The sequence below is a fragment of the Synechococcus sp. N26 genome, assembly GCF_900473975.1.
Taxonomy (GTDB): Bacteria; Cyanobacteriota; Cyanobacteriia; order PCC-6307; family Cyanobiaceae; genus Parasynechococcus.
In genome coordinates this window covers 56752-267679 of sequence record NZ_UCNM01000007.1, presented here as the reverse complement: position 1 = coordinate 267679, position 210928 = coordinate 56752, and the positions used below count along the sequence as shown (strand labels likewise).

The following is a 210928-nucleotide window of genomic DNA, read 5'->3' as shown; positions in this document are numbered from 1 at the left end:
TGGTGGGTCTTCTTGTCAGCCTGGTGCTGTTCGATGGCGGCCTGAATCTGCGTCTGCCTGGAGACACGATCAAGGCAACGGTGCAGCGCATCGCAGCCCTGCGTCTGTTGATCTCCCTGGGAGGCGGTCTGTTGGCGGCCCATTGGCTTGCGGGCCTCAGCTGGTCGCTTGCGGCTGTGTTCAGTGCCATCGTGCTGGCCACGGGGCCAACGGTGGTCACACCCCTGGTGCGTCAAATTCGGCTCGCACCTCCTCTGGGCGAAGTCCTGGAGGCTGAGGGACTGGTGCTTGAGCCCATCGGCGCCGTTTTAGCCCTTCTGCTGTTGGAGCTTGTCCTTGGCAACCTGCATGGCTGGCGGGAGGTGATGCTCGGCCTGCTGTATCGATTGGGCGGTGGTGTGCTGATTGGCGCGAGCGTCGGCTGGCTGCTGTCAGAACTGCTGCGACGGCTCAAACCCGATCAGTTGAAGGGGCTCCCGCTTCAGCTCAGTCTGGGTTTGCTGTTTCTGATGTATGGCGTCAGTGAGTGGCTTCTGCCGGAATCCGCCCTGCCTGCATCGGTGGCGGCGGGCATCGTTGTGGGTCGACGTCCAGGCCCCCACACCGCTGAATTGGATGGTTTGATTCAGGAACTGGCGCAGTTGGCGATCACGATGCTGTTTCCGCTGCTGGCTGCTGACGTCTCCTGGGCTGAACTCAGTCCGCTGGGTTGGGGCGGCATCCTCTGTGTGCTGTCGTTGATGCTCGTGGTGCGTCCGATCGGCGTAGGTCTGGCCACCATCGGGTTGCCCTACAAGCTTGAACAACGGCTGTTCTTGGGTTGGCTCGCTCCGCGAGGCATCGTCACCGCAGCGGTGGCCTCTCTTTTCGCGATTCGCTTGGAGCAGGCCGGCATCCTGGGGGCAGGACGCCTTCAGGGGTTGGTGTTCCTCACCATCCTGATGACCGTTGGTCTCCAGGGCCTCACGGCTCAGCCGTTGGCTCAGGCTCTTGGCCTGGTCAAAGCCGAGGATGACCAGCCTGCCTCAGCCGAGGCAGCGGCGCAGACGCGGCAGGTCCTCACCGATTCGGGCCAGCAATGACCAGGTGGTGATCAGATCGGGGCCTTGAAGACGCCCCAGCAGAGCGGCGCGCAGTGACTTCATCACAACCCCTTTTTTCACACCGGCTGCTTTGGCGGCATCCCCCAGCCAAGCCTTGGCTTGATCAACGTCGCTGCCGTCCCAAGGGTTGTTCTCGAGCCGCTGAAGCAGGTCCGCAATGGCTGCCTTGGCTCCTTCGATCGCGAGTTGCTCGAGGGCATCGTCCTGGAGCTCCGGACGATCAAAGAACGGTTCCGCCTGATCGACGCCATCTTTGAGCAAGGTGAGGGATGGCCCCAGCAAGGCGCAGAGGTCCAGGCACCAGCTCTTGTCGCTGGGAGGGGTCCAACCGCGTTCGGTCCACAGCGGCGTCAGTTCCTCTAGAAGATGGTCCGCCGTCCAGCCATGCAGAACCTGGGCATTCAGCCAGTTGAGCTTGTCCCAATCGAAACGCGCCCCGGCTTTGTTGACGCGGTCGAAACCAAAAACGGCTGCGGCCTCACGCAAGCTGAACCGTTCCTCCATGCCCTCCGGTACGGACCACCCCAACAAGGTCATGTAGTTGGCGATGGCGTCAGGGGTGTAGCCCATGGCGCGGAAGTCGTTGATGGAGGTCACCCCATCCCGTTTTGAGAGCTTGCGTCCCTCGGCATTGAGGATGAGAGGAGCGTGGGCAAAGGTCGGCAAGGGCAGGCCCAGCGCTTCGTAGAGGAGCAGTTGCTTGGCGGTGTTGGCAATGTGATCTTCACCGCGGATCACATGGGTGATGTCCATCGCGGCGTCATCCACCACAACAACAAGGTTGTAGAGGGGGTCGCCGATTTGATCCGCCGGGGCGCGACGGGCAATCACCATGTCTCCGCCAAGGTCTGAGCCTCGCCAGCTCATGGCGCCACGCACCAGATCATTCCAGCGAATTTCGGCAGCGTCATCGATGCGAAAACGAATCACCGCTTCACGGCCTTCTGCCTGAAACGCCTGCTCTTGCTCGGGGGTCAGAGACCTGTGGCGGTTGTCGTAGCGCGGGGCTTGATTGGCCGCTTTCTGCGCATCGCGCATGGCCGTGAGTTCCGTTTCGCTGGCGTAGCAGCGGTAGGCCAGTCCCCGATCGAGCAGGGTCTGTATGGCATCACGGTGCTGCCCCACCCGTTCGCTCTGGATGACGGGTTCCTCGTCCCAATCGATCCCGAGCCACTGCAAGCCTTCGAGAATGTTCTGGGTGTACTCGGGCTTGGACCGCTCCTTGTCGGTGTCTTCAATGCGCAGCACGAAAGCGCCTTGCTCGTGCTTGGCGTAGAGCCAATTGAAAACAGCGGTTCGCGCCGTTCCAATATGGAGCGTGCCCGTCGGGCTGGGGGCCAATCGAACGCGCACCATCGTGGCTCTTGGTGGTGAGAACGGGACCGACGGGATTCGAACCCGCAACTTCCGCCGTGACAGGGCGGTGCTCTAACCGGTTGAACTACGGTCCCAGATCTGATTCAGAACTCGCGAGACGCGCTCCGAAGAATCTGATCTGTGTCGCTTGCGCGACCTGATCAGTATCAACTGTCGCCCTGCCCTCCGTCAACAACTGAGCCATGGATCAGCCTGGTTTTGTCATGCGGGCGCCACCACAAAAAATCCCGACGACAGAGTCGCCGGGACATGAGGGAATACATCGGCTCAACACCGAATAACCAACAATTCAGGGACGGAATCCTGCAGGTTCGATGAGCCGAACCTGATTGCCGCGGGCTGTGAATTCACGCCCTTGATCACTCTGAACGACCACACGGCCGCCGGACTTGACGCGTATCACTCGGGCACGGACCCAGCCGAGGGCGGCTGACTCCAACACCTTCACAACATCACCAGGTTGAAGATCCAACTCCATGCTCAGAACCGGGAAACTGCACGAGGGGAACATCGGACGCGCCGTGGAGGACTCGAACCCCCGACATCAGGTTTTGGAGACCTGCGTTCTACCAACTGAACTAACGGCGCAAGGCGATGTACCCCTCAGCCAACGTTGAAGTTGGCAACTGATTGAACGAGGTCGAAACCTCAGCGATCGAAGCGCTGCTTCACGCGGGTGGCCTTGCCCACCCGTTCCCGCAGATAGAAAAGCTTCGCCCTGCGCACTTTACCGCGCCGTTCCACCTTGATGGAAGCCACCTGGGGGCTGTGCAGCATGAACACCCGCTCAACGCCGATGCCCTGGAAAATCCGGCGCACGGTGATGGTCTGGTTAAGTCCACCATGGCGCTTGGAAATCACCACGCCTTCGTAGGGCTGAACACGCTCCTTGTTGCCCTCGCTGATGCGAACACCAACGCGCACGGTGTCGCCCACGTAGATCTCAGGGAGATCATTCTTCTGCTGAGACGACTCAAAGGAGCGAATCAGAGCTTCAGGGCTCAGTTTCTTGGCAGGGGCACCGGAAGCATTGCTGGCCTTCGCCGCTGCCTCAGGTGCTGTTTCCACAGCCGTTTCGGTGTTGTCGTCGGTCACCGCTGTGTCCTTCGAATCGGCTGCCATCCCAGCTCCGCGTTGAATCGCCAAACTATGAGTGTACCTTTCGACGCCATCGCTCCATCAGGAGCCCTATGCCTGTGATGAGCATCCACAGCAGGCCGATGGCGTTGAGAAGAACGACGACCGGTTCCAGGGTGGAACCAAGCCATTCCCCCTCGTGCACGACCATTAACCAGTGAACCTGGTCTCGGCTGGCTCCGAACCAGTCCCGGGCCAGGCGGTAACTGACACCGGAGAACATCGTCACCAACAAGGGCGCCAGAACGAAGGGTGCAACGCTTCGATGCAGTTCCCGCAAGCGCGCAAGCAGCGACATGACCGGCATCAATTCGGTTGCTGTTGATAGCGTGACGGATATTGGGCTAAGCCATGAATCTCTTTGCTGATCTTCTGGCATCCACCCAGGCAGCGCAGGGGCAAGTGACGGCGACGGGCCCGCGCATTCAGAAGCGTCGCGGCGTTGAGATCAAATCAGCCCGTGAAGTGAAGATCATGCGCCAGGCCAGCCACATCGTCGCCACCGTGCTGCGGGAGGTGATGGGAATGGTGGAGCCAGGTCAGACGACGGGAGATATTGATGCCTATGCGGAAAAACGCATTCGAGAGATGGGGGCGACCCCAAGTTTCAAGGGCTATCACGGTTTTCCGGCGAGCATCTGCGCCAGCATCAACAACGAAGTGGTGCATGGCATCCCCAGTTCGAAGCGTGTGATCCGCCAGGGCGATCTGCTGAAGGTGGATACCGGCGCCTATTTCGAGGGCTACCACGGCGACAGCTGCATCACGATCTGCGTGGGAGATGCATCCCAGGAAGCACAGACCTTGAGCCGTGTTGCCAAGGAAGCCTTGATGGCTGGTCTGAGCCAGGTCAAAGCAGGTAACACCTTGCTGGATATCGCTGGAGCCGTTGAAGACCACGTCAAGGCCAACGGGTTCAGTGTTGTGGAGGATTACACCGGTCACGGTGTCGGCCGGAACCTGCACGAAGAACCTTCCGTGTTCAATTTCCGCACCGACGAGCTCCCCAACGTCACCCTGCGTCCTGGCATGACCCTGGCGATTGAGCCCATCCTCAATGCCGGCAGCAAGGCCTGCCGCACCTTGCGTGATCAGTGGACTGTCGTCACTCGCGACGGCTCTCTCTCGGCGCAGTGGGAGCACACCGTTCTGGTGACCAGTGATGGATGCGAGATCCTTACCGATCGGGGCGACTGAGGATCCGGCTGTAGAACCGCCGTCCAAGCTCGGTCAGAGGCATCAAGACATACGTCAGTGGGTTTGGTGTCACGATCACCAGGCGAAATCCCCAGCTCGCCTGGCGAAGCACTTGGCTTGCGACGAAATCGGCGCCCATCACCCCGATCGGATTGAGCGATGAGCGAAAGGGCCCGAGCACCAGCTTGCGCAGGATCAGGGCTTCTCGTCCGGTGGCATCAAGCACCGCACCGCGGATGCTCACCAGTTGCCCCAGCATTCGCTTGGTGAGTTCATACACGGGACTGACGGCAGGCTGAATTTCAGCCTCTGAGGTGTTGATCCACACCTCCCTCGGATCAGCCTGCGGCGATGCTCTGCTGATGTCCTCAAATCGCTGCATCAGCCTCCAGCTGCTCAAGGTGTTGATCTCCAGCGCCTGATTGATCACATCAGGGCTTTGGCCGCCTTGAGGATTGATCCCGTGGTTCAGCACCAGAACATCGAGCTCCTCCAGATCGGCGTCCAGGCTGGCTTCGTCTCCGCAGCTCCAGCTCACCCAACGGTGTGGGCCTTCCGCTTGCTCTGGAGGTATGGATCCGTGGGTGAAACCGACGACGTGGGCGCCTGCGGAACGGAAGCAACGGGCCAGGGCCGCGCCGAGGGCTCCACGAGCGCCTGTGATGCCGATCCGTTTGCCGAGAAAGGGGGACTGGGCCATGGGGCCAGCTTGGGGCATCCTTGAAACGAGCGGAGCACGAATCAAGCACCAGCTGTGTCAGATGCCGCCCAACTGGTTCTGTTCGCTCCCTACTGCGGTGGCGCCAGTCGCGAGCAGGATCTATCCGCAGCCCTGCAGATCTTGGGGCGGGGCGCACTGCAGGGGCGGCGTCCGGTGGCCGGAAGCGATGGACACCCCTACGAACTCCGCTGGAATGGGGTCGCTGCACCGATGGAGAGGCTGGACTGTCAGCTTCGTTTTCCCGGTCATCCCGAGGGAGATTTTGATTTCGCCGTCACCACTCATCAGCTGGTGGTCTTGTTGATGGATTGTTCCCATCTGCAGCCATCGGAGCCCGATTTGCCCAATGGGTTCTGGCAGTGGTTGTTGATCGAGCGCGGAGATGCTCCGGAACAAGCCTAGATTCAGTGGTGTCAGGCATCACCTCCATGGGAACGACACTGTTGATCGGATCGTGTGAGCCGTTCAGTGGGAAGTCGGCCCTTGTTCTTGGAATTGCTCAGCAGCTCGCCCGTGCCGGACAGCAGATCAGGTTCGGAAAGCCCCTGGCCACAAGCCTGGACTGGGATCCGAACCAGGGGCCGTTGCCTCAACCACTCATCGACGACGACGTTCGATTTGTTGGTGAAACGCTGAATCTGCCGCCTGAGCGTTTGATTCCTTCGATGCATCTGCTGTCTCCGACAACAGCTGCCCAGCGGCTTGGCCAAGGCGAGTTGGACGCTGGCCAAGGTTTCGCGGAGCTGCGCCAGTGCATTCAGTCTGACGATGGACTCACACTCTTGGAATGTGCGGGAAGCCTCCAGGAGGGTTTGCTGTACGGCCTCAGCCTTCCGCAGCTGGCCACAGGTCTCGATGCCAAGGTCGTTCTGGTGCACCTCTGGCAGGACAGCCGCAGTGTGGATGCGCTGCTCGCGGCCAAGCAGACCCTGGGTGACAGTCTGGTTGGAGTGGTGCTGAACGCCGTCACTCCAGAAGAGGTCGACAGCTTGGAGCGACAGGTGGTTCCTGCCTTGCAGGGCCTGGGCTTGCAGGTGTTTGGCGTTATGCCCCGTTCTCCTTTGCTGCGCAGCGTCACGGTCGGCGAGTTGGTGCGGCGCCTCAATGCCCGGGTGATCTGTTGCCAGGAACGGCAGGAACTGCTGGTGGAAACCCTGAGCATCGGCGCGATGAATGTGAATTCCGCCATGGAGTTCTTCCGCAAACGACGCAACATGGCTGTTGTGACGGGAGCTGATCGCACCGACATCCAGCTGGCCGCCCTTGAAGCTTCAACCCAATGTTTGATTCTCACTGGGGCTGGGGAACCTCTCCCTCAATTGATCAATCGCGCCGAAGAATTGGATGTGCCCTTGCTCAAGGTGGAGCACGACACCCTGGCCACGGTGGGGGTGATTGAGCAGGCCTTCGGCCATGTGCGCCTGCATGAAGCCGTGAAGGCCACCTATGCCTTCCGTCTTGTGGAGGAGCATTGCAAGCTTGATCAGCTCTTCAATGCATTGAATCTGACGGTGCAGCACGCTTGATGGTTGCTAACTTCCGATGAAATCAGGCGGCAAGTTTTCCTTGGGTCAGTCACTGGATCTGCCGGCTCTTGATCGGGTTGACACGCTTGCGCAGGAACTCGCTCTGCTTCAGGACAAAAGCCAACGAAGGATCGCCATTCTCGGTAGCCGCCATGTGCCCGTTGTGGCGGTTCACCTGATCGAATTGGTGGCTCGCTCATTGGTGCAGGAAGGCCATTCTCTGATCACATCCGGATCTCAGGGGGTGAATGCAGCAGTGATTCGCGGGTGTCTTGAAGTGGATCCCTCCAAGCTCACCGTGCTTTTGCCCCAGAGCCTCGATCGGCAGGTTCCTGAAATCCGCGATCTCCTGGATCGGGTGTTGCACCTTGTGGACAAGCCCGAGCAGGACGACCTGCCCTTGCCGATGGCCAGCAGTTTGTGCAATCAAGAGATCATCAACCGCTGTGATCAGTTGATCTGTCTCGCATTTCACGACAGTGAAACCCTGCTGGCGAGTGCACGAACTGCTGAGGACATGGGGAAGGTGGTGAGCCTTCTGTATTTCGACTGATCAGCCGGCGGCGCTGATCACGGCCCGCAGTCCCTCCACGTAGCAGATGCCAACGGCAGTCACCCCCGTAGCCCAGCAGAGTCCCCTCAGGGGTGGGATGTTGCCAACATAGGCAAACAGATAAACAAATCGGATACCTGGCCAGATCCACGCTGCTGCGATGGCCGTGGGGCTGCTTACTCCGCTAATCAGACACAACAGCATGGCCGGTGCCCCCAGGGTCAGTGCTTCCCAGCTGTTCTCCTGTGCCCACACGGCGCGCTGCCCGAAGGCGGGCAGCCGTTCAAACATCGCCCGAGGCGCTTGAAGATCCGCCATGGTGAAGTCGGCTTTGGCCCGTCCGGCACCGGTGAGCACGATGCTCACCATCACGACGGCTCCCATCAGGCAAAGGGCCCAGGCAAACGAAGGATTCATGACATCCAATCAATCCCTGGGACCCTAACGGGCTCAGGTGGGCCACACCCTGCTGGAGATCGATGGGTTTCTAAACTGGAGGATCGACAGGTTTGCGACATGGCCAGCACTTATTCCTTCGATGTGGTCTCTGACTTTGATCGTCAGGAGCTGGTGAACACCCTTGATCAGGTTCGTCGTGATGTTGGCAACCGTTATGACCTCAAGGATTCCGGCACCGAGATCGATCTTGAGGAAACGGAGCTGGTGATCACCACGGCCAGTGATATGACGCTTCAGGCGGTCGAGGATGTACTGCGAACCAAAGCGACCAAACGCAACCTCTCCCTCAAGATTTTCGATTTTCAAACACCTGAAACCGTCGGAGGCAACCGGGTGAAGCAGGTGGTGAAGCTGCGTAAGGGCCTCAGTCAGGAGATTGCGAAGAAGTTGAGCAAGATGGTGCGCGATGAGCTCAAAAAGGTGACGGTGGCGATCCAGGGTGAAAGTGTGCGGATCACCGGTAAGAGCAAAGATGATCTGCAAGCCGCGATTCAGCTCGTCAAGAGTAAGGAGGATGATCTTGATGTTCCTCTGCAGTTTGAGAACTATCGCTGATTAAAAGAAAGACTGGTCGGTGATCAACAACGAGTTTTGAAATTGCTTCGGCATGATTTTCAGTCTCGTCGCTCATGGTTGGCACGTTTTTCGCTGAGAGCTGACGTTTAATTGCTCAGGTCCCGGGCCCGTCGGGCATCGATGATCTTTGCCAGTTCCAGCACATAGCCTGCGGTGCACCAGCGTCCATGACTGCGAGATCGGTTTTCAGGGTCCGAACGGATTTCAGCGGTCTCGGCCATCACGAGATCCAGCTCTCCCTGCGGCAGGTCATAGAGCTCCTGTAATTCCAGTTCCCGGCTGAGCAGATGGCTGCGAAACCATTTGCGGTTTTGTTCCTGGGGCGGGATGTCTCGGCTCAAGGGGCATCACAGCGTGGATGTGTCATTCTCCGGCTATGCAGGTACTGAGCTGGGCCCAATTCGATCAGGCGGTGCAGCAGTTGGCTTCACGCTTTGCTGGTTCTGCGGTGACCGGCGTTTATGGGGTCCCCCGTGGGGGCCTGTGCCTTGCCGTAGCGCTCAGCCATGCCATCGATCGCCCCTTGCTCTCAGCACCTGAGCCATCAGCCCTGATTGTGGATGATGTCTATGAAACCGGACGCACCTTGCAGGCGTTGAAAGGTCAGGTGCCGCAGGCATCCTTTGCTGTTTGGGTCAGCAAGGTGCGTCCTGATTGGTGGGTGGCAGCCGAGGTTGCCGCGTCGTCGGAATGGCTGGTGTTTCCTTGGGAGAACCTTGAACAGGCCCGTGCCGATGAGCAGGCGTACCGCGCCTCCCGGGGCCTGTGATGCACAACAGCGCGCGCACGATTTATCTGGCGTCTCCTTATGGCTTCTCGGAGCAATGGAAGCGGCTGTTGTTGCCGGAATTCATCGGGGCATTGGAAGCCCTGGGATTGGAGGTCTGGGAGCCCTTTGCTCGCAATGGTCAGGTGAATCTGGCGGAACCGGGATGGGCCTATCGCGTCGCGCAGCGGGATCTGCAGGATGTGCGTGATGCCGATGCGCTGTTCGCCATCGTGAATGGAACGCCTCCCGATGAGGGGGTCATGGTGGAACTTGGTGCCGCCATTGCCCTGGGTAAACCCACCTTCCTGTTTCGGGATGATTTCCGCAGGTGCACCGATTCCGAGCAATATCCGCTCAACCTGATGGTGTTTGCCGGTCTCCCTGAGCGGGAGTGGCAGAAGTACGTCTACAGCGATGTGTCTGACATCACTGATCCCGACAAAGCCTTGGCCTGTTGGGCGCGATCCTGATGTTCGGTTGAATCGTGGTCTTTTGATGCTGCGCGCTCTTGGATGAGCGCATCAGGGCTGTGATGGTGTTGATCAGTTGATGTTTGCTTGCCTCAGTTCAAAGGGAGCAGGAAGAAGTTGTTCGAGTTGCCTTGTGCCCACACCATCGATGCTCACCTTGGCCTTGCTTGGCAGCAGTTCCTGCATCACCTGAAGGCAGGCGCCGCATGGCATCCGGGACCCTGGGGCTGCATCGCTCTGGGCATCGATGCAGCTCACGGCCAGTTCAATCGGTTGTTTGCCTTGGCTGATCGCCGTGAAAAGGGCGACCCGCTCTGCGCAGATGCTCAGGCCATAACTAGCATTTTCCACATTGCAGCCGTCGATCACACTGCCGTCATCACACCGCACTGCGGCCCCCACGTGGAAGTTCGAGTAGGGGCAATGGGCACGTTCGGCGGCCCGACGCGCTCGCGCCAGTAAACACTCAGCGTTGTTCTCGGCAGGAGCCATGGGCCGTTTCCAAAAGGCTGCTCAGGGTTTTCGTCCCAGCTGATTGGGTCAGCCGGGACTGCTGGCTGAGTTCGAATCCCTTTTGATCATCAATGACCAGATCTCCGCTCACAGCGACACGACTCTCCTAGGACCGCTGGAGGCGCCGGAGTCATTGAATGTGAGCGCTCCTAACGAGGCTTCGTAGGACCAGTGATAGGTCATGCGGGAGCCCGCAATCTGTTCAACACCGGAACTGCTGAAGCGCTCCACCAGGGGGGTGAGTCTGCTGTCGATCACCGTCCGAGGTTCAATCGCAGGGTTCTCACCCCGCTCAACCCGAAACTGCTGCTGCTTGAGCTGTCGGATGCCTGCAATCGGGCGCCTAGACCACCTGGCCTCCACGGTCTGAATGGTGCAGACCAGTGGAGGTGGAGGTGGTGCTGAGGCCAGCACGGAATGATCAGGCCACAGCCGCGAAGCTTTCACGGAAGGCGTTAATCGTCGCTTCGATGTCGGCGTCGGAGTGAGCCAGGGACGTGAAACCGGCTTCGAAGGCTGACGGTGCGAGGTAGATGCCCCGCTCGAGCATGGCGCGATGCAGTTTGCCGAAGCGTTCGGAATCCGTGCTCTTGGCTTCTTCGAAGTTGCGCACTGGTCCCTCGCAGAGGAAGAAGCCGAACATGGCGCTGACGCTGGCCGCTGTGATCGGCATGCCAGCGGATTGGGCGGCGTCCTTGATGCCCGCCACAAGCTTCTGGGTTGTGGCCGTCAGCTTCTCGTAGGTGCCGGGCTGCTTGAGCAGTTCCAGGGTCTTGATGCCGGCGGTCATCGCCAGGGGGTTTCCACTGAGGGTTCCGGCCTGATACATGGGTCCAGCCGGGGCCACCATTCCCATGATGTCGGCGCGGCCGCCGTAGGCGCCCACAGGAAGGCCGCCACCGATCACCTTGCCCATGGTCGTGAGATCTGGGGTGACGCCGAAATGTGCCTGGGCACCGCCGTAGCTGATCCGGAAGCCGGTCATCACCTCGTCAAAAACCAGCAGAGCGCCGTGCTCTTTGGTGAGTTCCCGCAAACCTTCAAGGAAGCCGGGTTCCGGTTGAATGAAGCCGGCGTTGCCGACGATCGGCTCGAGGATCACGCCCGCGATGGCGTCGGGGTTCTCGGCGAACAGGGCCTTAACGGCTTCGAGGTCGTTGTAAGGCGCCGTGAGGGTGTTGGCCGTGGTGCTGCGCGGGACACCGGGGGAGTCGGGCAGGCCGAGTGTGGCCACACCGGAACCGGCTTTCACCAGGAACATGTCCGCATGGCCGTGATAGCAGCCCTCGAACTTGATCACCTTGTCGCGGCCGGTGTAGGCACGGATCAGGCGCAACACAGCCATGCAGGCCTCGGTGCCGCTGTTGACGAAGCGCACCATCTCAACGCTGGGTACAGCGTCGATCACCATTTCGGCCAGGGTGTTTTCCAGGGCACAAGGTGCTCCGAAGCTGGTGCCCTTCTCGATCGCTTCCTGCAGTGCTGCGATCACCTCGGGGTGGGCGTGGCCGCAGATGGCCGGTCCCCAGCTGCCGATGTAGTCGATGTACTTATTGCCATCCACGTCCCAGGCATAGGGACCCTTCACCCGATCGAACACGATCGGCTGACCGCCAACCGACTTGAACGCCCGCACAGGGGAGCTGACACCTCCGGGCATCAGGGCCTGTGCTGCGCCGAAGATGGCCTGGGAGTGGCTGGTGTTCAACGCGGGAGCTGTCACTGGAACCGACGCCAAAGGGCTGATGCAAACCGTGCAACATCCTGACTCAGGAACGACCGGTTCCGTTTGCTGTGTTTCTTAATTGCCCACTTCGAACGCATTTTGATGCGTAGTCTTTGATCAGATCGAGATCGATGTGGCCCACGACTGGTCAGTGCTGGAGAGGGATCTGCGCCGATGTCTGCCCCCTCGGGCCATCGTGGCGAAGCGTCAGGAACTGCTTAGTTACGACTGTGACGGACTGACGCTTGAGCGCCACTGTCCGCCCCTGGCGGTGCTGCCGGAGACCACCGAACAGGTCGCTGCGGTGTTGCAGTGCTGCCATCAACACGGTGTGCCGTTTGTGGCTCGCGGAAGCGGCACCGGCCTCTCGGGGGGAGCGTTGGTGGATCAGCAGGCGCTTCTGGTGGTGACCAGTCGCATGCGTCGGATGCTCGACCTTGATCTGGCCAATCAGCGCGTCACGGTGCAGCCCGGGGTCATCAACAGCTGGGTGACGCGAGCCGTTGCAGGAGACGGGTTCTATTACGCCCCGGATCCCTCCAGCCAGGTGGTTTGCAGCATCGGCGGCAATGTGGCGGAAAATTCGGGCGGGGTGCACTGCCTCAAATACGGCGTGACCAGCAATCACGTTCTGGGGCTTGAGGTGGTCCTGCCCGACGGAACCATCACGCAGTTGGGCAACGGGCTGGCCGAATCCTGTGAACTTGATCTGCGCGGTGCGTTCATCGGCAGCGAAGGAACGCTGGGCATCGCGACGGCCATCACCCTTCGCCTGCTTCGGGCTCCGGAGTGCGTGAACGTGCTGTTGGCGGATTTCGCCACGATGGAAGCGGCAGGGGAAGCGGTGCGATCGGTCACCGCGAGCGGCCTTCTGCCGGCGGGGATGGAAATCATGGACAACGTCACCATCAACGCCGTCAATGATTTCTTCGGCTACGAAGAGTACCCCCGTGATGCAGCGGCCGTTCTGCTGATTGAGCTTGATGGGCAGGAGGCTGAGGTTCAGGCCTCTTCTGAGCGGGCCGAGGTGCTTTGTCGCGCGGCAGGAGCCCGTGGGCTGCGTCGGGCCCAAGACCCCACGGAATGCGCGGTGCTCTGGAAAGGCCGCAAATCTGCTTTTTCAGCGGTGGGAAAAATCACGCCGACCTATTACGTGCAAGACGGTGTCGTTCCCCGCAGCAGCCTTCCGTCGGTGCTTGCGGCGATTGAACGGCTCAGCCAGGAGCACGGCCTACCGGTGGCCAATGTTTTCCATGCCGGCGATGGCAACCTTCATCCACTGATCCTGTATTCACTGGACCAGCCCAATGTTGAGCGGAGTGTGAAGGAGCTCGGTGCCGCCATCCTGCGGGTGTGTCTTGATGCCGGTGGCAGCATCAGTGGAGAGCACGGCGTCGGCGCCGACAAGCGCTGCTATCTCGACTGGATGTTCAGCTCGGACGACCTGGAAACGATGGGGCTGTTGCGGTCTGCCTTTGATCCAGACAACCGTGCGAATCCCGGCAAGGTGCTGCCCACGCCGCGCACCTGCGGTGAATCGGCCAAAAGAATGGTGACGCTCCCCGCCGGCGTCGAGGTCTACTGAACAGGGTCAGAAGAACGGTTCATCCCCGTCGTCGTCGGTTGGAGGCCAGTCCAGGTCGACGCTAACAGGGGCGTGGTCGCTGGGTTGTTGGTTGCCGCGCATGCCTTTGTGGATGACGCAGCTGCGGGCGAGTCCCAGCAGCTCGTCGCATAGATAGATGTGGTCGATGCGCCAACCGCGGTCCCGATCCCAGGCACCGCTCCGGTAATCCCACCAGCTCCAGTGACCGGAATCCGGTTCGAACACGCGGAACACGTCCTGAAGCCGTTCACCGAGGGCGTCACGAAGGGCCTGGCGTTCGGCATCGCTCGCCATGATTCCGCCGGTCTGGCGGTCGGGGTCAGGAAGATCGCGTGCTTCGAGGCCGATGTTGAAGTCGCCGACCATGCAGAGCGGCTCGCCGCGTTGCTCCTGAGCATCGAGATAACGCTTCAGGCAGCCGAGCCAGGCCAATTTGTAGGGGTATTTCTCCGACTTCAGGCTTGATCCATTCGGGACATAAAGGTTGAGCACGCGAACGCCATTCAGCAGTGCGCTGATCACGCGCTTCTGTGCGCCGAGCTCGTTCGCTTCCGCATCATCCGGGAGCTCCCCAACAAAACCGTAGCGAACATCCTCCAAGGGCTCGCGGCTGATCAGGGCGACGCCGTTGTAGGCCTTCTGGCCATGGATGTGCACCTGCCAACCAGCAGATTTGAAGGCTTCCAGCGGGAACAGGGGGTCATCCACCTTGGTTTCCTGAAGACAGAGCAGATCCGGTTGCTCGCTCTCCAGCCAGCTGAGCACCTGATCCAATCGCGTGCGGACCGAGTTCACGTTCCAGGTGGCGATCTGCACGGCTGATCCAGTGGCGTCAAAGACCCTTAGCATCAGCCAACTCTGGATTCCGCTGATGTCTCGCCGTCTTGCGGCTGTCGCTCAGGCTCTGCTGTCTTCCTTGGTGGTGACGACGCTTCCGATGGGTGCAGGGGCCCAGGTTGAAGCTCCCTTTCAGAACCGCGAGGAACGCGAGATCTACGGCGACACCAACGGCAGCGGCTCAATTCTGGATGCCGCCAACCCCATGGATTTGTTGAACCAGATCCGACGGGCGACGGCCATGGACGACGCCACGCCTCCCTCCGATGCCATTGATGCTGCCCTCAAGGCCTATCAGAACCCTCCAGCGACGCCGTAGCGTTGGAGGGTTCTGATCCGATGCTGCGGGCTGCGCTCAATCCCAGCTGTGCTGCCACAACATCGATCAAAGGATCGATCCTTCCGTTGGCGTTCCGCCTTTCTCGGGCTTGCTTGAGCAGGGTTTGAACCGCCTCCGAATTGCCTTGCTCTTGCCGCAATAGGGCCAAGGCCAGCAGGGGCCTTGCATCTGTCTTGTTCTCCGTGGCCAGCTGGCCGTACAACCCCATCGCGGTCTGATCGGATCCGCTTTGTCGCAGCAGATCTGCCAAAAGCAAACCGATCTCCAAACGCTGGCCAGGCTCCAGGCCCTTGAACCGGGCCGTGAGCTCTGCTGTTACCTGATGCTGACGTCCCTGCTCTTGGCCCAGGAGCACCAGCAGCTGCAGAACCTGCAGATCATTCGGATGCAGCCGCAGCAGATGTTGGAGTCTGCGTCGGGCGGCCTCGGGCTGGCCATTGCGACGTTGCAGATCGGCTTTGAACAGGGTGAGTTCGCGCGGCGTCGAGCGGCCAGACAGCCACGGTTGCAGCACCACTTCGGCCTCTTGCAGGCGCTCCAGTGTCACCAAGCGTTCCAGCAGTAGGCCCCGTTCTGCTTCGCTGAGTACCTCCTGGTTCTGGAGCTGTTGCATCAGCAGCTCAACCTGCAGATCTTCAGCCTGGCGAGTGCTGCGCGCTCGCGTTTCCGGGGCCATCGATGCCGTGGCGACCCAACCGACCAGTGCAGCCCCCACCATGGACGCCAGCAGCAACAGAATCCGGCGCGGGCTGGGCATCCGATCTCGAATCAGCCACTTCAGTCTGAGGAGATTGCAGTGGGCTGGCTACAGTCTTCACAAGAGCTTTTGACTCCGCCCGGTTCAGCATCAATGCGCGCCCATCCGATTCCCCCGGTCACAGAGCCGTTGCAGTACCGGGCCATCGGTCTTGTGCGCGGCACTTACGCCCCAACCGACCCCGAGCAACTCACCCGTGGCACCTTGACCGATGCCCAGGGGGTCCCCCTGGAAACCGTCGTGCTCGGTCGGGTGCTCACTCTGATGCGGCGGCATCTGTCCCTGGATCAACCCCACCTCTGGGTCGTGTATCCCAGAAGCCGTGAAAGTGATCATCTGCATCTGCAGATCGCTGGGGTCTGGGAACCCAGCACCCTGGCTCCAGACCAAGCCGATGCCTCCGACACCCTGCCGGAAGGGGACGACTTCTTTTCCGTTCGAGGCGAGTTGATCTTCACCAAGCCTGAAACCGGCGAAATGGTGGTGAAGGTGCGGCAGCAGGCCCGTGCCGACGGCCACCGTCCGCTTCCCTTCAAGCTCCAGATCAAGGGAGAGCTTCCCCTCGAAAACCTGCGTCACTTCGTCAGCCTTGACCTGCGCCGCCAGGGCCAGGAACTGCACCTCGAAAATCACGACGTGATTGCTCCGATGCCGACCCGTGGCGGCAAATCCAAGGGAGGTCGTGGCCGTGCCACCTCCCGCGCTCGCAGCTGATGGCCGAGGGGGGGCAGGGCTCCACGGGGGCACTTCGGGCCGGCATTGCCGTTGCCGGTATCACTGCCCTCGGCGCTTTTGGTCCTGCCCTGGGTCTGTCTGCTGCCTGGATCGTTGTGGCGGTTGGGGGTGCCCTGGTCACCCTCAGCGTTGATGCCGCCACCTGGGAAGGCATGGGTGGGCACATCCTTGCCGAAGCTTTGCCCGGTGGGCAGGAGCGTCTGCGTCGGATTGCGGTGCATGAGGCGGGCCATGTTCTGATCGCGGAAGCGGAGCAACTTCCGGTTCAGCAGGTGCTGGTGGGAACCCTGGCCTGTGTGCGTGCAGGACTGCGCAGCAGCGGCGCCACGGAGTTCGCCGTGCCGGACAGCGTCCGCATGCCGCTTGAGGATCTACGCCGTTGGAGCCGGGTGCTTCAGGCCGGCATCGCTGCTGAGACCGTGGTTTTCGGCAAGGCCCGTGGTGGGGCCGATGACCGCGCTTTGCTGGGACGGCTTTGGGGACTGTCGGGCCATGACGTGGCCACCGCCCAGCGGGAGCAGCGCCGCGCCCGGCGGGAGATCGAGCAGCAGTTGCGTCAGCAGCGGGAGGTGCTTGACCAGCAGGCCGTTGTTCTGTTGGAGGCGGCTCCGCGTCTGGGGCGATGAGCGCGCTTTGGATTGATGCACCAACAGGGTTGGCAGGGGACATGCTCCTGGCCGCACTGTTGGATCTGGGTGTGGACCAGGCCGTGGTGGAGTCGCCTCTGGCGGCCCTCGGTTTGACGGGGCGCTATCGCCTCACTCAGCAGGAGGAGCGCAGTGCTGGTCTCCGAGGCATCCGCGTTGATGTGGAGGGTCTTGAGGATCAGCCGCCCCACCGCCATTGGTCGGGGATCCGTGATCAGATCAATGCAGCTGCTCTAGCGCCATCGCTGAAGCAACGGGTGCTCGCCGTGTTCACCCGTCTGGCGGAAGCCGAAGCCACCGTGCATGGAACTCCGGTGGAGGCCGTTCACTTCCATGAGGTTGGAGCCATCGATGCCCTCGTGGATGTGGTGGGTGTCTGTGCGGCGATTGACGACCTCAATCCAGCCAGGATCGTCTGTTCTCCGTTGCCTGCGGGGAGCGGAACGGTGGCAACCGCCCATGGCCTGTTGCCCGTGCCCGTGCCCGCCGTGCTTGAACTGGCACGACGTCACCGCATTCCTCTGCTTCAGGGCGGAGATCTGCCCACAGGTGAGTTGGTGACGCCCACGGGCCTCGCCCTGGTGTCGGTTCTGGCGGATCAGTTTGTCGCTCCTGAACGTTTGGTGGCTGACAAGGTTGGTGTTGGCCTCGGCCACCGCCAACTGGATCGCCCCAACCTGGTGCGCCTTGTGCTGCACACCCCAGCCGTTACTGCGGAGGAAGGTCCCCGTTGGGAGTCGTTGGTGGTGCAGGAAGCCTGGATCGATGACGCCACTCCAGAGGAGATTGCGGTGTTGATGAATCGCTTGCGTGATGCGGGAGCGATTGATGTGGCGGTGCAGCCGTTGCTGATGAAAAAGGGCCGCAGTGGTCAGTTGCTCACGGCGCTGGTGCGGGATGGGGATGCCAACCAGCTCCGCAGCCTCTGGCTTAGTGCTGGCAGCAGCATCGGCCTGCGGGAGCGGCGCCAGGGACGCTGGGTGTTGCCGAGGCGGCAGGGTGTGCTCGAAACCCCCTGGGGTCCCGTCGCTGCCAAACAGGTGCGTCGCCCCGATGGCCGTTGCACCGTCAAAGCCGAGGCGGATGCCCTTGAGGCTCTTCAGGCCAGCACTGGGTGTTCCTTTGATGAGCTGCGGGCTGCTGTTGCAGTAGCGCCGTTCGTCAGCACGGACGATTGGGCCTAGTGGGCAAGGTTCTCCGGCAACCCAAGCTCTGGATCACGCTGGCCAGCCTGATCTTCATCGCTGTGGCTTTGGCCCAGCAGGCGGGCCAACTTCGCCAGCTGAGCTTGGTGGCCAACGGTTGGTGGTGGCTGGTGCTGGGGCTGGGCCTCACCTGGCTCAGCATCCTGATCAATGGTTTGGCCTGGCGCGACCTTCTGATCTGGTTGAGACATCCTCCCCAGGGGGTTGCGGTGGTGCCGCTGTTTGTGCGGAGCAACCTTCTCAAGTACCTGCCGGGAGGGATCTGGCATCTGGTGGAGCGGGTCCGCGTGCTGCGTCCGGCGATTGGCGGCGGCCCTGCCCTGGCTGGGGTGATCCTTGATCCACTCCTGATCGTGGCGGCGTCCGTTCTTGTTGTGGTTGCTGGTGGATGGCAGCAGGGCCTTGCCCTGCTGGCTCCGTGGCCCGCGCTGTTGATGATGTCCCGCTGGCGCGAGCCCCTTCTGCGTCGACTGGAGCGTTCCAAGGCAGCGCAATTGCAGTCGGTTGGCAGTGGGCCCCTGGAAAGTGAGGGAAGCGGCCGCGGCGGCTATCCCTGGCGGCCCCTCAGCCTTCAGCTGCTGTTTGTGTTCTGCCGCTTTGCCGGGTTCTGGTGCAGCGTGCAGGCCTTCGGCATTCAAAGTCCGGCACCGTTCACCTGGCTTGCGGCCTTTGGTCTGGCCTATGCCGTTGGGCTGGTGGTGCCTGGTGCCCCCGGGGGGCTCGGGGTGTTTGAGGCCACCCTGCTGCTGCGTTTGGGTGCTGCCGTACCAGAGGCGCAGTTGCTCGCAGTGGTTCTCAGCTACCGACTTCTCTCCACCCTGGCTGATGTTGTTGCCAGCGGGGCCCTGGTGGCCGATCGGATGCTGGGCCAACGTTTGAAACGCCACCGCTGACCCCCGTGCTGTTGTGTTGCTGAGTCGTCGACGGATGCTGCAGTTGGTGCTTAGCACCGGTCTTACGGCAGCGGCCCTGCCCTTGAGCGCCGCCAGGGGAGTTGTTCAACGGGTTGGGCTGATCAGCGATCTCAACAGCAGCTATGGCTCCACCCGCTACATCCCTGCCGTGGATCAGGGGCTTGATCAGCTCATTGGCCTGCAGCCGGATCTGGTGGTGTGTGCTGGCGACATGATCGCGGGTCAGATGCGAGGCCTCACGGGTCAGCAGCTGGATGCCATGTGGCGGGGCTTTGAGACGTCGGTTCTGCAGCGGCTTCAGGCGGCGAAGATTCCACTGCTGCCAGCGATCGGGAACCATGACGGTTCACCGGGGTTTCCCGCGGATCGTGCCGCTGTGGGTCGGTTCTGGACCCCGATCCGTTCACGGATGGGATTGGCGTTTGTGGATGCCTCGCAGTTCCCGTTTCGCTACTCGGTGCTGCAGGACGGGATCTTCTGGTTGGTCTGGGATGCCAGCTCAGCCCGTGTTCCTGAGGATCAGCTGATCTGGGCACAACAGCAGTTGGCCAGCACCGAGGCACAAAAGGCTCGTGCTCGGTTTGTGGTGGGTCATCTCCCCCTGGCTGGGGTTGGTCTGGGCAAGGACCGCCCCGGTGAGGTGTTGGAGCAGGGAGGTGCACTTCAGGCCTTGATGGATGCCGCCGGCGTGCAGGCCTACATCAGTGGTCATCACCACACCTGGTTCTCCAGCCGTCGTGGACAGCTCGATCTGATCCAGCTCGGCGCCTTGGGCAGCGGCCCCCGGCGCCTGTTGCGTGGTGAAGCGCCAGCACAGCAGAGCTTCACCTTGTTGGAGATCGATGGGGGCAGGGGCACCCTGCGGGAGACCACCTACGCCGTGTCCACGGGACGGCCGATCTCCTGGTCAACACTCCCGCTCCGTCTCAACACCCGTGCTGGCTTGCTCCAGCGCAACGCATCAGAGCGTTTGCTGCGGGGGTGACGAGCCCTCTCGTCTGGAGGCGTGATCCAGGGTTGGCACCAAGGCCATGGCGGCGACCAGCCCCAGAACGAGGATCATCAGGGCCGGCAACATCGCTTCGGCCAGCCGTTCATCGCCGGCGTACTGGAACACGCGTACCGAGAGCGTGTCGAAGTCAAAAGGCCGCAGGGCAAAGGTGAGGGGAAGCTCTTTCACAGTGTCCACGAACACCAGCAGCAGTCCGACGGTGATCGGTCCGCGCAAGAGGGGGAGATGCACGCGTTGGAGCACGCGCTGCCACGGTGATCCCATCCCCGTCGCCGCCTCATCGAGGCTCGGGCTGATCCGTTCCAGGGCTGCGTCCAGGCCTCCTTTCGCCACCGCCAGAAATCGATCGCTGTAGCCCCACAGCAGCAGGAGCAAGGGGGCGACCTGCCAGGGGGCGCCCGTGAGCAAAAGGGCCAGAGCCAGGACGGTGCCGGGGATGGCGTAGCCCGTTCCAGCCAGGAAGGTGAGGCTTTTCAGCCATGGGGCGCTGGACCAGCGTTTGGCGATGGCCAGCACCAGTGCTGCCGTTACCGCCAAAACAGCAGCGACCAGAGCCAGCAAAAGACTGCGGCCGCTCAGACTGATCAGATCGTCGTTCCAGCTGGTTTGGAGCTGGTCCAAGTTGCTGGCGGCCCACAGCAGTGGGGTTCCCAGGCTCACGATCGGAGGGATCACGGCGAGCAGTTGCGCCACCCCAGCGCGGAATCCATGCAGGTGCCAAGCGGTTGCATCCCCGCCGGCCACGCCATCACTCCAGCGCCGACTGCGCCTGCGCAGGCTGCGTTCACACACCACCAACGTCAACACGATCACCAGCGTGATCAAGGCCAAGCTGATGGCGCCTGCGGGATCGCCGTTGGACTGCCAGGTTTCAAGGATGCCCGCGGAGAGACTCGGGATGCCGAGCAGCTGCACGGCACCCAGCTCATTGACCACTTCCATGCCCATGAGAGCGACGCCGGCTCCGATCGCGGGCAGTGCAATGGGCAAGGCCACACGCCGGAAGGCTGACCAGGGACCAACCCCCAGGCTCCGGCATGCCTCCAGCTGACGCTGGCCGCTGACGGAGAAACTTTCCGTGCTCAGCAGGAACACATAGGGGTAGGTCGTCAGGGCCATCACAGCGATACCCCACCCCATAGCGATACCCCACCCCATACCGTGAATGGTCCAGCTGTGGCGACTGCCCAGATCAACGAGGATCGCCGAGAGGAGATAGGCCGGCGTTGCCAGGGGAATCAGCTGGGCGATGCGCAGCCATGCCCGACCGGGAAAACGGCAGTTGCACAGCAGCCAACCGTTCGCAGTGCCAAGCAAGGTGCCCAGCGTTGCTGTTCCGAGCAGCAGCTGGATGGTGCCAACGATCTGGCGCATGCCATCGGGGCCAAGATCGCTGAAGCCGCTGTGCAAAGACGTCAGGGCCTCCCTTACCAGCGTCAACACCGGCCAGATCGCAACCAGGCCAGTGATGGAGGCGATCAGGATCAGGGCCAGCCGGGTTGGGCTTGGAACAACACTCCGGTTGGGCAGCAACTTCACTTCAGCGATGGGCCGGACACCGTTGTCGCGACGTGGTGTTGCGACATTGCCATGGAACGAGTCTGGCGATGAACGATGGGGATCTGCTCGAGGGCGTGCAAACCGCACACCGGCTTCGATCATTTGTCACACTCATAAGCTCGGTCGGTTCCCAAGCTTCATCTGATCTGTGGAACAGCTGCTCCCGATGGAGCCAACGGTTGCTTTGAACGGGGTCTGGCACAGCTACGGCGACGCCTCTGACGGCTGGACCCTGAAGGGGGTGGATCTTCAGGTGGCGCCAGGGGAGCTGCTGGGCCTGCTGGGCCCCTCCGGCTGTGGCAAGACCACTCTGCTCCGCTTGATTGCCGGCTTCGAACGCCCCCGGCGCGGCACGGTGCAGCTGGATCAGCGCATGGTGGCTGGAGATGGGATCTGGATGGAACCGGAACGTCGGGGCGTTGGCATGGTGTTCCAGGATTACGCCCTCTTCCCTCACCTGAACGCTTGGCAGAACGCCAGTTTCGGTTTGCCCCGGCGGAATCCCAACCGTGAGCGCGTGGCCTGGTTGTTTGCATTGCTGGGGCTGAAGGGGCTCGAGCAGCGCTACCCGCACCAGCTCTCCGGTGGCCAGCGGCAGCGGCTGGCGTTGGCACGCGCTCTGGCCCCAGCGCCCAGGGTGGTTCTGCTTGATGAGCCTTTTTCAAGCCTGGATGTGGAGGTGAGGCTCCGCCTGCGCAGTGAGCTCTCCTCCGTACTGGACGCCTGCGGTGCGAGCGGCGTGATCGTCACCCATGACCCCGGAGAAGCTCTGGCGATCTGCGATCGCGTTGCCGTCATGCGGGACGGCGTGCTGCATCAATGTGCATCGCCCCCCGAGATCGTGAGGTCACCGGCGACGCCTTTTGTTGGATCCTTTGTGCTTCAACGCAATTTGATTCCAGTGCAGGCCTATGGCCAAGGCCAGTTGTCTTGTCTCCTGGGAGATCTGGATGCATCGGCCCCATGGGTCCAGGCGGACCGCGAAGCCTCCGGTGACTGTTGTGTGCTCGTGGATCCGCACGACATCACTGTCGTCGCCGATGCCGAAGGAGAGGCCAGCGTCCTGGGCCGTGAATTTCTGGGGGATGCATGGGAGTACCGAATCCGTGTCGCGGATGTGCTGGTGCGGGCCCACTGTCCGATCGAACAGGAGCATCCTCCCCACACCCGTTGTCGCCTCAGCTTCAGGGATGGGGCCAGAGTCACGCTGCTTCCGCTTGGCCAGGCGTTGGCATAAAAAATCCCCCGCTGCAGCGGAGGATTGGGGAAAAAGAATTGATGGTTTCAGCGTTGGTGATGACGCACCGGGATGGGCACAAGCACCGGCTGGCGTAAGCCGCCACCGCCGTTGTCATCATCGGAATCAGCCAGAAGCAACAGCAGCAGGCTGGCAAGAACAAAAACCGTTCCGAGCAGCAGTGGTTCGACCATTGAGGTTTCTCCCATGGCACGCACAATAAGCACCATTCCTGGGTTCTGCTGAATCAGCTGAAACCTTTTCCTGCATCCGGTGCCACACAGGCCTTGAGTTGCTTCCGCAGTTTGTTGTGGTCGATGTTGCGGCCGATCAGCACCAATTGATTTTTGCGATCACCGGTCCAGTCGGTGTCGTCGATGGAAAAACGTTTGCCTGCCAGATGGAACACATGGCGGCGTTCGCTTTCGTTGAACCAGAGGATTCCCTTGGCCCGGAACACCTCCTGGGGCATCTGGTTGTCGAGGAAGTTCTGGAACTTGCGCAATGCAAAGGGCCCATCACTCTGGAACGACAGGGAGGTGAAGCCCTCGATGTCCTGGTGGTCACCGTGCTCATGGCTGTGGCCGTGACCGTGGTCATGCCCATGGCTGTGGTCATGCTCATGGTCATGGCTGCAGTGGCCATGGTCGTGGTCGCAGTCGCTGTGATCCAGGCTCGGATCGTCGGCGGGAGAACTCACCTTGTCGGATTCGAACAGTCCAACGCTGAGCAACAGGGCAAGAGGCACCTCCCCTTTCACCGACCGCAGGATCCGCGCATCGTTCTTGACGGCTCTGAGTTGCTGTTCGACAGCCTCAAGCCGCTCTTCGGAGACGAGGTCGCATTTGTTCAGCAGCAGGATGTCGCCATAAATCACCTGGGCCCGGCCAACTTCCGTGTCCAGAACGACGTCGTCGAAGTTTTCTGCATCGATCAAGGTGATGATCGAATCCAGGCGGGTTTGGTCCCGCAGCTCACTGCCAAGGAAGGTCATGGCCACCGGTAGGGGATCGGCCAGACCGGTGGTTTCGACGACGATGTAATCAAGCGGTTCTGGGCGTTCAATCACCCGTTCCACCGCCTCCATCAGCTCGCCGTTGATCGAGCAGCAGATGCAACCGTTGCTCAGCTCCACCATGTCTTCACCGGTGGTGACCACCAGATCGTTGTCGATCCCGATTTCACCGAACTCATTCACCAGCACCGCGGTCTTCACCCCCTGCTGATTGCTCAGGATGTGATTCAGCAGCGTGGTTTTCCCCGCTCCGAGGAAGCCGCTGAGAATGGTGACCGGGACGCCGGGACTGGCTGGTGCGGTGGTCATGCGCAAGGAACCACTCGACTCATGCTGGCAGCAGAGCGTCAATGGCGCTGGCCAGCTCCACATCCAGGCTGCTGAGGCTGCCGAGATCATGGGTGGTCAGGTCGATTGAAACGCGGTTGTAGACGTTGCTCCAGTTCGGATGGTGATTTTTGGATTCGGCCAGCAAGGCCACCTGTGCCATGAATCCAAAGGCCTCCACGAAGCTTTTGAACTGCAGTTCGCGGTGCAGCCTGTCTCCATTCACAACCCAGTTGGGCAGGGTTGTGCTGAGTGCCGACTTCTGGGCGGCGTCAAGAGGTTCAACTGGCATGGCAGCCCTGAATCACTCCTCCATCGTGGCCGGAGCCTGTCGTCAGTCACTCAGGTCATGCAATCGATCAATCATCAGATCGGTGTCGGTATCGATGCCGTCGTCGGTTTCCCAGGCGTTGGGGTTGTGGCGGGCCTGAATGGCTTGATTGATCCGTTCGCCATTGCGCAGGCTCAACAGGGTTTGCGGCGTGGCTGAAGTGTTCTGCGTGGTGCTTTCAGGGGTGGGGCGGCTCGATGGTTCACCGAACAGGTGACAGGCGATCGTTCTGGTGTGAGCAGAACTGCGGTGCTCCCAGAGGTAAACGGCTTGCCAGGTGCCCAGCAGCAGTTGGCCCCTGCTGACGCTGAGGCTCAGGGTCTGGCTGGTGAGCGCCGTTCGGATGTGGGCCGGCATGTCATCAGCTCCTTCGTCGTCATGGAGATAACGGCGGTGTTCTGGGACGGCATCGGCCATCCATGCATCCAGGTCCTGCAGCACCCGTGGATCGGCGTTCTCGTTGATGGTGAGGCTGGCGCTGGTGTGCAGGCAGGTGAGATGCAGAACGCCCTGGTCCAGACCCGTGCTGCGGATCCAGGTGTTCATCCGCCCGTCCAGTCGGGTGAATCCTCTTCCCGGGGTTGCCACTGTCATCTGATCCAGGATCTGCTGCACGCCCACCGCTCTCCAGCGTTCTTTCCTTACTTTGCGTGCTGCAGCACCGTCTGAGTCCATGGCCAGCCCATCTGCCCCCGATTTGACCCTGCTGTTTGACGGAGGTTGTCCGTTGTGTGTGCGCGAAGTTCGCTTTCTGCAGCAGCGTGACCGTCAGGCCCGGCTGGCTTTTGTCGACATTGACGCCTCTGATTACGACGCAGCGGCCCATGCCGGCATCAGTTACCGGGTGGCCATGGGCCGCATTCATGCCATCACAGGCTCCGGGGAGGTGCTGCGGGATGTGGCCGTCTTCCGTGAGGCGTATCGCCTGATTGGTCTGGGGTGGCTTTACGCACCGACCCGCTGGCCTTTGATCGGCAGCGTGGTCGATTGGGTCTATGGGATTTGGGCCGCCCGGCGGCTTCAGATCACCGGGCGCGCCGACCTTGAGACCCTGTGCCAAGGCCGCTGTGAGCTGAACTGACCCGTTCCTATCGAACGGTCTGCGGTTGTCGGTAGATCAGCTTGAGCGGCCAGAGAGTCATGGGCAGGGCGATCCCCAGGGCCAGCTGCAGCATCAATCGGCGCATGGGTCCAGAACGTCTGAACCGCTTCACCATGGCCTGCATCGCTGCTTCGATGCCACTCCAGGTGTCGTTAGGGTGATGGAAAAGGGGGCGAGATGGCTTCTGCCGCAACGGCTTGGGGGCAGCTGGGCGCCCATCTGAGAGAGACGCAGCTTCTTGGCTCGATTCAGAGCACCCTGTATTGGGACCAGAACACCCGCATGCCTTCTGCCGGGGCGTCCTGGCGAGGTGAGCAGCTCACGCTGCTGGCGACCCAGCTTCATGCTCGTCAAAGCTCTGCGGCCTATGCGGAACTGCTGGCCGCAGCGCGTCAGCATTGGAATTCCGCTGAGCGATGCCCTGAGCAGGGCCGCAATCTGGATCTGCTGGAACAGGACCTGCAGCGGCAGCAGTCCCTCGATCCAGCGCTCGTCGCCGCCTTGGCCAAGGCCAAGGCCGAGGGTTACAACCGGTGGCAGCAGGCTCGATCGGCCTCTGATTTCAGCCTCTTCGCACCGGCGCTTCAGACCCTGATTGATTTGCGTCAGGAGCAGGCCAAACAGCTGGATGAGCCGCGCTCCTGTTGGGAGACCCTGGCGCAACCCTTCGAACCGGATCTGCGTCTGGAGCGTCTCGAGGCCTTGTTTGCTCCGTTACGACAACGGTTGCCGCAATTGGTTGCTCAGGCATCCACCCGGCCACGCCCACGATCAGCGGACTGGGATCTCGAGGAGTCCAGCCAGCAAGATCTCTGTGATGAGCTGCTCGGTGCATGGGGCCGCAATCCCGCCATCACCTGCATGGCACGTTCGCCTCACCCCTTCTCGATCACGTTGGGACCGGCCGATTACCGCATCACCACGCGTGTGGTGCCTGGCCAGCCCTTGTCGTGCTTCCTGGCTACGGCCCACGAATGGGGGCATTCCCTTTACGAACAGGGGTTGCCTGACCAGAGCCACCAATGGTTCGCCTGGCCTCTGGGGCAGGCCACCTCGATGGCGGTGCATGAAAGTCAGTCGCTGTTCTGGGAGAACCGTGTTGCCCGGAGCCGTCCGTTCGCAGAGCAGTGGTGGAAGCGTTTTGCGCAGGTGGGGGCTCCCTTCAGCGGAACCCAGGACATGTGGCAGGCGATGAATCCGATGGCACCTGGTTTGAACCGGGTGGAGGCTGATGAACTCAGCTATGGCTTGCACATCCTGATCCGCACGGATCTCGAGATTGCTCTGCTGGAGCAGGGTTTGGCGGTGAACGATCTCCCAGATGAATGGAACCGGCGCTATCAGGAACTCCTGGGGGTGCGGCCGATGAACGATGCCGAGGGATGCCTTCAAGATGTGCACTGGAGTGAAGGCCTGTTTGGCTATTTCCCCTCGTATCTATTGGGGCACTTGATCAGTGCACAGTTGAGCGAAGCGATGGCGGAGGCCATCGGGTCTCCGGAGGAGCATCTGGAGCGCGGCGATGTCACGCCCTTGCTGGCTTGGCTGCGTGAGCACGTTCACCCGCTCGGACGCAGTGTGAATGCCGATCAACTGGTGGAAAGGGTCACCGGTCGGCCGCTCAGCACCGATGCCTTCCTCGACTATTTGGAGAACAAGCTTGATCGGCTGCAACCTGCCCCCTAGCCGCGTGCAACTCGACGGGCTGAGGCGGCCCGTAGGATGCGCCGCGCTGTCCATCGCCTTTTATGGCCAACCTCGATCAGGCACCCAGCCGCAGCATGCCCAACCTGCTGCACGTGCTGCCGGCCTTCGCTGATGAAGCCGAACTTCGTCTCAACACGATCGTGGAGCTCAACTCCAACACGATCAACAAGTACGAGCTGATCACCGAAACCGGCCATCTCAAGCTGGACCGCGTTGGTTACTCCTCGCTGGCTTACCCCTTCGCCTACGGATGCATTCCCCGCACCTGGGATGAAGATGGCGATCCCCTCGACATCGAAATCGTTGGTGTCACCGAGCCCCTGATTCCCGGTTCGATTGTGGAAGCCCGCATCATCGGCGTGATGACCTTCGACGACGGTGGTGAAGTCGACGACAAGGTGATCGCTGTGCTTGCCGACGACAAGCGCATGGATCACATCAAGAGCTGGGAAGATCTCGGTGAGCACTGGAAGAAAGAGACCACCTACTACTGGGAGCACTACAAGGATCTGAAGAAGCCTGGCACCTGCTCGGTGAACGGTTTCTTCGGCACTGAAAAGGCCGTTGAGATCATCAAGAGCTGCGAGGCTCGCTACATGGCTGAGATTGATCCCAAGTTGGTCGACTGAACGCGTTTGCGATCGACTGCTGATCAGGCGGGGGATACTCCCCCGCCTTTTTCATGGCTCAGCGTCCAGCTCAGCAGCATCGAAGATCCTTCGATTGGGATGGACACCTCTTGTGAGACAACAGAGCTGAAGGAGGACGAAGTCGGCACTTTGGTCTCGACCATGAGACCAAAGAGATTCTGAAGTGTTCAGCTCCAAGTCTGCTGCTGCTGTTTTTTCTCGCAGCAATGAATGCGTTGAGATCAGTGGGTCTTGTGCGTCTTATGAGGCGATCATTGATGCCGGCGCTGTTGGCTGGCCTGCTGGCGGGGGCTGTTGCTCCATGCCTTGCTGCTGAACCTGTTGAGCTGGCCTTGCGGCAACCCGCTCATGAGTCGCGCATCGTGCTTGACCTCAGCAAGCGACAGATCACCCTCATGCGGGGCGAGCAGCAGCTTGGGGCCTGGCCTGTGGCGATCGGAGATCCCAAAACCCCCACCCCAAAAGGGGAATTCGCCATCCTCAACAAGAAGGTCAATCCGATCTATGTGACCCATAAGTCGGGTCAGCGGCGGGAGCTGCGCGGACCCAGCAGCCCGATTGGTGATCGCTACATGGCTTTTCACCGCAATGGCCGCGGCGAGTTTGGGATCCATGGAACGGCGTGGCCGCACTGGGTTCAGATTCGTGCGGCCGTCAGCCTGGGCTGCGTGCGAATGCTCAACAGCCACATCCGGCAGCTGTTTGATGCTGTGGATGTGGGAACGCGCCTGGAAATTCGCAGTTGATCAGGCTTCCGGGCGGACGGTGTCGAAGATCTCTTTAAGGATCTCGCCAGCACCCTGACCTTTGAGGGTGTTGGCCAGAGCGATGCCGATGGCTTCGGCGTCGCTTGCTGCGCCACTGGCCTGGTCACGGATCAGGCGTTTGCCATCAAGGCTTGCCACCATCCCGGTGAGGATCAGTTGATCGCCTTCGAAGCGGGTGTTTACGCCGATGGGGACCTGGCAGCCACCTTCCAGTTCCCGCAGGAAAGCGCGTTCGGCCAGGCAGCGCTGGGAGGTGGGGGTGTGCTCCAGCACTTTGATCGCCTCAAGCACTTCGGGCTTGCCCTCCACGCATTCAATCCCCAGGGCGCCCTGGCCAACGGCGTGCAGAGAGATGTCGCCGGGGATCAGCTGGTGGATCCGATCGCCGAAGCCAAGCCGGCCCAGGCCTGCCGCAGCCAGGATCAGACAGTCGTAATCGCCGCTGTCCAATTTCTCCAGCCGGGTGATCACGTTCCCGCGAACGTCCTTGAAGATCAGGTGGGGGTAGTGGTGACGCAGTTGAGCCAGGCGGCGCAGGGAACTCGTGCCCACCACAGAGCCTTCGGGAAGGGTGTCGAGTTTGTACGCCTGGTTCTTGGTGTTCACCACCAGGGCATCGGCCGGGTCTTCCCGTTCGGTGATGCAGCCGAGCATCAGCCCCTCAGGAAGGTTGGTGGGCAGGTCTTTCAGCGAGTGGACGGCGATGTCCGCACGGTCCACCAGCATCTGGGCTTCCAGTTCCTTGGTGAACAGGCCTTTGTCGCCGATTTTGGCCAGGGCGACGTCCAGGATCTTGTCGCCCTGGGTGGCCATGGCTTCCACCGTGATCTTCAGGCCGGGATGGGCCTTCTCCAGTTCCGCTTTCACCCAGTTGGTTTGCACCATGGCCAGCTGGCTGCGTCGTGAGGCGATGCGCAGTTCGGTGAGGGCCATGGAAAGGGCGAATCAGCCGCCCAGCCTACGCTTTTGGCCTTGGATTCTTTGGTTCGCCTTCACGAGGTTGTGAAGCTTCGAAAGGGAAGATCTCTTTATGAAGAACGCTTAACATTTGCGAGCAACGCAGCACAGTCATGCCCGGACCCGTCGTCAATGGCGTTCGTCAGGTCGGAGCAATTGGCTCTGTTGCCCCCGACTCGCAAGAGCAGGAGCCCATGCTCCCCTTGGTGGCTGAAGGCTCCATACGTCTGATCCTGTTGTGCAGTGGCGATGTGCTGATGGCGCGGCTGCGCCACACCACCGATCGCGATGGAGATCATGCCTATCAGCTGCTGCGGCCCCGTCTGGTGCGTTCAGCTGCAGATGCCTCACACGATGCTCAGCCCAGTTGGGCGCTTCAGCCTTACCTGGAGGGGCTGACGTCGCAGCACAATCTGGTGCTGTTCAAGGGGGCGGTTGCTTCCGTGCTTGAACCGGATGCTCGCCTGCTCCAGGCCTATGCGCTGGAAACACGCCAGGAGTGCCCCCTCGAAGAAACTCCGGTGGAGCGCCTGAAGCGTGCCTTTCAGGAATTCACGGAAACCTTCGAAAGCAGTCAGTGAATCTGTTGCGCTGAATTTTTGCTTTCCAAAGGAAAACCCCAGCCTCAGGCTGGGGTTTGATCTCTTCCGTGTGAGGAGGGCGTCTCAATTCCCTCAAGCTCTTTATAGGAGCCCTCCACTCCATTCAGCTAGGGGGAATGTACTTATGTATTACTCCCGTGACCGTTTGGTCACGGGCCCAGTGCTGGCTTACTTGATGTATTCCTTGAGCACCCCATTGCGGTTGGGGTGGCGCAATTTGCGCAGGGCCTTGGCTTCGATCTGACGGATCCGTTCACGGGTCACATCAAAAATCTGACCAATTTCCTCGAGGGTCTTCATCCGCCCGTCGTCCAGGCCATAGCGCAGGCGCAGCACATCGCGCTCGCGGGGGCTGAGGGTGGCCAACACACCTTCCAGGTCTTCACGAAGCAGGTTCTTGGCAACGTCCTGCTCGGGATTTTCGATGTCGGCTTCGATGAAATCCCCCAGGCGGGAATCCTCTTCCTTGCCGATGGGGGTCTCCAGGGAGATCGGCAGCTGGGCGCTCTTGGCGATGAAGCGCAGTTTTTCGATGGTCATTTCCATCGATTCCGCGATTTCCTCTTCCGTTGGCTTGCGGCCGAATTCCTGGGAGAGAACCTTGGTGGTCTTCTTGATCCTGGAGATCGTTTCGTAGAGGTGCACCGGCAGGCGGATGGTGCGGCTCTGGTCGGCGATGGCGCGTGTGATGGCCTGGCGAATCCACCAGGTGGCGTAGGTGGAGAACTTGTAGCCCTTTTCGTGGTCGAACTTCTCGGCTGCACGAATCAGGCCAAGGCTTCCTTCCTGAATCAGGTCTTGGAAGCTCAGGCCCCGATTCATGTACTTCTTGGCAATCGAGACCACCAGGCGCAAGTTGGATTGCACCATCTTTTCCTTGGCCCGTCGGCCCAGCATCAAGCGCCGGCGGAAGCGGATGAGCGGCATTTCCACCAAGGCCGCCCACTCTTTGTTGTCAGGTTCCCGGCCGTTGTCGCTTTCAAATTGAGCGGCCAGTTCCTCGAGATAGAGAAGATCGGCAATTTTGCGGGCCAGTTCGATCTCTTCGTCGGGACGCAGCAGGCGGATCCGACCAATTTCCTGGAGATAAACCCGGATGGAGTCTTCGGTGTAGACGCCTTTGGGGCCGATCTTGATGCTGGCCAGGGCTTTGGCCTTGGCTTCCTTCTCAGCAGCTGCGGTTTTGGCTTTCTCCTCGGCGGTTGGCTTCGCTGCCGCTGCCTTGGCTGTTGAAGATTTAGTCGTGGTCTTCTTGGCGGTGGCTGCCTTCTTGGTTGTGGTGGCCTTTTTCGTTGTGGTTTTGGCCTTGGTGGTTTTCGCTGCAGCCTTTTTGGTGGTTCCCGAGGCCTTGGCTTGATCTGCTGCGGCGAGCAGTTCGTCGGCTGCGGCGCTCAGGTCCTTGGCGCTCGCCTTGCTGGTTCGTCGGCGTGCAGGGGTTTTCTTGACCTCTTTGTCGGAACTCTTGGCGACTTCCTTCACCTTGCCGTCAGCATTGGCCAGAAGAACGATGTCCGGCTTGGCAGCTTTGGTGGCAGCAGGGGTCATGGTGTTAGTCGAAGTCGGATAGAGGGGAGATGCAACAGCGGCAACAAAGCACCAACGGCAATGGCCGGAACCTGGAACTTCCGTTCAAACGAAAGAGAACGACACAGCTGACGCTGAGACGGAGTTCATGGGCTGATGGTGGTGTCCGCGAGTCGACGAAACGCCTGGACTGATTGTGTCTGTGCTGTCCGGGGTGGTCTCAGACCGGTCAAAGTGGCAAGGAACAAGACCTTGACTTCAGACTCTGTGTCTTCCCTCTGGATCGAGCGCAGGGTTGGCAGAAACTGTCCAACCTGTCCACGTTAATGAAGTCTTCCGAAGTTTGCAAGGTCCTGTCGCATTCGCGGCGATGCGTTGAGGTCTGGCTGGAGGCTGGGCGGGAAGGACGCTCCTTCAGTTACGCCGCAGATCCCAGTATGGGATTGATGCCGGGAGATCTGGTGCGGGTGCGCCTCCGGGGTCGAGCCATGCATGGATTGGTGGTGGCGGAGCGGGAGTGGGCTGAGCAGGATCCTCAGGAGCTGCAACCGGTGGAATCGCTCCTGCAGCGAGCTGCTGTCGATTCGGATTGGTACAGCTGGCTGGAGCGGGTGGCGGACCGTTGCCATCTCAGTGTCTTCCGCACCTTGAAGGCGGCTTTGCCGTCGGGCTGGATTGGTCAGGCCGGCCAGCGTTGCCTGGCGGGCGGGCGTCAAATGTGGTGGATTCAGGCCCGGGTCCCCCCTGATGCAGCGAACCCACCCACCCCTCGCCAGCGGGAGCTTCTGGCTTGGTTGGAGGGCCAGGGCGATGGTGCTTGGCAACGGGACCTGGTGGCCAGTGGGTTTGGGGCGCAATTGCTGCCGCCGCTGATCCAGCAGGGCTACCTGGTGCGTGAGCAGCGTCGTTGTGAGGACAAGGGCTCCTCAGCTGGTTCTGGCCCCCAGGAGCTTCCCCAGGCCTTGACGGCTGAGCAGCAGGACGTGGTGAAGGCCTACCAACAGCTGTCTCCGGGGAGAGGGCTGCTGCTCTGGGGAATCACCGGCTCCGGCAAGACCGAGGTGTACCTCCAGCTGGCTGCCCAGGAGCTGGAGCGGGGCCGGCACGTGCTGCTGCTCACCCCCGAGATCGGATTGATTCCCCAACTCGTTGACCGTTGCCGCAAACGCTTCGGCTCGCGCGTTGTGGAGTACCACAGCGGTTGTGGTGACGCCGAACGGGTTCGAACCTGGCGCCGCTGTCTTGCTGCCGAACAGCCGTTGGTGGTGGTGGGAACCCGCTCCGCGGTGTTCGTGCCGTTGAAGCCGCTGGGGCTGGTCGTTCTGGATGAGGAGCACGACAGCTCTTACAAGCAAGACGCACCCATGCCTTGCTATCACGCCCGGGACCTGGCTTTGGACCGGGTTGTGATGCAACAGGCACGGCTTGTGCTGGGCAGCGCCACGCCGTCGCTCGAGAGCTGGATTCAATCGGGCTCGGATGGTGCCTTGACCTTGGTGCGCCTGACCCAGCGGATTTCCCGGCAGTCCCTACCGCCTGTGCATGTGATCGACATGCGCCATGAGTTGGCCGAAGGACACAAGCGTCTGGTCAGTCGCGCCTTGATGGATCGTCTTGCGGCGCTGCCGGAGCAGGGCGAACAGGCCGTGGTTTTGGTGCCTCGTCGGGGATACAGCCCCTTTTTGAGCTGTCGCAGTTGCGGCGAGGTGGTGATGTGCCCCCACTGCGATGTGGCGCTCACCGTTCACCGCAGCAAGGCCGGGCGTCAGTGGCTGCGTTGCCACTGGTGTGACCATCGTGAAGACCTGGAGAACCGTTGCAGTCACTGTGGTTCCACGGCCTTCAAGCCGTTTGGGGCCGGGACGCAGAAGGTGTTGGAACTGCTCTCTCAGGAGCTCGAAGGCCTTCGTTTGCTCCGCTTTGACCGCGATTCCACCGGGGGGCGGGATGGCCATCGACGCCTGTTGGACCGTTTCGCTGCTGGAGAAGCCGACGTCTTGATCGGTACGCAGATGCTGGCCAAGGGCATGGATCTGCCGCGGGTCACCCTGGCGGCGGTGCTCGCGGCGGATGGGCTTCTGCACCGCCCCGATCTCCGCGCAGGAGAGCAGGCCCTGCAGTTGCTGTTGCAGTTGGCGGGCCGTGCCGGGCGAGGTGAGCGACCGGGGCAGGTGTTAGTGCAGACCTACACCCCAGAGCACCCGGTGATTCAACACCTGGTGGATGGTCGCTATGAAGCGTTCCTCTCCCAGGAGGTGGCCCTCCGCAAGGAGGCGGGTCTGGTGCCCTTCAGTCGTGCCTGTTTGCTGCGCCTGTCTGGAGATTCCCCCAGCAAAACAGCAACGGCGGCAGCGGTGCTGGCGGAGCGGATCCGGCCGATTTGTCAGCTCCAGAATTGGTGGTTGTTGGGTCCTGCTCCGGCACCTGTGGCCCGGGTTGCTGGCCGAAGCCGATGGCAGCTGTTGCTGCACGGTCCGGCGGGCTCCCCGCTTCCGCTGCCTCCGGGACAGGACCTCTGGGATGGCTTGCCCAAGGGTGTGGCGCTCACTGTGGATCCCGACCCGCAGCAGCTTTGATCAGGAGGGCAGTTCAGGGAAGCCAAAGCCCAGCTTCCGACGCACCACCTGCAGCACCATGCTGCTGATCAGCAGCATCAGGATCACCACGCCCCCCAGGCCAAGCGGATTCCAGCGCCAGCCCTGCCAGCTGACTTCGGTGGTGGTGCCGGTAACAGCCGTGCGCTCCACCTGCCCGTGGTTCAGGCTCAGATGAACGTCGAGCCCGGGGATCTCGGGCAGATCGCTGAGGTCCACCATCAGCTGCACGTGCTGCTGCACCCCCAGCAGCCAGTTGCGTTCTTCGAGCTTGAGCGTCGGTGGCGGGAGTGAGACTCCAGCCGCGCGACCAGCCACGGCAACCACGGCCGCCATCTGTTGCGCCAGCTCGTGCGACGAGGCAACACGGCTGCTGATCTGTTGGCGTCCTGGGCCTGTTTGTTCGATCTTCAGCCCGGGCACGTCCCGTTGCAGGTCTCGCTCGAATTGCTCCTGCCAGGGCAGCGGGCGTTGCTGGGTGCTCCGCACGTCCCAGGTGAGGGCCATTCGATCCGGGCCGCGAAGGTCGAGATCAGCCTCGATTCGGACGCAACCACTCAGCAACAGCGTGATCCCCAGCAGAACCGCCATCACCAGCACGGCGAAACCCGCCGCCGGTGAACGCGTCGGCCCCGTCGGTGGTGGTGGCGGGGGTTCGGGACGCCGCGACCGCCGCCGCAGCATGGTGGAGGTCTGCCCGCTGCCGGAGCCATTCAGCTCCAGTTGCGGCATGCGCATCGACCAGCGTTCCGGACGATCCAGGCTTGGGGCTTCAAGAACCCCGAGCAGTTGTTTGGCCTGCTGGCGCAACTTGGGATCGCGGCAGCGACTCAGCAGCCTGCAGGTGGCGATGGCTTTCTCGTCCTGCCCCTGGCCCATCCAGGCGGTGATCATCAGGAGCCGAAGGCCCGGCCCCTCCGGGCTGTTGAGCGGGTGTTGCTCCGCCAGGGGCAGAAGCAGCTCCAGGCCCTGGCCGTAGTCCCCGCGCTCCAGGGCTGCCTCCGCTTCAGAGAGGTCCAGTGCTGCGTCCTGCTCGCTCACCCCTAGCCGCGTCCCACCACCATGGTGCCGATGCCGGCGTCGGTGAAGACTTCGAGCAGGAGGGCATGGGGAACCCGGCCATCAATGATGTGGGCGGCTGACACGCCCTGAGCCAGGGCGCGGATGCAACATTCCGTTTTAGGGGTCATGCCCCCTGCGACCACGCCGTCCTCGATCAGCTGTCGCGCCTCTGAGAGACGCAGTTTGCGGATCAGCGAGTCGGGGTCATCCCGGTCTTCAAGGATGCCGGGGGTGTCGGTCAGCAGGATCAGTTTTTCGGCTTCCAGAGCCGCCGCCAACTCTCCTGCCACCGTGTCGGCATTGATGTTGTGGGCTCGCCCGTCATCGGGGGTTGCGGCAACGCTGGAAATGACGGGCACATACCCCTTCTCCAGCAGTGGTTCGAGCACATCGGGATTGACGCGGGCAACATCCCCCACCAGCCCATGGCTGCCATTCCCCCAGGGGCGTGCCTCCACAAGACTTCCGTCACTTCCGCTCAAACCAACCGCACGGGTGCCGAGCTGATTGAGGCCATTCACGATCTGCTTGTTGACGCGGCCCACCAGCACCATCTCCACCACGTCCATGGTGTCGGCGTCGGTGACGCGCAGTCCGTCGCGGAATTCGGCGGGAATTTCCAGACGCTGAAGCCACTGGTTGATTTCAGGCCCGCCGCCATGCACCACCACGGGTTGGACGCCGACGCAGGCCAGCAGAGCCAGGTCGCGAAAGACAGCAGCCCGCAGCTCGGCATGGGCCATGGCGGCCCCGCCGTACTTGATCACGATGCGCCGACCGGCGAAGCGCTGGATGTAGGGGAGGGCTTCGCTGAGCACCGACACCCTGAGGGCGTCATCGTTGTTCTGGGTGGATTGGGCCATGGCTTAGGCCTCACCTGCCGGAAGCAGAACAACGTCCAGCCGTTGTTCATCCAGTTCCTTGAGTTCCGCTCGCATCCCCTTGGCGAAGAAACGCCCCAGCCTCTCCTGTCGCTCTTGCCAGCGTTCGAGGGGAACGGCTCCCAGCAGGAATCGCATCCGCAGGCCATAGCCGCTGTCGGAATGCAGCTCTTCGATCTCTTCCAACTGCGGTGGGGTGTCTTCATCCCAGAGTTTGAGCGCTTCCAGCGACGACTCCAGGTGGGCCTTCTGGCCGTAGCGCCAGCGCGTCACATCGCCGAGCAATTTGCCCAGTTCTGGGGCTGCAGCTTCGCGTTCCTTCTGAAACGTCTTGACCGGTGTCACCCGGATGGCGGGTGGCAGCTCCGACGATTTAAGGGCTAGCCCCCCCAACAAGATCGGGATTCCGTAGAAAATCGTGGGCAGGCTGAGGTTGGCGCTACCGGTGGCGTAAGCGGTGGCACCGACCACGGTCAGCACGCCTCCGGCGATGGTGACGAGGCTGCCGGGGGAGAAGAAATCCTTCATGAAGGCCTTGGCTTGATCGTCATTTTGACCTCTAGGCCATCAGGATGGAGATCCACTGCCCCGAGCCAGATGCCAGATCCATCGTCGACCGGGATCGATGATCTACTCCAGCAGCTCGATCGTGATCGCAGCTGGTTGCTGCAGCAGATCGATGGGGGCCGCTGGCCCGAGCTGCGGCTGGATCTTGCCGCCCTTGAACGGGAGCTCGGGCAACTGATCACCCGAGCGTCAGAGCTGCAGGACGAAGCGGGCCGTTAAGCGGCGACGCCCCGCGATTGTCCTCTGATTCAGAAGGGGATGTCGTCGGTGTCGGGCACGAGGGGCGCCGCATTCCAGCTGGCCGGTTCGGGCTCTTTTGCCACCTTGGTCGGTGCAGCAGCGGGGGCCTGGCGGCTGGGAGCCGGGGCTGAGGGGTTGCCGGAAGGAGCTGCACCCGTGGCTGCCGCGCCGATCGGATGAAGCCGAGCCAGGGTGAATTCAGCCCGTTTTTCCTTCATGCCATCGCCCCGGGGCATGGTGTTCATCCGCAGCCGGCCTTCGATCAGCAGCCGCTGCCCGGTCTGCACACGGTTCTGCATTTCCTGGGCCAGGTTGCCCCAGCCCACCACTTTCAATTCACCCGGCGGATCACCCTCGCGAAGGGGGTCAAAGCGCACGGCCATCTCCGCAATGGGAGTCTGGTTGTCCTGGGTGTATCGAACCGTCGGTGCGTCGATCACCTCCACTTCGAGCACGCAATGGTTCATGACTTGAGCTGGTGTCGGCGCACATCCTGATGCAAGGCCCCGCGAATGACCAGCGTCGTGTCCTGCTGCTGGCTGGAACCGGTGATGGGCCGCGCTTGGTGAAGGAGCTTTCCCGCCGTCATTGGCGTGTGAGCGTGAGTGTGGTGACGGCAACTGCAGCGAAGGCCTACGCGGGATTGCCGGTGAAGCGCATCTCGATTGGTGCCCTGCAGGGAATTGGCGGAATCAAGGCAGCCCTGCATCAGACCGGCCCTTTCCGTTGGGTGGTGGATGCCACGCATCCTTTTGCGGCTCAGATCAGCCATGACCTGGTCACGGCCTGTGCGGATCTCGGCCAACCGCTGCTGCGTTATGAGCGTCGCCTTGAACCGTTGGGAGCAGCCTCTCTCCTGGCTGATGCCGATGCATTGGCGGCCCAACCGCTCCAGGGCCAACGCCTGCTGCTGGCCATTGGAGGCCGTCATCTTCCGGCCTTGACTGCTGCTGTGCGCCGCGCCGGAGCAATTCCCTATGGCCGTGCGCTTCCGTCCCCCGATGGAGTGCGCGCCGCCTTGCGGGCAGGTCTTCCCCCGGATCACCTGGCCGTGGTGCGCCCTCTGCAAGGGGAGGTGCCGGGGGCGATCGAGCGGTCTCTTTGCCGTCGCTGGGGCATTGGCGTGGTGCTCTGCCGCCAGTCCGGTGGTGTGACGGAACAGCTTTGGCATCAACTCACCACAGATCTGGGGCTGAGCTTGCTGCTGTTGCGGCGTCCCTCCCCCCCCAACGGGATGGAATGCGTCGAGGATGTCTGCAGCCTGTTGGATCGGCTTGAGCGTGATTGAAGCGAGTGGACTCGTGCTGGCCCTCACCACGGAAGCGAACGCTGAGCGCGCCCAACAGCTGGCAGAGGCCTTGCTGGAGCGCCATCTCGTGGCCTGTGTGTCCATCCACCCCGTTCAGTCGTTCTATCGCTGGGAGGGGTCGTTGCAGGCGTCCCATGAGGTCCAACTGCTGATGAAGACCTCAACTCAGCATGTGGCCGCCCTGCGCTCGGCTGTCTCCGAGTTGCACAGCTACGACACCCCCGAGTGGTTGTGCTGGCCGGTGACGGCATCACCGGCCTATAGGGCCTGGGCCATCGCTGAGCTCAGTTCAGATGGGTCTCCGCCAGCTGCTTGAGGGAGACCTGGGAGCGAGCCCCCAATTGGGTCACAATCTGGCCGGCGCAGAGGGCTCCGAGCTCACCACAGCGCTCCAGTGACTCGCCCTGGGTGAAGCCATGCAGAAATCCCCCGGCATAGAGGTCGCCTGCTCCCGTGGTGTCCACCAGGTCTCCCAGGCCGAAGATGCCGATATCCCAGCGCTGGTCTCCACTCAGCACAACGGACCCCTGGGCGCCACGGGTGACCGCAATCACTGAGCAGCAGCCGCGCACCCGCTCGAGGGCCTGGTCGAAATCGTCGGTCTCGTAGAGCGACTGAATTTCAACGTCATTGGCGAACAGCACGTCGACGTGGCCATTCACCAGCTCGAGAAAACTCGCTCTGTGCCGATCAACACAGAAGCCATCGGACAGGGAAAGAGCCACCTTGCCGCCTGCTTCACGGCAGGCTTCGGCGGCGGCGATGAAGGCCCGTTTGGCGGCTGGACTGTCCCAGAGGTAGCCCTCCAGGTAAAGCACCTTGGCCTGCTTGACCATGGAGAGGTCGAGATCCTCGGGCTCCAGTTGGGTGGAAGCCCCCAGGAAGGTGCACATAGTGCGCTCGGCATCGGGCGTGACGTAAATCAGGCAGCGCGCCGTTGTGGCTCCACTGGTGGCTGCTGGGGTCTCGAAGCGTGCCCCAACGGCCCGGATGTCATGGCTGAAGATGCTGCCGAGCTGGTCATCCCGGACGCGGCCGATGAAACCGGCGCGTCCGCCGAGCTGCGCGATGCCCACCATCGTGTTGGCGACCGATCCACCGGAGGTCTCGAGGCCCGTTCCACTGGCCTTGTAAAGAGCTTCGGCCTGTTGTTCATTAATCAGCGCCATGCCCCCTTTCTGGAGGCCGTGTTCAGCGATGAAACCGTCGTCCGTCTGCACCAGAACGTCAACGATGGCGTTGCCTATACCAACGACATCGAGACTGCAATCGCTGGGGAAACGGGTCTCTGATGACATCGGGGCGTGGAAAGCAGGCCGAAGTATGAACGTCAGCGGCTCAGGCGCTCAACAGGGCTCGCTTGGGACCATGGATCGGGTCTTCTACAACGATGGTCTGATCACGGCTGGCCCCCAGGGAGACAATGGCGATCGGCACTTCCATCAGATCAGCGAGGAAGCGCAGGTAATCCATGGCTGGCTTGGGGAGATCCTCAAGGCTGCGGCATTCCTCGGTGGAGCACTGCCAGCCAGGCAGTGTTTCGAAGATGGGTTTGCACTGGGCGAAGTCATCGGCACTGCTGGGGAAGTGCTCGATTCGCTCGCCATTGAGTTCATAGGCCACGCAGACTTGAATTTCGTCCAGTTCGTCCAGCACATCCAGCTTGGTCACGGCCAGACAGTCCAAGCCGTTGACCTGCACGGCGTAGCGACCGATCACGCCGTCAAACCAGCCACAGCGCCTCTGGCGGCCCGTGGTGGTACCGAATTCGCCACCCCGTTCCGTGAGCTGGTCATTCAGGCTTCCGCTCAGCTCAGTGGGGAAGGGGCCTTCACCCACGCGGGTGGTGTAGGCCTTGGCAACGCCGATGACGCGGTCAATCAGGGTTGGGCCCACGCCTGCACCGATGCAGGCCCCGCCGGAAACGGGGTTGGAGGAGGTGACGTAGGGATAGGTGCCGTGGTCCAGGTCCAACAACGTGCCCTGGGCACCTTCGAACAGGATGTTCTTGCGATCTCGCGCTGCCTGGTGAATTGTCTGGGTGCACTCCACCACGTGGGGGGCGAGGCGCTTGCCGTATCCCAGATATTCCTGGATGACGTCTTCGGCGTTCAGGGGCTCAACGCCGTAAATGGTCTGAAGAAGTTCGTTCTTCTCCTGCAGTGGGCCTTCAAGGCGATCCCTCAGCCGCTGTTCGTCCAGCAGGTCGATCACACGGATGCCACTGCGCTGCGACTTGTCGGCGTAGGTGGGGCCGATTCCACGGCCTGTGGTTCCGATCCGTCGTGCTCCCCGCTGCTTCTCCATGGCCTGGTCGAGCAGGCGGTGGTAGGGCATCGTCACGTGGGCTGTGGATGCCAGGCGAAGCCCTGAAATATCAATGTTGTTGGCGATGAGCATGTCCAGCTCACCGAGCATCACCTTGGGATCCACCACCGTGCCGGATCCGATCAGACAGATCGTGTCGGGGTAGAGGATTCCAGATGGAATTAGGTGCAGCTTGAGCACACGATCGTCAACAACAATCGTGTGGCCTGCATTCACACCACCCTGATAGCGAACCACCACATCGGCGGAGCGGCTCAGGAGATCGGTGATCTTTCCTTTTCCCTCGTCACCCCACTGCGCTCCGATGACGACAACGTTGGCCAAGAACACGGCGGCCCGAAGCCGCAGATCTGCACAATCCGCGAGTATCTCAGATCTCGGGTGGCCTCGTCAAAACCGAGCTGGTTTCGGGGGGCTCAGCTGCCCCGGACCACTGATTTCTCAGCCTTGTTGAGTTCCTTGGCGATGCGGTCATGCAGCGCTTCCGGCAGGGGGCGATTGGCGTAGGAGGCGTAATGACCAGCGAGCGAATTCAGCGCGGTCTGCATCGTGGTGAAGGAGCTGAGTCCGTTCACACGGGGCTGGGGCCGATAACGGGACATGTAGTCGTTGATCAGGGCCCGGGCGTCGGCCTCAGCTTCGGCGTGGGTGGGATCGTCCTGAGGCAGGTCGATCACTGTCAGCAGAGTGCGGGAGACCGCCACGGTGTCTTCCACGTAGTCGCCGCTCAGACGAGCTTCAGCGTCCCCACTGCAGGCCGTCAGGAGGAGGCACAACCCGAGACCAAGGGCTACGACGGCCCGGCTGAGGGGGCGAAGCAGGCGTGTCAGTGCGGAGAGCATGAAACCCTTAAGTGTCATTCGACTTTAGGGGTGGAGTGCCTTGATCAGGCAGGTCACAGCCTCAACGTGGGGAAGCTTTTGCACCTCGCGGCTGCTGCGGCACACCAGTTCAACGGTGCCTTCGCTGGCGTCGCGTCCCACCACGATCCGCCAAGGGATGCCGATCAGATCCGCGTCTTTGAACTTGACGCCGGCGCGTTCCTTGCGGTCGTCGATCAGCACATCCACACCAGCGTTCTGAAGCTCCGAGTACAGCGCTTCCCCCAGCTGGGCCTGGGCCTCGTCCTGGATGTTGGCCACGACCACGATCGCCTCGAAGGGGGCGATGGCCGTCGGCCAGCAGATGCCGCTGTCATCGTGATGCTGCTCGACGGCAGCCTGCGCCAATCGCGAAACGCCGATGCCGTAGCAACCCATCCAGAACGGTTCGGTCTTGCCGTTCTCGTTAGTGAAACGGCTCTCCATGGCCTCGGAATATTTTCGGCCCAACTGAAAAATGTGGCCGACTTCGATGCCTCTTTTTTCCGTCAGGCGTGATTCCGGGTTGTGTTGGCAGACGTCGCCGGCCCGTGCATTACGCAGATCCAGGCTGGTTGGCTTCTGATCGATGGCGGTCCAGTTGGTGTTGAAACGGTGCAGATCGGGCGTGTTGGCACCACAGATGAAGCTGCCGAGTTCGCTCGCGGTTTCATCCGCCAGGCGCAGAAATGTTGGCTCCCAGGTCTTGGCTCCCTTCAGAACGTCATCGGAGAGGTCGGGCCCGATCGATCCAAAGGGGAGCGGATCAATCTGCTGACGGTTGTTGTCCTCTGGTGTGATCGGGCGGCAATCGAGAACACCCTTGTTGACGGTTCGGCTGACCGCGTTCACGACCTTGGTGGGATTGAGCTCCTGGTCACCACGGAGGCTCACCAACAGCGGTTGGAGGGTCTCATCGTCGAGGGTCGCCACAAACAGCAGCACCTTCACCACCTGACTCGGATCCCAGCCTTTGGCGTCGCAGAGGCTTTCGATGCTGCCCAAGCCAGGAGTTGGAATCGATTCCTCCGGGCCGTCGGGAAGAGGAGATGCGGTGGATGGCATCGAAACAGCCTTCTCTTGGTTGGCGGCGTATTGGCCGTCATCGCTGATCAGGATCAGGTCTTCCCCGGCATCCGCCGTCACCATGAACTCTTGGGAGGCGGCGCCGCCGATCGCTCCGCTATCGGCATCGACAGGGACGGCATCCAGGCCACAACGTTCAAAGATGCGGCGGTAGGCCTGATCCATCACGCCATAGGTCTCGCGAAGATCTGCTTCGCTGGCATGGAAGGAATACGCGTCCTTCATGATGAATTCGCGGCCTCGCATCAGGCCAAAGCGGGGACGGATCTCGTCGCGGAATTTGGTCTGGATTTGATAAAGGTTCACCGGGAGCTGCCGGTATGACCTCAGCAGCTCACCTGCCAGGCTGGTGATCACCTCTTCATGGGTCGGACCGAGCCCCAGTTCTCTGCCCTGGCGGTCTTCGAGGTGGAACATGATCCCCTCGCCAGCGGTGTAGCCCTGCCAACGCCCGCTCTTCTGCCAGAGCTCAGCAGGGTGCAGCTGCGGCAGCAGGGTTTCCTGGGCGCCGGCGCGGTTCATCTCCTCGCGCACCACGGCAGTGATCTTTTGCAGCACCCTCCACATCAAGGGGAGGTAGGCGTAGATCCCTGATCCCACGCGACGGATATACCCGGCCCTGAGAAGCAACTGATGCGAGGTGATCTCCGCTTCGGCGGGAACATCCCGAAGCGTCACCAGCAGCAGGCGGGAGACGCGCATCAATCGCAACAAAATGGGATTTGGAAGTTATCACCGCTTCGGAGGCATGCCGATCGCGGAAGTGTCTGTTTTGCTGGAATTCCCCTGGGCGCCCTGAGTCTCGACTGCTACCGTCCAGCTCAATCCAGCCTGTCCTAGGCCCGTCTCATGTTTCCTCGGTCCGTTGAATCTGTGGCGACAAGCGTTCAACAAGCGACCGAACTTTCCATGGATCCGGCCCATGCGTCAGCTCAAGCCGAGGCACTGGTGGGGATCGACGACGTTCAGAAATCCCTGAACCGCTCCCGGGCTTCGGTGTATCGCTACACCAACACAGACCCACGCAACCTCAACCCTCCGTTCAACCCCCGCAAGCTGAACCCGGAGTACCGCAGCGATCAAAAAGATCCGCTGATGTTCCACCCCAATGAGGTGGCGCGCTTCGCCAAAGATGTTCTCCGCATCAAAGAAGTCACTGTTGAGGTGCTGAACTCTCCATCAACGGCGACGCAGCAAATCCTGGGATCGATCCTTGAGGAGCTTCGGCTGATCCGTACCCATCTCGAGGCGAGTGGGGCATCCTCTACTGATCTGAGCGCACGACTCGACCAGCAGGACCGGCCCGCTGCTTAATGATCGGTGCGTCCTGCTTTTTGCAGTGACAGAATGAGTTCAACAACGTTGTGATCGAAAGAGGGAGCTTTCTCAAGCCCCCCGTTTTATGGCCTCAGATGTTCCCCACCCGTCTCACGACGACGCCATCGCGTCTTCGGAGGCGGATGAGCCGTTCAGTCGTCGCGCCTCGTTGACGGCCATCAAAGGACTGCTGATTGCTGTTGTCAGTTTCAGTGCCCCCCTTGTGGCTGTGATCACAGATCGAACCTTCCCTTCTCCGCGACTGATCCCCACCGCTTCGGATCGGCATGGATCTCCATCAGCTCCCCCCGTCACCTTCGCCAGGCTTGGTGAATCTCATCGTTGAGATTCCGGCAGGAAGCAGAAACAAATACGAGTACTCCGCCGAAGCCGGCGTGATGGTTCTGGATCGGGTTATGCACTCCTCGGTGCGTTACCCCTTTGATTACGGCTTCATCCCCAACACGCTGGCGGAGGATGGATCTCCCCTCGACGCCATGGTGATCATGGCTGAACCCACGTTCGCTGGTTGCCTGATCAAGGCTCGCCCAATCGGCGTGTTGGACCTCCACGACAAGGATGTTTATGACGGGAAGATTCTCTGTGTCCCGGACGCAGACCCCCGTCAGGACGAGATCCGCAGCATTCGTCAGATCGCTGCCTCCCAGCTGGAGGATGTCGCGGAATTCTTCAGGACCTACCGCACGTTGCAGGGCAGCGTCGTATCGATTGATGGATGGCGCGACCTCGATGCGGTTCAGCCATTGCTTGATTCCTGCATCAATGCAGCCGATTGATCTCAGGCAAGAGTCCCTTGATCAGGCCGGATGCTTGTAAGTTGGTGCGCACTGAGATTTGCGGAACCCGTGCCCACCATCCGATTCGAGCAGGAAGGCCAGCAGGTTGGCTGCATCGAGGGCGCAAATCTGCGTAAGGCTGCACTTGATGCAGGCGTTAATCCCTACAAGAGCCTCAACAACCTCAACAACTGCAGTGGCGTTGGTCAGTGCGGCACCTGCGTGATGGAGGTGGTTGAAGGGCAAGCGAACCTGTCCCCCCGCAGCGATGTTGAAGAGGTCTATCTGGCCGATCGTCCTGCCAACTTCCGCCTGAGCTGCCGCACCACAGTGTTTGGTGATGTCACCGTTCGCACCCGCCCCGCTGAAGGTGTGGGCCGCGGCTCCAACAGCCTCGTTGGTGCGATCAAATCCCTGTTCGGCCGCTGAGCCTTGGCCGGAACCCTTCAGGTTTACAGCTACAACCGATGCAGCACCTGTCGAAAGGCATTGGCCTGGCTCACTGAGCGAGCCATCGCCCATGAGGTGCACGACATCACCTTGACTCCACCGTCGAAGGAGATGTTGGTGGCCGCTCACCAATCCCTCGGTGACAGGAAACTGCTGTTCAACACCAGCGGCCAGAGCTATCGCGCCATGGGCGCGGCAGCAGTGAAGGCTCTGTCGGATGAAGAGGCTCTCGAGGCTTTGGCTGCTGATGGAAAGTTGATCAAACGACCGTTCGTGGAGGTGAATTCCTCCACATACCTCACCGGCTTCAAGCCTGATCTTTGGGAGTCGGTCTTCCAGGGTTGAAGTTCAAGCCATCCAATTCGCTGATCAGGGCGTCCACATCGCCTTGGTCGCGGATCTGACGGAAGCTTGAGCGTTTGATCTCTTCCAAAAGCGCGACCAGCAGATCTTGGCTGCGGCTCAAGACAGGCCCCTGTTCCAGGGTGTGGGCTAGCTCCTCCCAGAGACGATCCAAGGCCTCGGATCCAAGCGATTCCAGAACAGGGTCCCGCTGACCGATGCGGTTTCCGGCTCCCTTGGACAGGTCGAGCACGGAGGTCACCATGCTTTCTGCCAGCTGGCGGCTGAATTCCGATTCGGCGTTTTGCAGTCCAGGCAGTCGCCGCAGGGCATCCGGCACCACGTTCCGGTCCAAGCTCTGCTGCACCAGATGGCTGATCACGGCTTGCAGTTGCGGTCGCATGGCCGGGGCAATGCGGGTGAGCAGAAGGGGAAGCCACAACCGCAGCAGCTCGATCACCTCCCGCTCATCGTTCAGATCACTGCTCTGGTAGCTGCAGAGTCCGCGAACCCTTTCCGGCAGCTGTGGTGATCGGATCAGTTGCTGCAGAGCATCGACCACCCTGACGGCGATCACTTCAAACAGCTCCACAGCCAACAGGGCCACCACGCCGCGGCTGATCACGGCCCGCAGCGGTTCGAGTTGCAGGAGGCCCGCTCCGCAAAGCCGTTCTGTGACCGGAACCACCCGGAGCCAGCGCGCAAACGGCAGCAGCAGGGGCAGGTCGATCCAGCGGCGTAACAGGGCATCGCGCCAGCGGATCGCTGGATAGCGCTGTTTCAGGCGCCAGGCACGCAGAAGAATGTCGAGCAGAAACAGCAGTTGAAATGGCGTGTCGATGCGCCAGCTCAAATCGCTGGGGCGTCCGTTTTCATCGATGCTTCGCCAGTAGTTGCTCTCCACCAGCGGCAGGATTTGCTGGCTCCAGAACTGACGCTCCTGGCTCCAGGGGGAGCGTTCCAGATGCTCGGGGCTTAGGAGAAGGTTGGCGGAGTCACGGGCTGATTCCAGGCCGGTGCGGGCGCGCAGTCGGTTCTTGAATTTTTCAAGCGCGCCGGCTTGGCCTGAACTGATGAACGGGTTGCTGTCCATCAGCGCTGTGGTGAGCACCACCTGCTGCTGCAGCAGATCGGTGCTTTCCGCCGTGCGCGGGCCGTTCTGCTGCAGGGCCCGATCCAGGGCGGTGTAGGCCTTCAGGTAACCCTCGGTGTCGCGATGGGGTTCGATGCCCTTGAGGGGATCCAGCCACGGGGTGATGTCCGGCAGCCAGGGCAGGGGAACCACCAGGGGAAGCGATGGCACCGGATAAAGATTGCGCTGCAGCCAGAAGTTGCGCAGGGGGATGTAGGTGAGGTCGATGGCGACCCAGGTGAGATTGACTGCGGCGATGACAGCAATGGCTTGGTCCCACCGGCGCCAGCTGAACAGGCCGTGTTGGGGCTTGAGGGCTTGCCAGCGTGGACGGATCATGGGGCCTGCAGGCTCCCCCTATCGTGGGTCGAAAGATTGAGCCTGCCCACATTGAACGCGGAGAGAGAACCTTCCGATGTGAAGGGCAGAGTCAGCGCGATCTGGGAGTTCTGGGCCCCTTTTCTGTTCACGGTTTCGCTGTATCTCCTGCTCCGGCAGTTCGCCTTTGAAGCCCGCTACATCCCTTCAGGGTCGATGCTGCCAGGGCTTCAGGTTGGCGACAAGTTGATCGTCGAGAAGCTGTCCTACCGCTCCCGACCTCCTCAGCGGGGGGAGATCGTTGTGTTCAATTCTCCCAGTGCCTTTGATCCCGTTTGGAAATTGGAGGGGGGGCAACCCAATCCACTGAAGTGCGGCTTCGTTACCTTCCCTGGCATCAGCTGGGTTGTGGATCGTGTGCTGTTGCAGCGTTATCCCGAATGTGAGGCCTGGATCAAGCGGGTGGTGGGTGTTCCTGGTGATGTCGTGGAGGTGAACAGCCGTGGTGCCGTGAGCATCAACGGCAGGGCCTTCAACGAGCCCTACGTCACCAACTTCTGCTCCGAACGCGACGGAATGATTGGCTGCAAGGGCCTCTATGCCGTGGTCCCCGAAGGCAACGTTGTTGTTCTGGGCGACAACCGCCGCAACAGCCAGGACGCCCGTCGTTGGCCAGGCGGCCCATTTTTGCCAGACGATCAGATCATTGGCCGTGCCGTCTTCCGCTTCTGGCCCCCTTCGCGCATCGGTTCGCTCAGCAATTGAGGCCACAGGCCACAACGCGTCCCTGAAGCTCGCGGCCCAGCCAGGGAATGTTGGCGGCACGCGGTGCGCCGGGAGTGTTGCTGCTGATGCTCCAGCGTTGATCGGGATCGAACAGCAGCCAGCGCCGGCTGCCCTGCTCAAGCTGTTCAGGCGGCTGGTCGATCAGAGCCGAAGGCCCAAAGCTGAGGGCCTGCCAAAGATCTTCCGTGGTCAAGCGGCCCGGCCGCACCAGGGCATTCCACAGCGCAGCAAGCACCACATGGTGGCCGCTTAGGCCTGCGGGGCGCCGGTCGCCCGGCAACAGCATGTCCTCAGCATCCAGAGGAACAGCATGCACAGCCACGGCAGTGATCGTTCGATGCTGAACGGCCTGGATCAACTGCTCGCGATCGTCCGGGCCACCGAGGGAGGGGCAGACGCGCCAGCCCGGATCGCTGCTGGCCAGCATGCTGCGGTCGGTGAGGAGATGCCACCAGCTCACGCTGCTCAGGGGCGGGAACTCGCAGCCTGAAAGCTGCTGCACCGCAGCTGCTGTGGAGAGGTTCATCAGCCGCAGCTGTCGTTCCGGATGGCGTTGATGCAGCAGCAGCAACTGGCTGAGGGGAACGGTCTCACTGGTGATTGGATCCGCTGGCCACCCGGCCCGCAGCGTCTCCACGCCTTCCCGCACCAGCCCCTCCCCCTGCAGCACGGGATCCCGGGGTGCCACGAGCACTGGGCATCCCCCCATCTCTCCGAGCAGCAGTCCCCGTTCCAGCAACGGGGTTGGAACCACGGCGTCATCATCCGCCAGTCCGATGGCACCGTGTTCGAGAAGATCGCCGTGGGGGGCGAGTTCATCCGCCTTGCCGCCGCGGCTGAAGCCTCCCCAAAGGTGCAGACGAACCGTTGCTGTTTGATCCTGCTCGAGGCTGAATCCCTGGAGCCGCTCCGGACAATCGCGCCAGCTGCTGCTGCGGGGAAGCAGGCCAATCTGGCCATAGCCTCCTGCGGCGGCACAGTGGCGCAGGCTTACGGCTGTTTCTTGATCGCCACTGAAGGGGGTTTCAAGGATCGAATGCGGATCCACCAGGCAGGGGGCGACCAGTTGATCCGGTGCTGGGCTGGCCTTGATGCCTAGGCCCAGGGCCTGCTGCCGGGCTTCGTCGTCAAAGCCGACGAGCACCCCCTGGTGGATCAGGACTGCACCGAGCTTCACTGAATGTCCGGGGCCACGCAGGACGCGCACCGGATCCAGCAGCAAGGTGTCGTTCATGACGTCAGAGAGCGCCTGCTGCCGTGCGGTCAATCACGCTTCCGAAGTGGGAGGTGAGGTTGAGGCAGGTCACCACTGCAGGCTGGCCTGGATCGGCGGCGATGTCGACCACCGTGACACCACCGTTGCCTTGTTTGACGGCCCAGATGTCGGCCGGGGTCAGCCCCAACAGGTCGCAGAGGATCGTTTTGTTGACGGCGTCATGGGCTACCACCAGCACCGTTTCCTCAGGCTTCAGCTCGCCAGCGATCTCTCCCCAGCTCCGGACGGAACGGGCCCACACGTCCTGAATGGTTTCCCCTTCAGGCATCTGCACGGTTTCCGGAGCCCGTTTCCATGTGTCCAGCAGCTCCGACCAGTCCTCTCGGATTTCGGATTCGAGCTTGCCTTCCCAGACTCCGTGTCCGATCTCCACCAGTCCATCGATCTGGGTCAGGGGCACATCGGGATGGGCCTCGAGAATGATCTGGGCCGTTTCGGTTGGACGCGACAGCGTGCTGCTCCAGGCCCGATCGATGGGGATGTCTTTGAGGAAATCGCGGGCGGCCGCGGCTTGACGGCGACCGTTCTCATTCAGCGGAATATCGATCTGCCCTTGGAAGCGCCCGGCTTTGTTCCAGTCGGTTTCGCCGTGTCGCACCAAAATCAGTCTGGTGTTTTTACCTTTATTCGGCAACGGTTGCAGGTGTGTGGTGCTGTTCAGGCATTCGATCTGCACCTGGGGGCCGTTGTCTCCTGGCCGGATGTTGAAGACCGAAAGGGAGGTGTTGTCGACGCGGAGACGCCGGAAGCCGTGGTCGGGTTCCCCCAGCAACACCAGCATCAGGCAGCGCAGGATGGCGTTGTGGGCCACCACCAGCACCGTGTCGTTGCCGGTAGCGGAATGGCGCTCCAACAGCGTGATGATGAAGCCCCGCGCCTGTTCCATCAGCTCAGGCAGTGGCTTGTAGCTCGAACCATCACGACGCTGGAGCTCCAGCTCCATGGGCCGCTGCTTCCAGATCTTGTAGGCCTCCGTTGAGCCTTGCATCAGCTCGTCGATGGTCTGGCCGGACCAGGGCTCAAGATCCACTTCCAGCAGTCCGTCATCAAAGACGGGATCTGGGGTCTGGCCGCCTTGGGTCTCCAGCAGGCTCACCGTCGTCGCAGCCGCCCGCTGCAATGGAGAGCTGTAGACGGCCTGGATGCTCACGTCCTGAAGCGAGCGGCCCAGGGCCCGGGCCTGCTCATGCCCCTCCTCGCTGAGGTTCGAGAGATCATCGCGGCCCTGGATCCGCTGTTCCTTGTTGAAACTGCTGAGACCGTGGCGGACCAGAAGAAGACGAAGGGGCACGGTTCAGCGTCAGGGCGCGGCCATCGTATGGAAGCGGCCTTTCGGGGTGACAATCGTGGGCAGTTGACGCCCGCTGGTGCCCAGTTCCCCACAACCGGTTTCCCCGCGCTGGAAGGGACTTCTGGCGGCCTTGTCCCTCGCTTTGGCCGTTTTCATCTGGTTGTCGGGCTTGATGGACAGCCTCTCGCGACCTTCGGTGGCACCGGCCCTGAGCCTTCAGCAGCAGGAGCTGACGCTTCTTGCTGAACCAGCGGTGCCGCCCCCGTTGCGGGGCGCTCTCCTGGGGGAGTCGCCGCGGGATGCGCTGCTCAAGGCCCTGGAGGGCATCAGCCCAGAGGAGCGCAATGAGCGGCAGCAACAGATGCTTCTGTTGTTGAAGGGCCAAGGTTCCGCATCAGCGGAGCTCGATCGCCAAGGCGACGACCCGTTGCTTCAGCAGCTGCATTGCGAAGCGGGCGCCTCTGATACGGCGCTCTGCATCGATGCTGCAGCCGCGGGGCAAGCGGCGTTGCGTTTGGCCCTCAGCACGGTGCTACCCCTGGTGACGGCCCTGCTCGGTGGACTGTTGCTGCTTGGTCAGGCCTGGCGTCTGCTGCGAGGTCGGCTGATGGCCTGGCCCGATGTTCAGGGGCCGGAGCTGACCCTGGTTGATATGGCCCTGCTGGTGGCCGGTGGCTTTGTGGTGATCAGTGCCGTTGGCGTTCCGCTGGTGGCGTTTCCCTTGGTGGGTGCACTGACGGCGGGGCTGGGCAGTCCTCGTCGTGAAGCCGTCAGTGTGGTGATCAACTACGGCGTGATGGCCCTGCCGAGCCTGCTGATCCTCTGGCGGCAACTGCGTTCTTTGCCCGGGGAGAGGGCTCCACTGGGGGGATGGATGCAGTGGCACGTGCGTCCGTTGCTTTCAGCTCTGCGGGATGCCCTGGCGGGCTGGTTGATGGTGACGCCGGTGGTGATGCTCACGGGGTGGTTGCTGGTGCGCCTGGTCGGTGATCCCGGGGGCAGCAATCCGCTGTTGGAGTTGGTGCTCGGCAGCCGTGATCCGCTTGCCCTGGCCTTGCTTGCGCTCACTGCAGTTGTGCTGGCGCCACTGTTCGAGGAAACGATTTTCCGCGGTGCCTTGCTGCCGGTGTTGGCGACGCAAGTCGGTCCCCTCCCCGGGGTCCTCCTCAGTGGCCTGTTGTTTGCCATGGCCCACATCAGTGTTGGCGAGTTAGCGCCGCTCACGGTGTTGGGGGTTGGGCTTGGTTTGGTGCGACTGCGCAGCGGACGCCTGTGGCCCTCGGTGCTGATGCATGGGCTCTGGAACGCCGTGACGTTCCTGAACCTGCTGCTGCTCTGAACCTTGCCCCGCCTTTCTGCAGGTGGTTCACTGGCCTATTCGCCTGTGATCCCGGTGGTTGCCGCTCCGGAACAGCGTGCATCGACCACAGCTTTCGAGCTGATTCAAGGGTCACTGTCCTCCGGACGCATTGCACGACGCTCCCCTCTTCTTGGGGGGCTCCATCGCCTGATGGACGGCACGCTGCTGGGGTTGATTGCGGCGGTTGCCGTTCTGGCTGGTCTCACGCTGCACTGGCAGCATCGCTGGACTGTGGCCTTTCGCCTGCTGGAGGCAACCCGCACCCAGGCACAGCGGTTGACCGAATCAACCGCTGTGATGGAACAGCATCTGTTGCTGCGGTCTCAGCAGCCCAACCGCCTGGTGCCAACGCAGGTGGCCAATCTGGTGCATCTTGATCGCCCTGATCTGGGCGCGTTGCAAGCGTCCGCCTCCTCTCCCATGGCATCGCTACAGGCCCTGGGGAATCAGCCCATCCGGGCGGGGTACTGATGACGCGGGTGTCAGGGCGTCGACCCATCCGTTCGCGCCGCTCCCGCGCGCGGGTCGTTCCCCTGACCCAGGTTCCCCCCAAGCGGCTCTGGATCATCTTCTTGATCCTGGCGGCAGGCTTGCTGGGGCTGGTGGGTCGCATGGCCTGGCTGCAGTTGGTGCAAGCCCCCGACCTGGAGCAGCGTGCCCGTCAGCTGCAAACCCAGCGCACCCAACCCTTGGGGCAACGCCGTCCGATCGTCGATCGCACCGGCCGTTTGGTCGCGATGGATGAAAAGCGGTTCCGGCTCTGGGCCCATCCCCGCTACTTCAACATGCCGGGAGATGCCCCCAACCTTGTCCGCCCTGCCGAAGATGTGGCGGCGGTGTTGGCCGATCCCTTGGCTCGTCCTGCGCCTGCTCTGCTGAGGGCCATGGGAACCCAGGCCTCGGGGATCAAATTGGCTGAGGAGCTGGATCCGGAAACGGCCGATCGCATCCGGGCCCTTGGAATCAGCGGCCTTGATCTGGAGGCCTATCCCCAGCGGGTGTACCCCCAGGCGTCGTTGTTCGCCAACGTTGTGGGTTTTCTCAATGCGGAGCGGCAACCTCAAGCGGGTCTTGAGCAGAGCCGTAATGGGGATCTGGCTCGCCATGAGCAAACCCGATACCTCCGCCGGGGTGCTGATGGCACGCCGCTGCCGGCCAACCTCCCCCCGGGAGCCTTCTATGGCGATGATTTGCGCCTGCAGCTGACGCTGGATTCCAGGCTCCAGCAGGTGGCCCTCAAAGCTCTTGCGGAGCAGGTTGCCAAGTGGAAAGCCCAGAAGGGCGCCGCAATCGTGATGGATGCCACCAACGGTGAGTTGTTGGTGCTGGCATCGACACCCACCTATGACCCCAACCGCTACTGGGACTTCCCCACGGGGCGGTTTCGTGAATGGTCCGTTCAGGATCTCTATGAACCAGGCTCAACGTTCAAGCCGATCAACCTGGCCCTAGCCCTTCAGGACGGTTCCATTCAGGCGACGGATCGGGTGAATGATGTGGGCAAGCTGATGGTCGGTGGTTGGCCGATCAACAACCACGACAAAAAAGCCCATGGTTTGGTGGATTTCGCCACCGTGCTGCAGGTGTCAAGCAACGTCGGCATGGTCCAAGCCATGCGCCGTCTCGACGACGACGCCTACTGGAACTGGATGGAGCGTCTTGGCATCAATCAGCGTCCTGACACCGACCTCCCTGGAGCGGTGGCTGGTCAGCTCAAGAGCAAGAAGCAGTTCACCAGTCAGCCGATCGAGCCGGCGACGACGGCCTTTGGTCAGGGGTTTTCGCTCACACCGCTCAAGCTGGTGCAGCTGCACGGGATGCTGGCCAACGGTGGCAAGTTGATCAGTCCCCACATCACCCGTGGCTTTCGCTCGGGTGATGCCCTGGCTCCGGCGGCGGCACCCAGTGGTCAGCAGTTGCTGAACCCGGAGGTCACGCGCACGGTGCTCCAGTGGATGGAATCTGTGGTGGATCAGGGCAGTGGCAAGGGTGTGAAAACACCCGGCTACCGAATTGGTGGAAAAACAGGAACGGCGCAGAAAGCTCTCAATGGGATTTATCTCCCAGGAGCCAAGATCTGCAGCTTTGTGGCGACCTTGCCGATTGAGGATCCCCGTTATGTGGTGTTTGTGGTGGTGGATGAGCCCCAAGGCGAACACGCCTATGGCTCCACCGTGGCCGTTCCTGTCGCCAAACAGATCATTGATGCCTTGCTGGTTGTGGAGCGCATCGCCCCCTCAAAACCTGCTGAATTGAACAAGCTTTTGAACAGCTGACGCATCAAAAAGCGCGGCTACGTTACGGGTATTGAGCCGTCGTACATCATGGCCAGCCTGCTCGATCAGCTTTCACAAATGACCGTGGTCGTTGCCGACACGGGTGATTTGGAGGCGATCCGCAAGTTCACTCCTCGGGATGCCACCACCAACCCGTCGTTGATCTTGGCTGCTGCACAGATTCCGGCCTATCAGAGCCTGATTGATGAGGCTTTGCGCTCATCACGAAAGTTGATGGGCAGCGATGCAGCGGTGGAAGACGTGGTGCGCGAAGCGCTCGATGAGATCAGTGTGATCTTCGGCAAGGAGATCCTGAAGATTGTTCCCCGTCGTGTGTCAACGGAGGTGGATGCTCGCCTGAGTTTTGACACCGACGCCACGATTGAAAAAGGGCGCAAGCTGATTCGTCTGTACAACGATGCCGGCATCAGTAACGATCGGGTTCTGATCAAAATTGCTTCCACCTGGGAAGGCATCAAAGCTGCCGAGGTGCTGGAGAAAGAGGGGATTCACTGCAACCTCACGCTCCTGTTTGGTTTCGGTCAGGCCGTTGCCTGTGCAGAAGCCGGCGTCACTCTGATCTCCCCCTTCGTGGGGCGCATCCTGGATTGGTACAAGGCTGAAACCGGGCGCGACTCTTACCCCGGACCTGAGGATCCGGGTGTGATTTCGGTGACCAAGATCTTCAACTACTACAAGACCCACGGCTATGGCACGGAGGTGATGGGGGCGAGTTTCCGCAACATTGATGAGATCACGGAGTTGGCCGGTTGTGATCTGCTCACGATTTCACCGAAGTTGTTGGATCAGCTCCGTGAGACTGATGCTGTGCTGACTCAGAAATTGGATGCCACCCATCCCACCGATGGCGAAGCCAAGATCCACGTCGATCGCGCCACCTTTGATGCACTGATGCAGGACGATCGGATGGCCAGCGACAAACTCACCGAGGGCATTAAAGGCTTCAGCAAGGCCATTGAAACGCTGGAGCATCAACTGGCCCATCGTCTGGCTGAACTGGAGGGTGGATCCGCCTTTCGCCACGCCGTTTCCGAGATCTTCATGCTCAACGACATGAATGGTGATGGCTCGATCACCCGTGACGAATGGCTCGGAAGTGATGCCATCTTTGATGCCCTCGATCAGGACCACGACGGTCTGATCTCACAGGAGGACGTTCGCCAAGGCTTTGGCGCAGCTCTGACGCTGACCTCTGTCTGAGTCGTGCTGGTTCCATGCATGCCCTCGACACCATGCGTGCTTTGGCCAGCAAGGCCGAAGTGATTCATCTCAATCAGGGTGACGTTCTGTTTCGTACCGGCGAAACCGGCACCTGCATGTATGGCTTGCTGGAGGGATCGGTGCGGCTCACCTGGATCGATTCAGCAGGCCATGAGGGACATGAAGACATCCCTGTGGGTCATGTGTTCGGCGCGGGGGCCTTGGTGATGGAAGACCATCAGCGTCTGAGCACCGCCACGGCCACCAGTGACTGCCGTTTGATTGCCATGAACCGCGACAAGTTCCTGTTTGCGGTTCAGGAGACGCCGATGTTCGCAGTGCAACTCCTTGCATCGATTGATGCCCGTTTGCGGGACATCAAATTGGCCGATGGATGATCGCGGGCGGGCCGATGCGGCGAAAGGGCGAGAACGTTATTGATTCGGCTCCGCAGCCGACCGGTAGGCGGCGGGCACGAGCACCAGAAACAGCAGCCACCAGGCAAGTACGCCCAGGCTCAGGGGAAGGCTGATCCAGAGGCGGTGCAGCAGCGCCCAGGACCCGCCGACCATCAGCATTCCCGTAGAGATGATCGACCAGGGCTGGCACCACCAGGGTTTCAGCGACCAGAAGGGAGGCTGTTTCTGAGGTGGCTGCTCCGGCTGTTCAGCGGAGGGCGTCGAGTTCACCGGCGGCTTGCATGGCGGCGAGATCGTCGTAGCCACCAATCACTGATCCGTCGATGAACACCTGGGGGAAGGTGGTCATCCCACTGCGCTGCTGCACGGCCTGGAAGGCTGCGTCGTCGTTGACGGTAGTGACGTTGTGGGGCAGATCCAGGGTTCTCAGGATGCGCAGGGCGCGGCTGCACCAGGGGCATCCCGGCAGCACGGCGATCTCGATCCTTGGAGCTGCTGCTGCTGCCGTTTGACGCGCGGGGCGGCCTTCGCGTTGCTCCAGCACGCCAATCAGCAGATCGACGCCCTTCTGCACGATCGTGCCGGGCTCCAGGTGGCCTCCCCACACCTGACAGGCCCCATCCGAGAGGCTCAGGTGCAGGTGCACGCCCTCGGGGGAAAAGGTTCCATTGAGGGTGATTACCTCAAGATCGCCCTCCAGCATGGTGGGCTCCGCTTGGCCGGGGCACTGGAACGAAGCCTTGGTCAGGTTGCCGACCACGCCAAGAACAAAGCCGCTGATGCCGTCCCGCTGGGCCAGTTCTTCGAGGCTGAGGCGCAGATCACTGCCGGGAGCAAGCTTCAGCGGCAGGGGTTGCATGGCGCCTCAAAAAGTGTGTCCAAGATTACGCAATCCTGTCCAGCACGATATCGTTTATTTGATGTGAGCATATTTTCACGAAATCGTGTCTCTCCTTCAGGATTTGGTTCAGGAGCTGCAGCAGCGGATTGAAGGCCAGGCCGCGGCTCCCAGCACGGCTGCGGTGGCGGATGCGGCTGGTTCCGAGCGCATCAACGTCACCCTGCCCCGCGGGGTGATGGATGACCTCAAGCGTCATGCCCTCGCTGAGGGGCGCAGTTGCGGCAATCTGGCCGCCTACCTGTTGGAAGAGGCCCTGCGTCGTCATCGCCCTCTGGGCTGAGGGGCTGAGTGGGCTGAGGCTTCCGTTTCAATCCAGCAGCCGGTTGGCAATGGCTGCAACCTTCCCCTGCCGTTGCAATTTGAGAATGGAGACGTCCATGGGCGTGCGCAGGGGGCTGTCCGGTTTGATCACAAAGCCGTAGGTCTCTTCCGACAGGGTGAAGGGGGCGAGGCGAAGGGCGAGATCGGGATTGTTTTTGAGGTGGTAGCGAATGGCCGGTCGATCAAAGATCAAGGCATCAGCCTTCTGATCCACCAACAGTTGTACGGCGCTGCTGAGGTTGGTGGCGCTAACGAGCCGCATGTCGCCGCGTTGGGCAAGCTCCATGCCACTGGTGCCCTCCACCACAGCAACCCGACGTCCGTTCAGTTGTGCAGGAGCGCTGATGGCCGATTCGGTGGCACCGGAGAGGAACAGGGTGAATGCCGAAGCAAGGCTGGCGGTGAGGGACGACACCGCGATCAGGGAGATCACCATCCAGGCGCCGGTGATGCCCCGGCCGGTTCGTGTGATCGGCGCTTTGTCGCCGTAGCCCACCGTGGTCAAGGTCACCAGGGCGAACCACATGCCGCTGCTGATGCCTGGTAGCCAGTTCCGCGGAAACTGCTCACTGTTGCGGTTGCGTTCCGCCAGCCAGATCAGGCTGCCCACCACCAGAAGAACGCTGATCAGCACCAGCACCGAAGAGATCACCGCCCAGCCGAAGAACACCTGCACGCGGCTCAGGATCGAGGGCGGGCGCATCGGCAGCAACACCCCGGATTTGCCCAGGTAGTAGGGCTGGGTGAAGTCAATGCCTGGCATGGCCAGGCGGCGTGAGGTGATGCTGATCGGGCCCACCAGCACGTCGATCTCACCGTCATCCACCGCCTCAATTCCGGCTTTGGGGGATGGCTGCTCCACCAGCTCGTAGCTGAGGTTGTTGTCTTCGGCGACGCGGCGCCAGATGTTGAGGCTGATGCCGCTGAGCTGATCGCCGTTCTTGATCACGAAGGGGGCCGATCCACTGATCCCCACCTTCAGTTGATTGGCTTGTAGGGGCAGTGCGTTGCCGAAGCAGGCCAGCGCGAGAACGACGGAACAGCGCCGGACCCTTCGCATCAGCGCTGTTCCAGACGACGCACTATCACGGCCATTGCCGCCAGGGAACCCGCCAGCGCGATCAGCAGGGCAACGGTCATGGAAGGCTCAGGACAACGATGGTGCGCTCAGGTTGGCATCCCTCGCCCCAAGCAGCCAGTCGGCAACTTCCATCCTCAGGGCGTAGGCACATTCGAAACGACCTTCCTCTTCCAGCAGGCTCAAGCGTTGTTCGAGCGTGCGCAGGGTTGAACCCGCGACCTGGTGTAGGCCATTGCTCCGCGCCAAAATGAGTCTTCTGGAGGCCCCCGAAGCTTGCGGCACGACGTCAGCCATCCAATGCAGCCAGCGCTACAGATCTGCGATCTGCACCGTTCATGAACGCATTGGAGTGGTCCTGGGGCGACAGCCCACTCACGTTCCTGCCCCAGCGGGCCCTGTGGCGGGCTGAGGGGCGGGAGCTGTTTGTTGCCGATCTGCATCTCGGCAAGGCCGAGGTGTTCCAGGCCCACGGCATCCCCATGCCCAGCGATGGGGATCAAGGCACCCTGAATCCGCTGCTGGAGCTCTGCCATGCCTGGTCACCGCAGCGCTTGTTCGTGCTGGGTGATCTCGTGCATGCCCGGATCGGTATCACTGCTTCCCTGCGCGAAACCCTGCTGGCGCTGCCCGATCTCTGTGGTTGCCCGGTGGTGCTGATCGGTGGCAACCATGACCAGGACAGCTGGATTGAAGGCTTGCCCCAGCAGCCTTCTCAGCGTCTGGGCAGTCTCTGGTTGAGCCATATGCCCGAACGGGTGCCGGAGCCGGAGTTGTTGAACGTGTGCGGTCACCTGCACCCCACCACCAGGATTCGAAGCCGTTCCGATCAGTTGCGTTTGCCCTGCTTCGCCTTTGATCCGGATGGGCCGCGTCTGGTGATCCCTTCCTTCGGGCAGTTGACGGGAGGCCATGACTGCGGCGAGCGTTACCAGCAATGGCTGGTGGCCGAAGGGTCCATCGTTCCTTGGTTCGATCCAATCCCCAACAACCGAGAGCGAAGGGTCGCGTGACTCAGCCTGTTGCGCCGCGACCCAGGCCCCGATCCAAGCGCAGGATCCGTCTGCGCAAGCGCTGGCTGTTGCTGGCCATGCCGTTTGTGGTGTTCGGCGGCCTGATCGCCTTGGCGCCTGTGGCACCTGAGCGCTCCGAGCTGCAGGAGCAAGCTGTTCGTTCGGCCGAGCAGCGCGGCCGGGATGCCAAGCCGTTCCGCTACATCCCCGACGATGAGGTCTACGCGTTTGATCTCGATCCACGGCGGGTGCGCTTCGGGCTGCTGGAGGGTTGGGATCGCGAACAGGACGCCTACCAGGACAGCGCTGCCCTGGCCTACATGTCCGGCCCGATGTACGAACGCCATGTGGACGACGATGGCCGGGAGATCACGGTCCCCCTGGGGGATCTGAAATTCGGCAAGCAGGTCTGGCGCGGTCGTAACCGTTCGGCTTCACGCCAACGGGCTTTCGTCGGCATCCGCCGCGACGGCAGCATTGATTTCGGCTATGGGGAGCTGACCGATGAGCGCAGCCGCACCTACGACACCTTCATCGGCGGCCTTCACAGCCTTTACAACGACATCGAGGCTCCGCCGGAGAGCTACAAGGGGGCCTACAGCATCAGCATGGGCCAGCGCATCCGCTATTACCTGCCGCGGATCCGCATGGTGATGGGCCTGCGTCAGGACGGCCACATGGAGGTGCTGATGAGCCGTGATGGCCTCACCCTCGAGCAGACCAAAGACCTCGCCCGTCGCCGGGGCTATCTGGCGGCCTACATGCCCGACCATGCCTCGAAGAGTCGTTTGATCATCCCTGGGGTGAAGGGCTTCACCGAAGAAGACGCCAACTGGATCAGCGGCGGTGCCACCAGCTTTGTGCATGTGCCCTATCTGCTGCGGTTGAGCCCTCGCCAGATCCCCCTGCAGGGCAATCTGATTGCGGCGCTGACGCCCAAGCTCGCGCTGGATGAGGGTTGCGATGGCCCGCTCGACTGTGTGTCGTCTTTCGGCAATCACCTCGCCGATCGCGCCCTGGCGGGACTGAACCGGGTGATGGAACAGGGCGTGGAACCCCTGGCCCGGATGATCTGGGGGCCCTCCAACACCCTCACCAAGCCGGGTTTGCCCGCGGATGCCGACGACCGCAGCGTCGATCTGGACCGTGCGCCCCTGCGGGAACCCCCGATCACGGCGGATCCTTTGGTGTTGCGCGAGCCGCCGGCTGTGATCCGGGGGGCGGAGCCGGTTGAACTCGGTTCCGATGACAGCTGGACAGAGCCGCAGCTGTTTGTGCCGTTGCCCCCCGATCTGCCGCCGCCGATTGTGCTCGATGAGCCGATGCTCAACCCCGCCGAGGTTCTGCTGGATGAGCCCGCCCCATCGGTGATGCCGCCGCCAGCTCTGCCGCCCCTGCCGCCGGTGCCCGTGCCGCCTGTTCAGGATTGAGCTTTGGATGCCGTTTGGTCCTGGTGGTCGATCCCCAGCACGCAACGTCGGGTGTTGGTGGCCCATCTCGCTCAGCCCCCGTCGCGCGCTGAGCAGCGGACCTTGAGCGACAGCCTCACCTGCCGGCTGTTCGCCGATGCAGGCCAGATGGTTTCTGGTGATGACATCGGCCGCACGATCTACGGCAAGCCGCAGCTGCGCAATTCCCCGCTGCACCACAGCATTTCCAACACCGGATCCCTCAGTATCGGCGTGGTGGGGCCAGATCCGATTGGCATTGATGTGGAGGCGCTGGACCGGCCGTTGCGTGTGGCGTCTGACCTGCTGACGCGGCGCATGTTTGCCTCGGCCGCAGAAGCGACGGACTGCCTGGAGCATTGGACGCTGATTCAGGCCTGGACGGCGAAGGAGGCTGTGTTGAAGGCAGCGGGTTTAGGGCTGGGCGGCGGACTGGCGAACGTGACCATCGCTCCGGACGGGGCCGCGGCATGGCTGCATGGTTCGCGTTATTCGCTACGCCTCTGGACCCAGGAGGGCTTCAGCGTTGCGGTCGCTGAGGGCATCCGTGGCTAGAGGAAGGGATGGAGCATCGAGCAACAGCGTGAGATCTCTTCTGCAGCAACGTCTCGCCAAGGCCAACAACTTTCAGAAGGCGTTGATCACGTCTCTGCTCGCCTGGGTGGCCCTGGGGGTATGGAGCTATCTGATCGTCGTGCCGATCCTTTCAGCTGTCGCGTTCCTCTGGCTCGGGGTGACGGGCTGGCTGGTGTGGCGGATCTGGCGCAAACCCGTCGGCTGAGCTAGGGAATTGCGGTTCAGCAACTTAGAGTTCCGGCCGGTTTTGGTTCGTGTTCGGTGGAATTCACGGTGGTGATTCTGAGTGAGCAGGTTGGCTCCTACCCAAAAATCAACTGGACGGAATGGAAAGATCGCAACCGCAAGCAGATGAAAAGTCAGGGTGATGTGTGGTCGATGGCAACACTGTCTGGAGCCTCAATCTGGGATTGTTTGGACAACAACAAGATCGACCGACTCCACCTTGTGCAGTGGAAACCAGTTGACGACACGATGTATCAAGTGAGCTTGCCGCGCCGCTGAGATTGAACTAGCAACCAACGGTTCTTTGATATTTAATTAATCACAAAAAAGCACCTGTTCGATCCGAGAAGGTGCTTTTTGATTAATGCTGAGGATCAGTCTTTTTTCTTTTAGAGAAGGAAGAGGAAGACCACCGTAAACATGGAACCCAGCAGGAAGATCGAGTCCTCCTTGCGGTTGATGTCAAAGGGCTCGTGGGGCTCTGGAATCATGGGAAGAGCTGTTGAAGCCGGCAAGCTAGAGGACTCGGCTGTCCCTCGGCGGTTTGATGCTGTTTCAACCGCGCTAATCCGTATGCCGAGCTCCATTCCATTGCGCACTCGTTAACACGTCTTGGAGTTGATCAACCGCAAGCTGCTTTGCATCATTCCAGTCGTGGTCTGAGAGTCTGATCAGATATTCGTGCTGAGTGCCTGATCCTCTTTGCCTTGAGGTGATGATTGAAACGTCGTCGTAGGTGATGGGAAATGGGTTGCCAGCTGGTGCTCCAAGGGCAGCCTCTAGGGCGAACAACAAAAAATCAAAAATCACTGGATTGAAATATTCTTCGCTTTCATCCAGACCCCCACAAGCCAGCATTTGTTCTCTGGTTTGTGGGGTGTAGGTCACAAAGGAAAAGCAGCAGGGATCACCGGTGGCTTGCAGGTAGAGCCCTTTGAACCGACGCGTGTTCATCAATCAGCCTGCCGCCAGATGGGAGAGTTGGGATCCCAGACTGGTTTGGCGTAGGTGCCCTTCAGTTGTTGTTGAGGCTGATCGATGCCCAGTTGGCTATGGCATTGGCTTGCGAATTCAATCGAGTTTTTGTGGTATTCCTTCCAGGGCGCCAAGGTTTTGCCATTCCAGATCGGCGGCAAGCCTGTTTCTTTGAGCAGCTGATCAAAGGCGTCAAAGTGGGCCTGGAGTTGCTCGTCCGTGAGTACAGCCTCTGGCCGCGGCACCTTTAGAGCCTGTTTGAAGGGTGCGCTCTCCATGCATGTCTCGAAGCTTTTTGTGAGTTCCGCTTGATGGCTCCAGGCCTTCTGTTGGACCACTCCAAAGACAACCAGGCCTACCAGCATGAGGCCGATCGCGATGATCGCGCTGAGATGACCAGCCGGCTCTCTGGTGTTGTCCATTGGCTGGCTGCCCCCCCCCCCCAGCCAAGCCTAAGAAGGCTTTTTTTCTCCGGGTCCCACCACCGAGAGGTTCGTCCGAGCAGACTTGAACTCCTTGTTCTGCCTGCGGATGCGAGTTCTGCTCACGGCTCTCCTCTCACTCGCTGCTTGTGCGTTGGTGCTGGCGACTGGGGCGAAGAGCACCGAGCGTTTCACGACCCACATCGGTTCGCGGTTGCCGCCAGCAGAGCTGAATTGCGTCCAGTCAGGGCACGTTCAAACGGATGAGGGGCGCCGGCTCAGCGTTTTCAAATGTCCGGTTTGAGGCTGGTCAGATAAGGGTGATTGTGCCAATGGCCCATTGCCTACTAAGCAATTCGAGGCCAATCAGGGGGCTGCTTAGGGGCATCACGTCGAGCAAGGTGCGCCGGATCCTGAACGCCACAGCGGAGGTCGCCTGATGCGGAGTGCTGCAAGCGACAACGAAGGCTGAGCCTTCAACCCAAGATGTGCCGAATGGCTACCTTCTCCATGGCATCCAAGTTCTTCCACGTTCACCACGAGTTCCGCGCAGGCAAAGCTCAGCAGTGGTGGGAGACGGCCCAAGCAGCCATGGCTCCAGGTGGTGGCTGGGATGAGGCGGTAGCCAAAAACCTAGAGGCTGGGTTCTACAACCATTCGTTCTGTCCCGTTGGCCCTGAAGGCCCTGCCTTCTGCATCTGGGAAGTCCGTGAAGGAATCACAGCGGAGGAGTTTCAGGAATTTATCGATGGCCCCAATGGCGTGAACTTCGGATTGGGGGCATGGATGAACATCTGCCGGGAGATCAATGTTGAGATGGCAGGAAACCCCCCGTATCCGAGAAAGTTCTGAATCACCGCACGGGCGGACGTCACCGGCCCCAGCCTGTTTTTTTCTCTTGGCAACAAAATGCCGAGGTTGGTATCGATTCACGCTGAATCGACTGGTGTCACTGGCGTATTTGAGGTGCGTCACGTTCTGGAGGGCTCCGGGCGGGACACGGACCCATGTCAGCGGCAACTGCTGGGTCCGTCTGTCTTAGCGAAAATGATTGCTACTCAGCGCACTGGCGGGGGGCAGCAGTATGAATCAGGCCCACTTTTTATTGAACTGTTTTCGCGCTGTTCGTTCCATTTGCCAGCCCGACCAACTTCTCCACTCAATCTCCGCTGCCGTCAGGTGTTGGTCAGCGAGCGATTCAGTTTGATGTTCCTGGGTATCAAACCGGATGGGGCAAGTAGGTCCAGAATTCACATCGACCTCCCGATCTGGATCAACCCTGTCTTGCAGGGTGACCCATTGGAAGTTGTTCTTGTTACCGATGCCAATTGATAGGTATTTCAATCGAATGGGAGGTCTAGATAGATGGGCATCGCTAATGGACTGTGTACCTGTCATTGATGACACAAAAAACACGCAGCCCTATGGCTACTCAGAAGGCAGCACCATCGTGTGAGCAAGCTATGCGCTATTCCACCACCAAGGCCATCAACCTCGAAGCCCACATCGCTCGTAACCGTGAGCTAATCGCCAAGACCCACAAGTCATCTTCACCTCGGCCTCCTAGGCGGTGACGCAGAACCCAAAGCCGATCCTGTTTTTCTATACGTCAAGGCAGGCATGACGGTGATCGTTGACGACGGCAAGGACTGGCGCATTGACTCAGTGGGCTGACAGCGCGGTCGCTGCGTAACTACAGCTCTGGGTATTAATTCTCATCGTGGGGATTAAATCCACAGTCATGCCAACGAGTTTTCTAAATTTTCTACTGAATGAGCTTCATTCTCCGGTTTACTCGGCTGGATTATTTGATAAGGCGGGTAATGCACGACCCGCCTTTTTTATGTGCTTGTTTGACCCAATTTCAGCGCCGTCTTTGAGAACGCAAGTTCAGCAACGTGTTGATTGCCGCCAACGTGACCAAACAGGTGAGGCAAAAATCCTTGTAATCCATTGAGCATTGAGCAAGCCCCGCAGATTGCCACGTCGCCCCTGGGTCACATCGCTATGAGGGTCTGATTTGCACGCTGACCGCGTATCAAATGACGCGCCTAGGCCCTGAGACCTTAGTTAATTTCGGGATGAAGCACCTTGACTCAGCCTTCTTCAGTGGCTCGTACGGCGTCTTAAAAGGCCGTGTCGCAATGGTTATCGCCGCGATCATGTTCGCGCTGGTTTTCGTTGGCGGTGCCAACGCTGGTGATTGCTCCCGCAGCCAGTCAGCTGACGCACCAGCTACAAAGGGTTACCACTAAGCCTGATTGCGCTGGGGTCTAAGTCTTGGCCACCCGCACCCACAAGGCAGTGGAGGGGGTTGAACTTTTTAGGCGGTCTGAGGTCGCCTGCACTGCGTGGCGTTAAGGATTTCAGTGCTATGAGGCGGCTTCACTTCTGAGAACAGATGCAGCTCTAAAACGTCACTTGGCAGTTCCCCGAGATCGAAGGGCAAAAGGCTGCTTACGCCAAGTTGATTGAGTACGTGGCTAGCGGTGCTGAAGGTGATCACATTGACGGCTTCGAGTTGATCAGCCGCACGCACTGCCCTCAAACCGGCAGTGGCGTCGTGATCTGCAAAGCGGAGAGCAGCATGGTTTTGTTCAAGCACTTCGCTCCCTGGCGCGCGATGTTCGGCGTGGAATTCGATATGCAGTCTGCTTTCACCGATGAGGAAGCCTGTGCATGCCACAAGGAGTTGTTCGAGATGATGGGCGCCTGACTCAGGCTCACGCTCTGAAATTGCTTTTGCGGCCCCTGCCTTGGCCGGGGGTTTTTTATTGCCTGAGCAGAGGTACAAAAAAGCCGGTCATCACACCCGGCCCTATGCGCAGATGAACCTGTCTATCGGGTGACAGGTGACGAGCAAGGGAGCTGCAGTACCCATCCCTTCACCGCCTGGTTTCACCGGTGGGGGATTGGTGGCGCGGGACGCTGCGCACAGGAGCTATACAGCTGCTTGATCAGCCGTTGGCCGGCTTGGCCAGCTTGTAGAGGTTCAAGGCGAAGAGGGCCATGCCGAAGCTGCCGAAGGCGATGAGCAGGTCTTGTGTGGTGAAGGCCACGACTCTCGTTGCAAAACTTTGTTAACTAACGTAACGTAAGCGCAGGGATGCGTCGCAAAGTCGTTCCGAGGGGGCTGTGGGCGGTCCTCTTTTTTTATGACATACCCCTTTGGTGCCATCAAGGCAGACCTCGAAAAAGCCTTCCGGCTACCCGATGCTCCACCGCTTGAGCAGCCTCAGAAGCAAGACGCTGCCGAGCTGAGCGAGTCAGAGCTGTCGACGGTTCTGTTTGAGCACCCCGGCGTCTGAGGCGTCCATACTCATGGCCCAGCAAGGGATTGACCCATGGCGGTGCTTGGGCGTCAGGCCATTCTTCAAGCGATCGACGACGGGCTGATCGCGATCACGCCCTTCAATGCCGACCATGTTGGGCCGGCATCGGTGGATCTCACCCTCGGCTCCACGTTTCGAGTGTTCCGCAAGGTGCATGAAGTGATCGAGGTTCGTGATCACACCGACTACCGCGAATGCACCGACAAGCTGGAGATCCCCGAGGGCGGCCACATCCTGATCATGCCGGGGGAGACCGTGCTGGGGATCACCCGCGAAAGGGTCAGGCTCGGCCCAGGCCTTTGCGGTTGGCTTGAGGGCCGCAGCCGCTTTGCTCGCTTGGGGCTCATGGTGCACATCAGTGCACCGTTCATGGGGCCGGGGATCGACAGTCAGCAGGTGCTGGAAATGAGCAACTTTGGTCCGGCGCCACTGGCGGTGGTGCCGGGCACGCTGATCTGTCAGTTCATCTTCCAGCGCATGGATGGTGAAGAGCACTACGCCGGCCGCTTCGCTGGGCAGAGCCAGAGCAGTTTTTAGAGGTCTTCTTCGGCTTCTCCTTTGATCTGGCAATCACTTGTGGGGTAAGCCACGCAAAGCAGGGCAAAGCCTTTGGCGATTTGTTCGTCATCCAGGAAGCTTTGATCCGATTGATCCAGAGAGCCACTCGAGAGCTTGCCTGCGCAGGTGGAGCAGGCACCAGCTCGGCATGAATAGGGCAGATCAGCACCCGCTTCTTCAGCAGCATCAAGAATGTACTGATCGTCGGCACAGGCAAAGCTCGAGGAGCCTTCCGATGTGGTGATCGTGATTTGATACGAAGCCATTGGTGCAATCAGTGCATGCATCAATCAAAAATCCAATTGGATGCCTTCGCTGATGCATTCAAGGAAGACTTCGGGATCGATGTAGCAAGTCATACTGGATTAATTCTGATGTTATTGATCACTGATTTTGCAGGTCAGATTGATTGCTGTTGAGGGTGTTTTGATTCAACCGCTCAACTCAGAAAACCCCGGTTGCACTCGGGCAAATCAGGGTTGTGGCGAGCAGCACCCAGCCCACCAGCTGAAGCCATTGCGTGAGTGGCGTTCCCATGGCTTGACAGTCGAGTGGGTCGTCCCAAAGGGGTGGTTCATCAAATTCTTCCAACAGCGAGTTGGCTTCTACTCCTTGCCAGCCAGCAGCAGTTGAATCACTTGATTTCAGATGAATCGAGTCAGGCGTTCTGCTTCCTTTCCCTGATGCCCGGTCTCGAACTTGATCGGAGGCACATCACCTGTGTCTTCGTGAAATCGTGAGATGAGCGACACAGGATTGGGCGCATCAACTACTCCGTCGTAACTCTCCTGGTTCGACGGTTGACGTATCAACTGACTCCGTTTGTTCGCACACGTTGAAAGCCAAACAAGGCCTCGCCATGGGCAACCCAGCGGCGCATGCTCGAAGCATGCAAGCCAAAACATCGGAAGCCTTAGAGGTTCTCGCGGCTGTTGTTGTCACCGCCGGCTTGGTGGCGGGCAACCTCGTGTTGTTTTCGCCGTTGCGCGTGGACAACGGCGTGCCGCCTGCCCCGGCATCGCAAACGGCGGAACGCCCTTAGCGCTTGAACACGCCGTTGCAGTCGCCTGGAGCAGGTTTCACAAAGCAGTGCCCCTCAACAGGCCAGTACCCCAGAGCTGGAAAAGTCAGGCCTTGGGCCCGGGCTTCGGCGTTAACGGCATCAACGCCTCGGGCCTGGATCAGCACGTTTCCCTCGCCATCCACCAGGTCCAGGAAATCCATTTCCTCGGTCTCGGCCGTGGGGTTGGCGTGGCCCTGCAGGGGAACAACCACCAGCACACAGGCCATGAGTAAGGGGCGCAGCATCGGCCTGGAAAGGGGGAATGAAGGATGAGTTGAATCAGCCGTCTTGATGGGAGGCGAGGGCACGCACCACGTCGCCTCTGGTGATCACGCCTACGGGACATTGGTTGCCGTCCAGCACGAACAGGCGTTGCGTGCCCCGATCATGCAGCTGGGATGCCGCCTTGGGCAGCGCTAACGCCGTATCGCAGCTGTGGGAGTCCTTGCGCATCAGATCGCTCACCTTGGTGCCGAGTACCTGGTGCACTTGCTTGTCCCAGTTCAAGGGATTGCGCAGGTAGATCACGCTGTCCAACAGCATCACGTAGGGGCCGGCATCAACACCGCTCTCCCGCACCATCAGATCTTGCTCCGTCAGCTCGCCGATCAGACGTCCCTCGGCATTCACCACCGGCAAACCACTCACGTGGTGGTCGCTGATCATCTGAACGGCTTGCTGCAACGGGGTGTCGGGCGTGACCGTCAGAACCGGCTGGGTCATCACATCAGCCACCGTCAGCTGCAGGACCATGATCAAGGTTCAGCTCCTCACATTCTGAGCGTTGTTTCTGTCTTTGCGTTCGATTGCCAACGGGCTCACCGTGGCGCGAGCCGCTGCCGGTTTCCCGCTGATCCTTGCCCTGCAGTTCGGCTGGCAGGACTGGGCCTGGTGGTTGCTGCTGCTGGCCGGGCTCAGTGATGCAGCCGATGGTTGGCTGGCCCGGTGCGCCGGGGGTGGCAGCAGCTGGGGCGCCCGCCTCGACCCCCTCACCGACAAGGTGCTGATCGCGGCACCGTTGCTCTGGCTGGCGTCGTCCGCTGTGCTGCCGCTCTGGGCGGTCTGGTTGTTGCTGGCCCGTGAATTGCTGATCTCGGGCTGGCGCTCCCAGGCCAGTGATGGCGGGCCGGCTTCGCTGTCGGGCAAAGCCAAGACGATCCTTCAGTTCCTCAGCCTGTTGCTGATGCTCTGGCCCTCCGGCTGGATCGCTGCTGCCGGGCTTCAGAGCCTGGGCTGGTGGCTGTTCTGGCCCTCCCTCGCCCTGGCTCTGAGCTCAGCTCTGGGCTACATCACGCCCCGATCAGCGCCTCGTCAGAACTGAAGTCTGGCGCTGCGGTTGGGTTCAGGGCGTAGTCGTTGCTGTAGCTGTCGGCCAGGCCATTGGCCAGGTCGAAGCTGGGTTGCCAGGCCAGTTCGCGTTCCACCCGGGTGATGTCGGTGAGGAAGTGATTGAGCCGCAGCGGGAAGGCCTTGCGCGCCTTGGGGTCCAGATCGCTGGGGTTGAAGCTGCGCAGCTCGAGGCCATCGGGATCGCGGCCGCAGGCCACGGCAGCGGAGCGGATCAGGCCCCGGAAGCTGATGCCCTGTTTGCCAGAGCAGTTGTAGATGCGATTGGCCGCAGCATCCACCTCGATGCAACGGGCCATCGCTTCCGCCAGATCCTCCACATGGCCCAGTTGGGTGATCGTGCTGCCGTCACCGGGCAGCGGAATCGGGCGGTTGTGAACGATGCGATCGAAGAACCAGCGTTCCACCGGGTTGTAGTTGCCCGGGCCATAGATGTAGGTGGGACGGAAGCTGGTAAAGGGGATGCCCTCCTTGCGCAGCCAGGCCTCGGTGTCGGCCTTGCCGGCGTGACGGCTCTGCGGATCGGTGGGGCTGGTTTCATCCAGGGGCCACTGCTCCGAATCGGCGTACACCCCAGCTGAACTTACGTACACAAAGCGATGGCTGGGGGCCCCGGTGATGGCCACCACGCGGCTGCTGTCCTCTTGCTTGCGTCCGGAGCTGTCGACGATCACATCGAAGCTGCGGCCCTGCAGCGCGCTCAGACCTTCATCGCTGCTGCGATCGCCACACAGGTGTTCCACGCCGGCGGGGACGGGGTTCTTGCCGCGGGTGAACAGGGTGAGTGCATGGCCCTGGGCCTGCAGGCGGGCCACCAGGGGCCGGCCCACGAAGCGGGTTCCCCCCATCACCAGGATCTTCATGCACTTGGGCCCGAAAAGCGCAGCCATTGAAGCGTGGCGCTGCAGGATGGAGGGTCTCTGGTCCGACCCCGATGGAGATCATTCCCGCCATTGATTTGCTCGATGGAGCCTGTGTTCGGCTTCACCAGGGGGATTACGACCAGGTGACCCGCTTCAGTGAGGATCCTGTGGCGCAGGCCCTCAGCTGGCAGAGCCAGGGGGCAACCCGTTTGCATCTGGTGGATCTCGATGGCGCCAAACGGGGTGAGCCGATCAATGACGCAGCGGTGCGGGCCATCACCGCCGCCCTCGATATCCCTGTTCAGCTCGGGGGTGGTGTGCGCTCGCTCGAGCGCGCCGAAGAATTGATCGCCTGTGGCCTGGATCGGGTCATCCTCGGCACGGTGGCGATTGAACAGCCGGAGTTGGTTCAGGAGTTGGCCCAACGCCATCCCGGCCGCATCGTGGTGGGCATTGATGCCAACGATGGCCGGGTGGCCACCCGGGGCTGGATCGAGCAGAGCGATGTTCTGGCCACCGATCTGGCCAAGCAGTTCAGTGCCGCCGGCATCGCGGCGATCATCACCACTGACATCGCCACCGATGGCACCCTCGCCGGCCCCAATCTGGAGGCCCTGCGAACCATGGCGCAGTGCAGCGCCGTTCCGGTGATTGCCTCCGGTGGCATCGGCTGCATGGCCGACCTGCTCTCGCTCCTGCCCCTGGAGCCCCTTGGTGTGACGGGGGTGATCGTTGGTCGAGCCCTCTACGACGGCCGTGTCGAGCTGGCGGAGGCCATCGCCGCGTTGGGCGAGGCAAGGCTTCAAGACGTCACCGCCGTGGCGGCAGACATCGCCTGAGCTGGCCTAGGGCCTTATGGTTAGAGAAGCAGGCACCTTCTGTGGTAATAGCAGCCGCTGGCAAGAGCAGCACGCCGTCCGCCGCGGGCAGCTTGCAGGAGGTGTTTGAGCAGTGCCGGCGGCTTGGGATGCGCCTCAGCCGTCAGCGGCGCATGGTGCTCGACCTGCTCTGGAGCGAGAAGAGCCACCTCAGCGCCCGCGACATCTTTGAACAGCTGAATCTGAGGGGCCGCAGCATCGGCCATACCTCGGTGTACCAGAACCTCGAAGCCCTTCAGTCGGCTGGGGTGATCGAGTGTCTCGACCGCGCCAGTGGTCGCCTCTACGGCTACCGCAGTGATCCCCACAGCCATCTCACCTGTCTGGACAGCGGTTTGATCGAAGACATCGACGTTCTTCTCCCCGACGATCTGTTGCGTCAGATCGAACAGCGCACCGGCTTTCGCATCGAGTCGTACACCCTGCAATTGAACGGCCGACGCACCCTGGAGAACTGAGCAGAAGCTCGTTACCTTGAGCCCAACTGTTTCGGGTTCAACCCTTGGTCTCCCCTTCGCCGGTGCGGATGTTGCTGCTCGCTCCGGATCTGCTCGGGGAGTCGCTGGCGCTGAAACTCACCTCCGCCCGGGAGGATTGGGAGGTGGTGCTTCGCCCTGAGCGCCTGACGGGTGCCCCGGCCTTGGTGATCTGGTCGATCGACACCGTGGCCTCATTGGCGTCGCTTCAGCAGGAGTTGTTCGCCCTGCAGGAGCGCTGGCAGCCCGCTCCGGTGCTGCTGCTGCTGCCCAGCGAGTTACGCCTGTCGCGGGAGCAGCTGCTGGAGCTGCCGGCGGCCGGCCTGCTGCAAAACGTTGATGCCCAGGGCCTGCAGAACGCCATCGAAACCCTGTTGCAGGGCGGACGGGATATTCGCCTGGAGGCTGCATCGGAGACTCCAAGCCAGCAGCAGACCATGGGTCTGGGCCAGTGGTTGCTGGTGAGTGGCCTGCAGCAGGTGAGCCGCGACCTGCAACGGGTGGAGGCCCTGCTCAATCCACCCCCGGAGCAGCCGTTGCTGTTCCTGCTGCTGCAGGGGCGCCGCCGCGAATTGCGCTTCGCCAAGGGCTTGCTGCTCTGGCTCTGGGGGCCACTGCAGATGGGCCTCGAGCATGCAGAACCGCTTGGCCCCTCCGTGTCCAGCGATGGATCACCCACCACCACGGCGATCAGCCTGCGAGAACGCAATGCCGTTGCCGTATGGGATGCCATCCGCGACCGCATCGATGCATCGGTTCAGGCTGGATTGACCAATTCCACCGGCCGTCTGCTGGCGATTGAGGGTCTGCACCCGGATCGCCGCCGGGAGTTGCTGCTGGCTCTGTTGCAACAACTGGATCAGGTCTTGCAGCGCCTGCGCAGCCGCCAGGACGCCACGGCGATCGCTCAGACCTGGGATTCCTTGCAGCCCGAGTTGCGCCAGCAGGCCCTCACCGCCCTGGCCGGCAGTTACGTCCAGATCCCCTGCGATGGCGAGCTGCAGCCGGTGGTGGCTTCGCTGCTCAGCCGTGCTGATCTCACCGGCGCCGACGGCGAGCTGCCCGATCCAACCGGGATGCTGGCGCCGCTGGTGGCCGATCAACCGATGCTGGTGAACGGCCTGCTGCTCCCGGCCGATGACCCCAGGGCCTTCCTACAACTGGAAACCCTGGTCAGCAATTGGCTGGTGAGAACGGCGGAACTGATTGGTGCCGAATTGCTCGATGCCTGTGGTGACTGGCCGGAGCTGCGCCGTTACCTGCTGCGGGACCCCCTCCTGGCAACCCGGGAACTCGACCGGCTCAGGAACCGCTTGAACACCCAGCTGCGTTGGGCGGATTGGGTGGAGCGCCCCATTCAGCTTTACGAAAGCCAGCGCACCCTGTTTCAGTTGCGCTCCGGTCGCATCGAACCGCTGCTGCTGACGGAGCCCCGCGACAAGGAGCTCAATCAGCTGGGTTGGTGGCAGCGGCAGGTGGCCTTACTCCTGGAAGCCCGGGATGCCCTCGCACCCCAGGTGCAGGCCCTGGTGCGCCGCATCGGCGACCTTGCCGTGATCCTGCTCACCCAGGTGCTGGGGCGCGCCATCGGTCTGGTGGGGCGGGGCATTGCCCAGGGCATGGGACGCAGCTTCGGCCGCGGTTAGGCCCCTGGGTCCACAATGGCGATCCGCTGCTTCGGCTTGATGCTTGCTTTGGTGCGCTGTCTGATCACAGTTTCGATCGCGCTGCTGCTCCATGTCGCACCATGCGCCGCTGTGTTGAACAGCGACAGCTACGACGGCAACATCTATGCCCTCTACGCCGGCAATGGCTCGTTGGTTCCTCCCGCCAGCACCCTGGAGGAGTCCCTCGCTGAGGGACGCACAGCCGTGATCGTCTACTACCTGGATGACAGCGCCGTGAGCAAACGCTTCGCTCCGGTGGTGTCGGAACTGCAACGGCTGTGGGGCCGCAGCATCGATCTGCTTCCCCTCTCCACCGATCCACTGCAGGGCCGTGAAGCGCTGGGTGCGGGTGATCCAGCCACCTATTGGTCCGGAACCATTCCGCAGGTGGTGGTGATCGGCACCAGTGGCCGGGTTGTGCTCGACCAGAACGGTCAGGTTCCCCTGGCGGCGATCAACGACGCCATCAGCGCCTCCACCGGTCTTCCCGCTCCGGATCTGGGACGCATTGACCAGGAAGGCAGCTTCAACGAAGTGAACATCGAAGTGACCGCCAACTGAGACGCCCACCGCCATGGCGCCTACGCTGCCGGCCAGTTGTCCCGGTCGCTGAGCCGGATCCGCTGTGTCGCTGCTGCTTGCTCCGCTCGGCCTAGGACTTGCTGTGGCCTGGCTGGAGCTCCGCCATCGCCTCAGGCCTGCTTCACCGTTGCGGATGACCCCGCGCGACTGGCGTGTTGATGACCTGGGCGGGCGGCTCCGCATCGAGGGTGTGCTGGAGATCAGCAACCCCCACCCCCGCATGGAGATTTTTGTGCCGGAGCTGCGGGTCGAGCCCGTGCTGCTGGGGTCCTCTGATCCCGCCGGCCTGGAGGTGACAACGCGGATCATTGCCGACCATCCCGACGAGGAGACCCGCGCAGACGGCTACTGGGCGGCCTACATCGTCAAAGGACGCAAAACCACGCGTGCCCGGGTCTCGATCGAGATCACCGGCCCGACCCCATCCGCTCGCATCGACAGCCTCTGGGTGGATGCCCACTGGGTGAATTACGGACCCTTCGGTCGCTTGCAGCGCCGTCAGGGCGTGCTGGTGCCCTTGAGCCGTCCTGAACCTCTGCAGCCCGATCAAGCTCACTTCCGCCAGGGGGAAGGCTGCCGCGTCTTGCCGCTGCGCACCCACCTGCTCGGCCCCCTGGATGACGCCATCGACGTCCTGCGCACCTACGCCGCCGATCTGGTGCAGCCCGGCGACATCCTCACCATCGGCGAGACCCCCGTGGCGGTGATCCAGGGTCGCTACCGCCATCCCAGTGAGGTGGAACCCGGCATGGTGGCGCGCCTGGCCTGCCGCGTGTTTCATCCCACCAGCAGCCTGGCCACGGCCTGCGGCATGCAGACCTTGATCGATCTGGTGGGGCCCACCCGGGTGCTGGCCGCCTGGCTGGGGGGTCTGCTGATGAAGCTGGTGGGCATCCCCGGTGGCTTCTATCGCCTCGCCGGTGACCAGGCCCGCTTGATCGACGACATCACCGGCACCACACCGCCCTATGACCAGACCATTGTTCTTGGTCCATCCCGGGCTGAGCAGTTCTGTCGTGATGCTTCTGCCGAACTCGGGGTCGACGTTGCCATCGTCGACGTCAACGACCTCGGCCGCGTGAAGGTGCTGGCCTCCAGCCCCGGCTGTGATGAGGGCTTGCTGGGCCGGGCCCTGCGTCCCAATCCCGCCGGCAATGCCGATGAGCGCACCCCCCTGGTGTTGGTGCGGCCAGGCCTGGAATGAGCGATACATTGTGAGCAGTTGGGGTTGAGGGTGTCCTGTGACAGAACCCAAGACCACCTCCATCCGCATTGAGCCCCTTAATCCGGCCCACCTGGCCCAGTGGGTTCAGGACGCGCCGATCGATCAGCTTTCACGCTTTCAGGGTTTTCTGATCGGTGAATGGCTCTCCAGAGTTGAGCAACGCTTTCCCGATCTGCTCCCCAGCCGTTCGCCCCGTTGCCTGATCGCCCTCGCGGGAGATCGCCCGGTGGCCAGTGTGGTGGCCCGGCCGTTCAACCGCCGCGGCAGCTGCTGGATCCTTCGTCTGCCGGAGCTGCTGGGCCCGCTGGACGATCACAGCCAGCGCACCATTCAGCAGTCCCTGCTTCAGCAGGCTTTGCAGTCGTGGACGGCCCAGATCTGCAGCTGGGTGATCCGCTGCCCGGCCACCGATGCCGATGCCATTGCCCTGCTGCGGGAGCTGGGCTTTCAACCGCTTCGTCCGTATCAGTGCTGGTGTCCACCAGGGGCTGGGGTTGATCCAAATGGCACCGATCCGTTGCCAGGGGGTCTGCGCTGGGCGGCTTTGAACCGCCGCACCGCCCAATTGCTCTGGCCGATCGAGCAGGGCGGCAGCCACAGCCACCTGCGTCAGATCACCGACCGCCATTGGCTGGATCTGCTGGACCGCAACGGCCCCGGCTGCGGCGTGCTGATGGCTGGAGATGCTGTGTTGGCCGGCTGCATCCGCCTTCCCGATGCGGGAGAGGCAGGGTTCCTGGAACTGATGCGCGACGTCGCCTGGGATCCCCGGCTGGATCAGGCCCTTCCCCAGGTTTTGAACGGGATCCTTCAGCGCGGCCGCCCCCGCGGGCTGCTCACGGCCTTTGACGATGCCCCCCTCGGCCGGATCCTGGAGGCGGAGGGCTGGACCCGCGGCGACGAGCAGCTGCTGCTCGGACGCAGCATGTGGCGGCGTCAGTCACCCCAGCGCAACCTGCAGCTGACCCGATCGCTCGATCAGGTGCTGGGCCGATTGCGGCCTCAGGGCACACCTTTGCCCACACCAAGCCTGGGTGATCGGCACTGATGCGGCCGCGTCCCTGTTCGATCCTCAGCCTCGATGTGGGCCGGCGGCGCATCGGCCTGGCCGGCTGCGATGCCCTGGGCATCAGCGTCACGCCCCTCGCTGCCCTGCGTCGTGGTCGCTTTGATGCGGATCTGGTCGTTCTGCGGGCCCACTGCCGTGAACGGTCGGTGCAGGGGCTCGTGGTGGGCTTGCCCCTGGATGCCGCGGGCCAGCCCACGGCCCAGGCGGAGCATTGCCAGCGTTACGGCCTGCGCCTGGCTGCCGCCCTCGATTTGCCCTTGGCCTGGGTGAATGAACACAGCAGCACCTGGGCGGCCGGTGAACAGTTCGGGCTGACGGGCGATCGCAGCGGACGTCTGGACAGTGCAGCTGCTGCCCTGCTGCTGGAGCAATGGCTGGCGGAGGGTCCGGAGCTCAAACCGGCCCAACAGAGTGCGTCAAGGTCGGGCGCCGGGGCGGGCGATGGTGGATCCTGAGCCCAGTCAGAGCCGCGTCGATGTCTGAGTCGGGCCCCGGTAAGAGCAGCGATCACCCCACCCTGCTGGTCCGCGACCGCGAGGGCCATGACCTGCTGTGTTTCCTCGAGCATCTGATCCCCATCGAGGGGCAGGACTACGCCCTGCTCTCGCCGGTCGACACACCGGTGTCGCTGTTTCGGCTCAATGACGATGCAGAGCCGGTGCCGATTACGGAAGTTGCCAGCAGCGAGCCAATTCTCTCGGTGGCTGATGTGGTGCTCCAGGAGCACGACTTGGTTTTGGTGCGATCGGCGATCACCCTCACCGTCAGTGGCGAACTGGAGGAGCCGGATCAGGACGAGCTCGACGAGCTGGAAGAGGACGACGATGTTGATGAGGACGCCGAGACTTTTGAGCTGCTGGTGAGCTTCATGGTCGACGCGGAGGAATACGGTCTCTACATCCCCCTCGATCCCTTCCTGGTGTTGGTGCGGATGGTGGATGGCCAGGCGGTGCTGCTGAGCGAGGATGAGCTCGACCGCGTTCAACCCCTGATTGAGGCGGAACTGGAGGAGCGTGAATGGCCGGATTGACGGCACAGCACTGGCTGACCCCCGATTGGGATCCCCACCTCACCATTGCCCAGCTTTCGTTGCCCCACCTCACGGCCCACGGCCTGAAGGCCGCCGTCATCGACGTCGACCGTACCCTTCTGCCCGGTCGTGACGTAACCCTGCCAGGGCCGGTGCGCGACTGGCTGGTTGATGCCGGCCGCCGCCTGCAGTTGCACCTGTTCAGCAACAACCCTTCCCGCGATCGGATTGCGGCCGTGGCTGATCAGCTGCAGGTCAGCTTCACCTTTGGTGCCGGCAAGCCCCGCCGTGGCGCCCTGCGCAGCGTGGTTCGCGATCTCGCGCTGCCCCCGGAGGCGATCGCGATGATCGGCGACCGCCTTTTCACGGATGTGATCTGCGGCAACCGAATGGGGCTTTACACGGTGTTGGTTCGACCGGTTCGAGACGACGGCAAGCCCTGCCGCCATGACCGGGTGCAGCGGTTTGAACGCGCCATGGCCCGCGTGATGGGGGCGCCTTCAGCATGACCCTTTGGGTCGTGAAAATCGGCACCAGCCTGCTTCGGGGGGAGACCGCCACCACGATTGATGGCTACGCCCGCTGCTTCGCAGGGGCCATGGACCGCGGTGACCAGGTGGTGCTGGTCACCAGTGGTGCCGTTGGGCTGGGCTGTCAGAAGTTGGCCCTCACCAACCGACCCGACACGGTGGTGGCCCTGCAGGCGGCTGCGGCCATCGGCCAGGGCGCGCTGATGGCGCTGTACGAACGGGCCATGGAACGCCATGGTCGTTCCGTGGCGCAAGTGCTGCTGACCCGCTCCGACCTGGCCGATCGCCGTCGGTATCAGAACGCTTCGGGCACTTTGCGGCAGCTGCTGAGCTGGGGGGTGCTGCCGGTGATCAACGAGAACGATGCCCTCTCGCCGGCGGAGTTGCGCTTCGGCGACAACGACACCCTCTCGGCGTTGGTGGCTGCCGCCCTTGAAGCCCAGCAACTGATCCTGCTCACGGATGTTGATCGCCTTTATTCCTCGGACCCGCGGGTTGATGCCAACGCCGAACCGATCTCGGATGTTCGCCACCCCCGGGAGTTGGACTCCTTGGAACAGGGGGCTGGAGTCGGGGGGCGCTGGGGCACCGGGGGCATGACCACGAAGCTGGCGGCAGCCCGCATCGCCACCGCCAGTGGCATCACCGTGCAGCTCGCCGATGGCCGCGACACCGCTCGCCTCGAGGCTTTGTTGCAGGGGGAACGGGGGGGGACGGTGTTCCATCCCCACCCCGAACCCCTGGGCAACCGACGCAGTTGGCTGGCCCACGTGCTTCAGCCTGAGGGTGAACTGCAGCTGGATGCGGGGGCCTGTGCTGCCCTGCAGCACCGTGGTGCTTCTCTGCTGTTGGTGGGTGTGACGGCGGTGCGGGGTGAGTTCGCCGCTAATCAACCCGTTCAGTTGCTGGACCCCGATGGGGAGGACCTGGGCCGTGGGCTCTGTTCGATGGACAGCGACCAGTTGCGGGCCGCGATGAATGACCCATCACCGGGGGAGTCCTCCCCGGTGGTGGTGCATCGCGATGGTCTGGTGCTTCGCAGCCGTTAACCACGTCTACGATCCGCCGGACTGCCCTGGCCTCCATGCGTTTCAGCACCCTGATCAAGGTTTTGCAGACCGGTGATGCAGGCCTGCGTTGGAGCCAGCCGGGCTTGGACCCATGGCTTGAGGGTGCCGCTTCACTCGATCAGGCCTCAGCCGCCCAGCTCAGCTTTCTGGAGAAGGGCAATGCCCTGATGGCGGCTTTGGGCGCCAGCGGCGTGGGTGCCCTGTTACTGCCCGACCAACAGGATCTGATTGATCTGGCTTCGCAGCGTGGCATCGCATTTGCGGTCTTCGCGGATCCGCGTCTGGCCTTTGCTGAAGCCCTCGATCAGTTGCATCCCCGCCGCCGGCCCTTGGCGGAGATTCACCCTTCGGCGGTGATCGATGAACGGGCTGTGGTGGGCCCCGGCACAGCGGTGGGCCCGCGGGTCTGCATCGGGGAGGGAAGCCGTCTTGGTGCCGACTGCATCGTTCATCCCGGGGTGGTGATCTACGACAACGTGGTGGTGGGTGATGGCTGTGAGCTGCACGCCAATGCCGTGCTCCACCCCGGCAGCCGTCTCGGGCGGGGCTGTGTGGTGAACTCCAATGCCGTCGTCGGCTCCGAAGGGTTCGGCTTTGTGCCGACGGCCAAGGGCTGGCGAAAAATGCCGCAGACCGGCCAGGTGGTTCTTGAAGACGGCGTTGAGGTGGGTAGCGGCACCACCATTGATCGCCCTTCCGTCGGCGAGACCCGCATTGGTGCCGGCACCAAGATCGACAACCTGGTGCAGATTGGCCATGGCGTCACCACCGGCCGTGGCTGCGCCTTCGCCTCCCAGGTGGGCATCGCCGGCGGCGCCCACATCGGCCAGGGGGTGATCCTGGCGGGCCAGGTGGGGGTCGCCAATCGTGTTGTCGTCGGCGATCGCGCCATCGCCAGCTCCAAGACTGGTATTCACGCTGATGTGGACCCCGGAGCGGTGGTGAGTGGTTTCCCCGCGATTCCGAATCGTCTCTGGCTGCGATGTGCCACCACCTTCAGCAAGCTGCCGGAGATGGCCAAGACCCTGCGGGAGCTCAAGCGGGACACCCCTCAGTAACCTCAGCGGTCGACCTGCCGCACCGCACCGTCATGGCTCAGCACCGCGTTGTTCTCCTGCCCGGTGATGGCATCGGCCCCGAGATCACCGCTGTCGCCCGTCAGCTGCTGGAGGTGGTGAGCCAGCGCCATGGCTTTTCGTTGAGCTTTGAAGAGCATCCGATCGGTGGCAGCGCTATCGATGCCACCGGTGAGCCGTTGCCCGCCAGCACCCTCGAAGCCTGCAAGGCAGCCGATGCGGTTTTGCTCGCCGCCATCGGCAGCCCCCGTTTTGACAGTCTTCCCCGAGAGAAACGCCCCGAAACCGGCCTGCTTGGCCTGCGCGCCGGCATGGAGCTGTTTGCCAATTTGCGGCCGGTGAAGATTGTTCCGGCCCTCATCGATGCCAGCAGCCTCAAGCGTGAGGTGATCGAGGGGGTGGACCTGATGGTGGTGCGGGAACTCACCGGGGGGATCTACTTCGGTCAGCCCAAGGGACGCATTGAGACCGAGGGGGACGAGCGCGGCTTCAACACCATGACCTACTCCGCCTCGGAGGTTGATCGCATCGCGAAGGTGGCCTTTGAGATCGCCCAGGAGCGGCGGGCCCGGCTCTGCTCGGTGGACAAGGCAAATGTGCTCGATGTGAGCCAGCTTTGGCGGGACCGCGTGGATGCCATGGCGCCCAGCTACGGCGCTGTGGAGGTGAGCCACATGTATGTGGACAACGCGGCGATGCAGCTGGTGCGTGATCCCCGCCAGTTCGATGTGCTGCTCACCGGCAACCTCTTCGGCGACATCCTCAGCGATGAGGCTGCGATGCTCACCGGCTCCATCGGCATGCTGCCCTCAGCCTCCCTCGGCAGTGAGGGCCCTGGTTTGTTTGAGCCTGTGCACGGTTCAGCTCCCGACATCGCCGGTCAGGACAAGGCCAATCCCATGGCCATGGTGCTGTCGGCCGCAATGATGCTGCGCATCGGCCTCAAACAGGCCGCGGCTGCCGATGATCTTGAGGCCGCTGTGGATGCCGTTCTGGCCGGTGGCTTCCGCACGGGTGATCTCATGGCAGAAGGCTGCACCCAGCTGGGTTGTCGCGCTATGGGTGAGCAATTGCTCAAAGCTCTGTAAGCCAGAGATTGGTGCAATCGGGCCCTGATCTGGCAGGATCGCCGGGCCCGTAGTCCCTGCGTCGATGTCGAAGCGTCATCCGGTTGTCGCTGTTACCGGTTCTTCCGGAGCTGGAACCAGCACCGTCAAGCGCGCCTTCGAGCACATCTTTGCGAGGGAAGGCATTACCCCTGCAGTGGTGGAAGGCGATAGCTACCACCGCTACGAGCGGATGCCCATGAAACAGGCCATGGCGGATGCCCTGGCCAAGGGTGAGAACTTCTCCCACTTCGGCCCTGAGGCCAACCTCTTCGACAAGCTCGAGGAACTGTTCCGCACCTATGGCGAAACCGGTGCTGGTCAGAAGCGCTACTACCTCCACAGCGTTGAAGAAGCGGCTGAACACAACGCTCGTCTTGGCGTCAACCTTGAGCCGGGTCAGTTCACGCCTTGGGAAGACATCCCGACCGGCACTGATGTGCTGTTCTACGAAGGCCTCCACGGCGGTGTGAAGGGCGAGGGTTACGACGTTGCCGCCCTGGCCGACCTCCTGGTGGGTGTGGTGCCGATCACCAACCTTGAGTGGATTCAGAAAATCCACCGCGACAACGCTGAGCGTGGTTATACCGCTGAAGCGATCGTTGACACGATCCTGCGCCGGATGCCTGATTACATCAATCACATCTGCCCGCAGTTCAGCCAGACCGACATCAACTTCCAGCGTGTTCCCACCGTGGACACCTCCAACCCCTTCATCTGCCGGAACATCCCGACCCCGGATGAAAGCTTCGTGATCATCCACTTCCGCAAGGGTGCTCGTGAGAAGTGGGGGATCGACTTCGGTTACCTGCTGAACATGATCCACGATTCCTTCATGTCCAGCCCCACCAGCATCGTGGTGAACGGCGGCAAGATGGGCTTCGCGATGGAACTTATCCTCACTCCGATCATTCACCGCATGATCGAAGAGAAGAACAAGCTCAGCTGATCGCTTCTCCCACCAACAATCGTCTCTACAATGGGCCCATCTGAGTGATCAGGTGGGCTCTATTTCTTTGTCAACGCCCTCCTTTGAAATCCGCGGAGCCTCGGGGGCGCCCTCGACGCCCCGCTGGGATCGCATTGACAGCCGCTCGCTGATCGCCCAGGCCCGTCGCATTTATTTCGCCTATCTCTCCAGCACTCCTGCGGGGCAGGAGCCTCTCGGTGTGGTGGTGGATCCGCAGGAACCCGATGGCCGCGTGGTCTTCGAGACCCCTGTTCTTCTGCCGGACGAAGAGTTCATTGCCATCGATCTGATCCGGGGACGCACGAGCCGCGGTCGGACCCGATGGAAGGGTTGATCCTGGCTTGGGCCGGCCTGCTGGGCGCCTGCGTCGGCAGCTTCACCAACGTGGTGGCCTGGCGCTTGATTCCCCGGCGTCGATTCCCAGTCCGGCTTTTAATGGTGTGAGCTGACAGCTCTGTGTGTCTCTGTTCGATTGGTTTGCTGATCGCCGCAAGGGTCAGTACGTCGCCAACATCAAGCAGGAACCCGATGAAGGCGATGGGCTGTGGAGCAAATGCCCGGAGTGTGGTCAGGTCGTTTATCTCAAAGACCTGAAACTCAACGCCAGTGTTTGCGCCAACTGCGGCCATCACCACCGGATCGACAGTGCTGAACGCATCGCACTGATTGCGGACCCCGACAGCTTCCAGGTGCTGAATGCGGATCTGTCACCGGTGGATCCCCTCGGATTCAAAGACCGGCGCGCCTACGCCGACCGGCTGAGGGAAAGTCAGGCCTCAACGGGGCTACGGGATGGTGTCGTCACCGGGCTCTGCCGGGTGGAAGGCATCCCCATGGGTCTGGCAACGATGGACTTCCGCTTCATGGGGGGATCGATGGGCTCGGTGGTCGGGGAGAAAATCACCCGTCTGATCGAGGAGTCCACCGCCCGCAAGCTGCCGCTGCTGATCGTTTGTGCCTCCGGCGGTGCCCGGATGCAGGAGGGGATGCTCAGCCTGATGCAGATGGCGAAGATCTCCGGAGCGCTGGAACGCCACCGCGAAGCCGAGTTGCTCTACATGCCCTTGCTCACCCACCCCACCACGGGGGGTGTGACCGCCAGTTTCGCCATGCTGGGCGATCTGATCCTGGCGGAACCGAAGGCCTTGATTGGTTTCGCTGGGCGCAGGGTGATCGAACAGACCCTGCGGGAGAAGCTGCCCGACAATTTCCAGACGGCTGAATATCTGCAGGAGCACGGCTTCGTGGACACGATCGTTCCCCGCACCCAGCTGCGCTCCACACTGGCCAATCTTCTGCGCCTGCACGGCTGCAAACCGATGGAGCTCACCAGCGCATGATCCGAGCTGGTTGCGTTCTGATCCTGGCCTTGGTCTGCTGGGTCGCCCCCGTGCTGGCGGGTCCCGTGGAATGGATCGAGGTGCCTGCCACTGACGCGGGCCAGCAGTGGTGGGATCGCGGCAGTGTGCGCATCGATCGGGATGGATACCGAACCGTGCTCAGCCGCTTCACTCCAGCGGCCACTGAAGAGGGAGATCAGCCCTCCGGCGAGCTCTATGTGATGCAGCTGGACTGCTCCCAGGAGCTGTATCGCGACAAACAGGTGAATGGTTTGCCGCGTTTTCGTGCCCAATGGCAGCCTGCCGGCGATGACGGGCTGATCACCTCCGTGATTGAGGCTGTCTGCACCGAACCCCTCTCCAGCTGAGATGTCCCCACAACCCCTTGGTGTTGCCGTCGCCGGTCTCGGCTTCGGGGAGAAGGTGCACCTGCCGGCCCTTGCGGCAGCGACTGATCTCGAGGCAGTGGCGCTTTGGCACCCGCGCCAGGAGCGCTTGGATGCCGCCACGGCCGCCCATGGCTTGAAGGGATTCAGTGACTGGGATGCCCTGCTGTCTGATCCCGCGGTGGACGCGGTGATCATTGCCACCCCACCGGCTCCTCGCTTCGACCTGGCCCGCCGGGCCCTGGAGGCGGGCAAGCATCTGCTGCTGGAAAAGCCCATCGCGCTGAATGCCGATCAAGCCCGCGAGCTGCAGCGGCTGGCCCTGGCACGGGGACTGTCGGTGGCTGTTGACTACGAATACCGCGCTGTTCCCCTGTTCATGCAGGCCGCACGCCTTCTGCAGGCCGGTGCCGTCGGCACGCCCTGGCTGGTGAAGCTCGACTGGTTGATGGGCAGCCGTGCCGATCCCCAGCGCGGCTGGAACTGGTATGCGCAGGCGGATCAGGGCGGCGGTGTGATCGGAGCCCTCGGAACCCATGCCATGGACATGCTGGCCTGGCTGATCGGTCCCCTGGGGGCCGTTCAGGCCCTGAACAGCGTTTCGATCAAGCAACGCCCCCACCCAGAGGGTGGCCTGGCCGCCGTGGACGCCCCCGATGTGTCGCTGCTGCAGACCGTGGCCCATTGGCAGGGGAGGCAGGACCTGCCGGTGCCGGCGCAGGTCAGCCTCAGTTCCGTGTCGCGCAACGGTCGCGGGTTCTGCCTGGATGTGGTGGGGTCGTCGGGATCGCTGCTGCTCAGCAGCACCAATCAGAAGGACTACGTCCACGGCTTTGAGCTTCAGCACGCCCCGCTCGGTGAGCCCTTCCGCGCCGTTCAAGCCGATGCCGATTTCGCCTTCCCTGAAACCTGGTCGGATGGCCGCATCGCCCCTGTGGCCAGGGTGCTGGGCTGGTGGGCCGAGAGCATCCGCAGTGGGCGACCGATGCTGCCTGGACTGGCCGAGGGCGTGGCCAGTCGTGTGGCCTGCGACCAAGCACAGACGTCACTTGCTCACAACTGATTGCGCCAAATGATGCAATCTCTTGGTTCCAATTTGAAGGCGTTTTTGTAACTCAAGTCAATTGGTTTGTCGCTTCAGATCGAAGAATTGCTTTCCAATGAATCGACCCCATGGCTCTGGCGGATTACTCCTCGGAACTGATGGCTACAGCCCAAGCCCTAGCCGCTCCTGGTAAGGGGATCTTGGCTGTTGACGAATCCACCAAGACAATTGGTAAACGTCTCGGCTCAATCGGTGTCGAGAACACGGAAGCGAACCGTCAGGCTTACCGCGGAATGCTCTTCACCACAGCAGGCTTGGGTGAATTCATCAGCGGCGCCATTCTGTACGAAGAGACCCTGTTCCAAAGCCACGCCGATGGCGAGTCGATGGTCGACAAATTGGGCAAGCTTGGAATCATCCCCGGCATCAAGGTTGATAAGGGCCTGAGGCCCCTGGGTGGAGCCAATGCCGTCGAGACTCTTTGCACTGGCCTTGATGGGTTGGTTGAGCGTGCTGCCGACTACTACGCCCAAGGTGCACGCTTCGCTAAGTGGCGTGCTGTGCTGCAGATCACGGCAGATGGCTGTCCTTCAGCGCTCTCCATTCGCGAAAACGCTTGGGGCCTTGCCCGTTATGCCCGCTCTGTTCAGGAATCAGGTTTGGTGCCGATCGTGGAGCCCGAAATCCTGATGGACGGCAATCACAGCATCGAAACCACAGCTCGTATCCAGGAGCATGTGATTCAGGAGGTTTATCACGCTTGTCACGCCAACGGTGTTCTGCTCGAAGGCACTCTTCTGAAGCCTTCCATGACCGTTCAAGGGGCTGATTGTGCAGAGAAGGCCGATCCAGCAAAAGTTGCTGCCATGACGGTGCGAACCCTTGAAAGAAGTGTTCCTGCCAGTGTCCCCGGCATCGTGTTCCTCTCCGGAGGCCTGAGTGAAGAGGCCGCCTCGGTTTACCTCAATCACATGAACAGCATTGAGCGCAAAGCCAAGTGGAACCTGGGTTTCTCCTATGGCCGTGCTCTTCAGCACTCCTGCCTCAAAGGCTGGGCTGGTTCCAACCTGGAAGCTGGTCAGAAAGCCCTGCTTGCAAGAGCTCAGGCCAACTCTGAAGCTTCTCGAGGTCAGTACTTGCCTGGATCACAGCCTTCCTCGGATGAGCAGCTGTTTGTCGCTGGTTACACCTACTGAATCGGATTTCACCAAGCTCTGTCGTTCGTTCAACAGGGCTTGGTGACAATTGGAACACAACTAGGTAAAGTCGTCGCCCGGCGGAGTCTTATCCGTCAAGGTTCTCCGTTTCAGACTTTTCCTATGGCGCTCGTTCCGCTTCGGCTCCTGCTCGACCACGCCGCTGAAAACGGCTATGGCATTCCTGCGTTCAACGTGAACAATCTGGAGCAGGTCCAGGCCATCATGGAAGCGGCTGACGAGACCGACAGCCCTGTGATCCTCCAGGCTTCCCGCGGAGCCCGTAGCTACGCCGGTGAGATCTTCCTGCGTCACCTGATCCTGGCCGCGACTGAGACCTATCCCCACATCCCTGTGGTGATGCACCAGGACCACGGCAACGCTCCTGACACCTGCTACTCCGCTGCCATCAACGGCTTCACCTCCGTGATGATGGACGGTTCCCTGGAAGCCGACGCCAAGACTCCCGCCAGCTACGACTACAACGTCAACGTCACCAAGCAGGTGGTGGACTTCGCTCACTCTGTGGGCGTGAGCGTTGAGGGTGAGCTGGGTTGCCTGGGCTCCCTGGAAACCGGCAAGGGTGAAGCCGAAGACGGCCACGGTTTCGAGGGCGAGCTGTCCAAGGACATGCTGCTCACCGATCCCGCTGAGGCTGCCGACTTCGTCGCCAAGACCAAGTGCGACGCCCTGGCCATCGCCATCGGTACCAGCCACGGCGCTTACAAGTTCACCCGCAAGCCCACGGGTGAAGTGCTGGCCATCAGCCGCATCGCTGAGATCCACAAAGCCATTCCCAACACCCACCTGGTGATGCACGGCTCCTCCTCCGTTCCGCAGGAATGGCTGGAGATGATCAACAAGCACGGTGGTGCCATCCCCGAGACCTACGGCGTTCCCGTCGAGGAAATCCAGGAAGGCATCCGCAACGGTGTGCGCAAGGTGAACATCGACACCGACAACCGTCTCGCCTTCACCGCTGCTGTGCGTGAAGCGGCCATGGCCGATCCTTCCAACTTCGACCCCCGCCACTTCAACAAGCCTGCTCGCAAGTACATGAAGCAGGTCTGCCTGGACCGTTACCAGCAGTTCTGGGCTGCTGGCAACGCCAGCAAGATCCAGCAGCAGAGCATCACCTACTACGCCGGCCTCTACGCCAAGGGTGCTCTTGATCCCAAGGCTGCCGTCGCTGCCTGATCATCATGATCAATTGATCTATCGACGGGGGGCCGAAAGACCCCCTTTTTTTGTTGGGCTGCTCGATCGTGAGCAGCGTCACGCTTTGATCAGGCCATCAGGCTGAGCAGGCCGTGGTTGCCGTCCAGCTGTGCCTGCGCTCCCAGGGGCAAGGCCTGGTTGGGCCGTCCATGGCCCAGCGGCAGATTCAGCACCAGCGGAATGCCCAGATCGCCCAGGCGTTCCTCCAGGATCTCGTCCATCGTGAAATCGCCGGGAAGGATGTCGTCTTCAGCCCAGCTGAAGCGGCCGCAGGCCACCCCTGCCAACTGCTGCAACAGGCCTGCGCTGCGCCACTGGGTCAGCATCCGATCAACCCGGTAGGGCGCTTCGCCCACGTCTTCCAGCACCAGGATGGCCCCCTTCAGGGAGGGAAGCCAGGGCGTGCCGATCAGGTTGGTCGCCACGGTCAGGTTGGTGACCACCAAGGGTCCGCGGGCGATCCCCTGCCGTCGTGGCTCGCCCAGCAGGGGCGCCACCGGACGCCCGCAGAGCAAGTCCACCGTGCGTTGCCATTGCGTCTCTGTGCCGCCGCTGGATCCATGGATGGCCCCCGGCAGGCCAGCAGCCCACTGGGCCAGCAGCAGGGAGCTGGTGTCGGAGAACCCCAGGCTCCATTTGGGATGGCGCGGAAAACGAAAACCGGCTTCGAGCACGCGGGCGGCCCCCCAGCCCCCGCCAAGGGTCATCACGGCATCCACAGTTGGATCGTTCCAGGCTGACCTCAGATCCTCAACCCGTTCCTGGTCGGTTCCCGAGAAATAGCGCCATTGACGGGTGACGGCCGCGGGAATCTCCAGGTGCCACTGCTGTTGATCGCAGCGTTCGCGCAAGGCTTGGAGATCTGTGTCCGGATCCATCCAGGTGCCGGGATTCACGGCGCGGATGCGTGATCCAGGCTTCAAGGGTTTCAGCCTGCGCTGGGCCGCCATGGCCCTGGGGGAGAGCAGGGCCGTGATGATCGTGGATGCTCCTGAGATCAGCAGCGTCCGGCGGGTTGGCATCAGCCCAGCAGGGCTTCCAGCATGCGGCGGCCGTCGGTTCCTCCCGTGGCCGGATCACAGGCACGCTCGGGGTGGGGCATCAGGCCAAGAACGCTGCCGCTGGCATTGGTGATGCCTGCGATGTCGGACACCGACCCGTTGGGGTTGTTGCCGTAGCTCAGGGCGATGGCGTCGTCGTCCTGAAGTTGCTTGAGCGTGTCATCGCTGCACTGGTAGCGGCCTTCACCGTGGGCGATCGGCAGGGTCAGGGCCCCATCGTTGTACCCCTGCATCCAGGCCGTGCGCTGGCTCACCACCTTGAGGGGTGCGTCTTCACAGATGAAGTGCAGATCGCGGTTCCTGGTGAGGGCGCCGGGGAGCAGGCCCAGTTCCGTGAGCACCTGAAATCCGTTGCAGATACCGAGCACGCGACCGCCCTTGGCTGCAAAGTCGATCAAGGACTGCAGGGCTGGTGCGAAGCGGGCAATGGCGCCGCAACGCAGGTAGTCGCCGTAGCTGAAACCGCCCGGCAGAACGATGGCGTCAAAGCCGCTCAGGTCTGTCTCCTCATGCCAGACCCGACGCGTGCTCATACCAAGGCAACCCTCGGTTGCCCATTGCACATCCCGGTCGCAGTTGGAGCCGGGAAAAACGATGACCCCGATGCTCATGACTGCTCCAGCTCCAGGCTCCAGTCTTCGATCACCGGGTTGGCCAGCAAGCGATCACTGAGCAGTTCCAACCTGCGGCGGGCCTCGGCCTCATCAGGAGCCTCAAGCTCCATTTCCACGGCTTTACCGATCCGCAGCTTGCTGAGGCCTTCCACCCCAAGTCGTTCAGCGGCACCACGCGCGGCTTCTCCGGCTGGATCGAGTACGGAGGGGCGCAGACGCACGAGGACGCGGGCTTGAAAACGCGGCACGATCAGCAACTGGTCTGATCAAATCCTGACAGACACCAAACCCTGAAGAGATCCGGTGCGCCTCAACGGCGTGACCATCGCACGGCCCCATGGTGAAAAGGAGGCCTTTCGCCAGCGTGCTGCCGAGTCTGTGTCTGTGTTTCGCATTCAGCTCTGGACCGCGGCTCTGCTGCTGATGGGCAGCTCTGCAGCTGGGGGCTCAGCAGCAGCGGCTTCGATGCGCTGCCGGATCGCGCAGCAGGCCTGGAGTCCCTGTCGGATGGTGGCCGCCAGTCCTGGAGAGCGCTGGCTGTTGACCTGGAATCAGCAGCGCGTCGAATTTGTCCATGACGGCAGCGGCCAGATGATGATGCGGGTTGGTGAGGGCGAGGACTGGCGGGAGGTGCAGCCCTTCTGGACGGCGGACCACAGCCTCTGCTGGGGTTCTGTTTGTGCCACGGGTGACGTTCCGTTGGAGTGAAACCGGGGTGATAGATCTGGATTGAGGGCAGATTCCCCATGGCAGTTTTTTCTCTCCCTTGTTCCAGCTGTGGAACACCCGTTGAGATTCCGGGTCGTTACGGCTTCAAGTTGAAGAGTGCAGGCGTCACCAACACGGTGTGCACCCGCTGCCGGCAGGGGACATTTCTGGCATCTCGACGCGACAACCTCTCCAGCCAGATCGCCCTTGCTTCCAGTCCTGATCGTCGTCGCCTGATCCCCTTTACCGCTGCTGTGGCGGCCTTGGCCCTGTTGATCGGTGGTGTTGTTTGGCGCTCTGCTGTGCCCACGGCTCAGGAGGCTTTGCCGGCGAGTGAGTCTCCCTCCAAATAGAGCGTCCTGCTTGGGAAGGCAAAGTCGATGCCTGCTTGGGCGAAGGCCTCCATGATTCCGAGGTTGATGGCTTGCTGTTCGTTCAGAGCGACCGTGAAATCGCGCGTATCGATGTAATAAACCAGTTCAAAATTCAAACTTGAATCAGCAAATTCGGTGAAGTGGCAGCGGTTGAAGGTGCTGTGGGCCTGAGCGTCGATCACGGCCTGAACCATCGTGGGGATTGCCTTCATCTGCTCGAGCGATGTGCTGTAGGTGACGCCAATCGAATAGATCATCCGGCGTTGCGCCATTTCAGCGAAATTGAGGATGGTGGAGCCTGTAAGGGTTGAGTTGCTCATCACCACCTGTTCGCCGCGCAGGCTGCGCAGATGGGTGGAGCGAACACCGATGCGTTCCACCGTTGCTGAGGTGGAGCCCACCGTGATGAATTGCCCAACGGTGAAAGGCTTGTCCAGAAGAATCATTAGGTAGGCGAACAATTCCTGGGCCGGTTCTTTCAGGGCCAAGCCAATGCCGATGCCGCCGGCACTAAGCAAACCCCAGATCACTGTCATCTTCACGCCCAGACTCTGCAGCAACACCAAGGTGCCGATCGCCCACACCACTGTTTTCAGCAGAGGGAGCAGGCTTTGGAGGAGTTGTTGAAGATCATCCGCGCCTGCACGGCGCACCAATCCGAAAAGGAATCGCGCTCCGATTCGGTTGACCAACCGAATCAGAATGATCGTGCCAACAATGCGCAGCGATGTGTCGTAGGCCCTGGCAATGTTGTTGGGCAAGCCCAAATCATCCTGAGCAAGGATCAGCGTGACCACCAAGCCGAAAGGCACCACCGAAGCGGCGAAGGCATTGAGCACAAAGTCGTCGAAGTCGGTTTTGCTTCGCTTGGTGAACCGAGGAAAAACTGTCTTACAAAGGAACGCCAGGCTCAAGGTGATGGCTGAACCGATCAGCAGCTTCGCTAGGAAATCAGTCAGATCCATCGCTCACACCGGAGATACCGCGTGATTGTCGGTGGCCTTCCAGACGCTGGCAAGCGAGATGGGGCTCAAGCGCGCTGAAACACCAAAGTCAGATTGTTGGCGGGCATGGAGACCACGTTTTCGGTGTTGAAGCCAGCCTTGGCGGCGATGGCTTTTACGTGATTCAGCTCCCGCAATCCCCATTGGTGGTTGCGTTCTCTCAGGGATTGGTCGAAGGCGGCATTGCTTGCACTGGTGTGAGCACCATTGCGCCTGAATGGGCCATAAATGATCAAGTGGGCGCCGCTGGGCAGCAACAGGGCTGATTCCTCGAGCACGGCATCCGTGCAGCTGGCTGGGCTGATGTGCAGCAGGTTGATGCACACAACAGCCTTCACGGTCCCTTGGAGGTTCTGGGGCAGGGGCCAGGGGCGGTGTTCAACATCGAGGTTGAGGGCTGCTGGCATCACCTGGCTCAGACCCTGGTGCTGGATCCAGGCGTTGATGCTGGCGCGATGGTCTGGATCCGGATCGCTGGCCTGCCAGTGCAGATGTGGAAAGCGCTGCTGAAAGCAGACGGCGTGCTCACCACTGCCGCTGGCCAGTTCCAGCACGGCTCCTGAGCCAGGCAAGAGCTGCTTCAGCAGATCTCCGATGGGGCCGCGGTTGCGTTCCGTGGCCGGGAAGAAAAGCCGTTGGTCCATCGTCAGCTCGGGCAGGGGGCAGCGCTCTGGCTGCAGTGGAGGCGTAGGTCGGCCAGCCAGGCTTCCAGGGCTGCCAGGGCGTCCGGTTGCAGGCGGTAGTAGATCCATCGGCCGCTCTGCCGATCCGTCAGCAGTCCCGCCTCTCGCAGCACCCTGAGATGGAACGAGAGCTTCGACTGGGAGAGGTTGAGCTCACCGGTGAGGTCACAGACGCATCGTTCCCCCTGTGCCAGCGCATGGATCACGTCGAGACGGATCGGGTCGGCCAGTGCTTTGAGCAGCTGCCTCGACTGCTCCCTGTTGAGGGTGTTCTGGATCACAAGAGCAGTGTCCCCCGCTCTGTTTGGATCAACATAATTTGATTGATCAAAGGAGCTGGTATGCGGATCGGCATCAATGGCTTTGGAAGGATTGGTCGCCTGGTGTTCCGGGCCCTCTGGGGACGGCCCGGCATCGAACTGGTGCATGTCAATGATCCCGCTGGCGATGCAGCAACGGCGGCCCACCTGCTGGAGTTCGATTCTGTGCATGGTCGCTGGGATCGAGGCATCACCAGCAGTGCTGATGGATTCAGCGTGGAGGGATCCGCCCTCACCTGGTCCAGCGAGAAGGACCCCACCGCCGTGCCTTGGAGCGATCGGGGGGTGGAGATGGTGCTTGAAGCCAGCGGCAAGATCAAAACGCCGGAGACGCTCAATCCCTATTTCGATCAGCTGGGCCTCAAACGGGTGGTGGTTGCCTGTCCCGTGAAGGGTGTGGTTTCCGGTGAGGACGCGCTCAACATCGTTTACGGGATCAATCACCACCTCTATGAACCGGCGCGCCACAAGTTGGTGACGGCCGCCTCCTGCACCACCAACTGCCTGGCGCCTGTGGTGAAGGTGGTGCACGAGAGCTTCGGCATCGAGCACGGCCTGATCACCACCATTCACGACATCACCAACACCCAGGTGCCGATCGATTCGTTCAAAAGCGACCTGCGCCGGGCGCGCTCCGGGCTCAGCTCACTCATTCCCACCACCACCGGCTCGGCCAAGGCGATTGCGATGATTTTCCCTGAGCTGAAGGGCAAGCTCAACGGTCATGCCGTTCGTGTTCCCCTGCTGAATGGATCGCTCACCGATGCGGTGTTCGAGCTCAAGCAGAGCGTCACGGTGGAGCAGGTGAATGCTGCGTTCAAAGCTGCTGCGGAAGGGCCTCTGAAGGGAATCCTGGGTTACGAGGAACGCCCGTTGGTGTCCTGCGATTACACCAACGACAACCGCAGCTCGATTGTCGATGCTCTCTCGACGATGGTTGTCGATGGCAACCAGGTGAAGGTGTTTGCCTGGTACGACAACGAATGGGGCTACAGCTGCCGCATGGCCGATCTCACCTGCCACGTGGTTGGTCTGGACGGATGAAGCTCTCCCCTCTGCAGCAATACGGCATCGTCACCGCCAACTACTGGGCCTTCACGCTCACCGATGGAGCCCTGCGGATGTTGGTGGTGTTCCACTTCCATCAACTCGGCTACACCACCCTCGAGATCGCCTTCCTGTTTCTCTTTTATGAGCTGTTTGGGGTGCTCACCAACCTCTACGGCGGTTGGATCGGTGCCCGCTATGGGCTTCGGCTCACCCTCTGGGTGGGAACGCTGCTGCAGATTCTTGCGTTGTTGATGCTGATGCCCGTCGCCGCAAGTTGGCCGAAACTGTTGAGCGTGATCTATGTGATGACCGCTCAGGCCATCAGCGGCATCGCCAAAGATCTCAACAAGATGAGCGCCAAGAGTGCCATCAAGACGGTGGTTTCGGAAACGCCGGAGGATCAGCAGCAGGGGCAGCAGCAGCTGTTCAAGTGGGTGGCGATCCTCACGGGATCCAAGAACGCCCTCAAGGGTGTGGGCTTCTTCCTCGGTGGGGTGCTGCTCACCGCCTTTGGCTTCAATGCTGCCGTGGGCTGGATGGCGGCAGGTTTGGCCCTGGCCTTCCTGCTCACGCTGGTGCTGCCCGGGGAGATCGGAAAGATGAAGTCCAAGCCGGCCTTTTCGTCGCTGTTCTCCAAATCCCAGGGCATCAACGTGCTGTCCCTGGCGCGCTTCTTTCTGTTTGGTGCCCGGGATGTTTGGTTCGTGGTGGCCTTGCCCGTGTTCCTTGAGGCCTCCCTGGGCTGGAGTTTCTGGGAGATCGGTGGCTTCCTTGGTCTCTGGGTGATTGGCTACGGCATTGTTCAGGGATCAGCGCCTGGTCTGAGACGGCTCTGGGGGCAGACCACATCCCCGGGAGCATCTGCTGTGCAGTTCTGGATTGCTCTGCTCACCGCCATTCCCGCCCTGATCGCGGTGGCGCTGTGGCGCCAGGTGGATGTGGCGGTCGCTATCACCGCAGGCCTAGCCGCCTTTGGGGTGGTGTTCGCGATGAATTCGTCGATCCACTCCTACATGGTGCTGGCTTACACCGATGAGGAGAGCGTCAGCCTCAATGTGGGCTTCTATTACATGGCCAATGCGGCCGGACGCTTGGTGGGCACGTTGCTCTCGGGAGCAGTGTTCATGCTCGGCCGAACCGAAGCCGCGGGCATGCAGGCCTGCCTTTGGGTTTCATCCCTGCTGGTGTTGTTGTCTTGGTTCAGCAGCCTCAGATTGCCGGTTGTGGCCAAACTCTGAATTTCTGCTGAATATCGCTGCGTTGGTATGGGATCAGACACCCGCAAGCAGAGATTTTCTGCTGAATGGATTAAATCGCTTCTGATCCCATGCGAGACGAGCCTGGCAGCCCCGATTGTCGTTTGGTGATCGATGCCAAGCGATCCCTGGAGGATGTGTTGCGTTTGATCGCTGATCTGCCCCATACCGACCACATGCGGCGGCAGCTCTTGTCGGTGTACAACCAGCTGGAGGGCATGCACGACCTGAAACGTAGTGGTGGTGCCAATGTGTCGTTTCGTTCCGCCGATTGGAGTTCGTCGGCGAAGTGATCCGGTCGACACCGATAAGGTCAGGTGTCGCCTTTCGCTGTCCTGAGAGATGTTTGAAAACGACCGACGTCCGGCTTGGCTGAACTGGGTCTTCCTGGGGATGTTCCTCTGGTCGTCGTGGCAGCTGTTTGGGTTCTGGTCCCAGAGGCTGAGTGGTTGAAGGGCCTTAGACCAACACGCCGGTCAGACGCAGCGTTCCCCACAGGTCGAAGACGCAGAAAATCAGTCCGATCACGATGATGTCCCAGGCTTTGTGGCGGATGGCCCAGGGGGCAAGGAACAACTCCGCAATCCCATGCAGTGCCGTTCCAATGGTGATGTGCTCCAGCACCAGCAGACCATGGGCCACCAGGAACAGTGCGCTGGCGATACACCGCATTAGGACTTGCCAGGAACCGAGCAAAGCCTGCAGAACTGGATGGCCGATCACCTTAAAGCGTGCTGCTGTGTGACCTCAAGCCAAGCGAGGTGGTTTTTTGCGGGTCGGCTAGCTTTTACTTGAGTAAGTGAACGTAAAAATAATTATTTTTCGCATGAAAAAGGGCTGCTTGATTAAAGCAGGCCAAGCTAATAGTTGACCTGAACTTATTGCTTTTCTCTTTTGCGCACTGTTTTCTCAGTCCTTGTTGGATAGTTGTTAGGTACAAAGAATTGCTCGTTGAAAGGAGGCCGTTTGTAGCTTCCTTGCTTCGGGCGCTTCGGCATCTTGATGGGTGGCGGTGTCATGTCTTCATAGGGCACCTTGCTGAGAATGTGGCGCAGGCAATTCAATCGGCCGCGGCGCTTGTCATTGGCCTCCACGGTGAACCATGGGGCCTCCGGGATATGCGTCTTGGCAAACATGGTGTCCTTCGCTTTCGAGTACTCCACCCAGCGGTTGCGCGACTCGATGTCCATCGGACTCATCTTCCAGCGACGCTCTTCGTTATCAATGCGTTCCTGGAAACGTTTTTCCTGTTCGTCATCGTTGATGGAGAACCAGTATTTGAGTAACAGGATTCCGTCCTGCACCAGCATTTGCTCAAGCTGTGGGCACGACACATAAAACTGCTCCACTTGTTCGCGTGTCGCGAAGCCCATCACCTTTTCCACGCCGGCCCGGTTGTACCAGCTTCGATCAAAGACTACGATTTCTCCGGCACTGGGAAAATGCTCCACATAGCGTTGGAAATACCACTGGCTTTTCTGATGCTCTGAAGGCGTGCCCAAGGCCACCACCCGGCATCCCCTGGGGTTCAAGGGCTCCGTCAGCCGTTTAATCGATCCTCCCTTGCCTGCGGCGTCCCGCCCTTCGAACAGGATGATCATGCGAAAGCCGGTGACTTTCACCCAGTACTGCATCTTCACCAGTTCCGTCTGGAGTTTGGCCAGCTCTTTTCGTAGACCTTTTTGTTCAGCCGTTTGTGCTTGTTGGAGCAACCCTCCTGCAGCTCCACCATGATTTCCTGCGGTTGGTCGACGTCGCCATCGCTGTAGTGATCGATGGCCTCGAGGACGGCTGTCATGTCGTGGTCGACGGGCTGGCTAATGCTTTCGGTGGATCGCCAGTTCAGTTCTGCCAGCGCTGCAATCTGCGGGGTCGATCTGGTCCGATTTTTTGCGGAATGTCTGGTGCTTTCGGCTTCAGCGCCTGCCTTGAATAGGGGGCGACAACACCAGTCGGATGATGCGAATCAACCTCCAGAGCGCACCAAGCAAGAGGATGCCCGCCAGAAGTGCGATAGCAGCGATCAGCACGATGGCGGCGAGCCCGAGCATGGCTTCCAGCAGTTGCTGAACGCCGCCGATCAGGTCATCAATGGCCTTGCTCAGCAGCAGCATGATGTCCACCTGCTGGGGCAGCTGATTCAGCAGCACTGCAATCCCTGCGGCAGCAGCCAGCATCAGGACAACAACCGTCAACTGACGCAGGACGGGGCCATAGGGGAAGCGACGACGGGGGCGGAAGACCCGTCGTTGATCGCGTGTACTGCTTCGGCGCGCCTTCCTCATGGCATCGGTGTGATCAGGGTGCCGTCACTGCGGCGATTCTGAAGCGTGTTTCCTGCACGTCAACGGTCGGACTGCGTTTCAGGCTTGTCCACCGGTGCCGGTGCTGGCGATGTCTCCTTGGTTTCCTGAGGCAGAGGAACAAGCCAGGCGGTGGCGATGGTGCATGCCAGAGCAACCCCGGCCAGAAGGGGTGGTCCGAGGCGTTTCTGGAGAGGAATGCGATCGACGATCTCCTGACGCTTCAACGGGCGGTCCTCGGGGAACGTCCAGGTCACCTTGACCCGGTTGTCGAGACGCAAGCGATCGAGGCAACGCACCAGATCGGCCAGTTCGGCGTCATCGAGCTTGAGCTGCAACGGCTCGACGCCCTCTCGGCTGCTGCGCAGTTCCAGCCGATGGTTGGCTTGATCCGGCGCGATGCTCACAAAACCGCCTTCCAGGCCAAAGCGGCGCTGCACGCCGGACAAGCGATGCCTGGCGTAGGGCATCACCGCTGCCATCAGAGCCTCGAGATGATCCCGGGTTCCTTCCAGTTCCGGTGCTCCGATCAACTGCAGCCGCCAGGACGACAGGATGCCGATCGCCTCATTGGACTGTCCGGCGGAGAGGTCGGGAAAGCCTTCCACCACCAGCCGTGCTGCGGTCTGTTCGTATTGGTATGTCGTTTTCAACATGGTCGGCCTAGGGCGTGGGGTCGAGCAGGGTTGCGCGGAGTCGATCGATTCCACCTGGGCCTGCGCAGAACGCCAGGGTGCTGATCAGCTGGCGGTGCAAAGGGCCCGCCGGCTCCATGGTGAGCAGGCGAACAACGGCTTCCCGGCGCGGATTCATTCGCTCTTCGATGAGGTCCCGCAGGCGCTCGTGGAACAACTGCCAACGCTGTTGGGTGAGCTGTTCCGGTTCGCGGCTCGAGAGGAGTTGGTGGAGCATGGGGTAGAGCCGATCTGCCATGGCACACACCAGACAGATCAGTGATTCGGCATCCACCGGTTCGAGCTGGTCCCGCCGGGTGGTGCGCCGAAGCGGGTTATGACAGCGCCGCTTCCAGAGTTCAACCCGGTTGGGGAATTGCGCCTGGAGACCCATCTGCTGGCTGGTCCAGACCATCGCCTCGCCACCATTGAGATCCAAAGCCTCAATGGTCAGCATCAATAGGTCGAGACGCTCGACGCCCCTCCGGCTGAGACGCGCGCCGTCAGTGGGTGCGCTGGGGGCTGGAGCTTCAGTCATGGCTGCGATGACAATGAAGTCAGGCTGTGACTGACTGCTACTAGGGTTTTACGACTCTCTCGCAGTTCTCTGTCGCAGAACTCTCGCAGTACTGAAACCATGGGGAGACCGAGGAAGCCGATCCAGCAAAGGTCGAACGGAGTGTATTGCGTTCAGCTCCATCTGGGAGGCAAGCGTGTCATGTGTTCTTTGGGGACCAGAGACATTGAGGTTGCTCACCGTCGAGCTGCCCAAGCGATGGCAGAACTGGAGGCAGCTCACAAGGCCAAAGAGGAGGGTGAGACGAGGTGGCGAGATGCCGAGGAGTTCAGCAGTCTTCTCGAACTCTCTGATGTCCTTGATCCTCAAACCACTGCTGAGCAATACACGGGCAAGCGGGCTCAAGACGACGGATCCGGAGCATTTCTGGACAAGAACACTGAGGCACTCGCTCAAGTCCTGCTCAAGAGGGAGGTGCCAGCTACTTGGAACGATCTCATCCGAGAGGTCGAACGCATCCGCAGAAGGAAGAACTTGTCTCCTTTCTCCGCCAGCTGGCACCGAAATGTGGGTATTGCCATCAAGCAGTGTCCATTCGAGCTCGCTGAAGCAACCCCAGCCCAGAAGCGATCAGGGAGTGGATCGATCAAATGCAGGATTCAGGCCTCACTGGTCTGACCATCAACAGCAAGTGCTCATTGTTGTCGGGGCTGGTTGCTAAGTGCATGAAGTCAGGCCTGCTTCGGGGGCTGACCATGAACCCTTTCGATGCCGCGGACTACAGCGCTGGGGAGGCAAACCACATCTACACAGCAATTGAACGGGATTACCGGGATCTGTCTTTACTCCTGCCAAAGCTTCTCAATAGGCAGCTCATCCCTGTCCTGATTCAGGTCTATTGCTGTACGCGCATCAGCGAGGTCAGGAATCGGAGGCGTGAAGACTTCGATTTGGAGCTTGGCACGATGCAAGTTGCTGTAGGCACAGCGAAGAACAAATCCTCTGTCAGAACTATTCCGTTGCCGCCAAAGGTATTGGAGCCTTTGAAGCAGTTTCCTTTTGAAAAGGGTTGGGGTACAGCGTCTCAAATCAACATCAGGCTCAAAAGCATCAACCCTGAGCTAACGACTCACAGCTTTAGGCATGGCCTCACAGACTTGGGTAGGAGTAATCAAGTGGACCCAGCTCACATCGAAGCGCTGCTTGGTCACAGGCTGTCGATTAGTCAGATGTCCAATGTTTACGGACAGGGATATGACCCAGAGGTTTTGCGAAAGGCTATTTCTTCTACATGGAAAAAGATTGATTCGTGGTTGCATATTTGAGTCAGCAAGATTCTGAATCGCAAGATGCCGATGAAACTCCCGGATCTTGCTGAAACAGGCCTAGAAGCTCTTCTAAGGTCTCTCTTTCTAGTCAAATGATCAATCCATCACGCAGCACCTATCTCTCGCTGTAGGCTCTCCTGAGGGCCTCTGGGTAATCGGACACTGTAACGGGGGGAATGGCTCAGTGCTTTCCACCATCATCAAAGAAAAGATTATTAAAAAACTCGTGGATTGGAATCCACGTAAAAGAAATGGGTGACTCTGAATACCTTCGGGAGTAAGTCGTTATCCGCGTTGTCAGACGCCAGGGAGAACAAGCCTTCAGGCAGCTTGTAGTAGCATCCGTTATCTGATCCCGTCAGCGTGACGCCCTAACACAGCGGCACCACCATGAACTCAAGTGAAATCGTCCTCTATGGAGTATTCATTTGATTCGTGTTTGCGGAGTGAGTGCTACAGGCGGAGCCTGCGGCAACACCTCCCAAACCGAATCTAAGTGAATACTTAACTAGGCACTTGTGTTGTTGATCAAATATTGATATGTGTTTCGATGGTCATCTATCAGCAAGGTGATGACAGAAGAGAGAGATGTGGTGATCAGCGCTTTGGGTGCATAGCTGGATAGGGTCCGCAGATCTTTAGCCCTGCTTAGCCGTGATCAAGACCCGATCCTTTTGAAGGCTTGGAAAGTTATCACATGGCGGTGGCGGCTTCAGCTGGCGCTCAACGCGCCTTTTGGACTCCTGTGGGTGGCAGATAAGACCAACCCAGCTGTGCACGCCTTTGACATGTCAGTGCTCGCAGCACTTTATGCCGAGTGGCTGGCTCCAATGATGGGTATTGCTTGAGTGGCTAACCCCAAGAGAAAAGGGGCCCTGAAGCTGGGAGACACTTACAGGGTTGAAGCGGTAACCACCCAAGTATTGCCTTTCAGAAAAAAAACGCGATCCTGCTGCTAAGTCATTAGCTGCTGCCTGATGTTCATCACTGTTTTTGGTCAGAAAGGTGGTGTCGCCAAAACATGTAGCAGCGTTCACCTTGCAGCTAGCTGGAGCCAGCAGCAAAAACGGGTCGTCCTTGTTGATGCCGACCGCAACAGATCGGCCACTGCCTATGGAGCTAGAGGACTCTTGCCCTGCCCAATTGTGCCAATTGAAGCAGCAGCAAAAGCCACTCGGTCAGCAGAGATTGTTGTTACGGATGGTCAAGCGAGCAGCAACGAGGAAGAGATGAAGAATTTGGTAGAGGGTGCTGACTTCATTTTGCTGCCCACTACTACACAAAGTAGATCAATCGAATTGACAATTGAGATGGCGCAGATGATAAACAAATACAAGATCCCATATGCTGCACTTCTTGTAAAAGTTGACTCACGCAAAGAGGCTGCAGCTGAAAACGCTAAAGAATGTCTTGAAGGATTCGACATCAAGGTTCTCAACGTACAAATTCCCTTGTTAAGTGCATTTGAACAAGCAGAGACAGAAGGAGTCACTGTTGATCAAGCGATTGACAAACGCGGGCGTGCGAATCCACGCCGAATGGCTGGATGGTCCGCTTATTGCGCGGCCTGCAAAGAAATCGAAGATCTATACGAAGAGCACAAAAAACTCAATCCAATTCAGTCACCGATTGGATGGGACTTTACTCCCATGGAACAGCGTGTTTCAGCATGAGGACATCTGGAAACTAAAATCTGATGGGTATTAATTCTGGGTTCAGCTAGCATTCCAATCATTTCATGATGGTGAATTCAGTTAAGGAACACTGTTGTTGGCATGTCTTCAGCAGATGTTACCGTTACCCAAAGGATAGTCGGCTTGTTGCCGACATTTTCACTGTAATGAGGCGTGTCAACTCCTTTTAAAAAGGCTTGACCGGGCTTGAAAATAGTTTTGATTTCGCTTCCATCGGACATCACTCGAGTATTCATCAATGAGCCGGAGTTCACTCCTTGCACATAAACCATCATTGGAGCTGGATGCTTGTGCAGCGGAATCTTTCCACCAACTGGAATTTCAACTCGATAAAGACGCATTTCGGCCTTGCCATCAGGGTATTTGAGAAAAGCTTCCTCAATCGTTTTAGATGCCATGAAAATCTCATTAATTACAGGCTTCGCTGAAGTAACTCCAGGCTCAGTCGGTTTGTTCGAACTGCAAGCAGACACAAGCAAAGAGATTATCCCAAGTGCAATTACGCGCTTCATGTGAACGGCCTTTAGAGGGGGTTCTGTGATTCTGACCATGTTTAGCAATAAGACCACACCCTGTAATCAAGAAGAATGGGAACTGTCTCCTGTCTTGTTGGTAGTGCAAATTTCTAACTCGATTTCAACGCTGAACTGTCTTCCCTCTAATAGGCATCAGTGATGATCGCAGCCATTTCAGGCGTTGACGCGGAGCAACACCGGCCCAAGCCTTGATATGGCGATGCCGCTTTCGCGATCAACCGACGTACCCCTCGCAATAGCCCGAATTTGTCAGCGCAGAGTTGGCTCGGGGTCTTGAATTGATCCTTAAGGGCCAAAATACGTGACACAGATGTTGCTACCACTAACGGGCCAGCCTTTCTTCTGTTGTACTCGCCCTATACGCCTGGAGAGCCCAATCGGTTTAGCGTGCAGATGAAAGTCACTTCCGAGCAGTGGGTCAAGGAGCTTTCTCTCGCTACTGAGTTGACGGCATATCTCACTGCCCGCACCAAGTCGAAGGCAAAGATGTGCACATACAGAGTAGTGGACACTGCCACAGATGATGTGGTGTCGACCGTTCGGTGTGGCAGGACCTTGATTCAATAGGCCAGCATCCGGCTTTTGGGCAATCTTGACGATTGCCGACCACACTTGGCCGATTTTCAGTTGTGCCGCCAGGTGTTGATCTCGTCAGTTGCTCCTCCTTGAGTGGGCTACTTGTCGACACCATCGCAAATGTCAGGGCTCCTATTCAGAACCGATTGATAGATTAAATACAGAGCCCCGACGACTATTGCCGTAATTGCAGCTGTAGCTCCCAGCTGGATTAATGCCAGGTAAAGAATGAAGTCCCCAACCATTTGCTCTCCTTGCCTGCTCTCTATCAATAGACGCAAACCTCACCTGTCAGGGCAGTTAGAACCTAACTTCACACTCAGAGTTCACAGAAATATCTGAAGCCCATTTACGGAGGACCTTTGATGCTGCATCCCCATGCCCCCTTTTGCCGTTCTGCGCCGCTTAACTTTTCGCTTAACTTTTGTACAACTTAGTCGTGATTTTACCCCAGAACCCAGTCATAACTCTGTGTTTGCAACGCTTTAGTCCTTGATAAACCGTATGCCTGTTCTGTTTCCGTAGCAATTTATGTGACAGGTCATTGAAGAACATAGCCACGAAAGTACTGCTCGCAGTTGATTTTTACCCCTTAGGGAGGCCAGGTCATCTTCTTGAAAGTCTCTGGATTCGCTTGGGGCTATGCCGCAGGAGTCCAGCCCACGTCCTGCTTCTAAATTGGCGTGATGTCTTGTCTGTGCGGTTGGGTCAGGGGTTGCCGAATGCCTGAATGGATTGATGTTTGATCAGTAGACGATGGGCTTACGACCGGATCTGCAGCTTAGGCGAGCAATCGCCAGCGAGGTGTTGATGTCGTTATCGCCGCCTGCACCTCTAAAACTGTAGGAGAACTGGGCAGATTGTCTATCGCCATGCTCCCCCATCAGTTCTTCCATCAAGCATTCTTTGAAAGCCACTTTCTTCTCCAAATAGTCCACTAGTAAAAGAGTTGGTATAGCGATCACTGCGCCTAACGCAGCTCGGGTCAACAGTGTGGTTGCTCTATTTGTATCCATGAACCCATTGTGCATTCATCCATCCTCAGTAGCCCAGCCCATCGGCTTCTGCTGCGTAGACACTCAGATCTCAGACTCTCGAAACGATTTGGGCAGAAGGTGATGTGGCAATCTACGGAGCTCTTGAATTGCTTGCATGGATTACAAGGAGTTTTGCCTCACCTGTCTCGTCACGTTGGCGGCCATTAACACGGTGCTGAATTTGCGTTCACAACGACGGCGCTGAGCCCTTAGATCAGCTTTGAACGTCCCAGCAGGTATCCAACAACGAGGCCAGTTGCGGCCCCTTGGAATTGCCAAAGCTGTTTCCTGTATCGCCAACCAGCTCTATCCAAAGCAACACCAGCCCAGATGGATATCGCAACAATCAAAAGCAGGAGGAGGTTTTTCATTTGCGCTCTAGCTGAATTCCCACGTCACGATGACAGCTATGGCGGCTAAGAGAAGGAAAACCAACCAGTTCCCACCAGCTCCAAAAGCGAACATTGCCGCGATGAGCACTGCACTAACAGCAACCTTAAGGCGTTCATCCATTTGCAAGACGCTCACACTTCAATTTCAGTCTTCTCGTCAGTCTTCTGAGATCGCTCTGTAGAGGTCTGCTTCCTGTTTTGACCTCTAAGGCTCGCTTGTTACACCATACGGCTTGAAAACTTCCAAGCCCCAACCCAGCCAGTAGGAATAGAGGACTCACTTTAGTAGCAACCCATGGCTTCATAGTCGGCCAGTACCCGATCAATGCGTGGGGCATATTTCTCGATAACTTCCTCTCGAGTTATTTCTCCGTCTGCTTCGTAGTTAGCCATCCTGATGTTCATGCAGTTTAGGATCTCGTTGTTAACGAAATTTTTCATGCATATAGCCTGAGTTTTCTCCATTGCTGGGAGAATGATTGCGTTTTGAGCTGCTAGTGCCTCGGCATCCATCGCAGATTTCAGGCGTGCAGCAGCCCTTTGTATTGCTTCGCATTGGACATAGTCTATTGCCTGAGCACTAGGCATTAGGCACAGAACCGAAATAAGGAGCATCTTCTTCACTTAGAATGCCCTGGAGTACAACGAGTTTGGCTAGCCAGCTGCCATTTGTCACTATCACTTGCAGTTTTTGTCAAGAACTGACTTGACCTTAAAGCAATGCTTATGGTTTCTTTTACCTCTCCCCAGGAGATAGCGCTTGGCAATACAGATCGAACGCTTCCATTACGATATCTGGTTTGCTCTCTAGTAGATAAGCTTCTTTCTCTGACTTTCTGTTGCCTCTTATTTTTGTTGATGAGTCAAGTGCTGAGTCTCTGAATCCTCCAAGTGTATCGCTTCCACTTAGATTAAATAGTGTCCAGTCCTTTGAGCCTTTGCACCATTGGGCAGCATGAACAGCCTCGTGCGTCAGTGTTGTGCTCAGTTGCTTCTTCGCATCATCAAACTTGTCTCTTCCGGAAATATCACCAAGCCTTGGATCTTCTAGGAGATTATCTACACATAGATAAATTGCTCTATATCTAGAGATAAAATATCCTCTCATTAGATAGTTTGTTTTGCATGTCGGAGGGTTGGCTATTATAAGGAATTGTTTTTTTATCAAGAGGTCGTGTAGGGGTCTAGTCCTTTTGTTTATGTATCGGCGATAATCTGCTGCCTGCGTACTAAGGCCTGATGTAAGAAGGATTAGTAAAACAAAGATATGCATCGTTCGCCAGCTTTTGACGCATCTGACTCCCTCTTGCGAAAGTCGAGGATTTTTGTCAGTTTCTAGCATCAGTAAGAAGCAAAGACCAGGAATTTTGAATTAATGGGAAAACGCGATTGTGAAATAGTGAATCCCACGCCTAGGGGTATGGGTATTTGCTTGGGAAAGACTTACTCATCATGTTCTTGCTTGAAGGGGGATTGTTAGCATTTTTTGGACGGGCTTTGTTGTCATGGTAAAGCGGGCAGCGATACTTCTTTGATCTTTTCATGGCTTTCGGCGACAACAGAGCGTCCGTCGGGTGCGACCAGCACAATTGAATTGACCGATGGAGGTATCCCAATTACCTCCCAGCCAGGTGGGCCTCCCTGGAATCGGAATTCATAGCCGCCTGCATCTCTTTTTGTCAGACAGGGGTTGTTTGTTGGATTTAGATACATGCATCGAGCTGGGTGATAGATGCGCAATCCCCCATTAGATGCTGTAGCCGCCCCGCGAGCGAGGTTTATGGCGCGTTTTGACGCTGTTGGAACCAACTCCCTGGCTTCAGTCCGCACCATTGCTGGCATTGTGTGAGCGGTTACTAACAAGGTGCCGATCAGGAGAAATCGCTTCACTTGTGCGTAGTTCAGCAACTACCCCATTTTGCGAAAGCCTTTCAGCTTTGGCAACAGTGCTCCAGGTGCTGATCGTCTCTTGTGAGAGTGGAAAGGCGAATTTGGTAAGTACAACAGCTCGCTATCTTCGCTATTGCGCGTCTCTTTTGTTTATTTTCTTTCGGCTTCAATAGATGTGCAGCATGTATAGATGGGGAAAACTTCTCCAGCTCTGTCTCCTTCGGTAATTGTTTCATTCCCTATGTGCATGCAGCCAGGCTTGCGAGACAGCGACTTTGCGACTTTCTTGATATCTTGGGCTTTCTCGTCGCTTAAATAAGTATCCTTGCAGATTGCTGGATATTTGATTTCACCGCTCATCGCGAAAAGAAGTGATGTGAGTGCTATGAGTGGAGTCATTAATTGTTATCGACTAGGTGAATCTCTCGCAAGTGACAAGCATGCGGAGTGACTAAATATACATAATCGCTTGGTTCACCCCGGCGCTGTTTGATTGCTGGTCAAATCACCTCCTCCCTTTTGCGCTGGCCTCTCGTTGTTTTTGACTAATCCATCAACCAATCCAGATCATCGTCCCAGGCTTTGTCTCTTCCGCTATGTGGCCTGCGTTTTCGCGGTTTAACTGGTTCAACCAGTAGGAGTGGCGGAGGTGGCAAGAGCGGTGGGACTTGTATCTCCTTGCTTCTTGCTCGATATGGGATGACCGGTATGCGTATGGGTTCTGCAGCTTGTATCGGGACTGAACTCGTAACCAAGATTCCCAGTAATGCATCTCGTATGAGTCGTCCGAAAAACGACTCTTGTTTTCGATTGCATCGTTGAAGTGCTGGCTGTGCTCTCAGAAACATGTACTACGCACAATTGCCTCGCAGGAGTTTGTCATTAACTACTGCTATTGCTCCATTTCCTGCGGACGTCTGCTTTGCGCTGGCGCTTGTTGCTCACCCCCACCCTCTGCGTGTGCAAACGCAGTCCGTGCACTTTGCCATACATATGTACTAGTACAGCCAGCTGAGTTTAGGCGGCTTAAACAGCCTGATGAAAACAGCATCCTTCTGCAGGCCTTTCTGACGGCAGGTGCATCTTGATCCTGCAGGCCGAGAGGGGGCTGCAGCAGGGAGTCGAGGACTACTTGGCCTCCTTCCGCGCCAATGGGGAGCCGAGGTCCATTGGGACTCTTCCCCATATCTTTCAAAAACCAGCGGAAATATCTGAAGCCCATTTAGGGATGGCCTTGGATGCTCCATCCCCCATGCCCCCCTTTTGTCGCTCTGCTGTCGTTTAACTGTCGTAGAACCCTGTCGCACTACTCCGCTGGGATTCAGCCACAACACAGTGTTTGCAACGCTTTAGGCCTTGACAAACCTCATGGCTGCGATGATGCCAGGGGCACCGCCATTCCGTCCCCTGGATTTGGATCTTCAGTCGCACATTCGCTCAATTTCAGACTTTCCCAAGCCTGGAATTCTGTTTCGAGACATCAATCCGCTGCTGCGGTCGCCCGAGGCCATAGCTGAGGTGATCCGACAGCTGGGTGAGTTCTGCGACCAGGTGAAGCCTGATCTGATCGTGGGGATCGAGTCCCGCGGCTTCATTTTTGGAGCACCCCTTGCCAGCGACCGACGGCTTGGCTTCGTGCCTGTGCGCAAGCCCGGAAAGCTCCCCGGTGAGGTGGTGGGTGTCGACTACGCCCTGGAGTACGGCACTGATCGGCTGGAGATTCAATCCGATGCTTTTGAGAATTCACCCCGTGTTCTGGTGGTGGACGATCTGCTGGCCACCGGTGGAACGGCTTCGGCGACGGGACAACTGGTGGAGCAGGCCGGCGGTTGCTTGGTGGGCTTTGCCTTTGTGATCGAGCTGGAGGGGCTCGGAGGCCGTCAGGCCTTGCCCGCGGGTCAACCCGTTGAAGCGTTGTTGCGCTACGGCTGACTGTTCTGCCAGTCGAAGACGTCTTCCAACTGCTGCAAACTCAACAACCCGAAGCTCCACAGCACGATCGGGAGTGGGGCTTGTTCCAGTTCCGCCTGGCGTTGCCCCAGTTCCAGGGCGCTGGGACTCAACCCCAAACGCCGCTGAAGAAATTGCAGCAAGGCGTCTGTTGCTGGGGGTTGCCGCTGGCTGGACATCACCATGGTCGCGACCCGCGCTTGGCTCAGTTTGGCAAGGCCCGCCAGAGCTGCATGGGGCCGTCACTCATGGCCCGCAGGCTGAGTTGGCGAAGCCCAGGGAACTGTTTCAGCAGCAGCAGGGCCAAGCGCCGCAGGGGAAGCAACAGCGGTTGGCGGTTGGAGAACACCCGCACCAGAAGATCCGTCGCCACACCCACCTGGATCACATCGAGCCAGCGGCTCATCCCGTAGCGCCGAGCAATTGTTACTGCGCTGCCGCCCTGCTCCACGGCGCGCAACAAACCTTCCACATCACGCCAGCAGAGATTGAGCCCCTGGCCACCCACTGGATGGCAGCGGTGGCCCGATTCGCCGATCAGCACGCCCCGTCCGCAATGGAAGCGGCGAGCCAGGAGCCATTGTTGTGGGAAGGCTCGGGGTTGATCCAGAAGGAAATCCGGTTCAATCCCCTTCGGCAGAACAGCGGCCAGCTGATCGAGAAAGGCACTGCGCTGCAGCGTGCTGCGCTGCTGGCAACGCTGCCAGGGTGCACTCCACACCACCTGGAACGTGCTCTGCCCCAAGGGCAGAACGGCGAGAGGGCCTTCCGGGCGAAACAACTCGCAGGCCCTGTCGTGGGGGAGTCCCCGCAGGGCAACTTTCGCGGTGAGGCAGCCCTGGCGATAGCGCATGCCCCAGTGACGGATGCCCCAGGCCTCCCGTGTGGGGGAGCTCGGTCCGTCAGCCGCCACGATCAGGGCGTCAGCGCTTGGATCAGGGCATGGTTTGGCCAGGTGCATGGCCACGTTGCCATTGGCCTCCAGCCGGGCCAGCAACAACTTCATCAAGGGCCGGTGATCGAGGATCCAGCCGATGCCGTCATGGTGTCGATTGGCTGATGCCAGGTCGTCCTCGCTGAAGAGAACGCGGGCGTTGGTGGCCCCATCCCGCAAATCAAGCTCGCGGAAAGGCACCAAGGCATCGCGCAGGTCGTGCCATAGGCCCAGGTTTGTCAACAACCTGCGGCTGGAATGGGTGACGGCGTACGCCCGACTTCTGGCTTGCAGTTCCGATGCCGTCAGCGGGTCAAACAGAACAACGCGCTGACCACGGAGGCCGAGGGCAAGAGCTGTGAGAGCGCCGGTGGGACCAGCGCCCAAAACATGAATCTCTGGAGGGGATGGAGCCATTCAGGGAGTCTGGCCAGCCATCCCGATCCATCGCGAGGCGATCAGCCCAAGCCGAGCAGCCCGTGAACGAAGGATTCGCCGTCCAAGGCCAATTCAGTCGCCAGCAAGGCGATGAAACCGAGCATGGCCATGCGGCCGTTCAGTTTTTCAGCGCGATCGTGGAAGCCCCAACCCTGTGTTGCTTCAACCACTTCCATGCGGGGTTCTGTGGCGAAGGCGTTGAGGCGGCCGCCGTCTTCCGTGGTGACCTGTGCACCGCGCACGACAGGAGTGGTGGGAGAGGACTGGGACATGGATGCCGCCGTTTGATTGCTAAGAAGTGTAAACCAGGTTTAAGAAATGTTCAGCAGTGGCTGTTCGGCGCCTGTTGTTCAAAGCCGGCTGTTCAGGCGAAGTTGGCAGAGCTCCTCAAAGGCGGGACGGAGCAGGAAGGGGTACTCGCCAACCCACATCCGCATGCCCGGCAGCCAGGCATCGCTGAGGGCTCCGATCTTTGTGAAATCCTTGCGCTCGCTCAGCACCAGGCAGCGGATCAGGCTGCCGCGGCGGATCGACTGGTGCTTTTTCTCCATCGGAAAGGCCACCCGGCCGAGGTAACCCTCCTCGTCTTCGAGTTCGAGCAGCATCCAGGTGCGTCGGTTCTCCACGAGTTCCAGCCGCCCGCGGCTGTCGGCCTGCTCGTGGCGGTTTTCTACCCGCTCACGCGTGATCACGTCCGCCACCTCGCCCTCAAACAGGGCAGCCGCGGGATAGCGCCGCAGGGTGGCGTTGCGCTGGCCGGCCTGCACGATCGGGCCCCACAGCACATACAGAAAGAACACAACGCTGATCACCAGCCAGACAGGGCCCCAGCGGCTGCCGAGCTGCGCCTGGTTGTAGATCAGGAACGTGATCACTCCACCGATGGCGGCGATCATCAGGCGCTGCAGCACCTCCTGGGGGTTGCCGAGGGCAAAGCGGAACTGGTTGCCGGTGGCAACAGCGGGGATCAGCCGTTGCAGTTCACCGGGGCGGAGGGGGATGAGCATGGTGTCGCTTTCAGATCAGGCGCTCAAGGCCGTACACAAGGCTGCCGAGGCTGCCCACCTTGCGCACCGTGAGCAGCACCCCTGGCATGTAGGCGGAACGATCAATGGTGTCGTGACGCAGGGTGTAGGTTTCCCCTGGGGCACCGAACATCACTTCCTGGTGAGCCACCAGGCCCGGCAGCCGCACGGAGTGCAGCCGTAGGCCGCTGTCCCGCTGTCCGCCGCGGCAGCCCGCCAGGGATTCGTGCTCATCCACTTCCTCGGGATTGAAGCTCTTGCCCAGCTCCTCCATCAGCTCAGCGGTTTTGATGCAGGTGCCGCTGGGGGCGTCCGCCTTGCGGTTGTGGTGCAGTTCCGTCAGTTCCGCGTGGTCGTAGAACCGTGCCGCTGCGGCTGCGGCTTGCTGCAACAGCACCATGCCCACGGAGAAATTGGGGATCACGGCCCCACCCACGGACGCTTTGGCCGAGAACTCGGTGAGGTCGTTGAGTTGTTCAGGCGAGAGCCCTGTGGTTCCAATCACGGGGTGAACGCCGTAGGCGATCGCCGCGCGGGTGTGCTCATACACAACGGAGGGGTGGGTGAAATCCACCAACACGGCGCCGCTGCCGCTGTCCCGCACCGATTGGCTCACGGCGCAGAGACAGCCTTCGAAATCAGCTGTTATGGCCACCTCCAGCTCGCCAAGGCCCAGCTCCAGACCCACGTCTGCCCCCTCTTTGCCGGGGGTGTTGTCGATGGCGCCAACCAGGCTGCAGTCTTCGGCTTCCACCACAGCCTTGATCACCTCGGCGCCCATGCGCCCCAGGGCACCGGCAACAACGACGGGAATCGGAGCGGTCATGAAAGCGCAGCAGACGCTCCAAAGCCTATGGGTCGGCTCGTGTAACGGCCGATCAGAAATCCTCGCGCCCTATGGGCCAGTCGCCGTAAGGTTCTTCACATTGCTCAAAGCGCGCTGATGTTCACACAGGTCCGCTCCGCCGATCGCCGCGTTGCTCCTGTGGAGGGCCAGAACCACAAGTCCGTCATGAAGGCGGTTTATGTGGTGCTGGAGCCCCAGTACCAAAACGCCCTCACCCAGGCAGCGACGGCTCTCAATGCCTCCGGTGGCGATCTCGGAATCGAGCTGAGCGGCTATCTGATCGAAGAACTCCGCGACGACGACAACTACGCCGGCTTCTGCGCCGACGTGGCTGAGGCTGATGTCTTTGTGGCCTCCTTGATCTTCATCGAGGATCTTGCGCAGAAGGTTGTGGACGCCGTTGCCCCCCACCGCGACCGACTCAAGGCGGCTGTGGTCTTCCCGTCCATGCCGGAGGTGATGCGTCTCAACAAGCTGGGCAGCTTCTCCATGGCCCAGCTCGGTCAGAGCAAGAGCGCCATCGCAGGCTTCATGAAGAAGCGGAAGGAAGCCGGAGGTGCTGGCTTCCAGGACGCGATGCTCAAGCTGCTGAACACGCTGCCCACCGTTCTCAAGTACCTGCCGGTTGAGAAGGCGCAGGATGCCCGCAGCTTCATGCTCAGCTTCCAGTACTGGCTGGGCGGTACCCCCGACAACCTGCGCAACTTCCTGTTGATGCTGGCGGACAAATACGTCTTCCCAGCTGCAGAAGGCGAGGAACGCCCGGCAATGGAGGTGGCGGAGCCCGAAGTGTTCCCCGACCTCGGCATCTGGCACCCCCTGGCTCCCTCGATGTTCGAGGACCTCAAGGAATATCTGAACTGGACCTCCAGCCGCACCGACCTTTCTGAGGAAGCCCGCAAAGGGCCGGTGATCGGTTTGGTGCTGCAGCGCAGCCACATCGTCACCGGTGACGATGCCCATTACGTGGCCACCATTCAGGAGCTGGAGTTCCGTGGCGCTCGCGTGATTCCGATCTTCTGCGGCGGTCTCGACTTCTCCAAGCCGGTCAATGCTTTCTTTTATGACCCGCTGAATCCCGAGCAGCCCCTGGTGGACGGCATCGTCTCCCTCACCGGTTTTGCACTGGTCGGAGGTCCGGCCCGCCAGGACCACCCCAAGGCGATTGAGTCGCTGAAGAAGCTCAACCGTCCTTACATGGTGGCGCTTCCCCTCGTCTTCCAGACCACCCAGGAATGGGAACAGAGCGACCTTGGTCTGCACCCAGTGCAGGTGGCCCTGCAGATCGCCATTCCGGAACTGGATGGCGCTATTGAGCCCATCGTTCTTTCGGGTCGCGACGATGCCACCGGCAAGGCGCACACCCTTCAAGACCGGGTTGATGCCATTGCTGAACGGGCCATCCGCTGGTCTTCGCTGCGGATCAAGCCCCGCAACGATAAGAAGCTGGCGATCACCGTGTTCAGCTTCCCTCCCGACAAGGGCAATGTCGGTACGGCGGCTTACCTCGACGTCTTCGGCTCCATCCATCGGGTGATGCAGGAGATGAAGGCGAAGGGCTACGACGTGCAGGACCTGCCTTCCACGCCCCGAGAGCTGTTGGAGGCCGTCATCAATGACGCCGATGCCATGCAGGGCTCTCCGGAGCTGTCGATCGCCCACCGCATGAGCGTTGAAGAGTACGAGCGTCTGACGCCCTACTCCGAACGGCTTGAAGAGAACTGGGGCAAGCCCCCCGGCAACCTCAACAGCGATGGCCAGAACCTGCTGGTTTTCGGTCGCCACTTCGGCAACGTTTTCGTTGGCGTTCAGCCCACCTTCGGCTACGAGGGTGATCCGATGCGCCTGCTCTATTCCCGCAGCGCCAGCCCCCACCACGGCTTCGCCGCCTACTACACCTATCTCCAGAAGATCTGGAAGGCTGATGCGGTGCTCCACTTCGGCACCCACGGCTCCCTCGAGTTCATGCCCGGCAAGCAGATGGGCATGAGCGAAACCTGCTACCCCGATTCACTGATCGGTGCGCTGCCCAATCTCTACTACTACGCCGCCAACAACCCCTCCGAGGCCACCATCGCCAAGCGGCGGGGTTATGCATCCACCATCAGCTACCTCACCCCTCCGGCCGAAAATGCTGGCCTTTACAAGGGCCTGAAGGAACTGGGTGAGCTGGTGGGCTCCTACCAGCAGCTGCGTGAGGGTGGCCGCGGGATTCAGATCGTCAACACAATTATTGAGACGGCACGCCAGTGCAACCTCGATAAGGACGTTGACCTTCCTGAGGAAGATGCCTCGACCCTCGACCTGGAGGGTCGTGATGCTCTGGTGGGAGCCGTTTACCGCCAGTTGATGGAGATCGAAAGCCGTCTCCTTCCCTGTGGCCTTCACACCATTGGCAAGCCTCCCACCGCAGAGGAAGCCGTTGCCACCTTGGTAAACATCGCTGCTCTTGAGCGTGAGGAGGATGGGCTGCGCTCACTCCCCGGCCTGCTGGCTGAGGCGATGGGCCGCTCGATCGAAGACATCTACAAAGGCAACGACGAGGGCGTTCTCGCTGATGTAGAGCTCAACCGCACGATCACGGAGACATCCCGCGCTGCCATTGGTGCCATGGTTCGCACGCTCACCGGCCGTGATGGTCGCGTCAGCCTGCGCAACAGCTTCGCTTGGTTCTACGACCTGCTGGCCAAGTTCGGCTTCAAGCTTCCCTCGCCTTGGTTGCGGGCCTGCTGCAGTGCTGGCTTCGTGCAGATCGATGCAACCGAGCTCGACAAGCTCTTTGCATATCTGCGCTTCTGCCTTGAGCAGGTGTGTGCCGACATGGAGATGGAGAGTCTGCTGAAGGCTCTCGATGGTGAATACATCCTTCCGGGCCCCGGTGGTGATCCGATCCGGAATCCTGGTGTGCTGCCCAGCGGCAAGAACATCCACGCCCTCGACCCGCAGGCGATCCCCACCCGTGCCGCGGTGGCTGCAGCCAAGAGTGTTGTCGACAAGTTGATTGAGCGTCAGCGCGAGGAGCAGGGCACCTGGCCCGAAACCATCGCCTGCGTGCTCTGGGGAACCGACAACATCAAGACCTACGGCGAATCCCTAGCTCAGATCCTCTGGTTCGTTGGCGTCAAGCCGATGCCGGACTCCGTGGGTCGGGTCAACAAGCTTGAGTTGATTCCCCTGGAAGAACTCGGCCGCCCCCGCGTTGATGTGGTGGTGAACTGCTCCGGTGTGTTCCGCGATCTGTTCATCAACCAGATGGCTCTGATCGATCAGGCCGTGAAGATGGCTGCCGAGGCCGACGAGCCTCTGGAGCAGAACTTCGTTCGTAAGCACGCCCTCGAGCAGGCGGAGAAAGAAGGCACGAGCCTGCGTGATGCGGCCTGCAGGGTGTTCTCCAATGCCAGCGGCAGCTACAGCTCCAACGTGAACCTCGCAGTGGAGAACAGCACCTGGGAGGAGGAAGGTGAGCTTCAGGAGATGTACCTCTCCCGCAAGACCTTCGCCTTCAATGCCGACAACCCCGGTGAGATGAATCAGAAGCGGGAGGTGTTCGAGAACGTGATGAAGACCGCGGATGTCACCTTCCAGAACCTCGATTCGGCTGAGATCTCCCTTACCGATGTGAGCCACTACTTCGACTCCGATCCCACCAAGTTGATCGCTGGCCTTCGTGATGACGGCAAAGCTCCCACCAGCTACATCGCCGACACCACAACGGCCAACGCGCAGGTGCGTTCGCTGAGTGAAACCATCCGCCTGGATTCACGCACCAAGCTGCTGAATCCCAAGTGGTACGAAGGCATGCTCGACTCCGGCTACGAGGGTGTGCGTGAGGTGGCCAAGCGCCTCAACTTCACCTTGGGTTGGAGTGCCACCAGCGGTGCCGTTGACAACTTCGTCTACGAAGAAGCCAACGAAACCTTCATCAACGATCCTGAGATGCGCAAGCGTCTGCTGGAACTCAACCCCAACAGCTTCCGTCAGATCGTGGGCACCCTGCTCGAGGTGCATGGCCGCGGATACTGGGAGACCTCGGATGAAAACATCGAGCAGCTTCAGGAGCTGTACCAGGAAGTTGAGGATCGGATTGAGGGTGTTGTCACCGACTGATCGTCGACCAAGTGTTGAACATCAAAACCAGAGTCCCTGCCGGACTCTGGCTTTTTTATTGGCGATGAATGATGGGCAACTCAGGCTTTCATGGGTTTGAATTCTGCATGTCTAGCGGCCTGGCTGATCGCTGCCGTTTTGAAATCAATTCCAGCCCATTGTTGATACATATGAAGGCTACGTTTTTTCCCTAATCCAAAGGGTTTAAGTTCGCCAAACTCATCATTCAGGCAGCGGATTGATGCCGGTGCGTTGTTGAGACTGCCGAGCAGTGTGTGTACACGTTTGAGTGCGTGAAGGTTGTAATGGTGCCAATTGCTGTGATCGCCCCAATGGGTGGCTGCATGCTCTTGATCGGTATGTTCGGTCTTGTAGAGATGAAACAGCAGTAGGCGATTTGGGGCGTAGATGTTGAAGCCTGACGTCCATAGTCGTGCCGACATGGCAATCTCTTCTCCATAGAAGTAGAGATCGGGGTCGTAGGGCACGTCGCTCACGATTGAGCCCGGGCCGAACAGGAATCCTCCGGCGATAAATGCACCGGGGATGGGGCGATCAGGTTGTTCTTCTGGAAGTTGGAATCGGCTGATGCCTCGCAGTTTGAGAATGCCGTAGGAATCGAAACCGGCGGCTGCCATCACAGGCAGGGTTGATGTCTCCAAACGGCACGGCTGTTGAAAGCCGTTCGGGTAAACACTGAGAACGGCGCGCTTATCGCTGCATTCCCTCCAGGTCGTCAGCAACAGGTCATCCCAGTGCTCCACGGCCCTCATGTGGCTGTCGATTTGCAGCAGAAAGTCTTCTCCGCCGTAAACACCCTGAGCCTGTCGTCGGGCCCAGCAGGCCCCGCGGCTTTCCGCTGCATCGAACCTGATGCACTTCAGGTGTGGATGATCCGGAAATGCGCTTGTTCCCCAGTGGGGCGGGTCATCAGTCGCCAGTTGCAGGCAGATGCCGAAGCGCAGGCGCTTTGGCTGGGCTGCGCGCTGAATCAGGTTCTGCAGTGTGGCGGGGAGATCTGGATCCCTGTATGCCGCGATCTGAACAAAGATCGTGGAGCTCACCAGAGTGCAGCCGCCATTCGCAGCGTCTGGCTGATGGGGCCCACATCGTGCACCCGCAGCACGGCAGCACCCGCCTGGGCGCAGCGGCAGGCCACCGCAGCTGTTCCCCAGAGACGCGCTTTGGGTCTGGGTTCATCCAGCACGGCACCGATGAAGCGTTTGCGTGAAGGGCCGATCAGCACCGGTCGCGGCCCTGCAGTGAGTTGTTCCAGATCCCGCAGCAGCTGGAGGTTCTGCTCGTGGGTCTTGGCGAAGCCGAGACCCGGATCCCAGATGATTTGGCTTTCATCAACGCCGGCTTGAATCGCAGCTTCACTGCGCTCCAGCAACGCTTCTTTCACATCTGCCACGACATCGGCATAGGTTGTGAGCTGATCCATGGTTTGGCTGTCACCGCGGCTGTGCATCAGCACCACCGGACAGCCTGCATCGGCGACCACCTTCAGCAGATCGGGATCCCGACGGCCACCGCTTACATCATTGATCCAGTTGGCCCCTGCTTCCAGTGCCTTGGCGGCCACCGGCGCCAGAAACGTGTCGATGGAGATCAGTGCCTCTGGGCAGCGCTGCCGGATGCTCTTCAGCGCTGGTAACAGACGCCGTAACTCCTCTTCGGCGCCCACCTCCTCCGCTCCGGGTCGGGTGCTTTGCGCCCCGAGATCCAACACGTCCGCACCACGGCTCAGCTGCCGTTGAGCTTCAGCAAGGGCCCGTTCGCTCGCCAGAAATCTCCCTCCGTCACTGAAGGAATCCGGGGTGACGTTGATCACCCCCATCACGGCTGTGCGTTGGCCCCAACCCTGAGGCCAGCCGCCTGAATCAGGCCGCTTGGTAGTTGGCAATCCGTCCAAAGCTTTCGGGCTCCAAGGAAGCACCCCCCACCAGCACCCCGTCGATATCGCTCATGCCCATCAACTCATCAATGTTGCTGGGTTTTACGGAGCCGCCGTACTGAATCACCAGATCGGGGGAGCCCACCCAGCTACGGATCAGACCACAGATGCGGTTGGCTTCTTCGGCTGCGCAGGTCTTGCCTGTGCCAATCGCCCAGATCGGTTCGTAGGCCACCACCAGTTTCTCTGCATCGAGACCCTCCAGGCCCTGCTCGATCTGACGGCGGATCACCCGTTCAGCTTCGCCCCGCTCGCGCTGCTCATCGCTTTCGCCAACGCAAACGATCGGAATCAGACCGTTGGACTGTGAGGAGCGGGCCCGGTGGTTGATCTGTTCGTCACTTTCACTGAAGTATTTCCGCGGTTCGCTATGGCCCACGATCGTGTGGGTCACCCCGTGCTCCTTGAGCATGGCTGGGGAGATCTCCCCGGTGAAGGCTCCCTGGCCTTCCCAGTGCACGTTCTGGCTCGAAAGGCTGACCCGGGAGTTCTGGCTGAGTTCCGCCATGGTCGACAGCGCCGTGAAGGGTGGTGCCAGCACCAGGTCGCGGTCATCCGGGGTGTCAGCAATCAGTGGCAGGAAGGCTTCCATGAACTCCCGCGACTGGGCACAAGTCATGTGCATCTTCCAGTTGCCAGCGATCACCGGTCTGCGCACGCCTTGCTTCCCCATGGAATGTGGCAGCCAACTTACGGCCCGGTCGCGTTTTCGCTGCCGACAACGGACTCCTCCCCAGCAAGCACAACCCGATCTCCCGGGGAAAGCTGACGTCCCCGCCGGGTTTCAACGCTTCCATTGACCTCCACTTCACCCATCTGGATGCGTTGCTTTGCTTCGCCGCCGGTGGAGACCCAACCCTTCCATTTCAGGAACTGATCCAGCTTCATTGGGCAGAGTTTTGAGCTCACCATTGATACTGTGCCGCGATGCTGACCCCATCCCAGGCCGGTTTTCGCCGGCTGCTGCCGTTGCTTCGCCCCCACCTGCGGGAACTGCTCTGGGGGGGCTGCTGCATGGCGATTTACGTGGGCAGCTTTCCGCTGCTCGTGCAGCTGGCCGGGGAGTTGTTTCCCGCGCTGGGGTCGGGTGATTTGGCTCGCGTGCTTCAGCTGATCGGGCTGGCATTGCTGATCTTTGCTGTTCAGAAGATCGCCCAGTTCGGTCAGGACTCGCTTCTTGCCGGCCCTGCATTGCTGGTGAGCCAGGACTTACGGCGTGATCTGTTCCGCCGGCTGCAGACCGTGGAGCTGGGGGCACTGGAGAAGCTCTCGGCCGGTGATCTCACCTACCGCTTCACCGAAGACGCCGATCGCGTCAGCGAGGTGCTGTACAAGACCATTCACGACACGGTCCCCAGCGTGCTTCAGCTCGTTGCGGTGCTGGGGATGATGCTCTGGCTCGACTGGAAACTGACGCTGGCCATCCTGCTGCTGGCGCCGGTGATCGTCTGGCTGATCAGCCTGTTTGGTGCTCGCGTGATGGCGGCCACGGAACGAAGTCAGAAAAAGGTGAGCGAACTGGCCGGTCTGCTGGGTGAGGCCATCGAAGGTTTGCCCCTGGTGCGTGCTTTTGCAGCCGAGCCCTGGCTGCAGGACCGTTTCGAGACGGAAATCGACCAGCACCGGCAGGCCCGCCACCGCACCTACAGCCTCGTGGCGCTGCAGCATCCGGTGGTGGGCATCATCGAGGTGGTGGGTCTGTTTGCCGTGCTGGTCCTCGGAGCCTGGCGAATCCAGAGCGGTGATCTGAGTATTGCCGGGCTGAGTAGCTACCTGACAGGGCTGATCGTGCTGATCGATCCCATCGCCCACGTCACCAACAACTTCAACGAATTTCAGCAGGGTCAGGCATCACTGCGACGTCTGCGGGAGATCGAGCGAGAGCCCCAGGAGGCTGCGGATCCAACTGATGCGCAAGCCATCGGTGCACTTCAGGGTGATCTGGTTTTTGATCAGGTGAGCTTTGGCTATGACCCAGCCCAGCCGGTGTTGCGTCAGCTGAATCTGCGGGTGGATGCGGGCCAGGTGCTGGCCATCGTTGGCCCCTCCGGTGCGGGTAAAAGCACCCTGCTGTCGCTTCTGCTGCGGTTCAACACGGCGCAACAGGGCGAGATCCGTCTCGACGGCACCGACATCAGCTTGATGCGCGCTCGCGAGCTGCGTCAGCAGGTGGCCCTGGTCCCGCAGCGCACCACCGTATTTTCCGGAACCATTGCCGAAGCGATTCGGTTCGGCCGTCGTGCGACGGACGACGAGGTGCGCGATGCGGCACGGTTGGCCAATGCGGATGATTTCATCCGTGCCTTGCCCCAGGGGTATGACACCCAGCTCGAGGAACGGGGAACCAACGTTTCCGGTGGCCAACTGCAGCGGATCGCCATTGCACGGGCGGTGCTTGGCAATCCAGCGCTGTTGCTGCTGGATGAAGCCACCAGTGCCCTTGATGCTGAAGCCGAGGCGGCGGTGCAACTCGGACTGAAGCAGGCGATGAAGGGGCGAACCGTGTTGGTGATCGCCCATCGTCTGGCGACGGTGCAGGAGGCCGATCGCATTGTGGTTCTTGAAAAGGGAGCCGTGGTCGATCGAGGAACCCACGACGAGTTGATGCAGCGTGGTGGGCGTTATCGCGAATTGTGCGAACGGCAGTTCATTCGAGATCGGCAGAAGTCCTGAAGCCCTCTACGATCTGGCCGCCGGTACACCGCCATCCCGGCGATGAACGATGACTGATTCCGCAGCCAACAACCCCGTCTTGACCTTTGAAGGCAAGCGCTACGACCTCAACACCCTTCCTGATGAGCTCAAGGAGCTTGTGCGTGGCATGCAGGTTGCCGATGCTCAACTGCGGATGCACGAAGACACCCTCAAGGTTCTGGCGGTGGGTCGTCAGAGCTTGGCGACTCAGCTCAATGAAAGGCTCAAGTCCGTGACTCCGTTGCCCGATCAGGGTTGATTGACTGCCAACAAAAAAGGGGGGCTGTAAGCCCCCCTTTTTATTGCTCGTCGTTCTGCTCAGTCGCTGAAGCTGTAGGCCTTGGTGAGTTTGAACACGGTTCCGGAGAGCAGGATCAGGGCCACCAGGTTCGGGAGGGCCATCAGGCCATTGAGCGTGTCGGCAATCGACCAGATCACACCGCGGTCGCCGGCGACAGCACCAATCACGACCACAGCCACCCAAGTCAGACGGAAGGGCAGCACGGCGGAATCACCGAAGAGATAGGTGGTGCAACGTTCGCCGTAGAAGCTCCAGCCGAGAATGGTGGTGAAGGCGAAGACCACCAATCCCAGGGTGACCACCACGCCGCTGCCGGCGATGCCGGTGTTGAAGGCCGCGATGGAGAGGTCTGCGCCGCTGAGCTTGTCGCCGGCTGCATCGAGGATCAGATTGGCTTTGGTGGTGATGATCACCAGGGCAGTCATCGTGCAGATGATCAGGGTGTCGATGAAGGTGCCCAGCATGGCCACCGTGCCCTGGCGAACGGGATCATCGGTTTTGGCAGCCGCATGGGCGATCGGAGCGCTGCCCAGGCCCGCTTCATTGGAGAAGATGCCCCGCTTGAAGCCCATCAGCACCACCTGACCGAGGGCACCACCGGCTGCGGCTTGACCGGAGAAGGCGTTGGAGAAAATCGTGGCGAATGCTTCAGGCACGCTGTTCAGATTGGCCAGCAACACCAGAAGGCATGCAGCGATGTAGAGGATCGACATCAACGGAACAATGGCGGAGGCCGCCTGGGCAATGCGTTTGATGCCCCCGATCACGACAGCGAAAACCAGGGCCGCCAAAACGACTCCGGTCGCCAGCCTCGGGATGCCGATCAGGCTCAAGGCAGACGACACCTCAAAGGCCTGCACTCCATTGCCGATGCCGAAGCCCGCCAACATTCCGAAGAGGGCAAACAGGCCCGCCATCCAGCTCCAGCCGCTGCCGAGTCCGTTGCGGATGTAGTACATCGGCCCACCCACGTGGTTTCCGTCTCCATCGGTTTCGCGGAACTGAACCGCGAGCACCGCTTCGGCGTACTTGGTTGCGATGCCGAAGATCGCGATGATCCACATCCAAAAGACGGCACCAGGTCCACCAACGGCGATGGCCCCCGCCACACCGGCGATGTTTCCCGTGCCGATCGTGGCCGACAACGAGGTCATCAGCGCTTGGAAGGGGGTGATCTCCCCTTCCGTTTGTGATGCAGCCGGCCGCAGCATCATCGAGATGCCGTAACCCAGCCGTTGCAGCGGCATGAACCGCAGGCCCACCATCAGAAGAATGCCCGTCGCGGCAATCAAAAGGACGGTGGGCCATCCCCAGACGATGCTGTTGATCGGGCCATTGATGGCCTGAATGGTCGACTCGACTCCGCCCATGCCTTTCAACAGGTTTGGGCGGATGGTCTCATAACCGGCTTGCACCGGCAATCAACTCAGAGCGATTCGAGATCTTCAAAACGGAAGGTCTGGCTTCCGGCGGGAGTATCGCCATGGGCTTCGGTGGTCACGACCCGCTCGGTCAGCACCCAGGGGCCATCTCCAGGAAGAGCAGCGAAGCTGTCTTGGAAGCTGCTGCGGCCGCCCCGGGCTTCTCCCGTTGCCGGGTCGGCGTACTGACTGGTGTAGGTGTGGCTGAGGTAGCCCGCACCCGTGTCGGTGACATCGGTGGTGTAGATCGTCACGACGGTGCCGTGGATGTGGCGATGAACCATGGTCACCACGTCATCTTTGATGCGGTATTTGTCCCCGGCTCCCTTGCCGCCGACGAGCACTTCGGTTCCCACTTCGTTGGTGTCACCGGCGGTGAAGGTGTTTTCACCGTGGGTCTGCTCGAAGCTGCGACGCACGCGATGGATCGCGACTTCCCAGAGCTGGGAATTCACCGCCTTGAGGATCTCTTCGTTTTCAATGCCGTCCACTTTGGCTTTGAGATCGGCACCGATCTCAAACGTGCCCTCAACCCGTTGATCGGCCTGTTGCCAGATGCAGCGGCCGCGATAGCCGGAGAATCCAGGCGCCCAGGTGTAGCGGTTCTCGTAGGCGCGACGGAAGTCATCACGCAGGTCGCTTCCAGGCTTGACGGGAACGGAGGCTGTCACAGCGTTGAGGTGGCTCCCGCAACCCTACCGGTGGCCTAACGCTGCATGGCGTGCACGTCCTGCAGGGCATGGATGCTGAGCCTCGGCTGTTGCTGGAGCGCTGAGATCGCCTCCACCGCTGCCCGTGCTCCCGCAAGGGTCGTCACCGTTGGAACGGCGTAATCGAGCGCTGCCCGACGCAGATACTTGTCGTCATGGGCGGCTTGGCGGCCAATCGGTGTGTTGATCACCAACTGCACCTGATTGGAGCGGATCTGATCCTCGATGTTGGGGCGCCCCTCGTGCACCTTGAGCACCGATTGCACCTTCAATCCCGCGTTGGCGAGCGCTTGAGCCGTGCCTGATGTGGCCGTCACATCGAACCCGAGTTCGATCAGCCGAGCGGCGATGGGCACCAGCGCCTGTTTGTCGCGGTCGTGGGTGGAGAGGAACACCTTCCCCTGGGTGGGCAGCGCTTCTCCAGCGCCGAGCTCAGCCTTGGCATAGGCCATGCCGAAACTGTCGGCGGATCCCATCACCTCTCCCGTGGATCGCATTTCCGGCCCCAGCACCGTGTCGGCCCCCGGGAAGCGCCGGAACGGCAGCACCGCTTCCTTGATCGACTGAAGCGGCGGCTTCGGCTCGCTGGTCATCCCGATGTCGGCCAGGGTTTCGCCCGCCATCAGTCGGGTTGCCAGGCGAGCAAGGGGTTGACCTGTGGCCTTGGCAACGAAGGGGACCGTCCTGGAGGCGCGGGGGTTGGCTTCGATGATGTATACGACTTCCGAACCATCGGTGTTGCGCTGTACAGCGAACTGGAGGTTGATCAGACCCCGCACCTCGAGCGTTTGCGCCAGGGAGCGACTCCACTCACGAATCGTGTTCAGTGCCGCCTCGCCGAGGGAAACCGAAGGCAAGCAGCAGGCTGAATCGCCGGAATGGATTCCCGCCGGTTCGATGTGCTCCATCAGACCACCCACGATCACAGCACCGGTGTGATCGCAGAGGGCGTCCACGTCCACCTCAACAGCGTTTTCGAGGTACTGGTCAATCAGCACCGGATGGTCGGGCTCCACTTGCACGGCTTCGTGCATGTAGCGGTTGAGTTCCTCTTCGTCGAACACCACTTCCATGGCCCGTCCGCCCAGGACGTAAGAGGGACGCACGACGACCGGGTAGCCCACTCGTGTGGCCACGGCCCGTGCTTCCTCTTCGCTGCGTGCCAAGCCGTTGCGGGGTTGGCGGATATTCAGATCGCGGAGGATGGCTTCGAACTGCTCGCGGTCCTCGGCCCGGTCGATCGATTCAGGGGAGGTGCCCCAGATGCTGGTGCCCGTGGCGCGCCCCTCATCGCTGTCCAGCCAGCGCAGCAGAGGAATGGCGAGTTTCAGAGGCGTTTGTCCACCGAATTGGACCACCACGCCATCGGGACGCTCCGCTTCGATCACATTGAGAACGTCCTCCAGGGTGAGCGGTTCGAAGTAGAGGCTGTCGCTGGTGTCGTAATCGGTGGACACCGTTTCTGGATTGCTGTTCACCATCACCGTGGTGATCCCTTGATCCTGCCCTGCAAAGGAGGCATGGCAGCAGCAGTAGTCGAATTCGATGCCCTGCCCGATTCGGTTGGGTCCACCGCCGAGGATCATCATCTTGCGGCCGTCCTCACGACGACTCACTTCGGACGAGGCGGGAAGGGGCTTTAGGGATCCGTCGGCTTGCAGGGTCTGCAAGGGACGCTCGTAGGTCGAGTAGTGATAAGGAGTGGAGGAAGCGAACTCCGCTGCGCAGGTGTCGACGGTTTTGAAGACGGCGCGAACATCGAGCTGATGGCGCCGCTGACGCACCAACAATTCGTCGCTTTTGGTGTGCCAGGCGATCTGTCGGTCTGAAAAACCCAGCTGCTTGGCCTCAAACAAGCTGTCGGCATCCAGCTGATCCAGGCTTTTGCCCTTGATCAGCCTTGCCTCCGCCTCAATGATCCGCCGCAGTTTGGCCAGGAACCAGGGGTCAATCCTGCTGATCCGTTGAATCTCCTCATCGCTGCGTCCGCGCACCATCGCCGTTCGAACGCTGAGGATGCGCTCCGGAGAGGGGGTCCTCAGCTGACGATCCAGCTCAGCATCCGTGAGCTCCGGTTCCTCCCGGTCGCCTCCCCAGCCCGAGAATCCGGTTTCCAGGGAACGCATGGCTTTCTGGAACGACTCTTCGAAACAACGGCCGATGGCCATCGCTTCGCCCACCGATTTCATTGAGGTGGTGAGCACCGCCGGACTGCCTCGGAATTTTTCGAAGGCGAAGCGTGGAATTTTGGTGACGACGTAATCGATCGTCGGTTCGAAGCAGGCAGGCGTCTTGCCGGTGATGTCGTTGAGGATTTCGTCGAGGGTGTAACCGACGGCGAGGCGAGCGGCGATCTTGGCGATCGGGAAGCCGGTGGCCTTGCTGGCCAAGGCCGACGACCGGCTCACCCTGGGATTCATCTCGATCACCACAACGTCGCCGTTGTCGGGATTGATCGCGAACTGGATGTTGCTGCCGCCCGTCGCGACACCGATCTCCCGAATGATGGCGATCGATTGGTCCCGCAACCGTTGGTATTCCCGGTCCGTGAGGGTCTGGGCTGGAGCCACCGTGATCGAATCCCCGGTGTGGACCCCCATGGGGTCGAGGTTTTCGATGCTGCAGACGATCACGACGTTGTCCGCCAGATCACGCATCACCTCAAGCTCGAATTCCTTCCAGCCCAGAAGCGATTGCTCGATCAGAATCTGAGACACCGGACTCGCTTCAAGCCCGCTCTTGCAGATTGCTGCGTATTCCTCGGGGTTGTAGGCAATGCCCCCGCCACTTCCCCCCAGCGTGAAGGCGGGCCGGATGATCCGGGGGAAGCTTCCGATCGCGGCCCCGACGGCTTCAGCTTCTTCTTGAGATGAGGCGATGCCCGAAGGGCAGACCTTCACCCCGATGCGCTCCATGGCCTGCTTGAACAGCAGACGGTCTTCCGCCTTCTGGATCGCTTTGAGATCGGCACCGATCAACTCAACGCCAAAGCGATCGAGGGTGCCGTTTTCCGCCAGGGTGACCGCCAGGTTGAGGGCGGTCTGCCCCCCCATGGTCGGCAGCAGAGCATCCGGGCGCTCCTGCTCGATCACCCGTGTCACCACGTCCGGCGTGAGCGGCTCGATGTAGGTGCGATCGGCCATTTCCGGGTCGGTCATGATCGACGCCGGATTGGAGTTGATCAGGATGACTTCATATCCCTCGGCTCTGAGGGCCTTGCAGGCCTGGGTTCCGGAGTAATCGAACTCACAGGCCTGGCCGATCACGATCGGACCAGATCCCAGCAGGAGAATGCGACGCAGATCAGACCGCCTCGGCATGGGAAATCGTCCTTGGCCAAACAGATCAAGCCTCTCACGCGGCCTCGCCCCAACTGGGGGACTTGGCCTCGCTACGGTGAAGGGAGATCAGCACCAAAGTTGCAATGAGTGAGCTCCAGCGCCTGAAGGGGCTGCTGCCACCGGAAATGCAGAGCTGGGTGTTTGTGGAATCAGCTGCTGCAGTCGATCCTCCATTGATCACCCTTGAGGAAATCGGCCGGGATGAAGTGGAGATCCAGGTGGATCTCGAGGAATGGGATGCCCTGGCGTTGGATCACCGCAATTTGCTGTTCTGGCATGAAGTTGGTCGGATCCAGAACGACACGATTCCCCGGGACGGTTGGGAGATGGCTGCTCTGGCCATCGGTCTCGGCGGTGCCATCGGTGAATTGTGGGTTCAGGACGGCCTGCTGCTGTTGATGGCCCTGGGCCTGTCCGGTTTTGCGGGGTATCGGCTTTATCTGAAGAACAATTCCGAAAAACGCCTGCAGGACGCCATCAGTGCAGACGAGCGCGCGATCGATCTGGCCTGCCGATTTGGTTACAGCGTGCCGAATGCCTATCGCAGTCTTGGGGGCGCGTTGAAGGAGCTGGTCGAAAAGACCCGCAAGAAGCGCCGCCGCAGCTACTACGAAGACCGGCTTGAGGCGCTGCGCAAGAGTGCCAGTAAGGCCAGAGCTGAAATGGCCCAACAGGAGGGCTCACGCAGCTCCGTTACCAGCGAGAACGTTTATGGATAGCGAAAAGCTTGCTGAACTTGTGGCCGATGCCTGCGATGACCGCAAGGCCACCGACATCCGTCTGATTCGTGTGGATGAGGTGTCCAGTCTGGCGGATTGGATGGTGATCGCAGGCGGTCAGTCCGACGTTCAGGTGCGTGCCATTGCCCGGTCGGTTGAAGACCGCCTGGAAACTGAGGCAGACCTGCTCCCCTTGCGCAAGGAAGGGCTGAATGAGGGGCGCTGGGCGCTTCTTGATTACGGCGATGTGATCGTTCACGTGCTGATGCCTGATGAGCGCGGCTACTACGACCTTGAGGCGTTCTGGAGTCACGGCGAAAGCCGAACCTTCTTACCGTCGGTGAAGTAGCCGCTTGATCCATGCCAGAAGCGGTGTCCTGCCCCGTTCCGCCGGAGCAGCGGCCTCTTGAGGAGTTTCAACAACTCTGCGAGTCATGGTTCTTCTCTTGGCCAGCGGGTCAGGAACCTCGCCTGAGCCAACGCCTTGCAGGCTTCTGGCTACTGATGTTGCCGGTGTGCAGCCTGATCGCCAGTGGTAGTTGGACCCTGAAGCAGGATCCGCCCCGGCTCCTGGCTGCAGCCGCTGTGGCCGCTCTTGTGCTTCCCCTGCTGTTGCTGGTGCGGCAATGGCTGGGCTGGACCTACGTCATGCAGCGGCTTCTCCGTGAGTCCGTCGACTACGAGGAATCCGGCTGGTACGACGGGCAGACCTGGGAAAAGCCTCTGTCCTGGCGGGAACGCGACCTGCTGGTGGCCCGGCATGAGGTTCGTCCGATCCTGGGTCGTCTGGGACGGGCCATGGCCACCTCAGCGGGTTTGATGCTGGCCGGTGCCAGTCTCTGTCAGGCTCTCTGAACCAATCGGGGTTCCGATGACTTTGCCCTCGGGCTTCAGCCCTGCAGCCCGGACCGGGACAGCCCCCCTCGAGGTCTTTTTGAGGCGCGGATCGATCACGGAATCGGTGCATCGCGTTCATGCCGTGGTTTGTGATGGCCGAGGACGGGTGTTGATGTCGGCAGGAAACCCCGGCTTGGAAAGTTTCATTCGTTCGGCTCTGAAGCCCTTTCAGGCCCTGCCGTTTCTCAGCAGTGGAACCGCCGACCAACTGGATGTTGATGAAAGGGGCATCGCCATCAGCTGCGCGTCCCATGCGGGCACCAATGCCCACGCCCGGGAAGCCTTCCGGTTGCTCTGGAAAGCGGAGTTGGACAGCGCTTCACTTCAATGCCCTGTGCCGAGTGGGGCTGATAGTCCTCTTCAGCACAACTGTTCCGGCAAGCACGCTGCCTTCCTGGCCACAAGCCGAAAGATGGGCTGGCCGATCGAGACCTATCTCCAGCAGGACCACCCTCTCCAGGTCGAAGTGAACCGCAGGGTCGCTGAACTGATCGGCTTGCCTGCTGAGGAATTGGTTGCCGAGCGGGATGACTGTGGCGCTCCCACCCTGGTGTTGCAGTTGGCTCAGATGGCCTTGCTCTATGCCCACCTCGGTGCCTCACAACATGCCGAACTCGAGCAGATCAGTCGGGCGATGCTGAGTCACCCCGACCTTGTGGCTGGTGAGGGTCGTTTCGACACCGAGCTGATGCGGCGCAGCCACGGTCAGGTCTTGAGCAAGGGCGGTGCAGAGGGCATTCAATGCCTCAGCCGCGTGGGTGAAGGTCTTGGAGTAGCCATCAAGGTGGAAGACGGCTCCCGTCGTGCCAAGCAAGCGGTTGCACTGCATCTGTTGCGTCAACTCGAGTGGCTCACACCCATGGGGCTAGACGAGCTTGATGAGCAGGTGCTGGTCGTGAACTCGAGCGTCAAGCTCAGCGTGTCCGGTGCCTTGCAGTCCTGACTTTGCTGTCACCTGCGACACCGACATGTATGATTTTTGGGTCGCCGCGGGGTAGAGCAGTCTGGTAGCTCGTCGGGCTCATAACCCGAAGGTCGGGAGTTCAAATCTCCCCCCCGCCACCAAATCTGATTGAATCAACAATCTCCCTTTCGGGAGATTTTTTTTGTCTGTCGTACCCCCATGAGCAGTCGCTCCATGAACTGCGATGGCCCCTGGGACGCCATTGTTGTTGGCTCGGGAGCGAGTGGCGGCGTGGCTGCCATGACCCTGGCTGAAGAAGGAGCGCGGGTGCTTGTGGTGGAGGCAGGACCTGACCTCAACAGCACGCAAGCCTTCGGGGCTGAACCGGGAAATCTGCTGCGTCGGATCGTGGGCCTGACCAGCGGCAGCCATCGCCAGCAGTCCCAGCATCCCGGCTACTGGAAAGCCAACCCTCGTCTGTATGCCGACGAGCATCTGCATCCCTATGAACACCCGGCGGATCAGCCGTTTCTGTGGACGCGAGGCCTGCAGGTTGGCGGCCGCAGCCTCATCTGGGGTGGCATCACTCTGCGTCTCTCGGATGAGGATCTGGCCGGTGTGGATGTGGAGGGTGAACAGGTCCGTTGGCCCTTGCGCAGCGGTGAACTGACACCGCACTACGCCGAACTGGAGCGCTGGCTGGGCGTTCATGGTGGGCGCGATGGTTTGCAGCATCTGCCGGACGGTGAAACGCAACCGGCTCTGGCAGCGACGCCGGCGGAAAAGCGTTTTGCCGAAGCTGTGCAGCAACGGTTGGGCTATCCCGTGATCCCCTCGAGGGGGTTTGGTCCGGCGCCGCAGGGAGAAGATCCCGCCTGGCCCCGCTCCAGCAGTCGCGGCAGCAGCCTTCCTCGCGCCATGGCCACAGGACGCACCCAGCTGCTCTCTGCGCATCTGGTGGAGCATCTCCTGATGGACGCAAGTGGAGCTAAAGCCATTGGAGTGGTTGCCGTTGACCAATCCAATGGCAACCGCAGGGAGTTGAAGGCGGATCTCGTTGTCTTGGCCGCTTCCACGATTCAGACCGTCTCCATCCTGTTGCGCTCCCGTCGTGGCGAACAGAGCAACGGTTTGGACGACCCTTCAGGACGACTGGGCACACGCTTGATGGACCATGTCTCCACATCGCAGTTTTTTGCCTTCCCCGAGCCTGTTCAGGGGGAACAGCCCATGCTCACGGGCGCTGGAAGTTTTTTCGTTCCGTTTGGCCGACACCTGCCATCGGCTGATTTTCAGGGCGGCTATGGCCTCTGGGGTGGCATTGGACGGTTTGATCCGCCGCGATGGTTACGGCGTTGCCCTTCAAGCATCACCGGGTTCCTGATTGGTCACGGCGAAGTTCTTCCCAGGGCTGACAACAGGGTGACCCTGAGTGAGCGCACGGATCGCTGGGGTGTGCGTGTCCCCTCGATTGCCTGCCGTTGGAGCAGCAATGAACTGGCCATGGTGAGGCACATGCGCACCTCGATCCAGGCCTGCATCGCCGCCGCCGGAGGCGATGCCAAATCGATCAAAGACCTCTTTCACCTCCCCTTGGTTGAACCTTTCCTGGAGGGTGCTGTCGCTCTGTCTGAAGGTGCAGCCCCCCCGGGGTATTACATCCATGAGGTGGGAGGGGCTGCGATGGGGGGAAGCGAGACCAGCAGCGTCGTTGATTCGTCCAACCGTCTTTGGCGTGCGCCCAACGTTCTTGTGGTGGATGGCGCCTGTTGGCCGACGTCGGCCTGGCAGAGCCCAACGCTCACGATGATGGCCTTGAGCCGTCGTGCCTGCCTGCTGGCCCTCAGTGGTCGGGGCGGATGAACAGATCGTCGAGATAGCGCTCGGTCACGGCGCGGTCGTCACAGCCGTTCTGAAACAGGAAGTGGGCAAGAGCAGAGCTCATCACGCGGTATTGGTCCCAGGTGGGGTGCTCCCCGATGAAATCCTTCATGCCTCGATAGAGCACCTCGGGAATTTCCGTCTCAAGGCTCACGTAACTGGCTTTTGAAGCAGAGCCGTGCTCCGTGGTCCACATCTCATGGCATCGCTCGAGGTGATTTCGATCCATTCGGTCCAGCTTGCCCCTGTCCAACGCTCACCAAGAAAGCCACACAACCGGCGCTTGCGTCAAAGCCGTCGCCATTTGTTGAATTGCGGCTGAGACGAGATGAGACGGCAGTCTGTGACTGGGTTTGGGATTACGGGAAGTGACGATGCGCGGTTGCTCTAGGCCGAATAGACGGTCTGTCAACCCGGTGGTGCGATTCCCTCGGAAATTCACAGGTTGACCGTCACAGCCGGCGAGCCAACTTCAGCCTGTGGAAAACGACGTTTTTTTGTGTGGAAAAAGAGGGTGAACCCTGGCGAAGCAATTTTGATAAGAAAACCTGATCTTTACTTCGTCGCTGCTGTCGCTTTCGAGAACCGTGTCATTGGTGACAAGCCAGCTGCAGGTTCTCTTTGGATCCACGGAGTCAATCTTTAGAGATCCCGGTATTGCGTTTCAACGTGGTAGGCCCCAGTGGATGGTCGGCATGGGGATAAGGGGGGTGATGGTGGTCATGGCTGTGGTCTGAAGGGTGACTGTGGTCATGGCCAATCGGGATGCCGTCGGGTTGGCAGGCACCCGTGCACTCCAGTTCGCAGAGCGTGCAGCTTTCCGCAAGGCCTTCCACGTGGTGGTGATGGCTTTCCTGGGCACGTCCCACGTCCTGTTCGAAGCCCAGCACCTGGGCGCGGTACTTGCAGAGTGAGCAGTTCATGGCGGTGTCTCCCCGCAGCACCTCCTCAACCCGTTCTTTGAAGGTGTCCACCACCAGGGTGTGGTCGCCCAGATAGCCCGCAGAGAGAAACTCCACCTCGGGATGATCAGCAGCTACCAGCTCGGTGTGTTGGCGGATTCGGCTCACCAGAACCCCTGAAAAGAGGAAATAGGGCACCACCACCACCCGGCGGAAGCCCAGCTTCACGGCGTGACGCAGGCCAGGTTCCACCAGGGGGAAGGTCACGCCCGAATACACCGTTTCTCCCCAGCCGAAACCAAATCCCTCCACCAACAGCCGGGTCACCTTGGCCACGTTGGAGTTGGCGTCTGGATCCGAGGAGCCTCGGCCCACCACCACGAGCAGGGTTTCGGCCAGGGGAACGTCGTGCTTCGCCGCATCCAGGCACTCCTGAACGCGAGCTCCGGCGGCCGACACCATCAACCGGTCCACCCCCAGCTCCCGGCCGTAATCGATCGGTAACCCCGTTTCGGCTGTGTACGTGTTCAGAACGGAGGGGATGTCGTTCTTGGCATGCCCCGCTGCGAAAAGCATGGCGGGAATGGCCAGCACCTTGGTGACGCCTTTCTCGCGGAGCGCTTCAAGACCATCCCGAAGGATGGGGCGGGCAAATTCCAGGTAGCCGTGTTCCACCGGCATCGGGGCCAGCCGAGGCCGCAGGGCGTCCACCATCTGGGCGAACTCTTCAACGGCCAGTCGGTTGCGACTCCCGTGGCCGCAGATCAGAACGCCAAGACGCTCGTTGCCGGTTTCCGCGTGCTGTTCGGCCAAAAGGTCGCTCTGCTGTTCCAATGGTTTGACGATATCGGTCGCATCGCAATGGATTCAGACCGTCCCGTTTTCTTCAATGCGCAGGCGGCTGATGCGAGGCGATCCGGTCTGGTCTCCCCTCGACCAGCGGAGTTGGCGGAGTTGATTCAGAACTGGTCGGGTCCCCGGCCGCTGCGTCTCTGTGGCGGGGGCACCACATCTCGGGCCGCCGTGGCCGACCACTGGACCCTGGATCTGCAAACCCATTTCCAACGTGTGGAGTGGCAACCCGCGGATCAGTCGGTCTGGATTGGAGCGGGCTGCCGCATGGGAGACGTGCTGGAGGCCTTGCTTCCCCACGGCCGAAGCGTGGCGGCTGGTTTGTCGGGTCTGCCTGGGCTTGGCTATGTGCTCACGGGTGGCATGGGACCGCTGAGCCGGCAAGTGGGGCTTGCTGTGGATCAAGTGCTCGAGATCCATGGGGTCTGGGGTGATGGCAGCCCCTTTGCCCTGTCTCGGGCTGCCGATGCCGGTTCGCTGGAGTGGAGAGGCCTCTGCGGTGCAGCCCCGTTTCTGGGGGTGGTGAGCGCGCTGCGCATGGCCACCCAGCCGCTCCTGCCGCTGTGGGTGGAGCAGTGCGTGGTGTCTCCGGATCAACTGCCTGAGCTCATGCTCCAGGCGGAAGCGTCAAACGCCAGCACCAGCCTGCAGTGGCATTGGGAGAGGGCTGACGCGGTGCAGTTGCTCCGGATTGCCGATGCCCCCTGGGTCGGTGCGCAGAAGATCGAAGGGTTGCACCAGCTCCCACCATTGCGGGGATCGGCTCCGATGCCTTCGCGATCTCACACGGACGTGGTTGGCTTGCTGGGGCCGGCAGCTGCTGAGCTCTGGGGGGTCGTGATGCCGGATTTATGCCGTTTGCTGCAGCATCGTCCTCATCCCTTCTGCAGCCTGGCCTGTCAGCAGCTGGGGGCGGCAACGCAACAGGTTGCCGCGGAGGCCAGCTCGTTCGTGCATCGCACTGCCGAGTGGAAGCCCTGGATCACCGCCGCCTGGACTCCGGGAGATGCTCCGGGCCAGAGACGCAGCCTTTCTTGGTTGGAGGAGGTCTGGCAGGTACTTCAGTCGGTCTGCCCTGGTGTGCATCTGGCGCAGTTTCATGACCATCTGCCCTTTCATCACAAGGAGTTGGAGGCGGCGTTCGGTTCCTGGTTGCCCGAGTTGCGAAAGCTGAAACAGCGCTTGGATCCAGCAGGCACCCTGCCGACGCTCTGATTTACGGTCGCCCCTAATCGGCATCCTTTGATGGCCAAACGATCCAGCCCAACCCTGGTGAATCAGTGGTTGGCCAACCCCAGCAAAGATCTGCTCTCGGGTCTGGTGGTGGCTTTCGCGATGATTCCCGAGGCCATTGCCTTCTCGGGGATCGCTGGGGTGGACCCCAAGGTGGGCCTTTTTGGAGCCTTCTGCCTGTCGCTGACCATCGCCGTCGTGGGTGGTCGCATGGCCATGATCACCTCGGCCACGGGCTCCACGGCCCTGTTGATGACAGGCCTTGTGGCCACCGGTGAAGCCCGGGGGCCAGGCCTGGGGGTCCAGTACCTGATGGTGGCGGGGGTGGTGACGGGTCTGCTGCAGATCCTCTGGGGGTATCTGCGTCTTGCCTATCAGATGCGCTTTGTTCCCCAAGGGGTGCTGAGCGGCTTCGTTAATGCGCTGGCCTTGCTGATTTTTCAGGCCCAGCTGCCCCAGCTCGGTCTCAACCTTCACGCTGGAGATGGTGACCATGGGGCCTCATCGTTGCTCCCCCACGGTGGCCAGATCCCCGTCGTCTGGGGCTTGGTCCTGCTGGGCCTGGTGATCATCTATGGCCTTCCCCGGATCACCCGCGTGGTGCCTTCACAGCTGGTGGCCATCATTGTGCTGACCGCGATCAGTGTGGGATTCAGCTTTGACATCCCCACGGTCAGCAGCCTCGGCACCCTTCCTGCAGGTCTGCCTTCCTTCAGCCTTCCCTTCGGTGAAGGGGGCGTTCCTTTCAGCTTGGACACCCTTGGTTTGGTGCTCCCCACCGCCTTGGCCATCTCTTTGGTGGGTCTGATGGAAACCTTCCTGACCCAGGACATCCTCGACGACAAGACCGACACCACCACCAACAAAAACGTTGAGGCCCGGGGCCAAGGCATCGCCAACATCGTCTCCTCCCTCTTCGGTGGCATGGCCGGTTGTGCCCTGGTAGGTCAGTCCGTGATGAATGTGGACAACGGCGGCCGCACGCGACTGTCCACCCTGTTCTCGGGGGTGAGCCTGCTGGCGATGATCCTGCTGGCTGGGCCCTGGCTCAAGCAAATTCCGATGGCGGCTCTGGTGGCCGTGATGATCAGCATCGCTGTTAGCACCGCTGACATCAACGGTCTGCGCAACCTGCGTCGCATCCCCAAGAGCGACACCTCGGTGATGCTGATGACCTTTGCCGTCACCATGCTCACCACCCCGCACAACCTCGCCCTTGGCGTGTTGGCAGGCGTGGCGCTGGCAGGAATTCTGTTCAGCCGCAAGGTGGCCAAGGTGATTCAGGTGGAGGCCGTTGAGATCAGCGATCAGGAGCGTTTGTACCGGGTGCAGGGGCAGCTGTTTTTTGTGAGCAAGGTGTATTTCCTCCAGGGATTTGATCTTCACGACCATCCCGAGCGCATCACGATTGACCTCTCCCAAGCCCACATCTGGGACCAGAGCGGCGTGGCTGCACTGGATCAGGTCATCCGCAAATACCGCAGCGGTGGATCTGTTGTCAGCGTGATTGGCCTGAACGAGGAGAGCCTTGATCTGTTCGAGCGGATCGGTGGTCAGGAATCAGCCCATGCATGAGCCTCGGCTTGGTTGGCAAGACAGGCCCTGAGGTCTTGGCGCATCGCCATGAGCCGCTGCTGGATCTGCACGTCCTCAGGGTTGGTCTCCACGTACCGCTCGGTGACGTCGTTGCTGATGCTCATCAACGGGCAAAGGGTTTGAACATCACCGCCAGCCCGCTGCTGAGCACTCTCTAGAAGGAAGCCCAACAGCGCCATCTTGTTGTTGTAGGTCCCACGGTCGTGCTCGTCCCCCGCGACAGCACAGGGAGTCGCGCTTCCAGCGATCAGTCCGGCCAAAAGGCAGGCCCAGACCTTCATTGCAGCCAGGCTGATTGCCGTGAACGTAGGTCGGATGTGGGGGATGTGCTGGGGATCTGGGACAATCCCACCCGATCCGTATCAATGCTGATGTTCCGATCCAGTTCACGTGTTCTGATCGTTGCGTTGGCCGGGTTGTCCTCATTCCTGGCGTCCTGTGCGTCACTGGACAGCGCAGCTGGCTCGCGTCTGGATCTGGTCAAAGCGCGTGGTGAGGTGCTTTGTGGGGTGAGCGGCAAGATTCCAGGCTTCAGTTTTCTCAGTCCTGATGGTCGTTACACCGGCCTGGATGTCGACATCTGCCGTGCCATGGCTGCCGCTTTCGTTGGTGATGCCGAGAAGGTTCAATACCGGCCTTTAACCGCGCCCGAGCGGTTCACGGCCTTGCGATCGGGCGAGATCGATCTGTTGTCTCGGAACACCACCCACACCCTCAGCCGCGATGCGGTGGGGGGCAATGGGCTGCGCTTTGGACCTGTGGTTTTCCATGACGGACAGGGCTTGATGGTGAATGCCGTCAGCGGAGTGCGTTCGCTGGCTGACTTGAGCGGCAAGTCCATTTGCGTGGGATCGGGCACCACAACCGAGCAAAACCTCAACGACGCCTTCGCCTCCGAGGGGCTTCCCTACACACCGATCAAATATCAAGATCTCAATCAGGTGGTGGGCGGCTACCTCCAGGGGCGCTGTGCAGCCATGACGTCTGATCGCTCGCAACTGGCGGCGGCACGCTCAGGGTTCAGTGATCCCCAGGCGCATCTGATCCTCGACGACCGGATCAGCAAGGAGCCTCTGGCTCCAGCTGTGGTGGGTGGGGATCAGCCCATGGGTGATGCCATGACCTGGGTGATCAACGCTCTGATTGAAGCCGAGGAACGGGGCATCACCCAAGCCAATGTTGATGTGGTGGTGAAGCAAGCCGCAGCTGACCCCTCCCAGACCGCTCTTCGGCGTTTCCTGGGGGTGGACCCAGGTCTGGGTCGCAAACTCGGACTCGCCGATGACTTTGTTGTTCAGGTGATCCGTGCCACCGGCAATTACGGCGAGATCTACAACCGCCATCTCGGACCCGACAGTGCCGTGGCGATTCCCCGGGGGGCGAACCGGCTGGCCGGTGAAGGTGGTTTGATGATTTCCCCACCGTTCACCTGATGCGGCAGCGTCGTCTCCTGGTTCAGGTTGCCGTCGCCGCCGTACTGCTAGGCCTTGTGGCTCTGCTGGTTAACAATCTGGCGGTCAACCTGATTCGAACGGGCTTGGGACTGGGTTTTGGCTGGCTGGGCCGACCCGCTGGTTTTGCTCTGGCGGAAACAGCTCTCCCCTATGCCCCATCCGATAGCTACCTCTGGGCCCTGACCATTGGTTGGCTGAACAGCCTCAAGGTGATCGCGGCTGGCCTGGTCTTGGCCACCTGCCTGGGTGTGGCTGCCGGTGCAGCCCGCGGGAGCAACAACCGTCTGCTGCGCAGCCTGGCCGGAAGCTACGTGGCCTTGATTCGTCAGATTCCTCTGCTGCTGCAGTTGCTGTTCTGGTATTTCGTTGCCTTCCTTGGCCTTCCCTCGGTGCCGCTCGGTGGGTTGATCCGGCTTTCGAATCAGGGCATTCAGCTGTTGGGCCTGAACCTCAGCGTTGAATTTTGTGCGGTTCTTGTGGGGCTCACGGTGTTCACGGGTGCATCGATTGCTGAGATCGTGCGCGGTGGCATCAATGCGGTGCCACGGGGCCAGTGGGAGGCCTTCCGCAGCCTTGGGCTTGGAGAAGGGCTTGGGCTGCGTCGGATTGTGTTGCCTCAGGCCCTGCCGGCGATTCTTCCTGCGCTCACGAGCCAGTACCTCAATCTCGCCAAGAACAGCACCCTGGCCATTGCCGTGGGCTACGCCGATCTCTATGCCGTCAGTGACACCACCATCACCCAAACCGGTCGCGCCATTGAGGGCTTCCTGCTGCTGTTGCTCAGCTTTTTGCTGCTGAATTTGTTGATCAGCGGAGGCATGGCTGCCTTGAACCGTGCCGTGCTGGGTCGTCTGAGCAGGAGCCGCTGATGAACCGTTGGTTGGATCGTGGGATCACATTGCTGCTGCTGGCTCTGCTCGGATGGGCTGGCTGGTCCATGCTGCATTGGCTGCTGATGGCAGCCGACTGGTCTGTGGTGACCACCAATCTGCCGCTGTATGCGGTGGGCAGTTTCCCTGCGGATCAACGCTGGCGTCCGTTGTTGTGGATGGCAGCACTGATCACGCTGACGCTGCTGACCCTCGTTGGTCCGAAGCGTGGCTGGGTTCGCCGTTGGTTGCCGTTGGTCTGGATCGCGATGGCGCCGCTGGGGCTCTGGCTGTTGGCTGGAGGTTTGGGCCTGCTGCCGGTGGGGACACGCAGTTGGGGTGGTCTGACGCTCACGCTGCTGCTCACGGGAGGCAGTGGAGCTTTGGCGCTTCCGTTGGGGATCCTCCTGGCACTCGGCCGGCGCAGTGAGCTGCCGGTGCTGCGTTGGAGCAGCGCCGCCTACATCGAGTTGATGCGGGCTGTGCCCTTGATTGCGGTTCTGTTCTTTGGACAACTGCTGATCCCGTTGTTCCTGCCGCCAGGTCTTGAGATCAATCGGGTTCTGCGGGCGGTTGTGGCCTTCGCCTTGTTTGCAGCGGCCTACATAGCAGAGGATGTGCGCGGTGGTCTGCAGGCGATTCCGCCCACCCAGCGGGAAGCTGCAGCCGTGCTGGGGCTGTCGCCACGCCAAGTGCTGCAACTGGTGGTGCTGCCTCAGGCGCTACGGGTTGCACTTCCATCGCTCACCAATCAGGCGGTGGGTCTGCTGCAAAACACAAGCCTGATGGCCATTCTCGGTTTGGTGGAATTGCTGGGCATCAGCCGCAGCCTCTTGGCGAATCCGGCTTTCATCGGCCGCTATCTGGAGGTCTACCTCTGGCTTGCTGCGGTTTACTGGCTGGCGTGTACCGCCATGGCGCTGCTGGCCCGCCACCTGGAAGTTCAGCTTGACCCTGCCCGCTCCGCTTCATGACTGTCGCCATTCGTGCCACTGATCTGGTCAAGAGCTATTCCCAAGGGGTTCGAGCTCTCGATGGCGTCACCCTTGAGGTGAACAGCGGCGAAGTGCTGGTGGTGATGGGGCCTTCCGGCTCCGGCAAGAGCACGCTGATCCGTACGTTCAACGGTCTGGAGTCGTTGGATGGCGGCGCCTTGGATGTGCTGGGGGCTCGCTTGGACGCCACCCATGCAGAACGTCAGGTGCGGGAGATCCGCAAGCGCGTGGGGATGGTGTTTCAGCAGTTCAACCTTTTCCCTCACCTTTCCATCCTCGACAACATCACCCTTGCCCCAATCAAGGTGCAACAGCGTGCCAAGGCGGCTGCCGAGCAGCGGGCAATGGATCTCCTTGACCAGATGGGCATTCGCGAGCAGGCCCACAAGTACCCGGCGCAGCTCAGCGGTGGTCAGCAGCAGCGGGTGGCGATCGCCCGGGCTCTGGCCCTGGATCCTGAGGTGATGCTGTTCGATGAGCCCACCAGTGCCTTGGATCCGGAGCGGGTGAAGGAGGTGTTAGATGCGATGCGCCAGCTGGCGAAAGGCGGCATGACGATGGTGGTGGTCACCCACGAACTGGGCTTTGCCCGTGAGGTGGCGGATCGGGTGATGTTCATGGATCGGGGCCAGGTGGTGGAGACCTCCGATCCAGAGACCTTTTTCAGCAATGCCAGGGAGGAACGCAGCCGCAGGTTCCTCAATCAGATGCAGCACTGAACGGTTTGCCAAACCGTGTGAGGTGCTTCAGGCCGATTGTCGTTCTCTCCAAGCCTCAGTGGGCTTTCGGCTGTGCTTGTCCTGTGTTGAATTTTTGCTGACCGTCCGAGGTGTCGACTGCTTGCCCTGCCAACGGAAGTAGGCCGTCACGCAGATCAGCCAAAACGCCACAAAAGCAAGGGTCAGCGCCAGTCCGTGCATCCGAAAGAAGGTCAGCACGACATGGATGGATAGGGCGACTGAGCCCCCCAACAGAAACGTATTGCTTAGGAACGAAGCGACGGTTGCCTTGAAGGATTTCAACTCTGTCGCGCCAATCCGGCTCACATTACCGAGCAACAATTGTGATGCCAGCCCCAGTGTGGTTGCCTCAGGGCCTCGGTTGCATCGTTGCGCAAAAAAAGCCCCTCCGGGTAGGGGAGGGGCTGTATGGGATTCAGCTTGGGGTGATGGATCAGTTGATCACTCGTCAACCTGGTCGGCAGCTTCGCTGTGCTCCGCAGCTGCACCCGTAGGGATCAGACGGATGGCTTTCTTGCCGAGCTTGATTTCGAACTCGTCGCCGGGTTCGAGGTTCAGCATGGCGGTGTAAGCCTTGCCGATCAGCAGATTGCCATTGCCCTGAACTTTGGCGATGTAGCTCAGTTTGCGACCACCTTTGCCAATCGCAGCACCACCAATGCTCAGATTCACGCCCTTGGCCTCGAGCAGGGCCTCGTAGAACGCTGTGAAATTCAGGCGATCGCCACCATTTTTCTTGTCAGAGACGTATCCGCAAGCTCTCACCAGATCGGATTTGGAAACATCCCCAAGTTCTTTGACCTTGGCAAGCAGCTCGGAACCGGTCAGCATTTTAAATGCGTCTCAATGAATACATAGTTCCTAACTGGTTGGCTGGCTGGATGTCAATCAATCGAGCCGATATTGCCAAGGCTCAGTGCTTTGAAAGGTTTGTATCTAGGGATGCGTCTCTGTGGTCTGGCTTTTGAGACTGCCCTCCTGCGATGAAGCTTGCGGGCTGATGTTGAGGCGTCCTCAGTGGTTTAAACCTCAGCACTGTCTGAGGGTTCAGAAATGATCGTGTACTCGACACGATCATCATCAGAGCAGCAAAAATCCCCGTAGTAACGCTCGAGTTCATCGTAGGCAGCGTTGTAGCTGTCAAAGCACAGCCTTGTCAGCTGATCCTCTGATTGATCACTGCGCACGATGCGATGGCGTGAAGCTGGTTGCATCAGCAAAATCCACGCGGCCAATCAAAAGTCAGATTAAGCCTGGGGCTGAGGCCTCAGTCACCACAGCTTTCTAGGGTCGATTGATCTGATGGAGGTGTCCATTCTTCGGTTCTTGCTGGAGCTTGTGCCCTCCCTTCTGATTGGGTTCTGGGCTGGTCGTCGCCATGAAACCCTGTCCACTCGCTTGGCCGCACCGCTGGTCAGGTTCGGTGTGCCGATCAGTGTGATGGGCCTGCTGTTGAAGGGTGGCCTCAGCGGCGACATGTTGCAGGCCGCAGGCCTTGCGGTGTTTGCCATGGGTCTTGTTCTGCTGGGGGCCGCGCGCCTGCCGGGATTGGCTGAGCTGGCGTCTCCCACGCTGCGGCTTGGCAGCTGCACTGGAAACACGGCCTATTTCGGGGTTCCTCTTGCCCTGGCTTTCCTCCCCGATGAGGCTCTGCCCATCAGCATTGGCTACGATCTCGGGGCGACTCTGCTGGTCTGGAGCCTGGGACCGCTGCTGATCGAGGGGCAGGTGGATGGTCCCCAACGATTGCGAGGGTTGCTGAGCAGCGTTGCTGGGAGTCCGGCAACCCGCGGCCTCATCGGAGCTTTGCTGGTTCAGGCGACCCCATGGTCTGCATCGGTGGCCGATGCGCTGTGGTGGCCTTCGCGATGCGTGATTGTGCTGGCTCTGATGGTGGTGGGCATGCGCCTGGGCAGCATTCATCGCCAGGGCATTGCTCCGGAGGCACGTCCTCTGCAGCTGCTGAAGCCACTGGTGGCCAAGCTGCTGCTCTACCCGTTGCTGCTTTGGCTTCTGGCGTCTCTGCTGCAGTTCAAGTCTTTGATGGTTCAGGCGGTTGCTCTGCAAGGAGCCGCGCCGACGGCAATCTCTCTTTTGCTCATCGCAGAATCAGTGGGTGCTGATCAGGAGCGGGCCGCAGGGCTGGTGTTTTGGAGCACCTTGCTGGCCTTAATCACAGCGCCTGCATGGGGTGTGCTGCTGCGATCTCAGTTCTGAAAACGGCGAAAGGTGAGGTTGATGCGGGTGCTCTGCACTTTGCGCCGCTGAGGAACACTGTGCATCCATCGGCTCTGACAGCCCGGGTGCATCACCAGAAGGTCACCATCGGCCAACGGCAGAGACTTTTTTAAGTGTGCAGTTTTGCGGTGGCGGAGCTGAAAATCCCGCGTTGCCCCGAGTGAAAGGGAGGCAATCGGAGCCCGCTGATCAATTTCCGGTTCGTCATCGGCGTGCCAACCCATGCGGTCATCGCCATGGCGATACCAATTCAGCAGGCATCCGTTGAAGTTGGTTTCACAGGCTTCATTCACCTGGTGCAGCAATGGCTTGAACCATGCAGGCCAGCCATCACCGGTGTGCATGGCACCGCTGTAGCGGTAGTGAATTCCTTCATTGGCAAGAAACACCGTCATTCGCGGGACCGGGTGGCGCTTGCCATAGACCTGAACCACGGGCTGCTCCCACTGAAGCTGGTGTTCAAGCTGTGTTTGCCAGTGCCTGGCAAGCTCTGGCTTCAGCCAACCCCCATGCAGGGACCAGTCCGTTTCAGCTGCAGCTGGATGGATGGTCATTCGTGACGTCGGATGACGAGGTCGGTTCGTTCCCGAGACTGTCCCATACATTCGTTGGCATGGGAGCCCGAATAACCCAAGACGAATTCCTCAAGCGAGCCGTGCAGCGCTTCGGTGATCAATTCGATTACAGCTTGATCCGCTGGCGCAGTTACAAGAGTCCTGTTCAAATCCGTTGCAACGCCCATCCGGTTCAACCGATCACGATTACACCGGAAAAGCATCTGCAAACCCTGGGTGGATGCCGTCATTGCCTTCGCGAGAGACGCATCGCCTCGCTGGAGCGGGAACTCAATCGCAAATCCGCTGAGCGTCCAGATGCCATCGCTCAGGAGCCTTCGGCCAATCTGGAACCCACTCCGAAACGACACGGTTAAGGGGTGCTGCTGCAACCAAGCCTGATCAGGCCTTGAGGCTGACCCGCTGATAGCAGAACCAGAGCCACTGCTGGAACAGAAGGTTCCGGTGGGAGCGCCAGAGGGTCTGGGGTTTGGCCGCATCGAAATTTTCGGGCGGCGGAACATCTCCCCGGGCTCGGTCGCGTTCCATTTCTCCGAGGATCCGCCCCACGTTGTATTCGGGGTGGCCGAGGTGCATCAGCTGCCGCTGATCCGGTGTCTCGAAAATGGTGTAGCCCACCTGTTCGCCATGGGCGAGCAAGCGAAGACGTCCGTCCCGTTCGGCGGCTTCCATCGCGGCATCCGGCAGCCCGGCATGTCGGCTTTGGGGGCAGACGAAATGGTCGTCCTGGGTTCCCATCAATGGATGCCCCGGGACAAGGCTGCGCATCGGGTAGATCCCGAACAGCTTCTGCTGGAAGGCCACCTTGTCGACGCCCGCAAGGTAGGCGAGGGCGAAACCGGCCCAGCACAGTCCGAGGGTGCTGGCACAGGTGCTGCGCGCTTCCTCAATCAACTGGACCAGTTCGTTCCAGTAACTGACCTGTTCAAAGGGCAGGTGTTCCACGGGGGCACCGGTGATGATCAAGCCATCCAGAGGACCCTGGGACAAGGCTTTATCCCAGCTCACATAGAGCTGGTCGAGATGGTTCTGATCCCAGCTCTTGTAGGCGTGGGAGTTGAGGCGAATCCATATCGGTTCGATCTGCAGAACCGATAGGCCCAGCGGATGCAGCAGGTTGAACTCGTACTGCTTGCCCAGCGGCATGATGTTCAAGATGCCGATCCGCAGGGGCCGGATGTCCTGGCGTTCAGCCTGTTCGGGCTCAATCCAGGAAATCCGGTTGCGTTCAACCTCCGCGATTTTGTGGTAACTGCCAGGAAGGATCAGCGCCATGGAAGCTGGGACGTCATTCAGCTGAGAACGGCGAGGGCCTGTTCGAAGTCGGCCTTGATGTCGTCGATGTGCTCGAGTCCGACGGAGACCCGCACCATCGTGGGGGTCACGCCAGCTGAAGCTTGTTCCGCCTCACTGAGTTGTTGGTGGGTCGTGGACGCGGGGTGAATCACCAGCGTTTTGGCATCGCCCACGTTGGCGAGGTGGCTGGCCAGCTTGAGGCTGTCGATGAAGCGAACCGCATCGTCGTAGCCACCGTTGAGGGAGAACATCAGCATGCATCCCATGCCACGGCCTGTCAGGTATTTCTTCGCGGCAGCGTTGTAAGGATCACTGGCCAGACCGGGATAGCTCACATGGGCGATGGCGGGATGGTCCTGCAGCCAGGTGGCCAGGGCCATGGCGTTTTCGGTGTGGCGCTCAACGCGCAGGCTTAGAGTTTCTAGGCCCTGCAGCAGCAGGAAGCTGTTGAACGGACTGACGGCCGGCCCCCAATCCCGCAGGCCCTCCACCCGGGCCCGCAGGGCGAAGGCGATGTTGCGGTCATCGGGCAAGCCCAGCATTTTGCAGACGTCACTGCCGAAGCCAAAGGCATCCCAGTGCACCAAGCCGTGATAAGCCGCGCTGGGCTGGCTCATCAACGGGAACTTGCCGTTGCCCCAGTTGAAGGTGCCGGCGTCCACGATCACGCCCCCCAGGCTGGTGCCGTGGCCCCCGATCCACTTGGTCGCACTTTCAACAACCACATCAGCGCCGTGGTCAATTGGTCGCAGCAGAGCTCCACAGGCTCCCAGGGTGTTGTCGACGATCAAGGGGATGCCTTTCTCTTTGGCAAGCGCTGAAAGACCCTCAAAGTCGGGGATGTTGAAGCGGGGATTTCCCATCGCTTCCACGTAGAGCGCCTTGGTGTTGTCGTCGATTTGCGCTGCAAAGCTCGCGACGTCGTCGCCTTCGGCAAAGCGCACGTCGATTCCCAAGCGCGGGAACTGCACTTTGAACTGGTTGTAGGTGCCGCCGTACAGGTAAGACGTTGAAACGAAGTTGTCTCCCGCCTGCATGCAGTTGGTGATCGCCAGGAACTGAGCCGACTGGCCTGAGGCTGTCGCCAATGCGGCCACCCCGCCTTCAAGGGCGGCGACGCGTTTTTCAAACACGTCGGTGGTGGGGTTCATCAGGCGGGTGTAGATGTTCCCGAACTCCTTCAGACCGAAGAGGTTGGCTCCGTGTTCGGCGTCATTGAAGACGTAGGAGCTGGTCTGATAGATGGGAACCGCCCGCGCATTGGTTGCACTATCCGGGGACTGCCCAGCGTGCAGCTGCAGGGTCTCGAAGCGGTGAGACATGGTCTTCGGCGGGGCTACTGCCCCAGTTCTAGTCGTCAGAGAGCTCGGGTTTGTCGGTTTCCGCCAAAGAAGGGAATGTGTTGCGGATCACCTCTTGAATGTCGCGGTGCGCTTCGCTGCGGAATCCAGCCACGCCATCAGCGCTGAGCAGGGGATAGGTGCGATCACTCGCATCCACCTCGCGCAGATGCTTCCAGCGGTTGCTGCTGTCTTCTGCTTTCAGCGCAATCAGGGGCGCCTGGAAGTCGTAGGCCTTGGTGTTGCCGAGAGCAGCCACTTGGGCCGTGAGCTTTTCACGCACAGGGCTGAGGGCTTTGGCTTTCAACGTGTCGGGCAAGCCGAGCACGGGTTCGTAATGGTCGAGCAAACGGAGTTCAGCCTCCAGCAGCACCGGCCATGCTCCGCGCTCACCGTCGCCAAGCCCCATCCCCGCCTCGGCTTCGGTCATCGCATCGAGATGGAAGCGCAGCCAGCGGTAGTAAGTCTTGTCTTTGATTGATTTCTTGGCGGCGGCCCGTCCGGTCACAATCGCCGGCAGAGCTTTTTCGGCTTTGCGCAGGAATAGGCGATCCTCACGCTCCAAATTCATGGCCCCCCAGCGTTGCCGGTATTCCCAGAGCTCGACGTAGCGAGCCACATCAGCCTCGGACCAGCCGAGACCCTTCAGTTCATCACCGCGATGGGAGGTTTCCTTGGACACCCGTTTCCTGGTTCATGCCAGGTCTCAGCGTAGGTGTCGATGCTCACCCGTTTGGTGATCTGCTGGCTGGGTTGGCCTGCAGATGCTGCTCAACCGTGATGCGCTGCGGTTGGTTGTAACCCACCGGTAGCCAGAGATCACCGGCCGCTGCATTGAAGTGGATCTCCCAGTGATACAGGCCGGTGTAGGCCGCGGGGTCCTCCTTCATCAGTGAGGCGTAGAGCAGCACGGCGCGGCCGTAGTAATCGCTGTTGTTGTAGCCCCAGAGGCCGAGGCGAATGTCCTGCAGTCCGCCCCGCCTCACCAGGTAACGCGCTGCTGCCTGGATGGCGTCGTGGGGGTCGCGGATGTTCCCGGCGCCAATGCCGGGTTCGGCCCAGGTGGTGGGCAGGAACTGCATCGGGCCCTGGGCATTGGCCACGGAGATGCCATCGATGCGTCCCATGCCGGTTTCCACGAGGTTCACGGCCGCTAGAACCTCCCATTCGATCCCTGTCGCTGCCTCGGCCTTGCGGTAATAGCTGAGCAGATTTGCCGCTGGTTCGGGCTGGATGATCCGCCAGGCGGGGAGCATCGTCGGTCCACGGCCGCGGCTCATGCGAACGAATTCACGCCGTGCTGCCAGGTGGCGTTCGGCCACGCTGCGCCAGCGCGGGGGTAACGCGTCAACGACCTGCTGAGATCTCGGTTGGTCGGTCGACAAGACCCGATAGATCACCTGTTGTTGGTGGCCGAGATTGGGCAGGGCCTCGGCCGCTGTGGCGGGATCCCTCAGCGCCTGTTCAACGGCCGCCAGCAGTGTTGCCAGCTTGGCTGGCTCAGCGGGCACAAGGGGGTACTGCCGGCCGTCCTTGGTTTTCGGTTGGCTGGCCTGGGCAGGAAGCAGCACAGGTGATTTCACCCCTGGCTCAGTCACCCCTGGCTTGGTGACAGCCTGCTTTGAAAGAACCGATTCGGCTGCGGCTTGCGGCTGTTTTGGTCTCAGCCACAGCCCGCTCAGCAGGCTTGCCGTGATGGCCGAGACAACAAGCACATTGCGGCTGCGCATGGTGGGGCAGGGGCGCTTTGTCGACCCTACCGGTGAGGTTCAGGCGGCAAGAAAGGTGCTGCGGTCGTGAAAGTCGGCCTTGGAGCCGTGGCGGAGGGCCCAATGGCTCAGCCCCTCCTGTCCACGGTCGATCACGGCCGTCAATGCCAGGTCTGGGCAGACGTCTGGTCTCCACCAGGGCTCCAATGCAATCCGGGCATCGAGCCGCAGTTGGTGCAACCCGCGTTGCAGCCGCACCGTTGGGGGTGTGCTCAGCTCCTGTTGCGTTTGTTCACTGCGGTAGCCATCGAAGCGATAGAGCGCCCAATCGCCATTGGCAGCCAGATTCACTTCCCAATAACGCTGCTCTCCGGGGGCAGCGATGAATGCTTCGAAGCAGGTGGTGGTCCAGAGCTCATCTTTGCGCTGCCCCTGTTGGGGCCCGTCGTTTAGTTCCTCCGGCAGCTTCAGGACGCCAATGCCCTTGGCCGCGCGGGCCAGAACCCCGTAGCTGAGTTCCAGCCAACCCTCGCGCCTCCACACCAGTTCCGCGCTGATCTGGACCCCCGCTGGAATGGACCGTTCAAAGGGAATCAGGCGGCAGGCCTGACGCAGCATCACGGCAGAACGCGCCATCTCAGAGGCTTGGACTTGGCTGCTGCTTCAGCCGCACAACCAGTTGCTCCAGGGCGTTGAACTGTTGCTCCACCGCTTCGGTGAGACGGAACTGCACCAGGGCCCGTTGCAGGTTATGCCCAGGTCGATCGCAGCGGAAATACACATCGCCCTCCAAATGATCCGTGAGAAAGCGCAGGCCAAGCTCGAGGGGGATCAGGCGGATGCAGTGGGGCAGATAGTGCAGGTCCCAGTCACTCAGGAACCCACCAGCAACGGAGAGGTAGCCCGTGAGGATCGCTTCACAGAGCGCCATGTCGAAGCTCACATCGTCGAGGCAGAGGGTTTCCTCACCGGCTGGATTGCAGCAGGAGCGCACACAGTCGCCGATGTCGTAGTGAACGAGCCCCGGTTTGACGGTGTCCAGATCGATCAGACTGATCGCCTGGCCGCTGGCCTCATCGATCATCACGTTGTTGATCTTGGGGTCCCCATGGATGGGGCGTTGATGGAGTTCACCGCGGCTGAGCGCTGCTTCCAGCACATCGACGCCCTGGCGACGTGCCTCGATGAACGCACAGGCGTCACGTTCTGCAGGCCCTAGGCGGTCTGTGGCTTTGGCGACCGCATCGAAGTGTTGGAGGTAGGCCGGCGTGACGTGGAAATTCTCGAGGGTGTCCGCCAGTTGATTGATGGGCAGATCGCTGATCAGGTGATGGAACATTCCTAGCCCGTAGCCCACTTCCTGGGCATGGGCACTGTCCCGGATGACATCGCTGGTGGTCGCTGCGCCGATGTACGTGATCGAGCGCCAGAACTCTCCGTTGTGTTCGATCCAGGGGGAGGCCTCTCGCCGACAGGGAACCACCTTGGGCACTTCCCAGCGCCGCCCCTTCAGTTGTGGGGGTGGAGAGGCGAGACGACGTTCCATGTGGTCGCCCAGGGCCTGCAGGTTCTGCATCACCAGGTCAGGCCGATCGAACACGTTTGTGTTCAGGCGTTGCATGACGAAGGCGCCGTCCTCGCCCTCGTGGGTCACGAGGAACGTTTCGTTGACGTTGCCCGAACCAAGGGAACGAATGGCTTTGATCCCCTCGCGAGGATGGAAGCGATCGGCGATGGCTTCCAGGGCCTCGGTCATGAACAGTCGCATGGGTCTCAGATGGCACCTTGCCGTTCTTCCGGTGCTCTGCCCCGTTCAGGTGTGCAGAACCACAGCCGACTCAGGCATCGAGCTGGCTTTCGATCACATCCATGAGCTCCAGGTAGGCCGGTGCCCCGGTCTCACCGTTCTCGTTCAGGGCCATTTTGCTGCCCATGGCCTGATTGGCGTTGTCGGCAATCACGGCATTCACCACCAGTTCGAGGGCTTTGGGAACATCGAGGTTCTGAAGTGCCTCGGCGTAGCGACGGCTGTGGCTGGGCCGCACGGATTCCTGGCAGTAGCTGGAGAGTTCACGGCTTTCCGTCATCACCCGGTAGGCGGTCTCCTTCACGCCTGCCCGCCCGTAAATCGCCATGTACAGCAGGTTCACCATCGAGGCGTCGTTGGCTGGGATGGCGTACTTGCGGGCGATCTGTGGCCAGTACCGCAGGGATTTGAGCCCCTCCAGTCCGCCTTTGCGCAGGCCTGCGGCTTCACACCACTTCTCCAACTCCTCCATGGAATGGGGGCAGCGGCCTTGATCGCGCATCGCCTCGGCCATCACTTGCCCGGCCTGGAAGTTGCGGGTTGGGCTGCCGGAGACCGGCAGCATCATGCTGCCGCGCACATCGGCCACCATCGCCGTGAGTTGGCTGAAGGTGTGGTCCCGCACCCGCTCAAAGTCGCCATCGCGCACCAGGGTGGATTCAATTCTGGGGACGGCGTAGCCCAGTTCCGTCAGGGGAAAGGGCTGCCGGTGGTACAGCCGTTGACGGTCGGGTCGTGCCATCGACACGGTGGCCGCCTGGTCCAGGCACTGGTTCAGCAGCAGGGTCAGCAGCGTTGGCAACACCCCGGGGTTGTCCTGATGGAAGCCATAGCCGAAGCCGGCGAACACCGAGGCCATGTTTTTGGCGGCCTTGATGAACTGCCCCTCAACGTTGTGAACACCGGCGGAGACCTGGATGTTCGGGGACAGCTGATCCATCAGTTGGGCCCCCAACATGGCCGTCAGGGCATTGGGATGGCAGAAGTTGGCGGTGAAGCTGTCGAAGGGGTTGCGCAGAGCCCCATGGCGGTGGAAGCCGGAGAAGAAGGCGAGCTCGGGTTGTTGTTCGCACAGCACATAGGCGCTGTTGCTGATCGGGTCATGGCTGAAGGATCCCGCCAGGCAGGCCAGCACCACCTGCTCCCGATGGAGCTCCTTGCGCAGGCGGCAGGCTTCCTGGAGGTCTTCTTCGATGTGGTTGCTGTTGGCGCTGAGCACCACAAGCTCGCAGCGCTGGATCAGATCGCTCAGGGTGTTGGCAACCAGCTCACCTCCGATGCGGTGGCCGCCCATGTTGAGCACGGTCTCCACGTGCTCATCGTCCATCGTTGCAATTGTCTTCTGGGGGAAGGCTCCCAGAAGGTCCCGGCCGGGACGAGGGGCCAGCAGCAGACGACCTTTGGCGTTCTGCATGGCGCAGTTGTAGGCCAGCGAGGCGGGATAAAGCCCAACGCTGTAGAACCCCACCTTGCCGGTCGAGAGCTCCTGCACGCGCCGACGGATTGCGCCGGCGTCGAGGCTCTGATCGAAGAAGGAATTGCGCATGCCGGCAAGACTAAGCAGCTTTCCCGATGGGACTGCTCAAAGCAGACAGACGCCAGTCCCTTGGGTGATGCGGAGTTGGAAGCATCGAGCAAGGCAGGAAATTTAATGAAAGAAAGACGTGAAAATCCAACGGCAATTGAATGATTCAAAGGCCCATGATTGTTCTGTAATTCGGGTTGGATCGTGTTCGCTCATTGAGAGCTTGGATTTCGGGATAAGCCGAGAGATCTTCGTTGGGATAGAAAATAGGGATATAGCCGAGGTATGCATTGACTGCGCAGTCTGCTGCGGTCCAGGCATCCCCCACTAAAAACTGTTTCTTGGTGTAGATATCATTCAGGCTTGCCATCAGTCGGGGAAACTCCCGTTCCTTGTTTGAGGGAACGAACAAGGCGATAGCTAAAGTCGAGTTTGCAAAAAGAATCCACTGGCTGATCGAAGCACGTGTTGCGGCGTCATGGACTTCGTTGGCGTAATTCTCAGATAAATACTGAAGAATGGCGCCCGACTCAAACAGCACCAAGCCATTGGTGTCGTCTTTGAGGGCGGGCAATTTGCCGAAAGGATTCACTTCCAGGTAGCTCGCTGCAAGGTTTTGACGAGCTGCCAGGTCAATTTTGACGTATTCGTAAGAAATTCCTTTTTCTGCCAAGTACCATTTCGGCATCGAAACACGGGTCTTGGGGCCTCCGTAGAGATAAAGCGTCATCCCTGGTCTTTAATTTCATCCATTTTATCTCTTGGGATTGACCGGTGTCGTTGTTGCGTGGTGCAAGCTCTGGTCGGGTTTGATATCAATGTTGCCTTCCTTGTTGGATGCCTTGTTGGACGCATTGATGGGGATCCCGTTGTGCTGGACATGTGAAATGTCAATCCTTTGCGTCGGCGTACAAGCAAAAAACATCTGGTCGACAGCGGCCTGATGTGGCTGGGCGGGCGTTATCACGGGCAGGACCGGTTCAAACACGCTGTAATGCGCTCAAACCATTGCCTGTAGGCCTGTGACCAGCAGTGATCTGCTGATGGCGTACCGCTGGCCTGCAGCGGTTGTGTTGTCCAGCCTGGTACTGGCGGTCACGGCCGCCAAGCTGTTGAGTCGGCCCATTCCCATCGCGATCAAGGGCGGATTGCAGGTCGACAAGTTGGTGCTTCCGCCCAGTGTCACCATCCGCTCCGATACGGCTTTACCTGTTGTGGTTCAGGAGCAGGTCACCATTGGTGGCGCTGCGCCCCTGGCGATCGAAGGCCCGGTGACCATCAGCGAAATGCCCCTCTGGCGGTTGAAGGAGCTGTGTCCGTCACAGCTGAAGACCCGCTTGCGGTACGGGCAGACGTGTCTGTCGACAACAAAGTCACCATCGGCGGCAAGGTCGACATCCAGGGCAAGGTGAAGCCGAGCTTGCTTCCTGTTCCGGGGCTCTGATCAGCGGTTGCGGGGGGGCGCGCCGTTGCCAATCGTCAGCCCCTGCTCCCAGCGGTTGAGTTGACGCAGTGCGAGGGCCGCCGATGCGGCGGTGACCAAGCCGGTGCCGCTCCAGCCGCTGCCCTGCTGGATGCCCACAAGCACGGCGGATCCCCAGAGCAGGGCCCAGGCCCAGGGGCGGGCCGCACGAATCCGCTTCAGCGCCGACGAGCAGCTGCGGCAATGGATGGTGTGGCTGTTGTATCGATCCATCAGCGCCGAAGTGCTTTGCCGTGGAGGCAGGGGTTGGCCTGCAAAGGGCTCACCGCCGTTGGCGTTCAACCAGCGATGCAGCGCTGCCACGTAGACGTCTGCCGTTGTGGGCATGAAAAAACTGCGTTCCACGGCGGGGCTGCCGCCGGCTCGCTCCAGCACCCGCTCCTGCCAGTGCAGGAAAACCTGATCGTCTTCCAGCACCTTGTGATTGCCGATGTGTTGCAACCAGCGGGGCCTTAATCCGATCAGCAGCCGTGGGACGGCGGATTGGAACTGGAAAGGAAAGCGGGCGAAGAGGCGGCACTCGCCGCGGCGAATCGGAACGGCGTAAACCACCGTGAGAATTCGCCCGAAGCCCTTGGCGGTGAGGTCATGCCACATCAGCTGCGGGGCATGAAAGGTGGTGGATTGGGCGCCGAGTTTGCCCCGACGCGGCCCCTCCTCCCAGTGGGCCGTGAAGCCGCTGGCGTCTTCCCCCGTGATGGAAGCTTTCACCGGCGCGGCGTTCTCCCGTTTGCCGACGGTCTTGTGGTGGGTGAAGGGAACGTGGCTCACATCCAGCACGTTCTCCAGCAGGGTCACGGCATCCATCGGCAGGTCCCGTAAGGTGTCCTGCACCGTCCAGCTGTCGGGGTTGTCCTCCAGGGCTGGCACCAGGGGGAGCTGACTGGGGTCCGCGGCATCGGGTGCCCCCATCCAGACGAACAGCAGCCCCTGTCCCGTGGCAGTGGGAAGGCTGGCGCAGCGGGACCGACGGTTGTTGGGCTGGGTGTTCTCGAGCGCCTGCGGCACGCGTTGGCACTGGCCACCACCTTCGAAACTCCAACCGTGATAAGGGCATTCCAGCAGCCCTTCCTCGTTGATCCGCCCTTCGCTGAGAGGCACCAAACGATGGGGGCAGACGTCCGGAAAGACCCGCCAGCGCGATGCGGCGCGATCCCACCAGATCACCAGATCCCGTTCCAGCAGGGTGAACCGGCTCGGCTGTTTGGGGTCGAGGTCCTGCACATAGCTGATCGGCCACCACTGTTCGGTCCAGGTGGGGTGCATGGCAGGAGCATCAAGGCCGTCATGTTCGCTGGCCGGATGGCTTGGCTGCGGTGTTTCGCTTGTCATCCATGCTTCTGAGTGCCTCCCCCACTGGACTTCTTACGGGTTTGGCACTAATCAGTTGCGCGATGAAAGTGCACTGCTGCTCCGTCGGCTGCAGAGACCTCCCCTGAACCTCGATGCCCCGTTTGACGCCCGACCAGTTGCTGCAGGAGCTCACCGGTGCTGAGGATCTGTTGATCGTGCAGGACCTGGACGGCGTCTGCATGCAACTGGTGAAGGATCCACTGACGCGGCGAATGGATCTGTCCTATATGGATGCGGTCGCCGTCTTGGATGGTCAATTCGCTGTGTTGACCAACGGTGAGCACGAAGGGCGGCGCGGGGTGAACCGCCTCGTGGAGCAGGCCCTCGGGGCCCCCGACCTTGCCAAACGTGAGGGCCGTTATCTGCCAGGCCTGGCGGCTGGAGGGGTGCAGCTGCAGGATCGCTATGGCGACTTGAGCCACCCCGGGGTCTCGCCGGCGGAAATGGCTTTTCTCGCTGCAGCCCCCACCCGAATGGAAGCTCTCCTAATGGAGCGATTGCCGGGCCTGTTGCCGCAGGTGGGTGTGGATGATCTGGCTCAGGTGGCCAACGCTGCGGTGTTGGACACCCAGGTTTCACCCACCATCAATCTCAACGGGATTTTTGAACTCGTCCCGGCTGATGTCACCACTCAGCAGGCCCTGCAGACGATGCTCTCGGAGCTGATGCATCAGCTGCTTGCTGAGGCTGCCGACCAGGGCCTGAAGGAATCGTTCTTCCTGCATGTGGCTCCCAACCTGGGCCGTGATGCGCAAGGTCAGGAACGGATCAAGCCCGCTGCTGCAGGTGATGTGGGAACCACCGACATTCAATTCATGCTCACCGGGTCCATCAAGGAGGCCGGCCTCCTTGTGCTGCTCAATCAGCACATCCAGCGCCGTTGGGGTGAATCTCCTTTGGGTGAGACGTTCAATGTGCGAACGGCTCCCCACAAGCCCGAAGCGCTGTTGGCGTTGGTGCAGCAGCGCATCCCCGCGGAACGGATGCCGTTGCTGGTGGGTGTGGGAGACACGGTCACATCCACGGCATCGGCTGATGGCACGGGCTGGTTGCGGGGTGGAAGTGATCGCGGTTTCCTCAACCTGCTGCAGGAACTCGGTGCCTGGTGCGGTCAGCCCAATCGGGTTGTTCTTGTTGACAGCAGCCATGGAGAAGTGGATCGCCCCAGCCATGCCGATGGCAGCTTGCAGGGCATCACCGATCCGGAGGATCCCCTGCGGATCGACGCGCTCATGCCCGATGGCCCGGAGCAATACATCGCCTGGTTCCGTCAGCTTGCTGAGCGTCGCCGGGTGGGTTGATCAGCTGCTCAGCAGCGGGAGCATCCGTCTCTTTCGCCAGGACATGTTCTGTCTGGAAGAATCAGCCTCATCCGCGTGGAGCCGGTGGCTGTTGTTAAGACCGTTTTCCCGCCCCTGAAGCGCGGACAGCTCACAACGTTGCAGGTCAATCTCGGCTACCGCTGCAACCAGAGTTGTGCCCACTGCCATGTCAATGCCGGGCCCACCCGCACCGAGATGATGAGTGCGGATCTGCTGGCGTTGATTCCGCAGATCCTTGAACGGCATTCCATCTCCTGCCTCGATCTCACGGGGGGAGCACCGGAGTTGCACCCCGGTTTTCGCGCTTTGGTGCGCCAGGCACGCTCTCGCGGCACCGCCGTGATTGACCGCTGCAATCTCACGATCCTCAGCGAACCCGGCCAGGACGACTTGGCTGAATTCCTGGCGGAGCAGGGCGTTTGCATCACCGCCTCCCTGCCCTGTTACAGCGCCGAGAACGTTGACCAACAGAGGGGCGATGGCGTGTTTGAGCGCAGCATCAGCGGACTGCGACAGCTCAATGCCCTGGGCTATGGAACGGGTGATCCAAACCGGCAGCTGGATCTCGTTTACAACCCGCTGGGTCCGGTGTTGCCTCCTCCCCAGCAAGCCTTGGAGGCGGATTACAAGAAGGTCTTGGGCGGGTTGGGGATTCGCTTCGATCGTCTGCTCACGTTGGCGAACATGCCCATCCAACGTTTCGCCAAGCAACTGGAACGCAGTGGCGACTTGCAGCGTTATCAGACTCTTCTCGAGGAAGCACACAACCCGGACAATCTGGGGGCGGTGATGTGCCGTGAGCTGATCAGTGTGGATTGGCAGGGTTATCTCTACGACTGTGATTTCAATCAGCAGCTCGGCCTGTCCTGCCCCGGGGAGGTGCGTCACCTTCGCGATCTGATCCGCCTTGAGGCCGTTCCCCTGGAACAGCCCATCCACACCGCCCCGCATTGTTTTGGCTGCACCGCTGGCGCCGGCTCAAGTTGTGGCGGCGCACTTCAGGGCTGATCAGCGCGTTATGGGCATAGTGGGTGGATCTGCGAAGAGGCCATCCCGTTGCAACGCATCTGTTTTGCTGTCGCCGCGTTGATTCTCACGGCAACAACGGCCATGGCCGGATCCCACGGCAAGCCCAAGCAGGCAATGTTCAAAACGCAGGCTGAAGCCGAGGCGGCGGCCCCAGGTTTTGGCTGTACGGGGGCTCACCAGATGGGCGAGATGTGGATGGTCTGCGACAAGCACGGTGATGCGGATCACCAGGGAGCCCACTGATCAATGACTGAAGGCGGGCATTGCGGCAGCAAGCCGAAGCGGATCGCGATCGGCGTGGCTCCCCTCGGCACCATCTCCATCGGCATCGTGCCGATGGGGGTGATCTGCATCGGTGTGGTGCCGATGGGTGTGGTTTCGATTGGTGTGGTCGCGATGGGCGTGATCAATGCCGCCATCGTCGGGATGGGATTGGTGGCGGTTGGTGTGAACACCATGGGAGTGATCACGGCCGGCCCGATGAGCATGGGCTTGATTCAGATCCGCTCCACCACCAACCCCCGCTATCTGGCCTATCCCAGTCGCGAAGAGGCGGAGGAACAGGCGCGCCAATTGGGTTGTGAGGGTGTGCATCGCATGGGCGATCGCTATTGGATGCCCTGCAACGAGCATCCTCAGTAAGCAGCCCGCGGCTTTGCTTCACAAAAGCTTCGGAAGACTTCTGTTGCTCAAGCCTTTTCAGTGGCTGTGCTGCTGGCTTCAGTGTGCGAAACAGGGCGCATCTGATGTCACCATCGTCGCCACGCCAACGTCTTCAAACCCTGCTCAGTGCCCGATGGTTTGAGATGGGTGAAGTGTCATTGATGCATCACCGCCAGGTTCAGATCTTGCTGAACACTTTGAGACGGGAAAAGGAACTGGTGTCCGTTCAGCTGATCGAGCTTCTGGTGGCTGATCTCTATGACAAGGAATTTCGCGCCGAATGATTCAGGTGTTGCGATCTATACCTGACATTTGGGGCAGATCGCACGCACGTTCAGGCTCGACTCAATCAACTGAAAACCAACATGGGCAGCGGCGGCAGCTCCTGCTGCCAGCACGGGTTCACTTTCGAATTCCTCAGTACGGCCGCAGCGGATGCACACCACATGGTGATGTTGGCGGTGATCGTCAACGGCGAGCTCAAAGCGTCGACCCCCTTCACTGAGCTCCAGTTCCTGGAGCAGACCCATATCGGCCAGCAGGCGCAGGGTGCGATACACCGTTGCCAGAGACACCTTCATCTCAAGGGCCGCCAGCTGCTGGTGCACCTCTTCGGCACTGAGGTGGCAGCCGGACCCACAGCGCTCGAACAGCTCAAGAACCCGTTTGCGCTGCGGGGTCAGACGGCGACCGTCCTGATGCAGCTCCTGCTGCAGGGTGGTGTCCGTTGCGGCAGGCGCGGAGGACGATGTCACAGCTTCTCCTCGCTCATTCTCAAGAGTAGGCCTTAATGAGAGTGCTGTCTTGCCCTCAGGATCAGGCCCCTCGTCGGATCCCAACGGTCGCCGATGAGGACGATGAACGTTGGTGATAGCGTCCGCCGACGTTGTTGTTCTGGTCGATGGAAACCCACGTCCTCACCTTCACCATCACCAAGTCATTTGCCGAATGGGTCGCCACCTATGACGCATCCCTGCCGCTTCAGAAAATCGCTGGCATCACCTCGCTCTACCGGGGTGTCAGCAAGGACGACCCCAGCAAGGTCTGCGCAGTGATGCAAGCCGCTCCCGGGGTGATGGAACAATTCATCGCCGACAACACCGACATGATCGCGGCTTCGGGGCACGTGATTGAGAGCACCGTGAGTCAGGTGTTCGTCGCCAGCTGATGGCCTGGCGTCCTGCCCGGGCCTGGACCAGCCAGCGCCCGGTGGCCGGTTACCGCCATTTCGAGCTGATCACGCAAGGCGGGCGTGGTCCGCAGCGATGGGTTGAGTTGGCGGCTGTGCTGGCTCCGTCGCATCGCGAGCGGGTGCTCTGGAGTGAGCTCAAGGATCCAACCCGCTGGAGCAGCGGCTGGCAGTCCATTCCGGAGAGCGATGAGGATTCTTCAACTCAGTGATCCACACCTGGTGGCCGCTGATCTGTTGGTGCAAGGCGTGAGAGTGCTGCTGCTGAGTAGCCATCGGGTGGGTTCAGCCGCTGGTGCCCTTGGCTCGCTTCAGCTCCAGTGGCTGGCGCAGCGCCTGCGTTGTTCGGAGCGCCGTGATCTGCCCCTGGTGGTCGCCCTTCACCATCCACCGATCGCCATCGGTGATGCCGGCATGGATGCGATCAGCCTCCTCGATCAGGCAGGTCATGAGGAGCTGTTGCGTCCTCATCGGGCCCTGCGGGCGTTGCTGTTTGGACACATCCATCAGCATTGGCAGGGGGCCTGGGCCACGCGGCCTGACGTGCTGCTGCTCGGATGCCCCTCCACCCTCTGCAGTTTCAAGGCGGTGCAGCCCTGCCCCCTGGATCGCGCCGATAACCCGGGGGGAAGGCTGCTCGATCTGACGCCAGATGGAGCCGTTCAGTACCGGGTGCTGCGCTGGAGCAGCATCTGAATTCAGCCCATTCCCTTCTGCGACTCGCGGAAGGCCTTGAGTTTGTCGATGTCCTTCTCTTCGTCGATGGAATAGTCCGTCAGGATCAAGGCCTTGCCGATGGTCCCGAGGGCGTACTCGATCCGGTCGAGATCGCGGCGTCCATCGTCATCCAGTCGAGCTGCTCGAATCACCTCAGGGCGCAGCTGGTCGGCCAGCTGCTCCAGCGCCGCTGCAATCGCTTTGGCCTGTTGGAGCGGCGCGGAGTCACCCATGAATCCTGAACAGATGCAATCGGACGACTCTGACAGTTCTCCTCAGAATCCTTTGGCCGTGGGTCGCTGACTCGAGAGCGAGACGTTGCCCAGAGGTTGTTGCTGCGGGGCGTGCTGCTGCATCGCTGTGGGCGCAACACCGGGGGCCGCCACCACATTGAATGCCAGCGACCAGCGTTCCCCGTCCCCGCGGAAGGGCATCACCGAATGGGGTTGCCAGGCCGGGAACACATAGAACTCACCGGGCACAGGCAGCACGTAGTGCGCCATGCCGGTGCGGAATGACTGAATGTGCCAGTCCTCCGGGCCGTGGAAGCAGAGTTGGCCATCAAAACTGTTGGCGGTGATCTGCGGTGGCACTTTCAGAAAGATCACTCCGGAGAAGCTGCCGCCATGGGTGTGGGTGGGGTTGTAGTCACCGGCGGTTTGGCAATTGAGCCAGAGATCAATCATCTGCAGGCGGTAGCGACCGGGAACCCAGGGGCCGCGACCCTGGGGAGGCTGACGGTCCATCACATGGCGGATCCAGCGATCACAGGCCGGCAGCAGGTGGTTGTTGCTGAGCTCCTGCACGCCGGGTTGATCAGGCCTCAATTCGCGCTGCTGACGCAATTGACCCGCCAGCTTCGCTGATGCATCGGGGCTGGACTCGGGATGGGCGAGCACGCTTTCGCTCAGCGCAGTCAGCTGTTGGAGCAGAGGACCCGGAAGGGTGCCCCGAAGGATGGAGCGGGGAAACAGATCGAGAACTTCCACCAAGGCTTGGTCTGCTGCAAGCCATCGTGGCAGCCCCAAAGTGGGTGCACCGTTCATGACGATCCTGATGCTGCGCCACGCCCTTCTGGTGCCTGTGCTGTTGGGGAGCTGCGTCGCTGCAACGGCCGCTGATCTCCCTGGGCAACAGGGGCCTACAACAGCGCTGCTGCAGGGCGGCCCACTGCAGCTCAGCACCCGTCGTACGGCCGAGCTGTTCCCGGACGGCAACCGCATCTGGAAGGTTGAACTGCATCGCGGCCCGCGTCTGCTGGCCAGCTGGCCAGCAGCCAGTGGTGTGGCCCGGCGCCAGAGTGCTGATCGCCGCTGGAGCCCCGGCAATGCAGCCCCTTTGCCCGCTGGTGAGTACAGCCTGGGGCGTCCGGAACCATTGGGGAATGATCTCTGGTTTGACCTGACCCCTCGCTTCGACACGACCCGAAGTGCACTGGGCATCCACCGCTGTTATCCCGGCACGGGTTGCATCTGCATTCCCGAGCGGGCTGATATCGATGCGCTCGCCAGTTGGGTCAAGGCCACTGGGATTCGCAGCCTGAAGGTGGTGAACTGATGGGACAGCCTTGACGTGCAGCTGTCCCAAATTCGGTCTCGAACGGAATTTGTGAATGTCGAAAAATCGTCGCCGACAGTCCTGCAATCTCGTTCTTTTCGGCTCATGATGCGTGGGCCAAGCCGCTAAGGGGCTTGGAAGCCGGGCCGAGCGATGCCCGACGGGAACTGCGATTTGGCTTCGGCTTTGGCTGAGGTCAAATCCGTTCGTTCTTAAGATATTTGGTTGTGTATCCCTAAATACCAATTCGTCCGTCAACGTGCGTTCGTGGTCGAATCGCTCCGGTGGTGCATCACCGTCGACCACACAACATTTCTTGATCACGACACGTCTGAGTGGCTTGGAGCACCGACGTTCCCCCTAAAGCTCCTTACAAGGAAGGCAAACCATCGGCTTGATCGGATTCATGGACGTCAGCATCTGGATGCTCGTCGGATTCCTGCTGGCGGCCTATTCCGTGGTGGCGAACGATTCGCTCCAGACCCTCGGCACATATCTCTCCTCCAACCGGAAACGCACGCCGAAGCCGGTGCAGATGCTCTTCATCTGCTCGGTGACCTGTGGAGTGCTGCTGTTGGGCTGGTTCCTCAACAACGCTGACCCCACCTGGGGGCGACTCAGTGTGCCTGGCAAGGAGTTCCCTTGGCCCGAGCCGTTCACCTGGGTCTATGTGCTCCCACCGCTCGCTGTTGTGGCCTTGACCCAGTGGGGAGCACCGGTGAGCACCTCGTTTCTGGTGTTGTCATCGTTCATGCCGGCCAACATCGGCACGCTGCTCAGCAGCTCGCTGACGGGGTACGGCCTCGCCTTCGGCGTGGGTCTTGCCGCCTATGGCCTGGGGTTGTGGTCGCTGGAGCGCTGGGTGTTCTGTCGTTCCCAGGACGGCCAAGACCCCAGCAAGGTCTGGTACGGCCTGCAGTGGTTCTCCACCGGCTTTCTTTGGTGCATGTGGCTAGTGCAGGACCTGGCCAACATTTTTGTCTTCCTGCCGCGCCAGTTGGACCTCGTCCCGATGCTCATCTGCACGCTGGTGCTCTGCATGGGCCTTTGTGTTCTGGTGGCCACCGGGGGTGGGCCGATCCAGGCCGTGCTCCGCACCAAGACCAACAGCTCCGATTTGCGTTCGGCCACGCTGATTGATCTGTTGTTCGGTCTCTGCCTGCTCTACAAGGCTTTCCTCTCCAGCTTCCCCCTCAGCACCACTTGGGTGTTTCTGGGTCTGATCGGCGGCCGTGAGTTGGCCCTGCGGATCAAGCAACAAACATCAGATCTCCCGTTCACCAACCGGGAGGCTGGCAGTCTGGCCAAGGTCATCGGCACGGATCTCTGGAAAGCCGCCTTTGGCGTTGTGGTGAGTGTGGTGATCGCCCTCAGCATTCAACCCCTCGCTCAGCTCACCGCAGGCTGACCCCTGTGGTCAGCGCCTCTATCCATGGCTAGGTCAGAGAGGGATGAGCCTCTCCATGGCCCGTTGTGTTGTCTTGTCGCTGCTGCTGCCTTGGTTGGTGGGCGGGTCTGCCTTGGCCAGACCTGAGCCGCAGCTCAGCGCCAGGCAAACCATCCTCGAGGCGAATCGCCACCTGATTGCCGATGGCTGGCGTCCCGCGCCGGAAAAAAAGCCAACGCCCGAGGAGCGGCGCTGGGCCTCTGTTGCGCTCGAAAGTCTTTCGGCCTGTTCCGGCACAGGTGTTGGCTTTTGCCGCTTTGATTACCGTCGGGACCTGCAACGGCTTTCGGTGGTGACGGTGCCCAGTGAACCCGGCCGTCCGTCGGTTGGTCGCGTTGAGCGTTGGTGGTGATCAGGGGTTCAGCGGTTGCTCTTGCCAGAGCGTGTCCGCGCTCCAACGCGTGCGTTGATGGGGGTGGGGGCCGAGGTTGAGCCGCTCAACGCTGATCACCTGCAGCCTCAGCACCACGAAATGCTCTGGCAGCGGTGCAGTTTCAGCCAGTTGATCGGGGAAGGCCGCTGTGGGGTTCAGCGGATCCGCCGGGGTGGGCCAGCCCCAGACGGCTCGTCCTGTGTCGGAGAGATTTTGCCAGCGCTGCTGGCAGAGCTCAGGTTGTTCGGTGGCTGTGATCAGCTTCACCTTTCCCCGCAGGCGGTACTGCTGGCGGGCTTTGGGGAACAACCAGCACAGTTCAGAGGCTCCATTGTTGGCGAGTTCCGTCACCTTCTCGCTGCGCTGATCGCTGAATAGTTCGAGCTGGTCTGCACCGGCCCAGCCGCGGAACACCAGGGTTCGCACCCGAGGTGCGCCGTCGCGTCCTGTTGTGGCCAGTTGCACCCAGCGGGCGGCAACGGAGCGTCCCTCTCGCTGCATGGCTGCGCGCAGCAGAGGTCTCCAGGGGGGGATGGCCTTAGAGATTCCCTCAGTCATGGAAGGTCGAACAAGCGAGCCTGCTCGGCAGCAGCACGCACCACGATGGCGTGGCGCTGCACCAGGGGGGTGAGGGCGTCGTAGCCGCCGCCGATCACCGTTGCGGTTGCAATCCTGCGGCGCAGACAGGCATCGAGCACGAGTCGATCGCGCATCTTCAACCCTGCATCGCTGAGGGCGAGCCGGCCGAGCCGATCATCGCGATGGGGATCGACGCCCGCGTTGTAGAGCACCAAGTCTGGAGCAATGGTGTCCAAGGCATTGGGCAACCGGTCGGCAATGGCAGCGAGATAGTCGTCATCGCTGGTGCCGTCGGCGAGGGGGATGTCGATATCCCCGTCCACTTTGCGCAAGGGGAAATTGCTGGCGGCATGCACCGAGAGGGTGGTCACCCTGGGATCGTCTTGAAAGCAGGCTGCTGAACCATCCCCTTGGTGCACATCGAGATCCACGATCAGAATTCGCCGCACCTCCCCTGATCCCAGCAACACCCGAGCGGCGACAGCACAGTCGTTGAAGATGCAGAAGCCACTCCCGAAGCCGGAGTGGGCGTGGTGGGTGCCGCCCGCCAGATGTGAGGCCAAGCCCCGCTTGAGAGCCAGTCGTGCCGTCAACAGGGTGCCGCCCACGGCAAGCCAGGTGCGCTGCACCAAAGGCCGCGTGGCCGGAAGCCCGATGCGACGTTGCTCAGGTCGGGTCAGGCGATCACGGCTGAAGGCTTCGTGATAAGTGCGGGGATGGACGCTCTCCAGATCTCTGCGGGCGATGCTCAAGGGCCGATGCACCTCGTCGGCCTGCACGACTCCCTGCTCCAGCAGGAGTTGATGCAGCAGCCGGAACTTCGCCATCGGAAAGCGATGGGTGCTCGGCAGTGGCGCGGAGTAGTGCGGGTGGTAAACGACCGGAAGCGGCAAGGGGTTGTCTCACCCGGGATGGCTCAGCCCCATTCAAGGGTCAGGCAGGCTGTTGATGCAGCAACCAGTCGTTGAAGCCACTGGTGTTCAGTTCGCTGATGCAGCTCTGCAGTTTGCGCAGATGGCTCTGCTTGATCTGGGTGAGTCGCTGCCCTTCCTGGGTTGTCGGCCCAACGCGGATTCGCTGCTGATTGAGCAGGTCCATCTCGCGGTCGAGATGTTCCATCAGGTTAAGCAGGGCGTAGCCCTGCTTGATCTCCTGCGCGCTGAGCTGCCTAGCGAGGTGACCCATGAGGCAACCCTTAAGGATTGCTTAATTATCTCATGGTGAGGCGTTCTGGACTCATGAAGCGGTCCGTGTGTGAGGGCGTGTCCAGGTGTGACTGGGGTGTTCGCTGCTTCTTCAGTCCGAACTGGTTAAGGTCCGCAGGATTGGGGACATGTCATGGGCGACTACACAACAGCGATCTGGGTCACCATTGGCCTGACGGTCGCCCTAACGGTTCCGGTCGTTTGGCAATTTCTGCAGCCCAACGACGATGATTTCGGTGATCTCACTCGCAGAAAGTGAGCCAACACGACGCGGTCACCATCCGTTGCTGGCAATTGACGGGTGAAACTGCTCTCGAGGACATGGTTCTCGGGGTTGACGAACGTGCTGTCCGTGATGGGATCAATGTGCTCTCATCCGACGATTTCGATGCCTGTCTGGCCATCGTGGTCTGTCGCATGGGGCCCAATTTCTTTGCGCACCTCTCCCAGGTGGCGGGGCATTACAACGGTGACGCCAGCGGGATCTGGGACCGCAGTCGCGGTTCCGGTGCTCCCGAAGGGACGGCCTACGAGATCAAACCTCTCACTCGCATTCATCGTGTTCCCGAGGCGTTGATCGGTCCCGAGTCCCCCGAAGGCATTTCGCTGTCCCATCGGGTTGCCGTCATGCACTATCTGCTCGACATGGGATAGGCGAAGAGATCCGTTGCAGAGGCTTCAAGCCATCTCCGTCTTCCCTTATTGATCTGGTATCCGCTTCAGGAGAGATCCGGATGGTGTGGCAGCAGATCGCCCACGATCGATCTGCACCCTGCAGTTTTTCTCGGCAGCTCCACAGATCAACAGGACGGCCACCGTTCTGTTGATGGAAAGGAGTGACGCCAATCCAGCCCATGAATCAAGGGCCTATAAAGGGCGGCACAGCAATCCCTCGTTGGCTTGATGGGCGTTGGAGTGGATGGACACACTCCAGTTCATGAGTAAGAGGGTTTATATCTTCGTCAGCTACAGGCTTGAGATGCCTGTCAGTTCTTGGGGCGGTGGAAGGGGGCTGCGGACGACTCGAGCTTGGCGTGGGCCTTGTCTGCCTTTCTCAAGATCTTCTGAGCTTCATCGCGGGTCAGGCACTCTTCAGCTGCGAGCTGGAGGGACTCGAGGCGTGAATGGGCGGTGCTTGTCTTCATCTCTTCATAACCGATTCATAACCTTTTATCGCAAAACGCCTGCAACATCAAGCGTTTCAACCAAAAAGAGGGTTTTGTCAGGACTTGGTCATGGCCAATGGGCGAGGGAGTGCAACTTCAGTCGCACACCTCAACCCATAGGCAGCAGACCGATTCAGTTGCAGCCGAACACGCCAAAGGTGATCTGGCTGACGATCCCGTGACCCGACAGTGCTTCCGTCAGCACGCCCACCACAAAGCCGATCATGGCCACGCGGCCATTGAGGAGCTCTGCTCGTTCGAAACGCTCACTGCGAATTTGAGCTGCTGCAGCGCTTTGGAACCAGTCGTCGTTAGGAGTCGAAGAAGCCATCATTCGTTGAGTGATTGCGAAATATTACGGTCCCTGTAACGGTTTGTAAACGGGTGGCGCTTCGGCTCCCTAAGAAGCATCACCAACTGCTGCCAAGCAGCTCGGTCCGTGGCCAGACCGGATGTAGGTGCATTCGCTCCAGTCATGTCAACGTCGCGAAACCGAGCCCACAGCCGCTTCTCCTCCCGTCGAATCGACCAGGAGCTGCAGGGAGCCCAAGACGCCTTGATTGCCTTTGAGGGGTATGGCCCCAGCGGGCCGATGCTGCATGCCTCGGCATTGCAGCGGCCTGCTGGTCGACGCTCAGGCGCCTGGTTCGACAGGCTGCTCGCGCCGTTCCATCAACTCCTGACTGGGTTCAGCCGCCGGAGTTGATCAGTGGGAGGTGCGAGGACCGCGTTCTCGGGTCCTTTGTTGCTGAGATCCGATGGCCAGGTTGTGCATTTCCTCTGGATTCAATGGACGCACTGCAGACATCAGTGCGTCATCAGTCCAATAGTCCGGACTGTCCAGAACTCCCAAGTGCAGTGGGCAGGATGGGCCAGAAATCATGGCTTCTCCCTTAAGGATGTCTTCAGCATGAAGCATCACCATGCCCAGGTTTTTAGGACTCTTGCTCCAGATGTGGTGTTTCCTTCACGCCAGGCTTGTTGCGTGCGTGATTCGAAATTTTGGTGATGAAGCTGGCTAAGGCTTCCAAGCACTTGATGCAGTGCACCTGTTGCTTGATTCGAGCTCTTCACGCATGTTCACCAGAGTCTTAAGTGAGTGTTGATGTCCACTACATCTGGTGTTGGGTGAGTATTATTTTTTATTGCATCAAGGATTGGTGCAGATCGCCGGGTGATGGGGATTGCCTTGGCTATTGAGCCGCTCCAGGGATGGAGCGGTTTTTTGTCTGCACCGAACGATTTATAACCTTGGTGCTCTGTGGATCAAGTCCACTGAGGCTGGATCAGGTCAGCTGTGCATCTGCACCTTTATGCCTTGCGTTGTTTTACTGCACGAATTGTCTTCTACCGCTTAGCGCCATTGTTCAGGGCAGAGTCTTTGATCAAGGAAGTTAGTCCTAGCCAGCCAATCTGGCTTGCCGAATCGATTCAAAATCGATACCCATCACTTTGGTTAGAACGAGGTATCCGCCCCAAGCGACAACGTTGAGGCCAAGGGCCCAGAGATAAAGCGTGCGTCTGGCTTGGGTTGAGTCATCGCTCATCGGTTATTTCCGGTTCAACAGGCACCAGGCACCATAAAGGGCAAGGCCAAGCAGGATCCAGGGAAAGATTGCGCGCAGCAGTGTTAATCCAATCAGGACGACCACAAGTGTGATCGCAGATCGCTTCACCATGGCTTTGCTGCTGTCAGTCATGAACTGCCAGCGGGGAATCAAGGCCATTACAACAACCATGCTGAACAGCGTTCTAGGAGACTTGGAAGAAAATTGCCAACCTTTCTCTCAGGCTGGTCAGTTCGCCATTCAAGGCTTTGGTTGGATGCCTTTTACGTCGGTGGTTTTGCTTCTGATGAATCAGCTTGCGGCTTCAGCAATCGTATTCGAGATGAGATTTCTGCTCACGCTTGCCAAAATCGGCCTCTTTCATCTGTGATTCGTCATAAGCCCAGTCGCTGTAAATCCTTGATTCTGAAAAGCTCTTTTTAAGACGAAGTGCAGTGATGCGTTGGCCAAGTAGTTCGAATGACCACTTTGCTGCTGAAAGAACCTTGCCCATGACACCTCTTTGCAACTCTACCCATGTGATAGCCCATGGATATCAATTGAACATTGGTGCATATGCTCATTGAGGCTCGGTTTGATTCAAGCCTCCTCGACGGAATCATTGGCGTTTTGTTTGATGCCCTGTTGGCGTCGACTTGATTCACAGTTCCGGCACTCCTGTTGATCCAAGCCAAAGAAATTGAGAGGTTTGATGTCACCGCAGCTGATGCACTGACGTCCCTCTGCTGGGGGGGGGCTTTAAAGGCCATGGTGGTCACTCCTTGGTGTTGATCGGCGTTGGCTTGATCCGTTCTGACAACGCCTGGGGAGACCATAGGCGCCTCTGTTGATGGCACTGGGGGCAGTCCCCTCTCAGGCTCGAGTGCATGTGACCACAGTGCGCACAACAAATCAGTGCCATGGCTGTTGTTGCTGATGCACCACGCTGATTGTTCAGATCGAATCAGGCATCGGTGTTTGTCCCTAGTTCGATCCCAAGGTTTGGCGGTTCTCAGGATTGATCAAAGATCTTTTGCAGGGTAGTTCGCTCGTTTTGAAGCGAATTTGCCCTCATGGGTTTGCCCAGTGGCCTTGGCTGCCGGGGTCGATTCAAAAAGACCTTGCTGAGCCACCAGAGCTGAAGCCCGACAAACGGCAGTGCCAGTAGTGCCAGTTCAGTTGCCCCTTGCATCAGTAGTGCTTGCCGCGATTGTCGATGGCGTCTGTTTTAAAGCACTCCAACTCTTCGGGTGTATGCAACGGAGGTTTCTCCCGTTGGCCAGCCCATCGCCGAAGCAGCTGCAGCAATCGTTTCATCCCTTTAATGATGGTTCATCAAAGCCATGTGCCATCTCAGGCTATGGCAATCCCGATTTCATTCGAAATCGAATTGATTAATGTCATTGGATCTAGGCTTGTCCGAAGCAGAACAGTTTGTTTCTCGTGACCTTTAAAGAGCTTGTGGCCAGTTTCAACAAACAAGGCACGAGCTGGGAAGAGCTTTGTCTTGAAATCAGGTGTGAGAGCTGTTTTGCATCGGTTTTTGATGAAGTGAACGAGCAAATGGGCTCTTCAAGTGATGTACTTGCTCGGCTTGCCGATGAATTTCCCAATCACTACAAGAGTTATGCCAAGGAGAGGGGCCTGGTTCAGCCGTGACCAATCAGCCTTGATCAAGAGGTGTGAGAGAGGCAGTAAGTCGTGACACCACCCACCAAATCAAGCAACCACGCCCGAAGAGGTCTCCCTCTCACCTTCAAACCCTAGTTGTGGCTCGGGCTTCCGTCAGCCCCGGGTTCACCGAGAGGCAGCCAAGTTCGCTTTCGCTGCTTTTAGGGCTTCCTCGCAGGCCGCTCGGTCTTCGCTGTCGATGTCACCCTGACTGCCGTTCAAGCGTGCCTCCAGGAAGGCGATCTCATCAATCCAGTAGGCCCTGTCTTTGCCTTGTTGTTCAGTCACGCGTTTGGAAAGGTGCCAGTCCATCGCACCCTTCATAGAGGAACGCTGCCCAGGCGGCTGCCACCACTGTCTGGTTTGTTCATGGCTTTGGGCTTGTGCGCTTAGAGGACGCAGACTAGGTGGATCTGAAGAAGGAGCCCATCGCCATCGACGAGACGTCTCCAGTTACCCCCATGACCGCGCTGGTCATCGATGCCGATGGGCATCTGACGTACATGGGTGAAGACGGATGCCGCCGGCAGATTGTTGGTGATCCAGAGCTCTTGGCGCGTCTGCAACAGCTGCAGGGGAAGGACTGCACTGATGGCGATGGCGATTGGTAGTTGTAGTTGGTCTCGCCAGATCTCCCAAGATCAGCCGAAGATTTCTTCTTTCTTCGGAGCTGAATGAGTCTTTTGACCGATGGGCTGTTTTGTTCGCTTTCCTTATGACGAGCAAAGCCATCTTGAAGTCATGGACACAATGTTTTTCGTTGGCGTGAATGCGGGGCTTCTGATCCTGCTGATTTTTGGTCTTGTATCTGCCAAAGCCAAGATCAAGGCCGGCCGTAAAGAGATCATCTGAGCCACCAACGAAACCGGTTTCATTGCTGGTAGGGGCAAGAAAAAACTCCGGCGCGTGACGGCACCAGGAATCTCTTCATCACGAAGATCAAAGTCCTGTCGATTCGTTCAGGGCTTTTCCTCGGTGGTCGTCAGAGCTGCCAATGCTCTTTCGATTTGTTCAATCTCCTCTTTTTGGCGTATGCCATCGCCCTTGTATGGGGGGAAGCGGGTTGTCGTTCAGAGTCCTAAACCCAATCATCTGAATACTTTGTCTTGGTGGCGCTCAGTTCACGGATGTCTTCTGTGAGGTGCTGTGCTGCCCACATGCCTCTGACGACTTGGCAGACACCTTCCTGGTCGCAAACCCTGTAGTACTCGAAGCCTTCTGGAGCGGTGGTGAGTCTGGTCTTGGTTCCTTTCATGTTCTTGATCTCCGCTGATCCAACAAATAGACAACAAGATGAGTCCCGACTAGGTGAATTGAGACAAAGAGTTCAGCTTGTTACAAATCCTTGGATGGCTTAACAGGCGCAATTTCAATTCAGGCCCTTGGCGCGATGTGGGTGGCCAGGTCAGTGTTGCGTCAGTTGATATGGCCGTTGTCCACCTCTGCGACCTGGACGAGGGTGGGACCTTGGGATCTCTGGCGCCACCGCGTAGTGAGAAGCCCGTTCAAGCAGCTTGCTTGAGCAGGGAGAGCAATAAAAAAACCGCCCCTTGCGGGACGGTTTAAACACCAGCTGGGGACTGGTTTTTGATCGCATCGGGGAGACAGGATTCGAACCTGCGGCATCTTGCTCCCAAAGCAAGCAGGTTCGTCAATCCTGTCCTGCCTAAACCTAGTCGTAGCCCAAGCTCTGGCAGCGTTTCTGCGTCATGGGGTGTCAGCAGATGTCACCATATGCTTGACGTTTTTGGCACGCCTTTGGCACGCCTTTGGCACAGTCCTGATAGCAATATGTCTCAGGCGCCATGCCTCGCCTGTCGGAACAGGACAACTGGGTGAAGCCTTTCAGGCGGCAGGTCGCTATCAGTTGCGGAGAGGGTTGGTACGTCCGAAACAACCGTGGGCGGATGCGCCTCAATGTCTTGGGGCACGGCACGATTTCCCTTAATTACGACTGGTCAGAACAGGGCGCTGCAAAAGCCCTTCCATTCATCCAGCAACTGTTCAAGCGTTGGGATAAGGGTCAGAACAGCCTCGCTACCGCCGCAAGGTCCACCCAGACCAGCAGCAGTCATCAGAAGCTGGATTTCGGCGAGTTGTTTGAGAAGTACCGAGCGTTCGTTCCTAACGCCAGCGACACCACTTGGAAGTCGTTCTATTTACCGGTCCTGAGGAATTGCGCCAAGGCCTTTGAAGGCAAGCCGCCGGCTGATGGTGAGTCGCTAGCGATGACTTGCCTGTCCCAGTGGGAGCAGGGCTCAAGGATGCGCCAGACGAGCCGTCAGAAGCTCTATAGCTTCCTGAATTGGGCGGTCCAGCGTGGATATCTCAAGCCGATCTACAGCCCCCCTGCGGCGCTTCCGGAGATCCTGAAGCCAAAGCGCATCGGGTACCCCCTCAGTGATGCGCAGATCCTGCAACTCCTAGACAACCTGCCCGAGGGCGAAGTGCATGACCGTTGGAGGTTTGCGATCCAGCTCTGCAGCGTTTATGGATTGCGTCCCGAAGAACTGCGTTATCTCCGCATCAAGGACGGAGTAGGCGGGCCGGAACTCTGGACGATTTATCGGAAGTCAATGGGCGGCACTAAAGGAGCCAAGACCCACCCTCGCCAGCTTCACGCTCTCTTTGTTCGTGATGCTGATGGGCGCGTCATTGATTGGAATCTGCAGGACCGTCTGCAGGAGGGGGAGGAATTGCCCCCGTTGAATCGTGAGGGTGATGGTTCGCAGGCGTTGAATCAGTACCTCCGCAGACGCAAGGTCTGGTTGGCTCTGCGTGACGAAGCCGAGCATCAAGGTGAGGAGCTGACGCCTTACTCGTTCAGGCACCGTTACTCCAAGCAATCGCACGCGGCGGGGCTTCCTGTTTCAGAGATTGCCGAGGCAATGGGGCACAGCCTTGAGGTTCATCTGAAGTCGTATGCGCGGTTCAAGCCGGACTCAACTGCAGCCAACTACGCCGCGGTCAACGCCTGAAGAAGGAGTTCAACCTTTGGTATCTAAAGAGATATCGCTCAGTCAGCAGCAGATGCAGCAACAGCAGTAGTCAGCGCCAGATCCTTGCGATGACCCAAGCGAACACCGAGCAAAGGACGGCAAACACGATCAATGGAATGGCCCAAACGACCAAGGTCACGATCACCGGAGGGGTGTTGTAACTCAAATCCCAGAGCAACGACTTAATCCACTCACTCTTCACGCACCAGATGGGCAGGAAGAAGAGCATCGGCACAAACAGAGCCGAAAGAAAAGCGGTGACAGCGATTCGCTGTGGTCTGGTCATGCCCAACTGATAGCTATCGGACAGGCGGGGGGCAGCGCCACCAGACTGTCTTAACCCCCCCCCTTCCCCTTGAACTCGTCGGAACGTTGACGCGGATCATTTGGCCGCTGCCATCGCCTCATCTGAAGGAAGCCAGCCCACGACAGGGGCGATGTTGTCTTCGGAGTCCCCAAGACCTCCATCCAATGGCTTCAAACCCTTGCCATTGGGGCGTCGGTATTGCACTGGCTTCTCTTCTTCAGTGGGGGGGCCAGTCCGCGCTTGTTAGGGGTGACTTGACCTCGTCGTACTACCAGCAGTAGTACAGATGAACTACAAGAGGTCAGCATGGAGGAGTGGGCGTTCGTTGACGAGCGGGAGTTGCAGGGATGGAAGGGCGGCTGCGTCTGCATCACCTGCCAGCACTTCACCTACGGGGTGGATCAGCACTGCCACACCCTGTTGGGCTGCAACCTCAGGCAGCAGCAGTTACAGCAAGGCGAGCACCTGAAGAAGAAGTGCAAGCTCTGGGCGCCGACTTGGCAGAAGGAGATGGGCTGGGCTCCCGAAGCTGGGTGATGCTGAATAGGTGACGGCATGATGCAGACATGGCATACGTGCCTTGACCCGATTGAGTCATGCCTTGCAACGACCCCGAGCACAAGGATGAGTTCCTCACATGGTTAAGGGCGCGTATTGAACGGAACGGATTCACCGTTGACGACGTCCCCGACTACATGGGCTTGGCCTACAAATCTGGCAACCCTAAAGATCTGAACCCTGTGGTCTGGAGGGAGTGGTTCAACCATTACGAGGTAACCATCAACCCAAAACCTTCGCTCGGACATCCTGACTATTTCACCGGCCCCAGAGGCGGCCGCTATCGGATCAACAGCAACGGTCGGAAGTCCTACGACGTGCCGTGATGGGTTATCGCCGCAACACCTTCTCTCCCCGAGGCAACCGGATAGTTCACGTGGCTGTCACCGCCACCCTCTGGGGATGCGGTGGGTGGATCGTTGCCGCGATCATCGCGGGAGTTGGTGGTGATTGGGTTACCCCTTGGATGATCGGCTTTGCCCTGATCTTTTTATGGGGCCACTTCCACATCAAGGGCGCAGCCGCTCAAAACCAACCGACCTACTACGACAAAAAGGCCTCCGAAAATTGGTTCATAGGTCCGCGAGGAGGGAGATATCGGATTGATGACAAAGGACGGAAGAGATACGACGTGCCGTGATGAAACGATTCCTCCTGCTCCTGCCGCTGATGGTGTTTTCTCCAGTCCTTGCGAACTTGGAGAAGGCTGAGATCAAAGGGCTTGGCTGGGGCAGAGGATTTAAGGAAGCAGCCCTCAACTACGAGCTGTACTGCGGCGAGGGAGAAAGCAAAGAGGCTTGCGACGTTGTCTTCCTAGATGACGCCATACAAGTCGGAGAAGACCGGATACCTCACTCTCAGATCCTGCATTTCTGGCGCAACCACGACATCTATGGGTCGGGATTCGTCAAAGACCACGTCTACATACGCTTCCTTGATGACAAGGGAGCCAAGCGCATCATCAAGTTCATCCTTGTGAACAAAAGAGATGCCGCGGAGTTCTGGAACCTCCTGAACGTAATTACTAACCCCTGACCAAGCGCCACAGGCGTGTCATCACACCCTTGGGATTGCGCTGCATCTCGCGATCCTGCCAATCCTCGTAAGCAGGCAGATCAATCTCCTCAGGTAGCGGAGCCCAGCTACCCATCCATGTATTGATCTTCGGCGCGCGCTGATTGCAGGGCAGCGCCTCCAGCCAGTTGAGGTAGTCGCGATTCATGATCCGTGGCTAGTGGTGGAGATGAGACGAGATAACCGAGGGAACGGCGGTCTTGGCTCGGGTGATCTGTTCCGACGGCTGGCCGGATCACCCTGTCTGGAATTTGGGTGAGGCCCCGTTTTCAGCCGAGGCCCCGTTAGTAGCTGGAAAAGCACGAAACCAGCCACTGGAGGAGTCATGGAGATGGGTTGGGCTTCTGAGGCGGGCTGACGCCACACTGGTGCCATGGCGAAGAACAACCACAGCATCGGAAACGCTGGTGAGTTCTATGTGCTCGCTCAGCTCGCCCAGCGCGGTTACATCGCAGGCAAGACCGATGACGGTCAGACGCTCATAGACGTGATCGCTACCGATCCAGAGACGCTGAAGAGCATCAATATCCAAGTCAAAACCCGAGACGGTGCTGGTGATGCGTGGCTTATGTCAGCGAAAAACGAGCGTGTCTTTGACGGGCTTTGGTACGTCCTACTTCAATTGAACGGAACAGACGTATTGCCCGACTTTTACGTCTTTCAAAGCAGCTTCATCGGTCCTTGGCTGCAGGAGGATCACTACTCGTGGCTCGCCAAACCGAAGAAGAACGGAGAGCCCAAAAAGGACTCCAACATGAGGCGCTTCAGGCCTAGCGATGCTGAGCTAGAGAAGGCTCGCGACCGCTGGGATCTGATGTTCAGCGCTTGACCCAACGCCACAGGCGAGACGTAGTGGCAGAAGGAGTTGGGCTGGACTGCCCAAGCGGGCTAACCGTTGGCATCCTTAGCTGAGCAGTCAGGCTCTGATGGCACGGATCGGCAACAAAAAAGCGTTCACCGTCCACCTGAGCGATGAGATGGCGGCAATGATTGACCGCAAGCGCAAGGAGTGGGGCTTAAGAAGTCGGGGCGAAGTCATAGAGCGCCTTCTCGGCTGGATGCTTGAACCAGAAGAATCCAACGAGTGACTCTCAGCCCAGTAGCCACAGCCATAATTCAAGAAATGCTTGGCAAGCGTGGTTGACCTGCCCAAGTTCCACGAGTGCATGACGCCCTTGCTGGAGGTCTTGCGAGATCACGGCGAACTGGACCGACATACCGCCGCAGATCTTGTTGTTCGGCACATGGGGCTGACGCCTGAGCAAATCGCCCTGTCACATGAAACGAGCGGAAAGTCCGTCATCAAAGGACGAATCGGGTGGGCATCTTCAGCATTGAAGTCCTGCGGGGCATTAATCCAGCCCAAGAGAGCTCACTGGGCATCAGGCCACAACGCAGAAAAGCTTCTATCGCTTGGAAGGCCTGCGAAGCTGTCTGACATAAGAAAATTTGAGGAATATAAGCAGCACAAACTAAGAAAGTTAGAAGCATCAGTAGGTCCCTCTAATGACGATGACCTTGACTCAGCAGATTCAACGCCAGAAGATCTAATTGAAAAGGGCATCAATGCTCTTAAGAGCAGCCTTATTGAGGAGCTTCTTGAAAATCTGAAATCAGTATCTCCAGAAAAGTTTGAACATATTGTGCTCGCCGTATTGGCAGCCATGGGGTATGGAGGTGGAGATATGCGGTCTATGCAAGGAGTCCCTCGTGGCCCTGATGGTGGAATTGACGGACGGATAAACGAAGACAAGCTTGGCTTAGATCAAATTTATGTACAGGCAAAGCGATACTCGGAAAACTCCGTCGGGCGACCAACAGTTCAAAGCTTTACGGGAGCAATGGATGGCGGCGGTTGCAGCAAAGGCATATTCGTCACAAGTAGCAAGTTCACTGATGACGCTCGCAACTTTGCGAATGGCCTGACGACCAAAAGGCTCAGACTCATTGATGGCGCAGAATTTGCAAAGCTAATGATTCAGTATGGGGTTGGAATACAAATTGTTCGCACTTTGCCTATTGGGAAGATAGATCAAGACTTTTTCACTGACGAAGATTGAGCAATTGAGATGAAAGAGGCATTTCCATCCAAATCATTTCAGATTGGCTCCACTTACCAGAGGAAAGACATTGACTCCTTCCTTAAGGAGGCAAGCGTCAATATTAGGTCTGGAGTATTTGCTTTTGAAAACGGAATAGTTCTCTTCGTGACCTTGGACAAAACAAGTAAACCAAAACATCATAAATTCAAAGACTTCTTTGACGGAAAGGACTTCTATTGGGAGAGCCAGCCACCAAATGCAGCATTTGGAAGGCCTACAGCACCCTCAATGTCCAAGCTTCTAAACAGAGAACTAAAGACATTCCTATTCGCAAGAATAAAGCCAAAATTCAAATCAAAAACTCTTCCATACTTTTACTGTGGTGAACTTGATGTAGTGAGCTGGGACGATAAAGCCGAAGGGCAGCGGCCGTTTGGAGTTCACTTTCAGTGCACAGAGATTGGCAATATTTCAGAGCCAGGCTTCAAGGATTTGATGGCATGGAAGCCAGAGCAACATGAACATATCTCAGAGGCCAAGCTTCTTGCCGCAACGTCATCGGGAAAAGCATCAAAATCGTCCACCAAACCAAGGGGGCAAGGACGAGAGACAGACCCTAAAATTAGGAAAGCAATAGAACTCTATGCCACTCAAAAGGCAGTTGAGTACTACACGAATTTGGGCTACAAAACCACTGACGTCTCTCAAGAAAAACTGGGCTATGACATGTACTGCGAAAGAAAAAATTCAAGTTTACTTGTAGAAATCAAAGGCTCAAGAGGAAGTGGCTGGTCTGTCACTGTCACTTCCAATGAGGTCAAGACTGCGGAAGAGAAAGATGTAGACCTTTTCATCACCAATAAAATAAAAGTTTCTGAAGATGCCCGCGGAACATACATTTGCAATGGGGGCGAAACTTTTTGCATATCCCCATGGAAGCCAAGAGATCCTCAATCAAGCCTCCAGGCGACTGAATATCAATTTACTCCAAACACACCTTCCTAATACGCAAAGAAAACTCAAAGCAAGCGTGTTGCATCCGGTGATTGAAACCTTCAAAATTAGCCTTCGCTAATTTGACGCTAATTTTTAGGCGAGGCTAGACATCACCTGCGACGAAAACCTGAGGAAGGACCCAAGTAGTTACTAAGTGGTACATCTATGCAGCTTGGGGGTGTGTGGGGGAAGTACAGAAAGTCCTCTCTGCGTATACATATTTCGGGCGACCACCAGTGGAAGGAAGAGTCCGTCTGGTGATCTTGTCCTCCACGAACAAGCCCTTCAGAACCCGATAGGCGTGTCGCTCGGCGCAGCTCAGCTCTCGCTGGATGTCCTCAACCGTCCATTCGCGTTCACTCCCAGCCATCAGCGCCAGCACTTGTTCAGCGAACTGACGGCGTTGCTTTGGAGTCACGTCCGCTTCATTCGCGACTCCCGTCAGAAGGAACGAGAAGTCCTCGTCGCTGCCCTCAACGTTCCATGCCGTGCCATCCGCGCAGGTGCGTCCTTTCAGGCACTGCAACTGCATCTGAATGTTCTGGTCCGGCTGCTGCTGATCAAGCCTCCAGAGCCCCCAAACCTCACTGGCAGCCCAGCCCTGACTGGCTGCGCCAAAAACGCAATCAAGGGTGATGGCGTTGGTTGTTGAGTCCTTGCTCTGCTTCCTGAGGTGGGCGCTCAGCACTACGGCTACTCGGTGTTCAGAAGCCCATTGGTTCAGTGGGTAGAGATCAAATCCGAACTCGGCGTCGTTCATGCTCGGGCCGTCTGGTCTGCCCGCACCCAAGAGCGTCGTGAGGCTGTCCAAGACGATCAAGTCGTAGTGCTCTTGCTCCTGAAGAGCCCTGAGCTTGTCCTCGTTAAAAGAACTCCAGTCAGTGATCAGATGGAACTCTGAGTTGATGCCCATGACCTTGAGCTTGTCGGCGGCGTTCTCGGGGCTTTCGTCGGACTGGATGAAACAGACCTTGCCCTTCTTGGTCGTGAGTTGACCCATGAAGTCCGAACCGTTGGAGACGGCTTCCGCCAACCCATAAAGAAGCGAGCTTTTGCCCGAACCAGAGGCTCCAGCCAACAAGATCAAGCGACCACGAGGGATGAACTGATCAACGATCCAATCCGTGGCTTCGCGCGTCTTCAGAAGCTGCTGGGCGGACTGAGGGACTTTTTGAACATCCCCCTGACACCCCCCACCAGACGAATCGCCAGATGGAAATTGGAGAGCGTGTTGAAGAGTCTTGGAATAAAAGCCCTCTTTCATTTTTGAAGGCGAGAGGAGCGCATCAGCAGGCAACTTCCCCATATCAATCAACGTTTGAAAAGACGTTCTTTCATCTCCCTGATCCCTCATGACCTTGCCCTCACAAGCGGGGCATCGCTGAAGGTCTCAATGGAATCCTGTTTTTCCTGCCTGAGAGCGGCACGACGCTGGGCTTCCAACTGCACCATCTGAACTGTGCGTTCAGCCAGTGTTTGCCGGATGGCTGGCAGGTTGTAAGTGACCGGACCGCCAGCTTTGCCAGTGGCGTAAATCCAGTGCGTACCGGCTTCAAGTCGGCCGTCACGGCGCATTGTGCGAAGGGTGCTTTGTTTGATTGCCAGCAGGTCCGCAGCCTGTGGCTCATGCACCCACTGTTGGGCGTAGTTCACCTGTGGAGGGTTGGCTAGTTCCCCTCTGCGCGGACCACTGCATCAAACGAACCGATGCCAGTTCTCAGCGGAGCTTCACCCTCAAGTCGCCTTTGTCGGGCGTAACGGGCAACTCTCCGCAGTTGATCCGCAGGTCGTCGTGATTCACGATCGCGAACCTCCTGTCTGGCGGTGATGGTCTCACCGTTGACGCGGATTTGGTTGGCAGCCTTGTCGGCGTATCGGTCCTGTTTGCGCGGCATCGCACAGGGGTGGTTTACAGAACCGACGCCATCAGCCCGCCTAGTGGCAGTACGGAAGGCTCACTAGAGAAGGTGAGCCTGAAGAGACCGCGCAAGGTCTTAATTGCACAGTGCGTACCTTGCGCTTTCTCTTTCATCAGTGGGCCAAGTTTCCTGAAGGTGCTCATCCCTGTCAACAACTGTCTGGGAAGTCGTGCCAAACCAGCGGAAGCCGTGGGGGTTTTTGGCACGGCTTTGGCACAAATGCCCGTAAGCAATAAAAAACCGCCCCTTGAGGGACGGCTTAAATACCAGTTGGGGTCTGGCTTCTTATCGCATCGGGGAGACAGGATTCGAACCTGCGGCATCTTGCTCCCAAAGCAAGCGCGCTACCAAACTGCGCCACTCCCCGGCGCACACAGAGATTAGCGGTCAGCGTGCAGCTGTTCAGCCAGGTTGACGCCGCTGCTAATCGCTCCCTCCGCTCTGCCGAAGCCAGGCCCTGCGATCCAGTCGCCACAGAACCCAACGGCGCTGGTGGGGCACCACTGCAGTTCTTGTGGCAAGGGGTTGTTGAGGGGCCGTGAGGCGCCCCAGCGCATCACACCCAACGGCGTCGCCTGGTTCAACGCAGCTGAAACAACCGGCAGGGCTTGCAGCAGTTCGGGCAACAGCTCCACCAGGCGCTGTTGCTCCTGAGCCAGCAGGTGCCCCTGGCTTTCGGGCGTGATTGCTTCCCCGGAATCCAATCCATGCACCACAAGCCCCCAGCGTCCATCGCTTTGCGGCTGCAGCACGAGGCGTTCCACCTTCCAGCGCGCCTTGGCGGCGTCGTCCAACCAGATCTGGGCGGGCAGTTCCTCAGCGTTGAGCGCGAGCACGCCCAGATCCACCATCAGGTTCCAGCGCACTTCGGCTTGGCTGTGTTGCAGCAGGGTCAATGCCTTGTCGAGGTCGTCATCCACGCCTTCTGCAACGGCTGTGCGCAGGGGTACGTCATCCCAAGCCAGCATCTTCAGTGAGCGGGGATGGGCCAGCAGGGTTCCACTGAGCACAAGGCGCTTGGCCCTGAGGCTCCAGGTTCGATCCTCGTTCTCCAGCAGCCAATGGTCCTTGCGGTGCTCCAACCAGCGCACACGGGTTTCGAATTGGCGGCTCAGTTGCGCGGTGCCAGCCGTATCGAGAAGCGCCTCGCAGATGCTGGCCATGCTGGGAACACCATGCCACCAGCCACCATTTGGCCTGGCGTCTGGGCTGTTGGCAGGCGACAAACCGGCTTCGACATCGAGCGAAAGCACAGCTCGCTCGTCCCGCTGAAGCACACCCGCTGCCCGCAATGGCTTCAGTAGTGGATTCATGCCCTCTGGCATGGATTCACTGAGGTTGAACCCCGGTGCTCCATGGTTGAGCAGCCAGCCACTTTGGTCGCGTCTTCTGCGGGTGGCCGTGCGTCCACCTGGCCCCCGGCCGGCCTCGATCAAAGCGATGTTGAGTTCGGATCCCAGCTGCTGGAGCCGGCCAATCAGGCTGCAGCCAGCAAGCCCTGCACCAATAATGGCGAGATCAACCTCAGCCACGTCTGCTGAAGCCTCTGTCGCCGATCACATCCAATAGCGCTCTGCGGCCACTCGAGAAAACAAACCACCTAGCAATGCCAGAAGAATCGTGACGCCAAAGAATGCGAAATACGCCATCTGAACTGTTGGCCTGATCAGAGATTCACGGCTTTCTAACAGCCGCTCGGTCGTCGGCTCAGTTGAGTCACGAGACGACATCAAATCGTGGATATGGGTCGCCTGAGATTCGAACTCAGGACCAGCCGGTTAAAAGCCGGATGCTCTACCGCTGAGCTAGCGACCCGTGCCCGCTTGGGCATGCCATTTCGGCACCAAATGAGGTTATCACTCAGGTCGCCGGGGAGACTGGTGGCTGCTGAACCATGGCCATGACTGGCTCCAAGCCCTGGCTCGATCCCCAGATTGATGCCAATGCCTGGGTTGCTGAATCCGCCGTCGTGATTGGCAATGTGCAGATGGCAGCGGGCAGCAGCCTCTGGCCCACGGCCGTTGCGCGCGGAGATCTCGAGCAGATCAGTATCGGAGCGGGCAGCAATGTTCAAGACGGTGCCGTGCTCCATGGCGATCCCGGACAGCCGGTTCGCCTCGGTGATGACGTCACCGTGGGGCACAGAGCTGTCATCCACGGCGCCACGCTCGAGGATGGATGCCTGGTGGGCATTGGGGCCATCGTTCTCAATGGCGTCACCGTCGGTGCAGGCGCCCTGGTGGCTGCTGGTTCTGTTGTCACCAAGGATGTGCCTCCCGGAACCCTGGTGATGGGCGCGCCAGCGGCGGTGAAGCGGGAGTTATCACCTGAGGCGATTGATGAACAGCGCTGCCATGCCCGGCGCTACGCGCAATTGGCGGCATCCCACGCCCAGATCAGGCCTTGAACGCACTCCTCTGATTGCTGCGAATTCGATCAGCTTTCAAGGAAGGTCGTGGGATCAACGGAGAAGTCCGTAAGATCGGCGACACAGATTTCCGTTTTCAAGAATGGTCCGAGTTGCCATCGGTCTGGTCCTCATCCTGGTGATCGTCGGTTACTCGGCCTTCAGCGTGATCACTACGGGCCAGGTTCTGGGTATCGATGCCCGCCTGTTCCTAGTGGTTGCCCCGATCTTGGCCGCCGTCAGCTGGGCTGCTTTCAACATCGGCCGTGCGGCTGTGGGTCAACTGCAGCTGATGCTCAAGCGCAGCCGCGCCTGATCCAGGCAAGCGAGCTTCGTAGGCTGAAGGCTGCTTGATGCAGCCGGTTGTTTCAATCTCCCCATGTCACCGTTCTTGGTGCCGGTCTGGCCGGTACCGAGGCGGCTTGGCAGATTGCCCGAGCAGGTGTTGCGGTCACTCTGGTGGAGATGCGTCCGATTCGACGTTCCCCTGCGCACCACAGCGGTGATTTCGCTGAATTGGTTTGCAGCAATAGCTTTGGCGCTCTGAGCAGCGACCGTGCCGCTGGCTTGCTGCAGGAGGAACTTCGTAGGCTTGGCTCTTTGGTGATCGGCACGGCCGACACCCATGCCGTGCCGGCCGGCGGAGCCTTGGCCGTGGATCGCGGTCGCTACAGCGCTGCCCTCACTGAAGCTCTCGACCAGCATCCTCTGGTCACGATCGAACGGCGTGAGCAGCAGGCTCTACCGCCGGAGGATGTGATCACCGTTTTGGCGACGGGGCCGCTCACGAGTGAACCGTTGGCGGAGGATCTGCGCCATTTCACCGGCCGTGCCGACTGCCACTTCTTTGATGCGGCCAGTCCGATCGTGCATGGGGACAGCATCGATCTGTCGGTGGCCTTCCGCGCCAGCCGCTACGACAAGGGGGATGCCGACTACATCAACTGTCCGATGGACAAGGAGCAGTACCTGGCGTTCCGCCAGGCCCTGCTGGAGGCGGAACAGGCGGAACTCAAAGACTTCGACAAGAACGACGCCACCTTCTTTGAAGGCTGCCTGCCGATTGAGGAGTTGGCGCGTCGTGGTGAAGACACCATGCGTTATGGCCCCCTGAAGCCGATCGGGCTCTGGGATCCCCGTTGGGGCGATGTGAACGATCGCGATGTGCGCCGGGCCAAGCGCGCCTACGCGGTGGTGCAGCTACGGCAGGAAGACAAGGACGGGCGCCTCTGGAATCTGGTGGGTTTCCAGACGAATCTCAAATGGGGTGAGCAGAAGCGAGTTCTGCAGATGATCCCCGGGCTGGGCCAGGCGGAATTCGTGCGCTTCGGGGTGATGCACCGCAACACCTTCCTGGAGTCGCCGCAGCTGCTGCAGCCCACCCTGCAGTTCCGCCAGCGCCCCAACCTCCTGGCGGCAGGCCAGATCACCGGCACCGAGGGCTATGCCGCCGCCGTGGCCGGTGGCTGGTTGGCCGGCACCAATGCGGCCCGGCTGGCCCTGGGCCTGGAGCCCATTGATTTGCCGGCCACCTGCATGAGTGGAGCCCTCACCCATTTCGTCAGCGAGGCACCAACGGCCAAGTTCCAGCCGATGCCCCCCAACTTCGGTTTATTGCCGGAGCTGCCGGAACGCATTCGCGACAAGCGAGCGCGCTATGGCGCCTACCGCGATCGTGCCCTGCAGGACTTGGAGCCGATGCGGGCCCTCCAACCCCAGACCGTGACGGCATGACAACCCCTGCGGAGGCTCGCCGGATCGAACAGCGCTCCCTGCGCTTCGGGGTTGGAGCCAACGCAGTGATGGCCCTGGCTGGGTTTTCCGCCCATGTGCTCACCGGATCCTCGGCCCTGCTGTTGGACGGCCTTTATTCCGCCGTGTTGGTGGGGTCGTCCTTGATTGCCAGTCGCATCAGCCGCAACGTGGTGCGGCCACCGGATCGAGCCTGGCCCTACGGCTACGAAGGCCAGGAAGCCCTTTATGTGCTGTTTCGCTCCCTGGTGCTGCTCGGGGTGATCGGCTTTGGCGTCGGCAGCTCCTGCTCCACCTTGATCGATTGGTGGCGGGGGAACAGCATTGCGCCGCTGCATCTGGAGCCGGTGGCGCTCTACACCGCTTTGATGACGGCACTGTGTGGATTGCTGGCCTGGCGGCACCGCCGGGATTGGCGCCGCACGGGTCGTGTGTCGCTGCTGCTGCTCGCAGAGGCCCGCAATGCCCGGATCGATGCCGGTATCACCCTGGCCACGGGTCTGGCCTTGCTGGCGTCGCCGCTGCTCTTGGCAACGCCGTTGTCTGCCCTTGCGCCGATCACCGATGCCCTGCTGGTGCTGGCGGTGAGCCTGGCCTTGCTGCGCGAACCGCTGGCGGCGCTGCGGGATGCCATGGCCCAGGCCGCGGGCTGTGCTGCTGACCCGGATGTGCTCCAGCGCACCCGCATGGTGTTGATGCAGGAGCTGGTGGGGCTTCAGCTGCAGATGATGGATTTCACGGTGCAGCAGCTGGGCCGCACGGCCTTTGTCGTGGTTTACATCAATCCGCTGCAGCCCCAGGAAAGTCGGGTGATTGATGGGTTGCGCCATCACATCGATGCCCGCTGCAGTGCCGAACTCGGACGTCCGGTGCGCTCTGAGGTGATCCTCACGGTGATGCCGCCGATTTACCGCCAGGATCCAAGGCCGCAGACGGCCCCTTAGCGTCACCCCCAAAGAAGCGATGCCATGAGCGAGAACCAGCAGTGGGATGCCGTTGTGATCGGTTCCGGCATCGGTGGTTTGGTCACCGCCAGTCAGTTGGCGGCCAAGGGAGCCAAGACCCTCGTTTTGGAGCGGTATCTGATCCCCGGCGGTAGTGGTGGTGCCTTCAAACGCGAGGGCTACACCTTCGATGTGGGGGCCTCGATGATCTTCGGCTTTGGCAAGAAGGGTTTCACCAACCTGCTCACCCGGGCCCTCGCCGATCTGGGGGAGCACTGCGACACCATCCCCGACCCCGCCCAGCTCGAGTACCACATGCCCGGTGGGCTGCGCATCGCCGTGGATCGCGACTACGAGCAGTTCATCGCCGATCTCACGGCGCGGTTTCCCCATGAGGCGAAGGGGATCCGCCGCTTCTACGACACCTGCTGGCAGGTGTTCAATTGCCTCGATGCCATGCCGCTTCTCTCGCTGGAGGATCCGGCCTACCTCACCAAGGTGTTCTTCAAGGCACCACTGGCCTGTCTGGGGCTGGCCCGCTGGCTGCCATTCAACGTCGGTGCGGTGGCCCGCGAACACATCAAGGATGAGCAGCTGCTCAAGTTCATCGACATCGAGTGCTTCTGCTGGTCGGTGATGCCGGCGGATCGCACGCCGATGATCAATGCCGGCATGGTGTTTTCGGATCGCCATGCGGGCGGGATCAACTACCCCAAAGGAGGCGTCGGCGTGATCGCCGAAAAGCTTGTGAAGGGATTGGAACGTCACGGCGGCGCCATTCGCTACAAGGCCCGAGTCACCGAGGTGTTGATCGAAAACGATCAGGCGGTTGGCGTGAAGCTGGCCGATGGAGAGGTCATCCGCGCCAAGCGTGTGATCTCCAATGCAACCCGCTGGGACACCTTCTCGGATGCGGGTGATGAGCAACGCCGCTCCGGCCAGGCCCTGGTGGATGCCGCCCACACGCCGAGCAAGGAGCAGTTCTGGCGCAAGCGTTATGTACCTTCCCCTTCGTTCCTTTCGCTGCATCTGGGGGTTCGGGCTGACCTGATTCCGGCCGGCACCCACTGCCATCACCTCCTGCTCGAAGACTGGAACCGGATGGAGGACGAGCAGGGGGTGATCTTCGTGTCGATGCCCTCGCTGCTGGATCCGGATCTGGCCCCGGCCGGGCATCACATCGTTCACACCTTCACGCCCTCATCGATGGAGGCCTGGCAGGGACTGACCCCCAGCCAGTACCGCGAGAAAAAGGAGGCGGATGCTGCACGGTTGATCCAGCGCCTGGAGGCGATCCTTCCCGGCCTCGCCGATGCCATCACCCACAAGGAAATCGGCACGCCCCGCAGTCACCGGCGTTTTCTGGGTCGCTTTCAGGGCAGCTACGGCCCGATTCCGGCGATGCAATTGCCGGGACTGCTGCCGATGCCGTTCAACCGTACGGGCCTGAAAAACCTCTATTGCGTAGGTGATTCCTGTTTCCCCGGCCAGGGCCTCAACGCTGTGGCCTTCAGTGGGTTTGCCTGTGCCCATCGGGTTGGGGCCGACCTGGGCCTCAATCCCTGGGCCCTGCCGGCCTGATCTTCTTCTTAGCGTGATCGCCCATAGGAGTTGTGATGACGCCTGAGTTTCTGCCGTCGTCGGACGATCTGGCCCGCTACCTCGAGCAGAGGGGCGAGCTGACCAAGCCCTGGAATCTGCAGATGCTGCGGCTCAAGAAGCTCAAGGAAGCAAAGGAATCGATGGATCCTCAGCTCTACTTCGAGAAGGTGCAGGAGGCCCATGCTGATCTGATGCGGCTCGGTCAGTTCTGGAAAGGCCGTGAACAGGAGGTGTTTGGTGGCACCTACCAACCGTCTGAACTGATTGAACCGCTGCCCGGTTCTCCAGACGACCGATGAACGGCATCGAACGTTTCGGGTTATCGCCCCTGATCCGCTTCACCCTGCTCAGCCTGTATGGGGCCTTGGTGCTGCCCTTGCCATTGCTGGCCCCTGCGGAGTCGCGCTGGCTGATGGTGACAGGGCTGCTGCTGGGCTTGGTGTTGGTGATCGGTCTGTTGAGTGAACGGGTGGAGACCGATGCCGAAGGCATTCAGGTGCGTTACCCCGCCTGGATCCGCTGGTTGCTGCGGCGCGGCTGGTCCATGCGTTGGCAGGACATTCGGGCCCTGGTTCCCGTTGGCACCAGTCAGGGGGGAACGGTGTACTACGTGAAGGCAGTCGATCTGCGCCACCAGCTCCTGCCGCAACGCATTGAGCGCTTCGATCGATTCCTTGAGCTGCTGGCTGCCAACACCCCTGTGTCGACAAAGGGCATCGGGCGTCTGACCCCGCCCTGGACGTATCAGCTCTTGGCTGGATTGGCCGTGCTCATGATCGCCGGCGAACTGGTCACGTCTCTGGCGCTGGCCCAGGGCTGGATCAGTTTGCCGGCGGGTTATCCAGGCTGATCAGAGCTGTTTCTTTCAATAGAAAACCCCGCCAGTGCTGACGGGGTGAAATGTCTTGATTTGCTATCGATCGATGGATCAGTAACGGACGCATCCACCACGACCGTAGTAACCGCGAGCACAGGCACCATTGGGACCTGCAACAACACCCCGACCTCTGTAATAGTTCGGACCGTAGTTGTCATAACCGCGGGGACCGTAGGTGGTGCCGCGATTGATGACGACACCGCCTCCACCATTGTTGTTCCAATAAACACCACCTGCCTTGGCTTCGGGAACAGCAGTGATCGCAAGACCAAGGGCAGCGATTGCAGTTCCGATTGCGATTCCGAGAGTTGTGGTTTTCATGATCATTCCTCCTTGCTTGGTCTGTGGGCTTCAGCCCTGTATTCACACCATCTCCGTTCCAATAGGGAATTAACTCCCTGAGTTGAGGGATTTTTCAACGGATCGCATCCCTCATCTGGGTACGCAATAAAAACCCCGCCATTGCTGACGGTGTGGAGTATGTGAGGTTTGGTCGGGAGATGGATGGCGACAATCCGCGCCTCCTGCTTTCCCTTGACGGGTCTTGTATGGCTCTCAGCCTGTTTCAGAGACGCCCTCGGCAGGCATCAGGCTTCCCGACGCCATCGTTCAGGCATCAGCAATCCATTTGCATGCGACCACAGTGATCGGAGACCAGATGGCAACGGTTACTGCGATGGCGAGCATTAGAAGCATGGTGTTCTCCTCTCTTAAAACACCATCTCCGTTCCTGTCTGAGAACAACTTCCCCATTTGAGGGATTTGTTCACCAGCGCAGATCCCCATTCCAGGGATGTCGTCCCACGAGTCCCTCCCAATCCAGACTTGAAACGCTTTCTCGGCTCAGACCGGTATTGCCGCTTCGATCTCCCAGCCGTCGTTGAGCAGCTCTTCGGCCCGTTTCGAAGCCTCTTCAGAGGCAACATCGATGAGGAGAAATCTTTCTCCCTTGTTGCAATACAGCCTGGTTAATCCGATCACGGCGGGGGCTCCCGGGTGTCGACTGCGCCATGTTGACCCGGCTGCGCTGATCCAGCAATGAAGACGCTCCTGCAAACAACTCTTGATTTTGTCCAGATGTCTGGCGTTGCCATGGATCGCTCAGACGTTGAAATCGATGCAGTGGTTCCGATCTGATGACAACCGAACTCACCAACCTCCCCTGCGGAACGGTTCAGCTCAAAGTCTGCGCGAATCACCTCTGTGAATTGGGTTGGGTGACATCACACCATTTGGTTCCGACCAAAGAGGCCCAGCTGAAGCAGGCCCTGCTTCAGCGAGGACGAATTGAGGTCTCTTCAAGGGGCTTGAGCACTAAGGTTGCTTCGGGTTGGCGTTGACTGGCCCTGACTCCAGAATTCCAGTCGCTGACTGGAATGAATTCACTTGATTCAGCTGGCCGGCAGATTGTCGAGGCTGAAGCGGTAGCCCCGCTGACGCACGGTGGTGATTCCACCGCCCTCGCCAAGACCGGCCTGCTCCAGCTTGCGGCGCAGGGTCAACACCTGAGTGTCCACCGAACGGGGGCCACCGCTAAAGGGAGGCCAAGCCATTCGCAGCAGTTCCTGTCGGCTGCGCACCAGCCCAGGCGGCATCAAGAGTGCGCAAAGCAGGGCAAATTCGCGGGGGCTGAGCTCCACCGGCTGCTCCCGCAGCGTCACCTGGCGGAGGAGAAGATGAACCTCGAGAGGCCCAACGGTGACCCGCTCTTGAAGGCCGCTTTGCCCCCGCTTGAGCAGGGTGCGGCAGCGGGCGGCCAGTTCCTCGAGGCCAAAGGGTTTGCGCAGCACATCGTCTGCACCGTCATCCAGCAGGCCCACCACCGGCTCGGCTCCGGCCCGTGCGGTCAGCACAATCACGGGGCAACGCAGCTGTTCCGCCAAGCGCAGGGCGGAGCTGCGCTCCAGCAGTTCTGCACTCACCAGGAGATCGGGAGACTGCTCCTGACAAACCTCTAAAGCTTCAGCGGCGTTGGCAACTGCTGCGGTGAGATGACCGTCCTGACGCAGCCGCTGCACCAGCACCGTGCGCAGGGTGGGGTGCGGTTCGACCACCAACACTCGCGAAGGTTCCTGACCGGTGTTTGCGCTTGGCATCACCACCGGATCGGCGCTGGCTGCAGACGCTTCCGCCGTGAGGTCGTGGGGAGTGGAGGTCACTGGATCGGCCCGGGCGCGACTACGCTAAGCCGAAATTCCTGGCAGGCTGGTAGCAGGGGCTGCTGTTGTATCTCATGACATCACTCGACGACCCTGAAGCCATCCGTCATTTCCAATCGCTCTGCGATGCCTGCCAGGAGCTGACGACGAGATATCACACCCCTTCGGAGCTTCGGCTGTATTCCGACGGCTACCTGCATGCACTGCGGAAGTCAGGATCGCTTGACCCCCGCTCCCAGCACCGCCTCGAACAATTGATCGATCGCTGGATCATGGATCCCTCCAGCTTTATCGGCCCTGATGGGGATGTGAGCACCTTGTACATGCGCCATCCCCAGGGCTATTGAATTAACTGGCGAGAGCGATTTCAAGTTTTTCGCGAAGTTCGCCGGAGTTGTACATCTCGATGAGGATGTCGGAACCGCCGATGAATTCCCCTTTCACGTACACCTGGGGGATGGTGGGCCAGCTAGAAAACTCTTTGATTCCCTGACGAATATCTGGATCAGAGAGAACGTCGAATGTCTCGAATGCCACACCGAGGGAGTGCAGGATCTGCACCACATTGTTTGAGAATCCGCACTGGGGCATCAGCTTGGAGCCCTTCATGAACACGAAGATCGGGCTGGAAGCGACCAGAGTTTCGATGCGAGCTTTGGTGGAGGGGTCCATCGTTGAGCGTGAGTTGGCGTTAAGCGGACGCAGCGTCCGAAGGGGTTGAGGTGTTGAGGGCGAGGGCGTGAATCGCTTCGCTGGCCAATTCCTGCTGCAGCGCGCCGTACACCATCTGATGCTGACGGATGCGTGAAAGGCCAGCAAAAGCAGACGACACCACTGTCACCTGGAGGTGGTCACCGCCACCGGTGAGATCTTCAACGGTGACGTTGGCGTCGGGAATGACCTGTTGGATCGCGGCTTCAACGGCATCCGGCTGCACCATGGCGGCGGTTGTGCAAAAGGGGACTGACTCAGATGCTGACAGACCGGCTCATTGCCCGGCTGTTGATGCACCCCGGAATTCGGTTTCAACAAAGCCCAGTTCCAGCAGGCTCTGATAGGCCTTCTGACCCTGGGGTTTAGCCGGCGTCATCAGCTTGACCACCTCGACAAGCACAGGAACAGCCACTTCGGGCTGGTTCTGACGGCGGAACAGAGCTGCCAGGCGGAGGTTGGTTTCCGCCAGCAGTTCCAGGGCTTCACGGCCCTTGGTGTCCATCTCACGGGGGATCCGAGCATCAAGGCCCCGGAAGGCACCGCTCAGGTCGCGATAGAAGGCAAGAAGTTGCTTGGAGGCTTTGCGGGCTTTGTCGTAATCAGCCCGCGCTTCGGCCAGGTCTCCCCGGCTGGCTGCTGCATCGCCCTCAGCCAGCATCGAACGAACGACCGCCGTGTTGAATCCACCCTGGCTCTGAGCCAGAACGCGGTTCTCGGCTGAGGTTTGGGCGATGCCGGGAGCTGCAGTGACGCCCAGGGTTGCCACCAGTGCAGCAGTCGTCAGCAATGCGCGACAACCCATGAGACCAGCAAGAAAACGTGGGTGGACTTTAGAAGCTCTGAAGCGGTCGGCCAACGGCAGCACGGGCCGCTTGTTCAGCCGTATGCATCGCCGCAGCGAGTTCGCTGTTGAACTGCCGCGTCGCTTCCCGGTCTCCCTTGGCTGGCACGCTGAGCGGTGCTCCGAAACAGAGCGCTGCCCGACGAAGGGCCTCGGTGGGGCCTGGCTGTAGCCCAAGCCAACGGGAACCACAGGAACGGAAACGCCGCGGCTCTGGGCCAGTTGGGCCAAACGCACCAGGCCGGGCCGCAGCTCAATCGCCGCGTCCTGCCGGTGAATCCTGCCTTCGGGGAACATCACCACTTGCTGTCCGTCGTCCAACAGGTCGATGGCCAGACGCAGGGTGGTCATCGAAGGCCGTCCCTGGTCCACCGGGAAGCAGCCGAGCCGTTGCAGAAACCAGCCCTGCAGCCCCCGCATTTCGGTGGTGGTCACCATGAAGCGGCAGTCGCGGCCACTGACCCGACGGCCAGCGGCCATCGGCAGCATCAGGGCATCCCAGCGGGCGCGGTGCGTCGGTGCCAGCAGCACCGGGCCCTGATGGGGGAGATGCTCTGGGTTGAGCACCAGACGCTCACGGAATTGAAGGCGCAGCACCAGATCCTGGGTTGTGAACATCGCCAGGGGGGCCCAGAAGCTGTCGATGCCGACACGCAGACTGTTTTCTCGGGTCGCCAGAGCCGCTTGCAACGGGCTGATCGGATTCGATGCCTGAGAACCTAAATCCCCCAGGCAAAGCTGCATAGGATCCGGCCAACGACTGCCCCGACATGGCCAGCCTCGGCGTCAATATCGACCACATTGCCAACATCCGTGAAGCGCGGCGGACCGTCGAGCCAGACCCGGTGTCGATGGCACTGCTGGCTCAACTCGGTGGGGCCGATGGGATCACCGTGCATCTGAGGGAAGACCGGCGTCACATCCAGGATCGGGATGTGGAGTTGCTGCGCCAGACCGTGCGCTCCCGCCTCAACCTGGAAATGGCCGCCACCGAGGAGATGGTGGCGATTGCGCTGCGGATCAAGCCCGACATGGTCACCCTGGTGCCGGAACGGCGGGAGGAGGTCACCACGGAGGGGGGCCTGGATGTGGCCGGACAAGAGGCCTCCCTGGGGGCCATGGTGCAAACCCTTCAGGCCGCCGGGATACCTGTGAGCCTGTTTGTGGATCCGGAGGCCACCCAACTCCAGGCCTGCAAAGCCACGGGGGCCTGCTGGGTGGAATTGCACACCGGGCGCTATGCCGATGCCGACTGGAGCACCCAGCCCCAGGAGCTGGCGCGCTTGCAGGAGGGGACGGCCATCGCTCGGCAGCTCGGTCTGCGGGTCAATGCCGGCCATGGCCTCACGTATCAGAACGTTGAGCCCATCGCGGCCATCCCTGGGATGGAAGAACTCAACATTGGCCACACGATCGTGGCCCGCTCTGTCGCCGTCGGACTGCAACAGGCTGTGCGGGATATGAAGGTCTTGGTTCAGAATCCCCGCCTTGATCCCCTTTTCGGACAGGCGCCCGGATGACCACCTATCACTTCGTTGCAGCCAGCGAGCGCTTCCTCACCGTGGAGGAGCCGTTGGAGGAAGTGCTGCGGGAGCGCCAACGCAACTACGCCGAAACCGGCAAGACCATCGATTTCTGGCTGGTGAAGCAACCGGCTTTCCTCTCTTCTCCTGAGCTGGCTGAGCTCAAGGCAACCATTCCCCAGCCCGCTGCCGCTGTGGTGTCCACCGATCCCACCTTCATCACTTTCCTCAAACTCCGTTTGGAGTACGTGGCTGTGGGGACCTTTGAAGCTCCCTCCGCGGGGATTCCCGATGCACTTGCCGGTGCCGTCTGATGAATCCCAGTTCCCTTCCCGTTCAGCAGCGCATTGCACTCCTGGTGCAGGCCCTCGATGGTGCGGAGAAAACCAACAAGGCCTTGGCCACCTGTCCCGATGGGGACGCGATGGTAGACATCCTGCTGGGGGCTTCGGCCAAGCTGGGGTTGGGGCTGACCCGCCGTGATCTCACGGAGACGCCGCCGATTCGCGACTGGATCTGGTTCAAGAACAACGATCCCCTGGTCACCGTTGGTGATGCCAAGCCCCGCTACCGCAGGGAAACCCCCGAAAAACCCAAGCCAGACCCGAGCCAACCCAAGGAACGCAAGCGCTTTCTCGGTTTGTTCTGATCTGCATGCCGGATTCTTGGCGCTGCCTGGCTGAGCATCAGAATTGACGCATCTCCAGGTTGTTGCTTTGAACCTGCACAGCCGCTGGCACTGGGTGATTGGAGATGTGCATGGCTGCCATCAGCCCCTATGCCAACTGCTCGCCACCCTGCCGCCGAACGACCATCTGGTCTTCTGCGGGGATGTGATCAACCGTGGTGAGGCCATTCCCGCCACGATGAATCTGGTCTGGGATCTGGTCCAGGCCGGCCGTGCCACGTGGCTGCGCGGGAACCATGAGCAAGACCTCATTGATGCCCTGGAATCCAGGGACGGCTTGAGTCAGCACGCCACCTATGCCCAGTTGGGCGACAGCAGCGCTCGCCAATGGTTGCCGCGCCTGCAACAGCTCCCGCTCGTCTATCGCGGTGACGGTTGGTGCGCCACCCATGCCGGGTTCGATGCAGCGGGTCAACCGGACCTCTCCATTCGTGATCCCTTCTGGGAGGCCTATGACGGTCGTTTTGGCCAGGTTGTTGTGGGCCATACGCCCCGTCCCCAGGTGGATCGCCTTGGCGCGATTGTTCTGATCGACACCGGTGCGGTCTACGGCGGTTGTTTATCGGCCTACTGTCCGCAAACCGATGCGGTCGTTCAGGTTGAAGGAGCTGCAACCGATGCCGTACTGGCTGGAGTTGGCCCTTGCTGACGGTTTATCGAAGCAACAGGGCTGAATTTCTGGCTCGCTTGCTCTCCCGTCAGTTGATCGAGCAGCAGCCGGGCCCCCTTGAAACGGTGGAGGTGATGGTCAACACCTGGCCCACCAGCCGATGGTTGGGGGAACAGCTGGCCATGGCCAACGGCATTAGTTCCCTGGTGCGCTTCCCCTTCCCGGGTAGTCGCCTGCGGCAGCTGGTGCGCCAGGTGCTGCATCTCCCCGCGCAAGAGGACGATCCCTGGCGGGCGGGCCAGCTGGTGTGGGCTGTGCTCGAGCTGCTGCCGGAGCTGTTGGAGCAGCCCGTCGCCCAGCCGCTACGGACCTGGCTTACCCAGCGTGAAGGAACCGCCTCGGGGTTGACGCGGGACCGTTGGCAGCTGGCACGCACCATCGCCGATGCCATGGACGATTACGCCCTCTACCGCCCCGATCAACTGGAGCAGTGGAAACGGCCGCGGCCCGATGACGACTGGCAGCCCGTGCTTTGGCGACTGCTGGCCCAACGGCTTCCCCGGGCTCCCTTTGGCCTGCAGGTGCGTGAGGCCGTCGATCGTCTCCGGCGAGGAGACGTTGATCCAGCCCTGCTGCCGGAGCGGCTGCGGCTGTTTGGCATCAGTGCCCTGGCACCGGTGCAGGTGGATCTGATTCAGGCCTTGTCCGGTCTGATGGAGGTGGAGATCTACCTGCTCACCCCGTGTCCGGATCTGTGGCAGCGCTGCGGCAGTCGGCGTGCCTCGATGGGGGATGACTGGCTGGTTCCGCCCGATGGGGGCTGGTTGGCGGAGGCGCCGCGCCTGGAGGCCGTGCTTGGGCGGATGGGTGCCGAATTTCAGCAGTTGCTGGAGGGCTCCGGTGAAGCGCAGCTGGGGGAGCGAAGCGAGGGGGATCTGTTTGCTGGTTCTCTGCAGATGGCCGCAGCGGAAGAGCGCCAGCCCACCCTGCTCGATCAGCTTCAGCAGCAGCTGGTGGATGCCGACAGCGTTCCCGCACTTGAGCGTTCTTCCGACGATCAGTCGCTGTTGTTTCAGGCGGCACCGGGGCCTTGGCGGGAGGTGCAACTGGTGCGTGATCGCATCCTGCAGTGGCTGGCGGCCGATCCCGATCTCGCGCCCCGCGACGTGCTGGTGATGACGCCGCAGATTGAGCGCTATGCACCGCTGCTCAGCTCCGTGTTCAACGACACGGCGGCCATCGGTGTCGATTTGCCCTGGCGCCTCACTGACCGCAGTCAGCAGAGCAGTCCAGGGTTGTCGATGGCGATGTTCACGCTGCTGGAGCTGGCTGCCACACGCCTCACCGCCACGGGGCTGGAACGTCTGCTGGCCAATCCGGCCCTGCAGGGCCAGCAGGGACTCACGCCGGAGGAGGCGGTGCTGATCACCCAGACACTGCAACGCAGCGGTTTTCGCTGGGGCTTGGATGCCCGCGAGCGGGGCGGGGACGAGGTGCACAGCCTGCGTTGGTGTCTCGACCGTTGGCTGCTGGGCCTGGTGCTGCCGGTGGAGCCGGGCCTGGCTCCAGCAGGGGCGGCACCGTTCCAGCAGGAGCTGGATCCCGATCGCCTGGTGCGCTGGTGGACTTTGCTGGACCGTTTGGCGCGGATGCTCGATCGCTTGCGACAGCCCCGGCCTTGCCATGACTGGGTGCAGCTGCTGCAGTCCCTGTTGCAGGAGCTATTCGCTGAGGGTGGGGCCTGGGCCGATGAGTCGCAGAGCTGGGCGGCAGCCCTTGAGGAGTGGCGATTGCGGGCCCATGACTGCCCTCTGGACCTCGATGCAGCCGTGGCCTTGGAGGTGTTGCAGGAGGCCTTGTCGGTGGACAGTGGTCGCTTCGGTCACCGCAGTGGCGCCCTCACCATCAGTGCCCTGGAGCCGATGCGGGCGATCCCCCACAAGGTGGTGGTTTTGATGGGCCTCGACAGCGCCGACTTTCCACGCCCGAGCCGCCGCCCTGGCTTTCATCTGCTCGAGCAGCAACGGCGCCTGGGGGATCCCCGCAGCAGCGACCAGGACCGCTACGTGCTGCTGGAGGCCTTGATGTCGGCACGCCGTCATCTGCTGATCAGCTGGTGCGGGCGGCTGGAGCGCACCGGTGAGCCCCAGCCGCCTGCTGCGCCGGTGGAACAGTGGCTTGCGGTGCTGCAGGAGCAGTTGCAACGGGCCGGTTCCTCCACGGAGGGGTTGTTGATCACGCCGGCGGCCAACCCCCTCTCCCGAGAGAACTTTCGGCCCGAGGCGCCGCTCAGCTGTGATCGCCGCCAGCTGGAGGCCCGGCGCTGCCTGGATCGTGCTCCGGTGTCGGATCAGGTCCAGGGGCTGGCCTGGGCATCGCTCTGGCAGCAGGACCTGAACGATGTCGATGACGAGGTAGAGGCCGAGGGACGTGACCGAGACGACCTGGCCTTGGACCCTGAAGCCTTGCTGGCCTGGATGCAGCAGCCCCAGAAGGCCTGGTTGCAGGCACGGGGGTTGCGGCCTGGGGAAGGCATTGAGGCGGTGGAGGATCTTGAGGCGCTCGAGTTGGAGGGCCTGCAGCGCTATTTGCTGCTCAACCACGAGCTTGAGGAGCAGTTCATTCTTGGATCGGCTCCGGATTGGACGACGTCGCTGGCGGGCCAGGGTGTGCTGCCGGCGGGGGCTGGTGCGGCCCTTGAGCAAGAGGAACTGCAGCAGCGTTGGCAGGCCCTGCAACGGCAGCTGGCATCGCTTGGTCCCTGCCGCCGGGAGGTGCCTGTGCTCGCCGGTCTGCCGATGCCCCTGCTCTACGCCGGCGACACCCAGGTGGTGGTGCAGCCCGGCATGCTCACGGCCGCGGCGGTGATGCGCGGCTGGTTGCAGCATCTGTTGCTGTGCGCTGAGGGATTGGCGCCTGCTGCCGGCTCAGCGGTGGTGGCCCGCAGCACCCGGGTTGCCGGCGCCGAGGTGCACTTGCGCTGGTCGGCGTTGCCGACGGCTGAAGCCGAGCACCAGCTGCAGCAGCTGGCGCGGCTGGCGCAACAGGGGCTGGAGCGGTGCTGGCCGGTCCCCCCGAAGAGCGGCTGGCAGATGGTGGCTAAAGACCGGCGCAAACCGGGGGAGGGGCCGCAGGACTTCCGCAAGACCTGGCAGGACGAAGGGGCCACCCCGGTGATGCAGCTCTGCTTCGGCACGGAGATCGCTGCGGAGCAATTGATGGATGAGGCCGGATTCCAGGAGGCGTGTCAGCTGCTGTACGGCCCCCTTCTGGCCCAGCTGCGTTAGTCGAACAGCTCGTCGAGCATTTCGCGCATGCGTTCGTTGGAAATCACCATGGGCTCGCCGGCCTGACGGCGGAAGAAGTAGGCCCGATGTTCCTGGTTGATGCTTTCAACGGCGGCGGCTTTGCGCACCAGCAGCTGGGCCAATTTCTGACGACGTTCGGGGGACACAACAGGCCGGTGGCTTTCACCAACGTGTTGGCCTGATGGCCCCGCACCCGCACAAGCCCCTGTTCTCTCAAGGGTTGGGTGGCATCCGTTCACAAGCCCATAAAAAAGCGAGGGTTCTTCAGGCCCCCGCTCAGGTCGTCTTCTGTTCTGGGGTGTGACAACACCCAGTCCAGTTCGCAGCTTTCGCCGGCTGCTTCATGGAAGTTAACACTGGTTTTGAGGCCGAAGTTGAGCAGACTCCATCCATGGCCCAGCGCTTCGATGCCAACACCTACCCCCTCGGCCCTGGGGTCCGCCTGCTTGAGGCCAGCGCTGGCACCGGCAAAACCTTTGCTCTGGCGCATCTCTGCCTGCGGCTGATCACGGAGGCCGACCACGCCCTCGAAGCGTTGTTGGTGGTGACCTTCACCGATGCGGCGGCCGAAGAGCTGCGCTCCCGCATCGGCCAGCGGCTGCAACAGGCGTTGCAGGGTCTCGAGCAGCTGGAGCAGGAGATGGAGGCTTCCGCTCCAGACCCCGTCCTGGCGGACTGGCTGTCGGGTTCCGAACCAGGGGAGGCGCGTCAGCGGTGGATTCGGCGCTTGCTGGTGGCCCTGGAGCAGTTGGACAGGGCCGACATCACCACCATCCACGGCTTCTGCCGCCGCAGTCTGCGCCGTCTGGCCCTCAGCAACGCTGCGGCCATGGAGCCTCAGCTGGACACCGACGCCACCGCGCTCCAGGCCGAGGTGGTTCAGGACCTTTGGCAACAGGAGCTGCTCAACCTGCCGCCGGATCAGTTCAAGGCGTTGCGTCAACGCGGGCTCTCGCCCCAGACCCTGCGCAGGGGCTTGGCGCAACTCGATGGCGAACAGCAGCCGCGGTTCAGGGACGTTGATGGGGTGATCGATCTCGACCAGCCCCTTGCCCCACAACTAAAGCACTGGCTTGCGCAGCTCTGGGATGACTTCGTGCCGCTCTGGCAGCGGGACCATGCCGCCCTGGATGCAGGGTTCCGTCAGGCGGCCGAGCAGTGGAAAGCCCAGGGCTGTGGAACCACCACCCCTTATTCGGCCAAGCCTAAGAGCGATCGCTGCGCGCAGATCAACCAGTGGCTGCATGGGCAGACCGCAGTGCCGTCACTGCTGGAGATTGCCGCCCATGAGAAGCCGCTGAAGGAGTACTTCCACCCCGGCAGTTGGTGCAAGGTCGCGCGCAAGTGCGGTGAGACCGACCCCAGCCTGGTGACGCCGGCTCTGCAGGCCGCTGTTGCGGCGCTCTGGGATGCACCGATTGAGCGCACCTGGCAGTACCTGCTGGAGCGGGGTTTGCAGGAGCTGGACCGCCGCCGTCGCCGCCGCGGGGTGATCACCTTTGGCGGCTTGTTGGCTGCCATGGACCCCGGCGATGGCGACGTTGCCTGGCTTGCTCCTCTGCAACAGCGTTATCGGGCGGTGATGGTGGATGAGTTTCAGGACACCGACCCCGTGCAGTGGCGTCTGCTGGATCGCGCCTTCGGTGGTGGTGAACGCCACCTGCTGCTGATGGTGGGGGATCCCAAGCAGGCGATCTACCGATTCCGGGGTGGTGATCTGGCCACCTACATGGCAGCGCGGGATCAGGTGGAGCGGATCGATCACCTGCTCGACAACTTCCGCACAACGGCACCGCTGATGGAGGGGTTGAACCGCTTGATGGCTCCGGGGCTCCCCCGATCTGAACTGCCTGTGCCCGCGGTGCAGCCCCGCAGCTCCGCCACCCCACCGCAGGACGCCCCGGCGTTGCAACTGCTGCTGCTCTCCACCGAGGCGCCCTCCAGCCGCAGTGCCCTGGAAGCAGAGCTGCCCCAGCGGCTCGCCGCGATGGTGCTGGAGCAACTGCAGCAACGGGACGACCTCACCCCTGCAGATCTCTGCGTGCTGGTGAGTCGTCATCAACAGGCGGAAGACCTGCGCCGCGCCCTTGGGGTCTGCGGACTCCCCACCCGCCTGGTGACTCAGGGGGATGTTCTCGACAGTGAAGCTGCCCTGCTGTTGCAGTGGTTCCTCGATGCCCTTGCGGAACCGGGCGATGACGCTCGCTTGCGTCTGCTGGCCTGCTCGGGACTGATGACCATCGCGCCCGATGCCCTGGAGCCGGCCCTGTTGGATCAGCTGGCGCTGCAGTTGCGCGGTTTGGCTGAGGCGATGCCGCGGTTGGGCCTGCTCGGGGCGCTGGCCGATCTGCTCAAGGGTGAACAGATGGCGGGGTTGTCGGAACGGGGCCGGATGCTGGGGGATCTGCAGCAGGCGGCGCGGCTGGTGCAGGAGGCGATGCACCGCCATGGGCTTGATGTGGCCACCGCGGCGGATTGGTTGCGGAGGGAGCGGTTGCACCCCAGCCAGCCGGTGCCTGAGGCTCGCCAGCCTCATAGCGATCAGGCCGACAGCGCCATTGCCGTGGTCACGGTCCACCGCAGCAAGGGTCTGGAATATCCGGTGGTGATCTGCCCCTACCTCTGGCAGTCCCCCCCAGCTGTATCCGGTCCGCTCTGGCGTGACCCCCGCTCCGGAGAGTGCCTGCTTCGGGTGGATGTCCACTGGGGGGAGGGCTGGCAGGCGGCGCAACAGGCGCAGCGGGAGGCTGCGGCCGAGGCCGAGCGGCTGGCCTATGTGGCGGTGACCCGAGCCCAATCCCAGTTGGTTCTGATCTGGGCCCAGGCCAACGGCCAGGAGGATTCCCCCCTGCCCGCCTGGTTGTTCGGTGCTCAGGCCGCTGGGGATGCGATCGACAGCCTCACTGATGAGCGGCTGAGCCAAGCCCTGGCAGAGCGACAGGTTCCGATCAGCATCGATGGCCTGGCCCAGAGCCAGCCCAGCGGCAAGCGTTGGCGGTCTCCGCTGCGGGCCGAGCCGTTGGCCCTTGGTTCCATCCCCAAGCGGATCGACCGGAGCTGGGGCCGGGCCAGTTACTCGGCCTGGATTGCCTCATCCGACGACGTTCAGCTGCATGAACAGGGTCGTGATCGCGATCCCGGCGCCGAGGAATCGACGTTGGAATCGGCGGTGGAATCGACGGCGGCGAGGGCAGAACCGGCATGGTCCGAGACGGGGCCGCTGGCGGCCTTTCCGCGTGGGGCCGGGGCCGGGGACTGCCTGCACCGGATCCTCGAACAGTTCCCCTTCTCTGCGGCGGAGGCTTCTGAGCCCCGCCAACGGCTCGAGCTGATCGCTGCCGAGTTGCGCAGGGCCGGGCTTGATCCCGATCTTCAGAACGATGTGTTGACGGGGTTGGAGCAGGTGTTGCAGACGCCCCTGGGGGGACCGCTGGGAGCGTTCTCGCTGGATCGGCTGGGGCCGCACCAGCGCCTGCCTGAACTCAGTTTTGATCTGCCGGTGCAGCACGTGCGCACGGCCGATCTGGTGGCCGCCTTCGGTTGTGATGCCGAGGCCCGTTTTGGCCGCACCTACAGCCCGGCGCTGGCATCGCTCTCGATCAACAGCCGTGGGTTTCTCACCGGTTCCATCGATCTGGTCTTCCAGGACCCCCATCACCAACGCTGGTGGGTTCTCGACTGGAAGAGCAACTGGATCGGTGAACGGCGCACCGGTGCTGAGCCTGGGCTGTGCGGTCCGCATCACTACTCCCAGGAGGCGATGGAGGAGCAGATGTCGCACCACCACTACCCCCTGCAGGCCCACCTCTACCTGGTGGCTCTGCATCGCCATCTGCGTTGGCGGCTGCCGGATTACGACCCGGAACAGCATCTGGGGGGCTACGTCTACTGCTTCCTGCGGGGGATGCCCGGAGCAGTGATTGCCTCTCCGGATAATGCTGTTGGGCCGGGGCGCATCGTTGAACCCGTGCCGCTCAATCGCATCGCGGCCCTGGATCAAGCCCTGGGGGAGGTTCCGGCGTGACGGAGCTGCTGCCCCAGGGAACCAGCACCTGGCCCTCCAGCTTTACGGCCGGACTCCATGCCGCCCTGCGGCGACGGATCCCGCCCCGGGCTGATGGCCCCGCCTTGGAGGAGCTCAGCCGCGATCTGGTGCTGGCCCTGGAGCAGGGGGAGTTGACGGTGGCGCTGACGCCGGAGCGGCTGGCAGCTGCCCAAGCCAGTGGATGGCTGGAGGGGGATGCCTCCCCCCTGCTGCTCCAGGGTGATCGGCTGGGTTGGCGCCGCTGGTTGCAGGCCATGGAGCAGGTGGTGGCCGAGCTGGTGGAGCGGGCCCATGCTCCGCTTCCCAAACCCGTCGAGGCTGTCGATCCCGAGCTGTCGGATCTTCTCAACGCTGAACAGTGCGCCGCCGTGCGCGCCCTGGATCAGGCCTCGGTTGTGCTGCTCAGCGGTGGTCCGGGCACGGGCAAAACCAGCACGGTGGTGGAGATTCTGGCCCGGGCGGAAGCCCGCCATCCCGGCCTGCGCATCGGTTTGGCGGCCCCCACCGGCAAGGCGGCCCGGCGCCTGGGAGATGCGGTGATGGCGCAGCGGGCTCCGTTGCCCTGCAGCACCCTCCACCGCTGGTTGGAGGCCGGAAGCCGTGGCTTCGGCAGGCACCGCCAGCGTCCCCTGGAGCTGGATCTGCTGGTGATCGACGAGATGTCGATGCTGGATCTGGCCTTGACCCAGGCTCTGTTGGAGGCGTTGCCCAGTGGTTGCCGGCTGCTGTTGGTGGGGGATCCAGCTCAGTTGCCGCCGGTGGGGAGTGGAGCGGTCTGGCATCGGCTGCAGCAGTCGGACGTGCGCGGTCGTTTCGGTGCCGGCGCCGTGCATCTGGAGCGCACCTACCGCAACCGCGGTGCCTTGGCGCAGGTGGCGCAACAGCTGCGCCAGGGGGATCTGCAGGCCTTTGCAGCGGCTCTGGCCGCCCTGCCTGAGCAGGCCAATCTTCAGGTGCATCCCTGGCCCCTGCGTCGTTTCCCTGCCTTGGTGCGCCAGCGCTGGATTCAGCGCCTCCAGCAGTTGCAGGCACTAACGGTTGATCTCGACCGCTGCACCGAGCAGGAGCTGATGGCGGCATCCCGGCCTTTGTTTGCGCTGCTCGAGCAGGACCTGTTGCTCTGTCCACGTCGCCGGGGTCCGTGGAGTCTTGATGATGTGCATCGCACGCTGCTGGGGGCCAATGCCGCCGGCAGGGTCGAGCGTTGGCCCATCGGCTTGCCGGTGATCTGCGGCAGCAACCAACCGGAACTCGGCTTGGCCAACGGCGACCTCGGGGTTGTGATCGGGGCAGGCTCTGAACGACGCCTGTTGTTTCATGTGGTGGACCCGGACGGCCAGCTGCAGGTGCGCCGTTTGCATCCAGCCCGTTTGCGGCGTCTGGAGCCGGCGGTTGCGCTCACCATCCATCGGGCCCAGGGCAGTGAGGCCGACCGGGTGATCGTGCTCTGGCCAGATCCCCTGGAGGATGGCCCGGCTGCAGAACATCAACGCCGATTGCTGTACACAGCCATCACCCGTGCCCGTGCCAGCCTTGACCTGGTGACGCTGATCTGACGCGGGTGGACTGATGCGGGTTGAGCGTCCCTGGGGCTGGTACGAAACGCTGACCCAGGGGGACAACTATTTGGTCAAACGGCTGCTGGTTCGTGCCGGGCAGCAGTTGTCGCTGCAGCGGCATCGTCATCGCAGCGAAAGTTGGACCGTGGTGTCCGGCTCGGGGGCTCTGCTCTGCGGAGACATCTGGCATCCCGCCAGTGCGGGGGTCATGCTTTCGATCCCCTGCGGCGCTGTGCATCGCGCCCGTGCAGACGGTTCAGATCTGCTGATTCTGGAAGTTCAGCACGGTGATGATCTGCGGGAAGAGGACATCGAACGGCTGCAGGATGATTACGGCCGGGTGATAACTTGATTGCCAACCTTTGAAGCGTAGGCAACACAACCAGAAGGCAACTCTTACGTTGCAGGGAGGTTGTGAGCCTGATTTCAGAGATCAATCAGGCGAAGCCACCTTTCATGACTGAACAGCAACAGCAGCGCGACGATTCCGCCTGCGCAGTGGATCTTTCTGCGTCCGACCTGCCGGAATCCAACACCAATGCTGAGGTGTTCACCACCACCATCACATCGGCTGAACCGGAATCCGGTTTTGCCGGTTTTGGTTTCAGTGAGGCCCTGCTCCGTACCCTGGTGGACAAGGGATACAGCGAACCTTCCCCCATTCAAAAGGCGGCCTTCCCCGAGCTGATGCTCGGCCGCGATCTGGTGGGTCAGGCCCAGACCGGCACCGGCAAAACAGCAGCGTTCGCCCTGCCGTTGCTCGAGCGTCTCGAGAGCGGCCAGAAAACACCCCAGGCCCTCGTGCTCGCCCCCACACGGGAGCTGGCGATGCAGGTGGCCGAATCGTTCAAGGCCTATTCCGCCGGCCATCCCCATCTGAAGGTGCTGGCGGTGTACGGCGGCACGGATTTCCGCTCTCAGATCAGTGCCCTCAGGCGAGGGGTTGATGTGGTGGTAGGCACCCCCGGCCGGGTGATGGACCACATGCGTCAGGGCACGCTCGACACCAGCGGTCTTCGCAGCCTGGTGCTCGATGAAGCGGACGAAATGCTCCGAATGGGCTTCATCGATGATGTGGAGTGGATTCTCGACCAGCTTCCTGAGCAGCGCCAGGTGGTGCTGTTCTCCGCGACGATGCCCCCTGAGATCCGTCGCCTGTCCAAGCGTTATCTCAAGGATCCGGCTGAGGTCACGATCCGCACCAAGGATCAGGAAGGCAAGCGGATCCGCCAGCGTTCGATCACGGTGCCGATGCCGCACAAGCTCGAGGCCCTGCAGCGGGTTCTCGATGCCTGTGGTGGTGAGGGTGTGATCATCTTTGCCCGCACCAAGGCGATCACCCTGACCGTGGCCGAAACCCTTGAGGCCGGTGGCCATCAGGTGGCGGTGCTCAATGGCGATGTTCCACAGAACCAACGGGAACGCACCGTTGAGCGGCTGCGCAGTGGATCGGTCGACATCCTTGTGGCCACCGACGTTGCAGCACGGGGTCTCGATGTGGAGCGCATCGGCCTGGTGATCAACTACGACATGCCGTTCGACAGCGAGGCCTACGTGCACCGCATCGGCCGGACGGGCCGGGCTGGACGCACCGGAGAAGCGGTTCTGTTCGTGACTCCACGGGAACGCCGTTTCATCCGCAACCTCGAGCGGGCTACGGGCCAGCCGATCGAAGCGATGGAGGTGCCAGGAAACACGGCCATCAACCAGGGACGGCTGGACCGCTTGCGCAAGCGTTTGAGTGATGCGGCCCAATCGCAACGCCCTGACGCCGATGAAGCGGCCCTGCTCCAGGAATTGATGCAGCGGGTAGCCACGGAACTTGAACTCAGCCCCGAGCAGCTGGCCATGGCGGCACTCAACCTGGCCATCGGCCCCGATGCGCTGTTGCGTAAGGGCGACGACGACTGGATTCAGAACACCCGTCGCAATGACCGCGACCGCGATCGCCATTCAGGGGACCGCCGTGAGCGGCGCGAGCGTCCGGCCCGTGCTCCTGAGGAGAACATGCAGCGCTACCGCGTTGAGGTGGGCCACCGCGATCGGGTCAAGCCGGGCAACCTGGTGGGTGCTATCGCCGGCGAGACCGGTCTGCAAGGCCGGATGATCGGCCGCATCCAGATTTTTGACAATCACAGCCTGGTGGATCTTCCCAAGGGCATGCCGGAAGATGTGTTCAACAGCCTTCAACGCCTGCGCGTGATGAACCGCGAACTGCAAATCAGCAAGGCCTCTTGATGCGTGTACTGATGGCCGTTGGTCTCATGTCGGCTCCTCTGGCTGCTTCAGCCTCGGACAACAGCCTGATCACCCAGTTCTGCAAAACGGCCGCTAAGGCCGAGCTTCACAGGGCTGGGACTGTTCCTCCGGAGGGAATGGTGGATGACACCTGCCGTTGTTTTCTCGCCGAGGTGCAGAACGGGGCGGGGATTCAGACGGCCCAGGCCACCTGCAAGGCCAAGGCTGCCGAGACCTACAGCCTCTGATCCCCGGGGATCAAAAACAGTCAGAGATGGCTCACCTGAACGGCGGTCTCCGGCTGAAGGAGGGCTAATTTTTCTACCACCTGAATCAGCTCGATCTGCTCGCTCGGCGTGGCTTGCCGGATCAAGTTGTTGAGCAGCACAAGTTTGTCCACGGGATCTAGCTCTCCATCGGCGGTCCAGCTCAGATTCTGGAAACAAAGGCCGTCGAATGTCATCTCTCTCCTGCGTCAGGGTCTTCTGACAATGGAGTGGATGGCTCGGTTGCTGGCGAGTCTTCGTAATTGCTTCTTTTTTTTGTGTTGATTCGTTCGACTGCCCTGTAACGTCATCGGGTTCAAGCTTGAGCACTGGCCCTTTCCGAGCTTTCGGAACCGGCTCAAGCGACTGAGCAAGTTCAACGGTTCCACGGTCCATGACCATCTACATCGGCAATCTTTCGTTCCAGGCGGAGCAGGAGCACCTCTTCGATCTCTTCAGTGAGTACGGCGAGGTCAAGAACTGCAGCCTGCCCCTGGATCGTGAGACCGGCCGCAAACGCGGTTTCGCCTTCGTCGAAATGGTCAACGATGCCGATGAGCAGAAAGCCATCGACGATCTTCAGGACGTGGAGTGGATGGGCCGCATGATCCGTGTCAGCAAAGCCACCCCTCGGGAGCGCTCCGGCGGCCCCCGTGGTGGTGGTGGCGGTTACCGCGGCTGAGGCTCAGGCCTCGGCCTCCATCAGGTCCAATTCCATTTCACGCAAGCTCAGCCGACGCAGCACACCATCACTGCTGTTGGCTGGGCTTTCTTGATGCTCACGGGCGTCCTGGAGCTGGGGCAAGACAGCCCGCAGTCCGCGGCGTTTCTGCCGCGCCAGGTAGCGGTGAAAGCGGTTGAACGACCTTGATCGGCTCATGGCACCTCCTTCAGTTGTGGTTCCGTTGTAGTGCGTCTTCAGGGGTGAAAACCGTGTCGGAACGAACCCTCAGGAAAGCTTCAGCAAATCGCTCCCCCTTGATGCGGTTGTTGCGCCATCTGGCGCCGCAGCGCCGCCTGGTGTTGGCAGCAGTGATCTGCTCCCTGCTCAACAAGCTGTTCGACCTGGCCCCGCCGATCTTGATCGGCCTGGCCGTGGATGTGGTGTTGCTCAAGGAGCAATCCGTGCTGGCGGGTTTCGGTCTGAGGACCGCCGGCCAGCAACTGTGGGGTCTGGCCCTGCTCACCTTTGTGATCTGGGCGGCGGAGTCGCTGTTCGAATACCTCTACGACGTGCTCTGGCGCAACCTGGCGCAAACCACCCAGCACAGTCTCAGGCTCGAGGCCTATGACCATCTGCAGAAGCTGCAGCTGGCCTTTTTCGAGCAGGACAGCACCGGTCGCCTGATGGCGGTTCTCAATGACGACATCAACCAGCTCGAACGGTTTCTGGATCGGGGTGCCAACCAGATCCTGCAGTTGATCACCACGGTGCTTGTGGTGGGCATCGGCATGGCCATGGTGGCGCCGGAGGTGGCCCTCTTCGCCTACCTGCCGATCCCAGTGATTCTCTGGGGGTCGCTGCATTTTCAGCGCCGGCTGGAGCCTCGTTATCGGGAGGTGCGGGCCCGGGCGGGCGACCTCGCCTCCAGGCTCGCCAACAACCTGGGGGGGATGCTCACGATCAAGAGCTTCACCGCTGAGGCTCTGGAGCTGGAGCGCCTGCGGGCGGAAAGCCTGGCCTACCGCCAGAGCAATGCCCGGGCGATTCGTCTCTCGGCGGCCTTCATCCCCTTGATTCGCTTCGCGATTCTGTTCGCCTTCCTGGCGATTCTGTTAATCGGTGGGTTCAAGGCCCTGGCCGGGGAACTGCCGGTGGCCACCTACAGCGTTCTGGTGTTCATCACCCAGCGGCTGCTCTGGCCGCTCACCGCCATTGGCCGCACCCTCGATGAGTACCAGCGCTCGATGGCCTCCACGCGAAGGGTGCTCGATCTGATCGATACGCCGGTGTTGATCCAGGGAGGAACGGTGCCGGTGGATCCGCAGCGGCTGAGGGGTGAGATTCGCTTTGAAGCGGTGGATTTCGCCTATGCCGACCGATCAACGCTGCTGAAGGGTTTCGATCTCACCGTGCCAGCGGGATCGACCCTCGGCATCGTCGGGGCGACGGGGTCTGGCAAGAGCACCGTGGTGAAGCTGTTGTTGCGGCTCTATGAGCGCAATGGCGGACGCATCTGTCTGGATGGGGTCCCCATCGACACCCTGCAGCTGCAGGACCTGCGCCGCTGCATCGCTCTGGTTAGTCAGGACGTGTATCTCTTCCACGGCACCGTGGCCGAGAACATCGCCTATGGCGTTGCAGATCCCGATCCGGTGGCGATTGAGCAGGCCGCTCGCCTGGCGGAAGCCTCTGGCTTCATCGACGCCTTGCCCCAGGGTTACGACACCCTGGTGGGGGAGCGGGGGCAGCGCCTCTCCGGCGGACAGCGTCAGCGCATCGCTTTGGCCCGCGCCATCCTCAAGGATGCGCCGGTGTTGGTGCTCGATGAAGCCACCGCTGCGGTGGACAACGACACCGAAGCCGCCATCCAGCGCTCCTTGGCGCAGATCACCCAGCAGCGCACCACCGTGGTGATCGCCCACCGGCTCAGCACGGTGCGCCATGCCGACTGGATTGTGGTGATGGACCAGGGCCGGATTGTGGAGCAGGGCAGCCACGACAGCCTGGTGGACCAGGGCGGGATCTACACCAACCTCTGGCAGGTCCAGGCCGGCGAAGGGCTTATCGCTTCCTGAAGCAGCTGTTGTTGCCGGCAGATCCCGCGACCATGCTGGGTCCGCAAGCCGGCGGTGCAGCCATGGCCATGCAGGCCTCGATCAGCCACGTCATGCATCACCCCCTCGGGGTGTTCTCGATGTTGGTGGCGATCAGTGCGGCGGTGCCGCCGTTGATCCGGCGGCTGGGTCTGCCCGACCTGGTGGGGTTGCTGGCGGCGGGTGTGGTGGTGGGCCCCCATGCCTTGAACTGGGTCGACAGCAGCAGCGAAACGGTGCGGCTGCTTTCTGATCTCGGGGCGGTGTATCTGCTGTTCACCATGGGTCTGGAGATTGACCTGGAGGAGTTCAACCGGGTCAAACGCCGCTCGTTCATCTATGGCCTGCTGATCCTGTTTATCGGTGTGGGCACGGGCGTGTCGATCGGCCTGATGGCGGGCTTCGCCTCGGTGTCGTGCCTGTTGCTCGGCGCCCTGATGGCCACCCACACCCCATTGGGCTATCCGATCGTGCGCAGTTATGGCGCCCAGAAGGATGAGTCGGTGGTGGTGAGCGTGGGCAGCACGATCTTCACCGACATCGTGGCTCTGCTGCTGCTGGCGGTGGGGTTGGGGCTGGGCCAGGGCAGCCTCAGCGGGCTGGGCCTGGGCCTGCTGCTGCTCAAGATCGGTGGCTTCGCTCTGGTGGTGGTGATCGGCATCCGCTGGCTGGGCCGGCGCCTGGTGCTGCGCGGCATCAGCGATGAAAACCGGATGGTGCTCGCTGTTCTTGTGGCCCTGTTCCTGGCTTCCCTTGGGGCTGAGCTGGCCGGCGTCGAGAAGATCGTCGGCGCCTTCCTGGCTGGTCTGGCGGTGAATTCCGTGTTGCCCGAGGGCCGGGTGAAGGAGCAGGTGATTTTTGTGGGTGGCGTTCTGTTCATCCCGATCTTCTTCATCGATCTGGGATTGCTGCTGGATCTGGGCAGCCTTGGCGAGAGCCTGGGCAACTTTCAGTTCACCGCGCTGATGCTGGTGGGCGCCATCGGCGGCAAGGGCCTGGCCTCGTGGTTCAGCGGACGGCTGTTCGGTTATCGCCGCGCTCAGATCCTGATGATGTGGTCGCTGACGATGCCCAAGGTGGCGGCGACCCTGGCCACGGCCTTCATCGGCTACCAGGCGGGCCTGCTCAATCAGACCGTGCTGAACAGCGTGCTGGCGGTGATGGTGGTGACGGCCACCCTGGGGCCGATCCTCACTGAGCAGTCGGTGACCCGGCTCAAGGATCCCAGCCCCGATGCGGTGCCGGTCAGCTTCGGTGAGGAGGCGGCGGTGCTGGACGGCGTTAACGAGGTGGTGCAGCGCCCCCTGCGCATCGTGGTGCCGGTGGCCAACCCCAGCACCGAGAAAGGGTTGCTGAGCATGGCGGCTCGGCTGGTGCAGGGCTCATCGGGGGCTGAAGGTTTGCTGTTGCCCCTGGCGATGGTGAATCCCGGCCTCGAGGAGATGCGCGGTGGCTTGAACCGGGCCGTTGCGTCAGCGCGCGGACGCCTCAGCACGGCGGAGAGCATTGGCGCCCAGTTGGCTGTGCCAACCCGCAGCCTGCTGCGGCTGGATGAAGACATCGCTGGCGGCATGAGCCGCACAGCCCTGGAGCAGGCCGCGGATCTGTTGCTGATCGGTGCAGCTCGTAGTGATCAACTCCGGGCCTGGCTGATGGGCGACATCGTTGATGGGGTCTGCCGCACGGCCCACTGTCCTGTGGTGGTGGTGAATCTCTGCCGTGAGATTGGTAAAGACCTGGGCCGGATCCTCGTTCCGATCAAAGACCTCTCCGCCAGTGCCCGCGAGCAGTTCGAACTGGCGCTGCGGGTGATCAACTCAGCCCCGGAGGATCAGCGCGTGCGGATCACCCTGCTGCATGTGCACGACCCCCGCTTCAGTGGCCAGGACCGTCATTGGATGGAACAGCAGCTGATCCGCTGGCGCCCGCCGGGGATTCCGGAGGAGCGGTTCCACATCGTGATCGTGCGGGGGCCCGGCATCGACGGGGCCATTCATCGCCTCAGTCGCGAACACGATCTGGTGATCCTGCGCACCCAGCGCAGGCGGGTTGCCGGTCTGCCGATTCCCGGCAGTGATCGCACCAGCAAATTGATCCGTCAGCTCCCCTGCGCCTCGATGGTGATCAGCGATCCGTTGGTTTAACAGAGGCCTGCGCCCCTCTACCCGAGATGGGACGAGCGCGCCAAGATGCTGCATAACACGTGTTCCATGCCACAAGCCCCTCCTGCTAAGGCGTCAACTGATGCCATCAATTGGCCGGTGGTTGCTGCTGTGGTGGCGGGTCTCAGCGGTGGCCTGATTCTTTCGGTTCCGCTGAGCCGGTTGATCACGGCGCCATCCAGCACGGCAGATCAACCCTTCGCGCTGCTTCAGCCCGCGCCGCTGTCCAACCCGTTTGCCGGTTGGACAGGCTTCGGGGCCAGGGAGGTGGTGGTGCTGGGCCGGGACCGCACTAGTAGCAACACCGATGTGATCTTCACGGTGCGGGTGGATGGCACCACCACATCGATCACCCAGATCCCACGCGACAGCTACATCGATGCCGAGGGCTTCGGCGGCATCAAGCTCAATGCGCTGATGGCCTACGGCGGTGTGGAGGCGGTGGAGCGGGAGTTGTCGCGCCTGATGAACCGCCCAATCCGTCATCACATCGTGGTGCGCTTGGATGCGATCGAAACCCTGGCCAACCTGGTGGGGGGCATCGAAGTGGATGTTCCCAAGCGCCTGTACTACGTCGATCGCAGTCAGAACCTGTTGATCGACCTGCAGCCAGGACCTCAGCTGTTGAAGGGCAAGGATCTGGAGGGCTTCCTTCGTTGGCGCAACGACGGCCGCGGCGATTTCGGCCGTCTGGAACGGCAGCAGCTGGCGCTGAAGGGGCTGTTTGAGCAGATGAAACAACCGCAGAATCTGATCCGCCTGCCGGCCTTGATCACTGCGGCGGGGCAGGCGTTGGAGACGGATCTGGGGCCAATGGAACTGGGCGGGTTGGTCAGCGCCATGGGCACCACCGAACTGAAGGCCTCCAGCCTGAGGGCGGTTCCGTTCGATGCCGACGGCATTAGCTATCTGGATACGGAGTGGCCGGTGCACTCGAGCACTGGCGCCGATTCAGGTGACTCCAACGGTCGGCGTTTTCGCTTCCTGTTCTGATCAGATCAGCAGGGTCAGTGAGCGCACCACCCGGCCGCAGAGGTCACCCACCTTGCCCCAGCGGTCTTCGTTGACGCTTGTGGCCAGGGTGTAGAGCCGGCCGCGGTCCACCACCACAGTCGCCAACTCATGGCGGTCGCGGTCTTCCAGGTGCACGGCGTATTCCAGATCGTAGAAGGTGTGGCCATTCACTTCACGCTCCTGCGCTTCCACCAGCTCGGCGGTGCGGCCGCTGCCGGCGGTGGCGATCACTTCACGGCGCAGGCGCTCGCCAACGGCAACGGCGCTGCCCAGTTCACTCAGCTCGTTGTCTTCGTTCACCTTGTTGATCATCAGGCTCGCGGTTTCATCGCTGTGGATGAGGTCGTGAAACACCACCCGGGGTCCGTTGCTCACCTGCACCTCGGTCCAGCCGGTGGGATAGAGGAAGGCGAAGCGGCCATCCGGGCTCTGGTACGACTGCAGCCCTGCCGTTGGTCCCGCCGCGCAGGCCCCCAGCACCAGAGCCAGAACGCCGCAAACGATCACGCGACTCAGAGACTGGAGGAGCTGCATCAGCGGGGCGATCAATCCACGGGCCATTCTGCCGTTGTGGCCTGATGGTCGTGGCCCCTGTTGCGGCAGATGATCTCCGCAACTCCTACATTTCCCGCATCGGCGGCAGACCCCTGAGCGGCTTCACCAAACCGTTGGCTCGACTGATTGATCAGTTCGAGCGTCTGCCCGGCATCGGCCCGCGCACGGCCCAGCGGCTCGCGTTGCATCTGCTGAACCAACCGCAGGAGCAGATTCATCAGTTCGCTGACGCTTTGCTGGCGGCCCGCACCCAGGTGGGCCAGTGCCAGACCTGTTTCCACCTCTCCGCCGATCCCGAATGTGAGATCTGCCGCAACCCCGAGCGCCGCAATGGCGTGATCTGTGTGGTGGCCGATTCCCGCGATCTGTTGGCGCTGGAGCGCACCCGCGAATTCCAGGGGCGCTACCACGTGCTCGGTGGTCTGATCTCACCCATGGATGGCATTGGTCCGGAGCTGCTGCACGTCACCGAATTGGTGCAGCGCATCACCAATGAGGAGATCAGTGAGGTGATTCTGGCCCTCACCCCCAGCGTGGAAGGGGACACCACCAGCTTGTATCTGGGGCGGTTGCTCAAGCCCTTCTGCTCAGTGAGCCGAATCGCCTACGGCCTGCCGATGGGCAGTGAACTGGAATACGCCGATGAGGTCACCCTGAGCAGGGCTCTTGAAGGACGCCGGCCGGTATGAGCAAGTACAGCGCCATCCCCCCTGCCGAGCGACTGCCGGACTGGCTGCGGCGGCCGATCGGCAACGCCTCGGAGTTGGAGCGGGTGCAGGGGCTGGTGAAGCAGAACCGGCTCCACACCATCTGTGAGGAGGGGCGCTGCCCCAACCGCGGCGAGTGCTACGCCGCCGGAACGGCGACGTTTCTGTTGGGTGGCTCGATCTGCACCCGCAGCTGTGCCTTCTGCCAGGTGGACAAGGGCCAGGCCCCGATGCCGGTGGATGCCGCCGAAGCCGAGCGGGTGGCCGATGCCGTTGAGGCGATGCAGCTCCGTTATGTGGTGCTCACGGCGGTGGCCCGCGATGATCTCGCCGATCACGGCGCCAGCCTGTTCACCAGCACCATGGCGGCGATCCGAGCCCGCAATCCGCTGATCGCCCTCGAAGTGCTCACCCCCGATTTCTGGGGGGGAGTGTCGGATCACGATCAGGCGTTGGCGGCCCAACGGGAGCGATTGGCCACGGTGCTGGCGGCCCAACCGGTGTGCTTCAACCACAACCTGGAAACGGTGCAGCGGCTGCAGGGGGAGGTGCGCCGCGGTGCCACCTATGAACGATCCCTGGGTTTATTAGCGGCCGCCCGTGAGCTGGCGCCGGAAATCCCCACCAAGAGTGGCCTGATGCTCGGCTTGGGGGAAAGCCGCGACGAGGTGATCGCCACCCTCAAGGATCTCCGCAGCGTGGATTGCCAACGGATCACCCTGGGGCAGTACCTGCGCCCCTCGCTTGTGCACATTCCGGTGGCCCGCTATTGGACGCCCCAGGAGTTCGATGAGCTGGGGGATGTGGCCCGCGAGCTGGGCTTTGCCCAGGTGCGCAGTGGTCCGCTGGTGCGCAGCAGTTATCACGCCGCCGACTGACGCCAGCCCCGCAGGCTGCGCTCCAGCACGGTGGCCACATCACCACTCATCAGGGCCCCGGCGCCGCCCCAGACCATGCGCAGGGGCAGATCCCAGAGCGCCGCTTCCACATCGCGGGATTTGCTGAAGCCGCGTTGGCGGAAGTAACGCACCAGCCGGCGGTGCTGCTGCTCGTCGTCGCGGATGGCCAGCAATCGGGCCCGGGAGCAGGGGGTGGCCTCCTGGGCCCAGGCCATGGTGGCCGCCCAGGTCAGATCGCCCACGCCGGCAGGCGCCTTTGGCATCACCCGCATCGTGTCGAGTTGCAGGCCTGTGGCGTCGGAATAAGCCCATCCCTTCATTTCCCCCAGCAGCAGCAGGTTGCCGCTGGAGCCTTGCTGGGCCACGACCAGCCGCAGGCTCCACAGCCCCAGGGGGCGGCCCACCTGCAACCTCAGCAGCAGTCCCCGATCACGGGCTTCGGCTTCCAGTCGCTCAAGCATCGATTGGGATCTGGCCACGGTCATGGTCGTCCGGTCATGCTGCCGCGGGCATGGTGCCGACCGAGCGCACTGCCTTCAAAGGCAGCGGCCCGTAGAGATGGGGGAACAGTTCGCCGGTGGGGATGGCATCGGCCCGCAGGGGAGCGTTCACGGCGGCGGGATCAATCTCCAACAGCAGCACCTCGCCGGCGTCGGCGTAGAACCGCTCAAAGGTGGCCTGCACCTGCTCTTGCCAGGAGCAGTGTATGAAGCCCACCTGCTCCAGGCTCATTCCCCGGGTGGAGATGCGGTAGCTGCCGTTGGCCTGGGCGGCCTGCCAGTCGGCCTTGAGGGCCAGGTGAAACAGGGCTTGATCCTTGGGAACTGCCACGGCATCGGCGGGGAAGTGGTGTTGTTGCCCCCCGGCATCCCAGGGGTCGGCCCGCTGCATCAGCCGCTCAAAACGGGGATCCTCGAGGAAGTGCTGGAGCCAGTGGCGAAGAGCTTCCAGGCTGTTGTCGTTGTCGAATCCCTCGGGATCCGCGATGCGCCACTGCCGCACGAACGGCCAGAGGGCGGCATCCGCCAGCGAGCAGCGCTCGCCCAGCAGCCAGCCCTGATCAGCGATCCTCTGGTTCCAGTCCTGAAGGATGGCCAGCCCGGCGGCCCGTTGCTCGTCTTTGTTGGTGCCTGGGTAGCGGTCGGTGTACTTGAACCGGTCGAGATGATGTTTGAAAGCACCGTCGTTCTGCTCGATCAGCGCTGAGGCATCGCCGGCGTTGCGCAGCTCGCGAGGGTCTGCTTGATCCAGGGCCCAGTGCATCACCGCCAGGCTTTCTTCGATCACGCTGCCGTCCGGCAACACCAGCACGGGCACGGTGCCCTTGGGGGAGACCGCCAACATCTCCGACGGCTTGGCCTTGAGTGCGATCTCACGCCACTGAACCAACAGTCCTGCCTCCAGCAGCGCCCAGCGGGCGCGCATGGCGTAGGGGCAGCGTCGAAAGCTGTAGAGGATCGTCAGCACGGCATCGGGGTGGTCCCTGGCAGGGATTGTCCGATGCAGACTGACTGCTCAGGCCCGCTGCTGGTCGATGTTGTGTTGGTCGATCTGGGGTTGATCAATCTGGCGTTGATCGATCTGACGCTGACGCATGGCGAAGCGTTCCCGGTCGGCATCGCTGAAGCGATCCACGCAGTGCACGCACTGCACCCCTTTGATGTAACTCGGCAGTTCGCGTTGCTGGGCTGACACCGGCAGGCCGCAGGCGTGGCAAAGGCTGTGCTCTCCAGGTTCCAGCCGGTGGTTCAACGCCACCCTTTGATCAAAAACAAAGCACTCCCCTTGCCAGCGGCTCTCGGCTTCCGGCACTTGCTCGAGGTACTTGAGGATGCCGCCGCGCAGGTGGTGCACCTCCCCGAAACCCTGTTGCTGCAGGTAGCTGCTGGCTTTTTCGCAGCGGATCCCGCCGGTACAGAACATGGCGATGCGCTTGCTTCCCTTCTCTTCGATCAGGGGCCGCAGCGTGGACTC

Annotated in this window: 255 protein-coding genes, 5 tRNA genes and 3 pseudogenes (2 of these 263 running past the window's edge); 146 read left to right on the top strand and 117 right to left on the bottom strand. The window is 60.8% G+C overall.

Annotation, left to right across the window (positions count from 1 at the left end; genetic code table 11):
• On the top strand, positions 1–1082 hold the 3' portion of the coding sequence (locus DXY33_RS06105) for a sodium:proton antiporter (RefSeq protein ID WP_115132152.1). Its footprint begins 184 nt before the window's first position; 1082 of the gene's 1266 nt are visible here — the last part of the coding sequence; its start codon lies off the left edge, out of view; it ends in the stop codon at positions 1080–1082.
• Here the strand turns inward: DXY33_RS06105 and gltX are convergent.
• From gltX to DXY33_RS06075, 6 genes are all read right to left on the bottom strand, one after another.
• Positions 1026–2459 (bottom strand): glutamate--tRNA ligase, encoded by a 1434-nt coding sequence (gene gltX, locus DXY33_RS06100; RefSeq protein WP_115132151.1) that lies wholly within the window; start codon positions 2457–2459, stop codon positions 1026–1028. The two genes, DXY33_RS06105 and gltX, sit on opposite strands and share 57 nt — an antisense overlap.
• A gap of 21 nt (positions 2460–2480) precedes the next feature.
• A tRNA-Asp gene (locus DXY33_RS06095) sits at positions 2481–2554 on the bottom strand.
• A 215-nt stretch (positions 2555–2769) separates the two neighbouring features.
• Positions 2770–2958, bottom strand: coding sequence for a hyperconserved protein Hcp (locus DXY33_RS06090; RefSeq protein WP_006043540.1), 189 nt, complete (start codon positions 2956–2958; stop codon positions 2770–2772).
• A gap of 37 nt (positions 2959–2995) precedes the next feature.
• A tRNA-Trp gene (locus DXY33_RS06085) sits at positions 2996–3068 on the bottom strand.
• Between the two features lie 60 nt (positions 3069–3128).
• The gene (gene rplS, locus DXY33_RS06080; protein WP_115132150.1) at positions 3129–3602 is read right to left on the bottom strand and encodes a 50S ribosomal protein L19; all 474 of its coding nucleotides are present in this window, start codon (positions 3600–3602) and stop codon (positions 3129–3131) included.
• Positions 3603–3627: 25 nt separating this feature from the next.
• Positions 3628–3915, bottom strand: coding sequence for a PepSY domain-containing protein (locus DXY33_RS06075; RefSeq protein WP_115132149.1), 288 nt, complete (start codon positions 3913–3915; stop codon positions 3628–3630).
• A gap of 53 nt (positions 3916–3968) precedes the next feature.
• Between DXY33_RS06075 and map the strand changes: the two genes are divergently transcribed.
• Positions 3969–4814, top strand: a complete 846-nt coding sequence (gene map / locus DXY33_RS06070; RefSeq protein ID WP_115132148.1) for a type I methionyl aminopeptidase — start codon at positions 3969–3971, stop codon at positions 4812–4814.
• On the opposite strand, the gene DXY33_RS06065 is transcribed toward map, so the two are convergent.
• Positions 4795–5532 carry an SDR family oxidoreductase gene (locus DXY33_RS06065; RefSeq protein WP_115132147.1) on the bottom strand — a complete coding sequence of 246 codons (738 nt, stop codon included), beginning with the start codon at positions 5530–5532 and terminating at the stop codon, positions 4795–4797. The two genes, map and DXY33_RS06065, sit on opposite strands and share 20 nt — an antisense overlap.
• A gap of 36 nt (positions 5533–5568) precedes the next feature.
• On the opposite strand from DXY33_RS06065, the gene ebsA reads away from it, so the two are divergent.
• From ebsA to DXY33_RS06050, 3 genes are read left to right on the top strand one after another with little or no spacing between them, the layout of a single operon-like run.
• On the top strand, positions 5569–5937 hold the full coding sequence (gene ebsA, locus DXY33_RS06060; protein WP_115132146.1) for a type IV pilus biogenesis protein EbsA: 369 nt from the start codon (positions 5569–5571) through the stop codon (positions 5935–5937).
• A gap of 26 nt (positions 5938–5963) precedes the next feature.
• On the top strand, positions 5964–7061 hold the full coding sequence (locus DXY33_RS06055) for a phosphotransacetylase family protein (protein WP_115132263.1): 1098 nt from the start codon (positions 5964–5966) through the stop codon (positions 7059–7061).
• A 16-nt stretch (positions 7062–7077) separates the two neighbouring features.
• Positions 7078–7614, top strand: a complete 537-nt coding sequence (locus tag DXY33_RS06050; protein ID WP_006851763.1) for a hypothetical protein — start codon at positions 7078–7080, stop codon at positions 7612–7614.
• On the opposite strand, the gene DXY33_RS06045 is transcribed toward DXY33_RS06050, so the two are convergent.
• Positions 7615–8031 (bottom strand): MAPEG family protein, encoded by a 417-nt coding sequence (locus DXY33_RS06045; protein ID WP_170950963.1) that lies wholly within the window; start codon positions 8029–8031, stop codon positions 7615–7617.
• Between the two features lie 99 nt (positions 8032–8130).
• Between DXY33_RS06045 and DXY33_RS06040 the strand changes: the two genes are divergently transcribed.
• Positions 8131–8628, top strand: a complete 498-nt coding sequence (locus DXY33_RS06040) for a YajQ family cyclic di-GMP-binding protein (RefSeq protein WP_006850457.1) — start codon at positions 8131–8133, stop codon at positions 8626–8628.
• Between the two features lie 107 nt (positions 8629–8735).
• Here the strand turns inward: DXY33_RS06040 and DXY33_RS06035 are convergent, their stop codons facing one another.
• A complete protein-coding gene (locus DXY33_RS06035; protein ID WP_115132144.1) occupies positions 8736–8990 on the bottom strand; it encodes a hypothetical protein in 255 nt (84 codons plus the stop codon).
• Positions 8991–9025: 35 nt separating this feature from the next.
• On the opposite strand from DXY33_RS06035, the gene DXY33_RS06030 reads away from it, so the two are divergent.
• Together DXY33_RS06030 and DXY33_RS06025 are read left to right on the top strand one after the other, a co-directional pair.
• Positions 9026–9418: a phosphoribosyltransferase gene (locus DXY33_RS06030; protein ID WP_115010404.1), complete on the top strand. Its 393-nt coding sequence runs from the start codon at positions 9026–9028 to the stop codon at positions 9416–9418.
• The gene (locus tag DXY33_RS06025) at positions 9418–9888 is read left to right on the top strand and encodes a nucleoside 2-deoxyribosyltransferase (protein WP_115132143.1); all 471 of its coding nucleotides are present in this window, start codon (positions 9418–9420) and stop codon (positions 9886–9888) included. The genes DXY33_RS06030 and DXY33_RS06025 overlap by 1 nt, the downstream gene beginning before the upstream one ends.
• 72 nt (positions 9889–9960) lie before the next feature.
• Here DXY33_RS06025 and DXY33_RS06020 read toward each other — a convergent pair whose 3' ends face one another.
• The 3 genes from DXY33_RS06020 to hemL all read right to left on the bottom strand — a co-directional run bounded on the left by DXY33_RS06020 (position 9961) and on the right by hemL (position 12124).
• Positions 9961–10380, bottom strand: a complete 420-nt coding sequence (locus DXY33_RS06020) for a cytidine deaminase (protein ID WP_115132142.1) — start codon at positions 10378–10380, stop codon at positions 9961–9963.
• A gap of 108 nt (positions 10381–10488) precedes the next feature.
• Positions 10489–10764 (bottom strand): hypothetical protein, encoded by a 276-nt coding sequence (locus DXY33_RS06015; protein ID WP_244275898.1) that lies wholly within the window; start codon positions 10762–10764, stop codon positions 10489–10491.
• Positions 10765–10822: 58 nt separating this feature from the next.
• Entirely contained in the window at positions 10823–12124 is a 1302-nt protein-coding gene (gene hemL / locus DXY33_RS06010) for a glutamate-1-semialdehyde 2,1-aminomutase (RefSeq protein WP_071823045.1), read from the bottom strand.
• A 136-nt stretch (positions 12125–12260) separates the two neighbouring features.
• On the opposite strand from hemL, the gene DXY33_RS06005 reads away from it, so the two are divergent.
• The gene (locus DXY33_RS06005; protein WP_115132141.1) at positions 12261–13712 is read left to right on the top strand and encodes an FAD-linked oxidase C-terminal domain-containing protein; all 1452 of its coding nucleotides are present in this window, start codon (positions 12261–12263) and stop codon (positions 13710–13712) included.
• A gap of 6 nt (positions 13713–13718) precedes the next feature.
• Here DXY33_RS06005 and xth read toward each other — a convergent pair whose 3' ends face one another.
• The gene (xth, locus tag DXY33_RS06000) at positions 13719–14582 is read right to left on the bottom strand and encodes an exodeoxyribonuclease III (RefSeq protein WP_115132140.1); all 864 of its coding nucleotides are present in this window, start codon (positions 14580–14582) and stop codon (positions 13719–13721) included.
• 22 nt (positions 14583–14604) lie between these two features.
• On the opposite strand from xth, the gene DXY33_RS05995 reads away from it, so the two are divergent.
• A complete protein-coding gene (locus DXY33_RS05995) occupies positions 14605–14889 on the top strand; it encodes a hypothetical protein (RefSeq protein WP_244275896.1) in 285 nt (94 codons plus the stop codon).
• Here DXY33_RS05995 and DXY33_RS05990 read toward each other — a convergent pair.
• A complete protein-coding gene (locus DXY33_RS05990; RefSeq protein ID WP_244275894.1) occupies positions 14855–15667 on the bottom strand; it encodes a hypothetical protein in 813 nt (270 codons plus the stop codon). The genes DXY33_RS05995 and DXY33_RS05990 overlap by 35 nt on opposite strands.
• 93 nt (positions 15668–15760) lie before the next feature.
• Here DXY33_RS05990 and DXY33_RS05985 point away from each other — a divergent pair, with 93 nt between their 5' ends.
• The 5 genes from DXY33_RS05985 to DXY33_RS05965 are packed head-to-tail and all read left to right on the top strand — an operon-like array spanning position 15761 to position 20153.
• Positions 15761–16381 (top strand): hypothetical protein, encoded by a 621-nt coding sequence (locus DXY33_RS05985; RefSeq protein WP_114988283.1) that lies wholly within the window; start codon positions 15761–15763, stop codon positions 16379–16381.
• Positions 16381–17028, top strand: coding sequence for a hypothetical protein (locus tag DXY33_RS05980; protein ID WP_115132139.1), 648 nt, complete (start codon positions 16381–16383; stop codon positions 17026–17028). Before DXY33_RS05985 ends, DXY33_RS05980 begins: the two co-directional genes overlap by 1 nt.
• Entirely contained in the window at positions 17025–18233 is a 1209-nt protein-coding gene (gene larC / locus DXY33_RS05975) for a nickel pincer cofactor biosynthesis protein LarC (protein WP_115132138.1), read from the top strand. The genes DXY33_RS05980 and larC overlap by 4 nt, the downstream gene beginning before the upstream one ends.
• Positions 18233–19147: a lysylphosphatidylglycerol synthase domain-containing protein gene (locus DXY33_RS05970; RefSeq protein ID WP_115132137.1), complete on the top strand. Its 915-nt coding sequence runs from the start codon at positions 18233–18235 to the stop codon at positions 19145–19147. Before larC ends, DXY33_RS05970 begins: the two co-directional genes overlap by 1 nt.
• A gap of 13 nt (positions 19148–19160) precedes the next feature.
• On the top strand, positions 19161–20153 hold the full coding sequence (locus DXY33_RS05965; protein WP_371634630.1) for a metallophosphoesterase: 993 nt from the start codon (positions 19161–19163) through the stop codon (positions 20151–20153).
• On the opposite strand, the gene DXY33_RS05960 is transcribed toward DXY33_RS05965, so the two are convergent.
• Positions 20130–21842, bottom strand: coding sequence for an iron ABC transporter permease (locus DXY33_RS05960; protein WP_244275890.1), 1713 nt, complete (start codon positions 21840–21842; stop codon positions 20130–20132). The two genes, DXY33_RS05965 and DXY33_RS05960, sit on opposite strands and share 24 nt — an antisense overlap.
• Positions 21843–21906: 64 nt before the next feature.
• Here DXY33_RS05960 and DXY33_RS05955 point away from each other — a divergent pair, with 64 nt between their 5' ends.
• Positions 21907–22977: an ABC transporter ATP-binding protein gene (locus DXY33_RS05955; protein ID WP_115132259.1), complete on the top strand. Its 1071-nt coding sequence runs from the start codon at positions 21907–21909 to the stop codon at positions 22975–22977.
• Positions 22978–23024: 47 nt separating this feature from the next.
• On the opposite strand, the gene DXY33_RS05950 is transcribed toward DXY33_RS05955, so the two are convergent.
• The 4 genes from DXY33_RS05950 to DXY33_RS05935 are packed head-to-tail and all read right to left on the bottom strand — an operon-like array spanning position 23025 to position 25325.
• The gene (locus tag DXY33_RS05950) at positions 23025–23207 is read right to left on the bottom strand and encodes a hypothetical protein (RefSeq protein ID WP_115010413.1); all 183 of its coding nucleotides are present in this window, start codon (positions 23205–23207) and stop codon (positions 23025–23027) included.
• A gap of 17 nt (positions 23208–23224) precedes the next feature.
• The gene (locus DXY33_RS05945; protein ID WP_115132136.1) at positions 23225–24301 is read right to left on the bottom strand and encodes a GTP-binding protein; all 1077 of its coding nucleotides are present in this window, start codon (positions 24299–24301) and stop codon (positions 23225–23227) included.
• Between the two features lie 19 nt (positions 24302–24320).
• The gene (locus DXY33_RS05940) at positions 24321–24611 is read right to left on the bottom strand and encodes a 4a-hydroxytetrahydrobiopterin dehydratase (RefSeq protein WP_115132135.1); all 291 of its coding nucleotides are present in this window, start codon (positions 24609–24611) and stop codon (positions 24321–24323) included.
• 42 nt (positions 24612–24653) lie between these two features.
• Positions 24654–25325 carry a secondary thiamine-phosphate synthase enzyme YjbQ gene (locus DXY33_RS05935; protein WP_371634626.1) on the bottom strand — a complete coding sequence of 224 codons (672 nt, stop codon included), beginning with the start codon at positions 25323–25325 and terminating at the stop codon, positions 24654–24656.
• Here DXY33_RS05935 and DXY33_RS05930 point away from each other — a divergent pair.
• A complete protein-coding gene (locus tag DXY33_RS05930) occupies positions 25324–25731 on the top strand; it encodes a thiol-disulfide oxidoreductase DCC family protein (protein WP_114987985.1) in 408 nt (135 codons plus the stop codon). The two genes, DXY33_RS05935 and DXY33_RS05930, sit on opposite strands and share 2 nt — an antisense overlap.
• Before the next feature lie 7 nt (positions 25732–25738).
• Here DXY33_RS05930 and DXY33_RS12270 read toward each other — a convergent pair whose 3' ends face one another.
• Positions 25739–25945 carry a hypothetical protein gene (locus tag DXY33_RS12270; protein WP_170950962.1) on the bottom strand — a complete coding sequence of 69 codons (207 nt, stop codon included), beginning with the start codon at positions 25943–25945 and terminating at the stop codon, positions 25739–25741.
• Here DXY33_RS12270 and DXY33_RS05925 point away from each other — a divergent pair.
• The 3 genes from DXY33_RS05925 (at position 25930) to DXY33_RS05915 (ending at position 28855) form a co-directional block, all read left to right on the top strand.
• The gene (locus tag DXY33_RS05925) at positions 25930–27438 is read left to right on the top strand and encodes a carboxypeptidase M32 (protein WP_115132133.1); all 1509 of its coding nucleotides are present in this window, start codon (positions 25930–25932) and stop codon (positions 27436–27438) included. The two genes, DXY33_RS12270 and DXY33_RS05925, sit on opposite strands and share 16 nt — an antisense overlap.
• Before the next feature lie 62 nt (positions 27439–27500).
• Positions 27501–28088, top strand: coding sequence for an inorganic diphosphatase (locus DXY33_RS05920; protein WP_114987983.1), 588 nt, complete (start codon positions 27501–27503; stop codon positions 28086–28088).
• A 227-nt stretch (positions 28089–28315) separates the two neighbouring features.
• Positions 28316–28855, top strand: a complete 540-nt coding sequence (locus DXY33_RS05915; RefSeq protein WP_115132132.1) for a L,D-transpeptidase — start codon at positions 28316–28318, stop codon at positions 28853–28855.
• On the opposite strand, the gene hemC is transcribed toward DXY33_RS05915, so the two are convergent.
• Complete coding sequence (gene hemC / locus DXY33_RS05910; protein WP_115009473.1) at positions 28856–29809, bottom strand: hydroxymethylbilane synthase; 954 nt, start codon at positions 29807–29809, stop codon at positions 28856–28858.
• Positions 29810–29946: 137 nt separating this feature from the next.
• Between hemC and DXY33_RS05905 the strand changes: the two genes are divergently transcribed.
• Positions 29947–30414 (top strand): hypothetical protein, encoded by a 468-nt coding sequence (locus tag DXY33_RS05905; RefSeq protein WP_115132131.1) that lies wholly within the window; start codon positions 29947–29949, stop codon positions 30412–30414.
• A 189-nt stretch (positions 30415–30603) separates the two neighbouring features.
• Here DXY33_RS05905 and rpoD read toward each other — a convergent pair whose 3' ends face one another.
• The gene (gene rpoD, locus DXY33_RS05900; protein WP_115132130.1) at positions 30604–31980 is read right to left on the bottom strand and encodes an RNA polymerase sigma factor RpoD; all 1377 of its coding nucleotides are present in this window, start codon (positions 31978–31980) and stop codon (positions 30604–30606) included.
• 305 nt (positions 31981–32285) lie between these two features.
• Here rpoD and priA point away from each other — a divergent pair, with 305 nt between their 5' ends.
• Entirely contained in the window at positions 32286–34535 is a 2250-nt protein-coding gene (priA, locus tag DXY33_RS05895) for a primosomal protein N' (RefSeq protein ID WP_115132129.1), read from the top strand.
• Here priA and DXY33_RS05890 read toward each other — a convergent pair whose 3' ends face one another.
• From DXY33_RS05890 to DXY33_RS05880, 3 genes are read right to left on the bottom strand one after another with little or no spacing between them, the layout of a single operon-like run.
• Complete coding sequence (locus DXY33_RS05890) at positions 34536–35594, bottom strand: DUF3153 domain-containing protein (protein WP_115132128.1); 1059 nt, start codon at positions 35592–35594, stop codon at positions 34536–34538.
• A 2-nt stretch (positions 35595–35596) separates the two neighbouring features.
• Positions 35597–36478 carry an acetylglutamate kinase gene (gene argB / locus DXY33_RS05885; RefSeq protein WP_114987976.1) on the bottom strand — a complete coding sequence of 294 codons (882 nt, stop codon included), beginning with the start codon at positions 36476–36478 and terminating at the stop codon, positions 35597–35599.
• 3 nt (positions 36479–36481) lie between these two features.
• Positions 36482–37024 (bottom strand): DUF2854 domain-containing protein, encoded by a 543-nt coding sequence (locus tag DXY33_RS05880; RefSeq protein ID WP_115132127.1) that lies wholly within the window; start codon positions 37022–37024, stop codon positions 36482–36484.
• Between the two features lie 69 nt (positions 37025–37093).
• Here DXY33_RS05880 and DXY33_RS05875 point away from each other — a divergent pair, with 69 nt between their 5' ends.
• A complete protein-coding gene (locus DXY33_RS05875) occupies positions 37094–37282 on the top strand; it encodes a hypothetical protein (RefSeq protein ID WP_115132126.1) in 189 nt (62 codons plus the stop codon).
• Between the two features lie 29 nt (positions 37283–37311).
• Here DXY33_RS05875 and DXY33_RS05870 read toward each other — a convergent pair whose 3' ends face one another.
• The gene (locus DXY33_RS05870) at positions 37312–37770 is read right to left on the bottom strand and encodes a single-stranded DNA-binding protein (RefSeq protein WP_115132125.1); all 459 of its coding nucleotides are present in this window, start codon (positions 37768–37770) and stop codon (positions 37312–37314) included.
• A gap of 29 nt (positions 37771–37799) precedes the next feature.
• Here DXY33_RS05870 and DXY33_RS05865 point away from each other — a divergent pair, with 29 nt between their 5' ends.
• A complete protein-coding gene (locus tag DXY33_RS05865) occupies positions 37800–38591 on the top strand; it encodes a precorrin-6A/cobalt-precorrin-6A reductase (RefSeq protein ID WP_115132258.1) in 792 nt (263 codons plus the stop codon).
• Positions 38584–38928, top strand: coding sequence for a divalent-cation tolerance protein CutA (gene cutA / locus DXY33_RS05860; RefSeq protein ID WP_115132124.1), 345 nt, complete (start codon positions 38584–38586; stop codon positions 38926–38928). The genes DXY33_RS05865 and cutA overlap by 8 nt, the downstream gene beginning before the upstream one ends.
• Here the strand turns inward: cutA and DXY33_RS05855 are convergent.
• The 4 genes from DXY33_RS05855 to DXY33_RS05840 form a co-directional block, all read right to left on the bottom strand.
• Positions 38897–39910, bottom strand: a complete 1014-nt coding sequence (locus DXY33_RS05855) for an adenosine kinase (protein ID WP_115132123.1) — start codon at positions 39908–39910, stop codon at positions 38897–38899. The genes cutA and DXY33_RS05855 overlap by 32 nt on opposite strands.
• Positions 39911–39950: 40 nt before the next feature.
• Positions 39951–41270 carry an adenylosuccinate synthase gene (locus DXY33_RS05850; RefSeq protein ID WP_170950960.1) on the bottom strand — a complete coding sequence of 440 codons (1320 nt, stop codon included), beginning with the start codon at positions 41268–41270 and terminating at the stop codon, positions 39951–39953.
• Positions 41271–41356: 86 nt separating this feature from the next.
• Positions 41357–41782: a photosystem II protein Psb27 gene (psb27, locus tag DXY33_RS05845; RefSeq protein WP_115132256.1), complete on the bottom strand. Its 426-nt coding sequence runs from the start codon at positions 41780–41782 to the stop codon at positions 41357–41359.
• A gap of 24 nt (positions 41783–41806) precedes the next feature.
• On the bottom strand, positions 41807–43588 hold the full coding sequence (locus tag DXY33_RS05840; RefSeq protein WP_115132122.1) for a proline--tRNA ligase: 1782 nt from the start codon (positions 43586–43588) through the stop codon (positions 41807–41809).
• Between the two features lie 147 nt (positions 43589–43735).
• Between DXY33_RS05840 and DXY33_RS05835 the strand changes: the two genes are divergently transcribed.
• The 5 genes from DXY33_RS05835 (at position 43736) to DXY33_RS05820 (ending at position 45795) form a co-directional block, all read left to right on the top strand.
• Positions 43736–44200, top strand: coding sequence for a resolvase (locus DXY33_RS05835; RefSeq protein ID WP_115132121.1), 465 nt, complete (start codon positions 43736–43738; stop codon positions 44198–44200).
• A gap of 88 nt (positions 44201–44288) precedes the next feature.
• The gene (locus DXY33_RS12265) at positions 44289–44549 is read left to right on the top strand and encodes a hypothetical protein (protein WP_170950943.1); all 261 of its coding nucleotides are present in this window, start codon (positions 44289–44291) and stop codon (positions 44547–44549) included.
• Positions 44491–45000 (top strand): inorganic diphosphatase, encoded by a 510-nt coding sequence (locus tag DXY33_RS05830; protein WP_115132120.1) that lies wholly within the window; start codon positions 44491–44493, stop codon positions 44998–45000. The genes DXY33_RS12265 and DXY33_RS05830 overlap by 59 nt, the downstream gene beginning before the upstream one ends.
• A gap of 69 nt (positions 45001–45069) precedes the next feature.
• Positions 45070–45429, top strand: coding sequence for a 2Fe-2S iron-sulfur cluster-binding protein (locus tag DXY33_RS05825; RefSeq protein ID WP_114987966.1), 360 nt, complete (start codon positions 45070–45072; stop codon positions 45427–45429).
• A 3-nt stretch (positions 45430–45432) separates the two neighbouring features.
• Entirely contained in the window at positions 45433–45795 is a 363-nt protein-coding gene (locus DXY33_RS05820) for an arsenate reductase family protein (protein WP_115132119.1), read from the top strand.
• Here DXY33_RS05820 and DXY33_RS05815 read toward each other — a convergent pair.
• Complete coding sequence (locus DXY33_RS05815; protein WP_115132118.1) at positions 45758–47263, bottom strand: hypothetical protein; 1506 nt, start codon at positions 47261–47263, stop codon at positions 45758–45760. The genes DXY33_RS05820 and DXY33_RS05815 overlap by 38 nt on opposite strands.
• 78 nt (positions 47264–47341) lie before the next feature.
• Between DXY33_RS05815 and lepB the strand changes: the two genes are divergently transcribed.
• Positions 47342–48007 carry a signal peptidase I gene (gene lepB, locus DXY33_RS05810; RefSeq protein ID WP_115132117.1) on the top strand — a complete coding sequence of 222 codons (666 nt, stop codon included), beginning with the start codon at positions 47342–47344 and terminating at the stop codon, positions 48005–48007.
• Here the strand turns inward: lepB and DXY33_RS05805 are convergent.
• Both DXY33_RS05805 and DXY33_RS05800 read right to left on the bottom strand, forming a co-directional pair.
• Positions 47997–49262, bottom strand: a complete 1266-nt coding sequence (locus tag DXY33_RS05805) for a dihydroorotase (protein WP_115132255.1) — start codon at positions 49260–49262, stop codon at positions 47997–47999. The two genes, lepB and DXY33_RS05805, sit on opposite strands and share 11 nt — an antisense overlap.
• A 4-nt stretch (positions 49263–49266) precedes the next feature.
• Positions 49267–50595, bottom strand: coding sequence for a histidine phosphatase family protein (locus DXY33_RS05800; RefSeq protein ID WP_115132116.1), 1329 nt, complete (start codon positions 50593–50595; stop codon positions 49267–49269).
• A 76-nt stretch (positions 50596–50671) separates the two neighbouring features.
• Between DXY33_RS05800 and DXY33_RS05795 the strand changes: the two genes are divergently transcribed.
• From DXY33_RS05795 to DXY33_RS05775, 5 genes are read left to right on the top strand one after another with little or no spacing between them, the layout of a single operon-like run.
• On the top strand, positions 50672–51934 hold the full coding sequence (locus tag DXY33_RS05795) for a CPBP family intramembrane glutamic endopeptidase (RefSeq protein ID WP_115132115.1): 1263 nt from the start codon (positions 50672–50674) through the stop codon (positions 51932–51934).
• 3 nt (positions 51935–51937) lie between these two features.
• Positions 51938–52426, top strand: coding sequence for a hypothetical protein (locus DXY33_RS05790; RefSeq protein WP_244275886.1), 489 nt, complete (start codon positions 51938–51940; stop codon positions 52424–52426).
• Positions 52426–54231: a penicillin-binding protein 2 gene (locus DXY33_RS05785; protein ID WP_115132114.1), complete on the top strand. Its 1806-nt coding sequence runs from the start codon at positions 52426–52428 to the stop codon at positions 54229–54231. The genes DXY33_RS05790 and DXY33_RS05785 overlap by 1 nt, the downstream gene beginning before the upstream one ends.
• 48 nt (positions 54232–54279) lie before the next feature.
• Positions 54280–55452 (top strand): transaldolase, encoded by a 1173-nt coding sequence (locus DXY33_RS05780; protein ID WP_114987958.1) that lies wholly within the window; start codon positions 54280–54282, stop codon positions 55450–55452.
• Positions 55453–55466: 14 nt separating this feature from the next.
• Positions 55467–55850 (top strand): cyclic nucleotide-binding domain-containing protein, encoded by a 384-nt coding sequence (locus tag DXY33_RS05775; RefSeq protein WP_115132113.1) that lies wholly within the window; start codon positions 55467–55469, stop codon positions 55848–55850.
• Between the two features lie 36 nt (positions 55851–55886).
• Here the strand turns inward: DXY33_RS05775 and DXY33_RS05770 are convergent, their stop codons facing one another.
• On the bottom strand, positions 55887–56141 hold the full coding sequence (locus tag DXY33_RS05770; protein ID WP_115132112.1) for a DUF6737 family protein: 255 nt from the start codon (positions 56139–56141) through the stop codon (positions 55887–55889).
• A complete protein-coding gene (locus DXY33_RS05765) occupies positions 56119–56730 on the bottom strand; it encodes a PCC domain-containing protein (protein ID WP_115132111.1) in 612 nt (203 codons plus the stop codon). The genes DXY33_RS05770 and DXY33_RS05765 overlap by 23 nt, the downstream gene beginning before the upstream one ends.
• An 85-nt stretch (positions 56731–56815) precedes the next feature.
• Here DXY33_RS05765 and DXY33_RS05760 point away from each other — a divergent pair, with 85 nt between their 5' ends.
• The gene (locus DXY33_RS05760) at positions 56816–57052 is read left to right on the top strand and encodes a CopG family transcriptional regulator (RefSeq protein WP_115009451.1); all 237 of its coding nucleotides are present in this window, start codon (positions 56816–56818) and stop codon (positions 57050–57052) included.
• A gap of 27 nt (positions 57053–57079) precedes the next feature.
• On the opposite strand, the gene DXY33_RS05755 is transcribed toward DXY33_RS05760, so the two are convergent.
• Both DXY33_RS05755 and DXY33_RS05750 read right to left on the bottom strand, forming a co-directional pair.
• Entirely contained in the window at positions 57080–58153 is a 1074-nt protein-coding gene (locus DXY33_RS05755; RefSeq protein WP_115132110.1) for a transporter substrate-binding domain-containing protein, read from the bottom strand.
• 87 nt (positions 58154–58240) lie between these two features.
• A complete protein-coding gene (locus DXY33_RS05750; RefSeq protein WP_115132109.1) occupies positions 58241–58468 on the bottom strand; it encodes a hypothetical protein in 228 nt (75 codons plus the stop codon).
• A gap of 41 nt (positions 58469–58509) precedes the next feature.
• On the opposite strand from DXY33_RS05750, the gene pdeM reads away from it, so the two are divergent.
• From pdeM to DXY33_RS05725, 5 genes are read left to right on the top strand one after another with little or no spacing between them, the layout of a single operon-like run.
• Positions 58510–59184 carry a ligase-associated DNA damage response endonuclease PdeM gene (gene pdeM / locus DXY33_RS05745; protein ID WP_115132108.1) on the top strand — a complete coding sequence of 225 codons (675 nt, stop codon included), beginning with the start codon at positions 58510–58512 and terminating at the stop codon, positions 59182–59184.
• Positions 59181–60614: a hypothetical protein gene (locus DXY33_RS05740; protein ID WP_115132107.1), complete on the top strand. Its 1434-nt coding sequence runs from the start codon at positions 59181–59183 to the stop codon at positions 60612–60614. Before pdeM ends, DXY33_RS05740 begins: the two co-directional genes overlap by 4 nt.
• Positions 60615–60617: 3 nt before the next feature.
• Positions 60618–61187, top strand: a complete 570-nt coding sequence (locus DXY33_RS05735; protein WP_115132106.1) for a 4'-phosphopantetheinyl transferase superfamily protein — start codon at positions 60618–60620, stop codon at positions 61185–61187.
• Positions 61188–61215: 28 nt separating this feature from the next.
• Positions 61216–61413 carry a hypothetical protein gene (locus tag DXY33_RS05730; protein ID WP_115132105.1) on the top strand — a complete coding sequence of 66 codons (198 nt, stop codon included), beginning with the start codon at positions 61216–61218 and terminating at the stop codon, positions 61411–61413.
• Positions 61414–61469: 56 nt separating this feature from the next.
• Positions 61470–61712, top strand: coding sequence for a hypothetical protein (locus DXY33_RS05725; RefSeq protein WP_170950959.1), 243 nt, complete (start codon positions 61470–61472; stop codon positions 61710–61712).
• Positions 61713–61997: 285 nt separating this feature from the next.
• Here the strand turns inward: DXY33_RS05725 and DXY33_RS05720 are convergent, their stop codons facing one another.
• Both DXY33_RS05720 and DXY33_RS05715 read right to left on the bottom strand, forming a co-directional pair.
• A complete protein-coding gene (locus DXY33_RS05720; RefSeq protein ID WP_115132104.1) occupies positions 61998–62387 on the bottom strand; it encodes a hypothetical protein in 390 nt (129 codons plus the stop codon).
• Positions 62387–62830: a hypothetical protein gene (locus DXY33_RS05715; RefSeq protein ID WP_115132103.1), complete on the bottom strand. Its 444-nt coding sequence runs from the start codon at positions 62828–62830 to the stop codon at positions 62387–62389. Before DXY33_RS05715 ends, DXY33_RS05720 begins: the two co-directional genes overlap by 1 nt.
• Positions 62831–63340: 510 nt before the next feature.
• Here DXY33_RS05715 and DXY33_RS05710 point away from each other — a divergent pair.
• From DXY33_RS05710 to dcd, 4 genes and pseudogenes are all read left to right on the top strand, one after another.
• Positions 63341–63682 carry a hypothetical protein gene (locus tag DXY33_RS05710; protein WP_115132252.1) on the top strand — a complete coding sequence of 114 codons (342 nt, stop codon included), beginning with the start codon at positions 63341–63343 and terminating at the stop codon, positions 63680–63682.
• A 1576-nt stretch (positions 63683–65258) separates the two neighbouring features.
• A pseudogene (locus DXY33_RS05700) lies at positions 65259–65546 on the top strand (DUF3303 domain-containing protein); the annotation flags it as partial.
• A 439-nt stretch (positions 65547–65985) separates the two neighbouring features.
• On the top strand, positions 65986–66138 hold the full coding sequence (locus DXY33_RS12260; protein WP_170950958.1) for a hypothetical protein: 153 nt from the start codon (positions 65986–65988) through the stop codon (positions 66136–66138).
• Between the two features lie 36 nt (positions 66139–66174).
• On the top strand, positions 66175–66699 hold the full coding sequence (gene dcd, locus DXY33_RS05695; protein ID WP_115132100.1) for a dCTP deaminase: 525 nt from the start codon (positions 66175–66177) through the stop codon (positions 66697–66699).
• Here the strand turns inward: dcd and DXY33_RS05690 are convergent.
• The gene (locus DXY33_RS05690; protein ID WP_025362165.1) at positions 66696–66986 is read right to left on the bottom strand and encodes a 2Fe-2S iron-sulfur cluster-binding protein; all 291 of its coding nucleotides are present in this window, start codon (positions 66984–66986) and stop codon (positions 66696–66698) included. The two genes, dcd and DXY33_RS05690, sit on opposite strands and share 4 nt — an antisense overlap.
• Before the next feature lie 623 nt (positions 66987–67609).
• Between DXY33_RS05690 and DXY33_RS12255 the strand changes: the two genes are divergently transcribed.
• Positions 67610–67762, top strand: coding sequence for a hypothetical protein (locus tag DXY33_RS12255; RefSeq protein WP_170950957.1), 153 nt, complete (start codon positions 67610–67612; stop codon positions 67760–67762).
• Here DXY33_RS12255 and DXY33_RS05675 read toward each other — a convergent pair.
• Complete coding sequence (locus tag DXY33_RS05675) at positions 67759–68028, bottom strand: hypothetical protein (RefSeq protein WP_170950956.1); 270 nt, start codon at positions 68026–68028, stop codon at positions 67759–67761. The genes DXY33_RS12255 and DXY33_RS05675 overlap by 4 nt on opposite strands.
• 34 nt (positions 68029–68062) lie before the next feature.
• Positions 68063–68536 (bottom strand): CBS domain-containing protein, encoded by a 474-nt coding sequence (locus DXY33_RS05670; RefSeq protein ID WP_115132250.1) that lies wholly within the window; start codon positions 68534–68536, stop codon positions 68063–68065.
• Between the two features lie 31 nt (positions 68537–68567).
• Here DXY33_RS05670 and DXY33_RS05665 point away from each other — a divergent pair, with 31 nt between their 5' ends.
• Positions 68568–69104, top strand: a complete 537-nt coding sequence (locus tag DXY33_RS05665; protein WP_115132097.1) for a CDP-alcohol phosphatidyltransferase family protein — start codon at positions 68568–68570, stop codon at positions 69102–69104.
• Here the strand turns inward: DXY33_RS05665 and DXY33_RS05660 are convergent.
• Positions 69073–69993: an NAD-dependent epimerase/dehydratase family protein gene (locus tag DXY33_RS05660; RefSeq protein ID WP_115132096.1), complete on the bottom strand. Its 921-nt coding sequence runs from the start codon at positions 69991–69993 to the stop codon at positions 69073–69075. The genes DXY33_RS05665 and DXY33_RS05660 overlap by 32 nt on opposite strands.
• Before the next feature lie 71 nt (positions 69994–70064).
• On the opposite strand from DXY33_RS05660, the gene hisA reads away from it, so the two are divergent.
• From hisA to fba, 20 genes are all read left to right on the top strand, one after another.
• A complete protein-coding gene (gene hisA, locus DXY33_RS05655; RefSeq protein WP_115132095.1) occupies positions 70065–70832 on the top strand; it encodes a 1-(5-phosphoribosyl)-5-[(5-phosphoribosylamino)methylideneamino]imidazole-4-carboxamide isomerase in 768 nt (255 codons plus the stop codon).
• Positions 70833–70960: 128 nt separating this feature from the next.
• On the top strand, positions 70961–71329 hold the full coding sequence (locus tag DXY33_RS05650) for a Fur family transcriptional regulator (RefSeq protein ID WP_244275907.1): 369 nt from the start codon (positions 70961–70963) through the stop codon (positions 71327–71329).
• 68 nt (positions 71330–71397) lie between these two features.
• Positions 71398–72993 carry a DUF3685 domain-containing protein gene (locus tag DXY33_RS05645; RefSeq protein WP_115132093.1) on the top strand — a complete coding sequence of 532 codons (1596 nt, stop codon included), beginning with the start codon at positions 71398–71400 and terminating at the stop codon, positions 72991–72993.
• Positions 72994–73008: 15 nt separating this feature from the next.
• The gene (locus DXY33_RS05640; protein WP_115132092.1) at positions 73009–73575 is read left to right on the top strand and encodes a thylakoid membrane photosystem I accumulation factor; all 567 of its coding nucleotides are present in this window, start codon (positions 73009–73011) and stop codon (positions 73573–73575) included.
• 64 nt (positions 73576–73639) lie between these two features.
• Positions 73640–74800, top strand: a complete 1161-nt coding sequence (locus DXY33_RS05635; RefSeq protein WP_115132091.1) for a F420-0:Gamma-glutamyl ligase — start codon at positions 73640–73642, stop codon at positions 74798–74800.
• Between the two features lie 37 nt (positions 74801–74837).
• Positions 74838–75869, top strand: coding sequence for a hypothetical protein (locus DXY33_RS05630; protein ID WP_115132090.1), 1032 nt, complete (start codon positions 74838–74840; stop codon positions 75867–75869).
• A complete protein-coding gene (ruvX, locus tag DXY33_RS05625) occupies positions 75869–76345 on the top strand; it encodes a Holliday junction resolvase RuvX (RefSeq protein WP_115132089.1) in 477 nt (158 codons plus the stop codon). The genes DXY33_RS05630 and ruvX overlap by 1 nt, the downstream gene beginning before the upstream one ends.
• Before the next feature lie 20 nt (positions 76346–76365).
• Positions 76366–76920, top strand: a complete 555-nt coding sequence (locus DXY33_RS05620) for a DUF3727 domain-containing protein (RefSeq protein ID WP_115132088.1) — start codon at positions 76366–76368, stop codon at positions 76918–76920.
• A complete protein-coding gene (locus DXY33_RS05615; protein ID WP_115132087.1) occupies positions 76908–77429 on the top strand; it encodes a YqeG family HAD IIIA-type phosphatase in 522 nt (173 codons plus the stop codon). Before DXY33_RS05620 ends, DXY33_RS05615 begins: the two co-directional genes overlap by 13 nt.
• Positions 77426–78499 carry a glutamate 5-kinase gene (proB, locus tag DXY33_RS05610; protein ID WP_115132086.1) on the top strand — a complete coding sequence of 358 codons (1074 nt, stop codon included), beginning with the start codon at positions 77426–77428 and terminating at the stop codon, positions 78497–78499. The genes DXY33_RS05615 and proB overlap by 4 nt, the downstream gene beginning before the upstream one ends.
• 35 nt (positions 78500–78534) lie before the next feature.
• On the top strand, positions 78535–79578 hold the full coding sequence (gene lpxD, locus DXY33_RS05605; RefSeq protein WP_115132085.1) for a UDP-3-O-(3-hydroxymyristoyl)glucosamine N-acyltransferase: 1044 nt from the start codon (positions 78535–78537) through the stop codon (positions 79576–79578).
• Between the two features lie 32 nt (positions 79579–79610).
• Positions 79611–80684, top strand: a complete 1074-nt coding sequence (gene leuB / locus DXY33_RS05600; RefSeq protein WP_115132084.1) for a 3-isopropylmalate dehydrogenase — start codon at positions 79611–79613, stop codon at positions 80682–80684.
• Positions 80685–80748: 64 nt separating this feature from the next.
• Positions 80749–81651, top strand: a complete 903-nt coding sequence (locus DXY33_RS05595) for a phosphoribulokinase (RefSeq protein WP_115132083.1) — start codon at positions 80749–80751, stop codon at positions 81649–81651.
• A gap of 67 nt (positions 81652–81718) precedes the next feature.
• The gene (locus DXY33_RS05590; protein ID WP_115132082.1) at positions 81719–82006 is read left to right on the top strand and encodes a hypothetical protein; all 288 of its coding nucleotides are present in this window, start codon (positions 81719–81721) and stop codon (positions 82004–82006) included.
• Complete coding sequence (locus tag DXY33_RS12665; protein WP_244275883.1) at positions 81994–82116, top strand: prepilin peptidase; 123 nt, start codon at positions 81994–81996, stop codon at positions 82114–82116. Before DXY33_RS05590 ends, DXY33_RS12665 begins: the two co-directional genes overlap by 13 nt.
• Positions 82117–82130: 14 nt before the next feature.
• Positions 82131–83012, top strand: coding sequence for an acetyl-CoA carboxylase, carboxyltransferase subunit beta (gene accD, locus DXY33_RS05585; RefSeq protein ID WP_115132081.1), 882 nt, complete (start codon positions 82131–82133; stop codon positions 83010–83012).
• Positions 83009–83380 (top strand): hypothetical protein, encoded by a 372-nt coding sequence (locus DXY33_RS05580; protein WP_115132080.1) that lies wholly within the window; start codon positions 83009–83011, stop codon positions 83378–83380. The genes accD and DXY33_RS05580 overlap by 4 nt, the downstream gene beginning before the upstream one ends.
• Before the next feature lies 1 nt (position 83381).
• The gene (locus DXY33_RS05575; protein ID WP_115132079.1) at positions 83382–84461 is read left to right on the top strand and encodes a Gfo/Idh/MocA family protein; all 1080 of its coding nucleotides are present in this window, start codon (positions 83382–83384) and stop codon (positions 84459–84461) included.
• Between the two features lie 110 nt (positions 84462–84571).
• Positions 84572–85639 carry a class I fructose-bisphosphate aldolase gene (locus DXY33_RS05570; RefSeq protein ID WP_115132078.1) on the top strand — a complete coding sequence of 356 codons (1068 nt, stop codon included), beginning with the start codon at positions 84572–84574 and terminating at the stop codon, positions 85637–85639.
• A gap of 123 nt (positions 85640–85762) precedes the next feature.
• A complete protein-coding gene (gene fba, locus DXY33_RS05565; RefSeq protein WP_114987921.1) occupies positions 85763–86836 on the top strand; it encodes a class II fructose-bisphosphate aldolase in 1074 nt (357 codons plus the stop codon).
• A gap of 89 nt (positions 86837–86925) precedes the next feature.
• On the opposite strand, the gene DXY33_RS05560 is transcribed toward fba, so the two are convergent.
• From DXY33_RS05560 to purS, 3 genes are read right to left on the bottom strand one after another with little or no spacing between them, the layout of a single operon-like run.
• Positions 86926–87879 carry an LD-carboxypeptidase gene (locus DXY33_RS05560; protein ID WP_115132077.1) on the bottom strand — a complete coding sequence of 318 codons (954 nt, stop codon included), beginning with the start codon at positions 87877–87879 and terminating at the stop codon, positions 86926–86928.
• Complete coding sequence (gene purQ / locus DXY33_RS05555) at positions 87879–88529, bottom strand: phosphoribosylformylglycinamidine synthase subunit PurQ (protein WP_114987919.1); 651 nt, start codon at positions 88527–88529, stop codon at positions 87879–87881. The genes DXY33_RS05560 and purQ overlap by 1 nt, the downstream gene beginning before the upstream one ends.
• On the bottom strand, positions 88526–88780 hold the full coding sequence (purS, locus tag DXY33_RS05550) for a phosphoribosylformylglycinamidine synthase subunit PurS (RefSeq protein ID WP_011364806.1): 255 nt from the start codon (positions 88778–88780) through the stop codon (positions 88526–88528). Before purS ends, purQ begins: the two co-directional genes overlap by 4 nt.
• Positions 88781–88835: 55 nt before the next feature.
• Here purS and DXY33_RS05545 point away from each other — a divergent pair, with 55 nt between their 5' ends.
• Entirely contained in the window at positions 88836–89240 is a 405-nt protein-coding gene (locus DXY33_RS05545) for a hypothetical protein (protein WP_115132076.1), read from the top strand.
• A 38-nt stretch (positions 89241–89278) separates the two neighbouring features.
• On the top strand, positions 89279–89593 hold the full coding sequence (locus DXY33_RS05540; RefSeq protein ID WP_115132075.1) for a Tat pathway signal protein: 315 nt from the start codon (positions 89279–89281) through the stop codon (positions 89591–89593).
• On the opposite strand, the gene DXY33_RS05535 is transcribed toward DXY33_RS05540, so the two are convergent.
• The 3 genes from DXY33_RS05535 to DXY33_RS05525 all read right to left on the bottom strand — a co-directional run bounded on the left by DXY33_RS05535 (position 89554) and on the right by DXY33_RS05525 (position 91582).
• The gene (locus DXY33_RS05535) at positions 89554–90579 is read right to left on the bottom strand and encodes a mechanosensitive ion channel family protein (protein WP_115132074.1); all 1026 of its coding nucleotides are present in this window, start codon (positions 90577–90579) and stop codon (positions 89554–89556) included. The two genes, DXY33_RS05540 and DXY33_RS05535, sit on opposite strands and share 40 nt — an antisense overlap.
• Positions 90580–90644: 65 nt before the next feature.
• The gene (locus tag DXY33_RS05530; RefSeq protein ID WP_115132073.1) at positions 90645–91262 is read right to left on the bottom strand and encodes a DUF938 domain-containing protein; all 618 of its coding nucleotides are present in this window, start codon (positions 91260–91262) and stop codon (positions 90645–90647) included.
• A gap of 2 nt (positions 91263–91264) precedes the next feature.
• Positions 91265–91582 carry a metalloregulator ArsR/SmtB family transcription factor gene (locus DXY33_RS05525; RefSeq protein ID WP_115009405.1) on the bottom strand — a complete coding sequence of 106 codons (318 nt, stop codon included), beginning with the start codon at positions 91580–91582 and terminating at the stop codon, positions 91265–91267.
• 60 nt (positions 91583–91642) lie between these two features.
• On the opposite strand from DXY33_RS05525, the gene DXY33_RS05520 reads away from it, so the two are divergent.
• From DXY33_RS05520 to DXY33_RS05510, 3 genes are all read left to right on the top strand, one after another.
• Positions 91643–92665 carry an ArsJ-associated glyceraldehyde-3-phosphate dehydrogenase gene (locus DXY33_RS05520; RefSeq protein ID WP_115132072.1) on the top strand — a complete coding sequence of 341 codons (1023 nt, stop codon included), beginning with the start codon at positions 91643–91645 and terminating at the stop codon, positions 92663–92665.
• Complete coding sequence (gene arsJ, locus DXY33_RS05515) at positions 92662–93909, top strand: organoarsenical effux MFS transporter ArsJ (RefSeq protein ID WP_115132071.1); 1248 nt, start codon at positions 92662–92664, stop codon at positions 93907–93909. Before DXY33_RS05520 ends, arsJ begins: the two co-directional genes overlap by 4 nt.
• A gap of 89 nt (positions 93910–93998) precedes the next feature.
• On the top strand, positions 93999–94220 hold the full coding sequence (locus DXY33_RS05510) for a hypothetical protein (RefSeq protein ID WP_041435027.1): 222 nt from the start codon (positions 93999–94001) through the stop codon (positions 94218–94220).
• 166 nt (positions 94221–94386) lie between these two features.
• Here the strand turns inward: DXY33_RS05510 and DXY33_RS05505 are convergent, their stop codons facing one another.
• From DXY33_RS05505 to DXY33_RS05485, 5 genes and pseudogenes are all read right to left on the bottom strand, one after another.
• Positions 94387–94599 carry a hypothetical protein gene (locus DXY33_RS05505; RefSeq protein WP_011364797.1) on the bottom strand — a complete coding sequence of 71 codons (213 nt, stop codon included), beginning with the start codon at positions 94597–94599 and terminating at the stop codon, positions 94387–94389.
• A 206-nt stretch (positions 94600–94805) separates the two neighbouring features.
• Positions 94806–95725, bottom strand: a pseudogene (gene ppk2, locus DXY33_RS05500) (polyphosphate kinase 2).
• Positions 95726–95843: 118 nt separating this feature from the next.
• A complete protein-coding gene (locus tag DXY33_RS05495) occupies positions 95844–96212 on the bottom strand; it encodes a hypothetical protein (RefSeq protein ID WP_115009402.1) in 369 nt (122 codons plus the stop codon).
• 59 nt (positions 96213–96271) lie between these two features.
• Positions 96272–96886: a DUF4335 domain-containing protein gene (locus DXY33_RS05490; protein ID WP_115132070.1), complete on the bottom strand. Its 615-nt coding sequence runs from the start codon at positions 96884–96886 to the stop codon at positions 96272–96274.
• A gap of 7 nt (positions 96887–96893) precedes the next feature.
• Entirely contained in the window at positions 96894–97442 is a 549-nt protein-coding gene (locus DXY33_RS05485; protein WP_115132069.1) for a DUF3038 domain-containing protein, read from the bottom strand.
• A 237-nt stretch (positions 97443–97679) separates the two neighbouring features.
• Here DXY33_RS05485 and DXY33_RS05480 point away from each other — a divergent pair, with 237 nt between their 5' ends.
• The 3 genes from DXY33_RS05480 (at position 97680) to DXY33_RS05465 (ending at position 100422) form a co-directional block, all read left to right on the top strand.
• Positions 97680–98099: a hypothetical protein gene (locus DXY33_RS05480; RefSeq protein WP_136975429.1), complete on the top strand. Its 420-nt coding sequence runs from the start codon at positions 97680–97682 to the stop codon at positions 98097–98099.
• Between the two features lie 47 nt (positions 98100–98146).
• Complete coding sequence (locus tag DXY33_RS05475; RefSeq protein WP_206749600.1) at positions 98147–98746, top strand: hypothetical protein; 600 nt, start codon at positions 98147–98149, stop codon at positions 98744–98746.
• Between the two features lie 980 nt (positions 98747–99726).
• Positions 99727–100422: a ParA family protein gene (locus DXY33_RS05465; RefSeq protein WP_115132065.1), complete on the top strand. Its 696-nt coding sequence runs from the start codon at positions 99727–99729 to the stop codon at positions 100420–100422.
• A 77-nt stretch (positions 100423–100499) separates the two neighbouring features.
• Here the strand turns inward: DXY33_RS05465 and DXY33_RS05460 are convergent, their stop codons facing one another.
• The 4 genes from DXY33_RS05460 to DXY33_RS11985 all read right to left on the bottom strand — a co-directional run bounded on the left by DXY33_RS05460 (position 100500) and on the right by DXY33_RS11985 (position 104257).
• Positions 100500–100955 carry a cupin domain-containing protein gene (locus tag DXY33_RS05460; protein ID WP_115132249.1) on the bottom strand — a complete coding sequence of 152 codons (456 nt, stop codon included), beginning with the start codon at positions 100953–100955 and terminating at the stop codon, positions 100500–100502.
• A gap of 1346 nt (positions 100956–102301) precedes the next feature.
• Positions 102302–102544 carry a hypothetical protein gene (locus DXY33_RS05450; RefSeq protein ID WP_136975428.1) on the bottom strand — a complete coding sequence of 81 codons (243 nt, stop codon included), beginning with the start codon at positions 102542–102544 and terminating at the stop codon, positions 102302–102304.
• A 722-nt stretch (positions 102545–103266) separates the two neighbouring features.
• The gene (locus tag DXY33_RS05445) at positions 103267–103608 is read right to left on the bottom strand and encodes a hypothetical protein (RefSeq protein WP_115132062.1); all 342 of its coding nucleotides are present in this window, start codon (positions 103606–103608) and stop codon (positions 103267–103269) included.
• A gap of 112 nt (positions 103609–103720) precedes the next feature.
• Positions 103721–104257 carry a hypothetical protein gene (locus DXY33_RS11985; protein WP_136975427.1) on the bottom strand — a complete coding sequence of 179 codons (537 nt, stop codon included), beginning with the start codon at positions 104255–104257 and terminating at the stop codon, positions 103721–103723.
• Between the two features lie 1994 nt (positions 104258–106251).
• Here DXY33_RS11985 and DXY33_RS05435 point away from each other — a divergent pair.
• Positions 106252–106806, top strand: coding sequence for an adenine phosphoribosyltransferase (locus tag DXY33_RS05435; RefSeq protein ID WP_170950972.1), 555 nt, complete (start codon positions 106252–106254; stop codon positions 106804–106806).
• Here DXY33_RS05435 and DXY33_RS05430 read toward each other — a convergent pair.
• The 5 genes from DXY33_RS05430 to dapB all read right to left on the bottom strand — a co-directional run bounded on the left by DXY33_RS05430 (position 106797) and on the right by dapB (position 110047).
• Entirely contained in the window at positions 106797–107009 is a 213-nt protein-coding gene (locus DXY33_RS05430) for a DUF2949 domain-containing protein (protein WP_115010222.1), read from the bottom strand. The genes DXY33_RS05435 and DXY33_RS05430 overlap by 10 nt on opposite strands.
• Before the next feature lie 20 nt (positions 107010–107029).
• A complete protein-coding gene (locus DXY33_RS05425; protein ID WP_115132060.1) occupies positions 107030–108175 on the bottom strand; it encodes an FAD-dependent monooxygenase in 1146 nt (381 codons plus the stop codon).
• Positions 108176–108216: 41 nt separating this feature from the next.
• Positions 108217–108468, bottom strand: coding sequence for a high light inducible protein (locus tag DXY33_RS05420; RefSeq protein WP_115132059.1), 252 nt, complete (start codon positions 108466–108468; stop codon positions 108217–108219).
• 78 nt (positions 108469–108546) lie between these two features.
• Positions 108547–109203, bottom strand: a complete 657-nt coding sequence (locus DXY33_RS05415; protein WP_115132058.1) for a hypothetical protein — start codon at positions 109201–109203, stop codon at positions 108547–108549.
• Between the two features lie 10 nt (positions 109204–109213).
• Positions 109214–110047, bottom strand: coding sequence for a 4-hydroxy-tetrahydrodipicolinate reductase (gene dapB / locus DXY33_RS05410; RefSeq protein ID WP_115132057.1), 834 nt, complete (start codon positions 110045–110047; stop codon positions 109214–109216).
• A 117-nt stretch (positions 110048–110164) separates the two neighbouring features.
• On the opposite strand from dapB, the gene DXY33_RS05405 reads away from it, so the two are divergent.
• Positions 110165–114175, top strand: a complete 4011-nt coding sequence (locus DXY33_RS05405; RefSeq protein ID WP_115132056.1) for a magnesium chelatase subunit H — start codon at positions 110165–110167, stop codon at positions 114173–114175.
• Positions 114176–114255: 80 nt separating this feature from the next.
• Here DXY33_RS05405 and DXY33_RS05400 read toward each other — a convergent pair whose 3' ends face one another.
• The 4 genes from DXY33_RS05400 to DXY33_RS05385 are packed head-to-tail and all read right to left on the bottom strand — an operon-like array spanning position 114256 to position 117020.
• Positions 114256–115239 carry a GlcNAc-transferase family protein gene (locus DXY33_RS05400; RefSeq protein WP_115132055.1) on the bottom strand — a complete coding sequence of 328 codons (984 nt, stop codon included), beginning with the start codon at positions 115237–115239 and terminating at the stop codon, positions 114256–114258.
• A complete protein-coding gene (gene folP, locus DXY33_RS05395; protein ID WP_244275881.1) occupies positions 115236–116081 on the bottom strand; it encodes a dihydropteroate synthase in 846 nt (281 codons plus the stop codon). Before folP ends, DXY33_RS05400 begins: the two co-directional genes overlap by 4 nt.
• Complete coding sequence (gene tpiA / locus DXY33_RS05390) at positions 116059–116790, bottom strand: triose-phosphate isomerase (protein ID WP_115132247.1); 732 nt, start codon at positions 116788–116790, stop codon at positions 116059–116061. Before tpiA ends, folP begins: the two co-directional genes overlap by 23 nt.
• A 32-nt stretch (positions 116791–116822) precedes the next feature.
• Positions 116823–117020 (bottom strand): RNA-binding S4 domain-containing protein, encoded by a 198-nt coding sequence (locus DXY33_RS05385; RefSeq protein ID WP_006851620.1) that lies wholly within the window; start codon positions 117018–117020, stop codon positions 116823–116825.
• 39 nt (positions 117021–117059) lie between these two features.
• Here DXY33_RS05385 and DXY33_RS05380 point away from each other — a divergent pair, with 39 nt between their 5' ends.
• Entirely contained in the window at positions 117060–118805 is a 1746-nt protein-coding gene (locus DXY33_RS05380) for an ABC transporter ATP-binding protein (RefSeq protein ID WP_115132053.1), read from the top strand.
• A gap of 49 nt (positions 118806–118854) precedes the next feature.
• A complete protein-coding gene (locus DXY33_RS05375; RefSeq protein ID WP_114987892.1) occupies positions 118855–119085 on the top strand; it encodes a DUF6447 family protein in 231 nt (76 codons plus the stop codon).
• Positions 119086–119144: 59 nt separating this feature from the next.
• On the opposite strand, the gene DXY33_RS05370 is transcribed toward DXY33_RS05375, so the two are convergent.
• From DXY33_RS05370 to carB, 3 genes are read right to left on the bottom strand one after another with little or no spacing between them, the layout of a single operon-like run.
• On the bottom strand, positions 119145–120497 hold the full coding sequence (locus DXY33_RS05370; RefSeq protein WP_115132246.1) for a sodium:alanine symporter family protein: 1353 nt from the start codon (positions 120495–120497) through the stop codon (positions 119145–119147).
• Between the two features lie 56 nt (positions 120498–120553).
• Positions 120554–121219, bottom strand: a complete 666-nt coding sequence (locus DXY33_RS05365) for a DUF3386 domain-containing protein (protein ID WP_115132052.1) — start codon at positions 121217–121219, stop codon at positions 120554–120556.
• A gap of 35 nt (positions 121220–121254) precedes the next feature.
• Positions 121255–124578, bottom strand: coding sequence for a carbamoyl-phosphate synthase large subunit (gene carB, locus DXY33_RS05360; RefSeq protein WP_115132051.1), 3324 nt, complete (start codon positions 124576–124578; stop codon positions 121255–121257).
• 104 nt (positions 124579–124682) lie between these two features.
• Here carB and DXY33_RS05355 point away from each other — a divergent pair, with 104 nt between their 5' ends.
• From DXY33_RS05355 to DXY33_RS05330, 6 genes are all read left to right on the top strand, one after another.
• Positions 124683–125318: a DUF3318 domain-containing protein gene (locus DXY33_RS05355; RefSeq protein WP_115132050.1), complete on the top strand. Its 636-nt coding sequence runs from the start codon at positions 124683–124685 to the stop codon at positions 125316–125318.
• On the top strand, positions 125311–125667 hold the full coding sequence (rsfS, locus tag DXY33_RS05350; protein ID WP_038554011.1) for a ribosome silencing factor: 357 nt from the start codon (positions 125311–125313) through the stop codon (positions 125665–125667). The genes DXY33_RS05355 and rsfS overlap by 8 nt, the downstream gene beginning before the upstream one ends.
• An 11-nt stretch (positions 125668–125678) precedes the next feature.
• On the top strand, positions 125679–126173 hold the full coding sequence (locus DXY33_RS05345) for a CGLD27 family protein (protein WP_115010212.1): 495 nt from the start codon (positions 125679–125681) through the stop codon (positions 126171–126173).
• Between the two features lie 16 nt (positions 126174–126189).
• A complete protein-coding gene (locus tag DXY33_RS05340; protein WP_115132049.1) occupies positions 126190–127158 on the top strand; it encodes an asparaginase in 969 nt (322 codons plus the stop codon).
• Positions 127159–127203: 45 nt separating this feature from the next.
• A tRNA-Met gene (locus DXY33_RS05335) sits at positions 127204–127280 on the top strand.
• Between the two features lie 58 nt (positions 127281–127338).
• On the top strand, positions 127339–128982 hold the full coding sequence (locus tag DXY33_RS05330) for a GMC oxidoreductase (RefSeq protein ID WP_115132048.1): 1644 nt from the start codon (positions 127339–127341) through the stop codon (positions 128980–128982).
• Here DXY33_RS05330 and DXY33_RS05325 read toward each other — a convergent pair.
• Both DXY33_RS05325 and DXY33_RS05320 read right to left on the bottom strand, forming a co-directional pair.
• Complete coding sequence (locus tag DXY33_RS05325) at positions 128963–129229, bottom strand: DUF2811 domain-containing protein (protein WP_115132047.1); 267 nt, start codon at positions 129227–129229, stop codon at positions 128963–128965. The genes DXY33_RS05330 and DXY33_RS05325 overlap by 20 nt on opposite strands.
• A gap of 406 nt (positions 129230–129635) precedes the next feature.
• On the bottom strand, positions 129636–130715 hold the full coding sequence (locus tag DXY33_RS05320) for a sirohydrochlorin chelatase (protein WP_115132245.1): 1080 nt from the start codon (positions 130713–130715) through the stop codon (positions 129636–129638).
• Here DXY33_RS05320 and DXY33_RS05315 point away from each other — a divergent pair.
• The gene (locus DXY33_RS05315) at positions 130656–131969 is read left to right on the top strand and encodes an FAD-binding oxidoreductase (RefSeq protein WP_244275879.1); all 1314 of its coding nucleotides are present in this window, start codon (positions 130656–130658) and stop codon (positions 131967–131969) included. The genes DXY33_RS05320 and DXY33_RS05315 overlap by 60 nt on opposite strands.
• Positions 131970–131999: 30 nt before the next feature.
• Positions 132000–133562: a SulP family inorganic anion transporter gene (locus DXY33_RS05310; protein ID WP_115132045.1), complete on the top strand. Its 1563-nt coding sequence runs from the start codon at positions 132000–132002 to the stop codon at positions 133560–133562.
• Here DXY33_RS05310 and DXY33_RS05305 read toward each other — a convergent pair.
• Complete coding sequence (locus tag DXY33_RS05305; protein WP_115132044.1) at positions 133541–133864, bottom strand: hypothetical protein; 324 nt, start codon at positions 133862–133864, stop codon at positions 133541–133543. The genes DXY33_RS05310 and DXY33_RS05305 overlap by 22 nt on opposite strands.
• A gap of 90 nt (positions 133865–133954) precedes the next feature.
• On the opposite strand from DXY33_RS05305, the gene DXY33_RS05300 reads away from it, so the two are divergent.
• The 4 genes from DXY33_RS05300 to DXY33_RS05285 are packed head-to-tail and all read left to right on the top strand — an operon-like array spanning position 133955 to position 137620.
• Positions 133955–135016: an amino acid ABC transporter substrate-binding protein gene (locus DXY33_RS05300; protein ID WP_115132244.1), complete on the top strand. Its 1062-nt coding sequence runs from the start codon at positions 133955–133957 to the stop codon at positions 135014–135016.
• On the top strand, positions 135016–135906 hold the full coding sequence (locus tag DXY33_RS05295; RefSeq protein WP_115132043.1) for an ABC transporter permease subunit: 891 nt from the start codon (positions 135016–135018) through the stop codon (positions 135904–135906). The genes DXY33_RS05300 and DXY33_RS05295 overlap by 1 nt, the downstream gene beginning before the upstream one ends.
• Positions 135906–136880 (top strand): amino acid ABC transporter permease, encoded by a 975-nt coding sequence (locus DXY33_RS05290; RefSeq protein WP_115132042.1) that lies wholly within the window; start codon positions 135906–135908, stop codon positions 136878–136880. Before DXY33_RS05295 ends, DXY33_RS05290 begins: the two co-directional genes overlap by 1 nt.
• On the top strand, positions 136877–137620 hold the full coding sequence (locus tag DXY33_RS05285; RefSeq protein WP_115132041.1) for an amino acid ABC transporter ATP-binding protein: 744 nt from the start codon (positions 136877–136879) through the stop codon (positions 137618–137620). The genes DXY33_RS05290 and DXY33_RS05285 overlap by 4 nt, the downstream gene beginning before the upstream one ends.
• A gap of 27 nt (positions 137621–137647) precedes the next feature.
• Here DXY33_RS05285 and DXY33_RS05280 read toward each other — a convergent pair whose 3' ends face one another.
• The 3 genes from DXY33_RS05280 to DXY33_RS12605 form a co-directional block, all read right to left on the bottom strand.
• Positions 137648–137959: a hypothetical protein gene (locus DXY33_RS05280; protein ID WP_170950954.1), complete on the bottom strand. Its 312-nt coding sequence runs from the start codon at positions 137957–137959 to the stop codon at positions 137648–137650.
• Positions 137960–138082: 123 nt separating this feature from the next.
• Positions 138083–138472 (bottom strand): AbrB family transcriptional regulator, encoded by a 390-nt coding sequence (locus DXY33_RS05275; protein ID WP_115132039.1) that lies wholly within the window; start codon positions 138470–138472, stop codon positions 138083–138085.
• Between the two features lie 191 nt (positions 138473–138663).
• Positions 138664–138855 (bottom strand): hypothetical protein, encoded by a 192-nt coding sequence (locus tag DXY33_RS12605; protein ID WP_115132243.1) that lies wholly within the window; start codon positions 138853–138855, stop codon positions 138664–138666.
• Positions 138856–138943: 88 nt separating this feature from the next.
• Between DXY33_RS12605 and DXY33_RS05265 the strand changes: the two genes are divergently transcribed.
• Complete coding sequence (locus DXY33_RS05265) at positions 138944–139858, top strand: AEC family transporter (RefSeq protein ID WP_115132038.1); 915 nt, start codon at positions 138944–138946, stop codon at positions 139856–139858.
• Here the strand turns inward: DXY33_RS05265 and DXY33_RS05260 are convergent.
• The gene (locus DXY33_RS05260; protein WP_115132037.1) at positions 139849–140433 is read right to left on the bottom strand and encodes an alpha-ketoglutarate-dependent dioxygenase AlkB; all 585 of its coding nucleotides are present in this window, start codon (positions 140431–140433) and stop codon (positions 139849–139851) included. The two genes, DXY33_RS05265 and DXY33_RS05260, sit on opposite strands and share 10 nt — an antisense overlap.
• Positions 140434–140492: 59 nt before the next feature.
• On the opposite strand from DXY33_RS05260, the gene DXY33_RS05255 reads away from it, so the two are divergent.
• Positions 140493–140810 carry a hypothetical protein gene (locus DXY33_RS05255; protein WP_115132036.1) on the top strand — a complete coding sequence of 106 codons (318 nt, stop codon included), beginning with the start codon at positions 140493–140495 and terminating at the stop codon, positions 140808–140810.
• A gap of 25 nt (positions 140811–140835) precedes the next feature.
• Here DXY33_RS05255 and DXY33_RS05250 read toward each other — a convergent pair whose 3' ends face one another.
• The 9 genes from DXY33_RS05250 to DXY33_RS05210 form a co-directional block, all read right to left on the bottom strand.
• Positions 140836–141729, bottom strand: coding sequence for a homoserine O-succinyltransferase (locus tag DXY33_RS05250; protein ID WP_115132035.1), 894 nt, complete (start codon positions 141727–141729; stop codon positions 140836–140838).
• 17 nt (positions 141730–141746) lie between these two features.
• Positions 141747–143072 carry an O-acetylhomoserine aminocarboxypropyltransferase/cysteine synthase family protein gene (locus DXY33_RS05245; protein ID WP_114988009.1) on the bottom strand — a complete coding sequence of 442 codons (1326 nt, stop codon included), beginning with the start codon at positions 143070–143072 and terminating at the stop codon, positions 141747–141749.
• A 28-nt stretch (positions 143073–143100) separates the two neighbouring features.
• Positions 143101–143772, bottom strand: coding sequence for a hypothetical protein (locus DXY33_RS05240; protein WP_114987875.1), 672 nt, complete (start codon positions 143770–143772; stop codon positions 143101–143103).
• A gap of 43 nt (positions 143773–143815) precedes the next feature.
• Positions 143816–144820 carry a lytic transglycosylase domain-containing protein gene (locus DXY33_RS05235; protein ID WP_115132034.1) on the bottom strand — a complete coding sequence of 335 codons (1005 nt, stop codon included), beginning with the start codon at positions 144818–144820 and terminating at the stop codon, positions 143816–143818.
• Between the two features lie 39 nt (positions 144821–144859).
• Entirely contained in the window at positions 144860–145435 is a 576-nt protein-coding gene (locus tag DXY33_RS05230) for a DOMON-like domain-containing protein (RefSeq protein WP_115132033.1), read from the bottom strand.
• A gap of 1 nt (position 145436) precedes the next feature.
• Entirely contained in the window at positions 145437–146567 is a 1131-nt protein-coding gene (locus DXY33_RS05225; RefSeq protein WP_170950953.1) for a phosphotransferase enzyme family protein, read from the bottom strand.
• A gap of 70 nt (positions 146568–146637) precedes the next feature.
• Positions 146638–148152, bottom strand: coding sequence for a hypothetical protein (locus tag DXY33_RS05220; protein WP_115132032.1), 1515 nt, complete (start codon positions 148150–148152; stop codon positions 146638–146640).
• A 145-nt stretch (positions 148153–148297) separates the two neighbouring features.
• Positions 148298–148861 carry a glutathione S-transferase family protein gene (locus DXY33_RS05215; protein ID WP_115132031.1) on the bottom strand — a complete coding sequence of 188 codons (564 nt, stop codon included), beginning with the start codon at positions 148859–148861 and terminating at the stop codon, positions 148298–148300.
• A gap of 24 nt (positions 148862–148885) precedes the next feature.
• Positions 148886–149119, bottom strand: coding sequence for a hypothetical protein (locus DXY33_RS05210; RefSeq protein WP_115132030.1), 234 nt, complete (start codon positions 149117–149119; stop codon positions 148886–148888).
• 34 nt (positions 149120–149153) lie between these two features.
• Here DXY33_RS05210 and DXY33_RS05205 point away from each other — a divergent pair, with 34 nt between their 5' ends.
• Positions 149154–149543 (top strand): hypothetical protein, encoded by a 390-nt coding sequence (locus DXY33_RS05205; RefSeq protein WP_244275877.1) that lies wholly within the window; start codon positions 149154–149156, stop codon positions 149541–149543.
• Between the two features lie 32 nt (positions 149544–149575).
• Here DXY33_RS05205 and DXY33_RS05200 read toward each other — a convergent pair whose 3' ends face one another.
• Positions 149576–150880 carry a Rieske 2Fe-2S domain-containing protein gene (locus tag DXY33_RS05200; RefSeq protein ID WP_115132241.1) on the bottom strand — a complete coding sequence of 435 codons (1305 nt, stop codon included), beginning with the start codon at positions 150878–150880 and terminating at the stop codon, positions 149576–149578.
• 179 nt (positions 150881–151059) lie between these two features.
• On the opposite strand from DXY33_RS05200, the gene stpA reads away from it, so the two are divergent.
• The 5 genes from stpA to DXY33_RS05175 all read left to right on the top strand — a co-directional run bounded on the left by stpA (position 151060) and on the right by DXY33_RS05175 (position 154265).
• Complete coding sequence (gene stpA / locus DXY33_RS05195; protein ID WP_115132029.1) at positions 151060–152268, top strand: glucosylglycerol 3-phosphatase; 1209 nt, start codon at positions 151060–151062, stop codon at positions 152266–152268.
• 75 nt (positions 152269–152343) lie between these two features.
• Complete coding sequence (gene arsS, locus DXY33_RS05190; RefSeq protein ID WP_115132028.1) at positions 152344–153297, top strand: arsenosugar biosynthesis radical SAM (seleno)protein ArsS; 954 nt, start codon at positions 152344–152346, stop codon at positions 153295–153297.
• A gap of 48 nt (positions 153298–153345) precedes the next feature.
• The gene (locus tag DXY33_RS05185; protein ID WP_244275875.1) at positions 153346–153561 is read left to right on the top strand and encodes a DUF3721 domain-containing protein; all 216 of its coding nucleotides are present in this window, start codon (positions 153346–153348) and stop codon (positions 153559–153561) included.
• Positions 153562–153564: 3 nt separating this feature from the next.
• A complete protein-coding gene (locus DXY33_RS05180; RefSeq protein WP_045172888.1) occupies positions 153565–153960 on the top strand; it encodes a GLTT repeat protein in 396 nt (131 codons plus the stop codon).
• 104 nt (positions 153961–154064) lie between these two features.
• The gene (locus DXY33_RS05175; protein WP_115132026.1) at positions 154065–154265 is read left to right on the top strand and encodes a hypothetical protein; all 201 of its coding nucleotides are present in this window, start codon (positions 154065–154067) and stop codon (positions 154263–154265) included.
• Between the two features lie 15 nt (positions 154266–154280).
• Here DXY33_RS05175 and DXY33_RS05170 read toward each other — a convergent pair whose 3' ends face one another.
• Positions 154281–154736, bottom strand: a complete 456-nt coding sequence (locus DXY33_RS05170) for a Fur family transcriptional regulator (protein WP_115132025.1) — start codon at positions 154734–154736, stop codon at positions 154281–154283.
• 146 nt (positions 154737–154882) lie between these two features.
• On the opposite strand from DXY33_RS05170, the gene DXY33_RS05165 reads away from it, so the two are divergent.
• Genes DXY33_RS05165 through DXY33_RS05155 form a run of 3 tightly spaced genes read left to right on the top strand, consistent with a single transcriptional unit; the run spans position 154883 to position 155866 of the window.
• Positions 154883–155149, top strand: a complete 267-nt coding sequence (locus DXY33_RS05165) for a DUF3764 family protein (RefSeq protein WP_114987863.1) — start codon at positions 154883–154885, stop codon at positions 155147–155149.
• Positions 155149–155382: a TIGR02450 family Trp-rich protein gene (locus DXY33_RS05160; protein ID WP_115132024.1), complete on the top strand. Its 234-nt coding sequence runs from the start codon at positions 155149–155151 to the stop codon at positions 155380–155382. The genes DXY33_RS05165 and DXY33_RS05160 overlap by 1 nt, the downstream gene beginning before the upstream one ends.
• A gap of 10 nt (positions 155383–155392) precedes the next feature.
• A complete protein-coding gene (locus DXY33_RS05155) occupies positions 155393–155866 on the top strand; it encodes a hypothetical protein (protein ID WP_244275873.1) in 474 nt (157 codons plus the stop codon).
• Between the two features lie 2 nt (positions 155867–155868).
• Here DXY33_RS05155 and DXY33_RS05150 read toward each other — a convergent pair whose 3' ends face one another.
• Together DXY33_RS05150 and DXY33_RS05145 are read right to left on the bottom strand one after the other, a co-directional pair.
• Positions 155869–156120 (bottom strand): hypothetical protein, encoded by a 252-nt coding sequence (locus tag DXY33_RS05150; RefSeq protein WP_114987861.1) that lies wholly within the window; start codon positions 156118–156120, stop codon positions 155869–155871.
• Positions 156121–156162: 42 nt separating this feature from the next.
• Complete coding sequence (locus tag DXY33_RS05145) at positions 156163–156876, bottom strand: putative 2OG-Fe(II) oxygenase (protein ID WP_115132239.1); 714 nt, start codon at positions 156874–156876, stop codon at positions 156163–156165.
• A 55-nt stretch (positions 156877–156931) separates the two neighbouring features.
• Between DXY33_RS05145 and DXY33_RS05140 the strand changes: the two genes are divergently transcribed.
• The 3 genes from DXY33_RS05140 to DXY33_RS05130 all read left to right on the top strand — a co-directional run bounded on the left by DXY33_RS05140 (position 156932) and on the right by DXY33_RS05130 (position 159243).
• The gene (locus DXY33_RS05140; RefSeq protein ID WP_244275871.1) at positions 156932–157444 is read left to right on the top strand and encodes a hypothetical protein; all 513 of its coding nucleotides are present in this window, start codon (positions 156932–156934) and stop codon (positions 157442–157444) included.
• Between the two features lie 406 nt (positions 157445–157850).
• On the top strand, positions 157851–158852 hold the full coding sequence (locus tag DXY33_RS05135) for a hypothetical protein (RefSeq protein WP_244275869.1): 1002 nt from the start codon (positions 157851–157853) through the stop codon (positions 158850–158852).
• 43 nt (positions 158853–158895) lie between these two features.
• Positions 158896–159243, top strand: coding sequence for a hypothetical protein (locus tag DXY33_RS05130; RefSeq protein WP_244275867.1), 348 nt, complete (start codon positions 158896–158898; stop codon positions 159241–159243).
• On the opposite strand, the gene DXY33_RS05125 is transcribed toward DXY33_RS05130, so the two are convergent.
• Genes DXY33_RS05125 through DXY33_RS05115 form a run of 3 tightly spaced genes read right to left on the bottom strand, consistent with a single transcriptional unit; the run spans position 159244 to position 161028 of the window.
• Complete coding sequence (locus DXY33_RS05125; protein ID WP_115132022.1) at positions 159244–159822, bottom strand: pyridoxamine 5'-phosphate oxidase family protein; 579 nt, start codon at positions 159820–159822, stop codon at positions 159244–159246. It lies immediately after the preceding gene.
• A complete protein-coding gene (locus DXY33_RS05120; protein ID WP_115132021.1) occupies positions 159819–160736 on the bottom strand; it encodes a histone deacetylase in 918 nt (305 codons plus the stop codon). Before DXY33_RS05120 ends, DXY33_RS05125 begins: the two co-directional genes overlap by 4 nt.
• 40 nt (positions 160737–160776) lie before the next feature.
• Positions 160777–161028, bottom strand: coding sequence for a hypothetical protein (locus tag DXY33_RS05115; protein WP_115132020.1), 252 nt, complete (start codon positions 161026–161028; stop codon positions 160777–160779).
• Between the two features lie 153 nt (positions 161029–161181).
• Here DXY33_RS05115 and DXY33_RS12820 point away from each other — a divergent pair, with 153 nt between their 5' ends.
• Both DXY33_RS12820 and DXY33_RS05110 read left to right on the top strand, forming a co-directional pair.
• On the top strand, positions 161182–161307 hold the full coding sequence (locus DXY33_RS12820; protein ID WP_006850800.1) for a hypothetical protein: 126 nt from the start codon (positions 161182–161184) through the stop codon (positions 161305–161307).
• Complete coding sequence (locus DXY33_RS05110; RefSeq protein ID WP_115132019.1) at positions 161304–161702, top strand: hypothetical protein; 399 nt, start codon at positions 161304–161306, stop codon at positions 161700–161702. The genes DXY33_RS12820 and DXY33_RS05110 overlap by 4 nt, the downstream gene beginning before the upstream one ends.
• Before the next feature lie 332 nt (positions 161703–162034).
• On the opposite strand, the gene DXY33_RS12250 is transcribed toward DXY33_RS05110, so the two are convergent.
• Both DXY33_RS12250 and DXY33_RS05105 read right to left on the bottom strand, forming a co-directional pair.
• On the bottom strand, positions 162035–162193 hold the full coding sequence (locus DXY33_RS12250; RefSeq protein WP_170950551.1) for a hypothetical protein: 159 nt from the start codon (positions 162191–162193) through the stop codon (positions 162035–162037).
• 154 nt (positions 162194–162347) lie between these two features.
• Complete coding sequence (locus DXY33_RS05105) at positions 162348–162545, bottom strand: chlorophyll a/b-binding protein (protein ID WP_115132237.1); 198 nt, start codon at positions 162543–162545, stop codon at positions 162348–162350.
• 144 nt (positions 162546–162689) lie between these two features.
• Here DXY33_RS05105 and DXY33_RS05100 point away from each other — a divergent pair, with 144 nt between their 5' ends.
• The 3 genes from DXY33_RS05100 to DXY33_RS05080 all read left to right on the top strand — a co-directional run bounded on the left by DXY33_RS05100 (position 162690) and on the right by DXY33_RS05080 (position 165420).
• The gene (locus DXY33_RS05100; protein WP_115132018.1) at positions 162690–162920 is read left to right on the top strand and encodes a hypothetical protein; all 231 of its coding nucleotides are present in this window, start codon (positions 162690–162692) and stop codon (positions 162918–162920) included.
• A 971-nt stretch (positions 162921–163891) separates the two neighbouring features.
• The gene (locus DXY33_RS12245; RefSeq protein WP_206749599.1) at positions 163892–164152 is read left to right on the top strand and encodes a hypothetical protein; all 261 of its coding nucleotides are present in this window, start codon (positions 163892–163894) and stop codon (positions 164150–164152) included.
• 1052 nt (positions 164153–165204) lie between these two features.
• Positions 165205–165420, top strand: a complete 216-nt coding sequence (locus tag DXY33_RS05080) for a hypothetical protein (protein WP_115132236.1) — start codon at positions 165205–165207, stop codon at positions 165418–165420.
• A 138-nt stretch (positions 165421–165558) separates the two neighbouring features.
• Here DXY33_RS05080 and DXY33_RS05075 read toward each other — a convergent pair whose 3' ends face one another.
• A complete protein-coding gene (locus tag DXY33_RS05075; RefSeq protein WP_244272388.1) occupies positions 165559–165720 on the bottom strand; it encodes a hypothetical protein in 162 nt (53 codons plus the stop codon).
• A gap of 173 nt (positions 165721–165893) precedes the next feature.
• Here DXY33_RS05075 and DXY33_RS05070 point away from each other — a divergent pair, with 173 nt between their 5' ends.
• The 3 genes from DXY33_RS05070 to DXY33_RS05065 all read left to right on the top strand — a co-directional run bounded on the left by DXY33_RS05070 (position 165894) and on the right by DXY33_RS05065 (position 168410).
• Positions 165894–166043, top strand: a complete 150-nt coding sequence (locus DXY33_RS05070; protein WP_170950942.1) for a hypothetical protein — start codon at positions 165894–165896, stop codon at positions 166041–166043.
• A 79-nt stretch (positions 166044–166122) separates the two neighbouring features.
• Entirely contained in the window at positions 166123–166284 is a 162-nt protein-coding gene (locus DXY33_RS12240) for a hypothetical protein (RefSeq protein WP_170950951.1), read from the top strand.
• Positions 166285–167237: 953 nt separating this feature from the next.
• On the top strand, positions 167238–168410 hold the full coding sequence (locus DXY33_RS05065) for a site-specific integrase (RefSeq protein ID WP_115132013.1): 1173 nt from the start codon (positions 167238–167240) through the stop codon (positions 168408–168410).
• 70 nt (positions 168411–168480) lie between these two features.
• Here DXY33_RS05065 and DXY33_RS05060 read toward each other — a convergent pair whose 3' ends face one another.
• Positions 168481–168717: a hypothetical protein gene (locus DXY33_RS05060; RefSeq protein WP_115132012.1), complete on the bottom strand. Its 237-nt coding sequence runs from the start codon at positions 168715–168717 to the stop codon at positions 168481–168483.
• Positions 168718–169044: 327 nt separating this feature from the next.
• On the opposite strand from DXY33_RS05060, the gene DXY33_RS05055 reads away from it, so the two are divergent.
• Genes DXY33_RS05055 through DXY33_RS05040 form a run of 4 tightly spaced genes read left to right on the top strand, consistent with a single transcriptional unit; the run spans position 169045 to position 170331 of the window.
• Positions 169045–169275, top strand: coding sequence for a hypothetical protein (locus DXY33_RS05055; RefSeq protein WP_115132011.1), 231 nt, complete (start codon positions 169045–169047; stop codon positions 169273–169275).
• Between the two features lie 59 nt (positions 169276–169334).
• Positions 169335–169622 (top strand): hypothetical protein, encoded by a 288-nt coding sequence (locus tag DXY33_RS05050; RefSeq protein WP_115132010.1) that lies wholly within the window; start codon positions 169335–169337, stop codon positions 169620–169622.
• Positions 169622–169936: a hypothetical protein gene (locus DXY33_RS05045; protein ID WP_115132009.1), complete on the top strand. Its 315-nt coding sequence runs from the start codon at positions 169622–169624 to the stop codon at positions 169934–169936. Before DXY33_RS05050 ends, DXY33_RS05045 begins: the two co-directional genes overlap by 1 nt.
• Positions 169936–170331 (top strand): hypothetical protein, encoded by a 396-nt coding sequence (locus DXY33_RS05040; protein WP_115132008.1) that lies wholly within the window; start codon positions 169936–169938, stop codon positions 170329–170331. The genes DXY33_RS05045 and DXY33_RS05040 overlap by 1 nt, the downstream gene beginning before the upstream one ends.
• Here DXY33_RS05040 and DXY33_RS05035 read toward each other — a convergent pair.
• Complete coding sequence (locus DXY33_RS05035) at positions 170321–170518, bottom strand: hypothetical protein (protein ID WP_115132007.1); 198 nt, start codon at positions 170516–170518, stop codon at positions 170321–170323. The two genes, DXY33_RS05040 and DXY33_RS05035, sit on opposite strands and share 11 nt — an antisense overlap.
• A 225-nt stretch (positions 170519–170743) precedes the next feature.
• Between DXY33_RS05035 and DXY33_RS05030 the strand changes: the two genes are divergently transcribed.
• The 4 genes from DXY33_RS05030 (at position 170744) to DXY33_RS05015 (ending at position 173417) form a co-directional block, all read left to right on the top strand.
• Positions 170744–171199: a hypothetical protein gene (locus tag DXY33_RS05030; protein WP_115132006.1), complete on the top strand. Its 456-nt coding sequence runs from the start codon at positions 170744–170746 to the stop codon at positions 171197–171199.
• A gap of 97 nt (positions 171200–171296) precedes the next feature.
• Complete coding sequence (locus DXY33_RS05025; RefSeq protein WP_115132005.1) at positions 171297–171458, top strand: ribbon-helix-helix protein, CopG family; 162 nt, start codon at positions 171297–171299, stop codon at positions 171456–171458.
• Between the two features lie 78 nt (positions 171459–171536).
• Positions 171537–172430, top strand: a complete 894-nt coding sequence (locus DXY33_RS05020) for a restriction endonuclease (RefSeq protein WP_136975424.1) — start codon at positions 171537–171539, stop codon at positions 172428–172430.
• Positions 172431–172439: 9 nt separating this feature from the next.
• Positions 172440–173417 carry a DUF3427 domain-containing protein gene (locus tag DXY33_RS05015; RefSeq protein WP_115132003.1) on the top strand — a complete coding sequence of 326 codons (978 nt, stop codon included), beginning with the start codon at positions 172440–172442 and terminating at the stop codon, positions 173415–173417.
• Between the two features lie 154 nt (positions 173418–173571).
• On the opposite strand, the gene DXY33_RS05010 is transcribed toward DXY33_RS05015, so the two are convergent.
• The 6 genes from DXY33_RS05010 to DXY33_RS04990 form a co-directional block, all read right to left on the bottom strand.
• On the bottom strand, positions 173572–174762 hold the full coding sequence (locus tag DXY33_RS05010) for an AAA family ATPase (protein ID WP_115132002.1): 1191 nt from the start codon (positions 174760–174762) through the stop codon (positions 173572–173574).
• On the bottom strand, positions 174759–175061 hold the full coding sequence (locus DXY33_RS05005) for a DNA-binding protein (protein WP_115132001.1): 303 nt from the start codon (positions 175059–175061) through the stop codon (positions 174759–174761). Before DXY33_RS05005 ends, DXY33_RS05010 begins: the two co-directional genes overlap by 4 nt.
• Positions 175062–175620: 559 nt before the next feature.
• A tRNA-Pro gene (locus DXY33_RS05000) sits at positions 175621–175694 on the bottom strand.
• Positions 175695–175707: 13 nt separating this feature from the next.
• A complete protein-coding gene (locus DXY33_RS04995) occupies positions 175708–176859 on the bottom strand; it encodes an NAD(P)-binding protein (protein WP_115132000.1) in 1152 nt (383 codons plus the stop codon).
• A gap of 24 nt (positions 176860–176883) precedes the next feature.
• Entirely contained in the window at positions 176884–177057 is a 174-nt protein-coding gene (locus DXY33_RS12600) for a hypothetical protein (protein WP_170950646.1), read from the bottom strand.
• A 13-nt stretch (positions 177058–177070) separates the two neighbouring features.
• A tRNA-Lys gene (locus DXY33_RS04990) sits at positions 177071–177142 on the bottom strand.
• Between the two features lie 79 nt (positions 177143–177221).
• Here DXY33_RS04990 and DXY33_RS04985 point away from each other — a divergent pair.
• The 7 genes from DXY33_RS04985 (at position 177222) to DXY33_RS04955 (ending at position 182882) form a co-directional block, all read left to right on the top strand.
• On the top strand, positions 177222–177734 hold the full coding sequence (locus tag DXY33_RS04985; RefSeq protein ID WP_115131999.1) for a gamma carbonic anhydrase family protein: 513 nt from the start codon (positions 177222–177224) through the stop codon (positions 177732–177734).
• Positions 177735–177927: 193 nt separating this feature from the next.
• A complete protein-coding gene (locus DXY33_RS12235) occupies positions 177928–178050 on the top strand; it encodes a photosystem II protein Y (RefSeq protein ID WP_025362202.1) in 123 nt (40 codons plus the stop codon).
• A 47-nt stretch (positions 178051–178097) separates the two neighbouring features.
• Positions 178098–179468: an FADH(2)-oxidizing methylenetetrahydrofolate--tRNA-(uracil(54)-C(5))-methyltransferase TrmFO gene (gene trmFO, locus DXY33_RS04975; RefSeq protein ID WP_115131998.1), complete on the top strand. Its 1371-nt coding sequence runs from the start codon at positions 178098–178100 to the stop codon at positions 179466–179468.
• The gene (locus tag DXY33_RS04970; RefSeq protein WP_115131997.1) at positions 179465–180430 is read left to right on the top strand and encodes a cation transporter; all 966 of its coding nucleotides are present in this window, start codon (positions 179465–179467) and stop codon (positions 180428–180430) included. The genes trmFO and DXY33_RS04970 overlap by 4 nt, the downstream gene beginning before the upstream one ends.
• A 24-nt stretch (positions 180431–180454) precedes the next feature.
• Positions 180455–182011, top strand: coding sequence for a carotenoid isomerase (gene crtH / locus DXY33_RS04965; protein ID WP_115131996.1), 1557 nt, complete (start codon positions 180455–180457; stop codon positions 182009–182011).
• 35 nt (positions 182012–182046) lie between these two features.
• Entirely contained in the window at positions 182047–182331 is a 285-nt protein-coding gene (locus tag DXY33_RS04960) for a hypothetical protein (RefSeq protein WP_115131995.1), read from the top strand.
• Positions 182328–182882 (top strand): hypothetical protein, encoded by a 555-nt coding sequence (locus DXY33_RS04955; protein WP_115131994.1) that lies wholly within the window; start codon positions 182328–182330, stop codon positions 182880–182882. Before DXY33_RS04960 ends, DXY33_RS04955 begins: the two co-directional genes overlap by 4 nt.
• A 78-nt stretch (positions 182883–182960) precedes the next feature.
• Here DXY33_RS04955 and DXY33_RS04950 read toward each other — a convergent pair whose 3' ends face one another.
• Positions 182961–183230, bottom strand: a complete 270-nt coding sequence (locus DXY33_RS04950; RefSeq protein ID WP_136975423.1) for a hypothetical protein — start codon at positions 183228–183230, stop codon at positions 182961–182963.
• Between the two features lie 1070 nt (positions 183231–184300).
• Positions 184301–185068, bottom strand: coding sequence for a response regulator transcription factor (locus DXY33_RS04940; protein WP_115131991.1), 768 nt, complete (start codon positions 185066–185068; stop codon positions 184301–184303).
• Positions 185069–185142: 74 nt separating this feature from the next.
• On the opposite strand from DXY33_RS04940, the gene DXY33_RS04935 reads away from it, so the two are divergent.
• Complete coding sequence (locus DXY33_RS04935) at positions 185143–185415, top strand: DUF6761 family protein (RefSeq protein WP_115131990.1); 273 nt, start codon at positions 185143–185145, stop codon at positions 185413–185415.
• A gap of 1 nt (position 185416) precedes the next feature.
• Here the strand turns inward: DXY33_RS04935 and grxD are convergent, their stop codons facing one another.
• From grxD to DXY33_RS04915, 4 genes and pseudogenes are all read right to left on the bottom strand, one after another.
• Complete coding sequence (grxD, locus tag DXY33_RS04930; protein ID WP_115131989.1) at positions 185417–185740, bottom strand: Grx4 family monothiol glutaredoxin; 324 nt, start codon at positions 185738–185740, stop codon at positions 185417–185419.
• A gap of 19 nt (positions 185741–185759) precedes the next feature.
• Positions 185760–186008, bottom strand: a complete 249-nt coding sequence (locus tag DXY33_RS04925) for a BolA family protein (protein WP_114987834.1) — start codon at positions 186006–186008, stop codon at positions 185760–185762.
• Between the two features lie 48 nt (positions 186009–186056).
• Positions 186057–186584: a hypothetical protein gene (locus tag DXY33_RS04920; RefSeq protein ID WP_115131988.1), complete on the bottom strand. Its 528-nt coding sequence runs from the start codon at positions 186582–186584 to the stop codon at positions 186057–186059.
• 28 nt (positions 186585–186612) lie between these two features.
• Positions 186613–187367: pseudogene (locus DXY33_RS04915) on the bottom strand (lysophospholipid acyltransferase family protein).
• A gap of 26 nt (positions 187368–187393) precedes the next feature.
• Between DXY33_RS04915 and DXY33_RS04910 the strand changes: the two are divergent.
• From DXY33_RS04910 to DXY33_RS04890, 5 genes are all read left to right on the top strand, one after another.
• The gene (locus tag DXY33_RS04910) at positions 187394–188143 is read left to right on the top strand and encodes a pyridoxine 5'-phosphate synthase (RefSeq protein WP_115131987.1); all 750 of its coding nucleotides are present in this window, start codon (positions 187394–187396) and stop codon (positions 188141–188143) included.
• Positions 188140–188460, top strand: coding sequence for an MgPME-cyclase complex family protein (locus DXY33_RS04905; RefSeq protein ID WP_114987831.1), 321 nt, complete (start codon positions 188140–188142; stop codon positions 188458–188460). The genes DXY33_RS04910 and DXY33_RS04905 overlap by 4 nt, the downstream gene beginning before the upstream one ends.
• A complete protein-coding gene (locus DXY33_RS04900) occupies positions 188460–188795 on the top strand; it encodes a hypothetical protein (RefSeq protein WP_114987829.1) in 336 nt (111 codons plus the stop codon). Before DXY33_RS04905 ends, DXY33_RS04900 begins: the two co-directional genes overlap by 1 nt.
• Before the next feature lie 67 nt (positions 188796–188862).
• Positions 188863–189483 carry a metallophosphoesterase gene (locus DXY33_RS04895; protein ID WP_115132235.1) on the top strand — a complete coding sequence of 207 codons (621 nt, stop codon included), beginning with the start codon at positions 188863–188865 and terminating at the stop codon, positions 189481–189483.
• Positions 189477–192731: an exodeoxyribonuclease V subunit gamma gene (locus DXY33_RS04890; RefSeq protein WP_115131986.1), complete on the top strand. Its 3255-nt coding sequence runs from the start codon at positions 189477–189479 to the stop codon at positions 192729–192731. Before DXY33_RS04895 ends, DXY33_RS04890 begins: the two co-directional genes overlap by 7 nt.
• Here the strand turns inward: DXY33_RS04890 and DXY33_RS12660 are convergent.
• Positions 192728–192898, bottom strand: a complete 171-nt coding sequence (locus DXY33_RS12660) for a hypothetical protein (RefSeq protein ID WP_006851171.1) — start codon at positions 192896–192898, stop codon at positions 192728–192730. The genes DXY33_RS04890 and DXY33_RS12660 overlap by 4 nt on opposite strands.
• Before the next feature lie 197 nt (positions 192899–193095).
• Here DXY33_RS12660 and DXY33_RS04880 point away from each other — a divergent pair, with 197 nt between their 5' ends.
• The 5 genes from DXY33_RS04880 to DXY33_RS04860 all read left to right on the top strand — a co-directional run bounded on the left by DXY33_RS04880 (position 193096) and on the right by DXY33_RS04860 (position 200842).
• Positions 193096–196776, top strand: a complete 3681-nt coding sequence (locus DXY33_RS04880; protein ID WP_244275866.1) for a UvrD-helicase domain-containing protein — start codon at positions 193096–193098, stop codon at positions 196774–196776.
• Positions 196773–198353, top strand: coding sequence for an ATP-dependent RecD-like DNA helicase (locus DXY33_RS04875; protein WP_115131983.1), 1581 nt, complete (start codon positions 196773–196775; stop codon positions 198351–198353). Before DXY33_RS04880 ends, DXY33_RS04875 begins: the two co-directional genes overlap by 4 nt.
• A gap of 13 nt (positions 198354–198366) precedes the next feature.
• A complete protein-coding gene (locus tag DXY33_RS04870; RefSeq protein WP_115131982.1) occupies positions 198367–198708 on the top strand; it encodes a phosphomannose isomerase type II C-terminal cupin domain in 342 nt (113 codons plus the stop codon).
• Between the two features lie 104 nt (positions 198709–198812).
• Positions 198813–200594 carry a DEAD/DEAH box helicase gene (locus tag DXY33_RS04865; RefSeq protein ID WP_115132234.1) on the top strand — a complete coding sequence of 594 codons (1782 nt, stop codon included), beginning with the start codon at positions 198813–198815 and terminating at the stop codon, positions 200592–200594.
• Positions 200595–200605: 11 nt separating this feature from the next.
• Positions 200606–200842, top strand: a complete 237-nt coding sequence (locus tag DXY33_RS04860) for a hypothetical protein (protein ID WP_244275865.1) — start codon at positions 200606–200608, stop codon at positions 200840–200842.
• A gap of 20 nt (positions 200843–200862) precedes the next feature.
• Here DXY33_RS04860 and DXY33_RS04855 read toward each other — a convergent pair whose 3' ends face one another.
• Complete coding sequence (locus DXY33_RS04855; protein WP_115131980.1) at positions 200863–201057, bottom strand: hypothetical protein; 195 nt, start codon at positions 201055–201057, stop codon at positions 200863–200865.
• A gap of 197 nt (positions 201058–201254) precedes the next feature.
• Here DXY33_RS04855 and DXY33_RS04850 point away from each other — a divergent pair, with 197 nt between their 5' ends.
• Entirely contained in the window at positions 201255–201542 is a 288-nt protein-coding gene (locus DXY33_RS04850) for an RNA-binding protein (protein ID WP_011364605.1), read from the top strand.
• Positions 201543–201545: 3 nt separating this feature from the next.
• Here the strand turns inward: DXY33_RS04850 and DXY33_RS04845 are convergent, their stop codons facing one another.
• The gene (locus tag DXY33_RS04845; protein WP_115131979.1) at positions 201546–201740 is read right to left on the bottom strand and encodes a hypothetical protein; all 195 of its coding nucleotides are present in this window, start codon (positions 201738–201740) and stop codon (positions 201546–201548) included.
• A 101-nt stretch (positions 201741–201841) separates the two neighbouring features.
• Between DXY33_RS04845 and DXY33_RS04840 the strand changes: the two genes are divergently transcribed.
• The 3 genes from DXY33_RS04840 to DXY33_RS04830 all read left to right on the top strand — a co-directional run bounded on the left by DXY33_RS04840 (position 201842) and on the right by DXY33_RS04830 (position 206772).
• Positions 201842–203599 (top strand): ABC transporter ATP-binding protein, encoded by a 1758-nt coding sequence (locus tag DXY33_RS04840; protein ID WP_170950949.1) that lies wholly within the window; start codon positions 201842–201844, stop codon positions 203597–203599.
• 62 nt (positions 203600–203661) lie between these two features.
• Entirely contained in the window at positions 203662–205761 is a 2100-nt protein-coding gene (locus DXY33_RS04835; protein WP_115132232.1) for a cation:proton antiporter, read from the top strand.
• 66 nt (positions 205762–205827) lie between these two features.
• Entirely contained in the window at positions 205828–206772 is a 945-nt protein-coding gene (locus DXY33_RS04830; RefSeq protein WP_115131978.1) for an LCP family protein, read from the top strand.
• On the opposite strand, the gene psbP is transcribed toward DXY33_RS04830, so the two are convergent.
• Positions 206773–207327, bottom strand: coding sequence for a photosystem II reaction center PsbP (psbP, locus tag DXY33_RS04825; RefSeq protein WP_115132231.1), 555 nt, complete (start codon positions 207325–207327; stop codon positions 206773–206775).
• A gap of 134 nt (positions 207328–207461) precedes the next feature.
• On the opposite strand from psbP, the gene recR reads away from it, so the two are divergent.
• Both recR and lipA read left to right on the top strand, forming a co-directional pair.
• Complete coding sequence (gene recR, locus DXY33_RS04820; RefSeq protein ID WP_025362207.1) at positions 207462–208037, top strand: recombination mediator RecR; 576 nt, start codon at positions 207462–207464, stop codon at positions 208035–208037.
• On the top strand, positions 208034–208933 hold the full coding sequence (gene lipA / locus DXY33_RS04815; protein WP_115131977.1) for a lipoyl synthase: 900 nt from the start codon (positions 208034–208036) through the stop codon (positions 208931–208933). Before recR ends, lipA begins: the two co-directional genes overlap by 4 nt.
• On the opposite strand, the gene DXY33_RS04810 is transcribed toward lipA, so the two are convergent.
• The 3 genes in view from DXY33_RS04810 to DXY33_RS04800 are tightly spaced (at most 48 nt apart) and all read right to left on the bottom strand, a layout consistent with a single transcriptional unit that may run on beyond the window.
• Positions 208918–209415 (bottom strand): hypothetical protein, encoded by a 498-nt coding sequence (locus DXY33_RS04810; protein ID WP_115132230.1) that lies wholly within the window; start codon positions 209413–209415, stop codon positions 208918–208920. The two genes, lipA and DXY33_RS04810, sit on opposite strands and share 16 nt — an antisense overlap.
• Positions 209416–209449: 34 nt before the next feature.
• Positions 209450–210421, bottom strand: a complete 972-nt coding sequence (locus DXY33_RS04805; RefSeq protein ID WP_115131976.1) for a DUF952 domain-containing protein — start codon at positions 210419–210421, stop codon at positions 209450–209452.
• 48 nt (positions 210422–210469) lie between these two features.
• Positions 210470–210928, bottom strand: the 3' end of a protein-coding gene (locus DXY33_RS04800) for a rhodanese-related sulfurtransferase (protein ID WP_115131975.1). Its footprint extends 540 nt past the window's final position; 459 of the gene's 999 nt are visible here — the last part of the coding sequence; its start codon lies beyond the right edge, outside the window; the stop codon is at positions 210470–210472.

Excerpts from the sequence above, each read along its gene's own strand:
- DXY33_RS05775 (WP_115132113.1), top strand. The coding sequence starts at position 55,467 with ATGCATGCCCTCGACACCATGCGTGCTTTGGCCAGCAAGGCCGAAGTG.
- DXY33_RS05960 (WP_244275890.1), bottom strand. The coding sequence starts at position 21,842 with ATGATCGAAGCCGGTGTGCGGTTTGCACGCCCTCGAGCAGATCCCCAT.
- DXY33_RS05015 (WP_115132003.1), top strand. The coding sequence starts at position 172,440 with ATGAAAGAGGCATTTCCATCCAAATCATTTCAGATTGGCTCCACTTAC.
- DXY33_RS05755 (WP_115132110.1), bottom strand. The coding sequence starts at position 58,153 with ATGCGAAGGGTCCGGCGCTGTTCCGTCGTTCTCGCGCTGGCCTGCTTC.
- DXY33_RS05675 (WP_170950956.1), bottom strand. The coding sequence starts at position 68,028 with ATGCTGCGCCCCTTACTCATGGCCTGTGTGCTGGTGGTTGTTCCCCTG.
- DXY33_RS06065 (WP_115132147.1), bottom strand. The coding sequence starts at position 5,532 with ATGCCCCAAGCTGGCCCCATGGCCCAGTCCCCCTTTCTCGGCAAACGG.
- DXY33_RS06045 (WP_170950963.1), bottom strand. The coding sequence starts at position 8,031 with ATGAATCCTTCGTTTGCCTGGGCCCTTTGCCTGATGGGAGCCGTCGTG.
- DXY33_RS05595 (WP_115132083.1), top strand. The coding sequence starts at position 80,749 with ATGTCGAAGCGTCATCCGGTTGTCGCTGTTACCGGTTCTTCCGGAGCT.
- rsfS (WP_038554011.1), top strand. The coding sequence starts at position 125,311 with ATGGATAGCGAAAAGCTTGCTGAACTTGTGGCCGATGCCTGCGATGAC.
- DXY33_RS04920 (WP_115131988.1), bottom strand. The coding sequence starts at position 186,584 with ATGGGTTGTCGCGCATTGCTGACGACTGCTGCACTGGTGGCAACCCTG.
- DXY33_RS05295 (WP_115132043.1), top strand. The coding sequence starts at position 135,016 with ATGCGGCAGCGTCGTCTCCTGGTTCAGGTTGCCGTCGCCGCCGTACTG.
- grxD (WP_115131989.1), bottom strand. The coding sequence starts at position 185,740 with ATGGACCCCTCCACCAAAGCTCGCATCGAAACTCTGGTCGCTTCCAGC.
- DXY33_RS06020 (WP_115132142.1), bottom strand. The coding sequence starts at position 10,380 with ATGGCTCCTGCCGAGAACAACGCTGAGTGTTTACTGGCGCGAGCGCGT.
- DXY33_RS11985 (WP_136975427.1), bottom strand. The coding sequence starts at position 104,257 with ATGCATATCTTTGTTTTACTAATCCTTCTTACATCAGGCCTTAGTACG.
- DXY33_RS05915 (WP_115132132.1), top strand. The coding sequence starts at position 28,316 with ATGAATGCGTTGAGATCAGTGGGTCTTGTGCGTCTTATGAGGCGATCA.
- argB (WP_114987976.1), bottom strand. The coding sequence starts at position 36,478 with ATGGCCCAATCCACCCAGAACAACGATGACGCCCTCAGGGTGTCGGTG.
- DXY33_RS05670 (WP_115132250.1), bottom strand. The coding sequence starts at position 68,536 with ATGGTCCTGCAGCTGACGGTGGCTGATGTGATGACCCAGCCGGTTCTG.
- priA (WP_115132129.1), top strand. The coding sequence starts at position 32,286 with ATGAAGTCTTCCGAAGTTTGCAAGGTCCTGTCGCATTCGCGGCGATGC.
- DXY33_RS04845 (WP_115131979.1), bottom strand. The coding sequence starts at position 201,740 with ATGAGCCGATCAAGGTCGTTCAACCGCTTTCACCGCTACCTGGCGCGG.
- DXY33_RS05420 (WP_115132059.1), bottom strand. The coding sequence starts at position 108,468 with ATGTCCCAGTCCTCTCCCACCACTCCTGTCGTGCGCGGTGCACAGGTC.
- DXY33_RS05495 (WP_115009402.1), bottom strand. The coding sequence starts at position 96,212 with ATGAGGAAGGCGCGCCGAAGCAGTACACGCGATCAACGACGGGTCTTC.
- DXY33_RS05115 (WP_115132020.1), bottom strand. The coding sequence starts at position 161,028 with ATGGGTCACCTCGCTAGGCAGCTCAGCGCGCAGGAGATCAAGCAGGGC.
- DXY33_RS05530 (WP_115132073.1), bottom strand. The coding sequence starts at position 91,262 with ATGGACCAACGGCTTTTCTTCCCGGCCACGGAACGCAACCGCGGCCCC.
- DXY33_RS06040 (WP_006850457.1), top strand. The coding sequence starts at position 8,131 with ATGGCCAGCACTTATTCCTTCGATGTGGTCTCTGACTTTGATCGTCAG.
- DXY33_RS05330 (WP_115132048.1), top strand. The coding sequence starts at position 127,339 with ATGAGCAGTCGCTCCATGAACTGCGATGGCCCCTGGGACGCCATTGTT.
- DXY33_RS05955 (WP_115132259.1), top strand. The coding sequence starts at position 21,907 with ATGGAGCCAACGGTTGCTTTGAACGGGGTCTGGCACAGCTACGGCGAC.
- DXY33_RS05640 (WP_115132092.1), top strand. The coding sequence starts at position 73,009 with ATGGCGATCCGCTGCTTCGGCTTGATGCTTGCTTTGGTGCGCTGTCTG.
- xth (WP_115132140.1), bottom strand. The coding sequence starts at position 14,582 with ATGCTAAGGGTCTTTGACGCCACTGGATCAGCCGTGCAGATCGCCACC.
- DXY33_RS05430 (WP_115010222.1), bottom strand. The coding sequence starts at position 107,009 with ATGGTGATGTCCAGCCAGCGGCAACCCCCAGCAACAGACGCCTTGCTG.
- ruvX (WP_115132089.1), top strand. The coding sequence starts at position 75,869 with ATGCGGCCGCGTCCCTGTTCGATCCTCAGCCTCGATGTGGGCCGGCGG.
- DXY33_RS12665 (WP_244275883.1), top strand. The coding sequence starts at position 81,994 with ATGGAAGGGTTGATCCTGGCTTGGGCCGGCCTGCTGGGCGCCTGCGTC.
- carB (WP_115132051.1), bottom strand. The coding sequence starts at position 124,578 with ATGCCGAGGCGGTCTGATCTGCGTCGCATTCTCCTGCTGGGATCTGGT.
- psb27 (WP_115132256.1), bottom strand. The coding sequence starts at position 41,782 with ATGCTCTCCGCACTGACACGCCTGCTTCGCCCCCTCAGCCGGGCCGTC.
- DXY33_RS05140 (WP_244275871.1), top strand. The coding sequence starts at position 156,932 with ATGACGATCCTGATGCTGCGCCACGCCCTTCTGGTGCCTGTGCTGTTG.
- DXY33_RS05215 (WP_115132031.1), bottom strand. The coding sequence starts at position 148,861 with ATGACGCTTTATCTCTACGGAGGCCCCAAGACCCGTGTTTCGATGCCG.
- DXY33_RS04810 (WP_115132230.1), bottom strand. The coding sequence starts at position 209,415 with ATGCTTGAGCGACTGGAAGCCGAAGCCCGTGATCGGGGACTGCTGCTG.
- DXY33_RS05690 (WP_025362165.1), bottom strand. The coding sequence starts at position 66,986 with ATGGCTTCGTATCAAATCACGATCACCACATCGGAAGGCTCCTCGAGC.
- DXY33_RS05200 (WP_115132241.1), bottom strand. The coding sequence starts at position 150,880 with ATGCACCCCACCTGGACCGAACAGTGGTGGCCGATCAGCTATGTGCAG.
- DXY33_RS05370 (WP_115132246.1), bottom strand. The coding sequence starts at position 120,497 with ATGGGCGGAGTCGAGTCGACCATTCAGGCCATCAATGGCCCGATCAAC.
- DXY33_RS05485 (WP_115132069.1), bottom strand. The coding sequence starts at position 97,442 with ATGACTGAAGCTCCAGCCCCCAGCGCACCCACTGACGGCGCGCGTCTC.
- DXY33_RS05920 (WP_114987983.1), top strand. The coding sequence starts at position 27,501 with ATGGCCAACCTCGATCAGGCACCCAGCCGCAGCATGCCCAACCTGCTG.
- DXY33_RS04955 (WP_115131994.1), top strand. The coding sequence starts at position 182,328 with ATGAACGGCATCGAACGTTTCGGGTTATCGCCCCTGATCCGCTTCACC.
- DXY33_RS04855 (WP_115131980.1), bottom strand. The coding sequence starts at position 201,057 with ATGACATTCGACGGCCTTTGTTTCCAGAATCTGAGCTGGACCGCCGAT.
- DXY33_RS05180 (WP_045172888.1), top strand. The coding sequence starts at position 153,565 with ATGACTGAAGGCGGGCATTGCGGCAGCAAGCCGAAGCGGATCGCGATC.
- DXY33_RS05490 (WP_115132070.1), bottom strand. The coding sequence starts at position 96,886 with ATGTTGAAAACGACATACCAATACGAACAGACCGCAGCACGGCTGGTG.
- DXY33_RS12255 (WP_170950957.1), top strand. The coding sequence starts at position 67,610 with ATGCAAGCCAAAACATCGGAAGCCTTAGAGGTTCTCGCGGCTGTTGTT.
- DXY33_RS05715 (WP_115132103.1), bottom strand. The coding sequence starts at position 62,830 with ATGGACAACACCAGAGAGCCGGCTGGTCATCTCAGCGCGATCATCGCG.
- DXY33_RS05990 (WP_244275894.1), bottom strand. The coding sequence starts at position 15,667 with ATGCCCAGCCCGCGCCGGATTCTGTTGCTGCTGGCGTCCATGGTGGGG.
- DXY33_RS04830 (WP_115131978.1), top strand. The coding sequence starts at position 205,828 with ATGCCACAAGCCCCTCCTGCTAAGGCGTCAACTGATGCCATCAATTGG.
- fba (WP_114987921.1), top strand. The coding sequence starts at position 85,763 with ATGGCGCTCGTTCCGCTTCGGCTCCTGCTCGACCACGCCGCTGAAAAC.
- DXY33_RS04865 (WP_115132234.1), top strand. The coding sequence starts at position 198,813 with ATGACTGAACAGCAACAGCAGCGCGACGATTCCGCCTGCGCAGTGGAT.
- DXY33_RS05815 (WP_115132118.1), bottom strand. The coding sequence starts at position 47,263 with ATGATCCGTCCACGCTGGCAAGCCCTCAAGCCCCAACACGGCCTGTTC.
- DXY33_RS05060 (WP_115132012.1), bottom strand. The coding sequence starts at position 168,717 with ATGACCAGACCACAGCGAATCGCTGTCACCGCTTTTCTTTCGGCTCTG.
- DXY33_RS05260 (WP_115132037.1), bottom strand. The coding sequence starts at position 140,433 with ATGACCATCCATCCAGCTGCAGCTGAAACGGACTGGTCCCTGCATGGG.
- DXY33_RS12265 (WP_170950943.1), top strand. The coding sequence starts at position 44,289 with ATGGCCTCAGATGTTCCCCACCCGTCTCACGACGACGCCATCGCGTCT.
- DXY33_RS12820 (WP_006850800.1), top strand. The coding sequence starts at position 161,182 with ATGGGCGACTACACAACAGCGATCTGGGTCACCATTGGCCTGACGGTC.
- DXY33_RS05995 (WP_244275896.1), top strand. The coding sequence starts at position 14,605 with ATGTCTCGCCGTCTTGCGGCTGTCGCTCAGGCTCTGCTGTCTTCCTTG.
- DXY33_RS05405 (WP_115132056.1), top strand. The coding sequence starts at position 110,165 with ATGTTCACACAGGTCCGCTCCGCCGATCGCCGCGTTGCTCCTGTGGAG.
- DXY33_RS05380 (WP_115132053.1), top strand. The coding sequence starts at position 117,060 with ATGCTGACCCCATCCCAGGCCGGTTTTCGCCGGCTGCTGCCGTTGCTT.
- rplS (WP_115132150.1), bottom strand. The coding sequence starts at position 3,602 with ATGGCAGCCGATTCGAAGGACACAGCGGTGACCGACGACAACACCGAA.
- arsJ (WP_115132071.1), top strand. The coding sequence starts at position 92,662 with ATGAAGCTCTCCCCTCTGCAGCAATACGGCATCGTCACCGCCAACTAC.
- DXY33_RS05250 (WP_115132035.1), bottom strand. The coding sequence starts at position 141,729 with ATGGCGCTGATCCTTCCTGGCAGTTACCACAAAATCGCGGAGGTTGAA.
- rpoD (WP_115132130.1), bottom strand. The coding sequence starts at position 31,980 with ATGACCCCTGCTGCCACCAAAGCTGCCAAGCCGGACATCGTTCTTCTG.
- DXY33_RS05870 (WP_115132125.1), bottom strand. The coding sequence starts at position 37,770 with ATGAACCATTGCGTGCTCGAAGTGGAGGTGATCGACGCACCGACGGTT.
- DXY33_RS12605 (WP_115132243.1), bottom strand. The coding sequence starts at position 138,855 with ATGCAACCAGCTTCACGCCATCGCATCGTGCGCAGTGATCAATCAGAG.
- proB (WP_115132086.1), top strand. The coding sequence starts at position 77,426 with ATGACCCTTTGGGTCGTGAAAATCGGCACCAGCCTGCTTCGGGGGGAG.
- DXY33_RS05160 (WP_115132024.1), top strand. The coding sequence starts at position 155,149 with ATGGCCTGGCGTCCTGCCCGGGCCTGGACCAGCCAGCGCCCGGTGGCC.
- DXY33_RS05245 (WP_114988009.1), bottom strand. The coding sequence starts at position 143,072 with ATGTCTCACCGCTTCGAGACCCTGCAGCTGCACGCTGGGCAGTCCCCG.
- DXY33_RS05150 (WP_114987861.1), bottom strand. The coding sequence starts at position 156,120 with ATGGGTGACTCCGCGCCGCTCCAACAGGCCAAAGCGATTGCAGCGGCG.
- DXY33_RS05660 (WP_115132096.1), bottom strand. The coding sequence starts at position 69,993 with ATGAAGATCCTGGTGATGGGGGGAACCCGCTTCGTGGGCCGGCCCCTG.
- DXY33_RS05285 (WP_115132041.1), top strand. The coding sequence starts at position 136,877 with ATGACTGTCGCCATTCGTGCCACTGATCTGGTCAAGAGCTATTCCCAA.
- DXY33_RS05930 (WP_114987985.1), top strand. The coding sequence starts at position 25,324 with ATGGCCAGCCCATCTGCCCCCGATTTGACCCTGCTGTTTGACGGAGGT.
- DXY33_RS05325 (WP_115132047.1), bottom strand. The coding sequence starts at position 129,229 with ATGGATCGAAATCACCTCGAGCGATGCCATGAGATGTGGACCACGGAG.
- DXY33_RS05520 (WP_115132072.1), top strand. The coding sequence starts at position 91,643 with ATGCGGATCGGCATCAATGGCTTTGGAAGGATTGGTCGCCTGGTGTTC.
- DXY33_RS05570 (WP_115132078.1), top strand. The coding sequence starts at position 84,572 with ATGGCTCTGGCGGATTACTCCTCGGAACTGATGGCTACAGCCCAAGCC.
- DXY33_RS05290 (WP_115132042.1), top strand. The coding sequence starts at position 135,906 with ATGAACCGTTGGTTGGATCGTGGGATCACATTGCTGCTGCTGGCTCTG.
- DXY33_RS05805 (WP_115132255.1), bottom strand. The coding sequence starts at position 49,262 with ATGAACGACACCTTGCTGCTGGATCCGGTGCGCGTCCTGCGTGGCCCC.
- DXY33_RS05480 (WP_136975429.1), top strand. The coding sequence starts at position 97,680 with ATGGCAGAACTGGAGGCAGCTCACAAGGCCAAAGAGGAGGGTGAGACG.
- DXY33_RS05025 (WP_115132005.1), top strand. The coding sequence starts at position 171,297 with ATGGCACGGATCGGCAACAAAAAAGCGTTCACCGTCCACCTGAGCGAT.
- DXY33_RS05020 (WP_136975424.1), top strand. The coding sequence starts at position 171,537 with ATGACGCCCTTGCTGGAGGTCTTGCGAGATCACGGCGAACTGGACCGA.
- DXY33_RS04905 (WP_114987831.1), top strand. The coding sequence starts at position 188,140 with ATGACCACCTATCACTTCGTTGCAGCCAGCGAGCGCTTCCTCACCGTG.
- DXY33_RS04850 (WP_011364605.1), top strand. The coding sequence starts at position 201,255 with ATGACCATCTACATCGGCAATCTTTCGTTCCAGGCGGAGCAGGAGCAC.
- DXY33_RS05985 (WP_114988283.1), top strand. The coding sequence starts at position 15,761 with ATGCGCGCCCATCCGATTCCCCCGGTCACAGAGCCGTTGCAGTACCGG.
- DXY33_RS05030 (WP_115132006.1), top strand. The coding sequence starts at position 170,744 with ATGGCGAAGAACAACCACAGCATCGGAAACGCTGGTGAGTTCTATGTG.
- DXY33_RS05175 (WP_115132026.1), top strand. The coding sequence starts at position 154,065 with ATGTCACCATCGTCGCCACGCCAACGTCTTCAAACCCTGCTCAGTGCC.
- DXY33_RS05035 (WP_115132007.1), bottom strand. The coding sequence starts at position 170,518 with ATGAATCGCGACTACCTCAACTGGCTGGAGGCGCTGCCCTGCAATCAG.
- DXY33_RS05265 (WP_115132038.1), top strand. The coding sequence starts at position 138,944 with ATGGAGGTGTCCATTCTTCGGTTCTTGCTGGAGCTTGTGCCCTCCCTT.
- pdeM (WP_115132108.1), top strand. The coding sequence starts at position 58,510 with ATGAACGCATTGGAGTGGTCCTGGGGCGACAGCCCACTCACGTTCCTG.
- DXY33_RS05105 (WP_115132237.1), bottom strand. The coding sequence starts at position 162,545 with ATGGCTTCTTCGACTCCTAACGACGACTGGTTCCAAAGCGCTGCAGCA.
- DXY33_RS05465 (WP_115132065.1), top strand. The coding sequence starts at position 99,727 with ATGTTCATCACTGTTTTTGGTCAGAAAGGTGGTGTCGCCAAAACATGT.
- hisA (WP_115132095.1), top strand. The coding sequence starts at position 70,065 with ATGGAGATCATTCCCGCCATTGATTTGCTCGATGGAGCCTGTGTTCGG.
- DXY33_RS05875 (WP_115132126.1), top strand. The coding sequence starts at position 37,094 with ATGCCAGATCCATCGTCGACCGGGATCGATGATCTACTCCAGCAGCTC.
- DXY33_RS05375 (WP_114987892.1), top strand. The coding sequence starts at position 118,855 with ATGACTGATTCCGCAGCCAACAACCCCGTCTTGACCTTTGAAGGCAAG.
- DXY33_RS05540 (WP_115132075.1), top strand. The coding sequence starts at position 89,279 with ATGGCAGTTTTTTCTCTCCCTTGTTCCAGCTGTGGAACACCCGTTGAG.
- DXY33_RS05055 (WP_115132011.1), top strand. The coding sequence starts at position 169,045 with ATGGAGGAGTGGGCGTTCGTTGACGAGCGGGAGTTGCAGGGATGGAAG.
- DXY33_RS05880 (WP_115132127.1), bottom strand. The coding sequence starts at position 37,024 with ATGAAGGATTTCTTCTCCCCCGGCAGCCTCGTCACCATCGCCGGAGGC.
- DXY33_RS05575 (WP_115132079.1), top strand. The coding sequence starts at position 83,382 with ATGTCCCCACAACCCCTTGGTGTTGCCGTCGCCGGTCTCGGCTTCGGG.
- DXY33_RS05950 (WP_115010413.1), bottom strand. The coding sequence starts at position 23,207 with ATGGTGCTTATTGTGCGTGCCATGGGAGAAACCTCAATGGTCGAACCA.
- DXY33_RS05945 (WP_115132136.1), bottom strand. The coding sequence starts at position 24,301 with ATGACCACCGCACCAGCCAGTCCCGGCGTCCCGGTCACCATTCTCAGC.
- DXY33_RS05865 (WP_115132258.1), top strand. The coding sequence starts at position 37,800 with ATGCAAGGCCCCGCGAATGACCAGCGTCGTGTCCTGCTGCTGGCTGGA.
- DXY33_RS05785 (WP_115132114.1), top strand. The coding sequence starts at position 52,426 with ATGACGCGGGTGTCAGGGCGTCGACCCATCCGTTCGCGCCGCTCCCGC.
- DXY33_RS12600 (WP_170950646.1), bottom strand. The coding sequence starts at position 177,057 with ATGTCGTCTCGTGACTCAACTGAGCCGACGACCGAGCGGCTGTTAGAA.
- DXY33_RS04950 (WP_136975423.1), bottom strand. The coding sequence starts at position 183,230 with ATGAAAACCACAACTCTCGGAATCGCAATCGGAACTGCAATCGCTGCC.
- DXY33_RS05835 (WP_115132121.1), top strand. The coding sequence starts at position 43,736 with ATGTTTCCTCGGTCCGTTGAATCTGTGGCGACAAGCGTTCAACAAGCG.
- DXY33_RS05580 (WP_115132080.1), top strand. The coding sequence starts at position 83,009 with ATGATCCGAGCTGGTTGCGTTCTGATCCTGGCCTTGGTCTGCTGGGTC.
- DXY33_RS04925 (WP_114987834.1), bottom strand. The coding sequence starts at position 186,008 with ATGGTGCAGCCGGATGCCGTTGAAGCCGCGATCCAACAGGTCATTCCC.
- DXY33_RS05935 (WP_371634626.1), bottom strand. The coding sequence starts at position 25,325 with ATGGACTCAGACGGTGCTGCAGCACGCAAAGTAAGGAAAGAACGCTGG.
- DXY33_RS04960 (WP_115131995.1), top strand. The coding sequence starts at position 182,047 with ATGACGCCTGAGTTTCTGCCGTCGTCGGACGATCTGGCCCGCTACCTC.
- DXY33_RS05475 (WP_206749600.1), top strand. The coding sequence starts at position 98,147 with ATGAAGTCAGGCCTGCTTCGGGGGCTGACCATGAACCCTTTCGATGCC.
- dapB (WP_115132057.1), bottom strand. The coding sequence starts at position 110,047 with ATGACCGCTCCGATTCCCGTCGTTGTTGCCGGTGCCCTGGGGCGCATG.
- DXY33_RS05840 (WP_115132122.1), bottom strand. The coding sequence starts at position 43,588 with ATGCGCGTCTCCCGCCTGCTGCTGGTGACGCTTCGGGATGTTCCCGCC.
- DXY33_RS05345 (WP_115010212.1), top strand. The coding sequence starts at position 125,679 with ATGCCAGAAGCGGTGTCCTGCCCCGTTCCGCCGGAGCAGCGGCCTCTT.
- DXY33_RS05275 (WP_115132039.1), bottom strand. The coding sequence starts at position 138,472 with ATGCTGACCGGTTCCGAGCTGCTTGCCAAGGTCAAAGAACTTGGGGAT.
- DXY33_RS05220 (WP_115132032.1), bottom strand. The coding sequence starts at position 148,152 with ATGCGCAATTCCTTCTTCGATCAGAGCCTCGACGCCGGCGCAATCCGT.
- dcd (WP_115132100.1), top strand. The coding sequence starts at position 66,175 with ATGGCGGTGCTTGGGCGTCAGGCCATTCTTCAAGCGATCGACGACGGG.
- DXY33_RS12245 (WP_206749599.1), top strand. The coding sequence starts at position 163,892 with ATGGCTTTGCTGCTGTCAGTCATGAACTGCCAGCGGGGAATCAAGGCC.
- DXY33_RS12240 (WP_170950951.1), top strand. The coding sequence starts at position 166,123 with ATGGGCTGTTTTGTTCGCTTTCCTTATGACGAGCAAAGCCATCTTGAA.
- DXY33_RS04970 (WP_115131997.1), top strand. The coding sequence starts at position 179,465 with ATGACAACCCCTGCGGAGGCTCGCCGGATCGAACAGCGCTCCCTGCGC.
- DXY33_RS05010 (WP_115132002.1), bottom strand. The coding sequence starts at position 174,762 with ATGAGGGATCAGGGAGATGAAAGAACGTCTTTTCAAACGTTGATTGAT.
- DXY33_RS04985 (WP_115131999.1), top strand. The coding sequence starts at position 177,222 with ATGGCCATGACTGGCTCCAAGCCCTGGCTCGATCCCCAGATTGATGCC.
- stpA (WP_115132029.1), top strand. The coding sequence starts at position 151,060 with ATGCCCCGTTTGACGCCCGACCAGTTGCTGCAGGAGCTCACCGGTGCT.
- hemC (WP_115009473.1), bottom strand. The coding sequence starts at position 29,809 with ATGGCCCTCACCGAACTGCGCATCGCCTCACGACGCAGCCAGCTGGCC.
- DXY33_RS05780 (WP_114987958.1), top strand. The coding sequence starts at position 54,280 with ATGGCCAGCCTGCTCGATCAGCTTTCACAAATGACCGTGGTCGTTGCC.
- gltX (WP_115132151.1), bottom strand. The coding sequence starts at position 2,459 with ATGGTGCGCGTTCGATTGGCCCCCAGCCCGACGGGCACGCTCCATATT.
- DXY33_RS05070 (WP_170950942.1), top strand. The coding sequence starts at position 165,894 with ATGACCGCGCTGGTCATCGATGCCGATGGGCATCTGACGTACATGGGT.
- DXY33_RS06030 (WP_115010404.1), top strand. The coding sequence starts at position 9,026 with ATGCAGGTACTGAGCTGGGCCCAATTCGATCAGGCGGTGCAGCAGTTG.
- DXY33_RS04880 (WP_244275866.1), top strand. The coding sequence starts at position 193,096 with ATGGAAGTTAACACTGGTTTTGAGGCCGAAGTTGAGCAGACTCCATCC.
- DXY33_RS05505 (WP_011364797.1), bottom strand. The coding sequence starts at position 94,599 with ATGCGGTGTATCGCCAGCGCACTGTTCCTGGTGGCCCATGGTCTGCTG.
- DXY33_RS05980 (WP_115132139.1), top strand. The coding sequence starts at position 16,381 with ATGGCCGAGGGGGGGCAGGGCTCCACGGGGGCACTTCGGGCCGGCATT.
- DXY33_RS05535 (WP_115132074.1), bottom strand. The coding sequence starts at position 90,579 with ATGGATCTGACTGATTTCCTAGCGAAGCTGCTGATCGGTTCAGCCATC.
- DXY33_RS06025 (WP_115132143.1), top strand. The coding sequence starts at position 9,418 with ATGCACAACAGCGCGCGCACGATTTATCTGGCGTCTCCTTATGGCTTC.
- DXY33_RS05615 (WP_115132087.1), top strand. The coding sequence starts at position 76,908 with ATGGCCGGATTGACGGCACAGCACTGGCTGACCCCCGATTGGGATCCC.
- DXY33_RS05305 (WP_115132044.1), bottom strand. The coding sequence starts at position 133,864 with ATGAAGGTCTGGGCCTGCCTTTTGGCCGGACTGATCGCTGGAAGCGCG.
- DXY33_RS06075 (WP_115132149.1), bottom strand. The coding sequence starts at position 3,915 with ATGTCGCTGCTTGCGCGCTTGCGGGAACTGCATCGAAGCGTTGCACCC.
- DXY33_RS05310 (WP_115132045.1), top strand. The coding sequence starts at position 132,000 with ATGGCCAAACGATCCAGCCCAACCCTGGTGAATCAGTGGTTGGCCAAC.
- DXY33_RS05435 (WP_170950972.1), top strand. The coding sequence starts at position 106,252 with ATGATGCCAGGGGCACCGCCATTCCGTCCCCTGGATTTGGATCTTCAG.
- DXY33_RS05125 (WP_115132022.1), bottom strand. The coding sequence starts at position 159,822 with ATGACTGAGGGAATCTCTAAGGCCATCCCCCCCTGGAGACCTCTGCTG.
- DXY33_RS05620 (WP_115132088.1), top strand. The coding sequence starts at position 76,366 with ATGTCTGAGTCGGGCCCCGGTAAGAGCAGCGATCACCCCACCCTGCTG.
- map (WP_115132148.1), top strand. The coding sequence starts at position 3,969 with ATGAATCTCTTTGCTGATCTTCTGGCATCCACCCAGGCAGCGCAGGGG.
- DXY33_RS05425 (WP_115132060.1), bottom strand. The coding sequence starts at position 108,175 with ATGGCTCCATCCCCTCCAGAGATTCATGTTTTGGGCGCTGGTCCCACC.
- purQ (WP_114987919.1), bottom strand. The coding sequence starts at position 88,529 with ATGAGCATCGGGGTCATCGTTTTTCCCGGCTCCAACTGCGACCGGGAT.
- DXY33_RS04860 (WP_244275865.1), top strand. The coding sequence starts at position 200,606 with ATGGCCGTTGGTCTCATGTCGGCTCCTCTGGCTGCTTCAGCCTCGGAC.
- DXY33_RS05710 (WP_115132252.1), top strand. The coding sequence starts at position 63,341 with ATGGCATCCAAGTTCTTCCACGTTCACCACGAGTTCCGCGCAGGCAAA.
- DXY33_RS05225 (WP_170950953.1), bottom strand. The coding sequence starts at position 146,567 with ATGCGACTGTTCATGACCGAGGCCCTGGAAGCCATCGCCGATCGCTTC.
- DXY33_RS05050 (WP_115132010.1), top strand. The coding sequence starts at position 169,335 with ATGCCTTGCAACGACCCCGAGCACAAGGATGAGTTCCTCACATGGTTA.
- DXY33_RS05255 (WP_115132036.1), top strand. The coding sequence starts at position 140,493 with ATGGGAGCCCGAATAACCCAAGACGAATTCCTCAAGCGAGCCGTGCAG.
- DXY33_RS05235 (WP_115132034.1), bottom strand. The coding sequence starts at position 144,820 with ATGCGCAGCCGCAATGTGCTTGTTGTCTCGGCCATCACGGCAAGCCTG.
- DXY33_RS04900 (WP_114987829.1), top strand. The coding sequence starts at position 188,460 with ATGAATCCCAGTTCCCTTCCCGTTCAGCAGCGCATTGCACTCCTGGTG.
- DXY33_RS05510 (WP_041435027.1), top strand. The coding sequence starts at position 93,999 with ATGCGAGACGAGCCTGGCAGCCCCGATTGTCGTTTGGTGATCGATGCC.
- DXY33_RS05765 (WP_115132111.1), bottom strand. The coding sequence starts at position 56,730 with ATGCAACCCCTGCCGCTGAAGCTTGCTCCCGGCAGTGATCTGCGCCTC.
- DXY33_RS05065 (WP_115132013.1), top strand. The coding sequence starts at position 167,238 with ATGCCTCGCCTGTCGGAACAGGACAACTGGGTGAAGCCTTTCAGGCGG.
- DXY33_RS04870 (WP_115131982.1), top strand. The coding sequence starts at position 198,367 with ATGCGGGTTGAGCGTCCCTGGGGCTGGTACGAAACGCTGACCCAGGGG.
- DXY33_RS05750 (WP_115132109.1), bottom strand. The coding sequence starts at position 58,468 with ATGGCTGACGTCGTGCCGCAAGCTTCGGGGGCCTCCAGAAGACTCATT.
- psbP (WP_115132231.1), bottom strand. The coding sequence starts at position 207,327 with ATGCAGCTCCTCCAGTCTCTGAGTCGCGTGATCGTTTGCGGCGTTCTG.
- DXY33_RS05415 (WP_115132058.1), bottom strand. The coding sequence starts at position 109,203 with ATGCTCATCCCCCTCCGCCCCGGTGAACTGCAACGGCTGATCCCCGCT.
- DXY33_RS05130 (WP_244275867.1), top strand. The coding sequence starts at position 158,896 with ATGAGCCTCTCCATGGCCCGTTGTGTTGTCTTGTCGCTGCTGCTGCCT.
- lipA (WP_115131977.1), top strand. The coding sequence starts at position 208,034 with ATGAGCAAGTACAGCGCCATCCCCCCTGCCGAGCGACTGCCGGACTGG.
- DXY33_RS05650 (WP_244275907.1), top strand. The coding sequence starts at position 70,961 with ATGCGCCTCAGCCGTCAGCGGCGCATGGTGCTCGACCTGCTCTGGAGC.
- leuB (WP_115132084.1), top strand. The coding sequence starts at position 79,611 with ATGGCTCAGCACCGCGTTGTTCTCCTGCCCGGTGATGGCATCGGCCCC.
- DXY33_RS05165 (WP_114987863.1), top strand. The coding sequence starts at position 154,883 with ATGGAAACCCACGTCCTCACCTTCACCATCACCAAGTCATTTGCCGAA.
- DXY33_RS05300 (WP_115132244.1), top strand. The coding sequence starts at position 133,955 with ATGTTCCGATCCAGTTCACGTGTTCTGATCGTTGCGTTGGCCGGGTTG.
- crtH (WP_115131996.1), top strand. The coding sequence starts at position 180,455 with ATGAGCGAGAACCAGCAGTGGGATGCCGTTGTGATCGGTTCCGGCATC.
- DXY33_RS05040 (WP_115132008.1), top strand. The coding sequence starts at position 169,936 with ATGAAACGATTCCTCCTGCTCCTGCCGCTGATGGTGTTTTCTCCAGTC.
- DXY33_RS05460 (WP_115132249.1), bottom strand. The coding sequence starts at position 100,955 with ATGAAGCGCGTAATTGCACTTGGGATAATCTCTTTGCTTGTGTCTGCT.
- DXY33_RS05340 (WP_115132049.1), top strand. The coding sequence starts at position 126,190 with ATGACTTTGCCCTCGGGCTTCAGCCCTGCAGCCCGGACCGGGACAGCC.
- DXY33_RS04935 (WP_115131990.1), top strand. The coding sequence starts at position 185,143 with ATGACATCACTCGACGACCCTGAAGCCATCCGTCATTTCCAATCGCTC.
- larC (WP_115132138.1), top strand. The coding sequence starts at position 17,025 with ATGAGCGCGCTTTGGATTGATGCACCAACAGGGTTGGCAGGGGACATG.
- DXY33_RS05720 (WP_115132104.1), bottom strand. The coding sequence starts at position 62,387 with ATGAACACGCGTCGGTTCAAAGGGCTCTACCTGCAAGCCACCGGTGAT.
- DXY33_RS05645 (WP_115132093.1), top strand. The coding sequence starts at position 71,398 with ATGTTGCTGCTCGCTCCGGATCTGCTCGGGGAGTCGCTGGCGCTGAAA.
- DXY33_RS04835 (WP_115132232.1), top strand. The coding sequence starts at position 203,662 with ATGGCCATGCAGGCCTCGATCAGCCACGTCATGCATCACCCCCTCGGG.
- DXY33_RS05855 (WP_115132123.1), bottom strand. The coding sequence starts at position 39,910 with ATGTCATCAGAGACCCGTTTCCCCAGCGATTGCAGTCTCGATGTCGTT.
- DXY33_RS12250 (WP_170950551.1), bottom strand. The coding sequence starts at position 162,193 with ATGAAGACAAGCACCGCCCATTCACGCCTCGAGTCCCTCCAGCTCGCA.
- DXY33_RS05100 (WP_115132018.1), top strand. The coding sequence starts at position 162,690 with ATGTCAACGTCGCGAAACCGAGCCCACAGCCGCTTCTCCTCCCGTCGA.
- DXY33_RS05830 (WP_115132120.1), top strand. The coding sequence starts at position 44,491 with ATGGATCTCCATCAGCTCCCCCCGTCACCTTCGCCAGGCTTGGTGAAT.
- DXY33_RS06090 (WP_006043540.1), bottom strand. The coding sequence starts at position 2,958 with ATGGAGTTGGATCTTCAACCTGGTGATGTTGTGAAGGTGTTGGAGTCA.
- DXY33_RS05230 (WP_115132033.1), bottom strand. The coding sequence starts at position 145,435 with ATGGCGCGTTCTGCCGTGATGCTGCGTCAGGCCTGCCGCCTGATTCCC.
- DXY33_RS06055 (WP_115132263.1), top strand. The coding sequence starts at position 5,964 with ATGGGAACGACACTGTTGATCGGATCGTGTGAGCCGTTCAGTGGGAAG.
- DXY33_RS05925 (WP_115132133.1), top strand. The coding sequence starts at position 25,930 with ATGGCTTCTGCCGCAACGGCTTGGGGGCAGCTGGGCGCCCATCTGAGA.
- DXY33_RS12260 (WP_170950958.1), top strand. The coding sequence starts at position 65,986 with ATGACATACCCCTTTGGTGCCATCAAGGCAGACCTCGAAAAAGCCTTC.
- DXY33_RS05940 (WP_115132135.1), bottom strand. The coding sequence starts at position 24,611 with ATGCCAGTTGAACCTCTTGACGCCGCCCAGAAGTCGGCACTCAGCACA.
- DXY33_RS05385 (WP_006851620.1), bottom strand. The coding sequence starts at position 117,020 with ATGAAGCTGGATCAGTTCCTGAAATGGAAGGGTTGGGTCTCCACCGGC.
- lpxD (WP_115132085.1), top strand. The coding sequence starts at position 78,535 with ATGCGTTTCAGCACCCTGATCAAGGTTTTGCAGACCGGTGATGCAGGC.
- DXY33_RS05560 (WP_115132077.1), bottom strand. The coding sequence starts at position 87,879 with ATGCCAACCCGCCGGACGCTGCTGATCTCAGGAGCATCCACGATCATC.
- DXY33_RS05355 (WP_115132050.1), top strand. The coding sequence starts at position 124,683 with ATGAGTGAGCTCCAGCGCCTGAAGGGGCTGCTGCCACCGGAAATGCAG.
- DXY33_RS04910 (WP_115131987.1), top strand. The coding sequence starts at position 187,394 with ATGGCCAGCCTCGGCGTCAATATCGACCACATTGCCAACATCCGTGAA.
- DXY33_RS04840 (WP_170950949.1), top strand. The coding sequence starts at position 201,842 with ATGCGGTTGTTGCGCCATCTGGCGCCGCAGCGCCGCCTGGTGTTGGCA.
- DXY33_RS05135 (WP_244275869.1), top strand. The coding sequence starts at position 157,851 with ATGGACGTCAGCATCTGGATGCTCGTCGGATTCCTGCTGGCGGCCTAT.
- DXY33_RS06050 (WP_006851763.1), top strand. The coding sequence starts at position 7,078 with ATGAAATCAGGCGGCAAGTTTTCCTTGGGTCAGTCACTGGATCTGCCG.
- DXY33_RS05905 (WP_115132131.1), top strand. The coding sequence starts at position 29,947 with ATGCCCGGACCCGTCGTCAATGGCGTTCGTCAGGTCGGAGCAATTGGC.
- DXY33_RS05045 (WP_115132009.1), top strand. The coding sequence starts at position 169,622 with ATGGGTTATCGCCGCAACACCTTCTCTCCCCGAGGCAACCGGATAGTT.